This is a genomic window from Varunaivibrio sulfuroxidans (assembly GCF_029318635.1).
Lineage (GTDB): Bacteria > Pseudomonadota > Alphaproteobacteria > Rhodospirillales > Magnetovibrionaceae > Varunaivibrio > Varunaivibrio sulfuroxidans.
Genome location: NZ_CP119676.1, coordinates 1,344,914 through 1,571,408, shown reverse-complemented (window position 1 = coordinate 1,571,408; position 226,495 = coordinate 1,344,914). Strand labels below are relative to the sequence as shown.

At 60.5% G+C, this 226,495-nt stretch carries 229 protein-coding genes and 2 pseudogenes (2 of these 231 cut by a window edge); 117 read left to right on the top strand and 114 right to left on the bottom strand.

All coding sequences use genetic code 11. From position 1 onward, the window contains the following. The 12 genes from sppA to P3M64_RS07390 form a co-directional block, all read left to right on the top strand. A protein-coding gene (gene sppA, locus P3M64_RS07445; RefSeq protein ID WP_132939344.1) for a signal peptide peptidase SppA crosses the window boundary here: on the top strand, window positions 1-725 show its 3' portion. The gene continues 193 nt to the left of window position 1, outside the view; only the last 725 of its 918 coding nucleotides appear in the window; the start codon falls outside the window, past its left edge; the stop codon is at window positions 723-725. 76 nt (window positions 726-801) lie between these two features. Next, a complete protein-coding gene (gene ihfB, locus P3M64_RS07440; RefSeq protein ID WP_132939345.1) occupies window positions 802-1,086 on the top strand; it encodes an integration host factor subunit beta in 285 nt (94 codons plus the stop codon). A gap of 303 nt (window positions 1,087-1,389) precedes the next feature. Beyond that, the gene (locus P3M64_RS07435) at window positions 1,390-1,776 is read left to right on the top strand and encodes a lipopolysaccharide assembly protein LapA domain-containing protein (protein ID WP_165886338.1); all 387 of its coding nucleotides are present in this window, start codon (window positions 1,390-1,392) and stop codon (window positions 1,774-1,776) included. Window positions 1,777-1,817: 41 nt separating this feature from the next. Continuing rightward, complete coding sequence (lhpI, locus tag P3M64_RS07430; RefSeq protein ID WP_132939347.1) at window positions 1,818-2,831, top strand: bifunctional Delta(1)-pyrroline-2-carboxylate/Delta(1)-piperideine-2-carboxylate reductase; 1,014 nt, start codon at window positions 1,818-1,820, stop codon at window positions 2,829-2,831. A 69-nt stretch (window positions 2,832-2,900) separates the two neighbouring features. Further along, the gene (pyrF, locus tag P3M64_RS07425; RefSeq protein ID WP_132939348.1) at window positions 2,901-3,617 is read left to right on the top strand and encodes an orotidine-5'-phosphate decarboxylase; all 717 of its coding nucleotides are present in this window, start codon (window positions 2,901-2,903) and stop codon (window positions 3,615-3,617) included. 147 nt (window positions 3,618-3,764) lie between these two features. Further along, complete coding sequence (locus P3M64_RS07420; RefSeq protein ID WP_132939349.1) at window positions 3,765-4,661, top strand: hypothetical protein; 897 nt, start codon at window positions 3,765-3,767, stop codon at window positions 4,659-4,661. A 48-nt stretch (window positions 4,662-4,709) separates the two neighbouring features. Next, window positions 4,710-5,351 (top strand): phosphoribosylanthranilate isomerase, encoded by a 642-nt coding sequence (locus tag P3M64_RS07415; protein ID WP_132939350.1) that lies wholly within the window; start codon window positions 4,710-4,712, stop codon window positions 5,349-5,351. A gap of 158 nt (window positions 5,352-5,509) precedes the next feature. Further along, window positions 5,510-6,721, top strand: coding sequence for a tryptophan synthase subunit beta (trpB, locus tag P3M64_RS07410; RefSeq protein WP_132939351.1), 1,212 nt, complete (start codon window positions 5,510-5,512; stop codon window positions 6,719-6,721). Further along, entirely contained in the window at window positions 6,718-7,572 is an 855-nt protein-coding gene (trpA, locus tag P3M64_RS07405; protein WP_132939352.1) for a tryptophan synthase subunit alpha, read from the top strand. Before trpB ends, trpA begins: the two co-directional genes overlap by 4 nt. A gap of 40 nt (window positions 7,573-7,612) precedes the next feature. Then, a complete protein-coding gene (gene accD / locus P3M64_RS07400; RefSeq protein WP_132939353.1) occupies window positions 7,613-8,506 on the top strand; it encodes an acetyl-CoA carboxylase, carboxyltransferase subunit beta in 894 nt (297 codons plus the stop codon). A 63-nt stretch (window positions 8,507-8,569) separates the two neighbouring features. Next, complete coding sequence (locus P3M64_RS07395; RefSeq protein WP_132939354.1) at window positions 8,570-9,940, top strand: bifunctional folylpolyglutamate synthase/dihydrofolate synthase; 1,371 nt, start codon at window positions 8,570-8,572, stop codon at window positions 9,938-9,940. 98 nt (window positions 9,941-10,038) lie between these two features. Further along, window positions 10,039-10,638, top strand: coding sequence for a phosphatase PAP2 family protein (locus P3M64_RS07390; protein WP_132939355.1), 600 nt, complete (start codon window positions 10,039-10,041; stop codon window positions 10,636-10,638). Between the two features lie 155 nt (window positions 10,639-10,793). On the opposite strand, the gene trxA is transcribed toward P3M64_RS07390, so the two are convergent. The 6 genes from trxA to tsaE (P3M64_RS07360) all read right to left on the bottom strand — a co-directional run bounded on the left by trxA (window position 10,794) and on the right by tsaE (P3M64_RS07360) (window position 20,275). Further along, window positions 10,794-11,111: a thioredoxin TrxA gene (gene trxA, locus P3M64_RS07385; protein ID WP_132939356.1), complete on the bottom strand. Its 318-nt coding sequence runs from the start codon at window positions 11,109-11,111 to the stop codon at window positions 10,794-10,796. Between the two features lie 207 nt (window positions 11,112-11,318). Continuing rightward, window positions 11,319-14,828 carry a double-strand break repair helicase AddA gene (gene addA, locus P3M64_RS07380; protein WP_165886339.1) on the bottom strand — a complete coding sequence of 1,170 codons (3,510 nt, stop codon included), beginning with the start codon at window positions 14,826-14,828 and terminating at the stop codon, window positions 11,319-11,321. Then, window positions 14,825-17,887: a double-strand break repair protein AddB gene (gene addB / locus P3M64_RS07375; protein ID WP_132939358.1), complete on the bottom strand. Its 3,063-nt coding sequence runs from the start codon at window positions 17,885-17,887 to the stop codon at window positions 14,825-14,827. The genes addA and addB overlap by 4 nt, the downstream gene beginning before the upstream one ends. A 54-nt stretch (window positions 17,888-17,941) precedes the next feature. Continuing rightward, window positions 17,942-18,742, bottom strand: coding sequence for a nucleotidyltransferase family protein (locus tag P3M64_RS07370; protein ID WP_132939359.1), 801 nt, complete (start codon window positions 18,740-18,742; stop codon window positions 17,942-17,944). A gap of 2 nt (window positions 18,743-18,744) precedes the next feature. Then, on the bottom strand, window positions 18,745-19,791 hold the full coding sequence (locus P3M64_RS07365; RefSeq protein WP_132939360.1) for an aminoglycoside phosphotransferase family protein: 1,047 nt from the start codon (window positions 19,789-19,791) through the stop codon (window positions 18,745-18,747). Next, window positions 19,784-20,275: a tRNA (adenosine(37)-N6)-threonylcarbamoyltransferase complex ATPase subunit type 1 TsaE gene (tsaE, locus tag P3M64_RS07360; RefSeq protein ID WP_132939361.1), complete on the bottom strand. Its 492-nt coding sequence runs from the start codon at window positions 20,273-20,275 to the stop codon at window positions 19,784-19,786. Before tsaE (P3M64_RS07360) ends, P3M64_RS07365 begins: the two co-directional genes overlap by 8 nt. Before the next feature lie 147 nt (window positions 20,276-20,422). Here tsaE (P3M64_RS07360) and P3M64_RS07355 point away from each other — a divergent pair, with 147 nt between their 5' ends. From P3M64_RS07355 to P3M64_RS07345, 3 genes are all read left to right on the top strand, one after another. Further along, window positions 20,423-21,454: an NAD(P)/FAD-dependent oxidoreductase gene (locus P3M64_RS07355; RefSeq protein WP_132939362.1), complete on the top strand. Its 1,032-nt coding sequence runs from the start codon at window positions 20,423-20,425 to the stop codon at window positions 21,452-21,454. 233 nt (window positions 21,455-21,687) lie between these two features. Beyond that, entirely contained in the window at window positions 21,688-23,790 is a 2,103-nt protein-coding gene (locus tag P3M64_RS07350) for a HAMP domain-containing methyl-accepting chemotaxis protein (RefSeq protein WP_132939363.1), read from the top strand. 413 nt (window positions 23,791-24,203) lie between these two features. Further along, a complete protein-coding gene (locus P3M64_RS07345; protein WP_132939364.1) occupies window positions 24,204-25,037 on the top strand; it encodes a c-type cytochrome in 834 nt (277 codons plus the stop codon). Between the two features lie 10 nt (window positions 25,038-25,047). Here the strand turns inward: P3M64_RS07345 and P3M64_RS07340 are convergent, their stop codons facing one another. The 9 genes from P3M64_RS07340 to P3M64_RS07300 form a co-directional block, all read right to left on the bottom strand. Continuing rightward, on the bottom strand, window positions 25,048-27,486 hold the full coding sequence (locus P3M64_RS07340) for a sensor histidine kinase (protein ID WP_132939365.1): 2,439 nt from the start codon (window positions 27,484-27,486) through the stop codon (window positions 25,048-25,050). 208 nt (window positions 27,487-27,694) lie between these two features. After that, window positions 27,695-29,098 (bottom strand): adenosylhomocysteinase, encoded by a 1,404-nt coding sequence (gene ahcY / locus P3M64_RS07335; protein WP_132939366.1) that lies wholly within the window; start codon window positions 29,096-29,098, stop codon window positions 27,695-27,697. A gap of 250 nt (window positions 29,099-29,348) precedes the next feature. Beyond that, on the bottom strand, window positions 29,349-31,154 hold the full coding sequence (gene ptsP / locus P3M64_RS07330; protein ID WP_132939367.1) for a phosphoenolpyruvate--protein phosphotransferase: 1,806 nt from the start codon (window positions 31,152-31,154) through the stop codon (window positions 29,349-29,351). 12 nt (window positions 31,155-31,166) lie between these two features. After that, window positions 31,167-31,430, bottom strand: coding sequence for an HPr family phosphocarrier protein (locus tag P3M64_RS07325; RefSeq protein ID WP_322111143.1), 264 nt, complete (start codon window positions 31,428-31,430; stop codon window positions 31,167-31,169). Between the two features lie 62 nt (window positions 31,431-31,492). Continuing rightward, window positions 31,493-31,894, bottom strand: coding sequence for a PTS sugar transporter subunit IIA (locus P3M64_RS07320; RefSeq protein WP_132939369.1), 402 nt, complete (start codon window positions 31,892-31,894; stop codon window positions 31,493-31,495). A gap of 47 nt (window positions 31,895-31,941) precedes the next feature. Further along, window positions 31,942-32,925, bottom strand: coding sequence for an RNase adapter RapZ (gene rapZ / locus P3M64_RS07315; protein WP_132939370.1), 984 nt, complete (start codon window positions 32,923-32,925; stop codon window positions 31,942-31,944). After that, entirely contained in the window at window positions 32,925-33,356 is a 432-nt protein-coding gene (locus P3M64_RS07310; RefSeq protein ID WP_132939371.1) for an HPr kinase/phosphorylase, read from the bottom strand. Before P3M64_RS07310 ends, rapZ begins: the two co-directional genes overlap by 1 nt. Before the next feature lie 100 nt (window positions 33,357-33,456). Continuing rightward, the gene (locus P3M64_RS07305; RefSeq protein WP_243644786.1) at window positions 33,457-35,145 is read right to left on the bottom strand and encodes a stimulus-sensing domain-containing protein; all 1,689 of its coding nucleotides are present in this window, start codon (window positions 35,143-35,145) and stop codon (window positions 33,457-33,459) included. 31 nt (window positions 35,146-35,176) lie between these two features. Next, window positions 35,177-35,866, bottom strand: a complete 690-nt coding sequence (locus P3M64_RS07300; protein WP_132939373.1) for a response regulator transcription factor — start codon at window positions 35,864-35,866, stop codon at window positions 35,177-35,179. A gap of 393 nt (window positions 35,867-36,259) precedes the next feature. Here P3M64_RS07300 and P3M64_RS07295 point away from each other — a divergent pair, with 393 nt between their 5' ends. The 9 genes from P3M64_RS07295 (at window position 36,260) to P3M64_RS07255 (ending at window position 42,988) form a co-directional block, all read left to right on the top strand. Then, window positions 36,260-36,466: a CbtB domain-containing protein gene (locus P3M64_RS07295; protein WP_132939374.1), complete on the top strand. Its 207-nt coding sequence runs from the start codon at window positions 36,260-36,262 to the stop codon at window positions 36,464-36,466. Window positions 36,467-36,483: 17 nt separating this feature from the next. Continuing rightward, window positions 36,484-37,161, top strand: coding sequence for a CbtA family protein (locus tag P3M64_RS07290; RefSeq protein ID WP_132939375.1), 678 nt, complete (start codon window positions 36,484-36,486; stop codon window positions 37,159-37,161). A 61-nt stretch (window positions 37,162-37,222) separates the two neighbouring features. After that, window positions 37,223-37,966 carry a DUF1538 domain-containing protein gene (locus P3M64_RS07285; protein ID WP_132939376.1) on the top strand — a complete coding sequence of 248 codons (744 nt, stop codon included), beginning with the start codon at window positions 37,223-37,225 and terminating at the stop codon, window positions 37,964-37,966. Between the two features lie 7 nt (window positions 37,967-37,973). Continuing rightward, the gene (locus tag P3M64_RS07280; protein ID WP_132939377.1) at window positions 37,974-38,765 is read left to right on the top strand and encodes a DUF1538 domain-containing protein; all 792 of its coding nucleotides are present in this window, start codon (window positions 37,974-37,976) and stop codon (window positions 38,763-38,765) included. Further along, window positions 38,755-39,105: a P-II family nitrogen regulator gene (locus tag P3M64_RS07275; RefSeq protein ID WP_132939378.1), complete on the top strand. Its 351-nt coding sequence runs from the start codon at window positions 38,755-38,757 to the stop codon at window positions 39,103-39,105. Before P3M64_RS07280 ends, P3M64_RS07275 begins: the two co-directional genes overlap by 11 nt. After that, complete coding sequence (locus tag P3M64_RS07270) at window positions 39,102-39,524, top strand: CBS domain-containing protein (RefSeq protein WP_132939379.1); 423 nt, start codon at window positions 39,102-39,104, stop codon at window positions 39,522-39,524. The genes P3M64_RS07275 and P3M64_RS07270 overlap by 4 nt, the downstream gene beginning before the upstream one ends. Window positions 39,525-39,636: 112 nt before the next feature. Then, a complete protein-coding gene (locus P3M64_RS07265; RefSeq protein WP_132939380.1) occupies window positions 39,637-40,002 on the top strand; it encodes a hypothetical protein in 366 nt (121 codons plus the stop codon). 202 nt (window positions 40,003-40,204) lie between these two features. Then, entirely contained in the window at window positions 40,205-42,028 is a 1,824-nt protein-coding gene (locus P3M64_RS07260; protein ID WP_132939381.1) for a phosphoenolpyruvate carboxykinase (GTP), read from the top strand. A 594-nt stretch (window positions 42,029-42,622) separates the two neighbouring features. Next, window positions 42,623-42,988, top strand: coding sequence for an ArsR/SmtB family transcription factor (locus P3M64_RS07255; RefSeq protein WP_132939382.1), 366 nt, complete (start codon window positions 42,623-42,625; stop codon window positions 42,986-42,988). A gap of 164 nt (window positions 42,989-43,152) precedes the next feature. On the opposite strand, the gene rpsD is transcribed toward P3M64_RS07255, so the two are convergent. From rpsD to P3M64_RS07235, 4 genes are all read right to left on the bottom strand, one after another. Continuing rightward, window positions 43,153-43,770, bottom strand: a complete 618-nt coding sequence (gene rpsD / locus P3M64_RS07250; RefSeq protein WP_132939383.1) for a 30S ribosomal protein S4 — start codon at window positions 43,768-43,770, stop codon at window positions 43,153-43,155. A gap of 168 nt (window positions 43,771-43,938) precedes the next feature. Then, window positions 43,939-44,502, bottom strand: a complete 564-nt coding sequence (locus tag P3M64_RS07245; RefSeq protein WP_132939384.1) for an HNH endonuclease — start codon at window positions 44,500-44,502, stop codon at window positions 43,939-43,941. 127 nt (window positions 44,503-44,629) lie between these two features. Beyond that, entirely contained in the window at window positions 44,630-45,307 is a 678-nt protein-coding gene (locus P3M64_RS07240; RefSeq protein ID WP_132939385.1) for an alpha/beta hydrolase, read from the bottom strand. A 122-nt stretch (window positions 45,308-45,429) separates the two neighbouring features. Next, the gene (locus P3M64_RS07235; protein ID WP_243644787.1) at window positions 45,430-45,954 is read right to left on the bottom strand and encodes an HPP family protein; all 525 of its coding nucleotides are present in this window, start codon (window positions 45,952-45,954) and stop codon (window positions 45,430-45,432) included. 297 nt (window positions 45,955-46,251) lie between these two features. Here P3M64_RS07235 and gluQRS point away from each other — a divergent pair, with 297 nt between their 5' ends. The 5 genes from gluQRS (at window position 46,252) to P3M64_RS07210 (ending at window position 50,173) form a co-directional block, all read left to right on the top strand. Beyond that, the gene (gene gluQRS / locus P3M64_RS07230) at window positions 46,252-47,142 is read left to right on the top strand and encodes a tRNA glutamyl-Q(34) synthetase GluQRS (RefSeq protein WP_207893172.1); all 891 of its coding nucleotides are present in this window, start codon (window positions 46,252-46,254) and stop codon (window positions 47,140-47,142) included. A 194-nt stretch (window positions 47,143-47,336) separates the two neighbouring features. Continuing rightward, the gene (locus P3M64_RS07225; protein ID WP_132939386.1) at window positions 47,337-47,702 is read left to right on the top strand and encodes a response regulator; all 366 of its coding nucleotides are present in this window, start codon (window positions 47,337-47,339) and stop codon (window positions 47,700-47,702) included. 22 nt (window positions 47,703-47,724) lie between these two features. Next, on the top strand, window positions 47,725-48,534 hold the full coding sequence (locus P3M64_RS07220) for a CheR family methyltransferase (protein ID WP_132939387.1): 810 nt from the start codon (window positions 47,725-47,727) through the stop codon (window positions 48,532-48,534). Between the two features lie 33 nt (window positions 48,535-48,567). After that, on the top strand, window positions 48,568-49,500 hold the full coding sequence (locus P3M64_RS07215; protein WP_132939388.1) for an exopolyphosphatase: 933 nt from the start codon (window positions 48,568-48,570) through the stop codon (window positions 49,498-49,500). A 208-nt stretch (window positions 49,501-49,708) separates the two neighbouring features. After that, window positions 49,709-50,173, top strand: a complete 465-nt coding sequence (locus tag P3M64_RS07210) for a FliG C-terminal domain-containing protein (protein ID WP_132939389.1) — start codon at window positions 49,709-49,711, stop codon at window positions 50,171-50,173. A 93-nt stretch (window positions 50,174-50,266) separates the two neighbouring features. On the opposite strand, the gene P3M64_RS07205 is transcribed toward P3M64_RS07210, so the two are convergent. Continuing rightward, window positions 50,267-50,707 carry a GcrA family cell cycle regulator gene (locus P3M64_RS07205; protein WP_132939390.1) on the bottom strand — a complete coding sequence of 147 codons (441 nt, stop codon included), beginning with the start codon at window positions 50,705-50,707 and terminating at the stop codon, window positions 50,267-50,269. A gap of 461 nt (window positions 50,708-51,168) precedes the next feature. Here P3M64_RS07205 and scpA point away from each other — a divergent pair, with 461 nt between their 5' ends. After that, window positions 51,169-53,343 (top strand): methylmalonyl-CoA mutase, encoded by a 2,175-nt coding sequence (scpA, locus tag P3M64_RS07200; RefSeq protein ID WP_243644788.1) that lies wholly within the window; start codon window positions 51,169-51,171, stop codon window positions 53,341-53,343. A 39-nt stretch (window positions 53,344-53,382) separates the two neighbouring features. On the opposite strand, the gene P3M64_RS07195 is transcribed toward scpA, so the two are convergent. From P3M64_RS07195 to P3M64_RS07145, 11 genes are all read right to left on the bottom strand, one after another. Further along, the gene (locus P3M64_RS07195) at window positions 53,383-53,766 is read right to left on the bottom strand and encodes a 3TM-type holin (RefSeq protein ID WP_132939391.1); all 384 of its coding nucleotides are present in this window, start codon (window positions 53,764-53,766) and stop codon (window positions 53,383-53,385) included. 9 nt (window positions 53,767-53,775) lie between these two features. Continuing rightward, complete coding sequence (locus P3M64_RS07190; RefSeq protein ID WP_132939392.1) at window positions 53,776-54,264, bottom strand: cell wall hydrolase; 489 nt, start codon at window positions 54,262-54,264, stop codon at window positions 53,776-53,778. Continuing rightward, entirely contained in the window at window positions 54,261-54,575 is a 315-nt protein-coding gene (locus P3M64_RS07185) for a hypothetical protein (protein ID WP_132939393.1), read from the bottom strand. Before P3M64_RS07185 ends, P3M64_RS07190 begins: the two co-directional genes overlap by 4 nt. Before the next feature lie 88 nt (window positions 54,576-54,663). Then, entirely contained in the window at window positions 54,664-56,217 is a 1,554-nt protein-coding gene (gene terL, locus P3M64_RS07180) for a phage terminase large subunit (protein ID WP_165886341.1), read from the bottom strand. Between the two features lie 3 nt (window positions 56,218-56,220). After that, window positions 56,221-58,536: a DUF7483 domain-containing protein gene (locus P3M64_RS07175; RefSeq protein WP_322111144.1), complete on the bottom strand. Its 2,316-nt coding sequence runs from the start codon at window positions 58,534-58,536 to the stop codon at window positions 56,221-56,223. Then, window positions 58,536-59,900, bottom strand: a complete 1,365-nt coding sequence (locus tag P3M64_RS07170; protein ID WP_132939395.1) for a hypothetical protein — start codon at window positions 59,898-59,900, stop codon at window positions 58,536-58,538. The genes P3M64_RS07175 and P3M64_RS07170 overlap by 1 nt, the downstream gene beginning before the upstream one ends. Window positions 59,901-59,979: 79 nt before the next feature. Continuing rightward, window positions 59,980-60,420: a hypothetical protein gene (locus P3M64_RS07165; RefSeq protein WP_132939396.1), complete on the bottom strand. Its 441-nt coding sequence runs from the start codon at window positions 60,418-60,420 to the stop codon at window positions 59,980-59,982. A gap of 212 nt (window positions 60,421-60,632) precedes the next feature. After that, window positions 60,633-62,534, bottom strand: coding sequence for a hypothetical protein (locus tag P3M64_RS07160; RefSeq protein ID WP_132939397.1), 1,902 nt, complete (start codon window positions 62,532-62,534; stop codon window positions 60,633-60,635). Continuing rightward, entirely contained in the window at window positions 62,534-63,103 is a 570-nt protein-coding gene (locus P3M64_RS07155) for a hypothetical protein (protein WP_132939398.1), read from the bottom strand. The genes P3M64_RS07160 and P3M64_RS07155 overlap by 1 nt, the downstream gene beginning before the upstream one ends. A 92-nt stretch (window positions 63,104-63,195) precedes the next feature. Next, complete coding sequence (locus tag P3M64_RS07150) at window positions 63,196-63,465, bottom strand: hypothetical protein (RefSeq protein WP_132939399.1); 270 nt, start codon at window positions 63,463-63,465, stop codon at window positions 63,196-63,198. A 12-nt stretch (window positions 63,466-63,477) separates the two neighbouring features. Further along, window positions 63,478-64,296, bottom strand: a complete 819-nt coding sequence (locus P3M64_RS07145; protein WP_132939400.1) for a phage capsid protein — start codon at window positions 64,294-64,296, stop codon at window positions 63,478-63,480. Between the two features lie 30 nt (window positions 64,297-64,326). On the opposite strand from P3M64_RS07145, the gene P3M64_RS07140 reads away from it, so the two are divergent. Continuing rightward, complete coding sequence (locus P3M64_RS07140) at window positions 64,327-64,467, top strand: hypothetical protein (protein ID WP_165886342.1); 141 nt, start codon at window positions 64,327-64,329, stop codon at window positions 64,465-64,467. A gap of 118 nt (window positions 64,468-64,585) precedes the next feature. Here the strand turns inward: P3M64_RS07140 and P3M64_RS07135 are convergent, their stop codons facing one another. From P3M64_RS07135 to P3M64_RS07110, 6 genes are all read right to left on the bottom strand, one after another. Then, window positions 64,586-65,311: a capsid assembly protein gene (locus P3M64_RS07135; RefSeq protein WP_132939401.1), complete on the bottom strand. Its 726-nt coding sequence runs from the start codon at window positions 65,309-65,311 to the stop codon at window positions 64,586-64,588. A gap of 74 nt (window positions 65,312-65,385) precedes the next feature. Beyond that, window positions 65,386-65,523 (bottom strand): Bbp19 family protein, encoded by a 138-nt coding sequence (locus P3M64_RS14465; protein WP_456119835.1) that lies wholly within the window; start codon window positions 65,521-65,523, stop codon window positions 65,386-65,388. A gap of 152 nt (window positions 65,524-65,675) precedes the next feature. Beyond that, window positions 65,676-67,382: a portal protein gene (locus P3M64_RS07125; RefSeq protein WP_207893173.1), complete on the bottom strand. Its 1,707-nt coding sequence runs from the start codon at window positions 67,380-67,382 to the stop codon at window positions 65,676-65,678. Between the two features lie 2 nt (window positions 67,383-67,384). Continuing rightward, the gene (locus P3M64_RS07120; protein ID WP_132939403.1) at window positions 67,385-67,597 is read right to left on the bottom strand and encodes a hypothetical protein; all 213 of its coding nucleotides are present in this window, start codon (window positions 67,595-67,597) and stop codon (window positions 67,385-67,387) included. A 142-nt stretch (window positions 67,598-67,739) separates the two neighbouring features. Further along, window positions 67,740-68,138 carry a hypothetical protein gene (locus tag P3M64_RS07115; protein ID WP_132939404.1) on the bottom strand — a complete coding sequence of 133 codons (399 nt, stop codon included), beginning with the start codon at window positions 68,136-68,138 and terminating at the stop codon, window positions 67,740-67,742. Between the two features lie 32 nt (window positions 68,139-68,170). Then, on the bottom strand, window positions 68,171-68,533 hold the full coding sequence (locus P3M64_RS07110; protein ID WP_132939405.1) for a hypothetical protein: 363 nt from the start codon (window positions 68,531-68,533) through the stop codon (window positions 68,171-68,173). 127 nt (window positions 68,534-68,660) lie between these two features. Here P3M64_RS07110 and P3M64_RS07105 point away from each other — a divergent pair, with 127 nt between their 5' ends. Next, the gene (locus P3M64_RS07105) at window positions 68,661-69,290 is read left to right on the top strand and encodes a S24 family peptidase (protein ID WP_132939406.1); all 630 of its coding nucleotides are present in this window, start codon (window positions 68,661-68,663) and stop codon (window positions 69,288-69,290) included. 147 nt (window positions 69,291-69,437) lie between these two features. Here P3M64_RS07105 and P3M64_RS07100 read toward each other — a convergent pair whose 3' ends face one another. The 3 genes and pseudogenes from P3M64_RS07100 to P3M64_RS07090 form a co-directional block, all read right to left on the bottom strand. Continuing rightward, window positions 69,438-69,620 carry a hypothetical protein gene (locus P3M64_RS07100; RefSeq protein WP_132939407.1) on the bottom strand — a complete coding sequence of 61 codons (183 nt, stop codon included), beginning with the start codon at window positions 69,618-69,620 and terminating at the stop codon, window positions 69,438-69,440. A 129-nt stretch (window positions 69,621-69,749) separates the two neighbouring features. Further along, a pseudogene (locus P3M64_RS07095) lies at window positions 69,750-70,108 on the bottom strand (restriction endonuclease). Between the two features lie 445 nt (window positions 70,109-70,553). Further along, window positions 70,554-70,829 (bottom strand): hypothetical protein, encoded by a 276-nt coding sequence (locus P3M64_RS07090; RefSeq protein ID WP_132939408.1) that lies wholly within the window; start codon window positions 70,827-70,829, stop codon window positions 70,554-70,556. A 72-nt stretch (window positions 70,830-70,901) separates the two neighbouring features. Here P3M64_RS07090 and P3M64_RS07085 point away from each other — a divergent pair, with 72 nt between their 5' ends. Beyond that, window positions 70,902-71,222, top strand: a complete 321-nt coding sequence (locus tag P3M64_RS07085) for a hypothetical protein (RefSeq protein ID WP_132939409.1) — start codon at window positions 70,902-70,904, stop codon at window positions 71,220-71,222. 74 nt (window positions 71,223-71,296) lie between these two features. On the opposite strand, the gene P3M64_RS07080 is transcribed toward P3M64_RS07085, so the two are convergent. Next, window positions 71,297-71,869, bottom strand: a complete 573-nt coding sequence (locus P3M64_RS07080; RefSeq protein WP_132939410.1) for a gamma-glutamylcyclotransferase — start codon at window positions 71,867-71,869, stop codon at window positions 71,297-71,299. Window positions 71,870-72,004: 135 nt separating this feature from the next. Here P3M64_RS07080 and P3M64_RS07075 point away from each other — a divergent pair, with 135 nt between their 5' ends. After that, window positions 72,005-73,201 (top strand): DUF2125 domain-containing protein, encoded by a 1,197-nt coding sequence (locus P3M64_RS07075; protein ID WP_165886343.1) that lies wholly within the window; start codon window positions 72,005-72,007, stop codon window positions 73,199-73,201. 53 nt (window positions 73,202-73,254) lie between these two features. On the opposite strand, the gene P3M64_RS07070 is transcribed toward P3M64_RS07075, so the two are convergent. Genes P3M64_RS07070 through P3M64_RS07060 form a run of 3 tightly spaced genes read right to left on the bottom strand, consistent with a single transcriptional unit; the run spans window position 73,255 to window position 76,164 of the window. Then, complete coding sequence (locus P3M64_RS07070) at window positions 73,255-74,178, bottom strand: prephenate/arogenate dehydrogenase family protein (RefSeq protein WP_132939412.1); 924 nt, start codon at window positions 74,176-74,178, stop codon at window positions 73,255-73,257. A gap of 22 nt (window positions 74,179-74,200) precedes the next feature. Further along, complete coding sequence (gene hisC / locus P3M64_RS07065; protein ID WP_132939413.1) at window positions 74,201-75,292, bottom strand: histidinol-phosphate transaminase; 1,092 nt, start codon at window positions 75,290-75,292, stop codon at window positions 74,201-74,203. Continuing rightward, window positions 75,289-76,164, bottom strand: a complete 876-nt coding sequence (locus P3M64_RS07060; protein ID WP_165886344.1) for a chorismate mutase — start codon at window positions 76,162-76,164, stop codon at window positions 75,289-75,291. The genes hisC and P3M64_RS07060 overlap by 4 nt, the downstream gene beginning before the upstream one ends. 229 nt (window positions 76,165-76,393) lie before the next feature. Between P3M64_RS07060 and metX the strand changes: the two genes are divergently transcribed. Both metX and metW read left to right on the top strand, forming a co-directional pair. Next, window positions 76,394-77,578, top strand: coding sequence for a homoserine O-acetyltransferase MetX (gene metX, locus P3M64_RS07055; protein WP_132939415.1), 1,185 nt, complete (start codon window positions 76,394-76,396; stop codon window positions 77,576-77,578). After that, window positions 77,575-78,195 carry a methionine biosynthesis protein MetW gene (metW, locus tag P3M64_RS07050; RefSeq protein WP_132939416.1) on the top strand — a complete coding sequence of 207 codons (621 nt, stop codon included), beginning with the start codon at window positions 77,575-77,577 and terminating at the stop codon, window positions 78,193-78,195. Before metX ends, metW begins: the two co-directional genes overlap by 4 nt. Window positions 78,196-78,231: 36 nt before the next feature. Here metW and P3M64_RS07045 read toward each other — a convergent pair whose 3' ends face one another. Beyond that, complete coding sequence (locus tag P3M64_RS07045) at window positions 78,232-78,972, bottom strand: class I SAM-dependent methyltransferase (protein WP_132939417.1); 741 nt, start codon at window positions 78,970-78,972, stop codon at window positions 78,232-78,234. A gap of 129 nt (window positions 78,973-79,101) precedes the next feature. Here P3M64_RS07045 and gloB point away from each other — a divergent pair, with 129 nt between their 5' ends. Both gloB and P3M64_RS07035 read left to right on the top strand, forming a co-directional pair. Further along, window positions 79,102-79,869 carry a hydroxyacylglutathione hydrolase gene (gene gloB / locus P3M64_RS07040; RefSeq protein ID WP_132939418.1) on the top strand — a complete coding sequence of 256 codons (768 nt, stop codon included), beginning with the start codon at window positions 79,102-79,104 and terminating at the stop codon, window positions 79,867-79,869. A gap of 52 nt (window positions 79,870-79,921) precedes the next feature. Then, a complete protein-coding gene (locus P3M64_RS07035) occupies window positions 79,922-80,530 on the top strand; it encodes a glutathione S-transferase N-terminal domain-containing protein (protein ID WP_132939419.1) in 609 nt (202 codons plus the stop codon). Between the two features lie 48 nt (window positions 80,531-80,578). Here P3M64_RS07035 and yddG read toward each other — a convergent pair whose 3' ends face one another. The 5 genes from yddG to P3M64_RS07010 all read right to left on the bottom strand — a co-directional run bounded on the left by yddG (window position 80,579) and on the right by P3M64_RS07010 (window position 85,256). After that, on the bottom strand, window positions 80,579-81,511 hold the full coding sequence (gene yddG, locus P3M64_RS07030; RefSeq protein WP_132939420.1) for an aromatic amino acid exporter YddG: 933 nt from the start codon (window positions 81,509-81,511) through the stop codon (window positions 80,579-80,581). Window positions 81,512-81,618: 107 nt separating this feature from the next. Further along, entirely contained in the window at window positions 81,619-82,344 is a 726-nt protein-coding gene (gene phbB / locus P3M64_RS07025) for an acetoacetyl-CoA reductase (RefSeq protein WP_132939421.1), read from the bottom strand. Window positions 82,345-82,445: 101 nt separating this feature from the next. Continuing rightward, window positions 82,446-83,621 carry an acetyl-CoA C-acetyltransferase gene (locus P3M64_RS07020; RefSeq protein ID WP_132939422.1) on the bottom strand — a complete coding sequence of 392 codons (1,176 nt, stop codon included), beginning with the start codon at window positions 83,619-83,621 and terminating at the stop codon, window positions 82,446-82,448. Window positions 83,622-83,800: 179 nt separating this feature from the next. Further along, on the bottom strand, window positions 83,801-84,826 hold the full coding sequence (locus P3M64_RS07015; RefSeq protein WP_165886345.1) for an alpha/beta fold hydrolase: 1,026 nt from the start codon (window positions 84,824-84,826) through the stop codon (window positions 83,801-83,803). Window positions 84,827-84,842: 16 nt separating this feature from the next. Continuing rightward, window positions 84,843-85,256, bottom strand: coding sequence for a hypothetical protein (locus P3M64_RS07010; protein WP_165886346.1), 414 nt, complete (start codon window positions 85,254-85,256; stop codon window positions 84,843-84,845). A 287-nt stretch (window positions 85,257-85,543) separates the two neighbouring features. Between P3M64_RS07010 and phaR the strand changes: the two genes are divergently transcribed. After that, window positions 85,544-86,164 carry a polyhydroxyalkanoate synthesis repressor PhaR gene (gene phaR, locus P3M64_RS07005; RefSeq protein WP_132939424.1) on the top strand — a complete coding sequence of 207 codons (621 nt, stop codon included), beginning with the start codon at window positions 85,544-85,546 and terminating at the stop codon, window positions 86,162-86,164. 72 nt (window positions 86,165-86,236) lie between these two features. On the opposite strand, the gene P3M64_RS07000 is transcribed toward phaR, so the two are convergent. The 14 genes from P3M64_RS07000 to rsxA all read right to left on the bottom strand — a co-directional run bounded on the left by P3M64_RS07000 (window position 86,237) and on the right by rsxA (window position 98,909). Beyond that, window positions 86,237-87,100: a formylglycine-generating enzyme family protein gene (locus P3M64_RS07000; RefSeq protein ID WP_132939425.1), complete on the bottom strand. Its 864-nt coding sequence runs from the start codon at window positions 87,098-87,100 to the stop codon at window positions 86,237-86,239. Window positions 87,101-87,162: 62 nt separating this feature from the next. Beyond that, window positions 87,163-88,218: a tRNA epoxyqueuosine(34) reductase QueG gene (queG, locus tag P3M64_RS06995; RefSeq protein ID WP_243644789.1), complete on the bottom strand. Its 1,056-nt coding sequence runs from the start codon at window positions 88,216-88,218 to the stop codon at window positions 87,163-87,165. Window positions 88,219-88,281: 63 nt separating this feature from the next. After that, the gene (locus P3M64_RS06990; RefSeq protein ID WP_132939426.1) at window positions 88,282-88,935 is read right to left on the bottom strand and encodes a glutathione S-transferase family protein; all 654 of its coding nucleotides are present in this window, start codon (window positions 88,933-88,935) and stop codon (window positions 88,282-88,284) included. 90 nt (window positions 88,936-89,025) lie between these two features. Continuing rightward, complete coding sequence (pstB, locus tag P3M64_RS06985) at window positions 89,026-89,790, bottom strand: phosphate ABC transporter ATP-binding protein PstB (protein WP_243644790.1); 765 nt, start codon at window positions 89,788-89,790, stop codon at window positions 89,026-89,028. Between the two features lie 75 nt (window positions 89,791-89,865). After that, on the bottom strand, window positions 89,866-90,714 hold the full coding sequence (gene pstA, locus P3M64_RS06980) for a phosphate ABC transporter permease PstA (protein WP_132939427.1): 849 nt from the start codon (window positions 90,712-90,714) through the stop codon (window positions 89,866-89,868). A gap of 5 nt (window positions 90,715-90,719) precedes the next feature. Then, complete coding sequence (gene pstC / locus P3M64_RS06975; RefSeq protein ID WP_132939428.1) at window positions 90,720-91,706, bottom strand: phosphate ABC transporter permease subunit PstC; 987 nt, start codon at window positions 91,704-91,706, stop codon at window positions 90,720-90,722. 237 nt (window positions 91,707-91,943) lie between these two features. Further along, window positions 91,944-92,999 (bottom strand): phosphate ABC transporter substrate-binding protein PstS, encoded by a 1,056-nt coding sequence (pstS, locus tag P3M64_RS06970; protein WP_243644791.1) that lies wholly within the window; start codon window positions 92,997-92,999, stop codon window positions 91,944-91,946. 462 nt (window positions 93,000-93,461) lie between these two features. Continuing rightward, window positions 93,462-93,749 carry an RnfH family protein gene (locus tag P3M64_RS06965; RefSeq protein ID WP_132939499.1) on the bottom strand — a complete coding sequence of 96 codons (288 nt, stop codon included), beginning with the start codon at window positions 93,747-93,749 and terminating at the stop codon, window positions 93,462-93,464. A 37-nt stretch (window positions 93,750-93,786) separates the two neighbouring features. Further along, window positions 93,787-94,491, bottom strand: coding sequence for an electron transport complex subunit E (locus tag P3M64_RS06960; protein ID WP_132939429.1), 705 nt, complete (start codon window positions 94,489-94,491; stop codon window positions 93,787-93,789). A 4-nt stretch (window positions 94,492-94,495) separates the two neighbouring features. Continuing rightward, window positions 94,496-95,158 carry an electron transport complex subunit RsxG gene (gene rsxG / locus P3M64_RS06955; protein WP_132939430.1) on the bottom strand — a complete coding sequence of 221 codons (663 nt, stop codon included), beginning with the start codon at window positions 95,156-95,158 and terminating at the stop codon, window positions 94,496-94,498. Then, the gene (locus P3M64_RS06950) at window positions 95,155-96,234 is read right to left on the bottom strand and encodes an RnfABCDGE type electron transport complex subunit D (protein WP_132939431.1); all 1,080 of its coding nucleotides are present in this window, start codon (window positions 96,232-96,234) and stop codon (window positions 95,155-95,157) included. Before P3M64_RS06950 ends, rsxG begins: the two co-directional genes overlap by 4 nt. Further along, the gene (gene rsxC, locus P3M64_RS06945; RefSeq protein WP_132939432.1) at window positions 96,231-97,751 is read right to left on the bottom strand and encodes an electron transport complex subunit RsxC; all 1,521 of its coding nucleotides are present in this window, start codon (window positions 97,749-97,751) and stop codon (window positions 96,231-96,233) included. Before rsxC ends, P3M64_RS06950 begins: the two co-directional genes overlap by 4 nt. Before the next feature lie 25 nt (window positions 97,752-97,776). Further along, a complete protein-coding gene (locus tag P3M64_RS06940) occupies window positions 97,777-98,310 on the bottom strand; it encodes an RnfABCDGE type electron transport complex subunit B (RefSeq protein ID WP_132939433.1) in 534 nt (177 codons plus the stop codon). Window positions 98,311-98,330: 20 nt separating this feature from the next. Further along, on the bottom strand, window positions 98,331-98,909 hold the full coding sequence (gene rsxA / locus P3M64_RS06935) for an electron transport complex subunit RsxA (protein WP_132939434.1): 579 nt from the start codon (window positions 98,907-98,909) through the stop codon (window positions 98,331-98,333). A 357-nt stretch (window positions 98,910-99,266) separates the two neighbouring features. Between rsxA and nifL the strand changes: the two genes are divergently transcribed. From nifL to draG, 7 genes are all read left to right on the top strand, one after another. Continuing rightward, window positions 99,267-100,934 carry a nitrogen fixation negative regulator NifL gene (gene nifL, locus P3M64_RS06930; protein ID WP_165886347.1) on the top strand — a complete coding sequence of 556 codons (1,668 nt, stop codon included), beginning with the start codon at window positions 99,267-99,269 and terminating at the stop codon, window positions 100,932-100,934. After that, a complete protein-coding gene (gene nifA / locus P3M64_RS06925; protein WP_207893174.1) occupies window positions 100,931-102,496 on the top strand; it encodes a nif-specific transcriptional activator NifA in 1,566 nt (521 codons plus the stop codon). Before nifL ends, nifA begins: the two co-directional genes overlap by 4 nt. 201 nt (window positions 102,497-102,697) lie before the next feature. Continuing rightward, the gene (gene nifB / locus P3M64_RS06920) at window positions 102,698-104,191 is read left to right on the top strand and encodes a nitrogenase cofactor biosynthesis protein NifB (RefSeq protein WP_132939437.1); all 1,494 of its coding nucleotides are present in this window, start codon (window positions 102,698-102,700) and stop codon (window positions 104,189-104,191) included. A 10-nt stretch (window positions 104,192-104,201) separates the two neighbouring features. Beyond that, window positions 104,202-104,483, top strand: coding sequence for a 4Fe-4S binding protein (locus tag P3M64_RS06915; protein WP_132939438.1), 282 nt, complete (start codon window positions 104,202-104,204; stop codon window positions 104,481-104,483). A 176-nt stretch (window positions 104,484-104,659) separates the two neighbouring features. Continuing rightward, a complete protein-coding gene (locus P3M64_RS06910; RefSeq protein ID WP_132939439.1) occupies window positions 104,660-104,944 on the top strand; it encodes a 2Fe-2S iron-sulfur cluster-binding protein in 285 nt (94 codons plus the stop codon). A 66-nt stretch (window positions 104,945-105,010) separates the two neighbouring features. Beyond that, a complete protein-coding gene (locus P3M64_RS06905) occupies window positions 105,011-105,583 on the top strand; it encodes a nitrogen fixation protein NifQ (protein ID WP_132939440.1) in 573 nt (190 codons plus the stop codon). Beyond that, window positions 105,580-106,497 carry an ADP-ribosyl-[dinitrogen reductase] hydrolase gene (gene draG, locus P3M64_RS06900; RefSeq protein ID WP_132939441.1) on the top strand — a complete coding sequence of 306 codons (918 nt, stop codon included), beginning with the start codon at window positions 105,580-105,582 and terminating at the stop codon, window positions 106,495-106,497. The genes P3M64_RS06905 and draG overlap by 4 nt, the downstream gene beginning before the upstream one ends. On the opposite strand, the gene P3M64_RS06895 is transcribed toward draG, so the two are convergent. The 3 genes from P3M64_RS06895 to P3M64_RS06885 all read right to left on the bottom strand — a co-directional run bounded on the left by P3M64_RS06895 (window position 106,409) and on the right by P3M64_RS06885 (window position 108,862). After that, window positions 106,409-106,885, bottom strand: coding sequence for a bacteriohemerythrin (locus P3M64_RS06895; protein ID WP_165886348.1), 477 nt, complete (start codon window positions 106,883-106,885; stop codon window positions 106,409-106,411). The two genes, draG and P3M64_RS06895, sit on opposite strands and share 89 nt — an antisense overlap. Before the next feature lies 1 nt (window position 106,886). After that, window positions 106,887-107,786 (bottom strand): SIR2 family protein, encoded by a 900-nt coding sequence (locus tag P3M64_RS06890; protein ID WP_132939443.1) that lies wholly within the window; start codon window positions 107,784-107,786, stop codon window positions 106,887-106,889. Between the two features lie 185 nt (window positions 107,787-107,971). After that, window positions 107,972-108,862 carry an NAD(+)--dinitrogen-reductase ADP-D-ribosyltransferase gene (locus P3M64_RS06885; protein WP_132939444.1) on the bottom strand — a complete coding sequence of 297 codons (891 nt, stop codon included), beginning with the start codon at window positions 108,860-108,862 and terminating at the stop codon, window positions 107,972-107,974. Between the two features lie 208 nt (window positions 108,863-109,070). Here P3M64_RS06885 and nifH point away from each other — a divergent pair, with 208 nt between their 5' ends. The 32 genes from nifH (at window position 109,071) to P3M64_RS06725 (ending at window position 133,837) form a co-directional block, all read left to right on the top strand. After that, window positions 109,071-109,970, top strand: a complete 900-nt coding sequence (gene nifH / locus P3M64_RS06880) for a nitrogenase iron protein (protein ID WP_207893183.1) — start codon at window positions 109,071-109,073, stop codon at window positions 109,968-109,970. A 71-nt stretch (window positions 109,971-110,041) separates the two neighbouring features. Continuing rightward, on the top strand, window positions 110,042-111,517 hold the full coding sequence (nifD, locus tag P3M64_RS06875) for a nitrogenase molybdenum-iron protein alpha chain (protein WP_132939446.1): 1,476 nt from the start codon (window positions 110,042-110,044) through the stop codon (window positions 111,515-111,517). 72 nt (window positions 111,518-111,589) lie between these two features. Next, window positions 111,590-113,161 (top strand): nitrogenase molybdenum-iron protein subunit beta, encoded by a 1,572-nt coding sequence (gene nifK / locus P3M64_RS06870; protein WP_132939447.1) that lies wholly within the window; start codon window positions 111,590-111,592, stop codon window positions 113,159-113,161. A 70-nt stretch (window positions 113,162-113,231) separates the two neighbouring features. Next, window positions 113,232-113,444, top strand: coding sequence for a putative nitrogen fixation protein NifT (gene nifT / locus P3M64_RS06865; RefSeq protein ID WP_132939448.1), 213 nt, complete (start codon window positions 113,232-113,234; stop codon window positions 113,442-113,444). A gap of 30 nt (window positions 113,445-113,474) precedes the next feature. Next, a complete protein-coding gene (locus P3M64_RS06860) occupies window positions 113,475-113,672 on the top strand; it encodes a 4Fe-4S binding protein (RefSeq protein WP_132939449.1) in 198 nt (65 codons plus the stop codon). A gap of 62 nt (window positions 113,673-113,734) precedes the next feature. Continuing rightward, window positions 113,735-114,445, top strand: coding sequence for a dinitrogenase iron-molybdenum cofactor biosynthesis protein (locus P3M64_RS06855; protein WP_132939450.1), 711 nt, complete (start codon window positions 113,735-113,737; stop codon window positions 114,443-114,445). Beyond that, entirely contained in the window at window positions 114,442-114,723 is a 282-nt protein-coding gene (locus tag P3M64_RS06850) for a DUF6129 family protein (RefSeq protein ID WP_132939451.1), read from the top strand. The genes P3M64_RS06855 and P3M64_RS06850 overlap by 4 nt, the downstream gene beginning before the upstream one ends. After that, window positions 114,720-115,670: a hypothetical protein gene (locus tag P3M64_RS06845; RefSeq protein ID WP_132939452.1), complete on the top strand. Its 951-nt coding sequence runs from the start codon at window positions 114,720-114,722 to the stop codon at window positions 115,668-115,670. Before P3M64_RS06850 ends, P3M64_RS06845 begins: the two co-directional genes overlap by 4 nt. Window positions 115,671-115,814: 144 nt before the next feature. Further along, complete coding sequence (nifE, locus tag P3M64_RS06840) at window positions 115,815-117,218, top strand: nitrogenase iron-molybdenum cofactor biosynthesis protein NifE (protein WP_132939453.1); 1,404 nt, start codon at window positions 115,815-115,817, stop codon at window positions 117,216-117,218. A gap of 2 nt (window positions 117,219-117,220) precedes the next feature. Continuing rightward, complete coding sequence (gene nifN, locus P3M64_RS06835) at window positions 117,221-118,603, top strand: nitrogenase iron-molybdenum cofactor biosynthesis protein NifN (protein ID WP_132939454.1); 1,383 nt, start codon at window positions 117,221-117,223, stop codon at window positions 118,601-118,603. Continuing rightward, window positions 118,600-119,076, top strand: coding sequence for a NifB/NifX family molybdenum-iron cluster-binding protein (locus P3M64_RS06830; protein ID WP_132939455.1), 477 nt, complete (start codon window positions 118,600-118,602; stop codon window positions 119,074-119,076). The genes nifN and P3M64_RS06830 overlap by 4 nt, the downstream gene beginning before the upstream one ends. Then, on the top strand, window positions 119,069-119,515 hold the full coding sequence (locus P3M64_RS06825) for a SoxR reducing system RseC family protein (RefSeq protein WP_132939456.1): 447 nt from the start codon (window positions 119,069-119,071) through the stop codon (window positions 119,513-119,515). The genes P3M64_RS06830 and P3M64_RS06825 overlap by 8 nt, the downstream gene beginning before the upstream one ends. A 13-nt stretch (window positions 119,516-119,528) precedes the next feature. Next, window positions 119,529-120,002, top strand: a complete 474-nt coding sequence (locus P3M64_RS06820) for a NifX-associated nitrogen fixation protein (protein ID WP_132939457.1) — start codon at window positions 119,529-119,531, stop codon at window positions 120,000-120,002. Window positions 120,003-120,015: 13 nt separating this feature from the next. Continuing rightward, window positions 120,016-120,225 (top strand): CCE_0567 family metalloprotein, encoded by a 210-nt coding sequence (locus P3M64_RS06815; protein ID WP_132939458.1) that lies wholly within the window; start codon window positions 120,016-120,018, stop codon window positions 120,223-120,225. Window positions 120,226-120,266: 41 nt separating this feature from the next. Next, the gene (gene fdxB / locus P3M64_RS06810) at window positions 120,267-120,581 is read left to right on the top strand and encodes a ferredoxin III, nif-specific (RefSeq protein WP_132939459.1); all 315 of its coding nucleotides are present in this window, start codon (window positions 120,267-120,269) and stop codon (window positions 120,579-120,581) included. A gap of 28 nt (window positions 120,582-120,609) precedes the next feature. Next, complete coding sequence (locus P3M64_RS06805) at window positions 120,610-120,933, top strand: (2Fe-2S) ferredoxin domain-containing protein (RefSeq protein WP_132939460.1); 324 nt, start codon at window positions 120,610-120,612, stop codon at window positions 120,931-120,933. A 7-nt stretch (window positions 120,934-120,940) separates the two neighbouring features. After that, complete coding sequence (locus tag P3M64_RS06800) at window positions 120,941-121,369, top strand: hypothetical protein (RefSeq protein ID WP_132939461.1); 429 nt, start codon at window positions 120,941-120,943, stop codon at window positions 121,367-121,369. Window positions 121,370-121,521: 152 nt separating this feature from the next. Further along, entirely contained in the window at window positions 121,522-122,265 is a 744-nt protein-coding gene (gene modA, locus P3M64_RS06795) for a molybdate ABC transporter substrate-binding protein (RefSeq protein ID WP_207893175.1), read from the top strand. After that, window positions 122,262-122,954: a molybdate ABC transporter permease subunit gene (gene modB / locus P3M64_RS06790; protein ID WP_132939462.1), complete on the top strand. Its 693-nt coding sequence runs from the start codon at window positions 122,262-122,264 to the stop codon at window positions 122,952-122,954. The genes modA and modB overlap by 4 nt, the downstream gene beginning before the upstream one ends. Next, entirely contained in the window at window positions 122,951-124,078 is a 1,128-nt protein-coding gene (locus P3M64_RS06785) for an ABC transporter ATP-binding protein (RefSeq protein WP_132939463.1), read from the top strand. Before modB ends, P3M64_RS06785 begins: the two co-directional genes overlap by 4 nt. A 19-nt stretch (window positions 124,079-124,097) precedes the next feature. Continuing rightward, window positions 124,098-125,135, top strand: a complete 1,038-nt coding sequence (locus P3M64_RS06780; RefSeq protein ID WP_132939464.1) for an FAD:protein FMN transferase — start codon at window positions 124,098-124,100, stop codon at window positions 125,133-125,135. A 174-nt stretch (window positions 125,136-125,309) separates the two neighbouring features. Then, the gene (locus P3M64_RS06775; RefSeq protein WP_132939465.1) at window positions 125,310-125,633 is read left to right on the top strand and encodes a HesB/IscA family protein; all 324 of its coding nucleotides are present in this window, start codon (window positions 125,310-125,312) and stop codon (window positions 125,631-125,633) included. 35 nt (window positions 125,634-125,668) lie between these two features. Further along, window positions 125,669-126,583 (top strand): Fe-S cluster assembly protein NifU, encoded by a 915-nt coding sequence (gene nifU, locus P3M64_RS06770; RefSeq protein ID WP_132939466.1) that lies wholly within the window; start codon window positions 125,669-125,671, stop codon window positions 126,581-126,583. Between the two features lie 3 nt (window positions 126,584-126,586). Further along, window positions 126,587-127,795: a cysteine desulfurase NifS gene (gene nifS / locus P3M64_RS06765; RefSeq protein ID WP_132939467.1), complete on the top strand. Its 1,209-nt coding sequence runs from the start codon at window positions 126,587-126,589 to the stop codon at window positions 127,793-127,795. 180 nt (window positions 127,796-127,975) lie between these two features. Continuing rightward, window positions 127,976-129,112 (top strand): homocitrate synthase, encoded by a 1,137-nt coding sequence (nifV, locus tag P3M64_RS06760; protein WP_132939468.1) that lies wholly within the window; start codon window positions 127,976-127,978, stop codon window positions 129,110-129,112. After that, window positions 129,105-129,956, top strand: a complete 852-nt coding sequence (gene cysE, locus P3M64_RS06755) for a serine O-acetyltransferase (RefSeq protein WP_132939469.1) — start codon at window positions 129,105-129,107, stop codon at window positions 129,954-129,956. Before nifV ends, cysE begins: the two co-directional genes overlap by 8 nt. A 4-nt stretch (window positions 129,957-129,960) precedes the next feature. Then, window positions 129,961-130,509, top strand: a complete 549-nt coding sequence (locus P3M64_RS06750; RefSeq protein ID WP_132939470.1) for a hypothetical protein — start codon at window positions 129,961-129,963, stop codon at window positions 130,507-130,509. A 21-nt stretch (window positions 130,510-130,530) separates the two neighbouring features. Then, entirely contained in the window at window positions 130,531-130,860 is a 330-nt protein-coding gene (nifW, locus tag P3M64_RS06745) for a nitrogenase-stabilizing/protective protein NifW (protein WP_132939471.1), read from the top strand. A 7-nt stretch (window positions 130,861-130,867) separates the two neighbouring features. Continuing rightward, window positions 130,868-131,356, top strand: a complete 489-nt coding sequence (locus tag P3M64_RS06740) for a nitrogen fixation protein NifZ (RefSeq protein WP_132939472.1) — start codon at window positions 130,868-130,870, stop codon at window positions 131,354-131,356. A gap of 8 nt (window positions 131,357-131,364) precedes the next feature. After that, on the top strand, window positions 131,365-132,249 hold the full coding sequence (gene nifM, locus P3M64_RS06735; RefSeq protein ID WP_165886349.1) for a nitrogen fixation protein NifM: 885 nt from the start codon (window positions 131,365-131,367) through the stop codon (window positions 132,247-132,249). After that, a complete protein-coding gene (locus P3M64_RS06730; RefSeq protein ID WP_132939474.1) occupies window positions 132,246-133,160 on the top strand; it encodes a hypothetical protein in 915 nt (304 codons plus the stop codon). The genes nifM and P3M64_RS06730 overlap by 4 nt, the downstream gene beginning before the upstream one ends. A gap of 293 nt (window positions 133,161-133,453) precedes the next feature. Then, entirely contained in the window at window positions 133,454-133,837 is a 384-nt protein-coding gene (locus P3M64_RS06725) for a BMP family ABC transporter substrate-binding protein (protein WP_207893176.1), read from the top strand. A 230-nt stretch (window positions 133,838-134,067) separates the two neighbouring features. Here P3M64_RS06725 and queF read toward each other — a convergent pair whose 3' ends face one another. The 3 genes from queF to queA are packed head-to-tail and all read right to left on the bottom strand — an operon-like array spanning window position 134,068 to window position 136,736. After that, window positions 134,068-134,532 carry a preQ(1) synthase gene (gene queF, locus P3M64_RS06720; protein ID WP_132939475.1) on the bottom strand — a complete coding sequence of 155 codons (465 nt, stop codon included), beginning with the start codon at window positions 134,530-134,532 and terminating at the stop codon, window positions 134,068-134,070. Between the two features lie 21 nt (window positions 134,533-134,553). Beyond that, window positions 134,554-135,681 carry a tRNA guanosine(34) transglycosylase Tgt gene (gene tgt, locus P3M64_RS06715; protein WP_132939476.1) on the bottom strand — a complete coding sequence of 376 codons (1,128 nt, stop codon included), beginning with the start codon at window positions 135,679-135,681 and terminating at the stop codon, window positions 134,554-134,556. Then, a complete protein-coding gene (gene queA, locus P3M64_RS06710) occupies window positions 135,678-136,736 on the bottom strand; it encodes a tRNA preQ1(34) S-adenosylmethionine ribosyltransferase-isomerase QueA (RefSeq protein WP_132939501.1) in 1,059 nt (352 codons plus the stop codon). The genes tgt and queA overlap by 4 nt, the downstream gene beginning before the upstream one ends. 212 nt (window positions 136,737-136,948) lie before the next feature. Here queA and P3M64_RS06705 point away from each other — a divergent pair, with 212 nt between their 5' ends. Both P3M64_RS06705 and P3M64_RS06700 read left to right on the top strand, forming a co-directional pair. Further along, a complete protein-coding gene (locus tag P3M64_RS06705) occupies window positions 136,949-140,098 on the top strand; it encodes a bifunctional diguanylate cyclase/phosphodiesterase (protein WP_132939477.1) in 3,150 nt (1,049 codons plus the stop codon). A gap of 84 nt (window positions 140,099-140,182) precedes the next feature. Continuing rightward, complete coding sequence (locus tag P3M64_RS06700; RefSeq protein ID WP_207893177.1) at window positions 140,183-140,593, top strand: hypothetical protein; 411 nt, start codon at window positions 140,183-140,185, stop codon at window positions 140,591-140,593. Here the strand turns inward: P3M64_RS06700 and P3M64_RS06695 are convergent. Beyond that, a complete protein-coding gene (locus tag P3M64_RS06695) occupies window positions 140,590-141,006 on the bottom strand; it encodes a globin family protein (protein WP_132939478.1) in 417 nt (138 codons plus the stop codon). The genes P3M64_RS06700 and P3M64_RS06695 overlap by 4 nt on opposite strands. Window positions 141,007-141,549: 543 nt before the next feature. On the opposite strand from P3M64_RS06695, the gene tsaE (P3M64_RS06690) reads away from it, so the two are divergent. Genes tsaE (P3M64_RS06690) through tsaD form a run of 3 tightly spaced genes read left to right on the top strand, consistent with a single transcriptional unit; the run spans window position 141,550 to window position 143,758 of the window. Continuing rightward, the gene (gene tsaE / locus P3M64_RS06690) at window positions 141,550-142,089 is read left to right on the top strand and encodes a tRNA (adenosine(37)-N6)-threonylcarbamoyltransferase complex ATPase subunit type 1 TsaE (RefSeq protein WP_165886350.1); all 540 of its coding nucleotides are present in this window, start codon (window positions 141,550-141,552) and stop codon (window positions 142,087-142,089) included. Next, complete coding sequence (gene tsaB, locus P3M64_RS06685; RefSeq protein WP_165886351.1) at window positions 142,083-142,763, top strand: tRNA (adenosine(37)-N6)-threonylcarbamoyltransferase complex dimerization subunit type 1 TsaB; 681 nt, start codon at window positions 142,083-142,085, stop codon at window positions 142,761-142,763. The genes tsaE (P3M64_RS06690) and tsaB overlap by 7 nt, the downstream gene beginning before the upstream one ends. Then, window positions 142,751-143,758: a tRNA (adenosine(37)-N6)-threonylcarbamoyltransferase complex transferase subunit TsaD gene (gene tsaD, locus P3M64_RS06680; RefSeq protein ID WP_132939481.1), complete on the top strand. Its 1,008-nt coding sequence runs from the start codon at window positions 142,751-142,753 to the stop codon at window positions 143,756-143,758. The genes tsaB and tsaD overlap by 13 nt, the downstream gene beginning before the upstream one ends. A gap of 256 nt (window positions 143,759-144,014) precedes the next feature. Here the strand turns inward: tsaD and P3M64_RS06675 are convergent, their stop codons facing one another. After that, window positions 144,015-144,380: a c-type cytochrome gene (locus P3M64_RS06675; RefSeq protein WP_132939482.1), complete on the bottom strand. Its 366-nt coding sequence runs from the start codon at window positions 144,378-144,380 to the stop codon at window positions 144,015-144,017. A gap of 480 nt (window positions 144,381-144,860) precedes the next feature. Here P3M64_RS06675 and P3M64_RS06670 point away from each other — a divergent pair, with 480 nt between their 5' ends. From P3M64_RS06670 to P3M64_RS06620, 11 genes are all read left to right on the top strand, one after another. Continuing rightward, a complete protein-coding gene (locus P3M64_RS06670) occupies window positions 144,861-145,589 on the top strand; it encodes a Crp/Fnr family transcriptional regulator (RefSeq protein ID WP_132939483.1) in 729 nt (242 codons plus the stop codon). A 257-nt stretch (window positions 145,590-145,846) separates the two neighbouring features. Next, window positions 145,847-147,538, top strand: a complete 1,692-nt coding sequence (locus tag P3M64_RS06665) for a nitrite reductase (RefSeq protein ID WP_132939484.1) — start codon at window positions 145,847-145,849, stop codon at window positions 147,536-147,538. Window positions 147,539-147,665: 127 nt separating this feature from the next. Then, the gene (cobA, locus tag P3M64_RS06660; RefSeq protein WP_243644793.1) at window positions 147,666-148,541 is read left to right on the top strand and encodes a uroporphyrinogen-III C-methyltransferase; all 876 of its coding nucleotides are present in this window, start codon (window positions 147,666-147,668) and stop codon (window positions 148,539-148,541) included. Next, a complete protein-coding gene (locus tag P3M64_RS06655; protein ID WP_243644794.1) occupies window positions 148,501-148,878 on the top strand; it encodes a c-type cytochrome in 378 nt (125 codons plus the stop codon). The genes cobA and P3M64_RS06655 overlap by 41 nt, the downstream gene beginning before the upstream one ends. After that, a complete protein-coding gene (locus tag P3M64_RS06650) occupies window positions 148,868-150,058 on the top strand; it encodes a cytochrome D1 domain-containing protein (RefSeq protein WP_276157074.1) in 1,191 nt (396 codons plus the stop codon). The genes P3M64_RS06655 and P3M64_RS06650 overlap by 11 nt, the downstream gene beginning before the upstream one ends. 7 nt (window positions 150,059-150,065) lie before the next feature. Then, a complete protein-coding gene (locus P3M64_RS06645) occupies window positions 150,066-150,515 on the top strand; it encodes an AsnC family transcriptional regulator (protein ID WP_207893178.1) in 450 nt (149 codons plus the stop codon). Further along, window positions 150,506-151,012 (top strand): siroheme decarboxylase subunit beta, encoded by a 507-nt coding sequence (gene ahbB, locus P3M64_RS06640; RefSeq protein ID WP_276157073.1) that lies wholly within the window; start codon window positions 150,506-150,508, stop codon window positions 151,010-151,012. The genes P3M64_RS06645 and ahbB (P3M64_RS06640) overlap by 10 nt, the downstream gene beginning before the upstream one ends. Then, the gene (locus tag P3M64_RS06635) at window positions 151,009-151,506 is read left to right on the top strand and encodes an Lrp/AsnC family transcriptional regulator (RefSeq protein ID WP_243644796.1); all 498 of its coding nucleotides are present in this window, start codon (window positions 151,009-151,011) and stop codon (window positions 151,504-151,506) included. The genes ahbB (P3M64_RS06640) and P3M64_RS06635 overlap by 4 nt, the downstream gene beginning before the upstream one ends. Beyond that, window positions 151,503-152,000, top strand: a complete 498-nt coding sequence (gene ahbB, locus P3M64_RS06630; protein WP_132939485.1) for a siroheme decarboxylase subunit beta — start codon at window positions 151,503-151,505, stop codon at window positions 151,998-152,000. Before P3M64_RS06635 ends, ahbB (P3M64_RS06630) begins: the two co-directional genes overlap by 4 nt. A gap of 39 nt (window positions 152,001-152,039) precedes the next feature. Further along, complete coding sequence (gene nirJ, locus P3M64_RS06625) at window positions 152,040-153,245, top strand: heme d1 biosynthesis radical SAM protein NirJ (RefSeq protein WP_132939486.1); 1,206 nt, start codon at window positions 152,040-152,042, stop codon at window positions 153,243-153,245. 12 nt (window positions 153,246-153,257) lie between these two features. Further along, complete coding sequence (locus tag P3M64_RS06620; RefSeq protein WP_132939487.1) at window positions 153,258-154,844, top strand: cytochrome D1 domain-containing protein; 1,587 nt, start codon at window positions 153,258-153,260, stop codon at window positions 154,842-154,844. Window positions 154,845-155,134: 290 nt separating this feature from the next. On the opposite strand, the gene P3M64_RS06615 is transcribed toward P3M64_RS06620, so the two are convergent. From P3M64_RS06615 to P3M64_RS06525, 20 genes are all read right to left on the bottom strand, one after another. After that, the gene (locus P3M64_RS06615; RefSeq protein WP_165886352.1) at window positions 155,135-155,527 is read right to left on the bottom strand and encodes a barstar family protein; all 393 of its coding nucleotides are present in this window, start codon (window positions 155,525-155,527) and stop codon (window positions 155,135-155,137) included. Window positions 155,528-155,543: 16 nt separating this feature from the next. Then, window positions 155,544-155,828, bottom strand: coding sequence for a ribonuclease domain-containing protein (locus P3M64_RS06610; protein ID WP_132939489.1), 285 nt, complete (start codon window positions 155,826-155,828; stop codon window positions 155,544-155,546). A 316-nt stretch (window positions 155,829-156,144) separates the two neighbouring features. Further along, a protein-coding gene (locus P3M64_RS06605; protein WP_276157019.1) for an IS3 family transposase occupies window positions 156,145-157,298 on the bottom strand; the annotation gives its coding sequence in 2 pieces (ribosomal slippage) (window positions 156,145-157,037 and window positions 157,037-157,298; 1,155 coding nt in all). A gap of 274 nt (window positions 157,299-157,572) precedes the next feature. Beyond that, window positions 157,573-158,502, bottom strand: a complete 930-nt coding sequence (locus P3M64_RS06600; protein ID WP_276157072.1) for a hypothetical protein — start codon at window positions 158,500-158,502, stop codon at window positions 157,573-157,575. A 250-nt stretch (window positions 158,503-158,752) separates the two neighbouring features. Beyond that, window positions 158,753-159,220, bottom strand: a complete 468-nt coding sequence (locus P3M64_RS06595; RefSeq protein ID WP_132940186.1) for a hypothetical protein — start codon at window positions 159,218-159,220, stop codon at window positions 158,753-158,755. Between the two features lie 2 nt (window positions 159,221-159,222). Next, the gene (locus P3M64_RS06590; protein WP_132940187.1) at window positions 159,223-159,801 is read right to left on the bottom strand and encodes a hypothetical protein; all 579 of its coding nucleotides are present in this window, start codon (window positions 159,799-159,801) and stop codon (window positions 159,223-159,225) included. A 254-nt stretch (window positions 159,802-160,055) separates the two neighbouring features. Further along, the gene (locus P3M64_RS06585; protein WP_132940188.1) at window positions 160,056-160,433 is read right to left on the bottom strand and encodes a hypothetical protein; all 378 of its coding nucleotides are present in this window, start codon (window positions 160,431-160,433) and stop codon (window positions 160,056-160,058) included. A 607-nt stretch (window positions 160,434-161,040) separates the two neighbouring features. Continuing rightward, window positions 161,041-161,253, bottom strand: a complete 213-nt coding sequence (locus P3M64_RS06580) for a hypothetical protein (RefSeq protein ID WP_132940189.1) — start codon at window positions 161,251-161,253, stop codon at window positions 161,041-161,043. 5 nt (window positions 161,254-161,258) lie between these two features. Continuing rightward, entirely contained in the window at window positions 161,259-162,029 is a 771-nt protein-coding gene (locus tag P3M64_RS06575) for a hypothetical protein (protein WP_276157071.1), read from the bottom strand. An 85-nt stretch (window positions 162,030-162,114) separates the two neighbouring features. After that, a complete protein-coding gene (locus tag P3M64_RS06570) occupies window positions 162,115-162,672 on the bottom strand; it encodes a hypothetical protein (RefSeq protein WP_132940191.1) in 558 nt (185 codons plus the stop codon). 638 nt (window positions 162,673-163,310) lie between these two features. After that, complete coding sequence (locus tag P3M64_RS06565) at window positions 163,311-163,685, bottom strand: hypothetical protein (RefSeq protein WP_132940192.1); 375 nt, start codon at window positions 163,683-163,685, stop codon at window positions 163,311-163,313. Window positions 163,686-163,743: 58 nt separating this feature from the next. Beyond that, window positions 163,744-164,379: a hypothetical protein gene (locus P3M64_RS06560; protein WP_276157070.1), complete on the bottom strand. Its 636-nt coding sequence runs from the start codon at window positions 164,377-164,379 to the stop codon at window positions 163,744-163,746. A 518-nt stretch (window positions 164,380-164,897) separates the two neighbouring features. Further along, window positions 164,898-165,365, bottom strand: a complete 468-nt coding sequence (locus P3M64_RS06555) for a hypothetical protein (RefSeq protein ID WP_276157069.1) — start codon at window positions 165,363-165,365, stop codon at window positions 164,898-164,900. A 2-nt stretch (window positions 165,366-165,367) separates the two neighbouring features. Further along, window positions 165,368-166,297: a hypothetical protein gene (locus tag P3M64_RS06550; RefSeq protein ID WP_276157068.1), complete on the bottom strand. Its 930-nt coding sequence runs from the start codon at window positions 166,295-166,297 to the stop codon at window positions 165,368-165,370. 141 nt (window positions 166,298-166,438) lie between these two features. Beyond that, on the bottom strand, window positions 166,439-166,765 hold the full coding sequence (locus P3M64_RS06545; RefSeq protein ID WP_132938665.1) for a hypothetical protein: 327 nt from the start codon (window positions 166,763-166,765) through the stop codon (window positions 166,439-166,441). Between the two features lie 2 nt (window positions 166,766-166,767). Continuing rightward, window positions 166,768-166,959, bottom strand: a complete 192-nt coding sequence (locus tag P3M64_RS14420) for a colicin E5-related ribonuclease (protein WP_132938884.1) — start codon at window positions 166,957-166,959, stop codon at window positions 166,768-166,770. Beyond that, window positions 166,878-167,231: a hypothetical protein gene (locus P3M64_RS06540; RefSeq protein WP_132938666.1), complete on the bottom strand. Its 354-nt coding sequence runs from the start codon at window positions 167,229-167,231 to the stop codon at window positions 166,878-166,880. The genes P3M64_RS14420 and P3M64_RS06540 overlap by 82 nt, the downstream gene beginning before the upstream one ends. 115 nt (window positions 167,232-167,346) lie before the next feature. Continuing rightward, complete coding sequence (locus tag P3M64_RS06535; protein ID WP_132938667.1) at window positions 167,347-168,648, bottom strand: TRAP transporter large permease; 1,302 nt, start codon at window positions 168,646-168,648, stop codon at window positions 167,347-167,349. 9 nt (window positions 168,649-168,657) lie between these two features. Continuing rightward, window positions 168,658-169,242: a TRAP transporter small permease gene (locus P3M64_RS06530; RefSeq protein ID WP_132938668.1), complete on the bottom strand. Its 585-nt coding sequence runs from the start codon at window positions 169,240-169,242 to the stop codon at window positions 168,658-168,660. A gap of 107 nt (window positions 169,243-169,349) precedes the next feature. After that, window positions 169,350-170,348 carry a TRAP transporter substrate-binding protein gene (locus P3M64_RS06525; protein ID WP_132938669.1) on the bottom strand — a complete coding sequence of 333 codons (999 nt, stop codon included), beginning with the start codon at window positions 170,346-170,348 and terminating at the stop codon, window positions 169,350-169,352. Between the two features lie 262 nt (window positions 170,349-170,610). On the opposite strand from P3M64_RS06525, the gene P3M64_RS06520 reads away from it, so the two are divergent. The 3 genes from P3M64_RS06520 (at window position 170,611) to P3M64_RS06510 (ending at window position 177,296) form a co-directional block, all read left to right on the top strand. Beyond that, window positions 170,611-174,252, top strand: coding sequence for a hydantoinase B/oxoprolinase family protein (locus tag P3M64_RS06520; RefSeq protein ID WP_132938670.1), 3,642 nt, complete (start codon window positions 170,611-170,613; stop codon window positions 174,250-174,252). A gap of 48 nt (window positions 174,253-174,300) precedes the next feature. Then, window positions 174,301-174,837 (top strand): winged helix DNA-binding protein, encoded by a 537-nt coding sequence (locus P3M64_RS06515; RefSeq protein WP_132938671.1) that lies wholly within the window; start codon window positions 174,301-174,303, stop codon window positions 174,835-174,837. A gap of 104 nt (window positions 174,838-174,941) precedes the next feature. Further along, entirely contained in the window at window positions 174,942-177,296 is a 2,355-nt protein-coding gene (locus P3M64_RS06510; RefSeq protein ID WP_132938672.1) for an amino acid permease, read from the top strand. A gap of 10 nt (window positions 177,297-177,306) precedes the next feature. Here P3M64_RS06510 and P3M64_RS06505 read toward each other — a convergent pair. Beyond that, window positions 177,307-178,228, bottom strand: a pseudogene (locus P3M64_RS06505) (IS3 family transposase); the annotation flags it as partial. A 171-nt stretch (window positions 178,229-178,399) separates the two neighbouring features. Here P3M64_RS06505 and P3M64_RS06500 point away from each other — a divergent pair. Beyond that, on the top strand, window positions 178,400-180,208 hold the full coding sequence (locus P3M64_RS06500; RefSeq protein ID WP_132938675.1) for a gamma-glutamyltransferase family protein: 1,809 nt from the start codon (window positions 178,400-178,402) through the stop codon (window positions 180,206-180,208). A gap of 35 nt (window positions 180,209-180,243) precedes the next feature. Here the strand turns inward: P3M64_RS06500 and P3M64_RS06495 are convergent, their stop codons facing one another. Further along, on the bottom strand, window positions 180,244-180,942 hold the full coding sequence (locus P3M64_RS06495; protein WP_132938676.1) for a cyclic nucleotide-binding domain-containing protein: 699 nt from the start codon (window positions 180,940-180,942) through the stop codon (window positions 180,244-180,246). 387 nt (window positions 180,943-181,329) lie between these two features. Here P3M64_RS06495 and P3M64_RS06490 point away from each other — a divergent pair, with 387 nt between their 5' ends. Genes P3M64_RS06490 through P3M64_RS06465 form a run of 6 tightly spaced genes read left to right on the top strand, consistent with a single transcriptional unit; the run spans window position 181,330 to window position 191,619 of the window. Continuing rightward, the gene (locus P3M64_RS06490; RefSeq protein ID WP_276157067.1) at window positions 181,330-184,065 is read left to right on the top strand and encodes a nitrate/nitrite transporter; all 2,736 of its coding nucleotides are present in this window, start codon (window positions 181,330-181,332) and stop codon (window positions 184,063-184,065) included. After that, window positions 184,062-187,808, top strand: coding sequence for a nitrate reductase subunit alpha (locus tag P3M64_RS06485; protein ID WP_132938678.1), 3,747 nt, complete (start codon window positions 184,062-184,064; stop codon window positions 187,806-187,808). The genes P3M64_RS06490 and P3M64_RS06485 overlap by 4 nt, the downstream gene beginning before the upstream one ends. Further along, window positions 187,805-189,349 carry a nitrate reductase subunit beta gene (gene narH, locus P3M64_RS06480; protein ID WP_132938679.1) on the top strand — a complete coding sequence of 515 codons (1,545 nt, stop codon included), beginning with the start codon at window positions 187,805-187,807 and terminating at the stop codon, window positions 189,347-189,349. Before P3M64_RS06485 ends, narH begins: the two co-directional genes overlap by 4 nt. After that, entirely contained in the window at window positions 189,346-190,077 is a 732-nt protein-coding gene (narJ, locus tag P3M64_RS06475; protein WP_132938680.1) for a nitrate reductase molybdenum cofactor assembly chaperone, read from the top strand. The genes narH and narJ overlap by 4 nt, the downstream gene beginning before the upstream one ends. 14 nt (window positions 190,078-190,091) lie before the next feature. Further along, window positions 190,092-190,787: a respiratory nitrate reductase subunit gamma gene (narI, locus tag P3M64_RS06470; RefSeq protein WP_132938681.1), complete on the top strand. Its 696-nt coding sequence runs from the start codon at window positions 190,092-190,094 to the stop codon at window positions 190,785-190,787. Between the two features lie 4 nt (window positions 190,788-190,791). After that, window positions 190,792-191,619: a peptidylprolyl isomerase gene (locus P3M64_RS06465; protein WP_132938682.1), complete on the top strand. Its 828-nt coding sequence runs from the start codon at window positions 190,792-190,794 to the stop codon at window positions 191,617-191,619. A 137-nt stretch (window positions 191,620-191,756) separates the two neighbouring features. On the opposite strand, the gene P3M64_RS06460 is transcribed toward P3M64_RS06465, so the two are convergent. The 5 genes from P3M64_RS06460 to P3M64_RS06440 all read right to left on the bottom strand — a co-directional run bounded on the left by P3M64_RS06460 (window position 191,757) and on the right by P3M64_RS06440 (window position 198,451). Beyond that, entirely contained in the window at window positions 191,757-192,665 is a 909-nt protein-coding gene (locus P3M64_RS06460) for a DMT family transporter (RefSeq protein ID WP_165886273.1), read from the bottom strand. Between the two features lie 222 nt (window positions 192,666-192,887). Further along, a complete protein-coding gene (locus P3M64_RS06455; protein ID WP_132938684.1) occupies window positions 192,888-193,832 on the bottom strand; it encodes a dimethyl sulfoxide reductase anchor subunit family protein in 945 nt (314 codons plus the stop codon). 13 nt (window positions 193,833-193,845) lie between these two features. Then, entirely contained in the window at window positions 193,846-194,595 is a 750-nt protein-coding gene (locus P3M64_RS06450; RefSeq protein WP_132938685.1) for a 4Fe-4S dicluster domain-containing protein, read from the bottom strand. Window position 194,596: 1 nt separating this feature from the next. Then, complete coding sequence (locus P3M64_RS06445; protein ID WP_132938686.1) at window positions 194,597-197,521, bottom strand: molybdopterin oxidoreductase family protein; 2,925 nt, start codon at window positions 197,519-197,521, stop codon at window positions 194,597-194,599. Between the two features lie 507 nt (window positions 197,522-198,028). After that, window positions 198,029-198,451 (bottom strand): HIT domain-containing protein, encoded by a 423-nt coding sequence (locus tag P3M64_RS06440; protein ID WP_165886274.1) that lies wholly within the window; start codon window positions 198,449-198,451, stop codon window positions 198,029-198,031. A 77-nt stretch (window positions 198,452-198,528) separates the two neighbouring features. Between P3M64_RS06440 and P3M64_RS06435 the strand changes: the two genes are divergently transcribed. Beyond that, the gene (locus P3M64_RS06435; protein ID WP_132938688.1) at window positions 198,529-198,885 is read left to right on the top strand and encodes a DUF1491 family protein; all 357 of its coding nucleotides are present in this window, start codon (window positions 198,529-198,531) and stop codon (window positions 198,883-198,885) included. A gap of 23 nt (window positions 198,886-198,908) precedes the next feature. Here the strand turns inward: P3M64_RS06435 and P3M64_RS06430 are convergent, their stop codons facing one another. Then, the gene (locus tag P3M64_RS06430) at window positions 198,909-199,331 is read right to left on the bottom strand and encodes a VOC family protein (RefSeq protein ID WP_132938689.1); all 423 of its coding nucleotides are present in this window, start codon (window positions 199,329-199,331) and stop codon (window positions 198,909-198,911) included. 55 nt (window positions 199,332-199,386) lie between these two features. Beyond that, complete coding sequence (locus P3M64_RS06425) at window positions 199,387-200,733, bottom strand: MATE family efflux transporter (protein WP_132938690.1); 1,347 nt, start codon at window positions 200,731-200,733, stop codon at window positions 199,387-199,389. A 10-nt stretch (window positions 200,734-200,743) separates the two neighbouring features. Between P3M64_RS06425 and P3M64_RS06420 the strand changes: the two genes are divergently transcribed. From P3M64_RS06420 to P3M64_RS06405, 4 genes are all read left to right on the top strand, one after another. Next, window positions 200,744-201,421 carry a hypothetical protein gene (locus P3M64_RS06420; protein WP_207893129.1) on the top strand — a complete coding sequence of 226 codons (678 nt, stop codon included), beginning with the start codon at window positions 200,744-200,746 and terminating at the stop codon, window positions 201,419-201,421. A 113-nt stretch (window positions 201,422-201,534) separates the two neighbouring features. Continuing rightward, window positions 201,535-202,083: a PadR family transcriptional regulator gene (locus P3M64_RS06415; RefSeq protein WP_132938691.1), complete on the top strand. Its 549-nt coding sequence runs from the start codon at window positions 201,535-201,537 to the stop codon at window positions 202,081-202,083. Further along, window positions 202,080-203,228 (top strand): efflux RND transporter periplasmic adaptor subunit, encoded by a 1,149-nt coding sequence (locus P3M64_RS06410; RefSeq protein WP_132938692.1) that lies wholly within the window; start codon window positions 202,080-202,082, stop codon window positions 203,226-203,228. Before P3M64_RS06415 ends, P3M64_RS06410 begins: the two co-directional genes overlap by 4 nt. 4 nt (window positions 203,229-203,232) lie before the next feature. Further along, window positions 203,233-206,430, top strand: a complete 3,198-nt coding sequence (locus P3M64_RS06405) for an efflux RND transporter permease subunit (RefSeq protein WP_132938693.1) — start codon at window positions 203,233-203,235, stop codon at window positions 206,428-206,430. 15 nt (window positions 206,431-206,445) lie between these two features. Here P3M64_RS06405 and P3M64_RS06400 read toward each other — a convergent pair whose 3' ends face one another. The 5 genes from P3M64_RS06400 to P3M64_RS06380 all read right to left on the bottom strand — a co-directional run bounded on the left by P3M64_RS06400 (window position 206,446) and on the right by P3M64_RS06380 (window position 210,740). Further along, window positions 206,446-207,252: a CDP-alcohol phosphatidyltransferase family protein gene (locus tag P3M64_RS06400; RefSeq protein ID WP_243644741.1), complete on the bottom strand. Its 807-nt coding sequence runs from the start codon at window positions 207,250-207,252 to the stop codon at window positions 206,446-206,448. A gap of 24 nt (window positions 207,253-207,276) precedes the next feature. Next, entirely contained in the window at window positions 207,277-208,005 is a 729-nt protein-coding gene (locus tag P3M64_RS06395) for a phosphatidylserine decarboxylase (protein WP_132938694.1), read from the bottom strand. 50 nt (window positions 208,006-208,055) lie between these two features. Then, the gene (locus P3M64_RS06390) at window positions 208,056-209,099 is read right to left on the bottom strand and encodes a LysM peptidoglycan-binding domain-containing protein (protein WP_132938695.1); all 1,044 of its coding nucleotides are present in this window, start codon (window positions 209,097-209,099) and stop codon (window positions 208,056-208,058) included. A gap of 160 nt (window positions 209,100-209,259) precedes the next feature. Continuing rightward, window positions 209,260-210,249 (bottom strand): cytochrome c, encoded by a 990-nt coding sequence (locus tag P3M64_RS06385; RefSeq protein WP_132938696.1) that lies wholly within the window; start codon window positions 210,247-210,249, stop codon window positions 209,260-209,262. A 32-nt stretch (window positions 210,250-210,281) separates the two neighbouring features. After that, complete coding sequence (locus tag P3M64_RS06380) at window positions 210,282-210,740, bottom strand: c-type cytochrome (RefSeq protein WP_132938697.1); 459 nt, start codon at window positions 210,738-210,740, stop codon at window positions 210,282-210,284. Between the two features lie 294 nt (window positions 210,741-211,034). Between P3M64_RS06380 and P3M64_RS06375 the strand changes: the two genes are divergently transcribed. The 4 genes from P3M64_RS06375 to P3M64_RS06360 all read left to right on the top strand — a co-directional run bounded on the left by P3M64_RS06375 (window position 211,035) and on the right by P3M64_RS06360 (window position 214,542). Further along, window positions 211,035-211,619: an LOG family protein gene (locus P3M64_RS06375; protein WP_132938698.1), complete on the top strand. Its 585-nt coding sequence runs from the start codon at window positions 211,035-211,037 to the stop codon at window positions 211,617-211,619. 269 nt (window positions 211,620-211,888) lie between these two features. Further along, window positions 211,889-213,103 carry an NADP-dependent isocitrate dehydrogenase gene (locus P3M64_RS06370; protein ID WP_132938699.1) on the top strand — a complete coding sequence of 405 codons (1,215 nt, stop codon included), beginning with the start codon at window positions 211,889-211,891 and terminating at the stop codon, window positions 213,101-213,103. 175 nt (window positions 213,104-213,278) lie between these two features. After that, window positions 213,279-213,572, top strand: a complete 294-nt coding sequence (gene rpmB / locus P3M64_RS06365; protein WP_132938700.1) for a 50S ribosomal protein L28 — start codon at window positions 213,279-213,281, stop codon at window positions 213,570-213,572. Window positions 213,573-213,768: 196 nt separating this feature from the next. After that, window positions 213,769-214,542 (top strand): dienelactone hydrolase family protein, encoded by a 774-nt coding sequence (locus P3M64_RS06360; protein WP_132938701.1) that lies wholly within the window; start codon window positions 213,769-213,771, stop codon window positions 214,540-214,542. An 82-nt stretch (window positions 214,543-214,624) separates the two neighbouring features. On the opposite strand, the gene P3M64_RS06355 is transcribed toward P3M64_RS06360, so the two are convergent. Beyond that, the gene (locus P3M64_RS06355; protein ID WP_132938702.1) at window positions 214,625-215,065 is read right to left on the bottom strand and encodes a MerR family transcriptional regulator; all 441 of its coding nucleotides are present in this window, start codon (window positions 215,063-215,065) and stop codon (window positions 214,625-214,627) included. A gap of 182 nt (window positions 215,066-215,247) precedes the next feature. Here P3M64_RS06355 and P3M64_RS06350 point away from each other — a divergent pair, with 182 nt between their 5' ends. After that, window positions 215,248-217,545, top strand: a complete 2,298-nt coding sequence (locus P3M64_RS06350) for a heavy metal translocating P-type ATPase (protein WP_207893130.1) — start codon at window positions 215,248-215,250, stop codon at window positions 217,543-217,545. Window positions 217,546-217,827: 282 nt separating this feature from the next. Here the strand turns inward: P3M64_RS06350 and P3M64_RS06345 are convergent, their stop codons facing one another. After that, entirely contained in the window at window positions 217,828-218,514 is a 687-nt protein-coding gene (locus tag P3M64_RS06345; RefSeq protein WP_207893131.1) for a class I SAM-dependent methyltransferase, read from the bottom strand. 137 nt (window positions 218,515-218,651) lie between these two features. On the opposite strand from P3M64_RS06345, the gene P3M64_RS06340 reads away from it, so the two are divergent. Then, entirely contained in the window at window positions 218,652-218,888 is a 237-nt protein-coding gene (locus P3M64_RS06340) for a type 2 periplasmic-binding domain-containing protein (RefSeq protein ID WP_207893132.1), read from the top strand. Between the two features lie 20 nt (window positions 218,889-218,908). On the opposite strand, the gene P3M64_RS06335 is transcribed toward P3M64_RS06340, so the two are convergent. Next, the gene (locus P3M64_RS06335) at window positions 218,909-219,103 is read right to left on the bottom strand and encodes a zinc-binding dehydrogenase (RefSeq protein ID WP_243644742.1); all 195 of its coding nucleotides are present in this window, start codon (window positions 219,101-219,103) and stop codon (window positions 218,909-218,911) included. On the opposite strand from P3M64_RS06335, the gene P3M64_RS06330 reads away from it, so the two are divergent. Both P3M64_RS06330 and P3M64_RS06325 read left to right on the top strand, forming a co-directional pair. After that, window positions 219,099-219,668: a LysR substrate-binding domain-containing protein gene (locus P3M64_RS06330; RefSeq protein WP_207893150.1), complete on the top strand. Its 570-nt coding sequence runs from the start codon at window positions 219,099-219,101 to the stop codon at window positions 219,666-219,668. The two genes, P3M64_RS06335 and P3M64_RS06330, sit on opposite strands and share 5 nt — an antisense overlap. Window positions 219,669-220,085: 417 nt before the next feature. Beyond that, window positions 220,086-221,495 carry a S41 family peptidase gene (locus tag P3M64_RS06325; RefSeq protein WP_132938705.1) on the top strand — a complete coding sequence of 470 codons (1,410 nt, stop codon included), beginning with the start codon at window positions 220,086-220,088 and terminating at the stop codon, window positions 221,493-221,495. Window positions 221,496-222,025: 530 nt separating this feature from the next. Here P3M64_RS06325 and guaA read toward each other — a convergent pair. From guaA to merA, 5 genes are all read right to left on the bottom strand, one after another. Then, window positions 222,026-223,576, bottom strand: a complete 1,551-nt coding sequence (gene guaA, locus P3M64_RS06320; RefSeq protein WP_132938706.1) for a glutamine-hydrolyzing GMP synthase — start codon at window positions 223,574-223,576, stop codon at window positions 222,026-222,028. Between the two features lie 98 nt (window positions 223,577-223,674). Then, window positions 223,675-224,661 carry a biotin synthase BioB gene (gene bioB / locus P3M64_RS06315; RefSeq protein ID WP_132938707.1) on the bottom strand — a complete coding sequence of 329 codons (987 nt, stop codon included), beginning with the start codon at window positions 224,659-224,661 and terminating at the stop codon, window positions 223,675-223,677. A 19-nt stretch (window positions 224,662-224,680) separates the two neighbouring features. Beyond that, window positions 224,681-225,286: a biotin transporter BioY gene (locus tag P3M64_RS06310; protein ID WP_165886275.1), complete on the bottom strand. Its 606-nt coding sequence runs from the start codon at window positions 225,284-225,286 to the stop codon at window positions 224,681-224,683. A 219-nt stretch (window positions 225,287-225,505) separates the two neighbouring features. Then, complete coding sequence (locus P3M64_RS06305) at window positions 225,506-225,859, bottom strand: SHOCT domain-containing protein (protein ID WP_132938708.1); 354 nt, start codon at window positions 225,857-225,859, stop codon at window positions 225,506-225,508. A gap of 231 nt (window positions 225,860-226,090) precedes the next feature. Then, window positions 226,091-226,495, bottom strand: the final stretch of a protein-coding gene (gene merA, locus P3M64_RS06300; protein WP_132938709.1) for a mercury(II) reductase. Its footprint extends 1,068 nt past the window's final position; 405 of the gene's 1,473 nt are visible here — the last part of the coding sequence; its start codon lies beyond the right edge, outside the window; it ends in the stop codon at window positions 226,091-226,093.

Below are 226,495 nucleotides of genomic sequence, written 5' to 3'. Positions count from 1 at the left end.
TCCTGGAGACCCGCCTGCGCAAGTTGGCCGATGACACTAAAACGCAAGCCGTCATCGTGCGTATAGACAGTCCCGGCGGCACGGTGGTCGGTGGAGAAAACCTCTTTTATGGATTGCGTGGGATCGCCGAAAAGAAGCCGGTGGTGGTGGTTATGGGATCGACGGCAACTTCGGCGGCGTACATGGCGGCGATCGCCGCCGACAGAATTTTCGCCCGCGCCGGTTCGATTACCGGTTCGATCGGCGTGGTTTTGCAGTCGGCCGAGATCTCCGGGCTTTTGGGTAAGATCGGAATTACGCCGATCACCATCAAGAGTTCGCCGCTTAAGGCGCAGCCAAATTTTACCGAACCTCTCGACCCCGCAGCGCGCAAGGCTAATCGCGATGTCGTCATGGACCTTTACGCCATGTTCGTCGATTTGGTGGCCGAGCGCCGTCATATGACGCCCACGCAGATCGGCGTGGTTGCCGACGGTCGGGTGTTTACCGGACGTCAGGCTCTAAAAGCCGGCCTGATCGACGAGATCGGCGCTGAACCGGAGGCGCTGCGCTGGCTGCATACGCAGCGCGGCCTCGACGCAAAACTTCCGGTTGTCGATGTCTCCGCCCCGCCTCCCATCGGGGGGTGGTTTTCCCAGCTTACGGGGATGATAGGAAAAACACTGTTTTCTGAACGGGTTAGACTTGACGGCGTGCTCGCGCTTTGGCACCCTGGTCGTGGGTAGGTTTGCGCATCGTATCGCATTGGGCTGATCGGTGCGCCGATCTGGGCGCTATCCGCAACCAAAAGGTTTATTGCTGATGACCAAGTCTGAATTGATCGCAAAATTGGCCGAGGCGAATCCCCATCTTTACCAGCGCGATGTGGAACGCATTGTAACCACTATTTTCGATGAAATCACCAACGCGCTGGCTGATGGCGATCGTGTTGAATTAAGGGGTTTCGGGGCGTTTTCGGTAAAAGAGCGGGGCGCGCGAACGGGGCGAAACCCCCGTACCGGCGAGGCCGTTCATGTCGATGCCAAGTCCACGCCTTATTTTAAAACCGGCAAACAGTTGCGTGAAAAATTAAACGCTCCGCGCTGATCCGGGCGCGCCTTGGATGACGCGCCAAGGCGTTGGCGAAGAGAGGGGGAGCGAACGGGCGCTTTTGCGTTCCCCACGCCTTGGGTCAAATTATGCCTTGGGCCAAATTTATGTCTTGGGTCAAATTACGCCTTGGGTCAAATAACGCGGTGGGCCAACGATGTGTTGTGGACCGGCGGTGTGGGGGGGCGTCGTCTCGCAGATCCGCGGTCGCCCTTCGCGCGGCGCACGCCGCCCCGTTAGGGTGGAGGGCGGCGCGACCGAGGGTCTTATAGAGGATCGCCGTGTAAGAGGATCGCCGTGGTGAAAAAGCTTATTTCCTGGATCGTTTTGATTCCGATCGGTGTCGTGGTGGTGGTTTTCGCCATTTTCAACCGCGCCCCGGTGTCTTTCGACCTGTGGCCTTTCGCCTATCGTATTGACGTGCCTTTATTTATAGCGGTATTCGCCGGGGTCCTGATCGGGTTTATTTTGGGCGTTGGCGTGATGATGTTGGCTCTTGGGCGTGCGCGCCGGGCGCGCCGGGCGCAGATGTACCGCGCGGAAGATGCCGAACGCGAGGCGCGCTACTTGAAAAATGAACTCGACAAGGCGCAAAATTCAGCGCGGCAGAACGCCGCCGGCGGCGTGCCTGCAACGGCGATGGCCAAAACCGGCGAGGTTGTCGCGCCGCCGCCCGCCGCGTACTGATTCCCCGTCATTTTGGGAAAACGACCTTTTGGGGAAACGCCATGCGTCTTTTTACGGCCGCCGATCTCGCCCGGGTGCTGGATTACTCCGACCTGGTCGCGCGGATCGCTCTTTATTTCGAAGGGGGCTGCACCCAACCGGTGCGCCACCACCATACCCTCGCCCGCGCCGGGCGAGACGACGCCACCTTGTTGTTGATGCCGGCTTGGCGGTTGACGGCGCAAGGCGGAGGCGGTGCTTGCGCCCCGGCGGATGAACCGGCGATGCTCGGGGTCAAGGTGGTCAGCGTCTTTCCCGACAATGGGTTGCGTGGTCTTCCCGCCGTGGCGGGAAGTTATCTGCTGATCGACGGCGATAGCGGTCGGCCGCTGGCGGTGATGGACGGTGGCGAGCTAACGGCGCGGCGCACGGCGGCGGCCTCGGCGCTGGCGTCGCGCTTCCTTTCCCGCCCGGACAGCGCCACCCTATTGATCGCGGGCACGGGGCGCCTCGCCCCCCATCTGGCCGCCGCCCATAGCGCGGTGCGCCCGATCCGCCGCATCCTGATTTGGGGCCGTGCGCCGGACAAGGCCGCGGACGTAGCGCGCCACTTGGCGGATCAAGGCTACGCCGTCGAGGCCGTGGGCGACTTGCGTGAGGGCGTTGATAATGCCGATATCGTCTCCACCGCGACCCTGGCGCGTGACCCGATTATCCATGGCGACTGGTTGCGCGCGGGCCAGCACCTGGATCTGGTCGGCGGCTTTCGCCCCACCATGCGCGAGGCGGACGACGCGGCGCTGAGGCGGGCGGAGATTTACGTCGATACCCGCGAAGGGGCGTGCCGCGAGGCCGGCGACATCTGCGATCCGCTCGCCCGGAAGGTCATCGGCGAGGCCGATATCGCCGCCGATCTGGGCGCGTTGTGCCGAGGCGAACATGCCGGGCGCACGGCGCGGGAGGCGATTACCCTGTTCAAATCGGTGGGCGCGGCGTTGGAAGATTTGGCGGCGGCGGCGTTGGCGTATCGGCGGCTGGACCGGGAACACCTGACCCTAGCCGGGAGGGAATTGTGACGGTATAACTTGTGTGCCGCCTCCCCCTGACGGCACCTCCCTAACGAGACAGCCCAAGGAGAACGCCCGATGCCCCCCCACCCTCTGCCGCCCGAGCACCGCGTTTTCGTCGCCCTGGACACGACCGACATCGAACGTGCGGAAAATCTGTCGCAGGGCCTGCGCGGACGCGTCGGTGGGATTAAAATCGGTAAAGAGTTTTTCACCGCCCACGGCCCTCAGGGCGTGTCCCGGGTACGCGGTGGGCACGATGGCCTGTTTGTCGATCTTAAATATCATGATATTCCCAACACCGTGGCGGGCGCGGTGCGCGCATCGCTGGCGATGCGCCCCACCATCGTCAATGTTCACGCCGGGGGTGGGGCGGCGATGATGCGCGCCGCCGCCGCCGCCGCCGCCGAGGCGGGGGAAAACCGTCCCCTGATGATCGCGGTGACGGTCCTCACCTCATTGGGCGCGGACGACTTGCGCGCCGTCGGCATCGAGGCCACGCCCGAGGAACAGGTCCTGCGTCTGGCCGCGTTGGCCCAGGCATGCGGGCTCGACGGCGTCGTCTGCTCGGCGCGCGAGGTCACGGCCCTGCGCCAGCACCTGGGGTCCGACTTCACGTTGGTGACGCCGGGTATTCGCCCGGAATGGGCCGCCAGCGACGATCAAAAACGCATCGTGACGCCGCGCGAGGCGCTGGATATGGGCGCCGACTATCTGGTCATCGGGCGACCGATCACCGCCGCCCCCAACCCTGCCCAGGCGGCGGCGCGCATCGCGGCGGAGTTGGCCGCGTAATGTACGCCGTGGCCCAATTTTTTTCTAAAAGAGCCGTTTTTGCGTGCGTTTAACCGCGCGCGAAAGGTAACATAGCCCACCGGGATCCACCGAGGTCCACCGGGGCGGCTCGTGGACGCGCGGCCCCGTCATGAGGTAGGGGGAACTATGAACGACACACTCGAAACGCCACCATCCGGTCCGGGGAATGTCGGTCCGGCGCGGATCCGCGCCTTCGCGCTGGTGGGCGAGACCTTGGGCGAGATCTATCGCCGGCGTCGCGCGCTGGTCAAAATCGCCGCCGTTCCGGCGGCGGTCTGGGCGCTGTTCGGCTTCGTCCAACTTTATATGATTACGCAAATGCTGCGAAACGGCGTCTTCAAGGCGAGCGTGCATGGCGGGGAATCCTGGCTGCCGACAACCTTCACCGTTTCCGGCTGGCTCGTCAACGCGATCTTAGCCTCCGGCCTCGCCATCGCGTGCCACCGTCTGCTGCTTTTGCGCACGATGCCGAAATCGGCGCTGGGCTTCGATTTCGGTTGGCGTGAGGTTCGCTATATCGGCTACGGCGTGCTGATCGCCATCGTGGCCTTTGCCCCGTTCTATCTCGGGATGATGCTTTTTCTCATGTTAGCCCTTGGAGGCGCGCCATCCCACGCACACGTCAGCCCCCTGTTGGGGATGGCGGTGGGTCTCTTTTTTATCGGGGCGTTCATATTCACGTATATGGCCTTCGTGCGTCTATCGTTGGTGGTCCCCGCGATCGCGGTCGATGCGGGGGCGGGGCTTTTTTCCCGCTTGAAACGGGCCTGGCGTCTCGGACGCCCCGCCCCCTGGCGTCTCACCGGGGCCTGGATGATGATTACATTGATTATCGGCTTGGTTTTGATTGGGCCGGAAATTCTGGGCGGCTATATTTACGGTTTTTACGGCGGCTCCGCCGTGCTCGCCATCGCCTTTGCCTTGGGTAATGTGATCGTGACGATTTTGTTCGCCTTCATGTTCTCGCTGGCGTACCGGCGGTTGGGCGGGGAAATTTCCGAACCGGCGCCAAGCGAAGCCTAAGGATGAGACATGAAAAAGACGGCGGCATAAAAACGGAAAGGCGCGGTCATGGCCCTCGAAGTTAAAATCTGCGGGGTGAAGCACCCGGACGCCGTCGCCGCCGCGACCATGGGCGGGGCGAAAATGCTGGGTTTCGTCTTCGTGCCCCGCTCGCCGCGCGCCGTCACCGTCGCCGAGGCCCGCGATTTGATGGCTCTGGTCCCCCCGGAGGTGTTGAAGGTGGCGTTGGTGGTCGATCCCGACGATGACGTCTTGAAGGCCCTGCGCCATGAATTGCCGATCGATTTATGGCAATTGCACGGTAAGGAAACCCCCGAACGGGTGGCGGCGGTCAAGGCCATGACCGGCATTGGCGTGATAAAGGCGGTGGCGATCGGCGATGAAGGCGATGTGATCAATGCGGGCGGGTATGAACAGGTGGCGGACCGTCTGTTGTTCGACGCCAAACCGCCGCCCGGCGCAACGCTGCCCGGCGGCAACGCCCAACCCTTCGATTGGACGATACTGTCCGGGCGGGTTTGGCTGAAACCGTGGATGCTGGCGGGGGGACTTCATGCCGGCAATCTGGTCCAGGCGGTATGCGCCAGCGGGGCTCAGGCGGTGGATGTATCTTCCGGGGTGGAGGATGCGCCGGGCGAAAAAAGCCCGCGGAAAATCAAGGAATTTTTGCGTCTGGCGGCGGCGCTTTAGGGGCGCGCCGCGCGGGGTCCCTTTTGTTCGGCCCCGGCCCCGATGCTGCGGCCTTCCCTTGGCCGTGCGGTTATGGTTTACTCCCGCCACGCGCCTTGCGTTATCACCCCGAGCTCGACTTATGAAAAGACCCACAAGAAAATGATCGCGACCGTTTCATGACATCGTTAAACACCTACCGTGCCGGCCCCGACGCGGACGGCCACTTCGGCATTTACGGCGGACGTTATGTCGCCGAGACCCTGATGCCGCTGATCCTGGACGTCGAAAAATCCTATCGGGCGGCCCAGAACGATCCCGAATTCGTCCGCGAGATGACCTATTATTTTTCCCAGTACGTGGGGCGGCCGAGCCCGCTTTATTTCGCTCAGCGCCTGAGCGATCATCTGGGTGGGGCGAAAATTTATTTCAAGCGCGAGGATCTCAACCATACCGGCGCGCATAAGATCAACAACTGCATTGGGCAAATCCTGCTCGCCCGGCGGATGGGCAAAAAGCGCATCATCGCCGAAACCGGCGCCGGCCAGCACGGCGTCGCCACGGCGACGGTGTGCGCGCTGTTCGGCCTGTCGTGCACCATTTACATGGGGGCTAAGGATATCGACCGTCAGGCTCCCAACGTGTTCCGCATGAAAATGCTGGGGGCCGAGGTCGTACCGGTGACCGCCGGGTCGTGTTCGCTGAAGGACGCCATGAACGAGGCGATGCGCGACTGGGTGGCGCGCGTGGAGGATACCTATTATCTGATCGGCACCGTCGCCGGGCCCCATCCGTTCCCCGAAATGGTGCGCGACTTTCAGTCCGTGATCGGCGAGGAAGTCCGCGACCAGATCATCGCGGCCGAAGGCCGCCTGCCCGACAGCCTGCTGGCGTGCATCGGCGGCGGCTCCAATGCGATGGGGTTGTTCTACCCGTTCCTGGACGACGCCGACGTGGACATCGTCGCCGTCGAGGCGGCGGGCGAAGGGGTCGAAACCGGCAAGCACGCGGCCTCGCTCAGCGCCGGCGCGCCGGGGGTTTTGCACGGCAACCGCACCTACCTGCTGCAGGACGACGACGGCCAGATCACCGAGGCTCATTCCATTTCCGCCGGACTGGACTATCCCGGTATCGGCCCCGAGCACGCCTGGCTTCATGACAGTGGCCGGGTTTCCTACGTCTCGGTCACCGACCGCGAGGCGGTCGCGGCGTTCCAACTGTGCACCCGCCTGGAGGGCATCATTCCGGCCCTGGAATCGTCTCACGCCATCGCCCATGCCTGCAAGACCGCGCCGGGCTTGGGAGGCGATCATGTCATGGTGATGAACCTGTCGGGGCGCGGCGATAAGGACATCGCCACCCTTGCCGCGCAAATGGAGGCGCGGCCATGAGCGCATACCCCGACGCCCGGAACGTCACCACCCGCATCGGGCGGCGCTTCGACGCCTTGCGCGCCGAGGGCCGCGCCGCGCTGGTTACCTTTATCACCGCCGGGGATCCCGATTTCGACACCGCGGTGGTGCTGTTGAAGGGCCTGCCCCGGGCGGGCGCCGACGTGATCGAACTGGGTATGCCGTTTTCCGACCCGATGGCCGACGGCCCGGCGATCCAGTTCAGTTCCCAACGCGCCCTGGCCGGTGGGCAGACCCTGGAAAAAACGTTGGCGATGGTTGGGGCGTTCCGCGCCGAAGACGCCGACACGCCGATCGTCCTAATGGGCTATTACAATCCGATCCATCACTACGGCGTCGATCGTTTTTTGGCCGCCGCCAAGGCCGCCGGGGTCGATGGCCTGATCATCGTCGATCTGCCGCCCGAAGAAGAGGGCGAGCTGTGCCTGCCCGCGCTTAACGCCGGGATCAATTTCATTTATCTGACCACGCCGACCTCCGACGACGTCCGCCTGACGCGGGTGTTGGAGAACGCATCGGGTTTCGTCTATTATGTGTCGATCGCCGGGATTACCGGCACCCGTTCGGCCAAAAGCGCCGATGTCGCCGCCGCGCTGGCGCGTATTCGCCGCCATAGCCCATTGCCGGTGGCGGTCGGTTTCGGCATCAACACCCCCGAGGCGGCGCGCGAAATCGCCTTGGACGCCGATGGGGTCGTGGTCGGTTCGGCGATTGTAAAACGGATCGCGGACGGGCTTGACGACGCCGGGCGGGCGCGGTCCGGCTTGGTGGACGCGGTGCTCGGGTTCGTCGGCGAACTGGCGCGCGCCGTGCGTGGCGCGCGTGGCTGATGGCGCGTGGCGAATTAATGGTTTCTAAGGAACGGCAGGCATGAACTGGCTTATCAATTTCGTCCGACCCAAGCTCAAAGAGCTGGTCGGCGGACAAAAAGAAATTCCCGACAACCTGTGGCGCCAATGTCCGGCGTGTCAGCAGATGATCTTTCATCGCGATCTGGAGGCGAACCTGCACGTCTGCCAACATTGCGGTCATCATTTGAGGATCGGCGTGCGTCGCCGCCTGGAACTGTTGTTCGACGACGGCGCCTATGACGAGGCCGAGTACAAGGCCCCGCTCAACGACCCCTTGAAATTCCGTGATCTTAAAAAATACAGCGATCGCCTGCGCGACGCGCGCGCCAAGACCGGCGAGGACGAGGCGTTGATCGTCGCCCACGGCAAGATGGGCGGCAATAACGTGGTCATCGCGGCGTTTAATTTCGCCTTCATGGGCGGCTCGATGAGCGCGGCGGTCGGCGAGGGGATCGTCACTGCGGCGCGCTTGGCGGTGCTTCAGGACGCGACCTTGATTATCGTGCCCGCGTCGGGCGGCGCGCGCATGCAAGAAGGCATTTTGTCGTTGATGCAGATGGCGCGCACCACCATCGCCATCGAAGAAGTCAAGGAAGCCGGGCTGCCCTACATCGTGCTCCTCAGCGATCCCACCACCGGCGGGGTGTTGGCCTCGTTCGCCATGCTGGGCGATATCCACATCGCCGAACCGGGCAGCCAAATCGGTTTCGCCGGGGCGCGGGTGATCGAACAGACGATCCGCGAAAAACTGCCGGAAGGCTTTCAGCGCGCGGAATATTTGTACGAGCACGGCATGGTCGATATGGTGACGCCGCGCGCCGAATTGCGCGACACCTTGGTGCGGGTGATATCGATCCTGCGCAATCCGGCCCCAATGGGCAACGTGCTCGCCCTCGAAAAAGGCGGCGCATAACCTCGTCTTTCCGTCTTGATTTCCCCCTTCCCTTGGCGGGCCTTGGCCCCTGGATACCGCGTCATGGATATTCTCAAGCGTTTGCACATGCTGCACCCCAAGGTGATCGACCTTAGCCTGGGCCGGATCGAAACCCTGCTCGCCCGCCTGGGCCATCCCGAACGATCCCTGCCGCCGGTGATCCACGTCGCCGGCACCAACGCCAAGGGGTCGATCATCGCCTACCTGCGCGCGATGTTGGAGGCGGCGGGAAAGCGGGTCCACGTCTATACCTCGCCGCATCTGGTGCGTTTTAACGAACGCATCCGCGTCGCGGGACGGGAAATTTCCGACGCCGACCTGATCGCGGTTTTGGAGGAATGCGAACGGGTCAACGCGGGCGATCCGATCACCTTTTTCGAAATCACCACGGCGGCGGCGTTTCTTGCCTTCTCGCGCACGCCCGCCGACGTCGTCTTGCTGGAAACTGGCCTGGGGGGGCGTCTCGACGCCACCAATGTGATCGACAAACCGGCGTTGACCGTCATCACACCGGTCAGCGAGGACCATCAGCAATATCTCGGCGACGACATCCAGGATATCGCCGGGGAAAAGGCGGCGATCATGAAACCCGGCGTGCCCTGCGTGCTGTGCGCGCAAACGCGCAACGTCCAGCGCCTGATGCAGGAGCGCGCCCGCGACATCGACGCCCCGCTATATGGCGAGGCCCTGGATTGGGACGTCGTCCTTCAGGGCCGCGCCCGCGCCCCCGAGGGGTTCGCCTTTCGCCGCCTGGGGCCGGCGGGGAATCGAGGCGACGGGGTCAGTGAAAAGCGGATTTTTCCGATGCCGGGGTTGGTCGGCGGTCATCAGGTGAAAAACGCCGGGGCGGCGGTCGCCGCCATCCAGGTGTTGAACGGACTCGATCTGGGTTTCGATGTCCCCGACAGCGCGATCGCGATGGGACTTAAAACCGTGTCCTGGCCGGGACGGATGCAGCCTTTGAAAAACGGCCCCTTGTTCGATCTTTTGCCGGATGACGGCGAGGGCGACGGCGCGGACGAAGCCGGGCAAGACGGGGGTTGGGAACTATGGCTCGACGGTGGGCATAATCCGTCCGCCGCCAAAGCGATCGCGGCGCAAGCCCGCGCTTGGCGCGATAAGCCGCTGTATCTGGTGTTCGCCATGTTGCGGAGCAAAAAACCGCTCGATTTTCTCAAGCCTCTGGAGGGGCGCGTCGAGCTGTTGCGCGCCGTCGCCATCCCCGGAGAGGACGCCTCGCTCAGCGCCGAGGAAGCCGCCGCCGCCGCCGCCGGATGGCGCATGGACGCCGCCCCCGCCGCCGACGTCGCCCAAGCAATACGCGACATTGTCGCCAACGGATCGCGTCCGGGACGTATCTTGATCGCCGGCTCGCTTTATCTGGCCGGTCACGTCCTTAAGGACAACGCCTAAGCCTTCATATCGCCCTTTTTGCGGGCGACCTTTATTTCAGCCTTCGCCGCGCCGCGCCGACGGTGGCTTCAAAACGCCTTTTAAGCGAAAGCAGGACCATGGAAACACACTTTCCCCTCAATGTAGCACTATTTCACGCCATCAACGCCGACCCCGACGCCAGCCCCATCATCGTCAACATCGCCAGAGTCATCGCCTCCTCTTCGCCCGAGGTCGTGATTGTCCTGCTGTTGCTCGTTTGGTTTCGCCATGGCGCGGCGGAGCGCCGCGCCTTGATGGTCGCCGGGGTGGCCACGCTCGCGGGTTTGGCGATAAATTTCATTTTCGCATCCACGATGTACGCTCCCCGTCCCTTCGAGTTGGGGATCGGGCGCACCTTGCTGGCCCATCGCCTGGAAACCTCGTTTCCCAGCGACCATGTCACCTTTTTGCTTTCCCTGGGGTTTGGCCTTCTGGCGTCTAGGGGAATGCCTCGCTTGGCGTGGGTACTGATCGGTGTCGGTGTCGCCACCGCTTGGGCCAGGGTGTACCTGGGGGTTCATTTTCCCCTCGACATGGCGGGGTCGGCGGTGATTTCGCTGTCGGTGGCGCTATTGTCGGCGACCTTGGCGGGACATCTGGACGGCATTTTCTTCGCGCGGGTGGAACGGGTGCACCGCGCGCTGGTTTCGCGCTTCGCCAAGACCGGAAAAAAATAACCCCGCCACCACGCCGCCGCGACCATGCCTGCAGGGACCCCGCGCCGTCGGCGCTTTCCCTGCAGGCCGGCCCTAGGCCGGGAATTCTCTGGAGGCCCCGCCGGAAGGCATACGTCGGAAGCCGGAAGGCGCACGCCGGAAGAAGGTCATCGGGGCTAAACGACGGAGTTAATCCACTCCATCAGCTTTCCCTTCGGCATGGCGCCGATTTTCTGACTGGCGACTTCGCCGTTCTTGAAAATCATCAAGGTCGGGATCCCGCGCACGCCGAACTTTGTCGGCGTCATTGGGTTCTCGTCGATATTCAATTTCGCGATGACGATTTTATCGCCGAGTTCCCGACCGATTTCCTCCAGCGCCGGGGCGATCTGTTTACAAGGACCGCACCATTCCGCCCAAAAATCAATCAGGACCGGGGTTTGCGCGTGGGTCACATCGGCGTCGAAAGAGGCGTCGGTGATGTTCTTGGCCATATACGTATCCTTATCATTTCATCGCTCCGGCGCGCCGCCCGCCGGTATGGCGGGCCGGTCGCCGGATGGGTCGGGAATTCCTATTGCCGTCGGGTCCCGTCAGGGGGGCGCGGGATGCCTGCGCGTAGCGTAAATCCGGCGCATCCTCCGCGCGGACGGCGCCGCGTCGGTCTTGCTGTCTTTATCGCGAAACCCCTGTCGATGAATTTATGCCGGGGGGGGAATTCCGTCAAGCGCGCCGGTGGGCGCATAGGGGGCGGTGAGGTTTTCGTCCAAAAGGCTTAAAAAAGGACCGTGGGTCCATAACAGCAGGCAATGAACGGTTTTTCCCGGAAAAATGGTTTTCAGGCAGGCGCGATAGGCCGCCATTTGTCGCAGGTAGGCGGGCGGGGTGTCCGCCGTTTTTTTAGGGGGCGGACGGTTGGTTTTATAATCGACCACCCACACGGCGTCTTCACGGACCAAGAGGCGATCGACCCGGGCCGATAGGACGCGCCCTCCCACGACGCCGGAAAGAGCGACCTCGGCCATACTGCCCGGCCCGAACACGAAGGCGAACCTGGGGTCGTCCAATATCCCCAGGGTTTCGTCAATAATGGCGTCGCGTTCGCCGCCGCCGAGAGCGTACAGGGGCGCGTCAAGATAGCGCGCCGCCGCCGCGGGGCGTCGGCGTCGCGGCAGTGTGGGGAGGATTTCGAGCAGACGGTGAATGATCTTGCCGCGTTTGTACCGATCGATATCGTCTCCCGCGAAGGGTCCCGACACGGGCGGCTCGATATCGTCGGGGCGGGTCGGAATGAGGGGGCGGGGCGGCGTCGGTTCGCCTTCGGGGCGTTCCCGCGCCCACGACGGAAGAGCGGGAGAAAGCCGGGACGCGGTCTTTTCGGGCGATTCCTTTTGAGCGGGGCCGCCGCCGGGGGTGTGATAACGCCACACCGCACCGTCCCCTTCGCCGTCGTCTTGCCCGGAGACTTTCTCGCCCAAGGTGCGCATGACGGGCGCGACGAGTTCGTACCAGCACGAATCGGGACGCGCGCGCGCGCCCTCCCAACCACAGACGTACAAACGGTCGCGGGCGCGGGTCATGGCGACATACAGCAGGCGGCGATATTCTTGTTCGCGCGCGCGTTTATTGGCCGCGATCAGCGTCTGGCAAAGCGCGGGACGCATTTGTGCGTTTGCGCTCCAAAGCACCACGGGGGGAAGATCGCCCTCGGGTTCGTGACGCCATAGGACCGTGCTGTCGTTTCGCCCGTCCGGGCTGGCGCAGGTGTCGGGAAGGAAAACGATCGGCGCTTCCAGACCCTTGGCCCCGTGTACGGTCATGATGCGGACCTCGTCGGCGACGGTTTCCATGTCGCGCTTGATGATGCTTTCACCCTTGTCGAACCAGTTCAAAAAGCCTTGCAACGAGGGAACGTGCGTGCGTTCAAACTCAAGGGCCAGCGACAGAAATTCGTCGATCGGGTCCTCGGCGTCGGGCCCTAAGCGCTGCAACAGCGCCTTCAGGCCTCCCGCGCTGAGGACGGATGCGAAAAATTCGTAAGGCGCGGTAAAATCGGCGCGCGCCAAGATGGCGGTTAGTTTGTCGTGGGCGCGCTCGAACTCGGCGCGCGCGCGACGTTTTTCGCCAAGGGCGGCCCATAGGCTCCCCGTGCGCCGGTGGGCGAGGTCGAACAACGTCGCCTCGTCCAACCCGATCAACGGCGACTTCAGCAAGGCGGCGAGATTCAGATCGTCGTCGCATAAAACGGCGAAACGCGCCAACGCCAATAGGTCCATCACCGCGATTTGTCGGCCGAGCACCATGCGGTCGGTTCCGGCCACCGCGATCGCCTTATTTTTTAGCGCCCGCACCATGGCGCTAATGAAGCCGCCGGTGCGTTTGCGCAGTAAAATCAGGATATCTCCGGGGCGGATCGCCTCGCCTGTGGCCTCCAGGGTTTCGCCCTTTTGCAGCCAGCCGTCGATGGTTTTGGCGATGCGCTCGGCGAGACGGACCTCGGGGCTTCGCGAATCCGGACGATCGATCGGCGCGTCCCAAGGATCGCTTTCGGGGACGTCTTCGGGGCGCAGCACCGGCCACAATTCGACCAAACCCGGCGCATCGGCGCGATGGGCGGCGTGCTCGACGGCCAGACCCGCGAACGACAGGCCGTCGCGCGCTTCGGGACGGGCGAACACCTCGTCCACCAACGACAACACGGCTCGGGTCGAACGGAAGGACAACTTTAGGGGGATGGTTTCGAAGGGCCGCGCGCTTTCCCGCGCGCGCCGCGCGAAATAGGCCTGCATTCGCGCGAATTCGACCGGTTCCGCGCCTTGAAAACTGTAAATGGACTGCTTTTCATCGCCGACGGCGAAAATCGTGCGCCGGGCGGGTGGATCGTCTTCGTGGGCCCCGCGCCCGGAAAAAAATTCGTCGGCCAAGGCGCGCACGATTTCCCATTGCGCCGGGCTGGTGTCCTGGCTTTCATCGACCAGGATATGTTGAAGGCCCTCGTCGAGCTTGTAATGCACCCATGACGCCCCGCCGTCACGCGCCAACAGGTCGCGGGCGCGGTCGATCAGGTCGTCATAGTCGAGCAGGGCGTGGCGCTGTTTTAAGGCGTCGAAATGATCGATCAGAGCGCCCGCCACGGTTAACAGGGCGACCGTCGCATCGCGCACGCGGCAAGCCTGCAGCGTTTCGATTAGGGCGACGAGACGGTTCTGTTCGGCGCGTAAAATAGCTTCGGCGTCGGGGTCGAAGGCGCGCGCGCCGTTGGTGATCAGGTTTTTTGCCGCCAGGGGCTGGTCTTTCGCGGTTAGGAACAAGGGGCGATAGGCGGTGTCGAAGTCGGCCGCCCGGCGAATGGCGTCGTTATCGAGGAAGGCGCGTATCTCGGCGGCCTTCTTTTGCGATCCCGCCGTCCCGTGATCGAGCGCGGCGCAGGCCCGTTCCAAGCCTTCGCGACCGAGCGCCGCATCGCCCAAGGCGGCGCGCAGGACGTCCTCTTCGCGATCATCGGCGGAAACGCCGAGCGCTTGTGCGACATAGGCCTTCAAGGCGTCGAGCGAACCGTGAATACGGATCATCCGATGCAGGCGCGCGCGGTTTTGCGCCAGTTCCCCTATTGTCTTGGCGAAACCGCCCTCGTCGGTCAACGCGCCGATCAGGGCGACGGCGGCGGCTTGTGCGCCGTCGGGATTCTCGAAGGCCCGGGCCAGCAATCTGTCGCGCGCCTCGTTCAAAAGTTCGCCCTGGGTGCGCTCGTCGATGACGGAAAAATGCGGCGCGACGCCCGCTTCGATGGGAAAACGCCCGAGGAGGGATTCGCAAAAGGAATGCAGGGTTCGGATTTGAAGGCCTCCGGGGGTGTCCAGAATATCGGCGAACAGGCGTCGGGCGCGGGTGACCTGGGGCGCCTCGGGGGGACGCCCGAGCAGGGCGGTTAAGGTCCTCTTGAGGAGGCCGTCGCCCATCATCGCCCATGTTCCCAGGCGGGCGTTCAGCCGTTGCGCCATTTCCGCCGCCGCCGTCTTGGTGAAGGTCAGACACAAAATCGCTTGGGGCCGAGTGCCGTCGAGCAAAAGACGGGTGATCCGGTCGATCAGAACGCGAGTCTTGCCGGTGCCGGCGTTGGCCGACACCCAGACCGATTTTTCGGGATCGGCCGCGGCCCGTTGCGCCTGGGTGGTGCTGTCGGCGTTGACCGAGGACGAGGGTGTGTTCATTGATCGCCCTCTTCTTGAACCGACCATTCGGCGATGCGCGCAAGGTGGTCGAAATCTCCCTGGCGTTGCTCGTACATAACCCGCTGGCGGGAGAGGTATGGCGTTCGTGGGTCGCCATAGCGCGCGATCATGCGCTTAAGGCCGCTTAGGGCGTCGGCGGCGAGGTCATCGACATCCACCTTGAGGGGAATATCCTTACCCGGGACGCGGCCCCCGGACAGCTTGACGTAACTGAGCCGGGAGACGGCCTGTTTGGGCACGCCGGCAAAGCCCCCCGCCGTCGCGATCGCCGCCTCCAAGGGCAACTGCGGCGCGAGGCCGCTTGTGACCTGCTTGACGCTGGGCACGACGCCGGTTTTGTAATCGACGATCTCCAGTCCGCCATCCGCGATGCGGTCGATGCGGTCGGCGCGCGCGCCGAGGATGAAGTTCCCGCCCCTGGGATCGGGTAACGCCAATTTCCCGTCCACTTCACAGGCGACGGTGACGACGCCCCGCGCCCGGCGGTTGCGTTCGAAGGCGATGAACCAATCGGCGATGCGTTCGAAGCGAGGCCACCAAAAGGCGCGCACGCCGGGGTAGGCGATGAGCGCCGCGAAACGGTCGCGGCCGATTTCGAGCAATCGGTCCAGGGCGTCCGGCCCCAGCGCGCCGGGGTGATGACGGACGAAGCGATCAAGAATGTCGTGAACAACCGATCCCCGGTCCCCGGCGCCGGGGTCGGCGTCGATCGGATCGAGGGGTTTCAGTCTCAAGATATGGCGGGCGTAAAGCGCATAAGGGTCGCGAATCCAGGTTTCGACGCGGGTTACCGAAAGTGACGCCGGGCGGGTGTGGACGGGCGGCGTTGGGGCGGGTGGCGAACATGGAGTCTGCGATCGCGGGGCGTTCAACGCATGGGCCCAGCCCAGCCAATCGGCGCCGTCGCGCGCGGTGGTGAGGGCCGCGCCCATGCCATGACCGTCGAGAAAGGTCGTGATCCGCGCCAACCATCGCGACGGGTTTGTCGGCGCGCCGCCGGACCGCTTGGAACGGGTGATGTAAACCGTTTCGGCGCCCAGGGCTTGGGCGAAATCATGCGCCGAAAGACCGACCCGCCTCTCGGGAAGGGTCAACCCGAAACGGCGCTGCATGGGACGGCTCATCCACGGGCTGGGCTGGACCTCGGGCGGCCACGATCCTTCGTTGAGGGCCCCCATGATCACCACGTCCGCACGCTGAAGGCGGGCCTCTAGGGGGCCCCAAATGCTTAGCCGCGGATGTTTGGGGTAGCGCGAACGCACGACCTTTTCGGCCATCAGGACGTCAAGCAGCGCTGCGCTGTGGCGTGGCGCGATGGTCATGCATCCTCGGGCGGCGTCGCGCGCCTCGCCGATAAAATCGGCCAGCGCCTCGCCGGCTTCCTCCGCCCATAGGCGATCCTCGCCGCCGTGTTCGGCGTCTGCGGCCAAACCTTCCGCGGTGGCGACGAGGGCGTGGGCGAAGGCGTCGAAACCGGCGGCGTCGTGGTTGAAAAATGATTGTAGCGGCGCGCAAACCCGTTCCAGTCGATCCAGAAGATCTCCCAGTTCTTGAGGGTGCGCGCCGGCGTGCGCCCGCGCCTGGACGTCATGGGCGTACGCCGTCAGCGCGGCGCGCAATCCGGCGACGCCCGGCGCCGGGCGAGGGCCGCGCAGGAGGGCTATTTCCAAACGTCGCACCCGGGCGCGAAAATCCCGCCGAGCCATGCCCAGGGCGGCCAAGGGGTGTTTTAGACAAGCCAGCGTCGCTACCGGAGAAAACGCGTCGTCCAGCATGGCGCAAAGCAGGCGTAGAAAGCTCCCCGGTGGCGTCTTGTTTAGCGGAACGCCGGCCGAATCGTCGAGTGCGATCGACCAACGGGAAAGCTCCGCGCCGACGCGCCGGGCCAGACTCCGGTCGGCGGTCACCAAGGCGGCGGTGCGTCCGGGAACGTTAAGGGTGCGACGCATGATCAAGGCGATGACGGTGGCCTCGATTTGGGAGGTCGGGCAATCCACGCGGGTCACCCCATCCAGGGCCTCGCTCGGCGGCGGCGGGGCTTCACGCCAAGTTTCGAGGCGGCTCGCCGGGGATAGACACTGGTGAATCAAGCGCATCCTGGCGATCCTGGCGGGGGGGGCGACGTCATCGCCCCAGGGTTGAACCTCTGCGGGAGAAATGCCGATATGCTCCAGCAATTTGGCCATCGCATGTTGAGGATGGGTCGGTTCCGCGGCGATTTCTCGCCACATATCCGGGGAGGCCTCGGTATCCAGGCCGGGCAAGACCACGCCACCATCGGGCAAGTGGGCGACGACGCGCAGCAAATCGGCGCTGGCGGGGACGGAGCCGGTCGATCCGGCGGCGAAAACGGGATATTTCGGCGGCGATTGCGCCCATAGTCGGGCGCGCCGTTCGAGCAAAAGATTACGCTTCATCGCCGGATCAAGGGCGCCTTCGCCGGCCAAAATGGCGGGCCAGTGATCGCCGAGGATGGACAAAAACCGCAAGGTGTCCTGCCAATGTTCGGCGAAGGCCTCGGGCGCCAAGTCTTTCAGGTCGTTCAAATCGCGCCGCTCGGTATGGACTTGGTCGAGAAAACGCGACAGTTCCCCGGCCAAGCGGACGGCTTGATCGGGGGGCAGGGCGCGCGCTTCGGCATGGGCGCGCGCCCCGATGAGATCGGCCAACAGAAAGGTTCTGCGCATCGTTCCGATGGCGGGGGGAAGGTCGTCCGGCCCATCGGGGGCTTCGTTGTCCGGTCCGTCGTCCAGTCCGAAGGCGCCGGTTTCGATTTGGATTTCCTCTTCATCGACATCGCCCAATGGCTCCATGCGCGCAAGCAGCGTCGGCGCGCCGCCGCTTTGACGCAAGAAGGCGTCGCCGAGCGCCCGGCACGAACGGCGGGTCGGCAGCAAGATACGATAGGCGCCAAGCGCCAGGGGGCCGCCCTCGGCGCGGGCGATCAGACCTTGGGCCAAGGCGTCAACGAAGGAAACGTGCCCGGCGATGGTGTAAACCCGGAGCCGGGGAGTGGGGGGCGTCTGGATGGAGGCCATATCGGGCCGTCTCCCTATTAACCTCGCGCGATAATCCGAAACGGGCGACGCGCGTCAGCGTCGTTTTACGCCGGGATAGCGTTCGTGCATGTAACGCTCGGCGGTGGCCAGTCCTTCGGGCGACCCAACGTGCAGCCACTCCCCATCATGCACAATAGCGTACAGACGACCGTTCTCGATCGCCTTGTCGTAAAGTACGTTTAGCGAAAAAGGTTCGACCCGCGCGCCCTCGAACAGGCGGGGATGGAGGATCTGCACGCCGGTGAAAACGTATGGCGAAACCTCGACCGGCGGGCGACGTTCGACCCGCCCCACCGCATCGACCAGAAAATCGCCCATGCCGTCGTAACCGTAGGCGTCAACGGTGTGATGGAGCAACAGCAGGGCGTCCATCTTGGCGTCGTTCCAGGCCTCTTTCAGGCGCGCCAATGCGCACTCGTTACTGTTCAGCCACAAGGTGTCGGCATTGACGGCGAAAAAGGGCCGTTCTCCCAACAGGGGCAGCGCTTTTGTAATGCCGCCGCCGGTTTCAAGCAGGCTTTCCTCGCGGCTGAAGACGATTCTCGGGCGCTGACGGCGGCGCAGGTGGCGTTCGACCTGTTCCCCCAGATAATGCACGTTGACGACGGTTTTTTTGATCTCGGCATTTTGCAATCGGTCGAGGGCGTAGTCGATTAAGGCGCGTCCGCACACCTGAACCAGGGCCTTGGGGATACGATTGGTAATCGGGCGCATGCGATAGCCGAAACCGGCGGCCAGCACCATGGCGGTGTCGATGGGGATATCGTCGGGATCTTTCGGTGAAGAGGAAGAGGCGGTTTTCCTGCAAGAGGATTTTGCGGGTTTGGATGCCATGATCATGAAATCTCGGATTCGCATAAGAGGGTGAGGCGGCGTTCAGGTGGAATATAGGCGTCGAACCATTCGGCGACTGCGGCGAGGGTCGGATGCGCGAGCGCGGTTTCCAGCAAGCGCCACAGACGCGGTATGTGCCCAAGGTATACGGTTTTCCCGTCGCGTTTGCAAAGGCGGGCGAAAACGCCGATGACTTTGGCGTGGCGTTGCGCGCCTAAAATCGTGAACGCGGCGGTGAAGGCGTCGCGGTCGGGAATATCCAACGCGTCCAGATAACGCGCCAGCATCGCCGTGGCCAGGGCGGGCGAGATATCGCGCCGGGCGTCCTGCAGCAACGAAACCAGGTCGTATGCCGGATGGCCCGCCAAGGCGTCCTGAAAGTCGAGTAGGCCGCAAGCGCGCACGCCGTCGCGCCCGTCGATGCGCATCAGGTTATCGACATGGTAATCGCGCAAGGTGAGGACGCGCGGTTCCGTTAGCGCCGGGGCGAGGGCGCCACGCCACGCCGCTTCGTACGCAGCGCGGGCGTCGGGGGAAAGGGGGCGGCCAAAGATCGCGGGCCAGTACCAGTCCGTCAACAAGAACGCCTCGTCGAGCAGACGCCGGGTGTCGTAGGGAGGCAGTTGGGCGCTGAGCACGGGGCTCAGGGGATGGCGGCGCAGGACGATCAGGACGTCCACCGCCAGGGCGTACAGAGCGGTTTCGTCGGCCCCCGCCGCCAGCAGGCGGGTGTAGGTATTGTCGCCCCAATCTTCGAGCAACAAAAACCCCCGCTCGGTATCTTCGGCGAGGATTTCGGGCGCGCTCAAGCCCAGGGAAAGCAACATTCGATCGACGCGACAAAAAGGGCGGATGTCCTCAAGTGGCGGCGGCGCGTCCATCACCAGCGCCGTACGTTTGTGGGGACGCCCATCACGGACGGTTCCGTCGTCGATGGACAGGCGCACATAACGACGAAACGAGGCGTCGCCGGCAAGGGGGCGTCGTGACGCTCGCCCCCAACCGGCGCGCGTGACAAAGGCGTCGAGCGCCCGCGCGCGCTCAGGCATGGCCGGATTCTCGCAGACGTTCTTGCCAGTCGCCGTGGCCGGTCAGGCACGCCTCGCGGATGGTTTTTCCGCGAGACGCCGGGCGAAGCGTAATGTCGAGGCGGTGGCGCGGCAAATGAGACCCCAGGCGCTCGGGGCTTTCGATCAGCGAGAGGCCGTGGGCGAAGGCTTCCTCGATGCCCAACTCGAAGGCTTTTTCCGCTTCGTCCAGGCGTTTGAAGTCGAAATGATAAATATCGCCGTCGAGATATTCATAGACGTGAACCATCGAAAACGCCGGGCTGAGGACTTCCTCTTCGCGGCCGCTCCAGGCCTGAATGAAGGCGCGCGCGAACGTCGTCTTTCCCGCGCCCATGGGGCCGTACAGGGCGATCGCATCCCCCCGGCGGGCGAGACGCGCCAAATTTTGCGCCAACTCCTGGGTCGCTTTCACGCCGCGCAATGTGATATCGATCGAATCTTGCGCCGGATTTATGTCCGTCATGATCGTCCCCTCGTCCCGCTCCGGGCTTCGGCCCCGCGTTCTCGCCCACGGCGTGACCGCCGTCGCCCTTTCCCAACGCCGGGGAACCCTTTATATAACATATCCGTCAATTCAATGAATTTTCGCACACTCGGAGGCCTCTTACCTATGTCCGCACAGCACAACACCGACGTCGCCATTATTGGCGCCGGCCCCGTTGGCCTGTTTAGCGTATTCGAATGCGGTATGCTCGACCTCAGGTGCCACGTTATTGATGCCTTGCCGGCGTTGGGCGGGCAGCTTTCGGCATTGTACCCCGAAAAGATGATTTATGATATTCCCGGCTTTCCCAAGGTCGAAGCGGGGGCGTTGGTCTCTCTTTTGGAGGAGCAGGCCCGCCCATTCGCACCCCTCTACCATTTGGGTCAGCAAGTCACCGAATTGGAGGGCGACGCAGAGGGAGGCTGGACGCTAACGACCTCGCAAGGCGTGCGCATCACGGCCGGGGCGGTGATCGTCGCCGCCGGGGTCGGGGCGTTCGGCCCGAACCGACCGCCATTGACCGGGATCGCCGATTACGAAGATCTCGGGCCGGGTCGGGGGGTGCATTACATGGTGCGCCGACGCGAGGATTTTCGAGATAAAAATATCGTTATCGCCGGCGGCGGCGATTCCGCCGTCGATTGGGCGCTGTCCCTCAGTGACGTCGCCAAGAGCGTCGCCGTGGTGCACCGTCGCCCCAAGTTTCGCGCCGCGCCGGAAAGCGTCAAGAAGATGATGTCCAAGGTCGAGTCGGGCGTCATCGATCTTGTGGTGCCGTACCAACTGTCCGCGATCGAAGGGGTCGATAGGGAAATGCAGGCCGTTATGGTCAAGAACCTGGATGGTGAGGACCGTCGTCTCGAAGCGGACGCGTTGCTGGCGTTCTTCGGTCTGTCGCAGAACCTGGGCCCGATCGCGGGTTGGGGGCTGCCGCTTGAGCGTCATCAGATCAAAATCGACCCCGCCGACGGAGCGACCGGCCTGGCCGGGGTCTTCGCCGCTGGGGATATCGTCACCTATCGGGGGAAATTAAAGTTAATTCTGACCGGCTTCGCCGAGGCCGCGGCGGCCGCGCATGGGGCGCGCAAGGCGTTGTTCCCGGACGAGGAAATCCACTTCGAACATTCGACCACAAAAGGGTCGCCAGGCGTGGCGTGACCGGTGAAGGCAACTTCGGGATCGCCGATTTTTAAGAAAAACGCGCCGTCCTTACATGATTTTAATGTTTACAAATATACTATCAACGAAAGTAAATTTTACACTAAAATAACGTTTATTTTCTCAAGAGACATCTCAATTTCACACAACATAAATTTTCACCATGACATTTCCTCTCGGGTTAGGGCGGCGTTCTGTTCGAATACGTGGAGGACGCATCGAGGGGAAGCATAATGAATATCAAGATTAGTGGACGCCTTATACTCGGGTTCATGGCGATGGCGGTCATCCTGGCGATAGCCGTCGGAACGACGATATGGAACGTGGCGGAAATCAATAGAACATCAAGGCGCATCCTTTCCTTGCGGACGCCGACCGCAGAAGCGAGCACCGCCGTGGTCAAGGATATCTACGGAACGCTCGCCACCTTGCGAGGGTATATGTTGACCGGATCTGCGATGTACAAAAAACACCGGTCCGAAATGTGGGCGGATATCGACGCCACCCTCGTCCAGATGGACACCCTTTCCAAATCTTGGGACGACCCCAAAGACATCGAAAATTTTAAAGAATTCAAAAGGATTCTCAAAGAATTTCGCCACTCTCAACAGCGGATCGAGGATATCGTCGGGACGCCCGAGGAACAGCCCGCGACGCAAATTTTGGAGACCCAGGCCGCGCCGGGCGTCGCGATCATGATGGAAAATATTTCCAAAATGATCGATCTGGAACTTCAGGGCGACGTCGGCGTTGGCGGCGATCGCGTGCAAATTTTGGGAATGATGGCCGACATTCGAGGCTCGTTGGCTATGGGGGTGGCCAATATTCGCTCTTATTTGCTGACTGGTGAGAAAAAGTACGCCGAAAATTTCAAAACGCTGTGGAAAAAAAATACCAAGCGCTTCGCCGATTTGTCCGCTCAAGTTACCCACCTGTCGGCGCAGCAGCAGGACGCCTTCAAGATATTTTCCGCCGAACGTGAGAAATTCGTTCCGCTGCCCGCCGAGATGTTCGCCATCCGCGGATCCGAAAAATGGAACTTGGCCAATTACATGCTCCTGACCGAAACGTCGCCGCGTGCGCTCAAGATGATGGACATCTTACTGGGCAAAAGAGATATGCAGGGCGTGCGCCACGGAGGGATGCAGCGAAATCAGCAAAGATTGCTGTCCATCGACGTCGCCCGAAACAATGCCAGCGTCGCGACCCTTCTCAACACGGAATGGGCCATCTTGGCGGTGGGCCTGTTGATCGCCGGGTTGGTGAGTTTCTTGATCATCCGTTCTATCGTCAGGCCGGTCAACGCCATGACCGTCGCCATGGCGGACCTTGCCCAGGGCAATCTGAGCGTCGATATTCCGGCATTGAACAAGTCCGACGAAATTGGAAAAATGGCGCAGGCGGTTTTGGTGTTCAAGGATAACGCCATCCGCTCCAAGGAAATGGAAGCCGAGGCCGAGGCGCAAAAACACAAAACCGAAGAGGAAAAACGCCGCCTCATGTTGGCGCTGGCCGACGATTTCGAGGCCAGTATCGGCGGCGTCGTCAACTCGGTATCGTCCGCATCCACCGAAATGCAATCTTCCGCCTCGACGCTGTCGAGCACCGCCGAGCAGACATCGCGGCAAGCAACGAGGGTCGCGGCGGCATCCGAAGAAGCCTCGAGCAACGTGCAGACGGTGGCGTCCGCTTCGGAAGAACTTTCCAGCTCAATCTCCGAGATATCCCGCCAGGTGGCGCAGTCCACGCAGATTGCGGGTACGGCGGTGGCCGAAGTCGATGGGGCTAATGAAAAAGTCCAGGGCTTGGCGGTGGCGGCGCAAAAAATCGGCGAAGTCGTGGCGTTGATCACGGATATCGCCGATCAAACCAACCTGCTGGCCTTGAACGCCACCATCGAGGCTGCGCGGGCCGGTGAGGCGGGTAAGGGTTTTGCCGTGGTCGCCAGCGAGGTTAAAAACCTGGCCAAGGCGACGGCCAAGGCGACGGAAGAAATTTCGACCCAAATCGGCGATATCCAAAACGCCACCCAAGGCGCGGTCGAGGTTATCGGTTCCATCGGAGCGACCATAAACCGGATGAACGAGATCGCCTCCGCCATTTCTGCGGCGGTCGAAGAACAAGGCGCGGCGACGCAAGAAATCGCCCGCAACGTCGAACGGGCGGCGGCGGGCGCCGGCGAAGTGTCGGCGAATATCGCAGGCGTCAATCACGCGGCGGATGAAACCGGGCAATCAGCGGAACAAATGTTGTCGGCGGCGAACGAATTGTCGCAGCAGTCCGAAAGCTTGCGTGGCGAGGTCAATAAATTCCTGGCGAATATACGCAAGAGTTAAACTTGAGACCCGAGATAACGCTTTTTCGGATATGTGGACAATTGATCCGCGATGAGCGGCCTCGCCCCATCTCCAAGGATGCGTGAAAGCGTATCGTGGTCTCCGATTTGGGGGGGGTGCCCTGCCGTGGCGAAGAACGTATCGAAATGGGATGTCGTTATGGCGGACGCGCCCTCGCCGAAGGGCCCGGCGGTATGATCCGTTTCCCTTCGGTAGTAGACGTCCGCGGGCGCGCTTAAAAATTTCCAGGCGTCTTTAGACTGGCCAAAACACGACCTTTGGGTGTAAAACTCATCTGCGAAAATCACATTAAGAGAGTCCGTCATCATGGTGAATGGGGCGCGCAGGATGCCGCTTTCTGGTGGGAAAAATCAGATTAACAACCTAATTATAAAAGGAAAATAAAAGGAAATATGAATTTTTCGACTGTGATTGTGGGGTGTTTTTCGGCAATCGGTATGTTTTTCGCGCCCCTGTGCGCGGACGCGCTGGAACTGCCGTTTCCTTCGATGTCAGCCCCCCGCGCGCAGGGAACGGAACCCCTCAATCTCGTGGACTCTGAGCAGTCCAATTTCAAAAACCCTATGGGGTCCGCACCCAAGGGCGCACCGCGCCTCACGCCCAAGGCGACTTTGCGCCCCAGGTCCAAAGGGAGCTTGGACTCCAGGGGCAACATTGAAAATGGCCGGCGCTTGGCGCGGCCGTGCCTGCAGTGTCACGGCGCGCATGGCGTCAGCGGGCTTTCTTTTCGACCGACGCTCGCGGGTCAAAAGGCGGTCTATTTGCGCGAACAACTGGAAAGTTTTCGCCGCGCGTATAGTGAGGCGGCCTTGGGGTACGCACCCCGCTCTTTGCGTAGCGAATTGCTGATGAACCGAAACGCGGCGGGTTTGGGCGACGATGAAATTTATGACCTCAGCCTTTACCTTAGCCGGTTGCCTTGTGGCGGCGGCGTGACGCCGGCGGCGCGCGCGCGTCCCGTCGCGCCCAAAATCGCCCGGCGTTGCGCCGGGTGTCACGGGAAAGAGGGCGTCAGCACCGATCAAAATGTGCCCAACCTGGCGGGACAGAAACGCATGTATTTAATACAGCAACTGGTCGAGTTTCAAAAAAGCGCCCACCGCCCCGCGCCGCAGTTGCATCAACAACGCCGCTTTAGCGCCATCATGGCGCCCGAAGTCGTCGCCTTGAGCGCCCAGGATATCGACGCCTTGGCGACGTATTACGCATCGCTGCGTTGCCGCTAGGCGGTGCGTATCATGGATGTAACGGCGGGGACGCGGAGGAGGTCGCGTCGGTATCGTCCGGGCTAAGGGCGGGCGCGCCGGTGGGGAGGTGGCAGACGATGCTCACGCCCCCGTTCTTACCTTTGGTCTTGTTTTTACCTCGGCGGGGCAGAATTTCGATCCGCCCGTCATGCAGTTCGATGAAACGCGTCACCAAAGATAACCCAAGGCCGTTCAATCCGTCGGCGTCCTTACCTGGCGCCGGGCTATTGGGCGTAACCGCGTGGAAAGTATGATAAATATTCTGGGGCGCGATGTTTCGCCCACTGTCGGAAATGGTGAAGGTTATCCGCGCCGTATCGCGCCGGGCGATGAAATCGACGTCGCCGCCCGCAGGCGAGCGGGTGATGGCGTTCGAGAGCAGGTTGAACAAGACCTGTTTAAGGCGTTTTTCGTCGGCGACCAGCCAGCCGATATCGGTCGGGCAATCGAAGTTGAGATGAAGGTTTTTCCGTTTTGCCCGCTCGCGCGCCAGATTGAGCACCGAAGTCAACATGCTTCCAACATCGACGGTATCCAGTTCGAGCGCCATCAGTCCGGCCTCGATGGTCGCCAAATCGAGAATATCGTCGATCACCGTCGTCAGGTCGTTCGCCGAATCGACGATGCCGCGGGTGTATTCGCTCTGCCGGGCGTTAAGCTTGCCGAAATACTCGTCGGCCAGGATCGAGGCGAAGCCGATGATGGTGTTGAGCGGGGTGCGGATTTCATGGCTGACGTTGGCCATGAACTCGGATTTCAGCAGGTTGGCCTCGGCCATCGCCTCGGCGCGTTCCATCAGCGCCCGCTCGACGCGCACGCTATCGGTGACGTCCAGATAACTGAGCAGGACCGCCCCGTCGGGTAGGGCGACCTTGGCGTAATCGAGGACGCGCCCGCCGCTTTGTTCGATCCGCCCGCCCTGCGGTTCGCGGTTCATCATTCGGGCCAAGGTGCGTTCCTTGAAATTGTCCCAATCATCGACCCCGTCGATCAGGGGGCGCGATTGATCGACGAAAGCGGCGATATGCATGCCTTGTTTGGGGGCGTCATCGCTGAGTTCCCAAAGCCGGACGAACGACGGGTTGCACAGGCGCATACGTCCGTCCGAGGCGAACACCGCGACGCCCTCGTACAGATTGTCGAGGGTTTCGCGCTGCACCGCGCTCAGGGTTTTGTAGAGGCGTTCGAGGTCGAGCCGCCCGGTGACGTCCTCAAACGCCATCACCAGACCGCCCAGAGGATATGGGCCAACCAGGGCGCGTAGAGTCGCGCCGTCGGGCAGGTGCATCAGCGTCTCGGTGGCGGCGTCAACGGTTTTGAAGAGGGCGATTTGTTCGCCCTTGTAGGCGGGAAAATCGGCGACTTCCGGCAACTTGCGCCGCTCACGCAGGCGTTCGAGTACCTCGGCGTAGGGGGGCTCCGTCTTCAACCAACCGGCCTCGATATCCCACAACCGGGCGCAGGCGCGATTGAAAAAAATCAAGGTGGTGTCGGCGTCGAAGATGGCGATCGCGGTGTTCAGGGTTTCGAGGACCTGATTTTGCGCCGCTCGGCCCCGCGCGAAAGTCGCCTGGAGTTCCTCCGTCTGCGTTTGGTCCACGGCGAAACCGACCGATCCACCGGCCCCGCCCAAGGGATTTTCGGTGATCTCGAACAGCCGGGGCCGCTCGTCCAGGGTCAACAGGTGACGTTCGGTAAGGGGGTGGTTTTCGCTTACGGCGCGGCGCGCCAAATCCCGCGCCGCCGTGCCGACGCCACCGCCCGCCGCCCGATTGGCGAAGGTGATGGCGAGGTCCTCGTCGCGCACCCACACCGGTAAAGGCAGCGCGTCGAGGACGGCGTGCGCCGAGGTTGGCAAAAGCGCGCCGTCGCCGCCCAACGCCAGTGCGCCCAAAGACGACAGGTCGCGGATCCATAAAACATCGGCGACCGCCTTGCCTTGCGGGGTTCCGGCGCGTACGCCGATGATATGCACCCAGCGCCTGCCGTTCGCCGTGGGGGCGATCAGGGTGAAGGTCTCGCCGTGGCGGCGTAAATTTTCGATCGGCGTCCCAAGGGCGCGCCGCGCCTTTTCATCGAACCGTTCGATCAAAGTGTCGAAGCGCGTGCGGATACCGTCGGGAAGGTTCATCATCACGGCGAGGCGGCGCGAGCAGGCCTCGGTGCCGTTGGCCAGCACCCACAGGAACAGCCCATCGGGGGCGGTGGCGAGAATCTCGTGGCTGATCTCGGCGTCGTTGACGAGGCGCGCCCGTTCGAGGCGCATTTTGCGGTGGGCCTTGCGTTCACGGGTCCACAGCGACGCGAAGCCCGCGGCCACGAGGCAAGCCATGATCGTGGCGAGCCATCCACCGACGGCGGGTAGATTGGCGAAGACGTCTTGCACGGTGTGCGGCAGGCCGGTGGCCATGGTGGCGGTCTCTCCCATCGGAACGGAACGGTCGAGGGTTCCATGGCGAATGTTAGGGGTCCCCAGGATGAAGCACAAGGGGGGCGGACGGCGCGCCGGATCGCTCCTCCTAAAAGACGCAAAAACCCCAGGATAGTCCCTATCCTGGGGTTTTTGTTCGGAATATTTTCGATGCTTAGGGTCAGGACCCCTTAAACCAGATACATCAGATGAATAGGTCCTGACCCTAGTAGCGGTATTGTTCCGGCTTGAAGGGGCCGTCCACGCCGACGCCGATATAATCGGCCTGTTGGGGGGTCAACTTGGTTAGCGTCGCCCCTAATTTTTCGAGGTGGAGGGCGGCGACCTTCTCGTCGAGATGTTTGGGCAGGACGTAGACGTCGTTGACGTATTTGCCGTCGGCGTTATTGCGCCACAGTTCGATCTGCGCCAGAACTTGGTTCGTGAAGGACGCGCTCATCACAAAGCTGGGGTGCCCGGTGGCGCAGCCCAGATTGACCAGACGGCCTTCGGCGAGCAGGATGATTCGGTTGCCGTCGGGGAAGGTAATTTCATCGACTTGCGGCTTGATGTTCGTCCACTTGAAATTCTTCAGGCCGGCAATCTGTATTTCATTATCGAAGTGCCCGATGTTGCAAACGATGGCGCGGTCCTTCATGGCGCGCATGTGATCGACGGTGATGATGTCCAGGTTGCCGGTCGTGGTGACGTACAGGTCGGCCTCGGGCAGGGCCTGCTCCAGGGTGACGACCTCAAAGCCCTCCATGCACGCCTGCAGGGCGCAGATCGGATCGACTTCGGAGACCAGCACCCGGCAACCGGCGCTGCGCAGGCTTTCCGCGGACCCCTTGCCGACGTCGCCGTAACCGGCGACCATCGCGACCTTCCCCGCCAGCATGACGTCGGTGGCGCGGCGAATGCCGTCCACCAGACTCTCGCGGCAGCCGTACTTGTTGTCGAATTTGGATTTGGTGACGCTGTCGTTAACGTTAATGGCGGGAAATCTCAAGGTGCCCTTTTTCGCCATTTCGTACAGGCGGTGGACGCCCGTGGTGGTTTCTTCGGTAACGCCTTTAAGTTCGGCTCCGGCTTTGCTGTACCAGGCGGGGTCCTTGGCGAGATGGGCCTTGATGGCGGCGAACAGAACTTCCTCTTCTTCGGAGCCGGGATTGTCGAGCACCGTGATATCTTTCTCGGCGTCGCAGCCCAAATGGATCAGCAAGGTGGCGTCGCCGCCGTCATCCAAAATCATGTTGGCGACGCCGCCGTCGCCCCATTCGAACAAGCGGTGGGTATAATCCCAGTATTCCTCGAGGGTTTCGCCTTTGTGGGCGAACACCGGAATCCCGTCCGCGGCGATCGCCGCCGCGGCGTGATCCTGGGTCGAAAAAATATTACACGACACCCAACGCAGATCGGCGCCCAAGGCTTTCAAAGTTTGGATCAAAACCGCGGTTTGGATGGTCATGTGCAGGGACCCGGCGATCCGGGCGCCCTTCAGGGGCTGCGCCGCGCCGAATTCCTCGCGTAGGGCCATCAGGCCCGGCATTTCGGTTTCCGCCAGATCAATTTCTTTCTGGCCCCATTCGGCCAAATTCATGTCGGCGACTTTGTAGTCGGTGGAACTCATGATGATACGGACTCCGCAAGCTGAAAAGCACGAACGATACGACGGCGCCCATCGTGCTTCAGCGGGCGTCGTCTCGAAAAGCGTGATAACAATATAAAGATACCTTTATATTACAAGCAAGGAAAAAGTAGCGCACACTCTGTTTCTCCCATCTCGAAGAGATATGGGGTGGCGCACGTTCCCCCGCCAGGAACTTTGTCCCGGTCCGCATCACCGCGGTTTTCGTGATGGGTCGATTGGCGCGTCGCGTTCAGGCGAGGGCGTTGAAATCATCGAGCAGCATGGCGATTCGTCCGGCGTCGATTTGGTCCATAATGACCTGGGCGCGCCGTTGCGCCGCCGCCAGCTCGATATCGCGGATGCGCTGTTTGACCAACCCGATGCTGCCGGGAGCCATCGACAGTTCGCGGAACCCCAACCCCAACAGCAAGGCGCAAAAACGCGGATCGCCCGCCATCTCGCCGCAGATGCTGACCGGCTTGCGGGCGCGCCAAGCGGCCTCGGTGGAAAATTGAATGAGCCGCAAAACGGCGGGATGCAGGGGGTCGTACAAATGGGCGACGCGCTCGTCGGTGCGGTCGATGGCCAGGGTGTACTGGGTCAGATCGTTGGAGCCGATGGCGAAAAAATCGGCGCTTTGCGCCAGGGCGTCGGCGGACAGGGCGGCGCTGGGCACTTCGATCATCACCCCGATGGGCGGTGGTGTGGGGGCGATTTTCACCCGTTTGCGCTTCAGGCGGCGCACCACGCGGGCTAAAATATCGCGCGCGTGGCGTACCTCGTCGATGGTCGAGACCATCGGTAGCAGAATGCGCACCGGCCCGTGAGCGCCGGCGCGCAAGATGGCGGCGAATTGGGTTTCCAAAATAGCGGGTTTCGCCAAGGACAGGCGAATGCCACGCAGCCCCAACGCCGAGGCGGTGCTGTCGCCAAAGCCGTCGGTCAACTGGGCGGCCGCCTTTTCGCCGCCGATATCCAGGGTGCGGATGGTCACCAGGCCGCCGTTCATCGCCGCGACGATGTCCCTGAGATCGCGATATTGTTCATCCTCGTCGGGGATGTCTTTACGGTTCATGAACATGAACTCGGTACGTAGCAGGCCGATTCCGGTGGCGCCCGAGCGGGCCACCGTCGCCATTTCCATCGGCAGTTCGACATTGGCGTGCAGGGTGATCGCGACGCCGTCCCGAGTTACCGAGGGCAATTTTTTCATGCGGCTTAAGCGCGCCAAGGCCTGACGCTGATCGGCGCGCATCTTCTCGTAGCGGGTCAAGGTCCGTGAACTGGGGTTGACGATCACCCGGCCGCGGCCGCCGTCGATGATGACCCGGTCGCCCGTCCGGGCGCCTTGTAGAAGCTGGGTCGCGCCCAATACCGCCGGAATGCCCAGCGCCCGCGCCATAATCGCGGTGTGGCCTTGGGCGCCGCCCAGCATGGCGGCGAACCCGGTGACGAGGGCGGGGTCCAATTGCGCCGCGTCGGCGGGGGTCATTTCCTCGGTCACGATGACGCTGCCCTTGGGAACGCCGGTAACGGGATGGTCGGGGGTGTTGTTGAGGTTACGAATCAGGCGGGTGGCGACTTCGCGGATGTCGTCTATGCGCGCGGCGATGTAACGGTCTTTCAGGGCGGCGAAACTTTCCGCGATTTCCTGGGTTTCATGCTGAACCGCGGCCTCGGCGTTGAACCGTTCCTCGCGGATGCGCCGAAAGGCGCCGCGCACCAGGCGGGAATCGGTCAGCATCTGCTGGTAGGCGTCGAGCAAAATATCCATTTCTTCGGCGGCGGCGGTGGGCAGCTCGCGCGAACGGGTGCGCAATTGCGCGATTTGCCGCCGCGCCGCGACGACGGCGTCCTCAAGGCGGCTGCACTCGGCCTCGATGGCGCCGGGATCAATGGCGTATTCGGGCACCGAAAAACCGGCGCCGTCACGCACATGAACCCGGCCGATGCCGATGCCCGGCGAAACGCCCAGGGCGTCGATAATACGCTCGGCGGTGGAGGGTTTCTTTGTCGCCGCCTGGGCGTCCGGGTTATTTTTTTTCGCACCGGTCATGGTCTGGAAATCTCATTCTTCATCGAATTTATCGTCGATCAGGGCGCAGATGGCGTTCAAGGCCTCGGGAGCGTCGTCGCCCGAGGCCGCAAGAACGATATCGCTGCCGATGCCGGCGGCCAGCATCATCAAGCCCATGATCGACGATCCGGCCACCGTCATACCGTCTTTCGACACCGTGATCGCGGCGTTGAATTCACCAGCCAATTTTACAAATTTGGCGGCCGCCCTGGCGTGCAATCCGCGTTGGTTGCGTATGGTTACCGTACGTGTCATGGCGTTGCCGTGCATGAGTCTTTCGCCGTCCCGGGATGTGGTGTCTTCGGATTTATCATCACCTATTTCTGAGAAAGAAGCTGAGAGGCGATGTTGATGTATTTACGACCGGCTTCCTGGGCCGAAAGAACGGCCTGACCCAAGGGTTCCTCGCCGCGCACGCTGGCGAGCTTGATGAGGGTGGGCAGATTGACCCCGGCCAAGACCTCGACATTGCTTTTATCGATGATGGAGATCGCCAAGTTCGACGGCGTGCCCCCGAACATGTCGGTCAGCAGGGCGACGCCTTGACCCTGATCGACGCGCGCAACGCTTTCCAAAATCTGGGCGCGGCGTTCTTCCATGTCGTCGTCGGGGCCGATGCAAACGGTCGCGACGTTTTCCTGGGGGCCGACGACATGCTCAAGCGCGGCGAGCAGTTCATCGGCCAGTCGTCCATGCGTGACGAGCACAATTCCGATCATAGGTGTCATAGTCCTTCAAAAGCGCCGACGATGTGTGTCGGACCTCATTAATTATTAACGCGTGTCGCTGCTTCTGTTGGCAGTTCGCGGTGCGTCAAGCGAGCCGGAAGGCCCTGTTGCATTAGCCATTCGGCGATTTTCTCGGCGGTGAAAACCGATCGATGGCGTCCCCCCGTGCACCCCAGGGCGAGCGTGAGGTAGCTTTTTCCCTCCGCCCGATAGCGCGGCAATAGGGGGGTAAGGAAGGCGCAGAGACCTTGAAAAAAAGTATCCCATCCCGGATCGTTTTCAATAAAACGGGCGACCGCCTCGTCGCGACCGGTCAGGGGCCGCAGCGAGAGATCATAGTGGGGATTTTTCAAGAAGCGAACATCGAAGACCAGATCGGCCTGCCGGGGAAGGCCATGGCGATAAGAAAAGGAAATAACGAAAATGGCCAAGTCGCGACCGGTTTCCCGCACAAAATGCGCCTTTAGGCGGCCCTTGAGGTCGCCTAAGATGGAATCGGTGGTGTCCAAAACCATGTCGGCGCGGTCGATCAAGGGGGCCAACGCGGCGCGTTCCAGGGCGATCGCATCGGTCAGGGGCAAGTCCACCGCCAACGGGTGACGGCGGCGGGTTTCGGCGAAACGTCGTTGCAGTTCCTCCTCGGCGCAATCGAGAAAAATGACCGAAACGTCGATATCGTCGATGGCGCGCAAATGATCGAGTTCGCCGACGAAGGTCTCCACGGCGAAGCCCCGGGTGCGCACATCGACGCCGATGGCGATGTCGCGGGGCGTGGGTGTGGGCGTGGAGGAGGACGGGGACGGGGACGGGGTATCCGTCGGCGCGGGACCGACCAGACGCGCGATCAGGTCGAGGGGAACGTTGTCGATGGCCTCGAAGCCAAGATCTTCAAGCGCCTTCAGCGTCGATGTTTTGCCCGCCCCGGAAAGTCCGGTTACCAAAATCACGCGGTCCAACCTTGGCGGCGTGCGCGGCGCACACGTCGATGCGGACGGTGATGGGGGGGCGGGTTCGGCGCTCATCAGTCCTCCAGTAACGCGGAATCGAGGGTCCTTAACGTGATGCGTACCTTCGCCGTGGCGGACGCGGCGAAAGGATCGAGGCGGAATTTTGCCAGGGGTGCGCCGAAATCGCCACACATTTCGCGTTCGGGCATGCGTTCGACGGTCTCTCGATCGACCAAGTCGAAGATGGCGACGAGGGGGGCGCTGGGGAGGTGATCGACGCGTACAATTCCCAGGCCGCGCACCTCGATTCGCCCTGCGATGGTCTCCGGCGGACGCGCGACGATGATGTCGTTTTCGATACTTAAAAGCGTATAGTCGTCAGCGACCAGGATCGCGCCTTGGTCGAGTAGGCGCAACGCCAGATCGGATTTTCCGCAACCCGATGGGCCGACCAGGAGAACGGCGCGTCCGTCAATGGCGACACAACTGGCGTGAACAGGGTCCATGAGGCCCAGGGTGAGGGCAGTTCGCGCCGCTGTCAACGGATGTATGCGCCCAAGGAACGGATCGCTCCGCGCCCTGCACGCCGTTCGCATGGGAACGAAATTATACGGGCAGCGCCACCGTGAAGCGGGCCCCGGTGACCGCGCCGCTCGCGTCGGTCACGTTGGCGGCGCCGATGGTCCCGCCATGGGCCTCGACAATCTGTTTGGATATGGCCAGGCCGAGACCGGAATGGGTGCCGAATTTTTCACCTTCCGGGCGCTCGCTGTAAAAGCGATCGAAAATCGCCGCTTCCTTGCCCGGGGGGATGCCCGGACCGCCGTCGGTAATGGTAATGGCGACGCCGGCATCCTCATGCATGACGCGAATGACGATCTCGCCGTCCTTGGGGCTGAACGAAACGGCGTTGGCGATCAGATTGCGGAAGACTTGCACAAGGCGCCCCTCGACGCCCTCGACAACGATATCGGGAGGGCTTTCAAGGGTCAAGCGAGGGCCTTGCGTGGTTGTCACGGTGTGTAAATCGACCAAGGTCTCGAGCATGCTTGACAGGTTGACGGTTCCGGTTTCGGCGCGGGAAATTTCGGCGTCCAGGCGCGATGCGTCGGAAATATCGGTAATCAGGCGGTCCAGTCGGCCGACATCCTCGACGATAATTTCCATTAGACGCTTCAGTTGCACCGGGTCTTTCAGACGGGCGGCGGTTTCGACGGCGCTTTTTAACGACGTTAGCGGGTTCTTGATTTCATGGGAAACATCGGCGGCAAACCGTTCGATGGCGTCCATACGGGTCCATAAGGCTTCCGTCATTCGCCGCAACGACGACGCCAATTCGCCGATTTCATCGTTGCGCCCCTGCATTGGGGGGATGACGTGCTGGCGATGATGGCCGTTGCGGATGCGCTCGGCCGCGATCGCCAGGTGGCGAATAGGCCGAACGATCGACCCCGCGAGATAGAACGACAGTAAAATGGTCACCGTCAAAACGACGGCGAAAATTTTCAAGATATCGAGCCGGACCTCGTAGAGGGCGGAGTCGATATCCTCGGAACCTTTGGAGAGCAGCAAAACCCCTAAGATTTGCTTGTAATTACGCACCGGCACGGCGACGCTGAGGACCAGCGAACCGTCGGGTTTTTTGCGTCGCGCGCTCCAGGTTCCACCGAGAAAGGCGCTCATAACTTCGGGATAATCGGTGGCGCGTTGGTTCACGTTTTCCCGATAGGGGGGGTAATCGACGGTGCCCGGAATCCAAGAAATAATTCGATCGTAGGCGTGTAGGAGATACGCCAACACGCTATTTTCTTGTTCGGGGGGCGGCAAAGTTTCGCCCTTGGTGATTGCGCCGCCCGGTTGCAGCAAGGCCCGCGAATCGGCGATCAGGGTGGCGTCGGTGTCGAATAGGCGGGCGCGCGTGTCCGCGGTGAAGGCCAGCCGGCGAACAATTTGAGGTGCCAGTTCGGGAAGCAGGGTCTCTCCGCTGCGGTTGACCGAGGTTTCACCCAGGGCGACGGCGAAAATTTCGGCGTGCGTGCGCATTGCCGCCAATTCGTTATCGATTAACTTCTGGCGATATTCGCCAAGATACAGCAACCCGGCGACCAGGATGACCAGGGCGAGCGCATTCAGCGTAAGGATGCGCACCGTCAGTGGTGAAATGCGCCGATGAACTTTTCCCCTCGGCTCGTCGTGAGATCGTCCCCCCAAGGTGTGGCGGCTGCCGGATGGGTCGGTCTTGCGTGCCTCGCCGTCGCGTGGCGGGGACTGTTCCGAAGATGTGGGCGGGGTCACGGGCGGGTTCATTGGGAACGAAAATACCGAATCACGCCGCGCGGTAGCGGTAGCCGACGCCGTACAAGGTTTCGATTTGGGCGAACTCTTCGTCGATATCGCGGAATTTCTTACGCAGCCGTTTAACGTGACTGTCGATGGTTCGGTCATCGACGTAGATGTGTTCGCCGTAGGCGGCGTCGATCAACTGATCCCTATTCTTGACATGGCCGGGATTGCGCGCTAGCGCCTCGATCAAGAGGAATTCGGTCACGGTTAAGTTGACCTCGGCCCCCTTCCAGGTACACAGATGGCGGGACGAATCGAGAACGAGGTCGCCGCGCACCATGGTATGGGTTCCCGACGCCGGGGTCTCGGGGTCGCGGCGCCGCAGAACGGCGCGAATCCGTTCGATCAGCAGGCGTTGGGAAAACGGTTTCTTGATGTAATCGTCGGCGCCCATGCGCAGGCCCATGGCCTCGTCGATTTCATCGTCCTTCGAGGTCAGGAAAATGACCGGAACATCGCTTTTTTTGCGCAGTTCGGTCAACAGCTCCATGCCGTCCATGCGCGGCATCTTGATATCGAGAAGGGCGAGATCGACGGGATTTTTGTGCAGCCCCTGCAACGCCTCCGCGCCGTCGTTATATGACGAGACGCTGAACCCCTCCGCCTCGAGCGCCATGGTGATGGAGGTCAGGATATTGCGGTCATCGTCTACGAGGGCAATTTTCTGGGACATGGGTTCTCTGTCGCTATGAAGGTTAACGTCACCGGTCGCCCGGCTTCATCGCCGAGCGATAGACCAAGGCCGGACGCTTGAGCTAAACCGAAGACTCGCCGAGGGTCAAGCGTGCGCCTGGGCGAGGTGCGCGATCGTGGGTTGTGCGTGGAGCCTAAACGGCAATTGAACAGACGTTTATGGCGAAATTATAGTGCCTCATGGGCATTATATCTCCTTCCCGGCGAATATGGTATCGCCGGGAAGGGTGCTCAGGAAGGGGGCGGAGGGGGCTAGGATGAATTCATCTCGCCTGCGAGATTTGGAACGTCTTTAACTGGCGTTTGTTTTTTCATCCGGTTAAGCTGGTTTTCTCATTTCAGGAAACCCAACCTCATCAGGGAGCCAATGCCGATGATCACGACCCCAAGGAAAAGTTGCGCGACCGCCCTTCACGCTAGTGACGCGGACAATCCGGTCGAGCGACTTTTGCGGGTCGGCGCTCCGGTGTTGGTTGCATTGGCGATCGGGTTTGGTCTTTTGGCCAGCGTGGGGTTCGCCGGGGGGGTGCATGACGCCGCCCACGATACCCGCCATTCCTTCGCTTTTCCCTGCCACTGAAGCGTCCCGCCCGTTCAATGTGGCGCAGAATATTCGTCGGCGCCTTGATTACCGGAACTATCGCCGGATTAACCGTTACCCTGGCGCAGGGTGCGCGGTTGTTTTCGTTGATCGAATACGGCGAATTTCTCGAAGCGGGGGGCGGTCCCGCTGCCGCCGCGCCGCCATACGGGGTGGTGACGTTGGGCGCGTCGTTGCCGCGTTTGGTCGATACCGTTTCGTTTAATATTCTAACCGGCGTCGCCTTCGCCTTGATCCTGAACGCCGCGATTGTGCTGCGTGGCGCGCCTTCGGGCGTGCGCCGAGGCGTTTTGTGGGGGGTCTTTGGGTTCTGCGTATTCGCTCTGGCTCCGGCGTCGGGGCCCCCGCCCGAACCCCCCGGCATCGATCTGGGCAATTTGGCGGGACGCCAGTTGTGGTGGGTTCTGGCGGTGTGCGGGGCGGCGCTGGGGTTGGGGTTGGTCGTGTTCGCCAGGCGCTTCGGACTGAAAATTATCGGCGTGTCGATCACGCTGCTTCCCCACGCCTTCGGACCGCCGCCCGCCCTTGGCGGACACGGAGCGGGCGTCGCCGTCGCTTTCGCCCGCGACTTCGCCGTCACGTCATTGTTGACGACGGCTTTTTTCTGGATCGTGTTGGGCGCGCTGGCGGGGTATTTGCAAAATCGCTATGATGCTCAAGGCGTCGGGAGATAATACCCGATGCTTTAACGCCAAGGCCGCCCATGATAGACGCCGGTAGGGGGAACGCGCCGAGATGACGAATCTGGTCTTTATTTTTCACGGCATCTTCCGGCTTTTGGGTGGCGCGGTGCGTGATCTCAGCCCCATCGTGGCGGTGATCGCTTTTTTCCAGATCGTTGTCTTAAAGCAACCCTTTCCCCATCTCGATGCGGTGATTTCGGGGTTTGTGCTGGTCGCCGTCGGCTTGGCCCTTTTCGTTCAGGGTCTGGAGATGGGCTTGTTCCCGCTGGGCGAGGTCATGGCCGTCGCCTTCGCGCGCAAGGGCAGCTTGTGGGCGCTGATCGCCTTCGCTTTCGCCCTTGGGTTCGCGACTACGATCGCCGAACCGGCGTTGATCGCCGTCGCCGGGCAGGCCGCCGACGTCGCCGCCAAGGGCGGAATGATCGCGACGGACACCGCCGCGCGGGCGTCTTACGCGATGGGGTTGCGTTTGACGGTGGCGCTATCGGTGGGTCTGGCGATCGTGGTCGGGGTGGTGCGCATCCTCAAGGGTTGGCCGCTGCACTATCTGATTTTGGGCGGCTACCTGGCGGTCGTCGCCCTGACCGCGATCGCGCCGCCTGAAATTATCGGCATCGCCTATGATTCGGGCGGGGTGACGACATCGACGATCACGGTCCCGCTGGTCACCGCGTTGGGGGTCGGTCTGGCCGGGGCGATTCGCGGGCGCAATCCCCTGGTCGATGGGTTCGGACTGATCGCGCTGGCGTCGTTGACGCCGATCATATTCGTGATGGTTTACGGCATGGCGATTTAGGGGAGCGATGATGGCGCTTGTTATGCACATCCTCCAGACGGCCTGGGCGACGGTTTTCGACGTTTTGCCGATCCTCGTCATCCTTCTTTTTTTCCAATTCGCCGTGTTGCGCACACGCCCGGCCAACCTCAAGCATATCGTCATCGGGTTCGTCTATGTCTTGTTGGGGTTGACGTTGTTTTTGGTCGGCCTCGGGGAAGCCCTGTTCCCCTTGGGGAAAACCATGGCGCGGCAGTTGACCGCGCCGGATTTTATTTCGGTCGCCGCCGGGGGCGGATTTTCGTGGATGTCGTACGGTTGGGTTTATGCGTTCGGCTTCGCCATCGGCTTCGCCACCACGGTGGCCGAGCCGGCCCTGATCGCGGTCGCCCTGAAGGCCGAACACATTTCGGGTGGCGCGATCAACGCCTTTTGGTTGCGTATGGCGGTGGCTTTTGGTGTGGCGCTCGGGGTGGCGCTCGGGGTTTTTCGTATCGTCAGCGGGACGCCGCTGCCTTATTACATTATCGCGGGCTATGTTGTGGTGATGGTTCAAACCGCCTTCTCCAACCGTGCGATCATCGCCCTCGCCTTTGATTCCGGGGGCGTGACGACCTCGACCGTGACGGTGCCCGTGCTGGCCGCCCTCGGGGTCGGTCTGGCCGGAACGATCCCCGGGCGCAGCGCGCTCGTCGATGGTTTCGGCTTGATCGCCTTCGCCAGTCTTTTTCCTATTATGTCCGTCCTCGGCTATGCCGGTTTGGCCGAGTTGTATCGAAAATCACGCTTCAAAAAAGGAGACCGAAGCGATGAACTATAAACTCATCATGGCGCTTGTCAGCGACGAAAAGACGCAAACCGTAATCCATGCCGCGCGCGATGCCGGCGCCACCGGGGTGACGGTCGTTCCCAGCGCTCAGGGAGAAGGCCTTAAGCCCGAGAAAACGTTTCTCGGGCTTGACCTTTCCGCGCAACGGGACATTCTGTTGTTTCTCGTCGCCGCGCCCAAGGCGCGCGAGATATTGGAGACCATCGCCCAGGCCGCGCAATTCGACGAAGAACCGGGGGCCGGCGTGGTCTGCCAGATCGCGATCGAGGACGCCATTGGACTGACCACGCAATTGCCGACCATACTCAGTGAGATCGAGGACCAGGTATGACCGAACACGCCTATATCAAGATCGCCGACGTGATGAGCCCCTCGGTGCGCACGATCGACGCCATGGCGACGGTGGCCGAGGCGATCGGACTAATGCGCGAGAAGGGGGTGAGTTCCCTGGTCGTCGAGCGGCGCGACGAATCCGACGAATTCGGCCTGCTTGTGGTCGCCGATATCGCCCGCGAGGTGATCGCCAAGAATCGCGCCCCCGAACGGGTCAACGTCTATGAAGTGATGTCCAAGCCGGTGTTGACGTTGAACGCGAACATGAACATTAAATATGCGGTGCGGCTGTTGTCGCAATTCGCCTTGTCGCGGGCGTTGGTCGTCACCGACAGCCGCCGGCCCGTCGGTTTGGTCACGGTGCGCGACATGGTGCTGCGTTATCCGGGCGGAGAAACCGATGCCCCATCCGGGTAAAATCGCTTTATGGCGAAAGAATACTTTCGCCGGGGGAGGTATTTTGCTTCAATAGGCCTCCTGCGCTATCTAACCGCGTCACCCCTTTTGATGATCGGAGCACGGCCCTACGATGCTAGGCCTTGGAGAGTTGATCGGAACTATCGCCGTCTTTATCGCCATGGTCGCGCTTTGGCTGGCGAGCGATACCTTGAAAAAGGTCGATAATCAGAATCAAAAATTCGTCGAGCTGTATATCAAGAAGCTGCGCGCCGAGGTGGCCGAGGCGCGCAATGAAACGGACAAGATGTCCCGCGCCATTAAAACGCTTGAGGATAAGGCCGGGGCGCTTCATGTGAAGCACGAAAACGACAGCGCCCGCCTGAAAAAACTATCGGACAATGTCCAAACGCTGCAGGATGCGTTTTCCCAATTGGATGAAAGCATACCCCAGCGTCTACGCGTCGCGCGCGGCGCCTCGCGCCGCACGGTTCAGTAGTCGCGCGTTGCGCGCACCCTTCGGCGACGGTCTTCTTGCGGTTGCGTTTCGCCGTGAACGCCGGGTTGAAAAAAGCCGCTTTATTCCCGCTTTGCCCTTGTCATGGCCGGATGTGTGACGCAGTATGCCGGGCCTCTGTACAGTGACAGACCCTGCCGCTTTTTTTTGAGCGGCGTCCACATTTCAAGGAGGCCACGAGCCGATGCCCGGCACTGATACGACACGCAACGCCCGACTAATTTCTTGGGTGGATGAAATCGCACAGCGGACCAAACCCGACGCCATTCACTGGTGTGACGGCTCGCAGGAAGAATACGACCGTTTGTGCGACGACATGGTGGAGAGCGGCACCCTCATTCGTCTGAACGAGGAAAAACGCCCGGGTAGTTTTCTCGCCCGCTCCAACCCCTCCGATGTCGCCCGTGTCGAGGGCAGCACCTATATTTGCAGCGCCCGCGAAGAAGACGCCGGTCCCACCAACAACTGGATGGATCCCGCGCAAATGCGTACGACCCTGGAGCCGTTGTTCGACGGCTGCATGGCCGGGCGGACCATGTATGTGGTGCCTTTTTCGATGGGGCCTCTGGGCTCGCCGATCGCGCACATCGGCGTGCAGCTGACCGATTCTCCTTATGCCTGCGTCAACATGCGCCTGATGACCCGGATGGGCGGCGCGGTTCTCGACGTGCTTGGCGACGACGGCGATTTCGTACCTTGCGTGCACTCGGTGGGCGCACCCCTGGCTCCCGGCGAAAAAGACGTCGTCTGGCCGTGCAACGATACCAAGTATATCGTTCACTTCCCCGAAAGCCGCGAGATATGGTCCTACGGTTCGGGCTACGGCGGCAATGCGCTGCTCGGCAAGAAGTGCTTCGCCCTGCGCATCGCCTCGTCGATGGCGCGCGAGGAAGGCTGGCTCGCCGAACACATGTTGATTGTCGGCATCGAAAACCCGGAAGGTGAAAAAACCTACGTCGCGGCGGCCTTTCCCTCGGCCTGCGGCAAGACCAATCTGGCGATGCTGATCCCGCCCAAGGGGTTCGATGGCTGGAAGGTATGGACCGTCGGCGACGACATCGCCTGGATCAAGCCCGGCGCCGATGGTCGCCTTTACGCCATCAACCCGGAGGCGGGCTACTTCGGCGTCGCCCCAGGCACCTCGATGAAGTCCAATCCGACGGCGATGAACACACTGAAGAAAGATTGCATTTTCACCAACGTCGCGCTGACCGACGACGGCGACGTGTGGTGGGAAGATATGTCCGAGGCGCCCGCCCATCTGATCGACTGGCGGGGCAACGACTGGACCCCCGAAAGCGCCACCCCGGCGGCCCATCCCAATGCCCGTTTCACCGCCCCGGCGTCGCAGTGCCCAAGCATCGATCCGGCCTGGGAAGACCCCAAGGGGGTGCCGATTTCGGCGTTTATCTTCGGTGGCCGGCTGTCGCGGACCTTCCCGCTGGTGTTCCAAGCGTTCGATTGGAATCACGGCGTTTACTTGGCGGCGACGATGGGCTCGGAAGCGACCGCCGCCGCGGTCGGCCAGGCCGCGATCCGGCGCGATCCGTTCGCGATGCTACCCTTTTGCGGCTACAACATGGGCGATTACTGGTCCCATTGGCTGGAAATGGGCAAGAAGGTGACCAATCCGCCGGCGATTTTCCGCGTCAACTGGTTCCGCAAGAACGCGGACGGCAAGTTCATGTGGCCGGGCTTCGGCGAAAACATGCGGGTTTTGCACTGGATCGTCGAACGCGCCCGTGGCCGCGCCCGGGACGGCGTCGAAAGTCCGTTGGGGGTGATGCCGACCCGCGCCGAACTGAACTGGCATGGCCTTGAGTTCGACGCCAAGGATTTCCACGAGCTGATGGCGGTCAATCGGGCGGATGGCCTGGCCGAGGCGGAGGATCAAACTGAGCTGTTCGCTCGCTTTAAGGATCGGCTTCCCGCCGAGGTGGAGCGCCAGCGTCGGGCGCTGATCGACCGGTTGAAGGCGGCGCCCGAGGTCTGGGAACTGCCATCCTAGTGGATCGACTCCGACGTTTCGCTCTCGCGAACCATCGGGCCGACCACTATCTATCTTTTTGTTGCAGTTTGATTTCTTCACACATTTGTGTCCAATTGCATCGGACTCAAATGTTAAACTCAAACCACTAGTGGATTGACTCCGACTTTTCGTTCGCGAAACGTCGAGCCGCTCCACGAGGTTATCTTTTTGGTATGGTGTGATTTTCTTCACATATTTGTGTCCAATAGCTCCCGACTCTGGAGTAAAGATGAAATTTTGCGAAAGGCGAGGATCGGTTCTCGCGTCATTTGCCTATAGAGCAAGCCTATAGCGCGCCCATCGTATGAAAAAATAAGGCCGGGAGAGATGTCCCGGCCTTATTTTTTGCGTGCTTGTACGCCGCAGGCGATGTTTTTCGGCCAAGCGCCCGCCGTCGGCTTTTCGTGTCAACGGTGGTCCAATGTTTGGGGGGCGGGGGTGTTTTCGTTCGCATAAAAAGGAATTTTCGCGCCGCCGCCGCATGGATTTCGGATCGTCGGTTGCAATCGCAGATCATATCTGTATCAATAAAAACACCCTTTTATTTTTTATATATTTTGACGGAATTGAGACATGGCACACAGCGTAACCTCATGCTGCCTTAGTGCGACGGAAATCAACAAACGCTCCGTCGATATCCTTGACTTATTGGGACATAAAAATCGCCTACTCATCGTGAGCTGCCTTGCCGACGGCAAAGAATCATGTGTCGGACAACTGGTGCGTAAAACGGGAATTTCCCGTTTGTGCCTCAGCCAGCATCTCGCCAAATTGCGCGAACGGGACATGGTCAGCGCGCGTCGGCAAGGGCGGCGTATATTTTATTCCCTCAACTGCCCCGAAGTATCGCCATTGCTGGACGTGCTTCAACGGTGGTACGGTTTCTTGCCGGATCCGCATGCGGCGTCTTCGGGAGCGTCCGCGCGGCTTGATTCTTAGGCGAGAAGTACGTTTCGAGAAGGGCCGTGCATTCCCAGTCACGCCCCGGCTCCCGGCCCAGTTACGCCCCGGCTCCCGGAGGTTTTGCCTAAAAAAGGCCGCCGATGAGAAACCGGCGGCCTTTTTTGACGGCGCCCGCGCGCTGGGCGAAGGCGGCGCGCTTTTTAGCGCGAATAAAATTCGATCACCAGATTGGGTTCCATCTGCACCGGATAGGGAACGTCTTCCAAAATGGGGGTGCGCTGAAACGATCCCTCAAGCTTGTTGAAATCGACGTTGATGTAATCGGGGACGTCGCGTTCGGGCGAATTGGCCGCCTCGATCACCATCGGAATGCCGCGTGATTTTTCGCGCACGGTGATGACGTCGCCTTCCTTGACCATATAAGAAGGAATGTTGACCCGCTTGCCATTGACGAGAACATGGCCGTGATTGACGAACTGACGTGCGGAAAAGACCGTTGGGACGAATTTCATGCGGTAGACCACGGCATCCAGGCGGCGTTCCAGAAGGCCGACGAGATTTTCCGAGGTGTCGCCGCTGCGGCGCACGGCCTCATTATAGTAACGGCGGAACTGCTTTTCCGAAATATTGCCGTAGTAGCCCTTCAGCTTTTGCTTCGCCATCAACTGAATGCCGAAATCGGTCGGCTTGTTGCGGCGGCGCTGGCCGTGTTGTCCGGGGCCGTATTCGCGGGCGTTGACGGGGCTTTTGGGGCGTCCCCAAAGGTTGACGCCGAGGCGGCGATTGATCTTGTACTTCGATTGAATACGCTTTGTCATTGGTACCTATCCGTTAATCGGCTGTTGTTGTCCCGATAGTTTCGCCAGGCGCGCGTCGCAAGACGCCCGCAGACGAACGGGGTCACATTGGGCCCACATTCTCGGGAAGAAGGCGGGAAATATACGCAATATGACGGTAAAGGCAAGGCTTTTCGCCGCCTAGCGCCGCTATCCTTGTTCGAGGACGCTGTCCCAATAGAGGAAATCGCGCCAGCTTTCGTGCAGATGGTTGGGTGGAAAAAAACGCCCATTGGACAACAGGCTGTAGGCGCTGGGGGCCTGGGGCGGCGACAGCGGCGTCATTCCGCATTGCGCGGGCAGGCGACTGCCCTTGAAGACGTTGCACGGCGCGCAGCACGCCACTACGTTTTCCCAGGTCGTCCGCCCGCCACGCGCGCGTGGGACGACGTGGTCGAAGGTGAGGTCCTCACTGGGCAAACGGTCGCCGCAATATTGGCAGGTGAAAAAATCGCGCAGAAAAACGTTAAAGCGCGTAAACGCCGGGCGCCGGGCCATGGGCACGTATTCCTTCAGGGAGATGACGCTGGGCAGCGCCATTTCGAGACCCGGCGAGCGCACCCGGCGTTCGTATTGCGAGACGACATTGACCCGGGATAAGAATACCGCCTTGATCGCATCCTGCCACGACCACAAGGACAGCGGAAAATAACTGAGTGGCCGAAAATCGGCGTTCAGGACCAGCGCAGGAAATTGACCGGCAAGTGCAGACAAACCGTATTCTCCCTTCTTGTTTCGGGAGAATACTATATCTTGTGCTTAAGTCCTACATTTCTCGTGATGAAAGAATTGTGACGCGCGGGAAACCCGTTCTCCCGCGCGTCCATTGATTTTCGCGTGCTCATTGCGCGGTTGGGCCTCCGAGCACGTCGCTCAAAAACGCCGCGCCGAGGCGGATGCCCTCCTCGTCAATGCCGTGGCCGAGGCCTGGGCGCATATGGGCGCGGACGTCAAATTCCGCAGCCTGTAAGGCCTCTACCGTTTGTTCCATGGCCGCCGGGGGGACGATCGCATCGTCGTCGCCGTGGACCATCAGGACGGGTGGGCGGGCGGAGGTTTCATCGGCCAGACGATCGCCGCCGCAAACCATTCCGCTATAGCCGAGAATGCCCGCGATCCGTCCTTTGCGCCGGGGACCCACATGCAACGCCATCATGGCGCCTTGGGAAAAGCCCACCAAAGCCAAACGGGTGTCGTCCAACCCCAATTTTTCGAGTTGTTGGTCGATAAAGGCATCCAAGATCGGCGCCGCCTCGCGCACGCCCTTCAGGCGACCCGCCGGGCTGAGCACCTGAAGGGAAAACCATTGCCGGGCATTTTCGCCCCGCAGGTCGAAGGGGAACGGGGCGTCGGGCGAAATGAACAGGGCGTCGGGAACGGCTCGCTGAAAAAGCGGCGCCAGGCCGATCAGGTCCTGGCCGTTGGCGCCGACGCCGTGCAAAAAAATCACCAAGGACCGCGCGGGTTCGCCGTTCAAAGGCGCGTACTGCGGGCCGCTTAATTGAGGTAGAGTCTCCATCTTATCTCCCAGATCGTGACTTTCAAATGATGTGAGCACGTCGAAAATACTTGAGGAAAGTCACAAGCGTCTTGCGGCCCCCATCTTTAACGTTCATTAGCTTCCATCGTCAGCTTCCATCGTCAGCTTCCATCGTCGGTTTCGACCGCCACCGCGCCCAAATGGTGGGCTGGATAAACCACGCGTGGCGGGATCATATGGACGATGGTCGCGACCAGGACCAAGGCGACCGCCCCCAACAATACAGGAAGAAAAATAAACGACCAGCCCGGATGCATGAGAAAAACAACGATCGGGTCCGCGCCGGCCGGAGGATGGGTCAGGCGCGCCCAGGCCAGCACCGCGACCACCACGCCCACGGCGACGGCGATCGCCCACCAGTCGCCGGGCAGGACGCTGCGCAGGGCGATGCTGACGATCGTCGCCAAGACATGCCCGCCGACAACATTGGCCGGTTGCGACAGGGCGCTTTCAGGCACCGCAAACAACAACACGCTTGAGGCCCCAAAAGGCGCGATAAGCAACGGCATATGAGAAAAATATCCCATCATGCCGACCACGCCAATGCCCAAAGTCGCGCCGACCCCGGCCTTGATCCATGACCACTGGGGCCCCGCGGGATGGTGCCTGGTTATAAAACGTCTCAATATTTTTCTCCCCAAGTTACGATGCGCGGCGCGCCCTCGACAGTCGTTGGTCTAGGCGACGCCAACGCGGATCATTACATTTTTTCCTAACGGCCTTGCCCTGGTTTAAATTTTGTTTTTTAGCGCGGATGTTTTTTATCTTGGGGCCGTCCCCTTTATTTTAGGGCGTTGCAATTTGTGCGGTCCCTTTGCACGATATGTTTTCGTAAAAATTCGGTCCATGATCGTCAGCCGACTACTGTCCGCCGAGATTGCGCCCCACGTATATTACATAAGTCTAAATTAAAAAAAAGCATCATGACGTCACCGCCCATGATTACCCGGTTCGCTCCCAGTCCCACGGGATATCTTCACCTGGGGCACGCCTATGCGGCGCTTTTCGCCGCCGGGTACGCCCGGCGGGTGGGCGGGCGTTTTTACCTTCGCCTTGAGGATATCGACCATACCCGCTGCTCGGAGACCTTCGCCGAGGCGATCTTCGAAGACCTCGCCTGGCTCGGCGTTCACTGGCGCGCGCCGGTGTTGAGGCAATCGCAACGCCTTGAGGTTTATGCCCAAGCCTTGCGGTCGTTGCGGGACCGGAGACTGGTTTATCCTTGCTTTTGCACCCGCAAGGATATCGCCCACGAAGTCGCGGCGGCGGGCGGCGCGCCGCATTTGTCGGAAAATTCGGCGTCGCGGGGGCCGCTTTATCCCGGAACTTGCCGGGGGCTGTCCGTCGAAGTCCGCGCCGCGCGGATCGCCGAGGGCGTCCCCCACGCTTGGCGGCTCGACATGGCCGCGGCCTTGGCGCAAACGGGTGCGGAAACGACGCCGTTGTTTTGGCGCGACGCCCGGCGCGGCGAAGTGCGCGCCGCGCCGGAAATGTTCGGGGATGTGGTCCTTGCGCGCAAGGATATCCCCACCAGTTATCACCTCAGCGCCACGCTCGATGACGCCGCGCAGGAAGTGACCCTGGTCACCCGCGGCGAGGATCTTTTTCACGCCACGCACATCCATCGTTTGCTTCAGGCGCTTCTTGGGCTTGAAACGCCGCTTTACCACCACCATGTGCTGTTATGCGATAGCCAGGGAAGACGCTTGGCCAAGCGCGACAGCGGCGTCACTTTGCGCGCCTTGAGACGGCGCGGGTTGAGTTCGGGCGATGTTCGCACAATGGTGGAAGAGAAGATCGATGAAAATACCTGACGTTACCCATAAGTGATCGCGTTTAAAGGCTTGCAGAAAAGGCTTCATCCCTCTAATGATCAATAAGAACAACTTGGATTTTATCCGTGCCAGTGGGGTGTTCTCGGTATCTATCGAGGTCACGGACGGCATCACGAGTATCGAGGCGCGACACCACCGTAAGACACGACGCCACCGTAAGAATTGGATCGCATATGAAAACCTGTTTGATTGTTGATGATTCCAAGGTCATCCGCATGGTCGCCCGGAAAATTCTTCAAGAGTTGGAGTTTGAAACCGTGGAAGCCGCCGATGGCCAGGAAGCCCTGGACGCCAGCAAGGCGTCGATGCCCGATGCCGTGTTGCTGGATTGGAACATGCCGGTCATGAACGGCCTCGAATATCTTGTCGAATTGCGGAAGCTCCCCAACGGAGACAAGCCCATCGTCGTATTCTGCACGACGGAAAACGATCTTGAACACATTCAAGAAGCCATGAGCGCGGGCGCGAACGAATACATTATGAAGCCGTTCGATTCCGAGATTATTCAGGCCAAATTCGCCCAGGTCGGGTTGATTTAAGGCTTCGCTAGGGAGAGATACCGTGACCCCTGCTGATTTTGACTTCATCAGCACCCTGCTCAAGGGACGCTCCGGGCTTGTGCTGACCCCGGACAAGTCCTACCTCCTCGAAAGCCGCCTGATGCCTGTTGCGCGCAAGAACAGCCTGTCGAGTCTCGAGGAGCTGGTCAGTGCCATTCGCACCCGCAAGGACGAGGCTCTGATCGTTCAGGTTACCGAGGCGATGACCACGAATGAATCATTTTTCTTTCGTGATATCAAGCCGTTCGACTTGCTACGGGATGTCGTTTTACCGCCCTTTTTGGAGAGCCGCGCGAGCCGAAAAAGCCTCCGCGTCTGGTGCGCCGCCGCTTCCAGTGGTCAAGAGCCCTATTCGATCGCGATCGTGCTGAAAGAACTGGGCGCTCGGTTGGCGAATTGGAAGATAGATATCGTCGGCACCGACATTTCCCACGATATTCTCAACAAGGCCAAGGATGGGCTGTACACCCAATTCGAAGTTCAGCGCGGGCTGCCTATTCAGCTGTTATTGAAATATTTTGAGAAGAAAGACGAAAGTTGGCAGATCAAGCCGGAACTGCGCAAGATGATCACCTACAAATATTTCAATTTACTTGAAGATCCGGCGGGCCTCGGTAAATTTGACATTGTTTTTTGTCGAAATGTCCTCATTTATTTTGACGCTCCGACGAAGACAAAAGTGTTAGATTCGATCGCACGGTTGATGCCCAAGGACGGGATGTTGTTTCTTGGCGGCGCCGAAACCGTGCTTGGCGTCTCCGACAAGTTTAAGCCCCTTGCCGGTCAGCGTGGCGTGTACACGCTGACCTGATGAAATGCAAAAAAGTGACGGGTCCTAGTAGTGATGTCTGACAAAAAATATAGATTGGTGACCAGGGCGGACTTCGACGGCGTCGTAGCGGGTGCGTTGTTGCAGGAAATCGGCATCATCGACGAAGTCATCTTCGCCGAACCGAAAGATATGCAGGACGGAAAAATCGCGATCACGGCGAACGACATCACCACCAATCTACCCTATGTGCCGGGCGTTCATCTGTGTTTCGATCACCATCTCAGTGAAACCCAACGCATCGCCGAACGTCCCTCGTCTCACATTATCGATCCCAACGCCCCTTCGGCCGCCCGCGTCGTCTACAATTATTATGACAAGGACGGCGCCCTCGACGCCATATCCAAAGATTTGATGGATGCCGTGGACAAGGCCGACTCCGCACAGTATTCCGAAGAGGAAATTCTCGCTCCGGGGCCGTGGACGCTGTTGAATTTTCTTCTCGATCCGCGCACCGGACTGCAACGGTTCGACACTTTCTCCATCAGCCATGAACAATTCATGAAAGACATGATGCTGTATTGCCGTCACCATCCGGTTGAAGAAATTCTCGCCATCCCGGACGTTCGCGAGCGCGCCCAGCTATACATGGCCCATGAGGAAAAATTCGAGCTGCAGCTGCGGCGAAGCGCGAAGATCCATAAAAACCTGGTGGTGGTCGATCTGAGGGACGAGCCGATCGTCTTCGCCGGCAATCGCTTTACGCTCTACGCCATTTTTCCGGCTTGCAATATCTCCATCCAAATCACGCGCAAGGACGATGGAACGCAAACCATTTTCGCGGTCGGCAAGTCAATCGTGAACCGAACATCGAAGACTTCAGTCGGCTCGTTGATGTTGCATTATGGCGGCGGGGGCCACGCCTCGGCGGGAACCTGTCGTATCGACAACGAACGCGCCGAAACCGTGCTCAAAGAACTCATCGCGCGGATCAATGCCGACGGATAGCCCACAATGCCGCCGTCCGCGCCCGGATCTTGCGTGAACGCCCTATCCCGCTTTCTCGCTTACATGGTTGTCGCTTACATGGTTGTCGTTCGGAAGATGGCGTTGGAGGGGGGCGTCCGGTAGGGTGATCGGATAATTTCGAAGGCCTCCCGCGGCATGATTTTTGTGCGCGGGGCCGTCGCGGCCGCGAGAGGGGGGCGCGCAGCAGATGAAAATCACGGCCAACAAAACTTCGGCGAATACGTTCCGTATCGCCTTTGGCGACACACATATCGCCCTGGACGCCAGGCAGCTTAAAAAACTTCTGGCGGAGATCGTCGGCGTCATCGCCCCCGACATCGGCGTGCGGGCGAACCCTCTGGAGACCTTCGGCGCTTTGTGTGCGGCGCTCAAGGCGGCGAACGCCGTGGGGGTGCAAAAATTCATCCTCAGCGCCGAGGATGAAGATATTCTCATCCTCTTGAAAATGGGCGAGGGCGATGCAGCGCTGATTGAAACCCTGTACGCGAACATGAGCGCGCGCGCGCGCAAAATGTATGAAGAGGACTTGAGTTTCCGCTTTACAGAGGGGGTCCCCAAAGCCGATATGCGCCGGGCCATGGACAACCTCAATCAACTCATCCAAAAGTTGCATGACGACGGCATGATGGACGCCGCCGCACCCGAAACGTGACCCCTATGCTTCGGGCCGCGTTCCGGGCGCGAGGAAAGTCGAGAGACGGAAAATCGCGATGTCCCTGCGGGATGTGATGAACGGAAAATCCTATTAGGCAGCAGCGCCCGCCGAAGCGGCATTCTTCGCGTTATTGCTCCGCGCGCCCTTGCTGGTGCGCACATAAGCGCGCGCGCAATGGGCGGCGCAATAAGGTTTGTCGGTCACGGCGGGGCTGCCGCAAAAATGAAAATCAGAGGTTCCCGGCTCGCCTTCGGGCCAACTGCACATGTTCGAAGTGAGCGCGTCGAGGCGTACGATCTTGGCTTCGGTGGCGGTCGGCGCTTCCTTGCGCCGTTCGGTTTTCGGCGTGGACGGCGCGGACGCGGCGCGGATCGGAGAGGCTCGTTTCTTCAACCCCAAACGATGCACCTTGCCAACGACGGCGTTTTTGGTCACTTCCAAGCGACGACCGATTTCACTGGTGGGCAACCCCTCATTCCACAAAGCGATCAATGTGTTGGTGCGTTCCGTGGTCCAATCAATAGTGCTCATGATCTCGATCCGTCCTATTTTTCTATCCGGGCGCACATCGGCAAAATGCGCGCCGTGTGAAAATTTTTGGCGGGCGCAACATGCCCGGGCGCATCCCCTCTGGGCGTATCTCCCATGGAAGCGCCGAACCGCGCCCCCAACCGCGCCCCCATCGTTACCTTCACCCAAAACCCTAAGATACCCAGACGTTCCGCCGGCGCACGAAATACGACGCGGGGACACGGCACAAGGCAATACGAGACATAGGAAACGACCGCTTTGAATTGGATACTATATTTACCGGAGAAAAACAACCCCATAACTAAATATGGTATTTTATCCACAGAGATGTCCACAGCTTTTCCACCTTATGCACAGGTGCGTAAAAATCCCCTCACACGCACCATATTCCTTCGATATACTCACGATATTCCTGGGTGAGGACGCGCCCCAAACGCAAGCAACGCGGAGATTTCCGGACGATGAGCACAACTTTCCCCGCCGATGCGCCATACAAACCCGGAGAAATGGAACGCGACTGGATCGACCTCGCCCGCAAGGAACTCAAAGGCGGCGACGTCGATCTGCTCCGCCACGAAACCCCCGAGGGGATCGCGATCAAGGCTCTATATACCGCGCGCGATCTTGAGGGTCTTGAGCACTTGAATACATTTCCCGGCCTGTTTCCCTTCGTGCGCGGCCCTCGGGCGACGATGTACGCGGGGCGGCCATGGACGGTGCGTCAGTACGCCGGGTTTTCCACAGCCGAGCAGTCCAACCGCTTTTACCGCGACAACCTGGCCGCGGGGCAAAAGGGGTTATCGGTGGCCTTCGATCTGGCCACCCACAGGGGGTATGATTCCGATCACCCCCGCGTCGCCGGCGACGTCGGCAAGGCGGGGGTCGCGATCGACAGCGTCGAGGACATGAAAATTCTCTTCGACGGCATTCCGCTCGACCGGATGAGCGTCAGCATGACCATGAACGGCGCCGTCCTTCCTGTTTTGGCGGGCTATATCGTCGCCGCCGAGGAGCAGGGCGTCGCCCCGGAGAAGTTGTCGGGCACCATCCAGAACGATATTCTCAAGGAGTTCATGGTGCGCAATACTTATATCTACCCGCCGGAACCGTCGATGCGCATCGTCGCCGACATCATCGCCTACACCGCGCGGCGCATGCCGCGTTTCAACTCGATCTCGATTTCGGGCTATCACATGCACGAGGCGGGCGCGACCGCCGTTCAGGAACTGGCCTACACCCTGGCCGACGGCGTGCAGTATGTGCGCACGGCGATCGCCTCGGGGATGGAGGTTGACGCCTTCGCCCCTCGGCTGTCGTTTTTTTTCGCCATCGGCATGAACTTTTTCATGGAAGTCGCGAAATTACGCGCGGCGCGTCTTTTGTGGGCGCAGTTGATGGGCGAATTTGCTCCCAAGGACCCGCGCTCGTCGATGCTGCGTACCCATTGCCAGACCTCGGGAGTTTCGTTGACCGCCAAGGACCCATACAACAACGTCGTGCGCACCACCGTCGAGGCGCTGGCCGCCGCGCTGGGCGGCACGCAGTCGTTGCATACCAACGCCCTGGACGAGGCGCTGGCCCTGCCGACGCCGTTTTCGGCGCGCATCGCACGGAACACCCAACTGATCTTGCAGGAAGAAACCGCGATCACCCACGTCGCCGATCCCTTGGGCGGCAGCTATTATGTCGAGGCCTTGACCGCGTCCCTGGTTCAAGAAGCGCGCGAACTGATCGCCGAGGTTGAGGCTATCGGCGGCATGACCCGCGCCGTCGAGGCGGGCCTGCCCAAACAACGCATCGAGGAGGCCGCCGCGCGCAAACAAGCCCGCATCGACCGTGGCGAGGAGACGTTGGTTGGCGTCAACAAATACACCAACGCCGACGAGGAGGAGATCGACCTCCTCGAAATCGACAACGATCGCGTCCGCGAGGCGCAGATCGCCCGTCTGAAAACCGTCCGCGAAACACGGGACCAAAGTGCGGTGAACGCCGCCCTGGGCGCTCTTAAGAAAGACGCCGCGTCGGGCGAAGGAAACCTTCTCGAAGACGCCGTCGTCGCCGCGCGCGCGCGCGCCACGGTGGGTGAAATTTCCGAGGCGTTGGCCCAAGTCTACACCCGCCACCAGGCGCAAAATCGGGCCATCAGCGGCGTTTATGGGGCGGCCTATGGCGACGATCCCGACTTCGCCGCGGTGCGCGCCGATGCCGCCGCGTTCGCCGCCGAGCGCGGGCGCAGGCCACGCATGATGGTCGCCAAGATGGGCCAGGACGGTCATGATCGCGGCGCCAAGGTGATCGCCAGCGCCTTCGCCGATATCGGTTTCGAGGTCGATATCGGCGCCTTGTTTCAGACCCCGGACGAAGTCGCCCAGGAAGCCCTGGAAAACGACGTGCATGTGATCGGAGTCTCGACCCAGGCGGGTGGGCACAAGACCCTGGTGCCCGAACTGATCGCGGCGCTGAAGCAACGCGGCGTTAACGATATCGCGGTGGTCTGCGGTGGCGTCATTCCGGCGCGCGACCAAACCGCCCTCAAAAATGCCGGCGTCGCCGCCATTTTCCCGCCGGGAACCCACATCCCCACCGCCGCCCGCGAAGTGCTCGCGGTTATCCGTCGTCGGCGCGTCCAGGCATAGCGCGGCGCTCCGGGATGGGCGGGGGGCATGGCGAGGGGGCTATTTTTCCTTCAACGCCCGCACGCTTTTTTCGGCGCTGCGGCCCAGGACGTAGCCGCCGACACCCAATTTTAACAAAGCCCACAAGTCCGGTGGAATTTCCGCCGCCGGCGTGCCGAACAGGGGAACGACCAGATAATTGTTGGCGATGATGACGCCGAACAGCACCATCAGCATCGGCCGCCAGTTGCGCTGCAGCCAACTGTCGCCTTGCGCCTCGGCGCGGATAATGTCGGCGGCGGCCTCGATTTCGCGAAAGCGGCCCTGAAGCGTCATTTCCTGAAGCCGGGATTTTATTTTCTGGGCCTCGTCCTTATTCTCCACGGTCTTGTCGATGATCGAGAACAAGCCGCTGAGTAGGGGGGCGATAATGGCGGGTAGCATGGTTTTCTCCTACTCGATGTCGTTATAAAACAGATGACGTCCGATTTCGACCGAGGCCGCCTTGCCGCGCGCCCAGGGTGGATTGATATTGCAGGCGTGATAGTGAGTGGCGCCCTTCGTCTCGTCACGCAACAGCCCCGCCTCGGCGCGCCGGGCGATGCGAAGGCAGCTGTCGAAAATCCGGTTTCCCGACCGCACGGCGAGGATTTTACGGCGGTTGGGATCGCTCTCGTTCCAGCACGAGAACTGCCAGGGTTTTTGGCAGACTTCGGCGATGGTGTCGCCCCACCAATAACCGCCGCGCGTTTTCGCGCGCGCTACCCGATTGATGACGACCGCGGCGATCGCCTCTTTTCCGGCCAGGCTTTCGCCGCGCGCCTCGCCGTACAGGGTGCGCGCCAGGATATCGACCGTGTGGCGACGATCCTCGGGAGGCATGGCGTTTGTCGTCGGTCGTGCGCCATTTTCCTTGGCGGTGGCGGGTATGGGGGCGGTCATGCGCCACCGCCCACGCGCGGGGCGCGTTGCTGGTCGAGTTTTTCTTCAATTCGGATTAAGTGGCGGGTGAGGCGGCGTTCGACGTCCTTAATATAGGCGATCGAGGCGTAGGATTTCGCCACGTCGAGTTTGTAGGCGTCCAGGTTTTGGCGTAGGTGAACGAGCGCCAATTCGACGTTTTTTTCGACGTCGTCAATAGCCTCGCGGGATTGGCGGGCGGTGCTCCAGATAATCCAGAATAACCCCGCCAAAGCGGGCAGCTCGACGACGGTGATCCACCAGACCAGAGTGATGTTCCAGGCGTGACTCATGAGGGATATCTCCTATCGGTATGCGGTTTTGGACAAAAAAAACCCCGCGCGGGCGGGGCTTCGGATTTGAAATTTTGGTCTCGTGACCCTAGACGCTGAAGTCGGTCACCGCCTTGTGCGGCGTCGCGCCTGAGCGCCAGCGCGCGCGAAGGTCCTTGCGTCCGGGAAGGGGGCGGCGCGACAGGCGCACCGGCTCGTCCAGGAGGCAACCGGACACCGCGTCGAGGCCGTCATCGCGCATTTTCGCGCCCGGACGCCATTCGCGCATTTCGGCGATAAACGGCGTTGACCACACCCCGGCATGGGCGTGGAGCGTGCCCGCCGCCAGGGGGGCGTCGAAGGCGTCGATAATACGTTGCGTCTTGGACGTGCGGCTGGCCCGTTCGACCACCGCGCAGGCGACCCCCCGCTCGGCTAGGGTGCGGCGCAGCAGGCCCGGCAGGAAGCGCCCGATGCCGTTGGTTTCCAACGTGATCGAGGGCAGGTGAAGGTCTTCGACGAAGATCGCCACTTGGCGGCACAGCTGGATGGCTTCGGCTTCGGCCGCGGTCCGGTCCGGATCGTGTTGTAGATACGCTACCCGGTGCAGCCAGTACGATCCCTCCTCATCGGTGAACACGCAGGCGATGACGCTGGCGTCACCCTTGCCCGGCGCGCCGTAGGCCGGATCCCACCAGCACGAGGCCGAAACCAGGCGACGCGCCCCAAGGCGCAGCGTCGCCGTGGCGTTGCCCTCGACATAAAGCAATTCTTCATCGTAGCGGCGCAGAAGATCGGGGTCGAGCCGTCCATCGGCATAGTTGGCCGGACGCAACATCATCTGGCTCTCGAATTTGTTGGGACCGGAACGCAAGCGCATACGCGCGATTTTCTCCAAGGGATAACGCTCCGGCCAACGTGAATGCCCGTCCTCGTCGAGCACCGCCAATTCCAACCGTTTGAAGGCGCTCAGAAAGGGGACTTCCTCACCGGCGTCCAGGCGTGGCGTTTCGGCGTATATGGTGTAATAGGTATGCGGCGTGCCAATATAAAGCTGCACCCCGCCGGGAACGATCACGTAATCGATTTCATCCAGGCGCTGGCGCAGATCGGCGCGTTTTTGCGGACTGTCGCAGGTATTCGGTACCTCGACGTCATCGCAAATCACGATGTCGGCGCGCGACCCGGTGACGTTGGCGCTGATCCCCTTGGCCAACATCGACGGGTCACGCAATTCGCCCTCGCGGTTGACGGTGAACTGATCGGACGCCCATTGATCCGCCCGCTTGGGCTTAAGGCCGGCGCATCGGGGGTGGCGTTCGATGATCCGCTTAACGTTGCGCGTCATCTTGCGCGCCAGCGCTAGGTCGGCCGCCAACACCATGATCCGGAGCGTCGGATCGCGGCTTAACATCCAGGCGCAAAACAGGCCGACCAGGGTCGATTTCCCCGAGTTGCGAAAGGCCATCAGCAGGAGTTCATGCGCGTTCTCACGCCAACATTTTTCGAGCCAACACACCATGGTTTTGTGCAATTTCGGGTATGCTTGATCCTGGGCCGCATTCCATTGGGCGACGAAGGCGTCAAACGTGTCGTCTTCGAAATCGTGCGAAACCGCGGGGACGCGTGACGGGTTGCGCCGGGCTACGCCGTGACCATCCATCGCCTATCTCCCGACGGCTTCGGTTGTGTTTCGTCCGCCGAGGGGCTGTCCGATCATCAGGTAGACGTAGGTCCCGCCGAGGGCGTTGGTGGCCGCCAAGGTGGTCCGTGTTTTGACCCCGGTTGCGGTAAAGTCGGTAAGGACGGCGGAGGTATCCTCCACCGCCGTCGCGTCGGCGCGAAGGTAGGCGCTACGGGGGTTGGCGGGCGCGCGCACGTCGTCTTGGATATACCAGCCGTCCGCGACGTCGGTGCGCTTCGTCATCGTCCACACCGGACTTATGTTTGCGTTCACGAACGGTCCGTCGGCGAGGCCGTTGCCGGTATAGCCGCCGACCTTGATAAAGTCGCTTTCGGCGAAGATGTAGGCGATCATGGGGCTTCCCGCGGCGTTAACGTGGTCAAAATTCCCCAAGGTAATCAATTGCGCGGTCGGCGCGGTATTGTTCCAGGCGGACACGCTGGACAGCGTTGCATAGGTATCCTGCAACAAGAGATAATTCGTGGCCCCCAGGGACCGGTGATACACCATCCACTGCCCGATTCCGAGGACGCGATTTTTAACAATCACCACCGCGGGTTTCTTGCCCAGGCTATGGGGTATCGTCGCCCCCAGCGTTGCGTTTCCCGTGTAGGAGACGATGCTCATGCCCAAGGTGGGGTTGCATCTTTCCTCCGTCGGCGTGATGGTCGGCGAACCCGCCCAACCGGAGGTCACGATGTTAGGCAGCTTCGCGCACCAGGCGACATAGGTATCCCCGATGCCGTTATAGTTGGCGTCAGTCAGATTGTACGCCCAACCGTCACCCGACATCGATGAGATCGCGCCCGTCGCCGCCTCCACATTCGTAAGATTTGGGTATATTTCCCCGGACGCCGGGGCTATCAACCCCCTGACGCTATCGAACAGGACGTGATTGCTGATGAGCGATCGGGATTTTACCCACATGAAGTCGGGTCGGAACCCAACCCCCGTAATGGTCGGCACGCCCCCGGTATACGCCACCGTATTGAAATGATCATGGACGTTCTTGCCGGTGACGGGGGTTAGGCCGTTTGTCGTCAACACACCGTATGTTTTGGACAGATACGTCGTTCCAACATACGCATCGTTAAAATCGACATCCCACTGGCCGCCGGTGGAGACGCCGCCGACGGCGTTGAATACGAAGATGTAATTTCCGGGCGGGATGGTTTTTGCGCCCACGCCGACACCGGACCTTATAAATGTTAATTCGCCGCTCACCGGGTCGCACAGCGGGACAATAACGTCGCCGTCGATCCATCCGCCGGCCCACACGGACCACGCCGCCCCGTCGAACCACTGCCCGTCGGCGCGAAATGCATACAAAGTTCCGGTATCGACATTGCGCACGCCGACGAAGGTCGAGGTCGCCTGGCCGATATGCGTGATTGTCGCACGGCATCCCGTTAAACCGGAAAAATAAAATGTGCTCTCGGTTCTGCAATAATTGGTGTTTGCCGGGGCGGTCACGACGGTCCGGTTGCCGTTTCTATAAAAAAAACCGCCCGCCTTCGATAGGTTTGTCGCCGGGTTCAAAACGGCATGGTTGTTCGTCGGCGTATCCGTGCTTTGTGTCACGATTCCGGTGGCAATAAAATTATTTCCATTTCCCGACACGTCCGCGCCCAGCGCCCCGCCATTCTTGAAATTGAGGTAAAACCCGTTGGCCCCGTAGGCCGCCACGTTGGGCTTCTTGGGCGTCCAGTTGCCCGAAACGGGGTCGGTTTTTCCGAAAATGGTTGGGGTCAGGGTATGGCCGTCGGTAAAGACGGCGGCGGCAATATATCCCGTATAATCGTATGGGGCTGCGGAATGGTTATACCCGATCGTCCACGGGTAGGACGCGGACAACCCGCCGCCAAAGGCGGTCGTCGGGTACGTCCCCGTCACCGATTGGAGGTCGCCGTTGACGTATATTTTCACGCGGTCCGCGGCTGTCGCCGCCGAAGTATTCACCGCCACGAGAACATGCATCCAAGCGGAAACATCCCGAAAAACGGCGGTTGTCGTCAATCTGAAAGACGTGTCCACCTGATTGGCGATATCCACGGCAATCTGGTCTGTGTCCATAATGCGAACGATCGTGCTAAACGTCGGCGCGGCGTCTGAAAATAATGACCTTACCGTTCCTGTGGCTGTGGGTTTCACCCAACAGGAAAACGACCACACGCCACCGTTTCCCGCCACCACGGGCGTGCGCGACAGATATCCGGACACGCCGTCGAGAAGGGCGGCGTCTTTGACGGCGTCGTTTGCGCCGGTGGATGATGAAAAGGGGCTGAGGATCATACCCATCACGCCAACTCCCCTTGCATGGTGAAAGTGACGCCGCGTCCCGGCTCGGCGTTGCCGGTCTGGGTGCAGGCGAACGTCAGGCGGTCGCCCGCAGCGACGGCAGTTGTCGCCAGCACGCCCGGTGTTAGCGTCGTGGCGGCGGCGAATTGTGGCTTGGTGGTGTAAACCGAAACCCCGTTGAGCAGGACGTCGAAGACCGCCGCCGCACCGGTGGGGGCGAGCGCGATGGCGGCGACCTCGCCGATCAAGGACATCGCCCGCGCCGCGACGATCTCGCCGTAAACCCGCACCGCCAGCACGTCCGGGGCCATCGTGCTATCGAAACCCGCCGTGAAGCCGATGTCGTAAGGTCGCGCCGGGGCGGCGAGCATGGCCACGCCGACCCCGCCGGTAGCGACCGACAACGTGCTTCCGGTCTTACTCAGTCCCGCCCCCGCCGCGGTGTACGACAGGTTGCCCATCTGCCAGTCGGCGGCCGACTTATCGAGGTAAAGATCGCACCATTCCGTGGCGTCGAACATCACGAACGAGGCCAGTCCGCCGACCGTATCGGTCCCATTTGGCGTGATCGTGACCGTGTTCACGGCGCTGCTTTTGTTGATTCCAAGTAGGCGGTTGTCCGCCTCCCCGGCGCTGGCGGGCAGGTTGACGGTGACATCGCCCGCCGTGGTATCGACGGTGATCAGGGTGTCAACCGTGGGCGCGGCGATGGTGTAGGGGCTATCGGCAAAGGCGATGTGAACGTGTCTGTCGTACTTGCCCACGGTGGCCGCCAGTGCGGTGGCGGCGCTGGCGGCGGCGTTGGTTTCGGACGTTGCGGCGCTGGCGGCGCTGCCCGCCGCCGCCGTGGCGTTGGCCTGAGCGGCGGAGATTTGACCGGCCGCCGGGCCGTTGGCGATGCCGTTCGCCGTCGCGTTCCACATCAATGTGGCCCCGGCTGCGGGATCGGGAAGCGTCAGGTCGGCCGTTGACGACGACGTCATCGCCCGCTGGGGCGTGCGCGACTGAATTTCGGATAATTCCTGAAGTACTGCGGTTTGATAGTCCAACTCGTCGTTGATCACTTTAGCGCGAAATTCGCCGCTTTGTTGAAAATCGCTGGTGCGATGAATGGACAAATTGCGGCGCAGCGTCACCAAGGCGCCGTTGCCGGGAGCGATGGTGAACGTCACGGCGCCCCCGGTGTCCGCGCCCGCGCCGCTGACGGTGTAATCCACGCTCAGGGCCTGCGTCGCGCCGCCCAGATAAACCGCCAGATCGCCGTTGTTGAACACCGGAAAGGGAAATGTGAACTGCGTTTGCACGCCGTCGCCAACGTATTGAATACGCGGCGAAATATCGTTAATCCGTATATGTGTCGTCACCGATCATCTCCTCTACAGGGGGGATGCCCGCATCCTCCGTTTGGTTTTGTTTTCGCCAAATGAGAATCCCTTACGAGCCTTACCCTCCCCATTGCTTTTTTGCGAAACCCAATCCGGCGTCCAGAAACGACGTTTGCTGATCGAGCAGGTTTTTCTTTCTTTGAAAGGCGTTCTGGCCGAGCAGGGAATTACGCGCGAAACTCTGGTCGGTCAGGAAATTGCGGCGCTGTTTCTCGCTTTCGCTGATCAAGCCGTTCATGACGGCGTCCGCCGAGCCGCCCACGCCGCCCATGCCGCGCGCGGCGGCGCTGGCCCGCCGCGCCGCCAGGGCGCGGCTCAGGTTTTCTTTATTCTGGGCGTCAAATCTTTTTCGCGCGTCGGCCTGCTGTTGCGCCTGAAGGGCTTCTTGCGCCCGGCTCTGGGCGTTTTGTAGTTTGCGTTGTTTATTTTGTTGATTGGCGTCGAGAAGCATGTTTGCTCCCGATAAGATGATCGGCAAAGCCGTCGCAAAAGCCGCCATGGGTCGTCTCCTTTATTTCTGCTTTATTTCCGGGCCGAAAATATTCGGAACTAGGGTCAGGACCTCTTCATCCCGTCCTGCAGGAATTTGTGAAAAATGCCCCAGGAACGTCGTCGAAGACTTTTGAAAGTGAACGGCACTTCCGGCAAGTCTTCTCCTAGGCCTGTGACATTTTTCACAAACCAGACGCACCAGATGAAGAGGTCCTGACCCTAGGCGTTGATATTCATTTCGGTGGTGACCGAAAGTAGGGTGAAGGGCAGTGGGGTGTCCTGTTCGATCCGCCACAATGGGGCGATGCCGTTGCGTCGCCAGCCTAGGGCGCGCACCGTCTTATCGCCGGTATAAAGGACGATCGGCGCATCCAGGTATGTTTGGCCAAAGCGCTTGAAGGGAATTTCCGCGAGCCCCTTTCCGGTATCCAGATACAGGGCGCCGGTATTCTCCAGGCGGAAGGTAACCGAGATTGGGCGCACCTTACCGCCCTGAACGCCCCCTCGCTGAGTTGCGACCGACGGTGGCATCGGCTCGATCACATGGGCATACCCCAATCCGGCGACCACCGTGCTGGCGGGGTAAGACAGCGTAATCTGTCCCGCGCTGACGAGCGCATCTGCATGGACGGTATCGTCGGCGAAGACCTTCACCGACATCCCGTCCAGATGCGATAACCCCGACCAGACATCCTGGGGCGCGGCCGCCGACATCGACACCCCGCCGTCCACATTCAGGGTTTCGTCGAAGGCTTCGATATTGTATTGGGCGCCGCGGAGAACCAAAACGTAGGTTTGATCCCCCACCACCGCGATCGACCTAAACGCGCCCTGGGTCTGCTGGGCGCTCCAGGCCGTCACTTTTTCGGCGCGGTAAACGGTCACCGTCGCGATCGTGCCGTCGCCCATCACCTGGTGGAACAGCCGCCGCTTCTTGTCGAAGTCCTGGTCCCGTGGCGCATTGATCAGGTGCCGGGCGAGCAAGGCGAGGTCCACCGCCTGATAGGCCTGTTCGACATCGGTGAACAAAAATTCGCGCAGTTCATGGCCGCTGCGCGAGGAGAATAGGGTCGCGCCATCGACGTCGCGCGGTGGGACCGTTCGGTCGGTGAGAGAGCCGACCCGCGTTTGGCGCTTGATCTGAACGCTGCTCGGCGTTAGCGGCTCGCCGGAAACCATCCATTCCGCTCCCGAGGTGAATATCTGCAAATGACGTCCTGAAAAGACGGCGCGGATGGCGTTGATCTGATCGGATAGGATCGCAAATTCGATGGCCTCGTCGTCCAGACCGGTTCCCAGATCGAAATTGAGAATATCGGACGATTTCGACATCCATAGGCGATTGGGTTCGTCGCGTGATCCGCCAATCACCATTCTGTCTTGATGAAAGCAGACACTTCGTGGCCATCCTCGCACGGTGGAAAAGGCCTGCTCTTCCCAATCTTCGCTGGGTGCGATGGACACCAGGGTTTCCTTGACCGACGCCTGGGCCGAAGTCGCCGAGGACACGGATGTAATTTCAATATCCTTGTCCTGCAGGCGAAAGCGACAACCGACGTGACCGGCTTGAAAGACCGCCGCCGAGGCGGTAACGGTGATCGTTCCGGTGGTGGCGCTGGCCTGAAGGGTTATCGTCCCATCGGTGAATTTATGGTGAGGAACGAAACGCCGCCCCGCCTTTTCGACGTATACCCAGTCTTCCAGCGCCCAGACGCCGGCTCCCGAGCGCACGATTTTCTTGGGCGGAACGTCGGGATGGACGACCAGCATCGTGTCGGCGCTTTGCACCCAGTTCAGTTCGGCGATCTGGGCCGCCGTCCAGGGGGTCGCCAGTTCGGTTTCCTTGACGTCGCCGTGATAAATCTCGACAAAACCGTCGCTGAAGACGAACAGATAAATTTGCGCGACATTGAATTCGAAGGCGACCAGACGGCCATTGCCGCGCGCCGTCGCCACATGCCGTAGCCCGGAACGGCGCGTCAGTCCGCCGGTGGGGTGAATGAAAACATTGCGCAGTTTCATCGCGCCGTTGTCATAGGCGCTTAAATCTCCGCGCCCCAACAGGTGCGGCGACAATTCGCCCGAAGCGAAGCTCGTTTTTTGAACCGTGATCAGGGACATCAGTTGCGTACCTCTATCAAGGAAAAATCTTCGATCCGCCCCGGCATGTCCTGTTGCGAATCGACGGTTTTTGCGTGGCGAAATTCTCGATCGGCCAAGCTGAACAACGCCTGTGAGCGCGACGTGCTTTCCGTTAGGGGGATGCAAAATTCCGCGGCTAGGCGCGCGATTAGGGCGAGATTGAAAAAGGGCGGAAATTCACTTTCCGCGGGACGGAACAAATAGGTGAGCACCACCTCCTGGGCGTCGGTGTGCAGTCTGCGTTCGCTGATGCGGTAGCTCACCCCCCGTCCTCGACCGCCGGACCCGGCGGACAACACCCGCACGAAATCGGCCGGAAGCTGATAGGCGTAAGCGAAATCGGCGATGGGTTGCGCGTTGAGGCGCGCCAGGGTGACCTGACCGGTGGCGAAGCTCCAGGGATACGCCGACAGCAAGCCGTCTCTGACCGGCTGATATAAATTTCCGGCGATCTCGGCTTCCACCGTGCCTTCATCGAACGAGGCGATGGTGTTCGCCCCCAACTTCAGCAACGCGCGCGAACACAGCGCAATCGAACTGAACGCCATTGCGTCTCTCCCTTATCTTCATGGAGTTGTTCAAAAAATCGGGATCGCCGAGGGGAAATAGAGGCCCCGGCGATCCCACCATCGACCCGCCCTTAGTCCAGGTTGGCGGTGCCGATCGCCGTCATATCGGTGACGTCAACCACGCCCGCCGCGTTCTGGCGTACGACGAACAGGCCCGCCGCGGGGCTTACCGCGGTGTTGGTGTTGGCCATGATGATGTCGCCAAGGCGCAGCATATCGGCGGCGGTATTGAAATATCCCGTCGTATCGACGTCGGTGGACACGTCGGCGGTGGTGTAGTGCCACAGCGTGAAACCGTTGGCGTAGGCCAGTACACTGAGATTTTTTGATAGATAAGCCATCGTTTTCCTTCCTTACGCTTCGAGGCAACGCATCGAGATCACGCCCGACGCATCAATAAGTCCGGCGCCTTGACTCATTGCGTTGTTGATGAAGTGCGCGGCGCGGTCGCCGTGCCAGGTGATGTCCGATGTGACGTCGGAGCCGACGGCGTGACCCACTGCGGTCTTGTGGTACCAGTAGCAGTAGCGCACGGCGCCGGTTTTGGTCAGGCCGGAGTGAGGCATCCACAACGCCCCCAGCCAGCGTTTGGCCTGAGTGCCTTTCCACGGCAGTTCGTCGGGGCCGATGTAATCGGCATTGGCGAATTCCGGGATACCGAGCAGTTCCGACCATTGCTTCCAGCCGATCACGGCATACCGTTCACCGTCGTCGGGGACGTCGGCGTCGCCCAGCATTTCGAAAGCGGTCAGGACCTTGGCCTTGGTCAAACCATCGGCCCCGGTGCCCGAATAGTTGGTCGATTTGTCCAGCTCGGCGACGATCAATTCATCGGTTTTACGGCCCAGGGCATAGGCCCCGGCCCGGGTCACCACCTGCTGTTCGTCGATGTTGGTCTTTAACTCGTCGAGCTTGTCCACCCAGTCGCCGGCGTAATAGTCGTAAAGGGGAACCTCCAGCGGGGTGTGATCGACGTTCATCACCGGCACTTTGCCGTGCCGCGCCTTGGTGCTGGCCGTGCCTTTGCCGACCTTCTGAAAAGTGGTGGACGAGCCGACGATGTTGTCCTTGGTGCGCACGGTGTTGCGCAATTTCGATCCCATCTGCTGATATTGCAGATGCACTTCCGCCTGAAAATGGCGGATGAACGAGTGTTCGACGGATGTCGACATACGCTATCTCCTGTTTAGGGTTTTTGTTGAATGGCGCGAACCCCGGTTGTGGACGGGCCGCCGGGCCGGGCGCTGATGGTGTCGGGCCTTGAGGTCGGGCGCGTCGGAGCGACGCGGGCGTCAAGGTTGTCCGGTGTGGTGTCGGGTTGGGGCGAAGCCCTCGGGCCATAGATCCGGCCCCCCCTTTATGTATGGAGCCGAGATGGACCTAAATTCTGGAATGATGGGTTTAAAATTGCGACGTGTCCGGAAGATCCCATCGGCCGGAATGCGCCGCGGTGCGCGCGCCTCATTCGGGATAGAGCGCCTTGTAGCCCGCCTTGATGCGGCGCACGTACGCCGGATCGCGATCGCGCCAATAGCGAGGATCGCGCATCATGGTGCGCAGATCGTCCTCGCCGCTCACGCCGTCGCCGCTCGCTCCGCCGGACAGCAGGCCCGGCTCGCTTTTCTCCATTAGGGCATGCATCGCCAACACGCCGTCGTAGGATCCGGCAAGCGCCTCATAGACGTCCTCCGACAAGTGCTGTTTCCCCCATTGGCCGATCTGGCGGGCGGTCTCACCCCATTTATCCGCGCCGCCGAAATGGGTATGTAATTTTTCCAATTGCGCCTGCGCGCCGACCTCCCCCGTCATTTCGGCGACCAGCGGCATCAGTTTTTCCGAGGCCAAATCATAAACCAGTTGCGCTTGCTCGCGGCTGAAACCCGCTTCATAGAGTCTCGTATTCACTTCGGGATCGGCATCGCCTAGAATTTCAGGAACCTTCAGGGCGTATGCGTCGGCGCTTTGCGGCATATCTCCGCGATCGCCGCCGCCGAAGCGCTTTTCCAGTTCGCCATAGGATTTGATCAGGGCGTCGGTGCGCACCGCGCCTGTCGTGTCGTCCCAAAATTTTTCCGGCAATCCTTCGGGGCGCGTCGCCACCCCGCCACCATCGAAGGGGGACGTGCCGCTATCCGGCCCTTCATTTGCCATCGTCGTCGCTTCCGAACTTGCGGTATCGATCGTCATGTTATTCTTCCTTCTCTGTCTTTGCGTTCATGCGCGCCCCATCTTGCGCCGTAACGGTGGGCCCGCCCGGGCGATCACAATCCCCGTCCCCGGCGCATCAGGGCTTTGATGTGCGCGACCAACTGACGCTGTCCTTCCAGGTGGCGCAGGACGCTGTCGGCGGCTAGGGGGGACAGCGCGCGGTCGAGCGTGACGGCGCTCAGGTGCGCCATCACTTTTTCACCATCGGGAGTGCTCAAACAACGGGCGAAAGCCTTTGCCGTTTCGTCCCGGCATTTCCCGTACGCGTCATCGCCGAAGGGCGGCGTGTCCGCGTCTTGGGCTGTGGTCGCGAACCAGGCCCAACCGGTCTCCTCTTTCTTTGTCATGGCGTAACCCCTTCGCGGTTTGGACCATGGTTTCGGTCATGCCCCCGGTGGTTAACGGGGGGTGTGGCGGTCGGGGCGGACGGGCGGACATCCGCTGCCGCGCCGGAGGAAACAGTGGGGGCGCCGCCCCCCTCCACGGAGGCCAAGAGATCGCCTAGGTGGCCCAGCGCGCCATCCAGGCCGAGGCTCGCGTCAAGTTCAGGGCCAAAGGCATTTTGCGTCGGTTTAATCAGGGCGTCGGGGACGCCGAACGTGCGCGCCAACCAGCGCGCCACGGCGGGACTATCGACGACGGCCATGCCCTCCGCCCCCAAGGCCGACACCGCGCCCAGCCAGTGCATTGTGTTTTGGGCGTCGCTTTGGGCCTGTTGTCGGGCTAGGGGAGACTTGTATTCGATGTCGATGAAGCGCCCGTCGATCACAAAATTCGACAAAACCCCCCTGCGGCGCAAGATCGCGGCCCCTCGCGAAACCAGCGGCGAAAGCAGCTCCGTTTGTAAGCGTCCATAGGTCGCCCCTAAAATCCTGGCCATTTCCGCCGAACGTTCCAAAACCTCGGTCGCCGACATTTTCGGCGCGTTGATCTGTCCCAAGCGGTCACTCAGCAGAGCATGGCGGATGCGCCCACGCATGTCGTCGAGCACGATTTGCGAAATATCGAAACGCCCGGGTGCGCTGAGCGGGGTCAATCCCGCCGAGCCGACGGCCTTGGGGATGATGGTGCCCGGGGCGAGCGTGATGTTCGCCGGGTTCAGCACCCCGTCATCGTCGGCTTGCCAGATTCCGGTCACTGCGATGGAGGCGTTCTTAAGCACCAGTTCGACCACCTTGTTGGCGGTCTTGATGTCGGGAAGGGCCTTCATCACCGGCGAGCGCCCATAAATTTCACCCGGCGCCTTGAGCCACCTGAAATTGATAAACGGCGAGCGGGCGAAATGCCCGGTGGCGAGGAAGCCGCCGCCGTCCTTTTGCCCACCGCGCGACGATGCTCCTTGGTCCAAACCCTCGGCGACGACGAAATAAGAAAAGCCCCGCGCATCGGGAATAACCGCCTCGACGACCCCATATTTGCGATCTCGGTTTTCCTGCCCGCCGTCCTCCAGGCGGCAGAGCACCTCTTCCACACCGGCGCTCTTGAAGCGTTGGCGCATTTGCTCAAGGGTCATCTCGCTGCGCCGGAAGGTGGTGTCCAGGCGCCCCGACGGACTTTCCTCGAAAACCACCTGGTTCAACGGCACGGCGCTAAAGGTAAATGCCGCCGGATCGCCGACCGGCGCCTCTTCCATCAACAGTGAGGCGGTTCCCGCCGTGATTAGATCGAGAAAACACTGGTGCATCTCCAAGGTGAAGTTGGAACGGTCGAAGTGCGTTTGCAATGCCGTCGAGGCCTGTTCGATACCTTCCATCATCAAATCGCGCTCGCCGTCGCCGACCTCGGGGCCGGGTTTCAGTCCGACCCAGCGCGACCACGGCGGCGTTAGGTTGGCGAGCAGCGAGGCCGCCAACTGATCGACCGCATCGGCGGCGGTGGCGTCGAAGAGGGTGTCGCTTTTTCGTCCTCCTTCTGCGGCGGGACGTAGACCACCGTCGTGATGAGGCAGGGCATAGGCGTAACATTCGCGCCAATGTCCTTCCCACGTCGCCCGTTGTTCCTTGGCCCGGCGATAGCGCTTAACGATCGCTTCGGGCGAAATTGTGTGCATGCCTATTCTCCTAGGAGGTTTTTTTTCTGAGCGCTCGCCATCAGGCCGATCACGCCGCGCGGGCTGGTGTGGATCAGTCCCATCCGTCCCCGGCGGGCGCGTTCGATTACATTTAATCGGCGTTGTTGTTTGGTGGCGGAATTCGCGGCGGCGGGATCGGGGGCCACAGGCGGTGGCGGTGGCGGTGGCGGTGGGGCAGATAAAAATCCTCCCATGGCGATGCTCCTTCTCTCGTTTTTCTTGGCGTTCTCGGCATAAAAAAGGCCGCCGAGGGTATCGGCGGCCTCGGGACGCAGTTGTCCCGTTCGTTAATGTGATTTATAGCCTATTAATTTTCAAAAGTAAAGGATTTTATTCTTAATAAGTATTTTTTTGTGTCCGCGCGCCCCGAATGTGGCGATACAAGGCCCACGGGGTCCATACCCATCGGTGGTGAATGCCTAAGACTCTTTTTACCGCTTCGACACAGGTATACGGTCTCCAGGGGGCGGCGGTGGGCGGCGCCGCGATGACGGCATAAGGGACGACGCGAAAGCCATGGCGGCGATAAGCGTTTGCCAGATCCCCCGCCTCGCGACGTTCCAGCCAGGCCAATTCGGTCTGATGAGACAAGGGGTTGACCACCACCCATCCGCCAGCCCGTTCAACCAGAACGAAACAGTGGCGGAACCCAGGCTTGAGCATTCGCAACCAGGGCAACGCGGTGTCGCCACCGAACACGACCAGGGCGCGACCGCCGAAGGGGGGGGCGGTCATAGATTCGTCGCAACTTTTTCCGAGCCCCGGTTTCACCCCACAATTCCCTTTTCTTTCAAAATGATGGATAAATGATTCATGGCGTCACGCCAGAGCGTCAAGGAAACGGTCTCGCAAGCCACCCGATAATCTGGCGGGCGGTCTTCCATCCCAAATTTCGCGAGAACCTTAAGGTGATCGCGACGCACCACACGACGGCGATACAGCGTCATCACCGCGCAATAAATATCGTCGGGTTCGCATGGGCGCGCCATTACCGCGGAGCGGCATAACCGCGCCCCGTCCCGTCGCGCCTTCTGGGCGCGAACGAACCACATCCAGGCTTCCTCGGCGCTGGCGAACGGCGTTATGGTACGGGCGTCACCGCGCGCCGGCGTAAAACGTTTTTTTCTCATACCCCCCCCTTTTTTTGAGAACAAAACAAGAACATCTTATGTGTGCATGATAACGGCGCTGGGATCAAGAAAATTGTGTGTATATTTTCCTAGTGCAGTGGGCGCATTTTCATAAGATAATGTTCCCATGCTTAATCATGCGCACATTTGGGACGCTATCGACCGTCTCGCCCGCGACCACGGTTTTTCGCCGTCCGGGCTGGCGCGCAAGTCCGGCCTCGACCCGACCACCTTCAACAAGTCGAAGCGTGTCACCCGCGAGGGAAAGTTACGCTGGCCGAGTACGGAAAGCATCGCTAAGATTTTGGGCGCGACAGGGGCCAGCCTCGGCGATTTTCTCGCCTACATCGAAGGCGGCGCCCGTGAGGGCGAGCGCCCTATCCCAATCCTCGGCATGGCCCAGGCGGGATCCAAGGGCTACTTCGACGACGCCGGCTATCCGGTGGGTACGGGGTGGGATGAGGTGCCGACGCCGTTCGTCACCGACGAACATGCCTACGCCCTGGAAATTTCCGGCGACAGCATGAACCCGGTGTATCGTGACGGCGACATTGTGATCGTTTCACCCTCGTCGGGCATCCGCCGGGGTGATCGCGTCGTTCTGCGCACCAAGGACGGCGAGGTGATGGCTAAACAACTGCGCCGTAAAACCGCCAACCGCATCGAACTGCAATCGCTCAATCCCGATTACGAAGACCGTACCTTGGAGATGTCCCAGGTCGATTGGATCGCCCGTATCATTTGGGCTCAGCAATAAGCGGAGCATGCATACGAGCTCGCGGAAACCAAACGCGACCATAAAAATTCAGACCGCGCCGAGCAGGTAGCTTTGCAAATAGGACGGGTTCCTTGGTGGCTTAAGGGCTGCATCGTACGCCAAGTTCGAGGGGGTGACGCATGCCGGTTAATTTGGCGAGGAGGAATTCAGGGTGTCGATCAGCATGCCAAGGTCGTCGAAGGCGTCTATCTTACCCTCGAAATAATTTTTGAGCAGAGCGCCATAGAGACAGGTGTGGGAGATATATCGTCGTAAGACGTAACGCCAACCCGGGAAAATAAACAGCGGAACCGCATTCCCTAAGTGCATAAGATAAAACGGTTTTCTCCCCTTCGCAAGGGGATGGATGGGGTTGTCTTACGTTGGCGGGAGGGGCGGTTCGAGGGCGGAAAAGCCAAAACAGTTGCACTGCGGGTAGCAAAATCTGCCAAATACCGGCTATTCAAAAAACTCTTCGTCCACCTTTTTCAGGTGCAATGTTTCCTCGTCTCGGCAGCCGACGTTATATTGAAACATCAGTTTTGCGAGTTGTTGACCATCGATCAACACGATGCGCATGCCAAGGTCTTTGGCGGTCTGTCTGGCCGAAGGGCTAAAGTCCGAGGTCGTAAGGTAATGCCCCCGAAAAAGTCGCGGATGTCACCCGCCCCGATATTGTTTCCCTCAGCATACCGTTTGGCCTGAACGTAAATCTGATCGACGCCCAACGGGTCTTGATCGACAACGCCGTCGACGCCGTTGTCCCCCGATTGTCCCAACGCCCGCGCGGCGTCTTCGGACGTGCCGCCGTACCCCATGGCAAGCAGGAGGTTGACGATCAAATGTTCAAAAAATTGCGGGGACGCCTCCCGGACACGATCCAACAGATCGGACGCCAGTGAAACGTTGATTTTGCGGTGTGCCGCCCTCAAAACCTCGTCCGGGGTGGCGTCGGACTGGTCGTCCCCATCGGTCGGCGCGTCGTCTTCGTCATCGGAATCGTCCGGCGCGTCGGTTTTGGGGTCTTCATCGGGCGTTGCTTCGCCTTCGGCTTCTTCGGGTGCAGCATCTTCGCTGTCCGCCAGAAGTCCGGCGAGTTTATCGGCGGCCTGAGAAACGCTCAGATCGCCGTCGTTCTCGCCAGTCCCATCGGGGGTGTTGGCTTCGTCTTCCATGAAAATAAACTCCATCTAAGGGAAGGTGGGCGTCTCGCGACGCTCGGTCTAAGGGAAGGTGGGCGTCTCGCGACGCTCGGTATCGGCGTCAAAAGAACGGGCGTTTGCCGCTCTTTAAATCGCCAAGCTCTTTACGCGACAGTTTTCCCATCTCGATTTGAATTTTAAGATGCCCCGCGACATTGCGCACGACCTTGATCGCCTCGACAAGGCGATAACGGCCCAGATCGTCGCCCGGCTCGCAGGCCATCAACTGTTCGCCGTATTCGGCCTCGATGGCGGTGAAATAATCCCGGACGTCGGCCATGATCCGCCGCGCGGTGTCGGCGCGGTCGATCGCATCGTTAAGCCGGGTCTCGTCCATCGCGGGTGTTCCTCTTATGTTCCTGAATTTCGCGCCTTGGTTTTAAGATCGCCCTGGGATAGCATTGCCGTCATGAAATACATCATCCCCCTGCTGATCGTCCTTTCCGGCTGCGCCACGCAGGCGCAAAAGCCGACCGTGTATAGTAAGAATACATTTGCCATAGGAAAAATTTATTTTAAGTGCATAAAGGCGAATTTAAACCCGTCACACAAAAACGAGGAAATGGTCGTCACAATCGATTATGCGATAAGCCAATGCCAAAGTTCCGAAGCGATGTTGGCGCTGTCACTCATGAAGGACGCTAAAAATAAGGATCCCAATGCCGGACTATCCGCGGCGAGAATGGTGGGTCGTTTTTTGGGTACGTACGCACTAACAAAAAATCAATAAAGTCCACCCAGTCCCCCACTATAATTGTCGAATCCTCCGCGTGAACTGGGGGAGGCGGGCGGACCGGCGTGACCCTAACTTGGGTCGGGTGGGCGCGGCGGGTTTGCCATTTTGCGGGCGCGGCGCAGGACGTCTTTCAAGGCGAGGTCGGAGATACCGATTTTTTGAAGGTGGCGGCAGGTATTCTCGACGTATTCGAGGCTGCTGCCCATTTGGCCGTGGCCTTGGGCGATGTAGCATGCCGCCTGATCGGGCGTTAATTTTCCGGCGTATTGTTCGTGGTCGTGGCGCGCGACGAAGGTATAGGCGCGCACGGCGCGTCCATCGTCAAGGCGAACCCTGAAAACTTTCGGGCAGTAGACCTTGGTGACTTGTTCGCGTTCGTCCAGGTAGGCTAGGGTTTGCGCGATCTGTGCGGGGGCGATGCGAAAGGCGATGCCACGCGCCGAACCGCCCCGGTCCAGCCCCATCACTAATCCCGGATGTTCCGGCGTCCCGCGATAGACGGTGGAGCGGACGCACAGGCAACGATGATAGCCGTAAAGCCAGGCCGGCTGTCTCTCCTCGAAATCGAAGCCGGGTCGCCACATCAAGGAGCCGTATCCGAAAACCCAGAAGTTCCGGGAGGTGGGGAGGTGTCTGTCCATGGTTCCCTTAAGCAATGTCGAAAGGAAAAGAATGTACCGCGCGCGCGCAGATGCTACCCTCTCGCGCGGCGACGGACAATGTCTTATCCGCGCCCGACGCCGTCCCCGGGAACCGATCCGCGCGTATGGAGAACCATGGCTTATCGCAATACTCGACATGACGGAAACGACGCGCCTCATCTTCGGGCGTTGAACTACAGGCCGCCTCGCACGCTGCGGATCATCCGCGTCGGGCTGGGGACGATTATCGCGGGCGCGGTGATCGTCCTGGCGTGGACCGGATTTTGGTTCGTGATGGCGTTCCAGTTGCGCGGCGACTTCGAGACCTGGGTCGCGCACCAACGCGCCAAGGCCGTTGTCGTCGGGTTTCGGCGCTTCGAGATCGGCGGATACCCGTTTCACATTCGTCTGAACGTCATGGATCCCACCGTGAGCGATACGGGCGTCACCGTTCCGTGGGCCTGGTCGGGGGACGGGATCGTCGTCCAGGCGCGTCCCTGGCGCCCCGGACGCTTGAGCATTTTCGCATCGGGCAGACAACGGGTGACGGTGGGAACGGGACCCGATCGCGTGACCTATTCGGGCGGCGCTAGAGTCGCCGAAGTCCATGTCACTCTGGGCGCGAACGTTTCGACGGGATGGCCGCTTCGGGTGCGGGTGCGTATCTCGGAGTTACGCTTACTTTCGCCGACGCCGGGGCGTGGGGTGACGGTGGGGGATGTCTTTTTCGCCTATGACAACTTCGATATTCCCAAGAACCGACCCAAGGCGGTCGGCGCCCGGGCGGATATTTCGATTCACGATATGCGCGTTCCTCCTTTTCACGCCCTTCCTCTGGGCAATGAATTCCAGCATCTGAGCGCCCGATTTAGCGTCAAAGGCCGTCTGTTGGGTACGGACGGGAACGCCGCGGCGCTTACCCATTGGCGCGACGGGGGAGGCGCGATCGATCTTAAGGCGATTCATGTCGAGAACGGCCCTTTGAACGTTCAGGGGGCGGGGACCCTCGCGCTCGACGGAGACCTGCAACCCGTCGGATCGTTCACGGCCAAGATCGAGGGGCTTTTCGCGCTGCTCGATCAGTTGCGCGCCCGGGGCATGTTGCGCGATCGCGATGTGGTGACGGCGAAATTGGTGTTGGGGGCCTTGTTTCAGCGTCCCGCCAACGGCGCGCCGCCGGCGCTTAGTATGGCGATTACGGTGCGGAATCGGAAATTGTTTATCGGCCCCGTGCCGATCGCCGCGTTTCCGCGTATCGCGTGGCCCGGCTCGGCGCAACCTCCCGGCGCGCCGTCGCCGGAGGCCGGGCCGGGTGCGCCGTCGGGACGGTGATGCCCCGATCTTTGTCCCCCGATCTTTACCCCTCGATCTTTACCCCCCGATCTTTACCCGTTGTCGTCGGCGTCGGGAGTCTTAACGTCGATTTTGTCCTGACGGTAATCGATTACCCCGCGGCGAATTTCCCGGGTGCGGGTGAACAACTCCTGCAGGGTGTCCCCCTCGCCGCGGCGAATGGCCCGTTGCAGGGCGGTCAGGTCTTCGCTGAAACGCCCCAGAATATCGAGCACCGCGTCCTTGTTGTTCATGAAAATGTCGCGCCACATGACCGGGTCGGAGGCCGCGATACGGGTGAAATCGCGAAATCCGCTGGCGGAAAACTTGATCACTTCGCGTTTGGTGTCTTCTTCCAGGTCGGTCGCGGTGCCGACGATGGTGTAGGCGATCAAGTGGGGCAGATGCGAGGTGATGGCGAGGACCCGGTCGTGATGATCGGCGGCCATGATTTCGACCGTCGATCCGGCATTGCGCCAAAGCCGACCGACCCGGGCCACGGCGTCGGGGTCGGTATCTCGGGGCGGGGTCAGGATGACCCAATGGTTCTCGAACAACTCGGCGAAACCGGCCTCGGGACCGGAATGTTCGGTCCCGGCGATGGGATGGCCGGGGACGAAGGCGACTCCGTCCGGAAGATAGGGGGCGACATCGCGGATCACGGCGGATTTGACCGATCCCACGTCGGTGACGACGGCTCCCGGTTTCAGCGCCCCCGAGATCGCCTGGGCGATCGCCTTGTAGGCCCCGATCGGGGTGCAGATCACCACCAGGTCGGCGTTCTGGACGCAGGCGGCGGGGTCGGTGAACGCCGCGTCGGCCAATCCCAGACGCATCGCGGTGTCGAGCGTGGCTTGGCTGCGCGCGCAAACGCCGATGTGGGTGGCGGGGTCGGTGCGCCGGATGACGCGGGCCAGGGACGAGCCGATCAGGCCGATGCCGATAAAAGCGATACGCCCGAAAAGGGGTGACGTCATGACAAGGGAGTTCCGCTTCGTCTCAGGGGTTCATGAAATCGCCGAGGGCGGCGACGAAGGCGCGCATTTCATCTTCCCGGCCGATCGAAACGCGCAAATGCTCGCCCAGGCCATAGGCCCCCATCTTGCGCACGATGATGCCGCGGGATTTAAGGAACGCATCGGCGCGATCGGCGGTGTGTAGGCCTTCGGCGGCGAAGCGCGGTAAAATGAAATTGCCGACGCTGGGTGGCACGTCCAGGCCGAGGGCGCGCACCTCGGCGATGGTCCAATCGCGCCATTGGCTATTGTGGGCGGCGGCGCGATCGAAAAATTCGCGGTCTTCCAAGGCGGCTATTCCCGCCGCCTGGGCGAGACTGGAGACATTGAACGGCCCGCGTACGCGGTTGAGGATGTCTGCAATCGCCGTCGGCGCATAGCACCATCCCAGGCGTAGGCCGCCCAGGGCGAAGATTTTTGAAAACGTGCGTGTCATCACCACATTGTCGCTTCCCTCGACCAGATCGGCGCCGTCGCTGTAATCGGGGGCGTTGACGAATTCGGCGTAGGCGGCGTCGATGACCAGCAAGACATCCTCGCGCAGGTCGCGGCGCAGACGGCGAATTTCCTGACCCGACAGGTACGATCCGGTGGGGTTGTTGGGATTGGCGATGAATACGATCCGGGTTTGGGCGCTGACCTTTTCCAGCAACAGGTCGATGTCGGCGCGCAAATTGCTTTCGGCGGCCTTCACCGGGCGCGCCCCCGCCGCCAGGGCAGCGATCGGGTACATTAAGAAGCCATGCTCGGTGTACAGCACCTCGTCGCCCGCTCCGGCGTAGGAATAGGTCAATAAGCTGATCAACTCGTCCGACCCGGCCCCGCAGACGATGCGTGCCGGGTCCAGCGCGAAGCGCGCGCCGATGGCTTCGCGCAAGGCGATCGCGCCTCCGTCCGGGTAGCGGTGCATGGCGGCGGCGGCGTCCCGCACGGCTTCGACCGCCTTGGGGCTGGGGCCCAGCGCGCCTTCGTTGGACGACAGCTTGATGATCCGCCGGGCGCTGTCGAGGGAGGACGTTCCGCCGACATAAGGCGCGATTTCGAGAATGCCGGTCCGCGCAGTGGGGGCGCTCATGATGGGGTGTCCAGTTCATCGGGGCTTAGGCATGTGGAATATCCGCCCAGCGACAAAAGGCGTTTCACTTCGTCGCCAAAGGCGTCGCGAACGTTGGATAGACGGGGGTCTTTGGCTGAAATAAACCCTTCCAGTTCGACCAGATACAGCCACGGCGTGGGGCGGCTGGGATCATTCCAGTCGGCGCCGAAATGGAGCGTAAAGCCGTTTTCCTTGAGGGCCGTTTGCAAGCGCGACAACGTGATGTCGCTGTCGGTTTCAAAAGCGAGATACGTGCGATCGCGCCCGGTCGGCTCAAGCCCTACGGGGCAGATGACCAGGGCTTCCATGTTGCCCGAGCGAGCATTGCCGGGGCCGGCGAAGGGGAGCCTGGCGATGATTTTGGGCACCTCGTCGCCCTCGGCGACCAGTCGCCACCACCATGGGTCGGCATCCTGACGGGTCGGCGCCGGAAGAACGCCGACGGTGGCGGTTTGCGCGCGCACCACCTCGATAAGGTGGCGCGCCGAGGTGTGCGGCGTCATCGGGGTGTAACTGCCGAATTGATCGCGCGCCATGTCCCAGTAGCCGCAGTCCTCGCCGGTCATATACACGGCGACGGAAAAGGGACCTTCAAAACTGAGCGTGGCGACAATCAATTCGCGCCAAATGCGAAAAAGCTCGCGTTTGGGGAAGGGGCCCTTGTGGCGCTCAAGGAGGCGATAAATGATTTCCGCCTCGCGCGCCGGGCGAATTTTGATCCGCACGTCGTGCTTAACGGCGCGGACTTTTTCCACCACTTGGGTGCGGCGCATCAAAAGGTCGTGAATTTGCACGTCGATCGCATCGATTTCGCGGCGCAGGGGCTCAAGGGATTTTTCGATGCTCATCATTATTCTTTCTGTAGCTATAAAATGCGGAATGTCTTCGCCGATCGGGGCCTTAGTGATAATAACTTGTGGGCGTAAAATCAAAGAAAACATTGACACCCGCGCCCTCGATTCATAGCAATGAGCCAAGCGATCTTCCTGGAAATGGTTCGGAGAATTGTACGGGAAAACGCTTGCGTCCGCGTCCGTGGCGTAACGGGGATACCCATCCGGGCAGCGTCAAGGAGACAATATGCCGACCCACGATACGAATGCCGCCGGGAAGTCGCAGGATCTGCCGGGCCACCATGTTCACTTTGGGCGAGAGGCCCCGCTTCGGTTGGATTGCGGGGTTGATCTTGTTGATTTTACCGTGGCCTATCAAACCTATGGGACGCTGAACGCCGATAAATCCAACGCCATCGTCGTCTGTCATGCCCTGACCAGTGACCAATTCGTCGCCGAGCCCCATCCCTTGACCTCGAAACCGGGATGGTGGCGGCTGATGGTGGGGCCGGGGTTGCCGATCGACACCGACCGCTATTTCGTCATTTGCTCGAATATTCTAGGTGGGTGCATCGGGACCACCGGGCCGCAGGACGTCAATCCTGTGACGGGCAAGCCCTGGGGCCTGGATTTTCCGGTGATCACGATCGCCGACATGGTGCGCGCGCAGGCGATGTTGGTCGATCATTTGGGCATCGACAAGCTGTTCGCGGTGATCGGCGGGTCGATGGGCGGGATGCAGGTGCTCGAATGGGCGGCGCTGTTCCCCGAACGGATGTGCGCCGCCCTGCCGATCGCCACGGCGCCGCGCCATTCGGCGCAAAACATCGCCTTTCACGAAGTCGGTCGCCAGGCGATCATGGCCGACCCCGATTGGCACGGCGGGGATTACCAAAGTCACGACGCCCGGCCCTATCGAGGATTGGCGGTGGCGCGCATGGCGGCGCACATCACGTATCTGTCGGAACAGGCGCTGACGCGCAAGTTCGGCCGCGAATTGCAGGACCGCGACGAGGTGTCCTGGGGGTTTGACGCCGATTTTCAGGTCGAAAGTTATCTTCGCCACCAGGGCATTACCTTCGTCGATCGGTTCGACGCCAATTCGTACCTGTATATTACCCGGGCGATGGATTATTTCGATCTGTCGAAGCGCTATGGCGGCGTGCTCGCCAACGCCTTCAAGGGCACTTCGGTGCGTTTCTGCGTGGTGTCGTTCAGCAGCGATTGGCTGTATCCGACACGGGAAAGCCGGGCTATCGTGCACGCCCTGAACGCCGCCGGGGCCAACGTCAGCTTCGTCGAAATCAGCTCGGACAAAGGCCATGACGCCTTCATGCTCGACGAGCCGGATTTTCACCGCGTGGTCGCCGGGTTCTTGCGAGGGTGCGCGGAATATCACGGTCTTAATCGGAATTTAGGGAACGGCGCATGAACTCGGAAAGTCGTAAGTCGATTCGCGTCGATCTGCAAATCATCGCCGACATGATCGAAACGGGCAGTCGGGTGCTCGACGTCGGCTGTGAGCACGGCGCGCTTTTGGATTACTTGCGGCGCTTCAAACGGGTCGATGGGCGCGGCATTGAACTGTCCACGGAAGGGGTCAAGGAAAGCGTCTCCCACGGCCTGTCGGTGGTCCAGGGCGACGCCGACACCGATTTAAAGGATTATCCCGACGACGCCTTCGATTACGTCGTCCTCAGCCAGACTCTGCAGGCGATGCGCGAACCGAAGGCCGTGCTTGGGCATATGATGCGGATCGGGCGCAGTGCGATCGTCTCGTTTCCCAATTTCGCCCATTGGCGGGTGCGTCTACAATTGGGGTTTCGTGGGCGCATGCCGGTCAGCCAAAGCATGCCCCATCAATGGTACGAAACGCCGAATATCCACTTTTGTACGATTCGCGACTTTATCGTCCTGTGCGCCGAAATGGGATACACCATCGAGCAGAGCATCGCCCTGGACGGTAGCGGGGCGCAAAGGGGGATCGGGCGCTCGTTTTTTCTCGCCAATCTCCTCGGGGAGCAGGCGGTGTTTCTGCTCAAAAAATAACCCTCGGCGCCGCGTTGTTTCTTACCACCTACGGGGCTAACGGGCGTGGGGGATCGATCTTGGGTTGCCGCCGGGCACCGTCACCAGGGCGTGTCGCCGACGGGTTTCGGTTTCGAGTTGCCCGGCGTAAATCTCCTTGCTCGCCTCCATCGCCAGGACGCCGGAAAAAACATTGAAGAAACGCTGTCCGACCCCTTCGAAAACCCGCGCCGAGGACAACACCATGCGCGAGCGACTGGGGGGAACGAACAGCCCCGATCGGGTGCGGATCGGCGTGAACATGTTCTCGCGCAGGACTTGAGAGAGCTGCCGCGCCGAATAAGGCTGGCCGTGTCCGAACGGCGTGCGCTCCAGGCGCGCCCAGATGCCACGCCGGTTCGGCGTCACCACCAGTAATCGTCCGCCTTCGCCGAGGACGCGCCACGCCTCGCGCAGCAAGGGCCGGATCTGCTCGGAAAATTCAAGGGCGTGAATCAAAATCACCCGATCGACGCAAAGATCGGGCAGCGGCAAATCGGCCTCGTCGCACAGAACGGTCAAACCCGGACCGTCCGAGGGCCAGCGCACGACGCCTTGACGCGCCGGCATGGCGGCGATGACGCGCCCGGCCTCGCCACGGAAATAGCTCAGGTACGGCGTCGCGTAACCCAAGCCCAAAATCGCCTGGCCGGTGACGTCGGGCCATAGGGCGCGCAGATGCGCCCCGATCACCCGCCGTGCGACACGGCCCAGGGGTGAGGCGTAAAAATCCCTCAGATCAACGACATCAATCCACATGTTTCGAGTGTATCAGGAAGCGTCCTTCCCTCAAGAACGGATTGGCGTGGGTAAAGAATCTGGACGGTTTGTTCCCGACGTGTACTATTGCGTTTGTCGGTTTGTTTTCCGCTCTTGTCGAGATGCGCCATGCCCCTTGAGATTCATCAAATTCCGATCATGCGCGATAATTACGTGTATTTACTGCGTGACGGCGAGACCGGTCAGGTGGCGGTCGTCGATCCCGGCGAGGCGGGTCCGGTCGGTGAGGCGCTGGATCGTTTGGGTTGGACCTTGACGCATATTTTGATTACCCATCATCACCACGATCATACCGGCGGGGTCGGCGCGCTGAAGGCGCGAACGGGCTGTTCGGTGGTGGCGGCGAAGGCTGATTTGGGGCGCATCGACGCCGTTGATGTCGCTGTCGCCGACGGCGATCGGCTCGCCATCGGCGACAGCGTGGCCGATGTCCTGGCCGTGCCCGGCCACACCTTGGGGCATGTCGCCTACTGGTTCGCCGAGGATAAGGCGCTGTTTTGTGGCGATACGCTGTTTTCGCTGGGTTGTGGTCGCCTGTTCGAAGGCGACGCCCGCCAGATGTGGCGATCGTTGTGCGCGCTGCGCGCACTGGGCGATGACGCTCGGGTATTTTGCGCCCATGAATATACCAACGCCAACGCCGATTTCGCTCTGAGCGTCGATCCCGCGAACGCCGCCTTGAAGGCGCGCGCCGCCGATGTCCTGGCCCTGCGCGAGAAGGGCATGCCGACGGTGCCCGCGCCGATGGGCGCGGAACGGCGGTGCAATCCATTTTTGCGCGCCGACGCGGCGGATCTGCAGCGGGCGGTGGGCATGGTCGGGTGCGATCCCGCCGATGTCTTCGCCGAAATTCGCCGCCGCAAGGACAGTTTTTAGGTTTTAGACACATTAGGTTTTAGACACGTTGTGCATTGATGAAAGGCCCCTTATGAAACTGCGCTATTCTCCCACCTCGCCCTACGTTCGCAAAGTCATGGTGTGCGCCCACGAAATTGGTTTGGCCGACGATATTGACATTTTGCCGACCGCCGTTTGGGACCCGGCGAGTGATATCGGTAACGATAATCCCCTGGGCAAAGTTCCCGCGTTGCTGACCGAGGGGGACGAAAGATTGTACGATTCTCCGGTAATCTGCGAATATCTCGACAGTCTGCATGAAGGGATCAAGCTGTTCCCCCCCGAGGGCCGGGCGCGCTGGCACGCTCTGAAATTACAGGCCCTGGGCGATGGGATATTGGATGCGGCGGTGCTCCGACTGCTCGAATCCAAGCGCCCCCTCGGTGAACGTTCGAACGGTTGGATCGAACGGCAAAAAGCATTGATTGACCGTGGCCTCGACTGGTTGGAAGGCGAAGCCGAGAGGCTCGGCCAGCAGGCGACGATCGGAACGATCACGATTGGCGCCATGCTGGGCTATATCGATTTTCGTCTTGGTGACGATGACTGGCGTCAGAGCCGTCCGGCGCTGGCCGATTGGTACGAAATCTTCGCCGCGCGCGGGGCGATGCGCGCCACCGAACCGCGCGATCCGGTTTAGGCGGCGCCCGGCTCGCGCCTGCGGCATTTGCGCCGTAACGCAGGCACGCTACGTGCGGCGGAAGAACATTTCCCGCGAGGCCAGCGCCGCGCCGCCGACGATCATGACCCCGGCGACGGAGATACGCGTGCTGAGATCCCCTTTGCCCAGGACGATCAGCAGGGCGGTGGACATCAGCGGCGCCCCATAAGCCAGCGCCCCAAGAACGCGGATATCGCCGTGCTTGACGCCGTAATCCCAAACGAAAAAAGCCCCCCCCGCGGGGCCGAGGCCGAGGCCGATGATGGCCCCCCACTGGAGCGCGTCCTGCGGCCAGATGGTGGGTTCCCAGAAGATGTGACAAATCGTCGCCAGCGCCCCCGCCACGATCAGAAAAGGACCGACGGCGCTGGTCGGTACATGCGCGAAACGCCGATTGAGAACCGAATAGCCGGCCCAGGTGACGGCGGCGGCCAGCGCCGCGCCATATCCGAACCAGGCGCGGTTGTCGAGCGCTGCGCCGGTTTTTGCGCCGACGATCAAGACCGTGCCGCCGAGGCCGCACAGCGCGCCGGCGACATGCCACCAGCGCAGGCGCTCGCCGGGGAGTAGGGCGGAAAAAAGGACAATCAGTAGGGGCCAGAGATAGTTGATCAAGTTGGCTTCAAGGGCGGGGGCGGTTTTCAAGGCGAGAAACACCAAGAAGTGGTAGCCGAACAACCCCCCCACGCCCAGGACCCAAGCGCCCGGCGGGTGACGCATGTGCGCGCTTATGCGTTCACCCTTGGCGCGCGCGACCATCAGGGCGATGGTCCCGGCAAGAAAGAAAGACAGCGCCACCATTTGAAAAGGAGGCACCGCCCCGGAAAGTGCGGTCAGCGGGGCCAGGCTCGCCCAAATGACGATCGCCAACGCGCCGACGCCCGTCGCGCGCCGGGCGGCGGTTGCGCCGAGTGCGTTTGAAACTTCGCCGCCGGGTACGGGTGAGGAGGGTTCATTCATGGTGCATGGTTACGCATGGCGCGTGGTTACGGCGTGGGGCGACGCATGCGCGTCTTATCGCGGAGACGTCCTGGGTTGACATCATGTTAAATGTTAACGTTTCAATTTTAGGCGATGTATTGCCCGCCGTTTATGGTCAGGGTGGTCCCGGTGATGAAAGCGGACTTCTCCGAGGCCAGGAAGACCACACCGTGGGCGATTTCTTCCGGTTCGCCGAGGCGTCCGACGGGTATGGTGGGGATGATTTTGGCGTCGAGCACTTCCTGGGGGACGGCCTTGACCATTTCGGTTGCGACATAACCCGGCGCGATGGCGTTGACGGTGATGCCCTTGGCTGCGGTTTCCTGGGCCAGCGCCTTGGTGAAGCCGATCACCCCGGCCTTGGCCGCGGAATAGTTGGTTTGCCCGGCCTGACCTTTCTGACCGTTGATCGAACTGATGTTGATGATCCGCCCGTACTTGCGCTCGCGCATCCCGTCGATCACGTTGCGGCACATGTTGAACAGGGAATCCATGTTGGTGTTCATTACGCAGCGCCAATGTTCGGTGGGCATTTTATGCAACATGGCGTCGCGCGTAATGCCGGCGTTGTTGACCAGAACGTCGATCGCGCCCAGGTCTTGTTCGATGTCGGCGACGCCTTTTTGGCAGTGTGCGAAATCGCCGACGTCGAACTTATAGACCGCGATCGCGGTTTCGTTGTTGAACGCCAGCGCCGCTTCCTCGTTGCCGCAATAGGTGGCGGCGACGCGATAGCCCGCGTCTTGCAACGCGATGCTGACCGCGCGCCCGATTCCGCGCGTCCCTCCCGTAACGACTGCAACTTTGCTCATGGCGCGCCCCCCTCTCTTTGATGATGATGGTGCCACCCTGTCGTGGCTTGTATTTTTGTGGCGTCTCATTGCGCCATTTTAACGGCATTATTGTGTATCGTTTATGGCCGTTCCAGGCACATCGCGATGCCCATGCCGCCGCCGATGCATAAAGTGGCCAGGCCCTTGTGGGCGCTGCGTTTTTGCATTTCGTGCAGCAGCGTCACCAAAATCCTCGCTCCCGAAGCGCCGATTGGATGGCCGATAGCGATCGCCCCGCCGTTGACGTTGACCTTGTCGGTGTCCCAGCGCAGTTCCTTGTTGACGGCGCAGGCCTGAGCGGCGAAGGCCTCATTGGCCTCGACTAGGTCGAGGTCGCCGACCGACCATCCGGCCTTCTTGAGGGCGGCGCGCGATGACGGGATCGGGCCGGTGCCCATGATCTCGGGATCGACCCCGGCGGTCGCCCACGATGCGATGCGCGCCAAAGGCGTAAGTCCGCGGCGCTTCGCCTCGGCGGCGCGCATCAGGACCACGGCGGCGGCGCCGTCATTGATTCCCGAGGCGTTGCCCGCCGTCACCGTGCCGTCTTTTTCGAAGGCCGGGCGTAACTTCGCCATGCTTTCCAGCGTCGTGCCGTGGCGGGGATATTCGTCGGTATCGACGACGATGTCGCCCTTGCGGGTCTTGATCGTGACGGGAACGATTTCATCATGGAAGCGACCCGCCGCCTGGGCGGCCTCGGCCTTGTTCTGCGAGGCCACGGCGAAGGCATCCTGTTCGGCGCGGTCGATGGAAAATTTGCGGGCGACGTTTTCCGCCGTGGTTCCCATATGGTAGCCGTTGAAGGCGTCCCACAGGCCGTCCTTGATCATGGTATCGACCATTTGCGCGTCGCCCATCTTGGTTCCGGCGCGCAGGTGCATGCAGTGGGGCGACAGGCTCATGTTTTCCTGGCCCCCGGCGACGACGATGTCGCTATCGCCCATGGCGATCGCCTGGTAGCCAAGCGCCACCGTGCGTAGACCCGAGCCGCAGACCTGATTGATCGTGTAGGCGGTGCGCGCCGTGGGAATACCCGCCGCGACGGCGGCTTGGCGGGCCGGATTTTGCCCCGCGCCGGCGGTGAGGATTTGTCCCATCACGACCTCCGAAACATCGCCCGGATCGACCGCCGCGCGTTTCAGCGCCGCGACGATCGCCACCCGCCCGAGCTCGTGCGCGGCGACGGAGGCCAGGGCGCCGTTAAAAGCGCCGACGGGTGTGCGGGCGGCGGCGGCGATAACGATGTCGGTCATGGAAGGGCTCCTTAAAGAGGGTTTCCGGGGCGCGCCCGGAAACCCGGGGCGTGTGGAAGGTTGAAACGCCAAGGGGTCTTTCTCCGTTCAACCAAGGCGCGCGCCGTTTCGTAAAAGAGTAACGGAGCGGAGCCAGCGCAGACAAGAAAAATGTTGGATGGGTAAACGCCGCTCCGAACCTAACCCAGCGCGCCCAACCAGCGCGCCCACGGTTCGTAAAAAACCTTTCGGGCGCGCCCGCCGACGACCATGCCGATATGCCCGGCATCGACGTCGAGGCGGTGAGCGCCCCGAATTTTGGCGATCAACGCGCCGGCGCTGGGCGCGGGGACAATGTGGTCCTTGCCCGAAATGGCGCCGAAGACCGGCAGGGTCAGGCGTTCGGGGCGCACCGCCCGCCCGCCGATGGTCCATGTCCCCTTGCCCGGGGTGTTGGCGCCGAACCAATCGAATAGGGCCTGGCGCGCCAGCGGGGCGCTCAAGGGGACGCCGTCGCCCAGCCAATCTTCCAATTGAATAAAGGTGTCGCGCTGTGCGCTGGCCTTGGGCATGGCGTTGAAACGGCGAAATTTCGCCACCGTCAAAAACGGATCGAGTAACGAAAACAAGGTTTGAATGCTATCTACCCCAAGGGGAGCGCCGTTCTCGGTGAGAATTTCGATAATGGGGCGGGCGGCTTTGACCATGGCGATCGCCGCCGCGTCGTAGGCGTGAAAATCCCATGGTGTCGCGATTAGCGACAGGCTCGCGCACGTGCCGGGATTGCGCGCGGCCAAAGCGGTGGCGAACAGTCCCCCCATGCAGTAACCGCCGATGTGCGCCGATCCGCCGCCAAGTGCGGCCACTTGGGCGAGGGCGGGCTCCAGACGGCGAAGAATATATGCATCGGCGCCAAAGGCGCGCTCGTCCACCCCGGGAGCGCCCCAGTCGAGCACGAAGGGATGAAATCCCGAGGCCGTCAGCCAACGACACAGGCTGCGTTCGTCCGTCAGATCCAGGATATGGGCGCGGTTGATCAGCGAAGGCACCAGAAGAATGGCCTTGCCCGGGGTTATGGTGGACGAATAGCCGAGGGCGCGCAGGCATGTGGCGCCTTCGCGCCATACCACGCGCCCCCGCGCCCGGCGTGGCGTGCGCCCCGCCCCGCGATAGGCGCGCACGCCTGCGATGAATTCGGCGACGGTCTTGCCGGCCTGGACGGTCACGGCGTGGGCGAAGGCCTCAGGGTCGGCGTCGCGAAGCTTTCGTGCGAGGCTTTGCGTTTGTGTTTCGAGCTTCGGACTCCAAGCGATGGACCCGCTCCTCAAGAGCGGCAATGCGGCTTGCGAACTGAGCGCAATCCACGTCTGAAGGGCGAGGTGTAGGGGGAGAGGCCGCGGTCCCAGGGGAGGTGGGGTGTGCGGGAGACGGGGTGGGAGCATGGTCTGAGCCCTGTTTTTGCGCGGCGTCCTTGGCGGCGAACGCCGAGCCTTGCGCCGCCATATGTGCGAACGCCTGTGCGCTGGAATTCATCAGGTCGAGCGACTGCGTCAGCATGTGCAGGGTTTCGGGGTCGTTGGCGACGCTTTGTAAGTGTTCCTGCCACAAGGCGATGTACTCACGCGCCAGAGCATCCAAGTCAAGGGTGTCGCTCATAAATTTCCCACCATTCCCAATTTCTCCGGACGGCGCCGTATCTCTTCGGGTGGACGGCGGGAGGCCAGAGTGGATCAGTATACCCCCCGCTTCGGAGCGCGGCAAACCTTTCGCGCCTCACCCGCTTTTCTCTCCGCCCTCGTTTTGGTGGTGGAGCGTCGGCTTGAGTTGGCGTTCCCCTTATTTGTGCAACATTGCGTTGCAGCATTTTGGAGCGATGGCGTATAAGGGAGGAGCGTTCGGACCTGTTCCGATATTGGCAACGGATAAAAACGACGGGAAAAATCATGGCTGAAAACAGTGGTGCGGGCGCTGAGCCCATTACGATTAAAAAATACGCCAATCGTCGTCTTTACAATACCCAGAGCAGCAGTTACGTGACGCTGGATTACCTGGCGCAGATGATCAAAGACGGTACCGATTTTGTCGTGTACGACGCCAAGACGGGCGAAGACATCACCCGTTCCGTGTTGACGCACATCATCGTCGAGGAAGAGGCCAAGGGGCAAAGCCTTCTGCCGCTCGGCTTTCTGCGCCACCTGATCAGCTTTTACGGCGACAGTCTGCAGTCGTTGGTGCCCAGTTACCTGGAACAATCGATGCAGTCTTTCGCCCATAATCAAGAACAGATGCGTCATTACATGCGGGACGCATTCGGCGGTATGAATCCCTTCGCCCAGTTCGAGGATATGGGCCGTAAAAACATGGCGTTATTTGAAAATGCCATGAAGATGTTCGCCCCCGACCTGGAGCGCGGCGCGAAACCGGAGGGGGGCGGCAAGGGGGATAAACCGGCCAGGACATCTTCGCCGGTGGGCGGCGAGCAAAGCAAAAGCGATGTCGCGGAGATGCGCGCCAAACTTACCGAAATGCAAAAACAACTGGATGCGTTGGCGGGCAAGAAATAATACGCGACCGCCGCCCTTGCTCCGTTCGCCGAGTACGGCAGGTTCACGGGGTTTGAGCTTGAAAGCGTCGCCCTAAAAAATATCGCGCACGACACGAAACCCGATACCGTAGCTGTTGACCCGGGCGTCATTCTTGAAGCGCCATGCCGAGGTGAGGTTCTTGCTGAAATAGTACCACGACCCACTGCGCATGACCCGGTTTTGACAGGCTCCCTTCAGCCACGGCGAGCCGTCTCGGGGGGCGCCTTTGTAATTGGGATTCCAGCAATCCTGGGTCCATTCCCAGACATTTCCGTGAACATCATAGAGACCCCAGGGATTGGGTTTATAGCTGCCGACGGGTCGGGTCTTGTGGGATATTTTCGCCGCGCAGTTGCGGCAATTGGCGCGCCCGACGCCGATGTCGTTACCCCATGAATAGGCGCTCGTCGTTCCGGCTCTGGCGGCGTACTCCCATTCGGCCTCGCTGGGCAATCGATAACTTTGGTGGGTTTTCACGCTGAGCCACAAGGCGTAATCGCGGGCGTCCTGCCAAGTCACGTTGATCACCGGCCTGCGCCCGCGGCCCCAACCGTGATCGTCGGGTATTTTGTCGCATCCGCCGTCCGCGACGCAGACGGCCCATTCGTCGAAGGTGACCTCGTACTTACCGATCGCGTAGGGATAGGCGATCGATACCGGGTGAGCAGGGCGTTCGGCCCGGTAACGTCCGTTGGTTCCCATGGTGAACGCACCGGGCGGCAGGGCGATCATGGTTGGGCATTGGGAACAATCCTTGAAGGCCTGAAACGGTTTCGGCGTCGCCGCCGCCAGAATGGGGGGCGGGGCGTCGGGCGCGCGCGATGTCTCCGCGCCCGCCCGCGTCCCCCCGGCGGCGAGGACAAAACCAAGCGCGACGATGCACAAGGCGCGCGTATATTTAATGATGAACGCCATGCCTTGAATTTAGCGCAGCATGACGGCTTGGGCTAGAAAATCTCGTCCCCTGCGAGACGCGATCAAGGAAATTTTTCGATGTGAGCCAGCGCCCAACGGGCGGCTTCGCCGACCTGGGGGTCGGGATCGGCGCATAGGGCGCGGACCCGCGCCAGTAGATCGTGGCTCCGGCCATCGCCATTGGCGATGGCGTACAATACGTTGCGCACGAACCGCCCGCGTTTGCTGCGCTTGACCGGGGACCCGGCGAACAGGGCGCGAAATTGGGCGTCGTCGAGTTGAATAAGGTCGGCCAGGCGAGGGGCGGTCAATTCGACGCGGGGATGAAAGGCGTCTTCGCGCGCCGGTTTGGCGAATTTATTCCACGGGCACACGGCGAGACAGTCGTCGCAGCCGTAGATTCGGTTGCCCAGATCCCCGCGCAGCGCTTCGGGGACCGATGTCTTGGTTTCGATGGTCAGGTACGACACGCAGCGCCGGGGATCGATTTTTCCTTCAACGTTGAGCGCCTGGGTCGGGCAGGCGTCAATGCATAACCGGCACTGCCCGCAATGGTCGGTATGCGGGGCGTCGGGGGGGATTGTCAGGGTGGTGAAAATTTCACCCAGGAACAGCCACGAGCCGAATTCGCGTGAGACGATATTGGTGTGCCGCCCGCGCCACCCGATGCCCGCGCGCTGAGCGATCGGTTTTTCCATGACCGGCGCGGTATCGACGAAGACCTTGAGCGCCGAGGGGTGCGCCGCGACGATCCAACGCGCCAGCCGTTTCAGTCTCTTTTTGACGACATCGTGGTAATCGCGGCCCTGGGCATAAACGCTAATTGCGCCACGATCCTTGTGGCTGTGAACCGCCAGGGGGTCGCGTCCGGGGCTGTAGTTGACGCCGAGTGCGATCACGCTTTGTACCTCGGGCCACAGCGCCGTCGGCGACTTGCGCCGCTCCTGGGTATCGGCCATCCACGCCATGTCGCCGTGCAGCCCCTGCGCCACATAGCTCGCCAGGGCGCGGGCGGGCGCGCCGTCGTCGCCGGCGGCGGCGAACCCGACCGCATCGAAGCCGATGGCGTGGGCTTCTTGGCGGAGGTGTTCCTTGTCGGCGGGTGATAAAGCAGTCATGGCGGCGATCCTACAGGCCGCCATGACGAAGGTGCAAGACAAACGGAAATGCGCTTTTGCGACTTATACCTCGTCTGCGTCGATGACCCAGGGTTCCGTGCGGGCGGCGTCGGACCAGACGGTCATGGCGTCCAAGGTGAGGATCGTGTCGGCGTAGGCCCGGCAAGTATCGTCCAGGGCGACGCCGTAGGTCGTAAAACGGCTGACGATGGGGGCGAACATGGCGTCGGCGTTGGAAAAGGCGCCGAACAAAAACGGCCCGTCCGCACCGAACGCGGCGCGGCAATCGCGCCAGATCGCACACACCCGGGCGATGTCGTCGTCAACGCCCGGCCCGCGGCCCTTGTCGGGCGCGGTTTTCCGGATGTTCATCGGCATATGGGCCCTGAGCGCGGCGAACCCGGCATGCATCTCGGACGAGACCGCCCGCGCGGTGGCGCGGGCGGCGGGGTTTTCCGGCCACAGACGGGCGGCGGGGAATTTTTCCGCAAGGTACTCCAAAATGGCCAGGGATTCCCATATTCGTAGGTCGCCGTCGATCAACAGTGGGACCTTTTTGTTCGGCGAAAGGGCGGCGATGGCGTCGTCCCACCGGGCGTCGAACAGGGGGATCAGCTTTTCGGTGAAAGGAATATTGGCGACCGACATCGCCAACCAGGGGCGCAACGACCAACTAGAATAATTTTTATTGCCGATCACGAGGGTCGGTACGGTCATGACGAGGCCCCCTTCTTGAATTGGGCGTGAAAAGGCGCGTGTCGTAACGGTAACCGGTCGCTTGGAATTTTTTAGGATTTTCCCTGAGACTCAGCCAAAGCGCCCGGTGACGTACTCGGCGGTTTTTTGCACTGAGGGATTGGCGAATATTTTTTCCGTCGAATCGAATTCGATCAGTTCCCCAAGGTACATGAACGCGGTGTAATCGGAGGTGCGCGCCGCCTGTTGCAGGTTGTGGGTCACCACGGCGATGCAGAAATCGCGGGCGAGGTCGGAAATTAACTCCTCGATGTGTGAGGTGGAAATCGGATCGAGCGCGGAGGCCGGTTCGTCCAACAGCAACACGGTTGGGCGAATGGCGATGGCGCGGGCGATGCACAGGCGTTGTTGCTGGCCGCCGGATAGGCTGAGGCCGCTACGTTTCAGCTTGTCTTTGACCTCGTCCCACAGCGCGGCGCGGCGCAGGGCTTCTTCGACTCGGTCGCGGATATCGGCCGCCGGAAGTTTCTCGTGGAGGCGGATGCCAAAGGCGATGTTCTCGAAAATGGTCATCGGAAAGGGGGTCGGTTGCTGGAAAACCATCCCGACTTGGGCGCGCAACTGGTCGATCTTGACGGCGTTGGATAGGATATCCTTGCCGTCGAGAAGGACTTCTCCGGTGGCCCGCTGGTTGGGATAGAGCGTATAAATTTTGTTAAGTACGCGAAGAAGGGTCGATTTTCCACATCCCGACGGCCCGATGAAAGCGGTGACGCGGTTGTCGTGCAGGGGCAGGGAAACGCCCTTTAGGGCTTCGTAGCCATCGTAATAAAAACGCAGATTTTTAATTGTCAATTTTTCGGTTTGGTCGCTCATACCCGGTCCTTGTTCGAGGGAAGCGTTCGTTCGGCGTGGCTCGGCAAGCGAACTGTCGTTCATCATAACCATCGGTCAAATCCTTTTCGTGGAGCGATCGCGCGAAGCCAAAAGTCGAGCCGTAATATTGATGAAAAGAACGGCGGCCGTGATCAACAGGGCGCCGGACCAGGCCAATTTTTGCCAATCGACGTAAGGACTGAGCGCGTATTGGAAAATAACGACCGGCAAATTGGCCATCGGCGCGTTCAGGTCGGTGCTCCAAAATTGGTTGTTCAGCGCCGTGAACAATAACGGCGCGGTCTCCCCGCTGACCCGCGCGAGGGCGAGCAGGACGCCAGTGAGAATACCGCCCTTCGCGGCGCGATAGGAAATGCTGGTAATGACCCGCCAACGGGGCGCGCCCAGGGCGCTGGCCGCTTCGCGCAGGCGGTCGGGCACCAACAACAGGCTGTCCTGTGTCGTGCGCACGATCACCGGTATGGCGATAATGGCCAGGGCGACCGTTCCCGCCCAGGCGGAGAAATGGCCCATCGGGACGACCATCAATTCGTATACGAACATGCCGATGATGATCGACGGCGCGCTGAGTAGGATGTCGTTGACAAAACGCGCGACGGCTCCCAGTTTCGAATCGCGGGCGTATTCGGCCAGATACGTCCCCGCTAAAATGCCCAGGGGGGCGGCGATCATGATCGCCAAGGCGTTCATGAAGACGCTGCCGAAAATGGCGTTTGACAGCCCTCCACTTGCTCCCGGTGGGGGGGTCGTTTCGGTGAAAAGAATAAGATTCAGGCTGGTGATTCCCTTGCTGAGCAGTGTCCACATGATGATGGCGAGCCAAAATAGGCCAAACGCCGTCGCCACAGTGGCGAACGCGAGAGACAATCTGTTGATCAGTTTTCGTTTGGCGTAAATATCCACGAGATCTATCCCTCGGCCTTCTTGATCCGGTGCAGCATGTATTGCGCCACGGAGAGAACGATAAACGTGATGACGAAAAGAATAAGGCCCAGGGCGAACAGCGACGAGGTGTAGATGGGCGTCGTCGCTTCGGTGAATTCGTTGGCGATCGAGGCCGAGATCGTGGTCCCGGGAGCGAGGATCGAGGCGCTGATGCGATGGGCGTTGCCGATCACGAAGGTGACCGCCATGGTTTCGCCCAGCGCCCGGCCCAGTCCCAGCATGATCGCCCCCAGCATGCCGACCTTGGAATAGGGGATGACGACGTTCCAGATGACCTCGGTCGTGGTCGCTCCCAGGGCGTAGGCCGATTCTCGTTGTAAGGACGGCACCGTCAGGAAAACGTCTCGGGTGACTGTGGTGATGAACGGCAGCACCATGACGCCCAGGATTAATCCCGCGGTCAGGATGCCAATCCCGTAGGGCGGTCCTTGAAAAAGGTTGCCGATGATGGGGATGTCCCCGAACCGGTCGATCAAAAACGGTTGGATATGCCTTTGCATGTAGGGGGCAAGCACGAAAAGCCCCCAGATGCCGTAAATGATACTGGGGATGCCGGCTAGAAGTTCAATTGTGATGGCGAACCCGTGGCGCAATTTTTCGGGGCACAGTTCGGTCAGGAAAATGGCGATCCCAACGCTGATAGGCACCCCGATCAGCATCGCGATCAGCGCCGTCTCTAAGGTGCCGGCGATCGGCGCCGCTGCGCCGAATTGGCTGGTGACGGGGTTCCAGACCTCGGCGGTCAAAAAGCCGAGGCCGAATTCTTTTAACGCCGGCGCGGCCCCGATGGATAGGGTGTACATTACGCCGCCCAGCGAAAGCATGACGATGATCGCCGCACTCAAGGAGACGCTGGAAAAAGCCTTGCCGATCCATGATCTGGGACCTGCCGTTCCGTCGTCGGGTGTCGCAGGTCCCGTGGGGAAGGTGTTTTCTTCGGCGCCGCTCATGCGTTCGATCCTATTTTGCGTGTTATCTCGCGTGTTATCATGAGGATTCCCTCTCTTGACGCAAGGTCTGTTTTCCGCCAATTCGGCGGGGTCTTAAAATCTTTTTGCAAAAAGCCCCTCGGAGGGAGCGGCCCTTTGCAAAAAGACTGAGTGCGGACGTATCCGCGCCCGCACTCAGTCCCTCGTGCATGGTCCGGCGGAAAGACACCATAAGCCCCGCCGGACAAGACCTACGCCTTAGCGAAACGCGAGCGCTTTGCCGTGGCTGTCCTTGATGTCTTTCTGCCAGGTATCTTCGACCATTTTGACGACGCTCATGGGCATCGGGATGTAATCCAGAGACGCCGCGGCGTCGCCGCCGTTGTGGTAGGCCCATTCGAAAAACTTCAGGGCTTCCGAGGAGGCCTTGTCGTCAACCGGCTTTTTGTACATCAAAATGAAGCTCGCCGCGGTGATCGGCCAGCTTCCGGCGCCGGGCTGGTCGGTCAGGATCAGACGGTAACCGGGGGCATGCGCCCAGTCGGCGTTGGCGGCGGCGGCCTGAAAGGCGTCGCTGGTCGGGGCGACGACGTGGCCTTCTTTGTTTTTCATCTTGGTGTAGGACAGCGCGTTCTGCTTGGCGTAGGCATACTCGACGTAACCGATCGAGTCGCCGGTCTGCTTGACCATGTTGGCGACGCCTTCGTTGCCCTTGGCGCCGATGCCGACGGGCCATTGAACGGAAGTGTCGGAACCGACGGTGCTCTTCCAGCTGCTGCTGACCTTATTCAGGTAGTTGGTGAAGTTAAACGTGGTGCCCGAACCGTCGGAGCGGTGAACGACCGCGATTGACTTGGACGGCAAGTTAACGCCGGGGTTGATTGCGGCGATTTCGGGATCGTTCCATTTCGAAATTTTGCCCAGGAAAATGTTGGCGAGGGTCTCGCCGTCGATCACCAATTCACCCGGCTTGATGCCTTCGACGTTCACGATCGGCACGATGCCGCCCATGATCATCGGGAACTGAGCAAGACCGTATTTATCCAGCACATCGGACTTCAAGGGCTTGTCCGAAGCGCCGAAGGTCACGGTCTTGGCCTGGATCTGTTTGATGCCACCGCCGGAACCGATCGACTGATAGTTCAGGCCCATTCCGGTTTTTGCTTGGTAGGCCTGAGCCCACTTGGCGTAGATCGGATAGGGGAAGGTGGCGCCGGCGCCCGAAATCTGGCCGGCGTGTGCGATGGTGGCGCTAGCCGCGACGCCCACGACGACGGCGGCGGCGCGCACGAAATTCGAATTCAACAAGTTCACGAGAGGTTTCCTTTCTCATCCCTAAGACATGGCGGGGGAGCCCCCCCCAAACCAAACCCCCTGCACCCAAGGTGACAAGGTCCCCGTATCTATCGCGCTTGTTGGTGACAGTTTTATTGCAATTCGAAGGATTTGTCTGTTTTTGCCGTCAAAGGTATCGGGAAAAAAGAAGCAATATCGATCTACTCTTTTGATTTTAAATATTTTTTATGAATTAAGATTGTCTTCATTTTTTCCGCGTCTCAAGGCTGTGTATCTCTTCGGGACGTTTCTTCGCGCGGGGGCGACGCGCCTTTTTGTGGTTTTTGGCCGCGCAGAATCCGCGTGGGGCGGCCACGGGTTACCCCACAAATTGATTAAAAATCAAGCAATTTTATTAAATGGCTAATTTTTAATCAATTTGTGGGGTGAAATCGCCGAAGCTTTCGGCCCCGAATCATGGCGTCTCGCCTCACGGCGCGATTATTTGGATATTTCTCCGGTCGCCTTATCGCGATCCCTGCGTTCGACCTCCTCGGGATCGGCGGTGATGGGGCGGTAAATTTCGACGCGCGCGCCCTCCTCCAGGAGGGCGTCGAGTTTGGTGATTTTGCCGAAGATACCGACTTTTTGCGTGTTGAGGTCGATCTCGGGGAATTTTTGGAGAATGCCCGAGCGGACGATCGCCTCGCCGACCGTGCTGCCGTCGGGCACGTCGAGTTTGATCCAGACTTGGCGGAAGGATTGACCGTAGGAAACGCCGACATGCATGGCGAGGGAACCTCCGTGGATGATGTTGTGCGCCGGTTTAGGCCGTACCGTGCGCGTGCGCGCCGGGCGCGCATCCGGCTTGATCGGATTGACGGCGGCGGCCCTCAAGGGCGCGTTTTAAGGCGAGGAGAAAACCGAGTGCGAGAAATCCGCCGGGCGGCAGGACGAAAAGAAGGAAGCCGGAATAATGGGGGATAACCGTCACTTGCAGGAAGGAGAACGGTTGTCCTAGGAAAGTGGCGGCGTTGGCGAACAAGGTGCCCTTGCCCAGGATTTCGCGTACGAACCCGACGGCGACCAGAGCCAGGGTCATGCCCAATCCCATCATCAGGCCATCCAAGGCCGCCGCCCACACCGGCTGGCGGAAGGCGAACGCCTCGGCGCGTCCAAAAATGGCGCAGTTGGTGACGATCAGGGGAATGAACAACCCCAAGACCTGATACAGCGTATGAACCCAGGCGTTCATCGCCATATCGACCGCCGAAACGAGGGCGGCGATCACGAGGACGAACACGGGGATGCGGATTTCATCGGTGATCAGGGGTCTCAGGGCGGCGATCAGGGCGTTGGAGACCACCAACACGGCGGTGGTCGCCAGACCCATGCCCAAGCCGTTGGTCGCCCCTGCGGTGACGGCCATCAAGGGGCATAGCGACAGTTTTTGCGAGAAGACGATATTGTTGCGCCACAATCCGTCGGCGGTGATTTTCCACGGGGAAGGAACGGAGCTTACGGCGCTCATGGGGTTATCCTTTTCCTTTTTCGGGCGGGGACGTCGGCGCGGCGGGGGCAAGCATCGCCGCCTTGTGAGCGTTGAAAAAGGCGAGGGCGTTCTTGACCGTCAACACCACGGCGCGCGGCGTGATGGTGGCGCCGCTGAATTGATCGAAGGCGCCGCCGTCCTTTTTGACTTTCCATTTTTCTTTGGGGAGTTTGACGAACGACAGTCCGGAAAAGCCCAATATCCAAGAACTTTTGCTGGTCTCGATGTTGTCGCCCAGGCCCGGCGTCTCGTTGTGGGCGAGCACGCGCACTCCGAGAATCCGACCGCTCTTATCGATGCCCATCACCAGCTTGATCGGGCCACCGTAGCCCTCGCCGGAAATGCGAAAGGCGACGGCGACCACCCGACCGTCTCTCTTGGCCTGATAGACGGTCAGGGGCTTGCCGTCCGGGCCGGGCAGCATGATCGTGTCCTCGGCGGGGTCGTTGTCGTGCCCCCTCGGAGGCAAAACCTGACCCAAGGAACGTTGCAGATCCTCGGTCTGGCGTTGGGCGATGGCCGGGGCGCTGAACCGGTCGGCCGCGGCCAGAAGGCCCGAGGCGACCAGGGCGAAGCCGCCCAGCAAAAGGGCGTGGATGTAAAATCCTTTTTTTCGAGGCTGTTTTTTATCGTTGTCCGCGTTCATGCGCGCTTCTCCACGGTGATCGCCGCGCCCTTGCGGGTGCGCCCATGGATGCGTGGGCGCAGATAACGGTCGATCAGCGGCGTCAGCGCATTCATCAACAGGACCGCGAAGGCGATCCCTTCGGGGAAGCCGCCCCAGGTGCGAATGATGTAGGTCAACGCGCCGCAGCCGATGGCGAAGACGATGCGCCCTCGGGTGCTCGACGGTGAGGTGACGGGATCGGTGGCGATGAAAAACGCCCCCATCATCGTCGCTCCGGACAGCACGTGGACGGTGGCGGAGGAATAGACCTTGGGGTCGATGGCGTGAAAAGTCGCCGCGAAGGCGGCGATGGTGGCGATCATGGCGAGCGGGATGTGCCAGCGGATGACGCGGGTCGCCAACAAGAACAGGCCACCCAAAAGGATCAGCGCCGCCGACGTTTCACCCAGGCTGCCCGCGGTGTGACCGAAGAACATGGCGTTCAGGTCGGGCAGCGACGACAGCGCATCGGCGACGGAAACGCCGCGTCCGGTTTCGGTGCGAATGTGGCCCAGCACCGAGGCGCTGCTGACGGCGTCGAAAAACGCCGGCTGGGGCATGAAGGTAATGCGCAGGCTGTCGAGCCATCCGGGCGCGCCGGGATCGGTCAGGCCCAAGGGTTTGACGAAAGTCGTCATGTCGAGGGGGAACGAAATCAGCAACGCCACCCGGGCCATCATCGCCGGGTTGAAGACGTTTTGGCCGAGGCCGCCGAAGATCTGTTTGGCGACGACGATCGCCAGCGCCGAGCCCAGCACCCCGATCCACCACGGCGCCCACGGCGGCAACGACAACACCAATAACACACCGGTCAACAGGGCCGACCCATCCATCAGGCAGGGCAGGACGGGGCGGCGCATCGCCGCGACGCAAAGCGCCTCGAAAATTAGCGCCGAGACCATGGTCACCGCGCACAGCAAGAGCGCGGGCCGGCCGAACAGGAAAATGCCGTACCCCGTCGTCGGGATCAGGGCGATCAAAACCAGGGCCATCGACGTCGATGTGCTGGCCTTGCCGTGCAGGAAGGGGCCGCTTTTGAGAAACGCCGTGCTCATGCGCCGACCTTCCGGGGTTCGGCGGGCGCATCGGACGCCCCCCGGGCGGCGGTGTTTTGCGTCTTTTTACGCGCCGCCATGCGTTTGGCGAGGGCTTCCTTCTTGGCTCTGGCGAGGCGCTCCATCCGCTCGGCGCGGGCCTCGACCAGGCGCTTTATTTCGGTGTTTCTGTGCGCTTCGCGCTGTTCGACGGCCATCCGTCCCTTGGCGTAGTTAAAATATTGCACGAGGGGAATTTTAGAGGGACAAGTGTAGGCGCATGCCCCGCAGCCGACGCAATCGAGAAGTCCGTAGGCGACCGCGCTCTGCAAGTCTTCTTTGCGGATACGCAGGACCATTTCGAGGGGCATTAATCCCGATGGGCAGGCATCGACGCAGCGTGCGCAGCGGATGCACGCGCGTGTCTCGGGGCTCGCCTTCGTGCCTTGGTCCAGGGCGAGAACGCCGCCGCTGGCCTTGACGATGGGTGTGGCGGTGTCGGCCAGGGGCGCGCCCATCATCGGGCCGCCCAGCAGCAGGCGCGGCGCATCTTGGGTCAGCCCACCCGTGAAGGCGATCAACTCGGCGATTCGGGTTCCGATGGGCGCCCACAGGTTGGCCGGCGTCTTGATCGCTTCGCCGCTGATGGTGACGACGCGGCGGATCAGGGGGCGGCCATGGCGCACCGCTTCGTGGACGGCGAACGCCGTCGCCGCATTATGCACGACGACGCCGATATCGGCGGTCAGGCCGCGCGCCGGAGTCTCGCGTCCGGTCAGGGCGTGCACCAGATGTTTTTCCGATCCCATCGGATAACGCGCCGGCACGGCGACGATGCGGATATGGGAAAATGCCCTTGCCGCCAAACTCATGGCGTCGATCGCTTGGGGCTTGTTGTTCTCGATCGCGACGATGGCGTCGGCGGCCCCCAGAGCGCGGCGCATGGCGTCAACGCCATCCAGCACCTCGGCCCCATGTTCGCGCATCAGGCGGTCGTCGCAGGTCAAGTACGGCTCGCATTCGGCCCCGTTGATGACCAAGGTTTTAAGGGCGTAGCGTTCGCGGAGGTTCAACTTTACCGCGCTGGGGAAGGTCGCTCCACCCATGCCGACGATGCCGCAATCGCCGACCCGCCGGGCGATGTCCTCGGGGTTGGCGCGGCGGGGATCGAGGGGCGGGGGCAAGGAGCCCCATTCGTCCCGACCGTCGGCGGCAAGAGTGATCGTGCGGATCGGCAGGCCCGATGGGTGGGGCGCCGGGTGGCGTCCGATGGCGACGATTTCGCCCGACGTCGGGGCGTGCACGGGGGCCGACACCCGACCCTGGGCGCGACCGAGAAGTTGACCTTTCTTAACGCGGTCGCCGATTTTTACGACGGCTTCGGCGGGGGCGCCGATATGCTGTTGCAGGGGGATGTAGAGCCGATCGGGCATGGGCAACGTCGCGATCGGCTTTTCGGCGCTGAGGTTTTTATGGTCTTCGGGGTGGACGCCGCCGCGAATACGGAACCACCGTCCCCGTGTCCAGACTATGCCCATAATGTGCTATCCTCGTGTGTGTCGGTCATGCCGCCCTCTCAAGGGGTTTGGGCCAATACCAGGTCTGCATGGTCTGGGGAACGGGGCGCAGGCGCAGGCATTCGGTAGGGCAAATATCGACGCACTTGCCGCAACCGGTGCAGGCCTCTTGGATGACGATGTGAATTTGCCGCGAGGCCCCCATTAGGGCGTCGGTCGGGCATTTCTTGAAACATTTGGTGCATCCGATGCATAAATCCTCGTTGACGAAAGCGATTTGCGGAACCTGATCCTCGACTGACGACAGGTCCAGAACGACGCCTAATTTCTCCGCCAATTGGGCCGCCAGGGTGCGTCCGCCGGGGGGGCACAACGTCACATCGACCTTACCCTCGGCCAGGGCCTGGGCGGCGGGAGAGCAACCGGGAAAACCGCACTGGCCGCATTGCGAGCCGGGCATCATTTTTTCGATTTCCTCGCCCAGGGGGTTGCCTTCGACGCGCAAATACTTCGCCGCCAACCCAAGAAGAAAACCCAAGGTCAGTCCCATTGCGGTCAAACTGAATACGGCGTTGAGCATCCTTTCCTCCTCTAAGTGATTTACGACGCCAAACCGGAAAAGCCCATGAACGCAAGCGAGAGCAACCCCGCGGTGATGAAGCTGATCGGAGCCCCGGAAAAGGCCTCGGGAATATCGGCCAGGGCCATCCGTTCGCGCATGCCGGCAAAGACGGCCATCACCAGGGTGAATCCCAAGGAGGATCCGAAACCGAACAGCAGGCTTTCGATGAAGCTATTTTTTTGCTGCACGTTGATCAGGGCGACCCCGAGGACCGCGCAGTTGGTGGTGATCAGGGGCAGGAAAATGCCCAACACTTGGTACAGCGCCGGCGATATTTTGCGGATGACCATTTCGGTGAACTGCACCACTGCGGCGATGACCAGGATAAAGGACATGATGCGCAGATAACCGACCCCCAGCGGAACCAGGATAAAATGCTCGATCGCCCATCCTGCGACGGCGGCCAGCGTGAGAACGAACGTCGTCGCCAGTCCCATGCCGATGGCGGCATCGACCTTGTTGGACACGCCCATGAACGGGCATAATCCCAAAAAACGCACCAGGACCACATTGTTGACGAGGGTTGCGCCGATGAGCAGTAAAATATAGTCGGCCATCGCGGAATACTCCTTAACTTCATCCGCTCGCTCTTCCCGGGATGAGGCGTGGGGAGATGCACGGATCACCTTGCATGGATGCATCAACCGTACCAACGTCGCCCGCGGTGCGCGATTGCGCGGAATTGCCCAATTTTTCACCACAAGGTTCCATGTCGTAAAGCCGACACGGGACATAGGGGGCGTGAAAGGCTGTCGTGAATCTCACAACGAAAAGAAGGCGTCCATCGCGTGGCGGGAGATGGCGGGGAACTCTTGGCGGCTTTCGGCATGACCCTTGCATTGTTTTCATGGGGCGAATCAACCCGGAGCATGTGCGACGCCCCGATGATCGGGTCCGTTCGAAGAGGTGATGTTGTGGCTGACGGGAAAGGCGCCGAAGCGCAGAGCAGGGCGCAGCCGGGGGGAACGACGCCGGGCAGCGCGACGGTGCAGTTGTCGCGCCTGTTGGATGCGCCGCCGGAAGGGACGCCCGCCGCGGTTTTGGCGTTGTTGGGGGATATTAACCGCGATATCGGCGGAGACGTCCCCCTTGAGGTTTTTCGCCGCGTCGTTGAAAACGTGCCGACGGCGATTTCCGTTACCGACGCCCACGCCAATATCCTGTACGTCAATCCGGCGTTCGTGAACGTCAGCGGCTATGCCCTGGCCGATGTGATGGGTAAAAACGAATCGATCCTGTCCTATAAAGCGACCCCGCAAACGGTGTACCGGGACTTGTGGTCCACGATCACCGAGGGGCGAACCTGGACGGGGCGCCTAGTCAACAAGCGCAAGGACGGCGGGCGTTACTTGGCGGAACTCACCGTGGTTCCGGTTAGGCGCGAGGACGGCGCGATTAGCCATTATTTAGGCATGCACCGCGATGTCAGCGAGATGCATAGTCTGTCGCGCAAGGTGCGTAACCAGGGGGCGTTGATCGAATCGGCGCTGGCCCATGCGCCGGTCGTCGTCGTCCTGCTCGACGGCGCGTTCGAAGTCGCCTTCGCCAATGCCGCCTACCGCAATCTGCAGCGCGACTGCGGCGACGTCGCCCCCGCGCCGCTGATCTTGAACGCGTTGGGCGATCTGATCAAGGGCGGCGATGTCGGTGGGGTCGAGGTGCATATCGCCCCCGAAGGGTGCGAGCCACGATGGTTTTCGTGTTCCGCCTCGTGGGTCGGCGCGTTGGATGAAAAGGCGGAGTCGTACTTCCTCGCCTCCGCCGACACCGGATTGTTGCTGGTGTTAAGCGATATTACCGCCCAGCGCCGCCAGTACGAGCAGGTGCGCACCGGCGCGGTGCGGGCGTTGATGGCCGAACGTCAGACCGCGGAAAGCGTCCGTGAGATTTTGTCCGGCGCGATATATCAGTTTCAAGGTCCGCTCAACGTCATGGCGGCGGCGGCCAATATGTTGGAGCGGCAGGGCGGCGCCGACGCCGGCGTGTTGGCGACCTTGGGCGATGTTCTGGGGGCCGGGCGCGACGCGCTGGCGCGCCTGAAGGCGGCGATGCCGGATATCGAGGACGAGCCGGAAATGCCGGTCAACCTCAACGAGATCATTCGCGATGTGCTCGACGTATCGATCGAAACCATCATCAAGGAGGGGATCTCCGTCGATTGGCGTCCGGCCCGCGTTCTGCCCAATGTGCCGGGGCGGCCCAACGGTCTCAGATTGTTGGTCAGGCATCTGCTCGACAATGCCGTCCTTGCCGTGAAAGAGCCGGGCGGCTCCGGCCGCGAGGTGCGCATCGTGACTCGGGCGTTGTCGGATGGGTCGGTGGCGCTGGAGATCAAGGACAGCGGACCGGGCTTCGCCGAGGGGCAGCGCATTAAGGCGTTCGAGGCGTTTTATTCGGGCTGGGTGCGAACGCGGCGACGTTCTGGAATCGGCCTCGCGCTGGCTCGCCAAGTGGTCAGCGATCAAGGCGGCAGCATCGAGGCGGTGGATGACGACGGCGGCGCGCTGGTGCGCACCGTCTTTTCGCCGGCCCGGGCGTCTTTTGAACGGACATCTTTCGAAAACGAGAGGGCGGAGCCGTGAGTTCCTACGCCAATCATTGCAGCGTGATTGAGGAAGAACTCGATATTTTGTATCGGGTTAGTCATATCCTCAGCCGATCTCTGAATTATCGCGAAACGCTGGTCGAGGTTCTCAAATTGCTCCACGAGGAGGGCGGGCTGGCCAACGCCATGATCACGCTGGTCGATGAGGATACCGGGAACCTGCTGTTGCGCGCGGTCCATGGTAGCGGCGCCAAACTGGCGCGTGAAATCAGCTACCGCCCCGGTGAGGGCATTGTCGGGGCGATCTTGGAAAATGCGGAAACCGTGGTGGTGCCGCGGATCTCCGAGGAACCTCGATTTTTGGGAAAGCTGGGCGTTTACGATCCTAATTTGCCGTTTATCGGCGTGCCAATTTTTGTCGGCGAGGGCCGCCCCATCGGGGTTTTCGCCGCTCAACCGGGCAACCGCCTCGACACCCTGGCCGAGCAGGCGCGGTTTTTGGAAATGCTGTGCAACTTGATCGCCCAGACCGTGCGTCTGGCGCTTCAGGTTCAGGGCGAACAGCGCGTGCTCAAGGAAGAGCGCGATAAATTGCGCCGCGCCGTCAAGCATCAGCACGGTTTCGACAGCATCGTCGGCCATACCGAGATCATGCGCGCGGTATTTGAACAGGTGCGCATGGTCTCGGCGTGGAACACCACGGTGCTCATTCGCGGCGAATCGGGCACCGGTAAGGAACTGATCGCCAACGCCATCCATTACAATTCGCCCCGCACCAACGGGCCGTTCATCAAGCTCAACTGCGCCGCCTTGCCCGACAATCTCCTCGAATCGGAATTGTTCGGCCATGAAAAGGGGGCTTATACCGGGGCCAACACCCTACGCAAGGGGCGTTTCGAGCTGGCCGACGGCGGGACCATTTTTCTTGATGAGATCGGCGAAATTTCACCGGCGTTTCAGGCCAAGTTGTTGCGCGTCTTGCAGGAAGGTGAATTCGAAAGGGTGGGCGGCGCGAAAACGCTGAAAGTCGATGTGCGTGTGATCACCGCCACCAACAAGGACTTGGAAGAGGCGGTGATGGCCGGGGACTTCCGCGAGGACCTGTACTATCGGCTCAACGTCATGCCGATCCCCTTGCCGGCGCTGCGCGAACGCGCCGAGGATATTCCCGATCTGGCGGCGTTCTTGGTCGGGAAGATATCCCGTCAACAGGGGCGTCCGCTGGAAATCACGGACAGCGCGGTGCGTTTGCTTTTGCGTCACCACTGGCCGGGCAATGTGCGCGAACTGGAAAACACACTGGAGCGCGCCGCAATCATGTCGAAGGACGGAATGATCGACCGCGATGTCATTTCGATATCGGGGCTGCCGGAAAAACCTTTCGCCCCGACGGCGGCGGGCGGCCCCGCGCCGCGCGCCGCGTTCACGCCACCGAAGGTCGATTTCACCGACCCCGACGTGGACGAACGCGAACGGGTGATCGCCGCCCTGGAGGAGGCCGGCTGGGTCCAGGCCAAGGCGGCGCGCCTGCTCGACATGACGCCTCGCCAAATCGCTTATCGGATCCAAACCCTGGACATCAAGGTGCGCCAGATCTAATCCCCCACATTCCCTTTCCTCTTCCGCCCTGTCGGATTCGTGACAAAGTCGTGGGGATGTCGCGATACGTCATGATGAAAATCACAATAATACATTGATAATAAATAAAGTTTTGTGCTGGCACGGCGCTTGCGTTGGTATCTGTCAACAGATCATGGCGACAAAGGGTGTCGCGAATTTTTAGCGGACGGAGGCGCGCAAATGGAGCTACCCATCCTCAATCGGGAACAAACCCCGGCAGGGGGCTGTTCGAAAAGCGCCTGCGGCACGACGACGGATCAAATGACGCACCTACCCGAGGCCATCCGCGAGAAGGTGCACAATCATCCGTGCTATTCGGAGGAAGCCCACCACCATTACGCCCGCATGCATGTCGCCGTCGCCCCGGCGTGCAACATTCAATGTCATTACTGCAATCGCAAGTACGACTGCGCCAACGAAAGTCGGCCCGGCGTGGTCTCCGAATTGCTCAGCCCGACCCAGGCGGCGAAGAAGGTGTTGGCGGTGGCCAGTCAAATTCCCCAGATGACCGTCCTCGGCGTCGCCGGTCCGGGCGATCCCCTGGCCAACCCCGAACGCACTTTCGAAACCTTCGAGGAGATCGCGGCCAAGGCCCCGGACATCAAGCTGTGTCTGTCCACAAACGGTCTCAATCTGCCCGATAACGTCGATAGGATTGCGGCGCTCAACGTCGATCACGTCACCATCACCATCAACTGCGTCGATCCCGAGGTGGGGGCCGAGATCTATCCCTGGATTTTCTGGAACAACCGGCGTATCCGCGGCGCGAAGGGGGCGAAAATCCTCATTCGTCAGCAACAGAAAGGCCTGGAGATGTTGGTTGAGCGGGGCATCTTGGTGAAAGTCAACTCGGTGATGATCCCCGGCGTCAACGATGCTCACCTGAAAGAAGTGAGCAAGATCGTCAAGCAAAAGGGCGCGTTCCTGCACAACGTCATGCCGTTGATCGCCGAGGCCGAACACGGCACCTTTTACGGCGTCATGGGCCAACGCAGCCCGACCGCGTCGGACCTGCAGGCGTTGCAGGACGACTGTTCGGGCGACATGAACATGATGCGCCATTGCCGCCAGTGTCGGGCCGACGCGGTCGGGCTGCTGGGCGAGGACCGCGGTCAGGAATTCACCATGGACAAGATCGAACACATGGAGATCGATTTCGAGGCGGCGATGGTCAAGCGCAAGCAGGTTCACGACGGCATCGAGGCGATGCGCGCCGAACGCAAGACGGCCCAAGAGACGGCCCAAGAGACGGCTCCGGAGGCGATTTTGCCGCAAGGTTGTCGCCCGGCCCTGCTGGCGGTGGCCAGCAAGGGAAGCGGTCTGGTCAACGAACACTTCGGACACGCCCGGGAGTTTCTGATTTATGAGGCGTCCCCGGCGGAGGTGCGCTTCATGGGCGCGCGCAAGGTGCCGGCCTATTGCACGGGGGCGATGGAATGCGGCGACGGGGAAACCGCGTTGGACGTCATCTTGGATACCCTATCGGACTGCGAAGGCGTGATTTCCGCCAAGGTCGGGATCGACCCGTGGGCCCAATTGGAGGCGGCGGGCATTCAGCCCTACGGCGAATACGCCATGGAGCCGATCGAGGACGCGGTGCGCGCCGTGTACGGCGAAATGATCAAAAGCGGACGCCTGGAGTCGACCGACGCCATGATTTCGCAGGCGGGATAAAGGGGAAGCCATGTCTCTTTCGATTACATCCGAGTGTATCAATTGTTGGGCCTGTGCGCCGGTCTGTCCAAGCACGGCGATCCTGGTTTCGCCGGAGGGGCTGTTTTCCATCGGCGCGACCGCGTGCACCGAATGCGACGGCGCCCACGCCGATCCGCAGTGCGCCAGTATTTGTCCCGTCGAAGGCGCGATCCTCGACGCGGCGGGCGCGCCGATCAACCCACCCGGTTCGTTGACCGGAATTCCGCCGGAAAAATTGCAGGCCGCGCGCGAGGAAATCGCCGCACGCTAGTGGATCGGGCCGACGTTTCGCTCTCGCGAACCATCGGGCCGACCACTATCTATCTTTTTGTTGCAGTTTGGTTTCTTCACACATTTGTCTCCAATTGCATCGGACTCAAATGTTAAATTCAAACCACTAGGACACACCACGAGAAGATGGGCGCGCATAGTGCATAAGGGGGAAACATGGCCAAGGCGAGGATCACCTTTAGCGACATCGGTCTGACCGTGACCGTGCCCGCGGGATCGCGGGTGATCGAAATTTCCGAAAAAGTCGGCGCGGGGATCGTTTATAGTTGCCGGGAAGGGGACTGTGGGTCGTGTCTGATGAAGGTGCTGGAAGGGGCGGAGAATTTGTCGGAGCCTTCCGTCTTGGAACAGAAAATTCTGCGCGAAAATATGGTCGGACCACCCTATCGGTTGGCCTGTCAGGCGCAGGTTTTGGGCGACGTGACGGTCAAGCCCGCCTGATGTCTGGGGGCGAAGGGCGGGGGCGAAGGGCGAAGGGCGAAGGGAGGGGCGAAGGGATCGTAAATCATGAAGTCTCCTAAAATTCGCTTCAACCAATCGCGGCGGCGGTTTCTGGCGCGCCATGGCGTCCATGGCCGGGAGAATGTGGAGTTGATTGTCTCGATGCTGCTTTCGGCGCGCGCCAAAGAGGGCGTGTTAAGCGGCTGGATGGGCTTGCCGGCGGGCGACTTTGCCGCCCTGACGCGGTATTATTTTCGCCGCCTACCGGTTCAAGGCGGGATCAGGCGCGGCGCGCCCTACCCCGATGGACGAATGCCCGAATGGGACGATCTTTATCGGTTGCTCGTCAACAACCGCGGGCCGAAAGACCGCAGCGGGCGGTGGCTGGCGCGGATCGTTTGTAACGCTTGCATGGGACAAAATCATTTATGGCAGGACTTGGGGCTGTGGTCGCGGGGGGAGTTGACGCGGTTGATGTACGGCGCCTTTCCGGCCCTCGCCCGGCGTAACGTGCACGACATGAAGTGGAAAAAGTTCCTCTACAAACAGCTTTGCCAAATGGAAGGGGTTTACATTTGTCGTGCGCCGTCGTGCGACGTGTGCGTGGATTACCCCGTTTGTTTCGGCCCCGAGCAATGACGGCGCGCGCGCGTCTTATCGAACGGGCTTCGGGCGCGTTTCTCGGTCTCGCCGTGGGCGACGCCCTGGGGGCCACGGTGGAATTCATGACGCCCCGGGAAATTCGCGCCGAACACGGCTGGTTGCACGATATCAAGGGCGGCGGCTGGCTCCGATTGAAGCCCGGTGAGGTCACCGACGATACCGAAATGGCGCTCGCCCTGGGCCGTAGTCTGATCGCCCGCGGCGGAAATTTTGATCCCGCCCACGCCGCCCAAGAATTCAGCGACTGGATGCGCGGGAAACCGAAGGACATCGGCCATACCGTGCGCCGGGGAATTGTCCGTTTTCGCACCACCGGCGAGATTGCCGTGCCGGTGAACGAGCATGACGCCGGGAACGGGGCGTGCATGCGTATCGCGCCACTCGCCCTGGCGACCTTTGGCGGTGCGCCCGAGGCCGTCGCCGTCGCCGTCTTCGCCAGCGCCCACCTGACCCACAACTGCGTTCTTTCCGACGAAGGGACATTGGCCGTCGTGCGTATGATCCATGCCGGTCTCGCCAGTGGGGGCGATCCGGGCGGGGTGGGCGATATCGCCCCCATCGCTCACGATCTGGCGGCCCGCTTTTCGTCTTTCGCCTTCAGGGGTAAGCGCCGTGAAAATCCCAGCGGTTATTTGCCGGAAACGCTTCAGGCGGTATTTCAGGCGCTGCTGCGCACCGATAGCTTCGAAAGCGCCCTCGCCGACGTCGTCAACCGCGGTGGGGACGCCGACACCACCGGGGCCATCGCCGGCACGGTGGCGGGGGCGGTTTATGGTGCGGGGGATATTCCGAAACGCTGGCTCAAGCGCCTGGACCCGGCGGTGCGCCGGGCGTGCGCCGATCAGGCGCGCCGTCTGGTGGCGCTGTCGCCGGGGTATCCTCGGTCGTAAAGCCGGTCCGGGCAAGATGCGCGGCGAGGGCGCTGTCCAGGGTTTGAATGTGGATATCGAGCCACGCGCCCATGCGCTCGGCGACAAAAGCGCGGGCGATCCGGGCGCGTCCCTTTTCGGCGCGCGCCAGCAGCATCTCCATCTCCCCGAGGACGCGCCGGTGTTCGCCACGGTGCTCGTTGTCGTCAAGCCCGCATTTCGTCATCAGCGCTTCCTCGTTTTGAAAATGTGCGCAAGTGACGGCGGCCAGTGTTCGAAAAGCCTCGGCGAAGGCGTTGGTGGAAGCGTTGCGGGCGTCGTTCAGCGCGGCGATGACGGCGCGATGATCGGCGTCGATCGGCGCTATGCCGAGGGCATGGGTTTCGTCATTCCATTCGATGTCGGCCATTTCACAACCCTCGAAAATGCGTGCTGGAAACGACGGTGGGCGATGGGGCGGGGGCAGTGACATTGGATGCGGCGGTCAGCAAGGCGGCGGCGGCGGCGTCGATGATTTCGATCCCGAGGCGGGCGCAAAAGCGCTTTTCCTTGGCGGTGGCGTCCGCGATCAAGGCCCATCCGACAGGCGCACCCGCGCCGTAGACGATGTCGGACAACACCATCCGTTCGGTGTCCCGGGTTAGGCGCAGGCCGATCAAAAGATACTGTTTGCCCTGGCGTTTTTTCTTGAGGAACGGGGGAATGGCGAAGCCGCCCATCAGCTCGGTGATATAATCGACATAATCCGCATCCGATGCGATGAAGGTGGGGTCGGGTGCGGGACTGCCCATTGGTTTGAACAGGACCGGTAGATCCGGGTTGACACTTTGATCTTCGACCTCGTGGTAGGACGTCCCATCGTAGGCGTGGATGACGAAGCGGTTGTGGGTCCCGCCGATGCGCGCCGTGCCCCGGATCAAGGTGTGGGGAACGTCGGCGTAGCTGGCCTGCAGTTGGGTGTCGCGGTTGATATCGATGACGTACTTGGGGCGGACCGTGGCCAGCCAATCGTGCAGGGGCGCGCGGGACCAACTGTCGCGGTCGTAAAGTTCGCTCAGGAAACGGTTAACGGCGTTCCTGCCGCGTTTCAGTTCGCGGTCCATGGCGGCGCGGGGAAATTCGTACATCAATTTCGGGTGCATCGGCTTGCCGTCGTTCATCGCCAGGATCAACGCCTCGCTGTCGGCGGGGATCGCCTCGCCGGTCGTCTTGTCCCGGGCGTCGGCCAAAGCCCCGGGGCCGAGGTAGGGAACGATGGTGTTTTCCCGGATTCCGCGAACGAGGAAGGACAGGTCGGGGATGTCGGACATGAGGCCTCCATTTAAAACGAGGGGTCGGGATTGACCCGAGGATGTTCACGGGGACTGTAGCAAGAACCGAACCATCGTGAGAAACGGCGGAAAAACGGTGTTGGGGCGCCGCCTTTTTGTCGGTTTTGCGCCAAAGCGGGTGTCGGGTTAAAGCGAAGGGGGGCGCGGCCCTTTAAGAGCGGTCCCTAAAATGTGGAATATTCGACCGCGTAGACGCCGCCGATGACGATGTGCTCGCCCTCGCCGTCCAGGCGACCGGGCAGCAGACCGGGAAAGAAGAAGATTTTCACCAGCGGAACGCGAACCTTCAAGATGACGTCGCCGAACTCGCCGGCCCGCGCGCGCGCGCGGGTGAACGAATTGACGTTGTTCAGGACCATGACCGCCCGGCGCGGGCCTGTCCCGGGGTTAATGGGCCTATCCAGGATGGCGTAGTCGTCGATCCTGTTGACGCCGCGATAAAGGTCGATATGCGCCCCCGTCCCGGGGCGGCGCGCCAGTTCGTCCTGGCAAAAGGCGTACACTAGGTCGAGTTGGGCCTCCAACGCGTTGGTGTTGTATAGCCCCCGGCTGGTGGCGCTTTGATAGGGCGACGCCTCGTCGTCGCCGCCCGCCTTATCCGGGCCTTTGCTCAAGGGACCGTCGTGATACAGGGTGCAAAGGCCGAAGCGCGATTCCGCCCAGCGTTTGAGGACCGCCCCCTCGCGCCCGTCGGGGTCGAACCCCCAGCCGCGCAGAATGTTCAAATAGGTCGCCCCCTCGCGTCCCCGCTTTCGCGCATCGCCGCCGCCGACGTCCTGGGGACGGTGCAGGCGGAACGCCACGGTCATGTAATCGGCGAAGGCTCGGGCCCGCGCGTCCGGCGTCGTCAGGCGATCCAGGCGGCGGAAAAGATCGCCATGGAACGTCCGTACCCCGTCGATTTCGATCGCCAGGGGATGCTTCTGAAAAGCCTGGGCGGCGATGATGTGGGGCGGGACGTTGCAGCGGTTGAGGGCGGTATGGGCGAAACGGGGCGCCCCGCTTTCATCCCCTTCCCGTGTCGGGGGCCGTGCCGTGCCGGCGTCCTTCGTCATCGTGTCGGTATCCATACAAAAATTATGGTTTTTGTCGCGAGGCTGACCACCATCACGCGGCCATCTTTAAATAACTTTTCCAAGAAAACAAGGTGTTGGGGTGTTTTTTTGGAATTGGCATAGCCCTTGCGGAACTGGGAGGAGATCCGTTTCGTCCGCCTGTCGGGCGCCAACACGATACATGCAATGTAACTTCAAGGAGGAAGTAATTATGGCTCTTCGTCAATGCGCCATTTACGGCAAGGGGGGGATTGGTAAATCGACCACGACCCAGAACCTTGTCGCCGCCCTGGCCGAGGCCGGCAAGAAAGTGATGATTGTCGGTTGCGACCCGAAGGCCGACTCGACCCGTTTGATCCTGCACGCCAAGGCTCAGGACACGATCATGCAGATGGCCGCCGATGCGGGCAGCGTCGAGGATCTCGAACTCGATGACGTGCTCAAGCCCGGCTACAAGGAAATCATGTGCGTCGAATCCGGTGGACCGGAGCCGGGCGTCGGCTGCGCCGGCCGCGGCGTGATCACCGCCATCAACTTCCTTGAGGAAGAGGGGGCCTACGAAGAAGACCTCGATTTCGTCTTCTACGATGTGCTCGGCGACGTGGTTTGCGGCGGCTTCGCGATGCCGATCCGCGAAAACAAGGCGCAGGAAATTTACATCGTCTGTTCCGGCGAGATGATGGCGATGTACGCCGCCAACAACATTTCCAAGGGTATCGTCAAATACGCCAATTCGGGCAGCGTCCGTCTGGCGGGCCTGATCTGCAATTCGCGCAACACCGACCGCGAGGACGAACTGATCGACGCCCTGGCCGCTAAATTGGGCACCACGATGATCCACTTCGTGCCCCGTGACAATGTCGTGCAGCATGCCGAAATTCGCCGCATGACGGTCATCGAATACGATCCGAAAGCCAAACAGGCCGACGAATACCGGGCCTTGGCGAAAAAGATCGCGGAAAACACCAATTTCGTCATTCCGACCCCGATTTCCATGGACGATCTCGAAGACCTGTTGATGGAATTTGGCCTGATGGACGAAGAGGACGAGACCATTATCGGTCAGGTTGCGGCCGAGGTCGCCCCCGAGGTGGCGGCGACGGCCTAAGCGTATTTCCGGGGCGGCGGGTTGCGCCGCCGCTCTGGGGCGACCCTATGCCAATTTGGAGGAGAACCGTCATGACCGACATGACCAAAGAAGAAACCGAGAGCCTGATCGCAGAAGTGCTCGAAGTCTATCCGGAAACCGCGCGCGAGGATCGCGCCAAACATTTAACGACGAACGATCAAAGCGAAACCCAGTCGAAAAACTGCATCACCTCCAACCGCAAGTCGCTGCCCGGGGTGATGACCATCCGCGGCTGCGCATACGCCGGATCCAAGGGTGTGGTGTGGGGGCCGGTCAAGGACATGATTCATGTCTCGCACGGTCCCGTCGGCTGCGGCCAGTATTCGCGCGCCGGTCGGCGTAACTATTACGTCGGCGCCACCGGGGTGAACACCTTCGGGACGATGAACTTCACCTCCGATTTTCAGGAAAAGGACATCGTTTTCGGCGGCGATAAGAAGCTCGATAAATTGATCGACGAGATCGAAACCCTGTTCCCTCTGAACAAGGGCACCACGATCCAATCGGAATGCCCGATCGGCCTGATCGGCGACGATATCGAGGCGGTGGCCAAGAAAAAGGCCGCCGAACACGGCAAAACCGTCGTTCCCGTGCGCTGCGAAGGTTTTCGCGGCGTGTCCCAGTCCTTGGGCCATCACATCGCCAACGACGCGGTGCGCGATTGGGTCCTGGGCGCGCGCGACGACGACGCCACTTTTGAAAGCACGCCTTACGATGTCGCCATTCTCGGCGATTACAACATCGGCGGAGACGCCTGGGCGTCGCGGACCTTGCTTGAGGAGATGGGTCTGCGCGTGGTCGCTCAGTGGTCCGGCGACGGCACCCTGGCGGAAATGGAATTGACGCCGAAGGTGAAGCTCAACTTACTGCACTGCTATCGGTCGATGAACTATATCTCGCGCCACATGGAAGAAAAATACGGCATTCCCTGGCTGGAATACAATTTCTTCGGCCCGACCAAGATCGCCGAAAGCCTGCGTAAGATCGCCTCGTTCTTCGATGAGAAAATCCAAGCCGGCGCGGAAAAAGTGATCGCCCGGTATCGCTCCGAGTACGAAGCGGTGATCGCCAAGTACCGTCCCCGCCTGGAGGGCAAGCGCGTGATGCTCTACGTCGGCGGCCTGCGTCCGCGCCACGTCATCGGCGCTTACGAGGACCTCGGCATGGAAGTCGTCGGCACCGGCTACGAGTTCGGCCACAACGACGATTACGACCGCACCATTAAGGAAATGGGCAACGCCACCTTGATTTACGACGACGTCACCGGCTACGAGTTCGAGGAATTCGTCAAAAGGGTCAAGCCCGATTTGATCGGTTCGGGGATCAAGGAAAAATACATTTTCCAGAAAATGGGTATCCCCTTCCGCCAGATGCATTCGTGGGACTACTCCGGCCCCTATCACGGTTACGACGGCTTCGCCATTTTCGCCCGCGACATGGACATGACCTTGAACAATCCATGCTGGTCGAACGTGACCCCGCCCTGGCTGAAGGAAACTGCCCCGCAAGCGGTGGCGGCGGAATAACGCCCTGTTTCTTATGACAACCCCTATGCCCGTCTGTTCACGCATTGGTGGCGCGGGAGGAAGGTAAAAACAATGTCACAGCACGTCGAGAATATTAAACCGAGTTATCCCTTGTTTCGCGACGACGAGTACAAGGCGAGCCTGAAAAACAAGCAGGACAATTACGAAGAACGCCCCGCGATGGAGACCATCGACAAGACGTTTGCGTGGACCACCACCGAGGAATACCAGGAACTGAATTTTCAGCGCGAGGCGTTGACCGTCAACCCCGCCAAGGCGTGTCAGCCCCTGGGCGCGGTCCTCTGCGCCTTGGGTTTCGAGAAGACGATGCCCTACGTCCATGGATCGCAGGGCTGCGTGGCCTATTTTCGCACCTATTTCAACCGCCACTTCAAGGAACCGGTGAGCTGCGTTTCGGACTCGATGACCGAAGACGCGGCGGTTTTCGGCGGCCAGAAAAACATGTTCGCGGGCCTGGAAAACGCCAAGGCGCTGTATAAGCCCGAGGTGATCGCGGTCTCCACCACCTGCATGGCCGAGGTGATCGGCGACGATCTCAACGCCTTTATCGGCAACGCCAAGAAGGGCGGGCATATCGAGCAGGATTTCCCGACCCCGTTCGCCCATACCCCCAGTTTCGTCGGCAGTCACACCACCGGCTGGGACAATATGTTCGAGGGAATTTTGCGGTACTTCACCCTCAACCATATGGAGGACAAGGAAGTCGGCTCCAACGGCAAGATCAACTTGGTTCCGGGCTTCGAAACCTATCTCGGCAACTTCCGCGTCCTGCGCCGGATGATGGACCAAATGGGCGTCGAATATTCCCTGCTCAGCGATCCTTCGGAAGTCCTCGACACTCCGGCCGACGGCAGCTATCGGATGTACGCCGGCGGCACCACGCAGGACGAGGTCAAGGACGCCCCCAACGCCATCGACACGCTGTGCCTGCAACCGTGGCAACTGACCAAGACGCAAAAATACGTCAAGACGGTATGGAATCAGCCGGGAACGAAAATCGCAACGCCCATGGGATTGGCGGGCACCGACGAATTTTTGATGAAAATCGGCGAGCTGACCGGCAAGGCGATCCCCGATAGCCTGGCGACCGAACGGGGCCGCCTGGTCGATATGATGACCGACAGCCACGCTTGGCTGCATGGTAAAAAGTTCGCCCTTTACGGCGATGCCGATTACCTGATGGGGATGACCCGCTTCCTGCTCGAACTGGGGGCGGAGCCGACCCACGTCTTATGTTCGCACGCCAACAAGCGCTGGAAAAAGGCGATGGAGAAAATGGCGAGCGAGAGCCCCTACGGGCAGAACACAACGGTCCACACGAGCAAGGATCTGTGGCACTTCCGCTCGTTGATGTTCACCGATAAGCCCGATTTCATGATCGGCAACTCCTACGGCAAGTTCATTCAGCGCGACACCGCGCACAAAGGCAAGGAATTCGAAGTGCCCTTGATCCGCATCGGATTTCCGATCTTCGACCGCCATCACCTGCACCGGATGACGACATGGGGCTATGAAGGCGCCATGTACGTCCTGACCACCCTGGTCAACGCGGTGTTGGAGCGGCTCGACGAGGAGACCCGCGGCATGGGCACCACCGATTACAATTACGACCTTATCCGCTAACGCCCGGCGGCGGCCCTTGCGCGGTTGCAAAAGGGTCGCCGCGTCCGGCTTTGGCGAAAAGGAGAATTCCATGCCAAGCGTAATGATCCGCCGCGGCGAGGACGGCAAGCTTCTGTTCTACGTCGCCAAGAAAGACCTCGAAGAAAGCATCCTGTCCGTTGAAACCGATACCGACGACGCCTGGGGCGGCGAGGTGACGTTGCACGGCGGCACGAAATATTTCATCGAGCCGATCAGCCCCAAACCGACTTTTCCCACGACGCTCCGCTTCAAGCGGGTTTGATTTTGACCTGAAGACCAAGGAGAAACCATCATGGCCGTGACGATTGAAAGGGATATCTGCACCGCGTGCGGGGATTGCGAGCCGCTTTGCCCGACCGAGTCTATCTACCCGCACAAAGGGCTTTACGCCGTCAACGCCGATACCTGTACCGAGTGTGACGGCGAGGCCGACGCGCCGAAATGCATGGAAGTGTGCATGGAAGACGATTGCATCGTCTTCGCCGCTTGAATTCACGTTCCCCCCGACGCGAGGCAGCGCCGGGGGGAACGTTTCGATAAGGAGAGTGCTCCATGGCGAACTCGGCTACCCCACAAATTTCCCGTAACATGGCGCTGCGCATCGGCCTTGCCGCGCGGGCCGTACCCGATCTTAAGCCGGCCCAAATGTTGGCGGTCCTTGAAGACGCCGTCGGTTTGCCGCCGCGTCAAGCGAAGCTTAAAAAACTCGGCATCGACCGTCTGCGCACGGCCTCCGGCGGCGTTCTGTCCGGCGCGGGGCGTGACGCCCTGAAGGCGGCGCTGTCGATTCTCAAGGGTGAAACCGAGTTGCCCGAAGACGCCGTGAAGCCCGAGGTTCAAGCCTACCGGGATGGCGACATGCCGGGCTCGTTGCGGGTCGCCTGCGCCTCGAACGGGCGCGAGGATCTGGACGGTCATTTCGGATCGTGTCTGCATTTTTTGATCTACCAGGTATCGGGCGACGAGCTACGCTTGATTGCGGTACGTCCCTGCGATCCGTCCGAGCGAGAGGGCGATAAAAACGCCTATCGGGCGTCGTTGATCGCGGATTGCCAGCTTGTTTATGTCGCCTCCATCGGCGGACCCGCGGCGGCGAAAGTCGTGCGCGCCGGGGTTCACCCGATCAAGTTTCCCCTGGGCGGTAACGCCCCCGATATTCTGCGCGATCTGCAAGGCGTGATCGCGACCGCGCCACCGCCATGGCTCGCCAAGGCGATGGGGCGCGCCCCTGAGTTTCACATCGAAACGGAAGTCGGGGCATGATCGCGGCGCAAACGATCGACGCCGTCGCCGCCCGGGTGGGCGAGGAAGGCGGGGTGGATGAGGCGATGGTCATGGCGCTACGCGCGCACTGGCCCGATTTGCATTTCACCTGGTGCTTCGATGATGACGTCGGTGAACGGGACGCGCCGGTGCGTGAACTGAAGGGCGCCAACATCTATCTGGTTGACGGTTCGGCTCATTGCCTGTCGATCACGGCCGACCCGGCGCGGGCGACAGGCATTTTGATCGCCGAGGTCGAAGCGGAGGCGGACCAATGAGCGTGGACATCGCCCGCAAGCAAAGCCTGGCGCAGGCTTGCGCCGAGGTCCTGCCGACGGCCGATCTCGACACCTTGGCGAACAAGGTGCGCAGCGTGCTCGCGGTGGCCGAGTTGAACTGGACGGTGACGCGCCGGGGCTGGCATCGCGCCGGGGGTATCGTCGCCGCTGATGGCGCGCGAATCGCCGAAAGTCTTCCCGAATGGATCGCAAGTAAAGCCGGGGAAGATGTTCTCGACCTCTACGAGGGCCTTCTGGCGCGCGCCCCGCGGGTTACGCGTTTGGATGGGGCGACCCATTATTTCGCCGCGCCGACGGGATCCCAACCGTGGGACTTCATCCAGATCGAAATCGAGGAATTGACCGAAGTCGCCGACCGCCTGTTGTTCGATCCCGACCTGCCGCCCGACGATATTCAGGATATCGGCGATCCGCTTGACCCTTTGAAGGTCGCCGGCGAAGGGATCGCCCCACCTTTTTATCGTTTTCATCGTTATCTCGACGTCGCCCGCGAATTGGACCATTTTTCCCGCGCGCCCGGCGCGCCGGAGCCTTTGAAAAGGCTGATGGGCGAATGGGCGGCTTCCAGCGCCGGACGACAGGAGAGGTTTTGCGACCATTGGGCGTTGCGCACGCTGAATTATACCGACCGTTTCGGGGCGCAGCGTATCGAGGCGTTTCCGATTAGCACATTCCAAGGCGCGCCTGCGGCCTATCGCGCGGACGCCCCCCTGCGCGGCGCCGATCTCGCCCGCTTCATTCACGACTTCGACCGCGAAGTCGGCTACCCGATGGCCTGGTACTTCTTCATGCTGACCTCGAACAAGAAACTGCACACGGTGGCGCAGGCGGTTCATGACGATCTGATGGGGGCCTACGACTACCTGCCTGCCCAGGACGTCAAGATCCTTAACGGTTGGGCGCACGATCCTTACGTTCTGTACTGATGTCGCGGATGCGATTTTGTCGGTTTTGCGACAGGCTGCCGGTTATGGACCTTTTGTAAAAACAATGGCCTAGCGCTTGGCATGGCGTTTGCTTTTCTTATGGAGAACATCCGTGGACCGACAATCACGAGGCGCGAACATCCGATGAAACCCAGCGATATCGCCCAACTGCTCGACGAGCCCGCCTGCGCCCACAACGCGAAATCGAAATCGGGCTGCGCCAAGCCTGCGCCGGGGGCGTCGGCAGGGGGATGCGCGTTCGATGGGGCGCAAATCGCCCTGCTGCCGATCGCCGATGTCGCCCATATCGTTCACGGCCCGATCGCTTGTGCGGGAAGCTCATGGGACAACCGGGGAACCCGTTCGTCCGGTCCCGATTTATACCGGATCGGCATGACCACCGATCTGACCGAACAGGATGTGATCATGGGCCGTGGCGAGAAACGCCTGTTTCACGCCATCAAGCAGGCGGTGGACGATTACGCCCCTGCCGCGGTGTTCGTCTACAACACCTGCGTTCCCGCCCTGATCGGCGACGACGTCGAGGCGGTGTGCCGGGAAGCCGGGGCGCGTTTTTCCGTCGCGGTGGTGCCGATCGACGCCGCCGGGTTTTACGGCACAAAGAACCTAGGCAACCGCATCGCCGGCGAGGCGATGGTGCGCCATGTCATTGGCACCGCCGAACCGCGCCCGATCCCCGCCGCGGCGCACCGCGCCGGGATTACGGTTCACGACGTCAACCTGATCGGCGAATACAACATCGCCGGGGAACTTTGGCATGTGCTGCCGCTGCTCGACGCGTTGGGCATTCGGGTGCTGTGCGCCCTTTCCGGCGACGCCCGCTTCCACGAGGTGCAAACGATGCACCGCGCCGAGGTCAACATGATGGTGTGCTCCAAGGCGATGGTCAACGTCGCGCGTAAGCTGGAAGAGCAATACGCCACGCCTTGGTTCGAGGGCAGTTTTTACGGCGCCGGGGATGTTTCCGAGGCCCTTCGAAATTTCGCCCGCTTGATCGGCGACGACGATCTTTCGCGGCGTACCGAGGCGCTGATCGCGCGCGAGGAGGCGGCGCTGGATACCGCCCTCGCGCCGTGGCGCGGCCGCCTCAAGGGCAAGCGGGTGCTGCTTTATACCGGCGGGGTGAAATCATGGTCGGTGGTCGCGGCGTTGCAGGATCTGGGCTTGGAGGTGGTCGCCACCGGCACCAAGAAATCCACCGAGGAAGACAAGGCGCGCATCAGGGACCTGATGGGCGCGGACGCGCGCATGATCGAGGACGGCAATCCCCGCGCGCTGATCGACACCATCGGCGAATTGAAAGCGGACATCCTGATCGCGGGAGGGCGCAACATGTATACGGCGCTCAAGGCGCGGATACCGTTCCTCGACATCAACCAGGAACGGGAATTCGCCTACGCCGGTTACGTCGGCATGACCGAATTGGCGCGCCAATTGACGCTCGGGCTGGAAAGCCCGGTCTGGGATGCGGTGCGCGCGCCGGCGCCGTGGCGCGCCGCCGCGCGCCTTGCCCAAGCGGGAGAATAACCATGACCGAGATTATCAAACGCAATAAGGCATTGTCGGTGTCGCCGTTGAAAACCAGCCCGGCGATCGGCGCGGCGCTGGCCTTCATGGGGCTGAGGCGGGCGATGCCGATGCTCCATGGCTCCCAGGGCTGCACCGCCTTCGGAAAGGTCTTTTTCGTGCGTCATTTTCGCGAGCCGGTGGCGTTGCAAAGCACCGCCATCGATCAGGTCAGCGCGGTGATGGGCGGCGGCGACAGCGTGGTCGAGGGGCTGCGCACGATTTGCGCGAAATCCCGTCCCGACGTGATCGGCGTGCCGAGCACCGGACTGACCGAGACCCAGGGTTGCGATCTGGCGGGCGATGTCCGCGTCTTTCGCGAAAAATATCCCGAATATGGCGACGTCGCGGTGATCCCGGTGACCACGCCCGATTATACCGGCTGTTTCGAGACCGGCTACGCCAAGGCGGTGGAGGCGATCGTCCGCCATTTCGTGCCCAAGCGCACCGAGCGCGTGCCCCCCGCGCGGGTGCGCCGTCACCAGATCAACGTTCTTGCCGCGTCCCACCTGACGCCGGGCGATCTGGAAATTTTGCAACAGACCATCGCCGCGTTCGGCCTGGAGGCGGTGTTCGTGCCCGACCTAGCGACGGCGCTGGACGGCCACCTCGGGGGGAACGATTTCAATCCGCTCAGCGACGGTGGTCTTCCGGTCGGCATCCTCGGCGATTTGGGGCTGGCGCGCGCCACACTGGTGATCGGGGCATCGCTGAAGGGGGCGGCGGACGCCTTGTTCGAGCGCACGCATGTCCCCGATTATCGCTTCGATCACGTCATGGGGTTGACGGCCTACGACGCCTTCGTCGATGTTCTGCGCGGCCTCGGCGCAAAGGGGGTCCCCGAAAAAGTGGAACGCCGGCGCACCCAGCTTCAGGACGCCATGCTGGATTCCCATTTCGTGCTGGGATTGACGCGCGTCGCGGTGGCCGCCGATCCCGATCTTTTGAAGGGGCTTTGCGATTTTCTGGGCGACATGGGGATGCAGGTCGTCGCCGCGGTCAGCCCGGTCAACGCCCCCATCCTTAAAACCGTGCGCGCCGACAGCGTTAAGATCGGCGATCTCGGCGATCTGGAAACGATCGCCCGCGCCGGCGGCGCCGAAATGGTGGTGTGCAACGCCCACGGGGCGCACACCGCGCGGCGCCTGGGCGCGCATCTGGTGCGTGCCGGGTTTCCCCAGTACGACGTGCTCGGTGGATTTCGTCAGCCGTGGGTGGGGTATGGCGGCGGGCGGGACCGCTTGTTCGAGATCGCCAACGCCTTGCTGGCGCGCCACAAGGGCGAGGTCGCGCCTTACCGTTCGCTCTACAAGGAAGCTTCCGGCCCCGAGGAGTCCGCCGCATGAGCGTTTCTTGCCGTTTTAAGGTCGTCAGCGACCGCCCAGATGCGCACGCCGCCTCCGCCGTGCGCGTCGCTTTCGCCTCAAGCGACATGGTCCACGTCGATCAACATTTCGGTTCGGCGCAAAGCCTCGCGGTCTATGAAATCGGCCCCACTTTCGACCGCTTGATCGAGGTCGTGCGCTTCGCCGCCTCCGATCAGGACGGCAACGAGGACAAACTGGTATCGAAATTCGAGGCTCTGGACGGATGCGCCGCCGTGTACGCCCAGGCGGTCGGTTCGTCGGCGATCCGCCAACTGGTGCGCTTGGGCGTGCAGCCGGTGAAGACGCCCCACGGCGCGGCGATCGGCGCGCTGATCGCCACCCTGCGCGCCGACATCCAGGCGGGCACGCCGCCGTGGGCGCGTGCGGCGGGACGCGCGGACAAGGATCCGTCACGCTTCGCGGCGATGGCCGAGGAGACATGGGATGAATGATTCGCACCAGATCGAAGCCCGCGCCCGCATCGTCGCCGTCCGGGATGGGCAGGTGCGCGTGCGCGGCGAACGCCGCTCGGGATGCGGGGGGTGTTCCGACGCCAGTTGCGGGGCGAGCACCATCGCCTCGGCGCTGCCCTCCGCCCAGCCGTTGGAGATGACGCTGGACGATCCGATCGGCCTGCATCCCGGGGAGACGGTGGTGCTCGGCGTCGGCGCGGGGCGCGTCCTTCTTCTGGCGTTGGTCGCGTACCTGTTTCCCATCTTGATGATGGTCCTAAGCGCGGCCGTCGCGGCGAATGTCGGTGCGTCGTCCCCGAATCAGATACTGGCCGCCATTGTTGGGCTGACCGTGGCGCTTGTCCTCGCCAGAGTGTGGATGCGTCGGCGCGGCGCTTACGCCAAGCCCGAAATTCTCGCCCGTAAGGGCAGCATTTGAAGGAGTCCGTTAGATGACCGAGAGCGTGTTGTTGATTGCCACCGACGATCCTATCCTGACCTCGGATTTCATGATCGAGCTGGAGCGCCAGGTGCGCGCCCTGGACGCCTATGGCTCCTATGACGCCTGGAGCGCGGCGAAAGTGCTCGACCCCTACATCCTAACCAAGGAACGCAAACGGGAAATTCCGCTGGTCGGCGATCCCGACGACGTCACGATTTCTCGGGTCAAGGCGTTTTACAACGCGATCGCTTCGTTGATCGAAAAGGAATGCGGGCAAATGGCGGTGCCTCTGGTCAGCCTGACTCACGAGGGCTTCGGGCGCGCCTTGATCACGGTGGGCAAACTGGTGGTGATGGAAAAAACGCTGCGCGACGTCCACCGTTTCGGTTTTCCCTCGGCCTCGAAGCTGAAGGACGAAGCGGACAAGTTGTTGGCGGTGGCGCTAGAGATCATCGGCGCCCATCCCAAGGCCGCCGGCATGTAGGGTGGGGGAAACGATGCGCGACGATGAACTGAAGGCGCTGCAAAAAACGATGCGCAAGGCTAAGCGCATCGCCTCGGAAAAGGCCGGGGCGCTGCACGATCTGGTCGAAGACGGTCTGCCGGGAGCTTATCGGGATCTGCCCGCCCTGGCGCAGGAAACCTATGACGCCTGCAAGGCCTGGGACGAGGCGCGCGCCACGTTGGACGCCGCCGAAAAGGGATGACCGCGCCGGGCGCGCGCCAAACGCGAAAGGAGAGCAAAACGATGACAGCCATCACAGGCGTAACCCGTGGCGGCGCGCCGTGGACGCCGGAATTTATTACCACTTTGGAGCAGACCAAATGCATCGGATGCGGGCGTTGCTACAAGGTCTGTCCGCGCGACGTTTTCAACCTAATCGAGCGCGAAAGCGCCAACGACGATGACGACGATTATGATGACGACGATGACGATGATGATTTTTCCGATGATTCCTCGATGGTGATGACCCTGGCGAACGCCCTCGATTGTATCGGGTGCACGGCCTGTTCACGGGTTTGCCCGAAGAAATGCCTGACGCACGAAGCGCTGGCCGCCTGAACAGAAATATATTGGAGACGTAAAGCCGATGCCGAGACCCAAACGCCATATTTTCGTCTGTGGGCAAAGTCGCCCCGAAGGACATCCTCGGGGCTCGTGCGCCAGCGTCAACGCGGCGGACGTGATGGACGCCTTTCTCGCCGCGTTTCAGGAACGCGACCTGTGGGGGACCTATAAGGTCAGTTCCTCGGGCTGCATCGGGCCGTGTTTCAGCGGTCCTAGCGTGCTGGTCTATCCCGAAGGGGTGATGTACGCCAAAGTGCGCGCCGAGGACGTCGGCGAAATTATCGACAAACATATCGTCGGCGGCGAGGTGGTGGACCGCCTGCAGGCGCCCGCCGACGTCTGGTAGTCGCCTCATGGCGTCGGCGTCGCGGATCGTTCTCTTCCATAAACACGCGAGCAGCGCGCGGGTGCGCTTTTTGTGTTTCGCCGGGAAAAGCGTCTGCGCGCCAACCCCGCTGCCGCCATCCTCGATCCTAAGTGGAGATAACGCGTCTGGAGGCGGCGGGGCGGTGAGCACCCATCCGGCGGTTCTGCTGGGTGCGGTTCGGGCCGATTTGGGGCTTGCGCCGGGAAGCCTGGAACTGGCGCGGAATTTCGTGCTGTGGGTGGACACGCCCGAAGGGGCCGTGGAAATTCGTTTAGGCGCATTCACCATGCTTGACCCTCCCTTCGAGGCGGCGCGCGAGGCCGGCGGCGCATTCATCTCGATCACCGAAGCACGCCCCCTGGCCCTGGTCGAACTGGAGGTCCTGCGTCACGTCTATGATCACATCATGGGGTGAGGGCGCGGGCGATCCGGGTTGGCGGTCCATTGTCGGGTTTGCGACATTCCTCCCCCGGCCACTTTCGATGAAGGCCGTTACCCGCACCGTTGGCGCGTGCTGGTACGGCTCTTGCTACGATCCGTCCGAGCGTGTAATGGAGGATGGATTAAGTGAAAAATTTATGCGTTGGCCTTCTCGTCTTGACTGTGTTGGCTTTTTCCGGCGCCCCCGCGCGGGCCGCCGTGAGCGTCGCGGTGGCGAGCAATTTTCTCACGCCCCTCAAGGCGATCGCCAAGGGGTTCGAGGCGAAAACCGGGATTGCGGTGAAGATCAGTTCCGGTTCGACCGGATCGCTATATGCCCAGATCGCCCATGGCGCGCCTTATGACGTTTTCCTCGCCGCCGACGCCCGCGAACCCAAGCGTTTGGAAAAGGACGGTCGCGGCGTCGCCGGGACGCGTTTTACCTACGCCTTGGGAAAGCTGGCGCTGTGGGGGCGCATGAACGAGGACCCCCGCACCGCGTTGCTTCAGGGCGCGCGCGGCCGCCTGGGAAACAATTTCCGCCTCGCTGTCGCCAATCCCAAGACCGCGCCTTACGGCGCGGCGGCGATGGCGGTGATCAAGAGCCTGGGGCTGTCGCCAAAACATTTGGTGCGCGGTGAAAATATCGCCCAGACGTTCCAGTTCGTATGGTCGGGCAACGCCGAGATGGGCTTTGTCGCCCTGTCCCAGGTCGCCGGGGTGAAACTCCCCGGGCGGATTTGGACGGTTTCCCCCAAGATGTATCCCCCCATCCGCCAGCAGGGTATTTTACTGCATGAGGACAAGGACGCGCGGGCGTTCCTCGCCTATCTGAAGACGGACGCCGCCCCGGTGATCGCGAAATACGGCTACGGGCGGGAAGAACCATGACCGCGCCGCCGGGCGCGCTCGATCTCGCCCCGTTGTGGCTCAGTTTTCGCCTGGCGGGCGTGACCCTCGGCGTTTTGCTTGCGATCGCCTTACCGTTGGCGTGGTGGCTGGCATGGACGCGTTGGCGCGGCAAGGTCGTGATCGAAACCTTGGTCGCCTTGCCGATGGTGCTGCCGCCCACCGTGCTGGGATTTTACCTGTTGGTCGTGATGGGGCCGGAAGGCGCGCTCGGGCGGGTCTGGCGCGCCCTGACGGGATCGACCCTGACCTTCACCTTCGCCGGGCTGGTTATCGCCAGTTGCGTTTATTCGCTTCCCTTCGTCGTGCAGCCCCTGATCGCGGCCTTTAAACGGCTCGACCGGCGTTCGGTCGAAGCCTCGTGCACCCTGGGCGCGCCGTGGTGGCGCACCTTCGCGCTGATAGTCGTGCCGGGCATTCGCGGCGGCATCCTGGTCGCCGCGGTGCAGGGCTTCGCCCATACCCTGGGCGAATTCGGCGTCGTCCTGATGGTCGGGGGGAATATTCCCGGCGCGACCCGGGTGGTCTCTATCGCCATTTTCGAGCACGTCGAAACGTTGAACTACGAGGCGGCGGGTGGACTGTCGCTGGTCTTGGTGGCGATTTCCTTCGCCCTGCTGATGGCGACCTTCGTGATCGGCGGCGAACGCGCCCGGAGGGTTCCGGCATGACATCGGGTTCGAATCGCACCGTCTCTTCCGTGTCGAACGCCCTGAGCCTCGATCTCAGCTTTCGCCGCGCGGATTTCGCCCTTGAGGCGGCGGGCGCGTTTCCCGCCCGCGGGGTTCACGCCATTATCGGCCCTTCGGGCGGCGGCAAGACCACCTTACTGCGTCTGATCGCCGGTCTGGAACGCCCGCAAGGTGGGCGTCTCGTCGTCAACGGGCGGACCTGGGTCGATGTCCAAAAGGGCGTGTTCCTGCCCGCGCGCAAGCGCGCGACGGGGGTCGTCTTTCAAGATTACGCCCTGTTCGAGCACATGACGGTCGCCGCCAACATCGGTTACGGCGTGGCGCGCCGTTCGCGCCGCGCCGCCGTCGCGCGCTGGCTCACGCGTCTCGACCTGGAGGGGCTGGCGGCGCGCCTGCCCGGCGAGCTTTCCGGCGGCCAACGCCAACGCACGGCCCTGGCGCGCGCGCTGGCGACGAACCCCGACGTGTTGCTGTTGGACGAACCCCTGTCGGCAATCGACGCGCACCTGCGTCGGCGCCTGCGCGCCCGCCTGGCGGATGTCCTGGGGACGATGGATATTCCCGTTTTCATGGTCAGTCACGACATCGACGACGTACGCGCCCTTGCCGATTGGATTGGCGTTATGGTCGCGGGGCGCTTAGTCCGCGCCGGACGGCGGGACGATGTTTTCGATACCCCCGGCGAGGTCGAGGTCGCCCGCGTCCTGGGTTGGCCGAACCTGCTCGAAGTCGGCGTGCTGGCGGGCGATCGGATCGCCGGGCGATGGGGAGGGCTGGCGGTGGAAGGCGAGCCACCGCTGGATACCGCGTGGATCGGCTTCAAGCCGGAGCATCTTCATCTGCATTCACGATCGGGACAGGGCATCGCGGCGCGGGTGCGCGCGATCGCCGAGGAGGGCCTGATCCGTCGGGTGACCCTGGCCGTTGGCGGCGGTGGAACGCTGGTCGCGCACCGTCCGGCGGATGTGCCGACCCCCGCGCCGGGAAGCCGGGTGTGGCTGTCGGTCGCGCCCCGCCATTTGCGTTTCATGGGCGAGGGGCGGGTGCTCCCCGGCGCCGCGTCCCCGACGTGCGAGACGCCCCGTCTCGGCAAAACGGCATAAAGCATAAAGGAGAAAGGAAATGCGGCGTCTCGGGATGATTTTGTGCATGTGCGCCGCCCTGGCGTCGTGCGCCCCTCGGGGGAATGACGAATATAAAAGCACGCTCTACGTGTTCGGTACTTTGGTCGAAATCATCGTGCGCGGCGCCGACCGCGCCCAAGCCCAGGCCGCGACCGCCCAGCTCTCCCAGGAATTCCAGCATATGTACAAGGATTGGCATGCCTGGAAGCCCGGCGAGTTGAGCAATTTGAACAAGGCCTTCGCCAAGGGGGAAACCAAGAAGGTCAGCCCTTTCGTGTTGCCGCTGATCGTGCAGGCGAAGAGGTACTACACCATGAGCGACGGCCTGTTCAATCCGGCGATCGGGGCGTTGGTCGGGGCATGGGGGTTTCACGCCGACGTCAATCCCAAAGGTAAATTGCCTCCGATGGCGCGCATTCGCGCCCTGGCGGCGCGTCACCCGACGATGGACGACGTTATTATCAAGGGCGATAGGGTCCACAGCCGCAACCCTGCGGTCCAATTGGATTTTGGCGGTTTCGCCAAGGGGGTGGCGATGGACCGGGCGGAAAAGGTCCTTGCCGCCTACGGTATCAAGAACGCCATCGTTAACGCCGGAGGAGATTTAAACACCGTCGGCCAGTACGGCGGGCGGCCCTGGCGCATCGCCATTCGCGACCCCAAGGCGTGGGGCGAGATCGCCACCGTCGATCTGAAACCCGGCGAGGATGTCTATACCTCGGGCAATTACGAGCGCTATCGCGATTCCAAGGGCGTGCGTTACGGTCACATCATCAATCCGCGGACCGGAATGCCGGTGCGCCATATCGTCTCGACGACGGTGATCGGCTACGACGGTGCCCTGGCCGACGCCACCGCCACGGCATTGACCGTCGCCGGCCCCAAAGGCTGGTACCGCATCGCCCGGCGCATGGGGGCGCATTACGTGATGCTGGTGGACGATACCGGGACGGTTTACCTCAACCCGGCGATGAAGGCGCGCGTGCGCTTCGCCAAGGGATTGCACCCGCGCATTGTTCAAAGTGCGCCGCTATGAGGCCGCGCCGCGCGGGGCGTTGTCGTAAAAGCGACAATGGCGGCATCGGAAAGTGATAAATAAAATCATTTCTTTTCATATCTCTAAGGGTGTTTTTCCGTGGTGGCGATGGACTGGTATGGCCGTTGCACTGCCTGGGGCAGGTGATGTCCCGAACAGTGAGAAGAGGTCTTCATGCTTAACCTTACCGAAGATGCCCGGCGCGCCGTCGCCCGTTTTATCTCAACGTCGAAAACGCCGGTCACGGGGCTGCGCATCGCGGTCACCGGCGGCGGTTGTTCGGGGTTTCAATACGCCATGAAACTGGAGGGCGCGGCCGCGGCGGAGGATACCGTCGTCGAATGCGGCGACGCCCGCGTTTTCGTCGATCCCCAAAGCGCGCCGCTTCTTGTGGGGGTCACGGTGGATTTTCAAGACAGCCTGGAAGGCAGCGGCTTCGTTTTTGAGAATCCCAACGCCAAGTCCGGCTGCGGCTGCGGCAAGTCGTTCACCGCCTAACGTCCGAAACATGAATTAAAGACGAGGATCGCGCCATGTGGGATTATTCGGAAACCGTCAAAGATCATTTTTACAATCCCCGCAACGCCGGGGTCATTACCGAGGCCAATGGGATCGGCGACGTCGGTTCGATCTCGTGCGGCGACGCCCTGCGTTTGATGCTGCGGGTCGAACCGGGAAGCGAGACCATCATCGAGGCGTCTTTTCAGACCTTCGGCTGCGGCTCGGCGATCGCCTCGTCGTCGGCGTTGACCGAGATCATCAAAGGCATGACCCTGGATCAGGCCCTGGGCGTGACCAACCAGGACATCGCCGATTATTTGGACGGTCTGCCGCCGGAAAAAATGCACTGCTCGGTGATGGGGCGCGAGGCGCTGCAGGCCGCCGTCGCCAATTACCGGGGCGAGGAATGGGTCGATGACCACGAGGAAGGCGCGCTGGTGTGTAAGTGTTTCGCCGTGGACGAGCCGATGATCGAAAATACCATTCGCGCCAACACGTTAAGCACGGTGGAAGACGTCACCAATTACACCAAGGCGGGCGGCAGTTGTTCGTCGTGTCATGAGAAAATCGAGGAAATCTTGACCCGTGTGCTGGCCGAACGGGGCGAGGCTTTCGACCCCATGGCGCCCGCCCGAACGCCCCCCGAGGAAGCCGGCGAGACGGTGGCGGAGACGGTGGCGGAGATGGGCGGCCTGTCCACCTTGCAGCGCATCCGCAGGATCGAGGACGAGATCGCCAAGGCGCGCCCGCAGCTTCAGGCCGATGGCGGCGACGTCGAGCTGATCGACGTGCGCGGCAATCAGGTTTTCATCAAATTGAGCGGGGCGTGCAGCGGCTGCCAGATGGCGGCGATGACGCTAGGCGGCCTGCAACAGCACATGATCGAGGCGCTGGGCGAATTCGTGCAATTGATACCGGTACAAGGCGCGGTTCCGGTGGGAGAATAGAAAATGGACACGATTTATCTCGACAACAACGCCACCACCCGGGTCGAACCCGAGGTCGTGGATGCGATGTTGCCCTATTTCACCGAACAGTTCGGCAACCCGTCGTCGATCCATTCCTTCGCCACCGATGTGGCCATGGCGATCAAAAATGCGCGCAAGGAAATTCAGGCGTTGTTGGGGGCGCGGCTGGACAGCGAGATTGTTTTCACCTCGTGCGGCACCGAATCGGATTCGACGGCGATCCTGTCGGCTCTCAAGGCGCAGCCCGAACGGCGCGAGATCGTCACCACCACGGTCGAACATCCGGCGATACTCTCGTTGTGCGAATACCTCGAAAAAGACGGCTACACGGTGCATTACCTGAGTGTCGATGCCCTGGGCCGTCTCGACATGGACGATTATCAAAGCAAACTCACGGACAAGGTGGCGATCGTCTCGGCGATGTGGGCGAACAACGAAACCGGCACCCTGTTTCCGGTCGCGGAAATGGCCGAACGGGCGCACAAGGCGGGCGTCATGTTCCACACCGACGCCGTGCAGGCGGTGGGCAAGGTTCCGCTGAACCTCGCCGCGAGCAAAATCGACATGCTGTCGCTGTCCGGCCACAAGCTGCACGCGCCCAAGGGGATCGGGGTGTTGTATGTGCGCCGAGGAACGCGTTTTCGCCCCTTGTTGCGGGGCGGTCATCAGGAACGGGGGCGGCGCGCGGGCACCGAAAACGCCCCCGCCATCGTCGGGCTGGGCGTCGCCGCGCGGCTGGCGCGGGAAAACTTGGAGGTCGAGAACACCCAGGTCAGGGTCCTGCGCGACCGCCTGGAAGAGGCCATCTTGGACGCCGTGCCGCATTGTTTCGTCACCGGCGATCCATCCAACCGGCTGCCCAACACGTCGAATATCGCCTTCGAATACGTCGAGGGCGAAGCCATCTTGATGCTCCTCAATAAGCAGGGCATCGCCGCGTCGAGCGGTTCGGCCTGTACCTCGGGTTCGTTGGAGCCCTCTCACGTCATGCGGGCGATGGACATTCCGTTCACCGCCGCCCACGGCACGGTGCGCTTTTCCCTATCGCGCCACAATACGGCGGACGAGATCGAGCGGGTAATCGCCGAGGTCCCGCCGATCATCGCCAAGCTGCGCCAATTATCGCCCTATTGGGGCGGCGACGGCCCGATTACGGATCCCGCCGCGGCGTTCGCCCCGGCGTACGGTTAAATTTCCCCTCCTATGTGTGTCCCCTGGCGGCGAGGTCTTTGCGGTCTCGCCGCATTTTTTTGTCGTGTTTGTCACAACGCCGTCCTGGGGCGTAACTGTTAACATTATGATCTAGATGAATAAAATTATTGGCACGCATGTTGCTGAATATTCGGAAACCACCTTGAGAAGGATTTTCCGATGTCCCGCCGCGACACCTCCGTGACCGTTAACGACACCACTTTGCGCGATGGCGAGCAGTCGGCGGGCGTCGCTTTCAGCGCCGAGGAGAAGGTGTCCATGGTGCGTCTGTTCGACGCCCTGGGCGTGCCCGAATTGGAGGTCGGCATTCCCGTCATGGGGGACGAGGAGCGCGACGCCATCCGCGCCATGGCCGCGGTGCGGGGCGGATGTCGTTTGATGATTTGGAGTCGGATGACGGCGGCGGATTTGGCGCTGTGCGCGGGATTGGGGGTGCAGGCGGTGGACCTGTCGATCCCGGTTTCCGACATTCATCTGCGCCACAAGCTCGGGCGTACGCGCGAATGGGCGCTGAAGACCATCGAAACCCTAGTCCCGCGCGCCGTGGATATGGGCCTCGCGGTCTGTGTCGGGGCCGAGGACGCCTCGCGCGCCGATCCCGCGTTTTTGGACCGGGTGGTGGAAACGGCGGAGAAGGCAGGAGCCGCGCGGTTGCGTTACGCCGACACGGTGGGCGTCCTGGAGCCGTTCCGCGCCCGGGACGCCTTCGCCCGAATGCGCGGGGCATCGGACCTGGAGTTGGAAATTCACGCCCACAACGACCTCGGTCTGGCGACCGCCAACACCCTGGCCGCCGTGATGGGCGGGGCGGACCATGTCAACACCACGGTGCACGGCCTGGGCGAGCGGGCGGGCAACGCCCCGTTCGAGGAAGTGGTGATGGCGCTGCGTCATCTTTACGGCCGTGAAACGGGAATCGATCTGCGCAATTTCAAATCCCTTTCCGACGTCGTCGCCGCCGCCTCGGGGCGCGCCGTGGGCTGGCACAAAAGTTTGGTCGGCGAAGGCGCGTTCACCCACGAGGCGGGCATTCACGTCGATGGTCTTCTCAAGGATCCGTTGACCTACCAGGGCGTCGATCCGGCGGAAATGGGGCGCAGTCATCAATTGGTGCTGGGCAAGCATTCGGGCTCGCGCGCGGTGGTCAAGGCCTACGGCGATATGGGGGTCGCGCTCACCCCTCGCGAGGCCGAACAGATCCTGAGCCACATTCGCCGCCACGCGACGGCCCATAAACGGGCCCCCGATCCGGGCGAATTGCTGAATTTTTTCAAGGTGGTGCACCCTCATGTCTGATCCTTGTCGCGATATTCCCGGCGGCCCCGCGAACGAGGCCCGTCCCACGAACGAGACCCCCGGTCTTTGGCGCCAGATCAAGGCCGACATCTCCTGCGTTTTCGCGCGCGATCCGGCGGCCTCCTCGCGCTTTGAGATCCTGACCACCTATCCCGGGGTCCATGCCGTGATCGCCCACCGCCTGGCCCACGGGTTGTGGCGTCGGGGTTGGTGCTATGCGGCGCGCCTGATGGCGTTTCTGTCGCGCATGGTCACGCACATTGAAATACATCCCGCCGCCGTCATCGGGCAGCGTTTTTTCATTGATCACGGGGCCGGCGTGGTGATCGGCGAGACCGCCCGTGTCGGCGACGACGTGACCTTGTATCACGGCGTCACCCTGGGCGGCACGTCGTGGAGCAAGGGCAAGCGCCATCCTACCTTGGGCGACGGCGTCATCATCGGCAGCGGGGCGGTGGTCCTGGGGCCGGTCACCATCGGCGCGCACGCCAAGGTGGGGGCGAACTCGGTGGTTATCGACGACGTCCCCGAGGGGCGCACGGCGGTCGGCGTTCCGGGGCGCGTGGTGCGACGGCGCGGGGTCGAGCACCTCAACCCGTCGGGGATCGACCTCAATCACCACCTGATCGCCGACCCGGTGGCCGATGCGATGGCCTGCATTTTGGAGCGTTTGGGTCAGTTGGAGGCGCGCTTTCCGCCGGGCGACGTGGAGCCCGAATGCGCCGAATGCGACGGGCCGGCGCTGTGCGCGCACGATCTGCCGCGCCGGCGCAAGGCGCGCCTGGAAGCGGTGGAAATGGACGCGGTGAAAGTGGAAACGACAAAAATGGCGGTGAGAGGATAACACGATGGACCTGCTCGATTTCGAGACCCGTACCCTGTACTGCGACGAGGCGTTGCCCGCGCGCGCCAAGGCGTTAATCGACCAGGCTTCCGCGGCGACCGTTTTCGGGGTCGGTCAAGGCGCCAGTTTTAAAATAGCGGAGGCGCACCTGCAGGAGGCGCAAAAAATCGCCCCCGATCATCTGAGCGTGCTGGTGGCGCTGTATCGGTTCTATTTCTATACCCATCGCCTGGAAGACTCCCTGGATGTGGCCCATCGGGCGATCGGACTACTCGCCGAGAGATTGGGATTGCCGGCGTCTTGGAACGAGGTTTCGCCGGAAATGCTCGAAGAGGCCTCCGCGGGTGCGATGCCTTTGGTGCGTTTTTATCTGCAATCGTTGAAAGCCGTGGGCTATCTGCATTTGCGCCTGGGCGCGCCGGAAAGGGCCCAGGCGGCGCTGGATAAGGTGCAGGCGTGCGATAGCAACGATCGCCTCGGCGCGCGGGTTTTGTCGGTCTGGGCGCGCGGCGCCATCGACGGCGCCGCGGGGGCGGTGGATTCGATCAACTGAGAATAACGAAGGAGAACGCGCATGTTTGCCGATGAGCTGAACGAAGAAATGGATGATTTGAGCACCGCCGAGGATTTCCTCGACTATTTCGAGGTTCCCTACGATCCCCAAGTGGTGCACGTCAACCGGTTGCACATTTTGCAGCGTTTTCACGATTACATCGCCCAAGGCGAGGACGTCTGCGGCGCGGAGGCTGGAGACGTCCGCCGCGCGTATGGCGCGGCGCTGACCCGCGCCTACCGGGACTTCGTCGTCTCCACGGCGCAGCGGGAAAAAGTCTTCAAGGTTTTTCACATGAACGCGCCGCAAAAGACCTTCGTGTCCGCCGAAGATCTCCTGAACGCGGAGTAAGCGGGCGATGAAACCCCAGTTCGATTACGGCGACGGCGTCCGGGTGATGCGCACGGTGCGCAACGACGGCACCTTTCCCGGAGAAAAGACCGGCGCGCGCCTGGTGTCGCGCGGCAGCGTCGGTTTCGTGCAGAACGTCGGCACATTTTTGCAGGACCAGATTATCTACGCCGTTCATTTTCTGGACGAAGACAAACTGGTCGGTTGCCGCGAGGAAGAATTGCAGCGCGCCGACGCCCCGTGGGTCCCGCGCCGTTTCGAATTTCGCGACAAGGTGACGGCGAAGGTCGCCTTTTCCGTGGGAGGGACGATTGTGGTCGAGGCCGGAAGAGAAGGAGAGATCGTAAAAACCCTAAACGATGATCCTTCCCGAGGGGCGGTTGTCTACCATGTGCGTTTTCCGGGACGCACGCTTGTTGTCGCGGAGGAGCAATTGAGCCCCTGCCCCGCTGCGCAAGCGACGGGCGCGCGCTCCGGTGGGGCGCGAGAACAATGACCCTCTCCATGCCTCCGAGCGAAGAACCTTCGATCTTCGCTTACCATCTTCTGAAGTGCGCCTTGGGGGCGTTCGCCCAACCTCCCGCGGCGTTGGATGCATCGGCTTTGGCGCGGGCGCGCGACATGGCGCGAAAGACCCTGGCGATCGAAGACTTGGTTCTTTCTTCCGTTCCGGCGGATTTTGTGCGCGCTCGCCCCGGCGCCGTGGCCGGCGCCCTACAAGACGTTCAGGCGCGCTATGCCGGCCGCGCCGATTTTCTTCGCGTGCTCGCCGATAACGCGCTTAACGAAGATATGCTGGCCACGGCGCTTCGGCGCGAACTCCGGTTCGACGCCATTCTTGCGCGCATCGCCGAGAGAACGCCGCCGGTCACCGCGCGGGAAATCGCGGCCTACTACGACGCCAACCCCAACCTTTTTCACATGCCCGAAACGCGGACCGCGCGCCATATCCTGGTTACGGTGAACCCCGATTACCCGGAGAACGCGGCCCCGGCGGCGCGGCGACGTATCGACACGATCCGCGGTGGCCTCGGCGACGGTCTCACCGCTTTTGCCGCCGCGGCGCAGGCCCATTCCGAATGCCCCAGCGCCCTGGAGGGCGGCATACTGGGCCGCGTCGCCAGGGGCCAATTGTACCGCGAACTCGACGCCGTGCTGTTCGTCCTGGACGCGGGCGAAATTAGCGCCGTGGTCCAAAGCGAACTGGGCTATCACATTGTGTTGTGCGAGGACATTCACCCCGGACGCGATATTTCGCTGGATGAAGCCGCCGCCGCGATCGGCGAAAAATTGACCCGCCGCCGCCGCCATGGCGCTCAACGCGACTGGATCGCGGGGCTTTCGCGGACCGCGTCCCCAACCCCCAGCCTTCAGGAGATTGACACATGAAAACGCTCACCCGCCGCGATGGTCTTCGGCTTCTTTTGGGCACTGCCGCCGCCGGCGTTTTAGCCCGTTCGGCGGCGGCCTCTGCGGTGTCTTCCAGGCCACGCGCCGCGCCGCGCATCGCCGTGATCGGCGACGGCATCGGCGCGCGGGCGCTGGCGAGCGATCTTCACGGCGCGCGGGTCCGCCTCGATATGATCACCGCCGCCGATCCGGCGTTGGCGATCGATTGGGGACGGAAGCGGATCGTCAAAAAAGGAGAAACGTTACCCTTCGACCGCGTCGTGCTGTCGCCCGGCGTCGCCTACGGCGGCGATATCGGGCTGCCCATGGCGTGGCGCGACGCGTCGTCGGAAAAGGAGATTATGCGTCGGGCTTTGCTGATGAGCGAAGGAGGCGTCGTGCTGATTCGCGTGCCCCGGCGGCCCTACCGATTTATCGAGGGACCTTATGTGCGCGCCGAACGCTTGGCCGGGGTTTTGAGCTACGTCAACCCGCGGGCGAAAATCCGAATTTTCGACGCCAACAACGATTTCCCCGATCAAGCGCGCCGCCTGGATCATTGGCGAAAACATTTTGGCGCCATGGTGGAATGGATTCCTGCGGTGAAGGGCGGTGCGATCCGTAGCCGCGCCGCCGTCCGCGCCGCCCTTGGTGGACGCCCCGCGATGGGGAAGGGATATGTCGTGGATTATATTCCCGAACAAAAGGCCGCGCGAATCACCCGTACGTCCGGGTTGGCGGACGCCTCCGGGTGGTGTCCCATCGATCCGCGCAGCGCCCGTTCCCTGATGAAGTCGGACGCCTACGTTATCGGCGATGCTGCATCGTGGGACGGCGCGCCGAAAACGGCGCTACAGGCTCGCCTGGATGGCGCGAAAGCGGCCCGCGATATTTGCCTTTCCCTTGCCTGAGCGAAGGGCGCGGCGGGCGGGGTGCGAACCGTGCGGACAAAATTTGAGAAACCGGCCATCCCCGCGGCACGGTATCGTCCGTCCGTTATCCCCGAGACCGGCCAAAAACCTCGGGCCATGGCGGTTCTGGCGTTTGGCGTCGGGGGACTTACGGCCCCCGCTAGCGCCGTCGCCAAGCTGAAGGTCGCCGCCGTTTTCGAAACGCCGTCGAGGAACCTTGGGTTAATCAGATTCACGTCGCCCTGCTCAAGGCGCAAAAGGAATAGGGCATCGAATATGCCTAGTCGGAAAGCGTGAAATCGGCGGATTTCGCCCGCGTTGTGCGCGAATATGCCGAAAAAGGCTATGATTTGATCGTCGGCGTCGGCGCGGTGATACCGATTCCCGATGTCAATCGGCTGGCCAACGCCTTTTGCGTCGGAGCCGAGGACGTCAACGAGGCGGTGAAGTGCGAGTTCTTGTTCATCGGTTCGTTCTTCGATCCCCCGAAGGCGAAGGAGGTCGCGATCGCCCAAATCGAGGCGGGCGCCGACGTCCTGTTCGCCGAACGTTTCGGCGTCGTCGAGGCGGGCGTGTACACGGCCCAGGACCTGGGCGGCTTTTCGTTGATGGGGGGGCGCACATCGCCCCTTGTCATGCGTAGGACGCCAAGCCGCCCGCCGATGTCAAGGCCCTGATCGCCAAGCGCACGGCGGAAATTCTCGACGGCGCTTTCCGGGTCGATGTCAACGAGAGCATTTCCCAGTCCGAGTGAGAAAAACAGTATAGCGATGCCCTTCTGGATACCCCGCGCGGGTATTCGGGAGTGTCCGGTCGTGGAGGTTTTATGTCGGCATCCACGCCTTCAAGCCGGTGGCGATCCCCGGTTTGGCGAACATTCCCGGCGCGGTCTCTCGGGGAGGCTTCCTTATCCCCGCCCACGATAGGGGGATACGCCCTGATCGGGAATCCAAACCCCCTGGGGGGCGTCGCCGTATTGATAAAATACGTCGATCGGTATGCCGCCGCGGGGGAACCAATAGCCGCCGATGCGCAGCCATTTGGGGTGGGCGGCGGCGATGATTTTTTGCGCTATGGCCACCGTGCAATCTTCGTGAAACGCGCCGTGGTTGCGAAACGACGTCAGGTATAGCTTTAGCGATTTGCTTTCGATCAGCAGCGCATCGGGGACGATGTCGATCACCAGGTGAGCGAAATCGGGCTGGCCGGTCACCGGACACACCGAGGTAAACTCGGGCACCGTGAAGCGGGCGAGGAAATCGGTTCCGGCTTGGGGGTTGGGTACGGCCTCCAGAACCGCGTCCTCGGGGTTGTCCGGCGCGGCGGCGGCGTGGCCAAGCTGGGAAAGGTTGGTTTGCGAATAGTCGCTCATAAGAATAATCCTGCGCCGGTTTTAAAGGGGGGCGATATCGCCTTGGCCGTATTGACTTTGAAAATCGGCCTCGAAGGCGGCGAAGGTCCCGCTTTCGATCGCCCGGCGGATATCCGCCATCAGATCCTGATAATACTGCAGATTATGCCACGTCAACAGCATCGCGGCGATGATCTCGCCGGCCTTGACCACATGGTTGAGATAGGCGCGCGAATAGTTGCGGCAGGTTGGGCACGAACAGTGATCATCGAGCGGGCGCGGATCGTCGCCATGGCGCGCGTTTTTCAGGTTGACCGGCCCTCGGCGGGTGAACGCCTGGGCGGTGCGCCCAGAACGGGTCGGCAGGACGCAGTCGAACATATCGACGCCGCGCGCCACCGCACCTACCAAATCCTCGGGCTTGCCGACGCCCATCAGGTAACGCGGCTTGTCGGTGGGCAGCATCAAGGTGGTGAAGTCGAGGGTCGAGAACATCAACGCGCGCCCCTCGCCGACGGCAAGCCCGCCGATGGCGTAGCCGTCGAAGCCGATCTCCTTCAGCGCCTGGGCGGATTGTTCGCGCAGGTCTTCGTGAACGCCGCCTTGGTTGATGCCGAAAAGCCCATACCCGGGTCGGTTTACGAAGGCCGCGCGCGAGCGCGCCGCCCAACGCATCGACAATTGCGTGGCGCGGGCGACGTCGGCTTTTTCCGACGGATAGGGCGGGCATTCGTCGAAACACATGGTGATGTCCGATCCCAGCTGGTGTTGGATTTCCATCGAACGTTCCGGAGTCAGAGTGTGGTAGGAGCCATCGATATGGGAGCGGAAGGTGACGCCGTTCTCATCGAGCTTGCGCAGTTCACTCAGGCTCATCACCTGATAGCCGCCGCTGTCGGTGAGGATCGGGCCCGGCCAATTCATGAAGGCGTGCAGGCCGCCGAGCCGGGCGATGCGCTCCGCGCCCGGGCGAAGCATCAGATGGTAGGTGTTGCCGAGGATGATCTCGGCCCCGGTGGCGGCGACATTTTCAGGCAACATCGCCTTGACGGTGGCGGCGGTGCCCACGGGCATGAAGGCGGGGGTCTGGATGACGCCATGGGCGCAGGTCACGCGTCCGCGCCGGGCGCCGCCGTCGGCGCCGAGCAATTCGAAGGAAAAATCAGTCACGTCGGATCCTTTTCTTCGGCGGCCCGTTCCAGAAGGCAGGCGTCGCCGTACGAATAAAAGCGGTATCCCGCGGCGATGGCGTGGGCGTAAGCGGTTTTCATTCGCGCCAGACCACTAAAGGCGCAAACCAGCATGAACAGCGTCGATTTGGGCAGGTGAAAATTGGTTATCAATACGTCCGCCGCCTTGAAACGGTACCCCGGCGTGATGAAAATGTCGGTGTCTCCGCAAAAGGGGCGCACGACACCGTCGTCGCCGGTGGCGCTTTCCAAAAGGCGCAGCGAGGTGGTGCCGACGCAGACCACCCGCCCGCCCTTGGCGCGGGCGGCGTTAATCGCCGCCGCCGTCTCGGGCGAAACCTCGCCCCACTCGCTGTGCATGACGTGGTTTTGGGTGTCGTCGGCCTTGACCGGTAAAAATGTACCCGCGCCGACATGCAGGGTGACGCGGGCGCTATGGATGCCCGCCGCCGCGATGGCGTCCATCAGGGCGGGGGTGAAATGGAGTCCCGCGGTCGGCGCGGCGACCGCCCCCGGGCGGTCGGCGAACAGGGTTTGGTAGCGTTCCCTGTCGGCGCTATCGCCCTCGGGACCCCGTTTGATATATGGCGGCAAGGGCATGATGGCGTGGCGCTCCAGGGCGGCTAAAAGCTCGGCGCCCTCTCTGTCGAAGCGCACCAGGAGTTCGCCGCCGTCGTGCTTTTCCTCGACCCGCAGTGCGAAACCGTCGGCGATGGTAAGCACCTCTCCCGCGCCAAGACGTTTCGCGGGGCGGGCGAAGGCGCGCCAGAGGGCGGGGCCGTCCTGTTTGTGCAGGGTCAATTCGGTTCGCCCGCCGCTGGCCCGGGCGGCGTGCATGCGCGCGGGAATGACCCGGGTGTCGTTAAACACCATGACGTCGCCCGCCCTGAGGAGACGAGGCAGATCGGTGATGCAATGTCCGTCATGGCGATCGCCGGTCGGTAAATACAGCAATCGCGCACGATCGCGCGGTTCGGCCGGGTGCTGCGCAATGGCGCTGGTGGGAAGTTCAAAATCGAAGGCGTTGACCTTCATGGTGGGGCCTTTTGTCTTAATTCGTGAAAAACGCCGTTTCTTGGGCCGCGGCGCACCGTACACAAAACGGCGCATAAAAAAAACCGTCATTAACGCACGATAATGCACGATGTGGGATGCGATATAAAATTTACCTCGGGCCAATTTATTGATATTCAATAACAAGCGCTTGAAGAAAGTAGGCGCGGTATCCTTCTGGGGGGGGAGACTCAATGACTTTGAAACGGCCGTTGAAATTACGCGCCCGTGTGCTGTTGCCTTTGGCGGGAATCCTGATCACCCTGCTTAGCTTTACGTCGATCGAGATTCTCTACCAACAAAGCCGTTTTCTTAAGGCGGAATCCAAGCGTAACTTGTTCTTATTGGATGGTTATTACACCCATGCGCTTGAGAATTCGACTAAGGTGCTGAAGGCCAATGTCGGGTGGGTCGCCCGCGACCCGGAAGTGATCGCCGCACTCGAAGCGCGCGACAAAGGCCGCTTGACGGCCATCGCCAAGCGCATTTTCGCCAACCTGCCCCGTGAGTTCGATATCATGCATTTCAGGTTTCTGGATCCGAGCGGGGATGTGCTCGCCTATCCGGGCGGCGCTCTTGATGTCGGTGTGGATGCCGCCAAGGGCGACGATCACGGCTTGGTTGGCCAAGCCTTGCGCACGGCGACCTCGGTCGGGGGCGTGGCGCTGGGGGCGTCCGATACCCTAACGCTTTGGCATGTCACGCCGATATTCAACGGTAAAATTCTCGTGGGGGCGGTCGAGATCGGTCAGGAAATCGGCGCTGTGATCACCGACATGGCCGCCGTTCTGCGGTTGAAATTGGCGGTGACGGTGCGTAAAGCCTATCTCGATCGGGCGCGATGGGAGGCCGGCATGAAAGCCTTGGGCCGGGCCGGGGCGTGGGCGGAAAATTCAAAGGCGGTGATGGTCGTGCGAACCGCCGATTGGCCCGACGATCGACGATTTTTTCCCTTGTTGGCGAAGGTGGACGGTCAAATCAGGAGCGAGAATATCGGCTCACGCCGCTATTTGGTCCGCAATATCACCGTGAAGGATTTTCAGGGAAGGCCTATCGGCAGTTTGTCGGGGGCGTACGAATATTCCGCGCATCATACCGATTTTGTTGACTTGATCGGTGGTGTCGCGATCGTCGGGGCGGCGATCGGAAGCCTTCTTTTGTTGTCCTTTTATTATTTTTTGGGGCGCACGGAAAAGGCGTTGTCCAAGGCCCAATCCCAGGCCATGGAGGAGGTTGAAAACCGCGCCAATCTGCAACGTAAGCACATCGTCGCCATGAAACGCGAACGCGCCCGCTTGCGGGACGCTCAGCGCGCGGCGCAAATCGGCAATTGGGATATGGATGGGCGTTCGGGTGAACTGTGGTGGTCGGACTCGGTCTATAAAATTTTCGGCATCGAGGATACCGAGGAGGCGATCACCCTACGCAGGTTCCTCGGGCTGATCCATAGTGATGACCGCGCCCGGTTTGAACTCGCCATCACCGACATAGGGCGCGGGGGGCGCGGGGAGCGCGGGGAGCGCGGCGTGCGTGCGGGGGGCGGCTTTGATGAAAGCCACCGCATCGTGCGCCCCGATGGCGAGGAGCGTATCGTGCAGTGGAGGGGACGCGTCGTCCATGACGAGGATGGGGGTGTCGGTCGCCTGCGCGGCACCGTGATGGATGTTACCGAAGAACGGCGCGCCGAGGCGCTGACGGAACGCCTAGGGCGAATTTTAAAACATTCGTGGAATGAAATTTATGTCTTTAGCGTCGATACATTAAAGTTCCTCGATGTCAGCGAAGGCGCGCAAAGCAACCTCGGTTACACTCAGGAAGAATTGCACGAGATGACGCCGCTCGACCTGAAAAAGGATATGACCCGCGAGGAATTCGAGCTTCTGCTGTCTCCCCTGGTTCGGGGAAAAAGAGAAATGGTCGGATTCGAGGGACGCCATTATCGCAAGGACGGCTCATTTTATCCGGTCGAACTTCGGGTCCATTCGTCGTTCGCCGAAATTCCCCCAGTGTATATGGCGATCGTTCAAGACATCAGCGAACGGAAATCCCACGTCGATGAGCTTGAACATTTGGCTTTGCACGATCCGTTGACCGACTTGCCGAACCGTTCGCTACTCCAAGATAGGCTGAACCAGGCCATACGAATTGCCCGCCGTCGCGACGGACAACTGAAGGTTTTGGTGATGAACATCGATCGCATGCAAGAGGTCAACGACACCCTGGGTCACGAAAACGGGGACGCCTTGATCGCCGAACTGGCGCACCGTTTGCGCGCGACCATGCGTGAAGTTGATACCATCGCGCGTTTGGGCGGCGGCGAGTTTGCGATGATTGTCGCCGACGGCGTGCAGGACGACTTGGAAAACATCATGGCGCGCATCCGCGGAGTTTTGGAACATCCGGTGACTTTGGGGAACGCCACCCTCGACATTTCGCTTTGTATCGGTGTCAGCCAGTATCCCGACCATGGAGACGCCCCGGAGCCCCTGCTCCAGCATGCCGACATCGCCATGCGCATGGCGAAAAAGGATGGTTTGGAGGTCAAGGTCTACCGCGCCGAGGAGGATCCGTTCAGTCTACGGCGCTTTATGTTGTTGAGCGAACTGCGCTCGGCGCTGGCGGCGAACGAATTCGTTCTTCATTATCAACCCAAGGCGAATATGTCCGACGGCGTGATCGACAGTGTCGAGGCCTTGATCCGCTGGAACAACCCGCGCGAAGGCTGGATCATGCCCGATGAGTTCATCGGTCTGGCCGAACAAACCGGGATGATCGGCGAGCTGACCCATTGGGTCTTGAAAGAAGCCGTGACGCAGGCCAAGGCGTGGGCCGACGATGGCGCGCCGACTCGCGTGGCCGTTAACCTTTCCGCGCGCAATTTACTTGATGACGGATTGCCCGATTACATCATGGGGTTGGTTCGCAGGGCGGGGATCGCGCCCGAATGGATCGATCTGGAAGTCACTGAAAGCGCGATTATGAGTCACCCCGAACTGTCCCGGGATATGTTGTTGCGCTTGAGTGCGATGGGCTTTTCCATCGCCATCGACGATTTTGGCACGGGATATTCGTCTCTCGCCTATCTCAAGGCCTTGCCCGCCGATGCGTTGAAGATCGACATGAGTTTCGTGCGCAACATGGCCCACAACGCCGACGATGCGACGATTGTCCGTTCGACGATCGATTTGGCGCATAATCTGGGCTTGAAAACCATTGCCGAAGGGGTCGAGGATCGCGCGGTTTGGGATCTCCTGTTGGCTTACGGGTGCGATAAGGTACAGGGCTACTTTATCGCCAAGCCCATGGGGAGTGGCGAAATGCAGGCCTTTATCCGCAAGAAATAAGCGTTCACGCGCTTGTGATCCTCAGCCGCGAACGGGTGGGGTACGTTGGTCGTGGCGAAGTGATCGCAGGAGGATTGCGCCCGCATGCTTGAATTGAAACCGAAGGCCAAACGACGGATCGTAATCGGGGTGGGGGCGTTTCTCGCACTCGCGGTCGTCGGCCTGCAAACGCCGCCCGCCTTCGCCGGCAAGGCCGACGTGGTGGCCGCCCGCGCGACGCCCCTGGGTGGGGGGCGCTACCGTTTCGATGTCACCGTGCGCCACGACGATCAGGGCTGGGGGCATTACGCCGATCGCTTCGAAATTCTCTCTCCAGCGGGGGCGGTCCTGGGGACTCGCGTCCTTCTCCATCCTCATGACGACGAACAGCCGTTCACCCGCGCGTTGGGCAGCCTTCGCATTCCGCCCGCGATGCACCGGGTGCGCATCCGCGCCCATGATAAGCGCGACGGCTATGGTGGGCGCGAATTGATTCTGGCGTTGCCGGGGCGCTAGGCGGAGACCTTCGCCGAGGCCGAGATCATGGCGTCCGCTAGGGTCGTGTAGGCGATGCTCCACGCCTCGCGAGTCTCGGGGGTGAAGGCGTCGCCCAACCCTTGCTCCAAGGTCCACAACAAGGCGCTGCCCACGGCGTCGTAGTGGCGGTCTTCAACGCCGTAGGCGACATGGCGTATGGCCAACGCCTCGACGGCGGGTAGAATTGTCTCCAAACGATTCAGTCCGCCAACCACCATGGCTAGGGTTTTCATCAATTTTGCGCCCTGTTCGCGCATGTCGCCTTTGAACAGCGGCTTGACCTCGGGGGCGATTTCGAACAGGCGACCGTAAAACAGCGTCGCCGCTTGATCGCTGATCGGAGCGACGCTGGCGAAACTGCTTTGGACGTGGGAAATTTGTGCGGGGGTCATGGGGTTCTCCTGTATTTGAAAATATCCATAGAAATAAATTCCGGTTCGGGAAGACACATCCGGGAAGGCACGGATGTTAGGTGCGACCGGAGTGGCGTTAAACAAGATCGGCATAGTTTCCGCAAAAAACATGCCAGAGACCGGGTCGAAAGCACGCCGCCACCGTACGCCTCTTTGTAAGGGGACGAATGTCGGAAAACTGATATTTTTACTTCGTTTGACGAGGGTCAGGACCTATTCCGGGAAGAGGGGGATCGTCCGGTCTTAGCGTGGGGCGCACGGTGGCGTTCATCGTCGTTTGTATTTTTCTGATTAATTATTGCGCAGTATACTAAAATAATAATATCTTGCATATTATTTAATCATAATATGCGCTGCGTCTCCGCAAGAGGAGATTTTTTCACTTCGATGCGAGCCGCGCGCCTTTCGTTGGCGTTTCGTGGTGCGAAAGAACCTTGAATTATATGCGCCAGGAGACGATAACGGCGCTCGCCTCCTCATTTAAAAGGGTTTGGGGGAGGCGTTGGGATTTGGATGCGCCGGATGATGACGTTTGCAGCCGTGTTAAAATCGCTGGAGGATACCCGAGCCATGGGGGCTTGCCTGGCGCGGTGTTTGCCGTCCGGCGCGGTGTGCTTGCTCCGTGGGGATTTGGCGGCGGGTAAGACCACTCTGGTCAAGGCGGTCTGCGCACAGTACGCCATAGCCCCCCAGGCGGTCACCTCGCCGACCTACACTATCGCCAATTGGTACGAGGGCGACGTTGTTGTCTGTCATGTCGATTTCTACCGCCTGGAAAGTCCGGACGATCTGTACAATTTGGACGATGGCGATTGGCTCAACCCCGACGGTCCGACCTTTATCGAATGGCCCGATGTGGCGCTGAATTTCCTGAAAGGGGTGGATACCCTGGAAATTTCACTGGGAAACGTCGATGGCGACACGGCGGCCCGCCGTGTCACCGTTTCCGCGCGGGGGGAAAGCTATGGCGCGCTGTTCTCCGCTCTTGGGGCGTTGGCCGAGGTGCGGGGCCTCACCGTCCTTGCGCCGGGTTCGGACAAGGGCGCGCACGCGCCATGCTGACATTGTGTCTGGATACCACCGACGCCCGATATTTTTTGGGATTAAGCCGGGAAGGCGCGCTTGAAAATACCGTCAGCGGAACGGCCGGGCGCGCCCTCGATACGGAAATTTTTCCCGCGCTCAAGGCGTTGATGGCGCGGGGGAACGCCGACTTGGATAAGGTCGAGCGGATCGCCGTAAGCATCGGTCCGGGGTCTTTCGTCGGCACCCGCATCGGCCTCGCCATCGCCAATACCCTGGCCCGGGTGCGCGCCATTCCGGTTCTTGGGATCGGGGTGCTGGACGTCCTTTCGGCGCTCGGTCCGGAGGAAGAGGGGGCGACGTTTTTTTGCGCCCTCAATTGCGTGCGCGACGAGGTATTCTGGCAAAAGTTCGCCCGGCGCGATGGCGTGGCGTCGCCCCAGGGCGAGATCGATGTGCGGCCTTTCGACGATTTCGCCGCGATCGGCGCCGGGGTCCCCGTGATTTTTCGCGCCCCGCAGATGCGCAACACCCTCGCTTTCGAGACGTTGAACCGTCTCTCGGCGCTGACGCTGATCGACGGCAAGGACGCCTTCGCGTCTCTGGCGCGCGTCGCCCACGCCCGCCGGACGTCCGGGGCGGATGGTGGCGGTTCGACCTTGCCCACCCCTTTGTATATCAAACCGGAGACGACGCGCAGATGGCAGCCCTAGGCTTGGCGATCGACACCACCTTCGACGACACCTCCGTGGCCATCGTGCGTGGGGCCAACACTGTTCTGGCGAACCTGACGATCAGCCAATTTGAAGACCACAAGGCGTTCGGCGGCGTCGTTCCCGAGCGCGCTTCGCGCCGCCACCTGGAGGTGATCCACCCGCTGATCGACCGCGCCCTGGCCGAGGCGGAGCTGTCATACCGGGACCTGGACTGGGTCGCGGCGTCGAACCGGCCGGGTCTTTTGGGGGCCATCCTGGTCGGCCTGTCGGTGGCCAAATCCCTGTCCTACGCCCTGGATATACCGCTGATCGGGATCAATCATATCGAGGCCCATCCCTACGCCGGCATGATCGAGCACGACGACGTGACCTTCCCGTTAATCAATCTGGTGGTCGCCGGGGGACACACGTTATTGATCCATCAGCGGGGACATGGGGATTGGACGGTCGTCGGACGCAGCGTCGATGACGCCGCAGGCGAATGCGCCGATAAGGTGGCGCGTATTTTCGGATTGCCCATGCCCGGCGGCAAGGCGATCGACGATATCGCCATGGTGACCGCCGCCGGTGATTACGACTTTCCTCGCCCGCTGCTGAACCAGGATAATTTGGATTTTTCCTTCAGCGGCCTGAAAACGGCGATGAAACGGTTTCACGATGCGCATTTCAGCCCCGAAGGGAACATCGCCAAGGAGCCGGTTCTGGCGGCCTTTTTTGAAAGCGTCTGTGATGTCTTGGTGGCGAAAACCTTGCGTGCGGCGGATCGTTATGGCGTCGGTACGATCACGGTCAGCGGTGGGCTCGCCGCCAGCAGACGATTGCGCCGGCGCTTCGCCGATGCGGCGGCGCAGACCGACCTGCGTCTGATTCATCCCCGCGCGGCGTTGTGTACCGACAATGCGGCCATGGTGGGATGTTTGGCGTCCTATTATTACGCGGCGGGTCGGCGTGACACTTTAGACCTTCGCGCGGTGCCGAACATCAGCGACTGATCCGCCGGGCGGGCATATCGCTGGGCGGGCATATCCATGAGGTAGGCCCATGAGGCAGGCCCATGGCGAGATTTTTGCCTGACGCGGGAGCCGGCTCGGGGCTGGCGTCGCGATGCGCGCCGCGCGCCGCCCCGCGTCAGGCCTCGCCTTCCCGTCCCGGCGACCCCGTCCCGCGACCCCCTTCGTCTCGCTTTGTCGCGAGAACGCCTCGGTGGCGTGACAGTCTTTAAAAGGGGGCCGCGTGGACGGGCGGAGCCTACTGGAAGGACTTTAAGTAGGCGATAATCGCTTTACGATCCTCGGCGCTTCTCACCTTTCCGACCATGGCGGTTCTCTTGCCGATGAATTTTTTCGGGTTGGCGATCCAGGCGCTTAATTTCTCTTCGTCCCAGACGAAATCCGCATCTTTTAAGGCTTTGTAATTGGGAAAATCAGTGCTGCCGGCCTTGCGCCCGACAACGCCTTTGAGCTTTGGGCCAACGACGTTTTTATCCATTTTATGACATGAGCCGCATTTTTTTTTGAAGAGTTTCTCGCCCTCGCCGGTGTCGGCGGCTGCGATGGCGGCGTTCGTCATAAAGGCGGCTGCGATGACGAGCGAAAAGATCGTTCGTTTTGTCATTGTAATTACGCTCCAACAATAAACACTAAAATACTAAAATCAGCCTAAGCCCTGAAATCCGCGATGCGCTCTCAGGAAACTTTTGTGTGGAACCCTTATGTCATTTCGCCCGCTCTCATTCGTACGCGAAGACGGGCGGAATATGGTTCGCCCACCCTGAATTGATGGCGTTCGCACACGTAGTGGATGTTAGCCCACAATTTCAATTAGGGAAAGAAAATCGGGTGAAGGTTTTTCAGATAACCTATTGATCAAATGATCATTTTTTGTTTTTCCGGACTGGGGCGGGGTTTTGGATTTGGGTCGTGCGAAAGGCGGTTTCCGCCCGTCGCGTGACGGCCATTTCCCCCTGGCCGTGTGACGGCCATTTCCCCCTGGCCGTGTGACGGCCATTTTTCCCTGGCCGTGTGACGGCCATTGCTCTTGTCGGGGTGAACGCGTAAAACGAGAAGGACGCGATCCGTTTAGGAGAAATTCCCGATGAATGCCGCTCACTTATCCCTGCTTCGTCAAGTGCCTTTGTTTTCGAGCATCCCTCCCGTCCGCTTGGAGGATTTGCTCCGTGACGCTGCGCTGCATGAGGAAAGGTGCGGGACGGTTTTGTTCCTACAAGGCGAACCGGCGAGCCATTTTTATGCCGTCTTGAGCGGTTGGATCAAGTTGTACCGCCAGACCTCCGGTGGCGATGAGGCGGTTATCGAAGTGTTGACCAGTGGGGAATCCTTCGCCGAGGCGGCGATTTTCGAAAGCAGCGTCTATCCGGTCAGCGCCGAAACGGTGAGCAATGTGCGGTTTCTTGCGGTCCCCGCCGCGCCTTTTGTGCGCGAGATCGAGAACGATAACGCCTTGGCGATGCACATGCTGGCGTCGATGTCCCGGCGTTTGCGCGCGCACGTTTTGGCGATCGAACAATTGTCGGTGAAGACGTCGTCGCAACGCCTTGGCGAATTCCTCCTCAGGTTGAGCCGTTCCGACGCCGATTCCGAGGTCCTACACCTGCCCTACGACAAAATGCTGGTGGCGGGACGCCTGGGGATGAAGCCCGAGACTCTTTCGCGTGCGTTCGCCAAGTTGCGTGAAATTGGAATTGCGAGCAACGGCACCAAAGTGGTGATCAAGGACCGCGTGGCGTTGCAGCGGTATTGCGAATACATGCTTGACGACAATACGATCGAGACCTATCACGCCGAGGCTCGCCGACCGTCTTGATCTCCGATTGTTCCGCGCCGCGGACCTTTTCGGACGGGAAAGGGAAAATTGGGGTCTCCGCGGCGTAATTGGGGTCTCCGCGGCGTAATTTCGACTTGCGATAAAGAAATCAAGAATACGAGTCGTTCTTGATTATTATCAAAGCAGACCGTTCTTCCTTCCGGTAGGGTCTTGCCAATATGCAGACCATATTCACGCATACTGGGGGCGTCTTTTTCTATGGGGAAACACGGACGTCTCCATCATCGGAGGGAATAATGTTCACGAAACCAATACGTTCAACCATTGTCGGCGCGCTGACGATTGGCGTGCTGTCGTCCTTCGCCCTGGCGGGGCCGGCCGGGGCGGCCGATGCCGCCAAAAAGGACGACGCCGCCAAGGCGTTCGAGGTTCCGAAGTTAACCGACGCCGAACACGCCGAGGCCAACAAGATTTATTTCCAACGTTGCGCGGGTTGCCACGGCGTGCTGCGCAAGGGCGCCACGGGCGTGCCGCTGCCGACCAGCTTCACGCGCAAGCGGGGCCTTCAAGAACTCAAGGATTTCATTACCTACGGCTCGGCCGCGGGGATGCCCAACTGGGGCACCTCCGGCGAACTGAGTCCCGCTCAGATCGACTTGATGGCGCGCTATTTGATGCTTGAGCCGCAGCAGCCGCCCGAATTTGGCGTCAAGGAAATGCGCGCGACCTGGAAACTAATCGTGCCGCCGTCGAAGCGTCCGACCAAAAAGATGAACGATCTGGATCTTTCGAACCTGTTCTCGGTGACTTTGCGCGACGCCGGGGAAGTCGCCCTAATTGACGGCAACACCAAGAAAATCATCACCGTGATTAAAACCGGTTACGCGGTGCACATCTCGCGGTTGTCGGCCTCGGGGCGCTATCTGTACGTGATCGGCCGCGACGCCAAGGTCAATATGATCGACCTGTGGATGAAGGTCCCCCAGACGGTGGCCGAGATCAAGGTCGGCATGGAGGCGCGTTCCGTCGAAACCTCCAAGATGAAGGGCTGGGAAGACAAATACGCCATCGCCGGCACCTATTGGCCGCCGCAGTTCGTGATCATGGACGGGGCTACGATGGAACCGTTGAAGGTGGTCTCGACCCGGGGCTTCACCGTCGATAATCCTTCGGAATACCACCCCGAGCCGCGGGTCGCCGCCATTGTGGCGTCGCACTATCACCCCGAATTCGTCGTCAACGTCAAGGAAACCGGAAAAGTTCTGTTGGTCAACTACGAAGATCTTCATAACCTGAAGATTACCTCGATCGATGCCGAACGGTTCCTTCATGACGGCGGCTTCGACAGCACCAAACGGTACTTCTTGACCGCCGCCAACGCCCGCAACACCATCGTCGTCATCGACACCAAGAAAGATAAATTGGTGAAGAAGATCACCGAGGGCGTCGGCTCGAAACCCCATCCCGGACGCGGGGCCAACTTCATCGACCCCAAATACGGCCCGGTTTGGGCGACCAGCGATCTTGGTGACGACATGATCTCGGTGATCGGCACCGATCCCGTGAAGCACGCCAAGAACGCCTGGAAAGTGGTGCGCAACCTCGAAGGCCTGGGCGGGGGGTCGCTGTTTATCAAGACCCATCCAAAATCCCATAACCTATGGGTTGACGATCCGCTGAGCCCGGATGAGGAAAATTACCAGGCTGTCGGCGTGTTCGATATCGACCACCTGGACAAACCGATCGTCAGCTTGCCGATCGCCAAGTGGGCCGACCTGGGTCCGGGGCCGAAGCGCGTCGTTCAAGGTGAATACAACAAGGCCGGCGACGAGGTTTGGTTTTCGGTCTGGAACGGCAAGAAGCAGAAATCCGCGATCGTTGTGATCGATGACAAAACCCGTAAGCTGAAGGCCGTCATCAAGGACCCGCGTCTGATCACCCCGACCGGAAAATTTAACGTGTACAATACGATGCACGATATCTACTAATATTAGTACTCGATGGGGCGGCCGGTTATTTCGCCGGCTGCCCTCTCGGCCTTTCCGCGGAGGCGATCCGCGAACGAATTTCAATGCTGCGTGCGCCGCGCGCAGAACCCGAAGTGGAGTGCCCTTGATGACAAAACTCCAGAACATGACGACTCTCCGATCTTGTCCGGCAAAGGGCGGGACTCCTTGTGTTTATTTGGTCGGCGCCGGACCGGGCGATCCCGAGCTGCTGACCTTGAAGGCCTTGAGGGCGATCGAGCGGGCGGATGTCGTGGTTTACGACCGCCTGGTTTCCGATGCGGTGCTGGCGCTGGTCCCCAAGACGGCGACGCAAATTTACGTCGGGAAGAAAACCAATCAACACACCTTGCCTCAGGAGCGTATCAACGCCCTGTTGGTCAGTTTGGCGCGGGACGGACAAACGGTCGTCCGCCTGAAGGGCGGCGATCCTTATATTTTTGGCCGCGGCAGTGAGGAAGCGCTCGAACTCAAGCGCAGCGGCGTTCCCTTTTTGGTGATCCCCGGCATTACCGCGGCGGCGGGTGCGGGCGCGGCGATCGGGGTGCCGTTGACCCATCGGGGAATGGCTACCGGGGTGCGCTTCGTGACCGGTCACTGCCGGGCGGGTGCGCCGCTCGATCTGGACTGGGACAGCCTCGCCAATCCAGATACGACCTTGGCGCTATACATGGGGTTGGCCAATTTGGGCGTCATCGCCGACCGGTTGTGCGCCGCCGGATTGGATCGGGCGACCCCGGCGCTGGCGGTCGCCGGCGCGACCCTCGAAAATCAGCAACTTTGCCGCGCCACCTTGAGCACGATCCATGATAAGGCCCTGGCGGCGTCGATGACGGGGCCGGTTCTGATTTTGATTGGGCGCGTTGTCGCCCTGGCCGATATATTGGGGGCCGAAAGCGCGCAATTCGAGCAGGTTTTTTCGCGCATGCAGACGGAGTCCCCTTGTGAGCAAACATCCGATCGCGCCGAAGCCGTTGGCGCATAACATAAAAAAAGCGCACGGCCTTGCCGTGCTTACTCTTGTATCGGCGTTTCTCGCCGCACCGGCGCTGGCCCAAGACCCTTCCGCGCCACGTCAAAAGGTGTTGATCTATCAATTGATCCAGGATTGTGGATCTTGCCATGGTTCAACTCTGAAGGGCGGGTTGGGGCCGGCGTTGCTGCCGGGTAATTTGAAAGGTAAGGACGCCGAGGTTTTAGCGGCGATTATCTTAAACGGCGTGCCCGGCACGCCGATGCCGCCATGGCGTTTCGAAATCAATGAAGACGAGGCCTTGTGGTTGGCCCGGCGGATCAAGGAAGGGGTAGCCGATGAACATTAAGCGCCGGGGACTGAAAATGGCGGCGGCGGTCCTGTTTCTGATGGGGCTTTCGGCTTGCGCGTCGGTGGGGCCGTTGCGCGGCACCGGGGACCTGGGGATGATTATTGAGCGGTCCAGCGGGAAAGTGGCGGTAATCGATACGACCACCCACAAGAAGTTATGGACCGTCGGTGGCCTGGGGGACCTCAGCCACGCCTCGGTGGTATATTCGCGCGACGGACGCTACGGCTATGTTTTCGGGCGGGACGGCGGTCTGAGCAAGGTCGATCTGCTGACCGGGCGCCTGGCCGGGCGCGTGATGCAGGCGGGCAACAGCATCGGCGGGGCGATTTCCCAGGACGGCGCCATGGTCGCGGTATCCAACTATACGCCGGGCGGGGTGCGTATCTTCGACGCCAAGACCCTGGCCCCGATCGCCGATATTCCCGCCGTTTACGATGGGGGAAAGCGCTCCAAGACCGTGGGTTTGGTCGATGCGCCGGGCAATAAATTCGTCTTTACCCTATACGACGCCGGGCAGATCTGGGTCGTCGATATGTCCGATCGCAAACATCCGGCCATTCGAAAATTTAAAAACATCGGCAAGATGCCCTACGACGGCATGATCACCCCGGACGGACGGACCTATATCGCGGGGTTGTTTGGCGAGGACGGCTTGGCCAAACTCGATCTGTGGAATTTAGATAAGGGCGTGCAGCGTATTTTGAATGGCTACGGACGGGGACAGAAGGTTCTTCCGGTTTATAAAATGCCCCATCTCGAAGGTTGGGCGGCGGCGGGAGAACTGCTGTTCCTGCCCGCGGTTGGGCATCATGAAGTTTTGGTTGTGGACCGCAGGACGTGGCGCGAAGTGGCGCATATCCCAACGCATGGCCAGCCGGTTTTTGTCGTCTCGCGTCCCGACGGGCGGCAGGTTTGGGTCAATTTCGCCCATCCCTTGAACGATGTGGTTCAGGTCATTGATGTGAAGAGCCTGAAGGTGATCAAGTCGTTGGAGTTGGGACCGGGGGTTTTGCATCTGGAATTCACGCCGCGCGGCGAACAGGTGTGGATTTCGGTGCGCGACCGCAACGTGGTCGATGTCTTCGATACCCGCACGTTCAAGAAAATCGCAGTGCTTCCGGTCGATAAGCCGAGTGGGATTTTCATGACCGACCGGGCCGGAAAAATTGGTTTGTGAGGTGGCCATGGACACTATCGACAAACGCCTGTTGAACGAGTTCCAGCATGATTTTCCGCTGACGCCGCGCCCTTATGCCGTGATCGCCGAGCGCTTGGGGGTGGACGAGCGAACGGTAGTCGCCGCCTACGACGCCCTAATCGACGGCGATTTCATCTCTCGGATCGGGGCGGTGGTGCGAACCGGTGCGGTCGGCGCAAGCACCCTGGCGGCGATGGCGGTGCCGCCCCGAAGGTTGGAGAGCGTCGCCGCCTTCGTCAGCGCGTTCGACGAGGTCAATCACAACTACCAACGCGACCACGCCTACAATTTGTGGTTCGTCATTACCGCCCCGTCGCGCGCGCGCCTGGAAAGGGTGATCGCGGCGATTGAAAACGAAACGCAGTTGGCGATTCTCGATCTGCCGATGATCGAGGACTATCACCTGGACCTGGGGTTCGACCTTAAATGGACATGATGGCGGTATCGCAGCAAGATTTGGCGCTGATCGGGGCGATCGCCGACGGTCTGCCGAGGACGGCGCGTCCGTACCGGGATGTCGGCGCGCGCCTCGGCCTGGACGAGGCGGCGGTGATCGACGGACTGAAAAGTCTGATCGACAGGGGGGTGATCCGCCGTTTCGGCGTTGTCGTGCGCCACCACACGTTGGGATACACCGCTAATGCGATGGCGGTATGGGACGTGCCCGACGACGACGTCGGGCGGATTGCCCGGAAAATGGCCGAAGTTCCATACGTTACCTTGTGTTACCGCCGCCCGCGCCGCTTGCCGCAGTGGCGTTACAATCTGTTCTGCATGGTGCACGGCGTCGCCCGCGATGCGGTGCGCGACCAGGTTGAGCACCTGGCCGGTCGTCTCGGTCTTTTAGAGACACCGCGTGAAATTTTGTTCAGTCTTCGCCAGTTCAAGCAGCGTGGGGCGCACTATCTGACCTGCGAAAGGGCGGCCGAATGACCCGGCACAGCCCGAAGGCGGCGCCGTCCGGCGCGCGAAACGAGCCCCCCCTGGATGCTGTCGATCGCACCATCGTCAACGCCTTGCAAGGCGGGTTCCCACTCGGCGAGCGGCCCTATCGCGATGTCGCCGAAGGCTTGGGACTGGCCGAGGATACCCTGATCGAGCGCCTGAAAAGTCTGCTCGAACGGGGTGTTTTGAGCCGTTTCGGCCCGATGTACCATGCCGAGAAAATGGGCGGTGGACTGACCTTGGCGGCCTTGAGTGTCGATGACGACGATTTCGCGCGGATCGCCGTCCTGGTCAACGCCCACCCCGAGGTGGCGCACAATTACCGTCGCGATCATGCTTTCAACATGTGGTTCGTGATCGCCACCGAACGACCCGGCGATATCGCTCGCGTCATCGCCGCCATAGAAGCGGAAACCGGACTGGACGTGCTCAACGTGCCCAAGGAAGAGGAATATTTTATCGGTTTGAGGTTCGAGGCATGACGGCGACCACTCCCATCCCCACCCCTATCGACGCCATTGACCGGGCGTTGATTCGGGCGACTCAGGACGGATTGCCTCTGCACCCCCGGCCCTACGACGCGGTCGGTCGCGCGGTCGGCATTCCCGGGGGCGAGGTCCGCGCGCGCATGGACAAAATGCTGGCGTCGGGAATTATTCGCCGCATCGGGGCGGTCCCCAATCATTACCGCCTCGGTTACCGGGTTAATGCGATGACGGTGTGGGACGTCGCCGACGACGCGCTGGTGACGCTGGGGCCCGCGGTCGGGGCGTTGGCCTTCGTCAGCCATTGCTATCGCCGTCCCCGCGCCGGGGCACGCTGGCCTTATAACCTGTTCGCCATGGTCCACGGCAAGGACCGGGCGGGGGTGGATCGCCACATCGACGACATCCGCCGCTTATTGGGCGCGGCGGCGGCCGGCGGCGACGTTTTGTTGAGCACGGAGATTTTAAAAAAAACAGGATTACGGCTTTAGGCCGCAATCCGGGTAAGCGTACGGACAAGGAGAAAGCGCATGTTTCGGTTGTCGCGTTTTATCGACGAGGTGTTAAACCCCCGGCCGCTCACCCCGGCGCGTCCGCCGTCCGGCCCGGTGGTGATCTGGAACCTGATCCGGCGCTGCAATCTGACCTGCAAGCATTGCTATTCGATTTCGGCGGATAAAAAATTTCCCGGCGAGCTGTTCACCGGAGAAATTTACAAAGTGATGGATAATCTGTGGGCCTTTGGGGTTCCGGTGTTGATTTTGTCGGGCGGCGAGCCGCTTCTACGCCCCGATATCTTCGACATTTCCCGCCGCGCCAAGGAAATGGGCTTTTACGTCGGCCTATCGACCAACGGCACCTTGATCGATGATGAAAAAATCCGTGAAATCGCGGCGGTGGGCTACAATTATGTCGGCATCAGCATCGACGGCGTGCGCGAAACCCACGACCGCTTCCGCCGCCGGGAGGGGGCGTATGAGGCCTCGATGCGGGGGCTGCGCCTGTGCCGAAAAATGGGGATCAAGGTCGGCGTGCGTTTCACCATGACCACCGACAATATCGATGAACTGCCCCAGTTGTTGACGATGATGGACGACGAGGGGGTCGATAAATTCTATCTTTCGCACCTCAATTACGCCGGACGGGGCAACCATAACCGCATGGACGACGCCCACCACGTCATGACCCGCCGCGCGATGACCACCCTGTTCGAGGCCTGCCTCGACGATCGCGCCCGAGGCGGAAAAAAGGAATTTGTCACCGGCAACAACGACGCCGACGGACCGTTCCTTCTGATGTGGGTGCGCGAGCGTTTCCCCGACCGCGCCGAGCATATCGAGCGGTTGTTGCGCCGTTGGGGCGGCAACGCCTCGGGGGTCAATGTCGCCAACATCGACAATCTGGGCCATGTCCACCCGGACACCATGTGGTGGCACCATAACTTGGGCGACGTGCGCGAGCGCCCGTTCTCGGACATCTGGATGGACACCCGCGATCCCTTGATGGCGGGGCTCAAGCAAAGCCCGCGCCCGGTCGGTGGACGCTGCGCCGGGTGCCGCCATTTGGAGATTTGCAACGGCAACACCCGCACCCGCGCCCATCAGATATCGGGCGATCCCTGGGCCGAGGATCCGGGCTGTTATTTAAGCGACGAGGAGATCGGTGTCGGCGGGGAAGGCGAAAGGATGACGGTGACGCCGTTCTCGCGCCATGCCCGCGCCCGGATCGTGGGGTAAGGGGTGGCGACGATGAAACGGATGGTGTTTGGCGCGCTGTCGGGGGCTGTTCTCACTTTTGCTCTCGGTCTTATCCTTGCGCCCGGCGCGCGCGCCGCGGCCCCGGCGATCGACGCGGGTGCGCTGTATGTCCAGCATTGCCAGACGTGCCACGGCGTCGGTCGCCTGGGTGGCATGGGCCCCGCGCTGTTGCCCGAAAATCTCCATCGCACGGGGCGGAAAAAAGCTCTGGCGGTGATCGCCGACGGGCGCACGGCGACGCAAATGCCCCCGTTCAAGACCGTTCTACGCAAGGATCAGATCGCGGCGTTGCGGGACTTTATCTTCACTCCGCCCGCCGTACGCCCGACCTGGGATATGGATAAGATCAAGGCCAGCTACGTTCTGCATAACGATCCGGCCGGCCTTCCCCCTCACCCGGTCTACAAGGGCGACCCCTTGAACCTGTTCACCGTGGTCGAGGCGGGCGATCATCATGTCACCATTCTGGACGGCGACACCTTCACCCCGCTGTGGCGCTTTCCGTCACGTTTCGCGCTGCACGGCGGGGCGAAATATTCGCCCGACGGACGGTTCGTCTATCTGGGCTCGCGTGACGGCTGGGTCAGCATGTACGACCTCTATAACCTCAAGCCGGTGGCCGAGATCCGCGCCGGGATCAACATGCGCAACATCGCCGTTTCCGCAGACGGGCGTTATGTGCTGGCGGGCAATTACCTGCCTCATAGCTTGGTTCTGCTGAACGCCAAAAACCTGCGTCCGATCAAGGAGATCAAGGTCGAGGACGCGCACGGCGTCACCTCCAGGGTCAGTGCCGTGTACACCGCCCCGCCGCGCCACAGCTTCATCGTCGCCTTGAAGGACATTCCCGAAATTTGGGAAATCTCCTACGAGGACCATCCCCGGCCGGTGGCCAAGGGCATGATCCACAGCTACGAAAAAGGCATGCTGGAAGGGGCGTTCGATACCGGAAAGTTTCCCATCCGGCGGATAAAACTGGCGTCTATTTTGGATGATTTCTTCTTCGATCAGGGCTACGACACGGTGGTCGGGGCGTCACGCAACGGCAAGGGCGGACAGGTCATCAACCTTAACGTCGGCCTGAAGATCGCCGATATCGACCTGCCGGGAATGCCGCATTTGGGCTCGGGCATCACCTTCACCTACAAGGGCCGCCCGGTGATGGCGACCCCGCACCTGAAGGACGGCGTGGTCAGCGTCATCGACATGACGACCTGGAAGACCATCAAGCGGATCAAGACCCTGGGCCCCGGATTTTTCATGCGCGGTCACAAAAACTCGCCCTACGCCTGGGTCGATGTCTTCTTCGGCCCCAACCGCGACGCGATGCAGGTGATTGACACCCGCACCTTGAAAATCGTCAAGACCCTGCGTCCCGCCCCCGGAAAGACGTCCGCCCATGTCGAGTTCGACCGCTCGGGCGCGCACGCCCTGGTCAGCATCTGGGACACGAACGGGGCCATCGTCGTCTACGACGCCAAGACCTTCAAGGAAGTCAAACGCATCCCGATGAAAAAGCCGGTCGGCAAATACAACGTCTACAACAAGATCACCTATTCCCGTGGCACCAGTCACTAGGCAAAGGCGCGCCGGGCGGGAGGCGCCCAGAGCATAGAGTGTCGGGCTGTAGTCGTACCGGTTATCGTCATCAGGCCTTCGATGAACAACGGTTTTACCGCGCCTTCGACACCCGTCGCCGAACGAGAGTCTCATCTCACGGCGACAGTCCCGCGTTCAAAGAACTCAGGCGCGCGGTGATTGCTTCGTTGCGTGGGGAGGGGGACGGGAAGAAAACGAAAAAAGCCACGTAAATCGTCCGACCCCCGGAGCGGCGAGTGTCAGGCGATTGGCATCACTGTACATTCCGATTAACTTTTATTCCATATCGCTTCAATATTATTTCTAGTATGGACCGGAAAAATAACTTTGAACTCGTGTTTATCATCAGACCTCCAATCATTTATAGAATTTGACAAAATATCCAGATAAATTTTCATATCTTTATTGCTTAATTTTGGAAATTCTTTGTGAATGAGGATAATTTTATTTTTTTCTATCCAACTAAAATCACGGAGGCAATCGTAAAGAGCATTCCAATTGAAGCCAAACCAGCCTGGGAAATTTAGCACTTCATATAGCGCATATAAGAGTTGTTCTTGCCCCACAAGGCCTATGGGAAGGGTGGCTATGCAAGAATCAAGGTCATTGGCCGAGATAGAATAGTTGCCATACTCAAACTTCGTTGTCGAATCGGGCGCCATGTCCATTCTCCAGAACTCACCTTATGCGGATAAATGTCGTATAATGATCAGGGGTGTAATAGATTTCACCGCCTTTTCCCGTGACTAACCTTTGCGGACCAATTCCTGATATTGTAGGTGTTGGGTGAACGTATTCCCTATAATAACCAGTAGGTTTAATTGGAAGCTCCGGTGCTGATTTACCTCGCAAGGGAAAATTTTTAAATATACTTCCGTCATTCTTATAGGCGAGTTTTGTTCCTGATGCGATGCGATCCAGCGTCGGTTTTAGGTCAATGACCTGCCCCCCAAGACCGGTCATTCACGAAGAGAGTTCTTCCGCATGGTAGATGCTTTTGGGGGCGGTTCACCCCGTTTTTGGGGGGGCAGGTCAATCTGTCACACGTAACCGTGTCCGTAATCTTGAATTTATTTAAATTCTATCAACATCCTCAAGAAAAACAGATTCAGCGATAACCTCAAGACACCCAAAGCTATCAATATAAATCATGAAATGCCGCATGACCCAATCATGGCGCATATCAGGCTCGGCTGCCGTTTTTAATTCTGAAACCCAGTCCGATTTTTCGATTTCACAGACTTGATCATAGATGACGTGAGACCCGAGTTCCCTCCAGTTATGGGTAGGGTCCGGTTTCAAAACATTGCCCTTTGTGAGCACTTTGATCAAGCTGATATGGGGCATGCCCCATATCAGCTTGATCGGCAAATTCCACCGGCGTTGCTCCGCCATGCGCGGAATGCGGCCGGACGTAATTATAATCATGCTTCCAAGTTGCCAGTACGGCCCTGGCATGGCGCACAGAGCTGAACAGCGTCTCATTAAGGCATTCATCACGCAGCCGCCCGTTGAAGCTTTCCACGAAGGCGTTCTGCGTTGGCTTGCCCGGCTGGGTGTAATGCCACTCGATCCGCCGCTCCTGAGACCACTTGAGGATTGCGATGGAGGTCAGTTCGGTGCCGTTATCGCTGACCACCATGTGCGGCTTGCCCCGCCGCATGATGATCGCATTAAGTTCCCGCGCCACACGCAAACCTGACAGGGATGTATCAGCGACAAGCCCTATACATTCGCGCGTGAAGTCATCGACGACACACAGAATGCGAAACCGCCGTCCGTCATCCAGGGCGTCCGAGACGAAATCCAGGGACCAACGTTGGTTCGGTCCCTGCGGCAGCAGCATTGGTGCCCGTGTGCCCAAAGCACGTTTGCGCCCGCCGCGTTTACGCACCTGAAGGCCTTCTTCTCGATATAAGCGCCTCAGCTTCTTCTGGTTCATGTGTACGCCTTCCCTGGACAGCATAATGTGCAAACGACGATAGCCAAATCGCCGCCGCTCCGCAGACAGCGCGCGTAGGCGCTCACGGATCGGCGCATCATCCGGCTTGATGGACCGATAACGCACTGAACTGCGGTCCGTTCCGGTGGCGTGACACGCCCGCCGTTCGCTCACCTCATATTGCCTACGGAGATAAGCGACGGCCTCTCGCCTGGCGGCGGGCGTCACCACTTTTTTGAATTGATGTCTTTGAGCATGGCGTTGTCCAACATCGTCTCGGCCAACAGCTTCTTGAGCCGGTTGTTCTCCGCTTCCAGCGCCTTCAACCGTTTGGCGTCGGAAATCTCCATGCCCCCAAACTTGGACTTCCATTTATAAAAAGTGGCCTCGCTGACGCCATGGCGGCGGCAAACGTCGACGGTCTTCTGCCCAGACTCCTGCTCGCGCAAAATGCCAATAATCTGCTCTTCCGTGAAACGTGAACGCTTCATTTCCATCTCCTTCTTAGGTGATGGACTCTACCCAAAAATGGAGGAGAAAACGGGGCTCACGTCATAGACACCATCAATATGCCACATGGTACAGTAAATTTCGGAGCGTTCTCGGCATGCCCGAACTTTGGTAAATCTCAAGATATAGGAGCGTTTCTGTCCCTCATCATCGAAATCTAGAGGGATGATTCTATCCGCAACGTCACTCTCCACCATTGCAGCATGTATCAGTGACGTAGACGCATATGGTAACTCTAGGAGAGGTTTTTTTTCATTATGGTATTCTCGATTTCCTTACCGTATCCACACCCTCGCTTGTTAACTTATTGCGCCTTAACTGATTGCTTAGCATGATTTCGTACTTATCACTTCCTGTGCGATTTATTACACGCCATTTTGGAGGGGAGATTTTTGCGGCCTTGAGCGCTTGAGATGAACGTGTGTTGAGAATAAGGGTATTACCATCACGAACAATGTAATTAATAGGCACATCTGAGGGTTTAATACTACCAGAGCGAAGCGCTGAAGATACATCTTCCACACTCATACCCGCAAAGGGACTCCTTGCGTCAAACATCAAACTATATGTTTTCGGTGCATATCGTGCATTTTTAATCAACTCCACTTTCACGACCTGTTTTTCGATCGCGGTCAGCACCCCGGGCTGCGGGAGTGACGCGCCTTTTGCGGCATCGACGCCAAGGGTGACGGCTTTCCCTGCGTCTTCCGCCACCTTGACACCCTGGATGACTTTCGCCATCGCGGACGCCGAGACATAAAGGGTGACCCCCATTTCCCCCAGATCGGCGAGACCGATAATTTTCTTGCGATATTCCGGCGGAATTTGATCCCAGGCGTCGCTGATGACGTTGCCCGTCTTGTCGTCGACAATTCTTACCCACACACCGGCCGTGTCGATGGCGTCGCCCAGGGTATGCAAAACCGTCGCCGTGGCATTGGGATATCGCGAATAAGAAAAGGCCACGGATTTAGCCACACCCGTGGTCAGCATTTTTTGTATCGGGTCCTTGCCCTCGGCGATGACGTCAAGACCGGCTAGGGGGTTCCCACCCCCGGCATAGGCGCTATAGGCCGCAGAAATCGCTACAACAACGGCAGCGATACACAGCCCGCCGCAAAAGACGTTATTCTTGGCCGCGTTACCGGCGGTCAGGACGGCGGTGTTGGGATCGGAGCCGCCCATCGCGGCGGCCAGCGCGCCGGATAGGCGGGCGACATCGACACCCGCCGCCGAACGAGAGTCTCATCTTACGGCGACAATCCCGCGTTCAAAGAACTCAGGCGCGCGGTGATTGCTTCGTTGCGTGGGGGGGGACGGGAAGAAAACGAAAAAAGCCGCGTAAACCATCCGATCCCCGGAGCGGCGAGTGTCAGGCGATTGGCATTTCTGTACAGAAATGCCAATCCGCCGCCGCACTCATGCTTGCGTCGAACTATACGCCATATTTATCCCAATCGGGATGGTCTCTCATTGGGAAGTGGGTCTTCCACTTTTTGCTAATTTTTTGGAGGTCAACCCCGTAGATATTACATTTATGAATGTTGTTATAATTAGGTTCTAAATTATTTCTGTGTTTTAAGAAAAATATCGTCATCTGAGCAGGACCAAGGACAAATCCCTTAAAATATAATTTCTCATCCGAACTAAGGTGTTCATCTAGATCAATTTTTTTCCAAGCAATGTCAAACAACTCTTTAGCGTCTCTATATTTTGATGCTCTGAATTTTATATAAGCCTCCATAATCTGGTGCTCCGCACATAAATCCGGAACAATTTTATTAATTGATACAAAGCATTCTTCGGCATCTTCAATACGATTGGATGCAACGGCATCCCACGCTTCAGAAAGCAACATGCTGGCCTTGAAAGCTTTATATATTTTTATGATAAATGAAAACATTATTATTTATTCATATTCACAATTAATCTTGCCACATTTGAAAGCATATATACGATTTTTTCCCATCTTTTTTTCAATATAGGACTCTTAGTATTTAATAAAAATTCGTTTCCTTGTTTCAATGCTTCATAAAATTGCCGTTCATTCCATTTGGTGTGCAAGGTCCCTGCGCTTGTGCCCTGCAGAGAATGGTTCCCGAAGACATATTTTTCGCCATCTGGACCTATTGCAATGACATAACCATCAAGCTTTTTCTGGACCCTGTAGGTAACTTTACCAACAGAAGCCGTCGTCGTCTCGACGAATTGGGCGGAGCCCACCCCGGAGATCGACCAATTTCCCGTTACGCCCGTCTTCACGGCCTGTTTTTCGATCGCGGTCAGCACTCCGGGCTGCGGGAGTGACGCGCCTTTTGCGGCATCGACGCCAAGGGTGACGGCTTTCCCACCCCCGGCATAGGCGCTATAGGCCGTAGAAATCGCTACAACAACCGCAGCGATACACAGCTCGCCGCAAAAGACGTTATTCTTGGCCGCGTTACCGGCGGTCAGGACGGCGGTGTTGGGATCGGAGCCGCCCATCGCGGCGGCCAGCGCGCCGGATAGGCGGGCGACATCGACACCCGCCGCCGAACGAGAGCCTCATCTCACGGCGACAATCCCGCGTTCAAAGAACTCAGGCGCGCGGTGATTGCTCCGTTGCGTGGGGGCTGGGGGACGGGAAGAAAACGAAAAAAGCCGCGTAAACCATCCGATCCCCGGAGCGGCGAGTGTCAGGCGATTGGCATTTCTGTACAGAAATGCCAATCCGCCGCCGCACTCATGCTTGCGTCGAACTATACGCCATATTTATCCCAATCGGGATGGTCTCGACATGGGAATCGACGCTTCCAACATGAGCTTACTTCTTTCAATGAAACACTAGAGTTTGTTACTTCTTCAACCCCGTCAAGATCGGCGTGGAGGAATTTTTTATATATTATTAAAACGCTGTACATATAATATTTTAGGTACAATTTGTCACTTTCTGACAAGTTGCTATTACTTACATCGATATATGCATTTTTGAATAACTCCATGCATTCATCGCGCTTTTTTAGCCTAAATTTAATTGTACCTTTCATGATTTTATATTCATATGGCAAAACACCCAATAGATGCTCACCTTTTTCAAACAAAGTCTCAGCGTCAATGAGCTTATCTTGGGCGAGCAAGTCCCACGATTCCTCGAATATGAATGCAATCCTCCACATCCGGGGCAGCTTAGTAATCTTTCTTAAAAATTGAATCATCGCCCGCCGCCAAATCCATTCAACAAGTTTAGAACTGCTCGCATCCCCTCAACGATTTTCTGTAGTTTTGTTCTCGCCTCGATATTTTTTATGGCATCTCGTGCTTTTTCTGCAGTCAAGAGTTGTTCATAAAATTGCCGTTCATTCCATTTGGTGTGCAAGGTCCCTGCGCTTGTGCCCTCTAGAGAATGGTTCCCGAAGACATATTTTTCGCCATCTGGACCTATTGCAATGACATAACCATCAAGCTTTTCTGGACCCTGTAGGTAACTTTACCAACAGAAGCCGTCGTCGTCTCGACGAATTGGGCGGAGCCCACCCCGGAGATCGACCAATTTCCCGTTACGCCCGTCTTTGCGACCTATTTTTCGATCGCGGTCAGCACTCCGGGCTGCGGGAGTGACGCGCCTTTTGCGGCATTGACGCCAAGGGTGACCGCTTTCCCTGCGTCTTTCGCCACCTTGATACCCTGAACGACTACAGGTAATCGTATCCGCATGGTGACGCACGGTGCGATGGACCGTTGCGATTATTGATCGTCGGCAGGGGTCGCCGTGTCGATAGCTTCACCAAGTTGCGCCAAAAGCAATTGCGCGCGGTCGCGGTTGACGCCTATTCGGGTTTCAAATTCAAAAATCCCAACGCCGTTACAGACCTCATTGAGGGCCGCGTTCAAAATTAAAAGGTCATCCAATCCCATATCGACCGTTAATTTTTCTTCCGACGGGTTTATTACTTTCATATCGATCACCTCAAGCCCTCAAAATACGCCCTACCGCCCAAGGGCCGAAACGCGACGCCGCTGTCCGTTGCACCCGAGTTTTTAATCACAACGATATTAATAATGCGGCACCAGTATGCCCGGCGGCCTCCGCTTAACGCTTTCTCCTGCGCCGGACAATCAATCGTATCCTCGATATGGCCGGAAAACTGTTTTCGGGTCCGCGCATTCAGTTCGCTAGGCTCTTCTGGTGTGAGTGCGTACTTTTCAAAATCATGATCTCTAAATTCCGTACAGTTTCGCAATTTGCATTCGGGCGGGTCGGCGGCGTCCCCGACGGGGGGGGGCGCCTTGAACGCCACGGCGCCTATTTTAAACCAGCCCCATTCGGCGTTGAGGCGGTCCTCCCGGAGTTGGCGTATCAGGGCGTTGCCTTCCTCGGGATAGACGACATGAGGACCGCTAACCAGTTCAACGTGGCCGGTATTGATATCGACGATATAAGCGTCGGGCTCCCAGTCCCAGGCGTACAAAAGCCCATCTTCGTTTACCATAAGGTCCATATACGCACCTCCGTGAAGGGCTGGCTCAATTTCCCAGAGCTTCGTGCCGTCTTGATTGAAACACCAGATATTTTTGGGGCCTGTCGCCACGGTTAAAACAAATATGAAACCGTAGCATTCGCATATGCTATAGCTATTATATCGATTACCGTTATCCAGGATGGGCGCGGGAAGCCGAACGCGTTTTCCGCCTCTAAAGTGAAGGGTGTTTCCATCATCCGACAGCCTTACCATCTGTCCGATCTCCTCTGGTTGGTGTTGCCGCGCCAATTCCTTTCCGAGAGGCCCCGATCTGCCGGATTTGTTCCGTTCATCCCGATCACCTCAAGCCCTCAAAATACGCCCTGCCGTCCAGGGGCTGAAATGCGGCGGCGCCGTCCATTGTCCCCGGATTTTTAATCACAACGACGTTCATGTCGCCGCCCCGGTACGTCCGGCGGCCTCCGCTTAACGCTTTCTCCTGCGCCGGATGGTCAATCGTATCCTCGATATGGCCGGAAAACCGTTTTTGGGTCCGCGCATTCAGTTCGCTAGCCCCTTCTTGTGTGAGGGCGCACTTTTCAAAGACATGATCCCTAAATATCTCATAGTCGCTCAGCCGGGATTCGCGGGCCGCGGGAATGGACTCGGCGACGCCCCGGGTGGGGGCGTATGGATTTTCGGTTTTGATCTTTTTCGTCCAAAGCTTGGCGATGCTTAGCACTACGGCGCCTATTGCATACCAGCCCCATTCGGTGTTGAGGCGGTCTTTCCGGCGTTGGCGTATCATGGCGTTTGAATTTTCAGGGGAGATGGCGCGTTTGCCGTAAGGCAATTCGATATAGCCGTTATTGATATCGACGATATAAACATCGTCCTCTAGGTCGCGGGCGCTCAAACGTCCCGCCGCATCCAGCACGAGGGAAAGATACGGGCGATCGGAAAGACTCGGTTCAATCTCCCAGAGCTTTCTGCCGCGTCGGTTAAAACACCAGATATTCCTGGGGTCCAGCGTGTTGTTTATAACGAATACGCGACCATAGCATTCATATACATGGCTTTTGTCCGGGATGGGTGCGGGAAGTTTAATGCATTCAACGTCAATGATTATTCCATCCCCCAGCAACTTTACCATCTCTTCAGTCTCCTCTCGTTTTTAAATATCGCATTAACTTCGTCAGTGGATGTTTTCGATTTGATCTGAAATTGCTCACCGCCGCCTTTTACTCCCCACTGCGGCATCGCCGCGGCGGTGCCGGTTTCCATTTTAACGCCCTTGGGGACGTATAGGCGGGCGACATCGACACCCGCCGCCGAACGAGAGCCTCATCTCACGGCGACAATCCCGCGTTCAAAGAACTCAGGCGCGCGGTGATTGCTCCGTTGCGTGGGGGGACGGGAAAAAACGAAAAAAGCCGCGTAAACCATCCGATCCCCGGAGCGGCGAGTGTCAGGCGATTAGCATTTCTGTGCGGTTATGGTAGACCGCTACCGTATTACCGTCGTGCCCCCGTATTCCAGACTCACTTCCCAGCGCTACGCATTTTGTGGGTAGTGAAACTCGTGAATGCGTTGCATCACACGTTTAAGAGTCTTTTCAGCCTCGTCATCGGCGTTGTTGTATTCACTCCAAAAATGCCCCATAAATTCGGGCGGTGTTATGCGATACATCGTATTCGATAGCCGTTGGCAAACCCAATTGTCAGGTATTCTTTGGTCCACAAAATCGAAACAGGCCAAATCAAGGATACCAGGGCCCCCGCCATCATCACATAGCACCGATACATCACAGGATCCTTCCTCGCGCGCACTAAACTGCATATCCACGACTAAATATTCTTTCCCAAACGTAACCATAGGGTCTTCCCCGTCGGGATTGCTTCGCCGTTCGCGCATGTATCGTACGATCATCTTTCACCTCATTCTTCCGGCTGTGTTGGATTTCCTGGGGTCTCGGTTTTCCCGGGGGCTACGGCATTGGTTTTTTTGGGATCGCGGGGACGACGACTTTAACCTTAAAATCTACCGTCTCGTAGTCCACTTTTCCCGTTCTTAGGTTCTTATAGAAATGCACCTGTAGCCTTGATTCGTTCGGCCCAGAAACGGTGCGCGCCTTGAATTTGGACCAGTCCTTAATACTGGAGCCATCTTTTGTGAGGGCCTTTATTATCGATGGGTTCTTAATTCCTCCGGCTTCTAGGCGAATTTTTAAAGCGGTCTCGATGGCCCATTTTGTCAATTTGCCGTCATTTCCCAAGATGTTTCCTTCTTTCAAGGCGAGCTCAGTTTTCAAGCTCAGTCCATTAACAATATTTTTCGCCGTCTCGCCACCGACACTTTTTGCTCCTTTTGCGGCATCGACGCCAAGGGTGACGGCTTTCCCCGCGTCTTCCGCCACCTTGACACCCTGGATGACTTTCGCCATCGCGGACGCCGGGACATAAAGGGTGACCCCCATTTCCCCCAGATCGGCGAGACCGATAATTTTCTTGCGATATTCCGGCGGAATTTGATCCCAGGCGCCGCTGATGACGTTGCCCGTCTTGTCGTCGACAATTCTTACCCACACACCGGCCGTGTCGATGGCGTCGCCCAGGGTATGCAAAACCGTCGCCGTGGCATTGGGATATCGCGAATAAGAAAAGGCCACGGATTTAGCCACACCCGTGGTCAGCATTTTTTGTATCGGGTCCTTGCCCTCGGCGATGACGTCAAGACCGGCTAGGGGGTTCCCACCCCCGGCATAGGCGCTATAGGCCGCAGAAATCGCTACAACAACGGCAGCGATACACAGCCCGCCGCAAAAGACGTTATTCTTGGCCGCGTTACCGGCGGTCAGGACGGCGGTGTTGGGATCGGAGCCGCCCATCGCGGCGGCCAGCGCGCCGGATAGGCGGGCGACATCGACACCCGCCGCCGAACGAGAGTCTCATCTCACGGCGACAATCCCGCGTTCAAAGAACTCAGGCGCGCGGTGATTGCTTCGTTGCGTGGGGGCTGGGGGACGGGAAGAAAACGAAAAAAGCCGCGTAAACCATCCGATCCCCGGAGCGGCGAGTGTCAGGCGATTGGCATTTCTGTACAGAAATGCCAATCCGCCGCCGCACTCATGCTTGCGTCGAACTATACGCCATATTTATCCCAATCGGGATGAGGCATTATAGGAAAATAGATTTTCCATTTTTTTTTAACTTTTCGCAGATCAATATTACGAAGGTCAAATTTACGAATATTCCTGTAGTCAGGATACGAATAATTTTTGTATTTTAAGTAGCGCATCGTAAGCTGGGATGGGCCAAGAATATATCCCTTGAGGTATAGTTTTTCATCCGAGTTGAGCCGCGCGTCTAGTTCAATTTTTTTCCAGGCGATGTCAAATAGCTCCTTAGCTTCTCCGTATTTTGAGGCTCTGAACTTTATGTACGCTTCCATAATTTGATGTTCTGCACACAATTCAGGAATAATTTTGTTAATTGATACAAAATATTCCTCAGCTTCTTCTATACGATCAGATGCAATCGCATCCCATATTTTAAGAAATAATATAGTCGCTTTAGAGGATTTGTACAGATTTGTGATGAATGAAAGCATTGTTATTTATTTAATTGCATCATTAATTTCGCTACAGTCGAAAGTGTATATATTAATTTTTGCCATTTTTTATTTAATGCAAGACTTTTTGTATTTGATAAAAATTCTTTAGATTTTTTGATCTGTTCATAAAATTTCCGTTCATTCCATTTGGTGTGCAAGGTCCCTGCGCTTGTGCCCTCTAGAGAATGGTTCCTGAAGACATATTTTTCGCCATCTGGACCTATTGCAATGACATAACCATCAAGCTTTTTCTGGACCCTGTAGGTAACTTTACCAACAGAAACCGTCGTCGTCTCGACGAATTGGGCGGAGCCCACCCCGGAGATCGACCAATTTCCCGTTACGCCCGTCTTCGCGACCTGTTTTTCGATCGCGGTCAGCACTCCGGGCTGCGGGAGTGACGCGCCTTTTGCGGCATCGACGCCAAGGGTGACGGCTTTCCCTGCGTCTTTCGCCACCTTGACACCCTGGATGACTTTCGCCATCGCGGACGCCGAGACATAAAGGGTGACCCCCATTTCCCCCAGATCGGCGAGACCGATAATTTTCTTGCGATATTCCGGCGGAATTTGATCCCAGGCGTCGCTGATGACGTTGCCCGTCTTGTCGTCGACAATTCTTACCCACACACCGGCCGTGTCGATGGCGTCGCCCAGGGTATGCAAAACCGTCGCCGTGGCATTGGGATATCGCGAATAAGAAAAGGCCACGGATTTAGCCACACCCGTGGACAGCATTTTTTGTATCGGGTCCTTGCCCTCGGCGATGACGTCAAGACCGGCTAGGGGGTTCCCACCCCCGGCATAGGCGCTATAGGCCGCAGAAATCGCTACAACAACGGCAGCGATACACAGCCCGCCGCAAAAGACGTTATTCTTGGCCGCGTTACCGGCGGTCAGGACGGCGGTGTTGGGATCGGAGCCGCCCATCGCGGCGGCCAGCGCGCCGGATAGGCGGGCGACATCGACACCCGCCGCCGAACGAGAGCCTCATCTCACGGCGACAATCCCGCGTTCAAAGAACTCAGGCGCGCGGTGATTGCCATTTCTGTACATGAGTAAAGAAAATTGTCAGGATTTCTCATCTGGAGCCGACATACCAATCTCAAATGCGACTCCATTGTTCGTTATTTCTCCCAACAACAATCCTCCAACGGCTCGTAAAAATTCCTTTTCGTCATTAAAGTCATCTACATCATAGATTAATCCCATGTCTGGTTGTATCGCCCCTGAGGGCAACAGCCAAAACCCCTCAACGCGCAATAAGCGATTTGAAGCGGCCACTCCGGTACAAATAAGGTTCAGGGCGTCACGGGGTTTTAACAGGAGGAGGCTTTTCGTTTGAGGGCCAACTCCTAACTTCTGGAATTTTACATAAAGCGCCTCAAGTTTATCCATGACTACTTCTCCGGAATAAATGGATCCAGGATACTTCTATCGGGTGCCCACTGACCGCTTCCGTGGCCAATGGGGAGCTTTGTATTACTCATTTGCACGAGATCACCGGTTATTATATTATCTCGCACGACATAATGACCATCTGATCTGAAGTAAGCCGTCGCAGGATTGCCCGTAGGCTGTAATCTTGAGATTCGCTAAACATGTGGGCCGAATCGGCAACCAACTGCCGGCAGCGCACATCATTGCCGCACGCCTCGGCGCTTTTAATAATCTTCGCCAACTGCCGCGGCGTAAGGTAATTGTAGGTGATCGTAGTGGCTGCGGTTTGGGCTGCGGCCTCGGGGTTTACCTCGGCGGCGGAAGCTGCGAGGACCGCGGCGATCTGCCCAGCGGCAAGAACCGTCTTGCGGGCAGAGTTGCTGGAACCCGCCGCCTCCTTGCCGCCGTGTGCACCCTGATGCATTCTCGTGTTATTTATTCTCCGGAGATCGCGCCGCCCTTCATCTTCGGGGCGAGGGCGTCGCCCGAATTCTTGGTTTTGTCAGCAATGGGGGTAGATTTAAGCTACGCAACCGGACTCAGTGCCCCATCACGGCGGGCAGGGCGGTGACGATTTCGGGGAAGGCGGTGATTAGGCCGAGGGCGATCAACAGGATCGCGAAAAATGGCGCGGCGGCCATCGCGACGCGGACGATGTTGCGCCCGGTCAGGGACTGGATGACGAACAGGTTAAAGCCGACCGGTGGCGTGATCTGCGACATCTCGACCACGATAACGACGAAAATTCCGAACCACAGAGGGTCGATGCCGGCCTGTTCGACCATCGGCAGGATGACCGACGTGGTCAGCACGACGACCGATATGCCGTCGAGGAAGCAACCTAAGATCACGAAAAAGACCGTCAACGCCCCGAGTAGGGCGTAGGGCGACAGATGCAGCGAGCCGATCCATTGGGCGAGCAGGGAGGGAATTCCGGTAAAGCCCATGGCGACGGTGAGAAACGCCGCGCCGACCAAGATGAAGGCGATCATGCATGATGTCTTGGTGGCCCCGATCAGCCCCGCCTTGAAGGTTTCGAGATTGAGGGTCTTGGCGAACCACGACAGCACCAAGGCCAGCACCACGCCGACGGCGGCGGCGTCGGTCGGTGAGGCGATGCCGGCGTAAATCGAGCCGATCACCCCGGCGATCAATAAGATGACGGGGATCAAGCGTTTCGAACGGGCGAATTTTTCGCGTAACGGCAGTGACGGATCGGGGGCGGGAATCTGCGCCTTGTGGGTCAGCGACCAGATCACGACGTAACCCATGAACAACACCATCAGCATGATCCCGGGCAAAATTCCGGCGACGAACAGGCGAGCGATCGACTGTTCGGTAGCGACGCCGTAGACGATCAGGATGATCGACGGCGGAATCAACAGGCCCAGCGTCGCCGAGCCCGCCAGGGTGCCCAGGATCAGCTTTTCGGGATAGCCGCGCCGGGTCAGTTCGGGCACCGACATCTTGCCGATCGTCGCCGCCGTCGCCGCCGACGATCCCGACACCGCGGCGAATACGGCGCAGCCGACGATATTGACGTGCAGCAACCGCCCGGGCAGGCGGCCCATCCACGGCGACAGGCCGGTGAACATGTCTTCGGACATGCGCGAGCGAAACAAGATTTCGCCCATCCAGATAAACAACGGCAGCGCCGCCAACGCCCACGAATTGCTCGCCCCCCACGCGGTGGTGGCGAGCACGTCGCCCAGCGGCGCGCTGGAAAACAGCGCCATGCCGCTCAGCGCGACGATGAGCAGGGAAAAGGCGACCCAGATGCCGCTGCCCAACATGACGAAAAGCAGGGCGAGAAGCAGGACGGTCATGGCGACTTCGTTCATGGCCCGCCCCTATTCGCCGTCGAGGACGGAGCGCGCCAGCGCGCCCTCGTCGGTATCGATGGCCTGGGCGGGGTGGGCATAGGCCGGAAGCGCGCCCTTGAGCAAGGTGACGAGAGCGTCGAGCAGGGCGATCGACAACACCCCCAGGCCCAACGGCATCACCGATTGAGGCAGCCACAGCGGCACCGCGACCATGCCCGAGGATACGTCGCCGTAGAGATAGGATTGGTAACACAGCACGCTGCTGTACCACGTGAAATAAAGCGCCGCCGCGCCGCCGGCGAGGGCGGCCCAAATTTCGAAGGCGCGCCGAAAGCGCGGCGGAACCTGATGGACGACCAGGGATACCCGGATGTGCCCGCCCTCGTTGAGGGTGAAGGCGAGGGCGAAGAAGGATGCCCCGGCGAGGAAAAACCCGGTGATATCGGCGTAAGATGGGATCGTCAGCCCGATCGCCGATCCGGTCAGCAGCGTCGAGACGCGGTCGATCGAATTGAGCAGAACTTGAGCGGACACCAAAAGACAGATGGCGGCGATGAAGGCGGCGGCGATCCATCCGCACGCCCGGTACAATCGGTCGAGAAATCGTCTCACGCGGGCCTCCTGTCGTGGGGTGATTTTTTTAATTTTTTTTTAGGGGAAATATTTCCCCGGTGGAAAAAACGCGGCAGGGACGCCGACGCGCCCCCGCCGCGCGGCCGTCAGGGCTTGTAGGCGTTAAGGATCGCCGCGCCTTGTGCGCCGGCGTCTTTTTTCCATTGCGTCATCATTTCACCGCCGATTTTCTTCAGTCCGGCCATCAATTCGGGGCTCGGGGTGATGATATGCATGCCGTTTTCACGCAGGATCGCGGTTTTCTCGGCGGTTTCCTTCTTGCTCATCGCCCAGCCACGGGTTTGCGCTTCCTGGGCGGCCTTGATTACCGCCGCCTGTTCGTCTTTGCTTAGTCTGTGGAAGGCGCGGGCGTTGACGACGACGATGTTTTTCGGCACCCAGGCCTGAATATTGGTGTAGTACGATACGTAATCCCACGCCTTCGAGTTGGCCCCGGTGGACGGCGAGGTGATCATCGCCTCGACCCGCCCGGTGGCGAACGCCTGGGGAATGTCGGGTACCTGAACCTGGGTTGGGGCGGCGCCGACCAGCTTGGCGAAACGTTCCAAGGTGGCGTTATAGGTGCGGAACTTCAGACCCTTGAGGTCGGCGACGGTCTTGATTTCGTGCTTGGTGTATAGCCCCTGGGGCGGCCACGGTACGGAAAAAAGCACCATCAGGCCCTGCTTTCCGAGCAGCTTTTCGACCACCGGGCGTTGCGCCTTCCACAGTGCCGCGGCCTGTTTGTAATCGGTCGCCAAAAAGGGCTGGGTGTCGATCCCGAAGGCCGGGTTCTCGTTGGCCAGAAGGCCGAGGAAAAATTCGCCGATCGGCACTTGGCCGCCGCGCACGGCGTTCTTGATTTCCTTGTGCTTGAACAGGGAACCCGCCGAGTGAACCTTGATGGTCAGCTTGCCGTGGGTCGCTTTTTCGACGTCCTTGGCGAATTCGATGATGTTCTGGGTGTGGAACGTCTTGTCCGGGTAGGGCGTCGGCATGTCCCAGGTGTCGGCCTTGGCCAACGGCGAAAGCGCGACCGCGGCAATCGCCGTGGCCAACGCGGCGCCGGCCATGGTCGGCGCGGTTTTTTTGGTGATGTTGCTCATGATGATGCATCCTCGAAAGTTGACGTTTAAGCGCGGGGCAAAACGTAAACGAGCGGATCGAACACCAGCATAATCGACGGCGGCCAGTATATTCGACGACGGATTTAAATTCTTTGGCGCGCCTGTTTCCCCGCGCGCAACCCGAAGCCCGTTTTTCTTTCCCTGCCTCCCAGTGGAGTACGAAAGCATAACGTTGACAGTTTGTCAATGTTATGCCAGCGTTTGATTGCCGTATGATTTTTAACCGATGAAGGTCGCGACGATGGCAGTTGAACAGCCCCCCCTCAAAACCCCAAACGAGCATGAGGGGGGAACAAGAGCAAAAGAAGAGTGGCAGTTCTGGATCGACCGCGGCGGCACCTTCACGGATATCGTCGCGCGGCGCGGCGATGGCGTGATGCGCACCCACAAGCTGTTGTCGGAAAATCCCGAACGCTACCCGGACGCGGCGCTACAGGGCATCCGCGACGTGTTGGGCGTGGATGCGTCCGAGCCGATACCCGCCGAAAACATCGACGCCATCAAGATGGGCACCACGGTGGCCACCAACGCCCTGCTGGAACGCAAGGGCGAAGCCGTCGCCTTCGTGACGACGCGGGGTTTTGGCGACGCCCTGAAAATCGGCTATCAAAACCGTCCGCGCCTCTTCGATCGCAATGTCATTTTGCCCGCCCCCCTGTATGCACGGGTCATCGAAATCGACGAACGGCGCGCCGCCGACGGCGCACTGTTGATCCCGCTCGACGAAGGTGCGCTGCGCACGGCCTTGCAGGCCGCCTTCGATGACGGGCTGCGCGCCGTCGCCATCGTTTTCATGCACGGCTACCGCTACCCCGATCACGAACGACGTGCCGGGGCGATCGCCCGCGATGTTGGGTTCACCCAGGTCAGCTTGTCCCACGAGGCCAGTCCGCTGATTAAATTCGTCGGGCGCGGCGATACCGCCGTCGTCGATGCCTATCTATCCCCGATCCTGCGACGTTACGTCGATAAAGTGGCCGCGGAGGTCGGCGACGCGCGCCTGATGTTCATGCAATCGAACGGCGGTTTGACCGCCGCAGACAGGTTCCAGGGCAAGGACGCCATCCTGTCCGGTCCGGCGGGGGGCGTGGTCGGCATGGTGCGCACGGCGAAAATGGCCGGATTCGATAAGATCATCGGTTTCGACATGGGCGGCACCTCGACCGACGTTTCCCATTTCAGCGGCGCCTACGAGCGGGTTTTTGAAACCCAGGTCGCCGGCGCGCGGTTGCGCGCGCCGATGATGAATATTCACACCGTGGCGGCGGGCGGCGGCTCGGTGCTGGCGTACGACGGTGGACGGTTTCGGGTCGGCCCGGATTCGGCGGGGGCCAATCCGGGTCCGGCCTGTTACCGACGCGGCGGGCCGCTCTGCGTGACCGATTGCAATGTCATGTTGGGTAAAATCCAGCCTGAATTTTTCCCCCACGTGTTCGGTCCCGACGCCGAACTCCCCCTCGATGACGCCGTGGTGCGCGAGAAATTCGCGCTTTTGGGCGATGAGACCGGCAAATCCTCCGAGGCCGTCGCCGAGGGCTTCCTGCGCATCGCGGTGGACAACATGGCCAACGCGGTCAAGCAGATTTCGGTGCAGCGGGGCTACGACGTCACCGAATATACCCTGTGCTGCTTCGGCGGCGCGGGTGGCCAGCATGCCTGTTTGGTCGCCGACGCCTTGGGGATGGAGAGCATTTTCGTTCACGCCTACGCCGGCGTGCTGTCCGCCTATGGCATGGGACTGGCCGACCTCAGCGTGATCAAGGAACGCTCGATCGAGGCGCTCCTCGACCCCTCGCGGATCGAGGAAATCGAAAAAGCTTTCACCGACATGGCCGCCGAGGCGCGCGCCGAGCTGATCGGCCAGGGCGTGCCCGCCCGGGACATCGTCACCGCGCGCACGGTGCGCCTGCGCTATCAGGGCACCGACACCGCGATCGGCGTGGCGGCGGGCGGCGAGGCCGAGATGCGCCGCGATTTCGCCGAAAGCCATCGCCGCCAGTTCGGTTTCGTGATGGAGGACCGCGCCGTCGCCGTCGCCGAAATCTTGCTCGAGGCGTCCGGCGGGGCCGAGGCGATCGGCGAACCCGAAGGGGCCGTTTCGACCCCCGGACCCTTGCCCGAGCCGCTGTCCACGGTGCGTATGTTCACCGATGGGGCGGCGCACGCGACCCCGGTGTTCGATGGCCCCGCCCTGCGTCCCGGTCATAAAATCATGGGGCCTGCGATCCTGGTCGATCAAAACAGCACCACCGTGGTCGAGCCGGGCTGGCAGGCGGAGATTACCGCCGCCGGGCATCTCGCCCTGCGCCGTGTCGTGGCGCGCCCGCGCCGTCACGCCATCGGCACCGAGGCCGACCCGATCATGCTGGAAATTTTCAATAACCTATATATGTCGATCGCCGAACAAATGGGCAGCGTGCTCGCCAATACCGCCCATTCGGTGAACATCAAGGAACGGCTCGATTTTTCCTGCGCCATTTTCGACGCCGCGGGCAATCTGGTCGCCAACGCGCCGCACATGCCGGTCCACCTGGGTTCAATGGGCGACAGCGTGCGTTCGGTGGTGCGTAAATGGGATGGCGATATTCACCAAGGCGACGTTTTCGTCGTCAACGCGCCATACAATGGCGGCACCCATCTGCCCGACGTAACGGTGATCACGCCGGTCCTCGGCGCGGGGTCGGCGGCGATTATCTTTTATGTCGCCTCGCGCGGCCACCATGCCGATATCGGTGGCGTGACGCCGGGTTCGATGCCGCCCCACAGCACGAATATCAACGAAGAAGGCGTCGTGCTCGACAACTTGCGCCTGGTGCGCGCCGGACGCTTCTTGGAAGATGAAATCCGCGACGTGCTGTTGTCGGGTCCCTATCCGGCGCGCAACGTGGAACAAAATCTGGCCGATCTGCGCGCCCAAATCGCCGCCAATGAAAAGGGCGTGCGCGAGTTGGGCGCGATGGTCGGTCATTTCGGCCTCGACGTGGTGCAGGCCTACATGGCGCACGTTCAGGACAACGCCGAGGAAGCGGTGCGCCGGGTGATCGGCACCCTGACGGCGGGATCCTTCACCTATCCGATGGACAACGGCGGCGTGATCCGGGTGCGCGTTGACGTCGATGCGCGGGGGCGCGGGGCGACGATCGATTTTAGCGGCACCTCCGAGCAATTGGCCAACAACTTCAACGCGCCGCTGTCGGTGTGCCGGGCGGCGGCGTTGTATGTCTTTCGTTCCCTGGTCGATGACGATATCCCGATGAACGAGGGCTGTTTGAAGCCGCTCGACATCATCGTCGCCAAGGGCTCGATGCTCAATCCCGAATACCCGGCCGCGGTGGTGGCGGGCAACGTGGAAACCTCGCAGGCGGTGGTTGATACGCTATACGGCGCGCTGGGCGTGATGGGCGCGGCGCAGGGCACCATGAACAACCTGACCTTCGGCAACGCGCGCACCCAATATTACGAAACCATTTGTGGCGGCGCCGGGGCGGGGCCGAGTTTCGACGGCGCCGACGCGGTACACACCCATATGACCAATTCGCGCCTAACCGATCCGGAAATCTTGGAACTGCGTTACCCGGTGGTGCTTGAGGATTTTCACATCCGCCTGGGCAGCGGCGGCGCGGGTCGCCATACGGGCGGCGACGGCGTGGTCCGGCGGCTTCGTTTCGAGGCGGCGATGGACGTCGCCATCCTGTCCGGGCACAGAACCGTGCCGCCCTACGGCATGGCGGGCGGCGCGCCCGGCGCGTTGGGACGTAATCTGGTGATCCGCAAGAGCGGCGCGCGCCGGGAGATGGCCGCTTGCGATCAGGTGACGGTCGAGGCGGGCGACGTGGTGGTGATCGAAACCCCGGGCGGCGGCGGTTATGGCGAGGCGCCGTGACGCGGCGGTCGTACGATAGCGCAGACAGGCAACGGGAGGACTTTTCCAATGACGGGCGACAAGCAACATAAAATTTCCGGTGCGCCGGTACCCATCGTCTCCTCGCAGCATCTGGCGTCCGGCGAGGGCTGGCAAATGAGCGAGTTCGAGTATGGCTTAATTATCGCCTACAACGCTTTCAGTCGCTGGATGACGCGGTGCATGACGGCGTCGGGGTTTCGCGATTTCAGCCCCCTGGACGTCCTCGTCGTGCACAACGTCAATCATCGCGATCGCGAAAAACGCCTGGTTGACATTTGCTTTATGCTCAATATCGAAGACCAGCACACGGTCAATTATGCGCTGAAAAAATTAGTCAAGGCGGGTCTGATCGACGGCGAAAAGCGGGGTAAGGAAATTTACTACGCGACCACCGCATTGGGGAAAAAAACCTGTGAGGAATACCGCGTCGTACGCGAACGCTGCCTGATCCCTTCGCTCAGCGCCATCGACCAGGAAGAAAACGAGTTGTCCCACGCCGCCGCGCTATTGCGTCTGATGTCGGGAATTTACGATCAGGCCTCGCGCGCTGCGGCGTCGTTATAGGGGGCGTTTCCCCCGGAGTTCCGGGAAGAATTAAAGACTCCCTTGGATTGTGCCCTCAAATCGTGCCATGACTGTGCGACGACAAATGCTGATGAGGGGTAATCATGGCGGATGCACCGAAAAAGTCGGGCGTGCCGGACGGTGGCGCGGCGGATGAGCACGAGGTTAGCCTAAGCCGAACCTTGGGGCCGTTCACCGTCACCATGATGGGCGTCGGCGGCATGATCGGGGCTGGAATTTTCGCCCTCACCGGGATCGCGGCGGGCAAGGCGGGGCCGGCGGTGATCGTGGTCTTTCTGCTCAACGGTTTTGTCACATTGCTGACGGCGTTCGCGTATGCCGAATTGGGCTCGGCCTTTCCCCGCGCCGGTGGCGGCTATGTGTGGATCAAGGAAGGCTTGGGCGGGGCGAACGGCTTTCTCGGCGGCTGGATGAGTTGGTTCGGCTACGTCGTCGCCGGGGCGCTATACGCCATCGCCTTCGGCGGCTTCGCCGCCGATTCGTGGACGGCGATGGGGTTGCCCATGGGCGGCTGGACAAGCGCGCATATCGGCCCGATTTTCACGGTCGGGGTCTTGCTTGTCTTCAGCGCCTTCAATTTTTTCGGCGCCAAGGAAGCGGGCGCCATGGGCAACGTCATCACGGTGACCAAGATTATCATCCTGGGCGCCTTCGTGCTGTTTGGCGTCGTCGTCATGTTTTCCTCCGGGACCTGGGAGGGCCGCTTCACGCACGATTTCATGCCCAATGGCGTCTCCGGCGTTTTCGTCGCCATGGGGCTGACGTTTATCGCCTTCGAAGGCTATGAGATCATTGCCCAGTCGGGCGAGGAGATCATCGATCCCAAGCGCAATATCCCGCGCGGCATCTTCATTTCCATCGCCATCGCCGTCGCCGTCTACGTGTTGGTGGGGATCGTCGCCATCGGGGCCACCGTGACGCCCCCCGGGATTTCGGTGCACGCCTATCTGGGACAACAAAAAGAATTGGCGATCGTCAGCGTGGCGCGGCAGATATTTCCTTTTGGTTCGGGCGGCGCTTTGATGTTGATTAGCGGCCTGGCGGCGACCATGTCGGCGTTGAACGTGACCTTGTATTCGGCTTCGCGAGTGGCCTTTGCGATGGGGCGCGAACACAATCTTCCCCCCGCTTTTTCCCGTATTCATCCGCGCTTCACGACGCCTTACGTCGCGGTGGTGGTCTCCGGGGCGATGATGGTGGTGGCGGGTTTGACGTTGCCGATCGAAACCGCGGCGACGGCAGGCGGCATCATGTTTTTGCTGATGTTCATCCAGGTGAATTTGGCGGTCATGACCCTGCGCCAGAAGGATCCCGACGCTCGGCGCGGCTTCACGGTCCCGTTTTTTCCTTTGCCGATGGTCATCGCGGTGACGGCGAACGCGGCGTTGGTGCTGTACATGGTGACCTATAACCCGACCGCGGTGTGGATGGCGTTTATCTGGATCGTATTGGGGTTGTTGGCCTACACCATGTATTTCGAAAAACATGAAACGACGCAAAAACCCAAGGCGATCGTCCACGAGGAAGCCGTCGGAAGACAGGACTACACGGTCCTGGTCGCGGTGCGCGAACGGCGTGAGAGCCGGGTTTTGGGCTGGTTCGCCGCCGCCCTCGCCAAGGCGCGCAAGGGCGGCGTTCTGGCGGTCAACATGCTTGAGGTGCCGCCCCCGCTTAGCCTTGGCGAGGGTCGTCAGATGGTGGATACCGCAAAAGGCTATTTCGAGGCGGTGAGCGAGGAGGCGAAACGGCGCAAGACTCCGCTGCACACGCTGATCATGATCTCGCGCGCGGTCGGCCCGGCATTGATGGAGATCGTGCGCGAACGCCAAGGCGATATCGCGGTCTTGGGGTGGACCGGCGAGAAAAAACGTGGTCGCCTGTTTGGACACACCAGTGACGAACTTTTGGCCAATCCCCCGACGAATATCGCCCTGGTGCGCGCCGCCGCGCGCGCAAAAGAAATCCACGAGAATATTCTGGTGCCCGTGATCGCCGGGGCGAATAGCCGCCTTGCGCTTGAACTGGCGTGCGATATCGGGCGGGTTGTCGCGGGCAGGAAACACGCGCATGTGACTTTGCTGCATGTTGTCCAAAGCAAGGACGCATTAAGTGCGGGGTGGGACGATGCGTTTGCCGACCTGCGGGAGAATATTACTTATGGGAAGTTGGAAACCAAGCTGGTTCAAGGCGCAAGCATCGCCAACACGATCGTCGAAGAGGCCGAAAATCACGACTTGATGATTTTCGGCGCGAGTGATGAGCCGATTTTCGAGCGTATCCGGACCGGCAACATCTCCCGCCGCCTGTTGCGCGACGCCAAGCCGACGACGGTGATGGTCAAGCGTCGCCAGCCGGTGCTCGGTTCCTTGCTCCGCCGCACCGTGCTGTCCGACCCGGCCCGCGCGAAGGTGAAGGCGAAGGCGCAGGTGAAGAAATGAGATTTTTGGCGCGCAGCCGCCCGTTGAAGCCCTCGACGAAGGCGTTTTGGGTTGGTTTCCCCGGCGTGACGTAACGCCACTCGACCCGGCGGCCCTGCGACCACTTGAGGATCGCCATGCTGGTCAACTCGGTGCCGTCGTCACTGACGACCGTCCTCGGCCTGCCGCACTGTCCGATGATGGCATCCAGCTCTCGGGCCACACGAGCGCCGGAGAGCGACGTATCGGCCACCAGCCCCAGGCATTACTTTAAGTCATCGACGATGCGCAGATGCGGAAACGGTAGCTGTCGTCCAGGACGTCGGAGGCAAAATTCAGCGACCAGCGCTGGTTCGGCCCTTCAGGCGCCTGGGTGTGTCCAAAGCCCGCTTGCGCCCGTTCCGTTTGCGCACCCGCAGACCCTCCTTCCCGGTACAGGCGACGCAGCTTCTTCTGGTTCATACGCAGACCTTCTCTCAATAACCGTATGCGCAGACGGCGATAGCCGAACCGTCGCCGTCCCACCGACAACGACCGCAGGCGCTCCCGCAGCGCTGCGTCGTCCGGTTTGACCGACCGGTAGCGGACTGTGCTGCGATCCGCGCCCAGTGTCCTGCATGCCCGCCGCTCGCTCACCTCGTAGGTTCCCTGAAGATGAGCGGCGGCACTTCGCCTGGCGGCGGGCGTCACCACTTTTTTGAATTGATGTCCTTGAGCATGGCGTTGTCCAACATCGCCTCGGCCAACAGCTTCTTGAGCCGGTTGTTCTCCGCTTCCAGCGCCTTCAACCGTTTGGCGTTGGAAATCTCCATGCCCCCAAACTTGGACTTCCATTTATAAAAAGTGGCCTCGCTGACGCCATGGCGGCGGCAAACGTCTGCCGTCTTCTGACCGGCGCCTTGCTCGCGTAAAAGCCCAATAATCTGCTCTTCCGTGAAACGGGAACGCTTCATTTCCATCTCCTTCTTAGGTGATGGACTCCACTTTAAAATGGTGGAAAAAAGAGGGCTCACGTCACTGGCTCACGCTTTTGAACGGCGCGTCAAGATCCGGCGTCCCCCCACTTTTCGCATGGACATAAATTTCGAAGAGATGCGATAACCAAAACATAAAAGGAAAAAGACATGACGCGCTTTACCACCCGCCCCGAAATTCTGGGGACCTTCGGCGTCGTCGCGACGACGCACTGGCTGGCTTCGGCGGTCGGCATGGCGGTTTTGGAACGCGGCGGCAATGCGTTCGACGCCGCCGTGGCGACCGGCTTCGTTCTGCAGGTTGTGGAACCGCATCTCAATGGGCCGGGCGGCGAGGCGCCCATAATCGCGGCCCCGAACGACGGTCCGGTCAAAGTGATCTGCGGTCAGGGCGTGGCCCCCGCGGCGGCCACGATCGAAACCTATCGCGATTTGGGGCTGGACGTCGTGCCCGGCAGCGGCCTCCTCGCCGCCGTCGTGCCCGGCGCGTTCGACGCCTGGCTAAGACTGCTGCGCGATTACGGCACGATGCGTCTTGGCGATATTCTCGAATACGCTATCGGCTACGCCCGCGCCGGCTACCCCATGGCGCCCAATATTCCCAAAACGATCGCTGCGGTTCAGGAATTGTTCGAGGATCATTGGAAAACATCCGCGCAAATTTATTTGCCCGATGGCCGGGTCCCCAAGGCGGGGGCTTTGTTTCGCAATCGCGCCATGGCCGACATGTACGCACGTATCGTCCGCGAGGCCGAGGACGCCTCGTCTCGTCGAGAAGGGCAAATCGAGGCGGCGCGCAAGGTCTGGCGGCAAGGCTTCGTCGCCGAGGCGATCGACCGTTTCTGCCGAACGACCCAGGCTATGGACACTTCGGGACGCGCCCATTTTGGCCTGCTTAACGGCGCCGACATCGCCGCATGGGAAGCGTCCGTCGAAGATCCGGTGACGTTCGATTACCATGGTTATACGGTGTGCAAGAGCGGGCCGTGGGGGCAGGGGCCGGTTTTTCTCCAGCAGTTGGCGTTGCTTAAGGGGATCGATTTTTCCGCGATGGATGAACTGTCGCCGGATTTCGTCCATGTGGTTACCGAGAGCGCGAAACTGGCGTTCGCCGATCGGGAAGCCTTTTACGGCGATCCCAATTTTATCGACGTGCCGATGGATGTCTTATTAAGCGACACCTACAACGATCAACGGCGCGCCCTGATCGGAGAGGAAGCCTCCTTTGAAATTCGACCGGGAACGGTGGCGGGTTATGGCGGCAAGGTCATCGTGCGTCTGAAGGGACAATCGACGCAAAGCGGCGGAAAATACGATATTGGAGAACCCACGGTCGCGCGTTTCGACGAACCTCGGCCCAGCGAAGACGGTGGAACCCGAGGCGACACCTGTCATTTCGATATCATCGATCGATGGGGAAATATGGTCAGCGCCACGCCCAGCGGGGGCTGGCTGCAAAGCTCGCCGATTATTCCCGAACTGGGTTTTTGCCTATCGAATCGGGCGCAGATGTTCTGGCTCGACCCGTCGTCGCAGACCCGCCTGATTCCCGGCGCTCGCCCCCGCACCACGCTCACGCCGTCTTTGGCGCTGCGCGACGGCGTCCCCTATATGGCCTTCGGCACCCCCGGCGGCGATCAGCAGGACCAATGGTCGCTGCATATGTTTTTGCGCCACGTCCATTTCGGTCTCAACCTACAAGAGGCGATCGACGCGCCCGGCTTCAACACCACCCATTTCCCAAATTCGTTCTATCCGCGTGAATGCAATCCGGGACACCTAGTGATCGAGGGGCGTTTCCCCGCGGCGACCCGGGACGCCCTGCGGGCCCGCGGCCATAACTTGGAGGTTGACGGCGATTGGACCTTGGGGCGGATGACCGGTGCGATCAAGGATGGCGATCTTTTGAAGGCGGGGGCCAATCCGCGTTTCATGCAAGGTTACGCCGTCGGCCGTTAATTCGCTGCGCGGTCGGTCGAGGAAAACCGACCGTGTCAAAAACCGGGATCGTCAAGCAGGGGAGACGGCTTGGCGAGCCGTTTCAGGCGCGCGATATTGGTCAGGCGGACCTTGTTTCCGGAAACCTCGACGCCATGCCCTTTCAGGGCGCTGAAGGCGCGTGATTGGTTTTCCGGGGACATGCCCAGTATCGACGCCAGTATGCGTTTTTCGATATCGATGGTGACGACGCCATGGCCGCCCTGGGTTTCATTGCAGTACAACAAATAGTTGGCGAGCCGCTCGGTCGCGTTGCGCAGCTTCAGGTTCTTGGTGTTCTTGATGACGCCGCGATAACAACTGGCCAGTTCGGCCATGATGGCGTGAGAAAACGCCGTGCAAGCGTGCATGGCGGCGCGCACATCGACGGAGGGAATCATAAGGATATGCGATTTTTCGATGGTGCGCGCGGACATCAGGTAGGGGGCGTCGAGGGCGGATGCGGCGAGGATGAAGGTCGAATAGGGTCGAACCACGTAAATCGTCGTTTCCCGGTCATTGGCGTGGGCGAACATTTCGACGGCGCCGTCAACGACCACATGCAGAAAATCGGAGGGGTCGCCCTCGGTAATTAGGTGAAGGTGCGGAGGGAATGCTTGAAAATAAGCCATCGCCATCATGACATCGAAGGTTTCCTCCTTCATGTCGGCAAAAAGATCGAGGGCGCGAACTTTTGTGAGTTCTTCGGATCGCATGAGACCTCCGTCGGTGGGGATATCTGGGATGTCGGGCGGTTGTGTCTTTTTGCTTCTTAGGGCGAGGGAGGCATTCATATGGCCGAAGGCCGGATTTCCACTTTTTCCGTAGGGACTCTTATTTTCATGCACCAAGAATTGATAAATATCAAACATGAAATTGAAAATTATTCATAACGATCCTGCGGTTGTCTGGCGGTTCAGTTGATTGTTCTTTTTTTGGAAAATTAAATTTATCATTTAACCTTTTATTTTTAAGGGCTTGTTTGGATAAATTGATTTAAGTCAATTACGAAAGGACGCTGGACTCCCTAGCTTTATCTCTTCAAGCTAACCCAAGCTCTTCGAGCACAATTGGAGGCGACGATTTTGCATAGGTTGACGGGCGTGACCCCAGCGTTGCAACGCCGGGCGTTGTCATTAAGCACATTTTCATTCGCGGTCTGCTTCGCCGTGTGGACGATTTTTTCGATCATCGGCGTACGGATTAAACAAGATCTGGGTCTGTCGGAAACTCAATTCGGCCTACTGGTGGCAACGCCGGTCCTGACCGGATCGGTCAGCCGAATATTTCTCGGCGTCTTGACCGAGCGTTACGGCGGGCGCCTCATCTTCACGATCCAGATGTTGACCACCGCGTTCGCGACCTGGCTTTTGGCGTCGGTGCATACCTATCCCGTCTTCCTTCTCGCTGCGCTGGGGCTCGGCTTGGCGGGCGGTTCGTTCATCATTGGCGTGGCCTATGTTTCACGTTGGTACGAAACTGAACGTCAAGGCACGGCGCTGGGTATTTTTGGGGTCGGCAATGTCGGCGCCGCGGTGACCAACTTCGGCGCTCCTTTTTTAGTCGTCGCCTATGGCTGGCAGGGAACGGCGCGGATTTACGCCCTGGTTTTGGTGGCCATCGCGGTTCTGTTTTACGTGTTCGCCAAGGACGATCCCGAACACGTCGCCCAGCGTGCCCATCATGAAAAACCGGTGTCGCTCGCCGAACAGTTCGCCCCATTGAAGAACCAGCAAGTCTGGCGCTTCTCGTTGTATTACTTCTTCGTATTCGGCGGCTTCGTGGCGTTGTCGTTGTGGCTGCCGCGCTATTTGATCGGCGTCTACGGCTTGGATATTCGCACCGCCGGTGTTTTGGCGGCCTTCTTTTCGATCCCCGCCAGTATCTTTCGCGCTTATGGCGGGCACTTGTCCGATCAGCGTGGGGCGCGCACCGTAATGTATTGGGCGTTCGGTTTTTCGTTGGTTTGCCTGTTCATGCTGGCGTACCCGAAGGTGGATTACATCGTGCACGGTATTCGCGGGCCGATCCATTTTTCCACCCAAATGGGGCTGACGCCTTTTGTTTTGACGGTCTTCGTCTTAGGCTTTTTCATGTCGCTGGGTAAGGCGGCGGTGTACAAGCATATCCCCGATTACTATCCCGATCACGTCGGGGCGGTCGGCGGTTTGGTCGGCATGATCGGCGGTTTGGGCGGTTTTGTTCTACCGATCGCGTTCGGTGTTCTCCTCGATTTGAGCGGAGTGTGGACCAGTAGTTTCGCCTTACTGTTCGGCATCGTTCTGGTTTCCTTGCTGTGGATGCACTTTTCGATCCGGACGATGGAACGCGAGAATACCCAAGTCGCCCTGGATGACCTGCCCGATTTCCCGGAATTGAGCGCGCGCCACGATCCCAAGGTGCACGGTAAAAAAGCGCATGTCCTCGAAGAATGGCACCCCGAAGACGTCGGTTTCTGGGAGAAGAAGGGTCGCGCCATCGCTCAGCGCAACTTGTGGATCTCCATTCCGTGCTTACTGCTGGCCTTTTCGGTTTGGCTGGTGTGGTCGGTCGTAGTCGCCAAGTTGCCGGCGATGGGCTTCGCCTATACCACGAACCAGTTGTTCTGGTTGGCCGCCCTACCGGGGCTGTCGGGGGCGACGATGCGGATTTTTTACAGCTTCATGGTGCCGATCTTCGGCGGGCGGTTGTGGACCACGATTTCCACGGCCTCGCTGCTGATCCCGGCGCTGGGGATCGGCTATGCGGTGCAAAATCCGGACACACCATATTTGATCTTTCTGGTGCTGGCGTTGTTGTGCGGTTTTGGCGGCGGAAACTTCGCTTCGTCGATGGCCAATATCAGCTTCTTCTTTCCCAAGGCGCAAAAGGGCAATGCGTTGGCGTTGAACGCCGGATTGGGCAATCTGGGCGTCAGTGTGATGCAGTTCTTGGTGCCGTTGGCGATCACCACCAGTGTTTTCGGCGCGATTGGGGGCAAACCCGTGACGCTGTCGGGAGGGGAGCAACTGTGGCTGCAAAACGCGGGGTTCATCTGGGTGCCGTTTTTGATCGTGGCGACCGTCGCCGCGTGGTTGGGGATGAACGACATCTCCTCGGCCAAGGCGTCCTTTAAGGAACAGGCCGTCATTTTTCAGCGCAAACACAACTGGGTCATGTGCCTGCTCTATACGGGAACGTTCGGCAGTTTCATCGGGTACTCGGCGGGCTTTCCCCTGTTGGCGAAGTTGCAGTTTCCCGACGTTAACGTGCTGAAGTACGCCTTTCTCGGTCCCTTGGTCGGCGCATTGTCGCGCGCCGCCACGGGGTGGGTTTCCGACCGTTGGGGCGGCGCCCGGGTAACCTTTTGGACATTTCTCAGCATGATCGTCGCGGTCGGCGGGGTCCTGTTTTTCCTGTCGATTAAGGAACAACCGGGGGCATTTTGGGGCTTCTTCGCGATGTTCCTGGTGCTGTTTTTCGCCACCGGCGTGGGCAACGCATCGACCTTCCAGATGATCCCAATCATCATGGGGCGCGAGATATCCCGCCTGATGCCGACTTTGGGGGCCGATCAGCAGCGCAAGCACGCCGAGAGAGAATCGGCGGCGATCATCGCCTTCAGTTCGGCGATCGCGGCGTACGGCGCGTTCTTTATCCCGAAGGGCTACGGCACTTCAATTTCCCTGACCGGCGGGCCGTCCGCCGCGCTGTGGGCTTTCATGGGGTTTTACGTGATTTGCGCCGTGGTGACCTGGTGGATTTATTCGCGCCCGGGGGGACTTCTGTACGATATCGAACGCGGGCGCACGCCCTTGGAATCCGCCACGCAAGCCGGCCAAACTGGAGTTAGAACATGAGCCTTTTGCTCGATAGACTAAATTTCTTCACATCCAAGAAAACGGAGACGTTCTCCGCGGGACACGGCGAAACCACCGGCGAGGACCGCTCCTGGGAAGAGGCCTACCGGGGGCGTTGGCGTCACGATAAAATCGTGCGCTCCACCCACGGTGTGAATTGCACCGGCTCGTGCAGTTGGAAGATTTACGTCAAAAGCGGAATAGTCACCTGGGAAACCCAACAGACCGACTACCCGCGCACCCGTCCGGACATGCCCAACCACGAACCGCGAGGTTGCGGGCGCGGGGCCAGCTACAGTTGGTATCTCTACTCGGGCAATCGCGCCAAGTATCCGATGGTGCGCGCGAAACTCCTGAAGGCCTATCGGAGGCTGCGTTCCAAGCACGCCCCGGTGGCGGCGTGGAAGACGTTGCAGGACGATCCGATCCTGCGCGCGGAGTACGTTCAGGCGCGCGGCAACGGCGGTTTCGTCCGCGCCACCTGGGATGAAGCGGCGGAAATTATCGCCGCGGCCAACGCCTATACCGCAAAAACGTACGGGCCGGACCGGGTTTTCGGGTTTTCGCCGATCCCGGCGATGTCGATGATTTCCTATGCCGCCGGCGCGCGATACCTGTCGCTGTTGGGTGGCGTGTGCATGAGCTTCTACGACTGGTACTGCGATCTGCCGCCGTCCAGTCCGCAGACCTGGGGCGAGCAGACCGATGTGCCCGAATCGGCGGATTGGTACAACGCCGGATTTTTGATTTTGTGGGGCTCCAACGTTCCGCAAACCCGCACCCCCGACGCGCATTTTTATTCCGAGGCGCGTTACCGGGGCACGAAATCGGTGGTGGTCACGCCCGACTATTCCGAAGCCGCGAAATTCTCCGATCTGTGGCTGCACCCCAAGCAAGGCACCGACAGCGCCCTGGCGATGGCGCTGGGCCACGTTATTTTGCGGGAGTTCCATCTCGATCGCCAAGTCGCGTATTTCGAGGATTATTGCCGCAAGTATACCGACATGACGATGCTGGTGCGCCTGGTCGAGAAGGACGGCGCGCTGATCCCCGAACGGATTGTTCGCGCCGCCGATCTCCAAGGCGACCTGGGCGAGGCCAACAACCCGGAATGGAAAACCGTCGCCGTCGATGCCTTAAGCGGCGATTTGGTGGCGCCGGTGGGTTCGGTCGGCTTCCGTTGGGGCGAAAAAGGAAAATGGAACCTTGAGGAAAGGGATTCCTCCGGCAGGGATATCAGCCTGAAGAAGACCTTGATCGACAAAGACGATCACGACCAGGTGGTCGCCGTCGCCTTCCCTTATTTCGGCAATCGTGAACACGATCACTTCGAGGGGACCGATCACCCCAGTGTCTTACCCCGTAATGTTCCGGCGAAACGGATAACGGGCAAGGAAGGTGACATGCTCGTCGCCACCGTGTTCGACCTGTTCTGCGCCAACTACGGCTTGGATCGCGGTCTCGGCGGCGATTGGGCGGCCAAGTCGTTCGACGAGGATATTCCCTACACGCCGGCATGGGCGGAGCGAATTACCGGCGTGCCGGCGCAATCGATCGTGACCGTGGCGCGGGAATTCGCCCTCAACGCGGAAAAAACCGAAGGCAAGTCCATGGTGATCCTGGGGGCGGGATTGAACCACTGGTACCACATGGATATGAATTACCGTGGCATCATCAACATGCTGGTGATGTGCGGGTGCATCGGTAAATCGGGCGGCGGGTGGAGCCACTACGTCGGGCAGGAAAAGCTGCGCCCGCAGACCGGATGGCAGCCCCTGGCCTTCGCCCTCGACTGGTCGCGCCCGCCGCGCCAGATGAACGCCACCTCGGCGTGGTACGCCCACACCGACCAATGGCGCTACGAGCAGCTTGGTATTGACGAAATCATCTCGCCGACGGCGCCCGAAGGGCCGTGGGACGGTTCTTTGATCGACTATAACATCCGCGCCGAGCGCATGGGCTGGCTACCGTCCGCCCCGCAGTTGGAAACCAATCCGCTGGACATCGCCAGAGAAGCCGAAAGCGAGGGCGTGGACGTCAAGGATTATGTCGTGGGCAAACTGAAATCGGGCGACTTGAAAATGTCGTGCGAAGATCCCGACAATCCGATCAACTGGCCGCGTAACTTGTTTGTTTGGCGGTCCAACCTGTTGGGTTCGTCGGGCAAGGGGCACGAGTATTTCCTGAAACATTTGCTGGGCGCTCAACACGGCGTTCTGGGCCAGGACCTGGGCGAGGAAGGCGGCGTTAAACCGCAAGAGGCGGTTTGGCGCGAGCAAGCTCCGGAGGGCAAGCTCGACCTGCTGGTGACCCTGGATTTCCGCATGTCCACAACGGCGGTGTATTCCGACATCGTCCTGCCGACGGCGACGTGGTACGAGAAAAACGATCTCAATACCTCGGACATGCACCCGTTTATCCATCCGCTTCAGGCGGCGGTCGATCCGGCATGGGAATCGCGCTCGGATTGGCAAATCTTCAAGACCATCGCCGAGAAATTTTCCGATGTCTCTTCCGAGGTTTTGGGCGTCGAACAAGATGTGGTCCTGACGCCCGTTTTGCACGATACTCCGGGAGAAATCGCCCAGGCGATGGACGTCAAGGATTGGAAACGCGGCGAATGCGATCCGGTTCCCGGCCGCACCATGCCTCAAATCGCGGTGGTCGAGCGGGATTATCCCAACCTCGCCAAGAAATACAGTTCCGTCGGCCCGCTGATGGAAAAGTTGGGCAACGGCGGCAAGGGCATTTCCTGGGACACCAAACACGAGATCGAAGAACTCAAAGCCCTCAACGGGGTCGTCACCGAAGAAGGCGTGAGCCGGGGCTTGGCGAAGATCGAAGAAGATATCGACGCCACCGAGGTGATCTTGATGCTCGCCCCGGAGACCAACGGCGAGGTCGCGGTCAAGGCGTGGGACGCGCTGTCGGAAAATACCGGACGCGAGCATGCGCACTTGGCGCGCGCCAAGGAAGACGAGAAAATTCGCTTTCGCGACGTCGCCGCGCAACCACGAAAAATTATATCCTCGCCCACATGGTCGGGGATCGAAAGCGAGACCGTTTGCTATAACGCGGGCTATACCAACGTGCACGAACTGATCCCGTGGCGCACCTTGAGCGGACGCCAGCAGCTTTATCAAGATCATTTGTGGATGCGCGCGTTCGGCGAAGGATTTTGCGTCTATCGCCCGCCGGTCGATCTGAAAACGATCCGGCCGAAAATTCTCTCCAAAGGAGGGAACTCGCGGCAGATCGTGCTGAATTTCATTACCCCGCACCAAAAATGGGGCATTCATTCGACGTATTCCGACAACCTGTTGATGCTCACCCTCAATCGGGGCGGACCCGTAGTCTGGATATCGGAAACCGACGCCGCCAGCGTGGGCATCGCCGATAACGACTGGATCGAGGCCTACAACGCCAACGGCGCGCTCGTCGCCCGCGCGGTGGTGTCGCAACGGATCAAGGACGGCACGGTGTTCATGTATCACGCTCAGGAAAAAATCGTCAACGTTCCGGGCTCTGCGATCACCGGCGAGCGCGGCGGCATCCACAATTCGGTCACCCGCACCGTTTTAAAGCCGACGCACATGATCGGCGGGTACGCCCAGTTGTCCTACGGCTTCAATTACCACGGAACCGTCGGTTCGAATCGCGATGAATTCGTCATCGTCCGCAAGCTGGATAAGGTCGATTGGCTCGATCGCCCGGCAGGCGCCGAAAAGGAGGCCGCACAATGAAAGTTCGCGCACAAATCGCCATGGTGCTGAACCTGGACAAATGCATCGGGTGCCATACCTGTTCGGTGACCTGCAAGAACGTCTGGACCAGCCGCGACGGCGTCGAATACGCCTGGTTCAACAATGTCGAGACCAAGCCGGGGATCGGCTTTCCTAAGGATTGGGAGAACCAGAAGCGCTGGAACGGCGGCTGGACCCGCACCAAGGCGGGAAAATTGCACCCGAAAATTGGGGCCCGTTGGCGGGTTTTGGCGAACATTTTCGCCAACCCCGACTTGCCCGAGATCGACGATTACTACGAACCGTTCGATTTCGATTACGGGCACTTGCAAAACGCCCCGGAAATGACGGCGTTTCCCACCGCCCGACCGCGTTCGAAACTGACCGGCGCGCGCATGGAAAAAATCGAATGGGGACCCAACTGGGAGGAAATCCTGGGCGGCGAATTTTCCAAACGCTCGAAAGATTACAATTTCGACGGGATCGAAAAGCAAATCTACGGCGAATTCGAAAATACCTTCATGATGTATCTGCCTCGGCTTTGCGAACATTGCCTGAACCCGGCGTGCGTCGCATCGTGTCCGTCCGGCTCGATCTATAAGCGGGAAGAAGACGGCATCGTCCTGATCGATCAGGACAAGTGCCGAGGCTGGCGGATGTGCGTTTCGGGCTGTCCGTACAAGAAAATCTATTACAACTGGCAAACCGGAAAATCGGAAAAGTGCATTTTTTGCTATCCGCGCATCGAATCGGGCCAGCCCACGGTGTGTTCGGAAACCTGCGTCGGGCGCATTCGCTATTTGGGCGTTCTACTTTACGACGCCGACAAAATTTCCGACGCCGCCTCGACGCTCGATGAAAAAGACCTTTATCAAAGCCAACTCGATATCTTCCTCGACCCCAACGATCCCGAGGTCATCGCGGCGGCGCGCGCCGAAGGGATCAACGAGGATTGGATTAAAGGCGCGCAAAACTCGCCGATATGGAAGATGGCGATGGAATGGAAAATCGCCTTCCCCTTGCACCCCGAGTACCGCACCCTGCCGATGGTGTGGTATATCCCTCCATTGTCGCCGATCCAAGCGGCGGCGGAAGCGGGCCTAATCGGCCATGACGGGGAGATGCCCGATGTGCGTTCCTTGCGCATTCCGGTGCGGTATTTGGCCAACATGCTTACCGCGGGGGATGAAAAGCCGGTCGCCGAGGCGTTGGAGAAAATGCTCGCCATGCGTGGCTACATGCGCGCCAAGACCGTTGACGGCGTAATCGACGAGGATATCGCGGCGCGGGTCGGCCTAAGCGCGCTTCAAATCGAAGAGATGTTCCAGTTGATGTCGATCGCCAATTACGAGGATCGCTTCGTCATCCCCACCGCGCACCGCGAAGAAGCCGAGGATGCCTACGACATCCGCGGCGGCTGCGGGTTTAGCGCCGGTAACGGATGTTCGACGGGAATGAACGACAAGGGATTGTTCGGCGCCAAGAAAAAGAAATTCACCGCGCCGACCGAGGCTTTATCCCCAGGGGAGGCCGCGGAATGATCGACACGTATAAGGTTTTATCGGCGCTGTTGTCGTATCCTCAAAAGGACCTTTTGGACGCGATAGCCCCGTTCTCCGAGGTCCTAAGGCGGGAAAAATTACTGCCGAGCGCCTATCTTGAACCCTTGGAGACGTTTATTCGAGAGACGGCGTCCAGCGACCTCTACGAACTCCAGGAACGCTATGTCTGGCTTTTCGATCGCACCCGTTCGTTGTCGTTGAACTTGTTCGAGCACGTGCACGGCGAAAGCCGTGAACGCGGACAGGCGATGATCGATCTTTTGCGCACTTACGAAGAACACGGCCTGACGCCAAGCGCGAAAGAGCTTCCGGATTACTTGCCGCTCTTCCTTGAGTTCCTGGCGACGTTGGAGAAGCCGGAAGCCGCCCGACTTTTGGGCGAGGCGGGGCACGTTCTGGCGGCCCTCAAGGTCCGTCTGGAAAAACGAAAAAGCGGTTATGGCGACGTTTTCAACGCCCTGGTGTTCCTGGCCGGGGCCGAGGACGACGCCCCCGCCGTCGCGGCTTTGCTGGATGGCGAGGACGACGATCCGGGCGATCTCGCGGCGCTCGATAAAGTTTGGGAGGAGAGCGCCGTGACTTTCGGTCCCGACGCCGAGCAAGGTTGCCCCGTCGCCCGCGATATGTTGAGCGAGATGGCCGCGCCGTCACCCTCATCTCGTAACGAACGTCCTATTCCCCCCGCGTCCGCCCCTGCCGGGCGTTAAGGAGGCTTCTCGATATGAACACTTTCTTTTTTGGGATTTACCCCTACATCGCCCTGTCGGTTCTTGCCGTGGGTTCGATCATCCGCTACGACCGCGAACCGTACACATGGAAATCCAGCTCCAGCCAACTGTTGCGTCGCAAGCAGTTGATGGTGGGTTCGGTTTTGTTCCACATCGGCGTGTTGACCATTTTCTTCGGCCATCTGTTCGGTCTATTAACCCCGCTCGCCCTGATTAGCGCCCTGGGAATCAGCCACGAGGCGAAGCAAATCTTGGCGATGAGCGTGGGCGGAGTCGCCGGAGTGCTGGCGTTGATCGGCGGCGGGATGTTGGCGCACCGGCGCCTGAACGATCCTAGAATAAAGGCGACATCTTCTTTTGCCGACACCGCCATTATATTGATTTTATTGCTCCAATTGGTGCTAGGTTTGAGCACGATCGCAGTTTCGGCGCAGCATCTGGACGGCGAGGAGATGACCAAGTTAATGATCTGGGCGCAACATATTTTAACGTTCCGTTCCGCCGCCGATCACATCGCCGACGTCAACATAATCTTCAAACTGCATATTATCCTTGGTCTGACGATTTTCCTGCTCTTCCCTTTCACGCGTTTGGTGCACATCTTAAGCGCGCCGGTGCGTTATCTTTGGCGGCCGGGCTATCAAATCGTGCGTACCCGTAAAAGGGGCGTCCCCCAAGCGGGAGAATAGGGCGATGGCGAGAACTTCTCTCCCAGGCGATCCGGCGGTGGAAACGATTAGCGTGAACGGGGTGCGTATATCCTCCCAGGCGATTGCCGCCGAGGCGCAAAACCATCCCGACCCCGATCCCGATGGCGCATATTTTGCGGCGGCCAGGGCGCTTGTCGTGCGCGAGCTTTTGAAACAGGAGGCGGAAAAACTTGAAATTTCCGCGGTTCCCATGGAAATCGCGCCGGGCAAGCACGAAGATATCGAAGAGGCGCGCTATCGCGTTCTTTTGGAACGGGAAATCAAAACGCCGACCCCCGACGAAGAAAGTTGTCGGCGCTTTTATCACGCCAATCTGTCGCGGTTTCGCGGCGCGGATATCTTCGAACCGGCGCATATCTTGTTTACGGCGTCTCCCGACGACCCTGAGGCCTATCGCAAGGCGGAGGAAGACGCATCGCGGTGTCTCGATATTTTACGGGACGACCCCGGAGAATTTTCCCGTTTGGCGCGCGCCCAATCGGCGTGTCCGTCGGGCAAGGACGGTGGTGTCCTGGGACAAATTACGCACGGAGATACCGCGCCGGAGTTCGAAAAGGCGTTGCTGAGTCTTGAGGCGGGAGAGCTGTACCCGGAGCCGCTGAAAAGCCGCTTTGGCGTCCATGTCCTGCGCCTCGAACGCAAAGACGAAGGGAAAACGTTGCCTTTCGACGCCGTCAGGGAACGAATAGCATCGTACTTGAGTGAGGCCAGTTGGCGGCGCGGCGCAGCGCAGTATGTGCAAGTTCTCGCGGCGAAAGCGGACATTCGGGGGCTCGACTTCGGTGATTTGGACTCCGTGCTGGTGCGTTAAGCGCGCGGCGCAACGATGAAAGACGATGACGGCGCGCAGTTCGCCCTTGATGCGCGCCGTCGAACAAAGGCCCCGGACGCCCAGCGCCCAAGGGCCTTTGTTTTTTTGGGGGGGCCGTCGCGTCGTGGATTAAGTCATTAAGTCCGCCGCCGCTTGAATCCGCCGATGGTGGCGAGGAAAATGCCACCGACGATGAAACCCAATCCGCCCAGGGTCGAAGCGCTCAACGGTTCGCCCAGCAACAGGTGCGACGCGGCGAAGCCGACCACCGGCACCGCCAGCGATCCCATCGCCGTGGCGTTCGATGTCAGCGCGCGCGCCGCGGCGAGAAACGCCCAAAACGCCAACGCCGTGGCCAGTGGGCCGTTAAACAGTAAAATCGCCCCCAAGGTCCACGACGGCGTAATGTGCGGCGGGCCGTCCAAGGTCAGGGCGGTGATGGAGATCAAAACGCCGCCAAGCAAAAGTTGCCAGGGCAACAGTTGCAGGTGCCCGCGTATCCATGTGTGGGCGCGCACATGGACGATGGCGATAGCCCACGAAACGGCGGCCAGAAGCAGCAGGACGTTGCCCAGCGTCGCCGTGTTCCAGCCCCATGGAAACGTCAGCGGGTTGAGCAGAAACAGCAACCCCACGATCCCCATGAGCAATCCGGCCCCCTTGGCCACGGTTAATTTTTCCCCAAGGGCCCAGGCGGCCATGGGGGCCGCCCACAGCGCCATGGTATAGGCGATGATCGCCGATCTTCCCGCATCGACATACAGCAGCGCACTGTGGATCAAGGCCATGCCGAGTCCGATTTGCAAGCCGCCGACGCTCAGTAAAATCGGTAGTTCACGCCGATTTGGCAGAATGTTTCCACCGCGAAAAGCGAGAAAGGTAAAAAGGGTGAGCGCCCCCAGCAGGACCCGGATCGCGGCGAACCATAGCGGATGAATATAGCCGATGCCGATTTTCATAATCGGCCAGTTCATCCCCCACAGAAAAATCGCGCAGGCAAGAAGGATCCCCCCCCGGCGGACGGCGGCGGATGACGTTTCACGCATGTAAGCTCCGTTCATGGTTCGGCGGCACGGTTCGGTGGGGGGCTTTTCCGTCCGGGGAGGCGTTTCTCGGGAAGATTAAGAGGTCCTGACCCTAGTGGTTTGAGTTTAACATTTGAGTCCGATGCAATTGGACACAAATGTGTGAAGAAATCAAACTGCAACAAAAAGATAGATAGTGGTCGGCCCGATGGTTCGCGGGAGCGAAACGTCGGAGTCGATCCACTAGACCGTTTGCTCGCCGTAATACAAGGTCACCGAGTGCTTCGCCTCGGCGAAAAACAGCCAACGTTCCACTAAAATTCCCAGCGAGCACAAGGCCCACGCCAGCACACTGGCGATCACCGCCGTCGCGCCGGTGGTGAACAGGGCGATCAGGGAAAACAGCAAAGGCAGGGCGAACCCCATGACGTGGGAGAGAAGACGTAGTCTCTCGGCGTGTTTGCGCGCCACCTTAAAGCCCATCTCCTTGAGCAAGTAGTTGTCCGAAGTATGCGGCGCCTCCAGCACGTTGACCCGTCCGGCATCGACCCCGATGGCGGAATTGACGGTGGGCAAGCCCTTCGATTTTTTGTTGAAGTTCCAGTAAGCGCTTTTCAGCGCCCAACCGATCGCCAGAGTGATCACGGTCAGGCCTTGGATGTAACCGTTGTCGATGGAAAACAGCTTGGTCAGGGCCGACATCAGGACCGCCCCGCTCATCAGGCTGAGAACGATATAGCTGGGCACGGTGAAGTCGTTGTGCCATTGGTGGATCGGACGCAGCGAACGGTAGATCATCGCCGTGCACGCCACCGTCAACCACGACAGCACCGCGGCGAGGACGCCCATTACCGCCCAAAATCCGCTGACATCCTGAAAGACGACCCAGCCGACGCCGAGCAGGAGCGCCGGAATATAGGTCAGCACCGAGGCCACGCCCTCACGCGATAGCCACGACGAGCGCCACTGGGTGAACGCCCGCCACGCCCGTTCGGGATGGCCGAGGTGGAAGGTCGATGACAGCAGCCCGGTGGTGATCAGGCCGAGGGCGACAATCAGGCCGCTCAACCCCATCCAGCGGTCGGAGGGCAGCAGTCCGCTGGCCCCGAAAATGCCGAGCAGCGCGAGGAAACCGTACCCGGCGCCGGTCGCCGTGGTGAAAAATATAACGGATAATGCGGGATGCATCGGTGCGCTTCTCCTATCGCGATAGCAGGTTGTCTACCCAGGCCAAAATCTTTTCGCCCTTTTTCGTCTTTCGGGGCTTGAGCTCCAAGGGCGCGCCGAGCAACGCCGGATCGAGCTTGCGCGGTCGGGGGGGCAGATACTTATTGGTCGGTTTGTAGCCCATTTCAGGCATCAGGTCGCGGCCATGGCGGGCGACGACCAGCTTGGAGACCTCCGATCCGGGATCGCCGAGGTCGCCGAAATGGCGCGCGCCGACCGGACAGGTGATGACGCAGGCGGGCTGACGATCGATTTCATCGAGGTTCTCGTTATAAATGCGGTCGATGCACAGGGTGCATTTTTTCATCACCCCCTTGGTGACGTCGAATTCGCGCGCGCCGTAGGGACATGCCCAACTGCACAGTTTGCAGCCGATGCATTTTTCGTCGTTGACCAGGACGATGCCGTCCTCGGCGCGTTTGTATGAGGCGCCGGTCGGACATACGGTGACGCAGGCGGCCTTTTCACAGTGCAGGCACGAACGCGGGAAATTGACCGTCATCCCGACGCCGTTCGCGCCGCGATCGATTTCGAAACTATGGATGCGGTTGAACCATACCCCGTCGGGATCACGGCTATAGGGGTTGACGTCGGTCAGCGGGGCGGAATGGCCGCCGGTGTTCCATTCCTTGCAGTTGGTGGCGCAGGCGTGACATCCGACACAGGTGTCCAGGTCGATGACGAGGCCGAGTTTTTTTTGTGTTTCGGGTGGCAGGGACGTCATCTTACTTGCTCTCCCTCGCTTTGCGGAAGTGCTCGCCGTAAAACGAGATATCGACGGGTTTTTTCATGCCCTTGGGATGGTCTACCGGGTCGAAGCGCGGGAAAGTTTCGCCAAATTCGGCGGCGGCGGCCTTTTCAATACGCACCCGGACGTCGAACCAAGCCGCCTGGCCGGTCACCGGATCGGAATTGGAATAGCGATAGCCGTCGCCCCGTTCGGGCAAAAGCTCGCTGATCAGGTGGTTAAGTAGGAAACCCTCTTTCGATTCGTTGGCGTCGGCGCTGAGCATCCAGGCCCCGGCGCGCTTGCCGATGGCGTTCCAGGTCCATACCGTATCCTTGTTGACGCCGTCCATCAGCCCGGCCTGCACCTTGATGCGACCGTGCTCGGAGGAAACCCAGACCCAGTCGTCGTCGGCGATGCCCAGCTCGGCGGCTTTCTCGCGATGAATGAACAGGCGGTTCTTGGCGATGATCTGGCGCAGCCAGGCGTTCTGCGATCCCCACGAATGGTACATGTGCATCGGGCGTTGGGTCAGGGCATGGAAGGGATAGCGCGCGGTATCGCTCATTTCTTCCTCGATCGGGGTATACCAAATCGGCAGGGGGTCGAAATAGAGTTTGATGCGTTCGCGTTTGTCCTCGGGCGGTTGGATTTTACCGTGGCCTTCCCCGGCCAGGCGGAAGCTTTGCAAGATTTCGGAATACAAGTTGAAGATGATCTGTTCCTTCGAGGTCACGCAGCCCATGTCGTGGGCCCACTCCAGATATCCTTTGTTGGCCATTTTATAGTAGGTGTGTTCGAGAAGGAATTCGTGCTGCCAGAAACTGCCGTGAGCGATGTATTCCTTGATCTGGTCGGGATTGGGCGGTCCTTTGCACTTATTGCCGGTCGCGCTTTGTCCGCGCCAGCCCGAGAGCAGCCCAATTCCCGGTTGGCGTTCGTGATTGACGATGTAATCGGCATATCCTCCGGGATACTTGGGTGTGCCGTCGTCGTTCACCAGGCCGGGCAAGTGCAGCCGCGCGCCGAGGTCGAGCAGGACCTCTTGGAAGCCGCGCACGTCGCGGTCGGGTTGGACCACGGGATAGCGAATAGCATCCCCGGCGCTCTCGGCCGAGGAAATCGGCCGGTCGAGCATGGAAATACAGTCGAAGCGTTCCAGATAGGTGGTGTCGGGCAGCACCAGGTCGGCGTAGGGCACCATTTCCGAATAATAGGCGTCGGAATAAATGATGTTGGGGATTTTGTATTCGCCGTCTTCGCCCTTGTCCGTCAACATCTCGATCACTTTCGAGGTGTTCATCGACGAATTCCAGCTCATATTGGCCATGAACAGCATTAGGGTATCGATGGGGTAGGGATCGCCTGCCCAGGCGTTGTGGATGACCATGTGCATCAAACCGTGACTGGCCAGCGGGAAGTCCCAGCTATAGGCCTTGTCCAGGCGCACCGGTTTGCCGTCGTCGTCGAGCAACAGGTCCTCGGGCGAGGTCGGAAAGCCGAGCGCCATCCCCGGAAGATGGGTTCCCGGGGCGACGTGATCGGGCTTGCCGGTCGGCTTGTTGGTCGGTGGGATCGGTTTGGGAAAAGGCGCCTTGATGCGAAAGCCGCCGGGGACCTCGATGCTACCCAGCAACATTTGTAGAATATGGATGGCGCGGCAGGTGTGAAAACCGTTGGAGTGGGCGGAAATTCCGCGCATCGCGTGCATCGAGACCGGTCGGCCGATCATTTTTGGGTGCTTGCGCCCGGCCCAGTCGATCCATGCGATGTCCAATTCGATTTCTTGTTCGAAGGCGACGTGCGCCAGTTCGGCGGCGATGCGCTTGATATCTTGTGCGGCGAGGCCGGTGGCCTCGGCCACGGCTTCGGGGGCGTAGGCGTCGTCCATGTAGCGTTCGGCCATCAATTGGAACGCGGGCACCGCGCTGCGGCCGTCGGGAAGGGGATATTCGCCGCTCATGGCGGGGGCGATGTCGATGCGGTTGGCGTCGGTGAGCTTTTCGTCCTTGATGTTCCACACCAAGGGATGGCCGTCGCCGTCGCGCGCGAACATGCCGTGATCGGGCGCGCCGGGGTCCTGAATCACCAGCCACGGCGCGTTGGTGTAGCGCAACAAATAGGGGATATCGACCTTGCCCGCCTTGAGCAGTTCGTGCATCAGCGCCATCACGAACAGCCCATCGGTCCCCGGGCGGATGCCGACCCATTCGTCGGCGATCGCCGAATAGCCGGTGCGCACCGGATTGATGGAGACGAACTTGGCGCCGTTTTCCTTAATCTTGCCGAGGCCGATCTTGATCGGATTGGAATCGTGATCCTCGGCGACGCCGAACATCATGAAGTATTTGGTGTGCTCCCAATCGGGCTCGCCGAATTCCCAAAACGCGCCGCCGATCGAATACAGCCCGGCGGCGGCCATGTTGACCGAGCAAAATCCGCCGTGGGCGGCGTAGTTGGGGGTGCCGAACATGGACGCCCACCATCCGGTGGTGGCTTGCGATTGGTCGCGCCCGGTGAAGAACGCCAGTTTTTTCGGATCGGTTTCGCGGATGTGCTTGAGACGTTGGGTGGCGATCTCAAGGGCTTCGTCCCACTCGATTTCCTCGAACTCGCCGCTGCCGCGCGGACCGACGCGTTTGAGCGGCTTTTGCAAGCGCGCCGGGGAATAGTGCTGCATGATTCCCGACGATCCCTTGCCGCATAGCACGCCCTTGTTGATCGGATGGTCGCGGTTGCCCTGGATGTAGCGCACCTTGCCGTCCTGGAGGTAGACCTTGATGCCGCAGCGACAGGCGCACATATAGCAGGTGGTGTATTTAACCTCGTCGCCCAGGGTCGGCGACAGATCGACGTCGTCATCGTGGGCGTGCGCGTCCTCGAAGATAAAACCGCCGGTTTTCGGTTTTCCCGCTTCAGTCATCAAAAATGTCTCCAACGGGCGTTTTCGCCCATTTCACCGTAAAAAAACCTGCATGATGGGAATCGCGCGGGCTTCGGATGAATCCGCCGGCGCGGCACGCTTTCGCCCGGAGGCTCCGTGGGTGCGCACGCGGTATGATCGAGTGGTGTGCTGTTCCGCGATTCCTCCCGTCCCCCATCGGATATTATTATGACTCCCCCGACGGTCGATTTTCCCATTCGTTATCTCACGAATATGGAAGAACGACCACGGTGCATTACATAATGCATTTTACATATATAACGAAAGTATAAATTAGAAAAATCTCAGATATAGGGTATTGCCCTTTGTTATTGGGGGGATTTTTTGTCTCCGGTGGATGCTTCGGTCATGCGCTGCCGAACGTTGGCGGTAATACCAATATTTTTAATTCTTTAAGAATAAACAATAAATTCCACCGAAGGTGGTGGCGCCATGGCGTTCGAAAGACTTCTTTTCGCATCGATTCGGGCCGCCGGTCCTGCCCTCTTAAGGGGAATCTTTATCGCCGTGACGGGCGAACGCGGTCTGTAGGGCGCGCCGGCGTTTTTCGTGAAGCGTGTCGTCATCGCGCATTGGCGCGACCCCCCAAACCGGGCGCGGCCAAGCGGCATCGTTCTTGAAGCGGGCGATGACGTGGACGTGCAGCTGTTCGACCACGTTGCCCAGGGCGGCGACGTTGATTTTGTCGGGGACGAACAGCGCCTTGAGGGTCCGCGACGCCAGGGAGATTTCGGCCGTCAGCAGGCCTTGGTCGGCGGGCGCGAGGTCGTCGATATCGCGCATCCGCGCGCGCGCGGGGACCAGGATCAGCCAGGGATAGGCCGCGTCGCGGATCAGCCGCACCCGGCACAGCGCCAGCGTGGCGACGGGAACGCTATCGGCTTCGAGTGTTTTGTCGATCTGGAACATGGGCTTAAAATTCCTCATGAGGGCGCGTAAAGCGGTATATACACAGTGCGCGAGAACGCCCACGGGGAAAAGAGAGTATGTCGGCGCGGCTGAAAACGGAAATATGGGTGGCGGCGATGATCCGCCGTTACGAAGCGCAGGGCGTGCCGGTGATGGTGATCGCCAAGGGCGACGTCGATGGCGGCGCGGTTCTGGTCAAGCATAACCGCTTCGCCGCCGGTTGCCGACTGTACGCCCAGGTGCGCACCCCGGAGGGGGCGGCGGCGTGGATGGCGGTCGCGGGCGGCGATAAGGCGGGCGATGACGCCCGCGCCCAGGAAATGGCCTGCGACGACTACATCCGCCGCGAACGGGACATCGACCCCGACGTCTGGGCGATCGAGGTCGAGGATGCGCGCGGCGTCTTCACCCCGGACGGCGCGGTTGTGTCCTGACCCTAGTGGACGGGGGTACGATATTATTTGGCGAACATCTGGTCGCCGTTTTTAAAGCTTTTGAATTCCAGGGCGTTGCCGCTGGGGTCGCGCACGAACATCGTCGCCTGTTCGCCGACCTTGCCTTGAAAGCGAATATAAGGGGCGACGATGAAGGTCAGTTCGGCGGCCTTTAGTTTGTCGGCCAAGCGATGCCAGTCGTCCCAGCCGAGGACGACGCCGAAGTGCCGCGACGGCACCTGGTGGCCGTCCACCGGATTTTCCGCCACGTCCCCGGGGCCGCCTTCGGTCAGATGGGCGACGACCTGATGGCCCCAGAAATCGAAATCGATCCAATGGCTGTTCTCGCGACCGACGCCGCAACCCAGGACGCCGACATAAAAACGGCGGGCCAGATCGAGGTCGTGAACCGGAAAGGCGAGGTGAAAGGGCGGCGTGTCGGGCATTGGGAACCTTTCGTCTGGAGGGTGTGGTCATGAGCATGCATGCGGGGGCTGTCCGTCAAGGAGATATCGAACGCACCAACGCCGGATAGGGGATCAGCAAGGTGACGGCGCGCAACACCATCAGCACCATGAACGCCAACCACAGGCCGTGATTGCCCAGCATGTCCATGAAATAGAACACGCAGGCGGCGTACACGATGACCGAGGCGACCATCGCGTTGCGCAACGCGCGGGTCCGGGTCGCGCCGATGAAGATGCCGTCCAACTGAAAGCTCCACACCGAAATCAGAGGCGACGCCGCGAGCCAGGGCAGATACCGTCCCGCCGTTTCGCGAACCTGGGCGTCGGTGCTCATCAAGGCGATCAGAGACGGCCCCATGACGGCGTAAAAGGCGGAAAAGACGAGGGCGAAGGCGAACGCCCACAGGCTGGAAACCTTCACCGCGCGGCGAAAACGGGTACGGTCGCGGGCGCCGACGAACAGGCCGCTCAGCGCCTCGGCGGCGTGGGCGAAGCCGTCCAGAGCGTAGGCCATGATGCTTTGAAAATTGAGCAAAATCGTGTTCGCCGCCAGAACCATCGCCCCCATCCGCGCCGACATCGCCGTGAACAGGGCGAAGGCGCCGATCAGTCCTAAGGTGCGAACGAAAATATCGCCGTTGACCGCCGCCATGCGGCGCAGTTGGGCGAGATCGAAAATGCGCCGGCGCACCCACACCCCGCCGAGCGCCCGAAGCGGCGCGCGTATGATCCACAGCGCCAACAGGGCGGCGCAAATCTCCGAGATTAAGGTGGCGACGGCGATGCCCTCGACCCCCATGCCCATCACCGGCACGAACAGGATGTCGAGGGCGACGTTGAGCAGGTTCATGGCCACTTGCAGATAAAGCGCGGCGCGGGTGTTCTGCATGCCGATGAACCAACCCAAAAAGGCGTAATTGACAAGCGCGGCGGGCGCGCCCCAGATGCGCACCGCGACATAGGTGCGGGCCATCGTTTCGACCTCGTGGCCGGTTTTAATCAAGCCGAAGGCGAGCTCGGCGATGGGGACTTGCAGCAGGGTTACGCCGACGCCCAGGGCGAGCGCCAGTATCACGGCGCGCGCCAGCACCGCGCGCACTTCGTCGTGATCGCCCGCGCCCTTGGCCTGGGCGGTGAACCCGCTGGTTCCCATGCGCAAAAAACCGAAGCCCCAATAGATGAAATTGAACACCAAGGCCCCGATGGCGACGGCGCCGATGGCCTGGGGACCGGGCAGGCGTCCGGCGACGGCGGTATCCACCGCGCCCAACAAGGGTACCGAGACGTTGGACAGGATAATCGGTCCGGCGAGGGACCATATCCGGCGGTTCCAGTTCTCGGTTCCAGGGGTGGGACGCGTGCGCTTTTTAATAGCCATCATGGACCGCACCATGACATGCTTTGCGCCGCTGGGCCAAGCCGTCTTTAATTTCCCCAATGCGGAGAGTTCGATGCACGAAACGATCGAGACGATCCTCGAAAAAATGAACGCCCTACAGGCGGATCTGGAGCGGGAATTCGGCAAGCAGCGCGAAAAATTTGCATTTTCGATCGAAAAAAAGAAGGTGCGTTTCGAAGCCGAAGCCCTGGCCCGACAGCGCCGCCTCAAACAGGGGATGCTCCACTTTTGGCGCCATTCCCGGGTCAGTTCTTTTCTTACCGCGCCGTTTATTTATGGGCTGATCCTCCCGATCGCCCTGCTCGACGGATTTACGACGGTTTATCAAATGGTCTGCTTTCCCGTTTACGGCATCGCCAAGGTGCCCAGGGAGGCGTTCATCGCCATGGACCGGCATCATCTGGCGTATCTCAATACGGTGGAAAAACTGAATTGCCTGTATTGCGGTTACGCCAATGGGGTGATCGCCTACGTGCGCGAGATCGCCAGCCGTACCGAGCAGCGCTGGTGCCCGATCAAGCACGCGCGCAAGATCGCCGACCCCCACGCCCGCTATGCGCGCTTTTCGGAATTCGGCGACGGCGAAGGCTACCGCGAAGGGGTGCGCCGGCGGGAAAGTGGGGAGGGTTCCGCGGCGCCTTCCGACAAGGATGATGAAAACCCGCTTTGATGACGCGCCCCGGCTTCGCGGTATATTCCGTAATATATATTGACACGATATATATCGTCCTATTTTATATCGAATCGTTATATTGAAGGCGGAAGCGAGGGGAGCCCGCGCGCATGGATGCGAAAATATTGTGTCTGGGAGTACTGACGCTGGGCGACGCCAGCGGTTATGAAATTCGCAAACAGTTCGAAGACGGGCGCTTTTCCGATTTTTACGGCGCCGGTTTCGGGTCGATCTATCCCGCGCTCGGCCAATTGAGCGCGCAAGGATTGGTCGATTGCGTGGAAATGGAACAGCACGGTCGTCCCGACAAAAAGGTCTATTCGATAACGCCGACCGGGCGCGCGCTGTTCGCCGAGGCGCTGAAGGAGATGCCGGGGCCGGATAAAATTCGTTCCGAAACCATGTTCATGTTTTTTTTCTCCGAGATGATGGACAAGCAACACCTCAAGGACGTCTTCGACGCCTATCTCGATGATCACCGTCAGCGGGCGGCGTGTCTCAAGGCGCACGGGAGCGATCACCCCTGCGAGGCGATGGGCGACGGCCCACGCTTCATCTGCGGGGTCGGTCAGGCGATCTATGAAGCGGTCGTGACCTACATGGAAACCCACCGCGCCGACTTGCTTGGTGACGATGCGCACGAGGAGGCGGGCCGATGAGCGATCGTTCCCAGGAAATGGCGTCGCGGGGACCTCGGTTTCTGCGCAGGGTTCCCCGCTCGTACCTTCTCGCCGTCGTGGTGGTGGTCGTGGCCGGCGGCTGGGTCGCCTCGGGGATGGTGGGCGGCAAGAACGCGCCGCAAAAACAAATCGCCTCCCAAACCGTCCCGCCGCCCCGGGTGATGGCGCAGACCCTGCACGCTCAAGAGCGGTCGTCGCAATTGGTCCTCAACGGCGAGACCGAAGCGCTGCGTACCGTGGTAATCCGGGCCGAAACCAAGGGAACGGTCAGCGCCGTGCCCGTACTTAAAGGGCAAAAAGTAGATGCGGGCGCGCTTTTGGTCCGCCTCGCCGCGGACGATCGACCGGCGCGCTTGGCCCAGGGCGAGGCTTTGCTCAATGAACGCACCATCGCCGAGAAGGCGGCCCGTCAGTTGTCCAAGCAGGGCTACCGTTCGACCCTTAAGGTCGCCGAGGCGAAAGCCGACTTGGAGGCCGCCCGCGCCCAAGTGGCGGCGGCGCGGCTGGACCTTCTGCGTACCGCGATCAAGGCGCCGTTCGCGGGCTACGTGGATGCGCTGCCCGTCGAGGTCGGCGATTATCTGGCGGTCGGCGCGCCGGTGGCGACGGTTATCGACAGCGCAGGGATCAAGGTTGTGGGCGAGGTCTCCGAGCGGGACGCCGCGCACGTCGTGATGGGAGGTCCGGTCGAGGTGACGCTGCCCGACGGTGCGCACATGGCCGCTCGGGTCAGTTATGTTTCGAGGATCGCCGAGCCTTCGACACGCACCTTCCGCGTCGAAGCCGTCGTTGACGCCACGGGCCAACCGTCGCTTGGCGAGGCCGTCGGACGGTTGGCCGGCGGCATGACGGCGCAACTGTCGTTGCCTTTAAAATCGCGTCGCGTCCAGCATCTGTCTCCGGCGTTGCTGACGTTGTCGGATAAGGGCGAGGTTGGAATTAAAGCCGTGGATGGGAATAATCGGGTGGTGTTCTATCCCGTGCGCATGACCACCGATACGACCAAAGGAATGTGGGTCGCGGGACTGCCCGACACCGTCACCGTGATCACGGTCGGGCAGGAATTCGTCAAGGTCGGCGAGACCGTACAGCCCGTTTTTGCATCTGCGGCGGGAGCCGGATAACAGCATGAAAGCCCTCATAGACGCCGCCTTCAGTCGTTCGCGAACGGTCATCGCCACGCTGGTCCTGTTGTTGATTGCGGGCACGGTGGCGTTCGTCGAAATTCCGAAAGAAGCCGAACCGGATATCAAAATTCCCTACATTATCGTGGGCATCACGCACGAAGGAATTTCGCCGGAAGACGCCGAACGCCTATTGCTCCGTCCGATCGAACAGGAGGTGCGTTCCGTCGAGGGGCTCAAGGAAATGCGTTCGCGCGCCTATCAGGGCGGCGCCTCCATCGTGCTTGAATTCGAAGCCGGCTTTAACGCCGATAAGGCGCTGCGCGACACGCGCGACAGGGTCGATACCGCGAAGTCGAAACTGCCCGACGGCACCGACGATCCGACGGTTAAGGAAATCAACATCAGCCTGTTTCCCGTTGTCGTGGCGACGTTGTCGGGCGACCTGCCGGAACGGGCGCTGCTCAAGCTGGGGCGCGACCTGAAGGATCGGATCGAGGGATTGACCCCGGTCCTTGAGGCCAATATCGCCGGCGACCGCACCGAGCAAATCGAAATCGTCATCGACCCTGCGCGTGTGGAAAGTTATGGCCTGTCGCCCGATCAGGCGGCGGCGTTGGTGCGAAGCTCGAACCTTTTGGTGGCGGCGGGCTTTCAGGATACCGGCCACGGGCGTTTTTCCCTGAAAGTCCCCGGGCTTCTGGAAACCCTGGGCGACATCGCGGCGTTGCCGGTCAAGGTCAAGGGCGACGCCGTGGTCCGCCTCGGCGACATCGCCGATATCCGGCGCAGTTATAAAGACCCGACCTCGTTCGCAAGGGTCAACGGCCGCCCGACGGTGGCCCTTGAGATATCCAAACGCTTGGGCGCCAACATCATCGATACGGTGAACCAGGTCCACGCCGCAATCAACGCCGAAAGCAAAAATTGGCCCGCCAATGTGCGGCGCGCGGTGCACATCGGTTATTCTCAAGACAAATCGAAGCAGGTCAAGACGTGGCTGAACGACCTTAAAAACAATGTCCTAAGCGCGATCGTCCTGGTCATGGTGGTGGTGATCGCGGCCCTCGGGGTGCGTTCGTCGATTTTGGTCGGCATATCCATTCCGGGTTCGTTCTTGAGCGGCATCTTGGTCATTGCGATGTTCGGCATGACGCTTAACACCGTGGTGCTGTTCGCATTGATTTTGTCGGTGGGGATGCTGGTTGACGGGGCCATCGTGGTGACCGAGTTCGCCGATCGAAAAATGACCGAGGGCGAAACGCGCAAAGTGGCCTACGCCATGGCCGCCAAACGCATGGCGTGGCCGATTATCGCCTCGACGGCGACGACCCTGGCGGCGTTTTTGCCGCTGATGTTCTGGCCCGGCATAGTTGGCGAGTTTATGAAATATCTGCCGATCACCCTGGTGATCGTGCTCAGTGCGTCGCTGGTGATGGCGCTTATTTTCGTGCCCACCCTGGGGGCCTATATCGGCAAGCCGGGGGCCGCCAGTCAGGCCGCCATGCGCGCCATCGCCGGCGGCGAGAGCGGCCACCTGGAAGATGTCGGCGGCTTTACCGGCTGGTACTTGGATGTTTTGCGTCGCGCCCTGCGCCGCCCGGCCTGGGTCTTGGCGGCGGCCGTCGCCGTCCTGGTCGGGGTCCAGGTCGCCTATGGCTTTTTCGGCAAGGGGGTCGAATTTTTCCCCAATGTGGAGCCCGAGGTCGAGCAGGTCTTGGTCCGCGCCCGGGGCAATTTGTCGATTTACGAGCAAGACGCCCTGATGCGCAAGGTGGAAAACCGAATTTTCGGAGTTGCCGGCGTGCGTTCGGTGTATACCCGTACCGGGGCCGGTTCCGGCGGGGCCGCCAACAACGCCCCCGAAGATACCATCGGCACCATCTTTATCGAATTCAAGGATTGGGACAAGCGCCCCCCGGTGCAGCAAATCCAGGACGCTATCACGGCGCGCACCAAGGACATCGCGGGCATCGTCATCGATCAAGTCAAGCGCCAGACGGGACCTCAGGTCGGCAAGCCGATCCAGATACAATTTTCATCACGCTTTCCCGAATTGTTGCCGGACGCGGTCAAGAAAACCCGCGCCTTCATGGCGGGCATGGACGGCCTGATGAATATCGAGGATTCGCGCCCGCTGCCCGGCATCGACTGGGTGTTCAAGGTCGATCGTGGCCAGGCGGCGAAGTTCGGCGTCACCATCAGCCAGATCGGCAGCGCCATTCGCATGGCCAGCACGGGGGTTAAATTGGGCAGTTACCGGCCCAACGATTCCGACGATGAGATCGATATTCGCGCCCGCTATCCTGCCCGCGATCGCACCCTATCGGAACTTGATCATATTCGCCTTGAGACCGGCGGTGGTGCGGTGCCGCTCAGCAATTTCGTCACCCGCGTCGCCGAGCCGCGCGTCAGCACCCTATCGCGGGTTGACGCCAAGCGGGTCTTGACGATAAAGGCCGACGTCCGCGAAGGCGTATTGGCGAGCGCCAAGTTGAAGACATTGCGCGCCTGGGTCGCCAAGGCCGGATTCGATCCGCGCGTTGACATTACCTTCAAGGGTGAGGACAAGGATCAAAAAGACGCCAGCGCCTTTCTGAAAAAGGCGTTCGCGGTAGCGCTGTTTATCATGGCGATCATCCTGGTGACCCAGTTCAACAGCTTTTATTCGGCGTTTTTAATTCTCTCCGCGGTGATCATGTCAACGATCGGGGTGTTCATCGGCTTGCTGGTGACGGGCCATCCTTTCGGGATCGTCATGAGCGGCATCGGCGTCATCGCGTTGGCGGGGATCGTGGTCAACAACAACATCGTCCTGATTGACACCTTCGATCACCTATCCACGACCACCGCATCGGCGATGGACGCCATTTTACGTACCGGCGCGCAACGTCTGCGCCCGGTGATGTTGACCAGCATCACCACCATCTTGGGATTGTTGCCGATGGTGTTTCGCGTCAACATCGATTTCATGGCGCGCGATGTTTCGGTGGGCGCACCGTCCACGCAGATGTGGAGCCAGCTGTCGATCGCGATCGTTTTCGGGTTGACGTTTTCGACCGTCCTGACCCTGGTGGTGACGCCCTCGGCGCTGATGGTGCGCGCCAACGTGCGGGCGTGGCGCGAAAGACGTCGGCGCGACAAGGCGATAAAAAACGGAACCGGAGGCGCGTCCGAGGACCGCGGGACCCCAACGCCGTAATCGGCGCGCCTCGGATCAGTCGTCGTTCGCGTCCTCGTCATCGCCTTCATTCGGCGCGTCGCCCGTTCGCGCGCGTGCGCCAAGGCGGCGCTCCATCGCCCGGTACGTGCGATAGCTGAAAGGGAAGCTGATCAGATAAGCGAACAGGATGATCGAAAGCGTGAGCCAGGGTACGCTCATCAGCGACGCGATGGTAATGCCGACGCCGAGCATGACGGGAAGGATCATCGACGGCGTCAGCTTGACTTTTTTTAGTGAATAGGTCGGCAGACGGCTCACCAGCAAGGCGGCCACGACGACGACGAAGGCGGCCACGAATTCGGGGTTTCGCATCACCGTTTCGCCGACCTGGAACGACAGGATCATCGGCAACAGAATCAAACCCGCGCCCGCCGGAGCGGGGACGCCGGTAAAAAATGCGGTCGCCCAGGCCGGCGCTTCGGCGTCGTCGATCGCGGTGTTGAAACGGGCCAGCCGCAGCACCATGCTGACGGCGTAGGCCAGCACCAACAGCCAGCCGAAGCGGCCCAGGGCGTCTAGGGTCCAGAAATAGAGCATGAACGGCGGCGCGACTCCGAAACAGACAAAATCCGACAACGAATCGAGCTCCGCGCCGAACCGGCTGGTGCCTTTCATCAGGCGCGCGATGCGCCCGTCCAGGCCGTCCAGGACGGCGGCGACGAGGATCGCCAGCACGGCGTGTTCCCAACGCGCCTCGTAGGCGAAGCGGATCGCGGTCAGCCCGGAACTGAGCGCGATCAGCGTCAGCATGTTGGGGATCATTTTATTAAGAGAGAGGCGGGCGCGGCGTGGTCTTTGCACGAAAGAGGGATCCTGTACTTAAAATTATCGCACGTCGCCTTCGCGGGGTGCTTCGCTTGTGGTCAAATCGGCGATGATGGTTTCTCCGGCGACGGCGATTTGACCCGGGCAGACCATCGGCGAGGTCCCTTCGGGGAGATAGACGTCAACCCGCGAGCCGAATCGGATCAGTCCGAAACGTTGTCCGGCTTTGATGCTTTGACCTTCTTCGACCTGACAAACAATGCGCCGGGCGACAAGGCCGGCAATTTGAACAAAGATAATGTCGGCGCCATCGTCGGTGCGCATCGCCAGGCTTTGCCGTTCGTTATCGACGCTGGCCTTGTCGAACGAGGCGTTGAGAAATTTTCCCGGCCGATAGGCGATCTTGGTGATGACGCCCCCCGCCGGGGCGCGGTTGACGTGGACGTTAAAGACATTCATGAAAATGCAAACCCGTGGTCGGGGGCTGTCGCCCACTTCCAATTCCGGCGGCGGCGTGGCCACGTCGATCAACTGAACGACGCCGTCGGCGGGTGAGATGATCAGACCGTCGCGAATCGGGGTGACCCGCTCGGGATCGCGAAAAAAATATACGCACCACAGGGTCAAGATCGCGCCCAACCATCCGAGCGGAGCGGCGATCAAGCCAAGCCCAAGCGAAATAACGGCGAAAAGAAGGATGAAGGGCCAACCTTCCCGGTTGATTGGGATAAGAACACTCCTGAGGGGGTCGCCGGGAATCACGTGTTCGGTTCCTTTATCATGTATCATGCTTCATTTGGGTTCAAAACGCGTCCCGGGGGACGCCCGACCGCGCCGTTCTACCGGGTTTCAGGCAAAGTGAAAACCTGGCCGGGGTAAATCAGGTTCGGGTCCTTGATTTGATCGGTGTTGGCCTGATAAATCGTCGAATACAAAACGCCCTCGCCATAGGTTCTGCGCGCCAACCGCCATAGGCTGTTGCCCGGCTGGACGACGACGAACGATCCGGGCTTCAACGCACGGGTGTCGGTCTGGGTGCGCGAAAACGGAAATTCCATCCGCGCCAGGACCTTGCCTTTGGCGTCGACCTGATCGATGCGCAGCGTGTACATCCCCGGCTTGACAGGTTTCGTGGGTTTAAGGCGCCAAACGCCGTTGGCGTCGGCATGAACCTGACCGATAAAGGTATTGTCCAGATAGACATTGACCGTGGCGTTTGCGGGGGCGTGTCCGGTAATGACGATGTCGTTTCCCGGGGTGTCGCCGACGCCGCTGAGCGCAATCGTTTTATCCGTTCCCTTGTCGGCGTATTCCACCGCGTCCAGGCCCAAGGGTGAGGGGATCGCCGCCGGCCCCACGGGTTTTTGCAAAATTGTGCTGGGTCCTTGACCGTTTCTGGGCATCATCAGGGCCAGGGCCTGCGATCCACGGGCGTCCTTTCCCGCCAGATCTTTGCTGCGTTCGGGCACCATCAACATCACGACCTGGTCGGAGAGCACGGGCTTCTTGCCTGGGATTTCCATGCGTAAGCCCAATTCGCGCTTGCCGGGAGACAGCGGTTTGCCGGGAACGTAGACCCATTCGCCGTGGTCGTCGGCGACGACGCGTCCGATTTCCGTGTTTCCGTCGAGGATGACTACCGTCGATCCGGGCGCCGCGCGTCCGGCGATCACCGCGTCGCCCTTGGGGTTGACCCGCACGACATCGAAGGTCGGCCCGTGCACGCGGACCTGGGGGGTCGTCGTGGCGCTTGACGTTTGTTGGTCTGGGGCGCGGGGAGGGACGACATCGGACTGTTCGGCCCGCCAAAGGGCGAAATTGATGCCGATTGCGATGGCGATCACGGTGACGCCCGCGACTGCGACCCACAAAGGTTTATTCAAGGTGCCCCCAATTCCAAAGCGAAAAACAGGTTCGAAGCCGGAAAAAGCGCCATGGCGACGCCCCAAGGCGCGACCGTTCCGGGCGCGCGTTTAAAATGTCCCTAACACTAATACGCCGCATCGAGGGATGCAACGACGAAGCCTACGGGGGAGGGCTTCGCTATTGCCAGGAATTTGCGCTGTCGGCGGACGGTTTTTTCGTCTTGGAAATGGTGTTTTTAATCGCCGGAATGCTCTTTACATAGGCGATCAGGGCGTCAAGATCGGGGCCGCTCAACTTCGATGTTTCGCGGGTGACGACTTCCGCCATCACGCCGCCGACGAAGTCGCCGTCGGGCAACATGCCGATTTGGAACAGCATCTTTAGGTCGCCGGCGCTCCATTTGCCGATGCCCGTTTTGTGGTCGCTGGTGATATTGGGCACGGCGACGCCCTCGGGATTGCTTTTCGTCCCGGCGTAGGCCATCGCCTCGTTCTTGCCGCCGAGGGCGTTTCTGGGGGTGTGGCACGCGTCGCAATGGCCGAGGGCGCGGGCGAGGTACGCGCCGCGATTCCAGCGGGCGTCATGGCCGGGGTCGGCCGCCATCGGGCCTTTGTGTAGGTATAAGGCGTTCCAAAAAAACATCGCCGAGCGGAAGGTGTAGAGGAATTTGAGATCGTGGGGACGGTTTTTTCGCGGTTGCGGGGCGAGGCTGCGCAGGTAAGCGTAGATATCGGCCATGTCTCGCGTCGTCATCAAGGTGAACGCGGGGTAGGGGAACACCGGATAGAAATGCCGACCCTTCGGGCCGATCCCCTGGCGTAGAGCGCGAACAAGATCGGTTTGCGACCAGGCGCCGATGCCGTGCGCGGGGTCCGGGGTGATGTTGGGGCTGTAAAACGTTCCGTAGGGCGTCTTAAAGGCGCGCCCCCCGGCAAAGGGCGCCCCATGGGAGGCCTTGTCGGTGTGACAGCCTTCGCAGCCCGCGGCGGCGGCGAGATAGCGCCCGCGCGCCGCGGCCGTCGCCCCCGGCGCGCCGGCAAAGGCCGGCTCGGGGTCTTGGGCGACCGCGTCAAGAACAAGGCCATAGGTGGACGCGGCCAAAATAAAAATTCCGGCCACACGGGAAACCACTGTCCGCCGCCGAGCGGCGCGAGGAAAAACGCGCATGGGCTACCCTCTATCGGGGATGGTGAGATGCGTTATTGCTTCTTCTCGCGGAAGTTTTCGTGGCATCCCTTACAGGCTTTGGCCAGACCGCCGAAAGCGGGGCCGAAAGCTTGCATATCGCCACCGTCGGCGACTTTCGACAGATGGGCGGCGGCGGTCTGGAAGGCGCTCAGGGCCTTTTTGAATTCATCGGGCTTGTCCCAGATCGCGGGCAGGGCGGCGGTGTCGCCAAACTCGGAGCCTTCGGGAAAAATGTGCCCGGCGATTTTCGACAGCGCGGCGATGCCGTCGGCGTGTACCGCGAGGTCGGCGGGTTGGCCTCCGGCTTTTTTGATGATCGTCGCCATCGCCGCCATATGCCCTCCGATGGATGACATGACGGCTTTGCGATATGCGATTTCTCCGGCGTCGTCGGCCCGGGCGAAGGTCGCCGCGCCGATGCTGAGGGCGGATACGGCGAGAATGGCGAAGGTGACGATGCGTATTTTCATGACGTATGGGACTCCCTATGCTCGAACGGATGCCTGTCCACCGTGGCGCGCCTTTGGGCGTTTCAGCCAAAATATGATGGGCGCGACGACGAACCGGCGGTACAGTGAACCGGCGTTACCAAGAATTGGAACGAAACCAATCTGACCCGTGTATCAGTAAATTGCAATACACCTTAAAGTCACGCGAAATACGATAGGAACCGCACAATCGCAATCACATTATCGTGATCGCAGCAACGGGGTCCGCCGCGCAGGCTCGGCGCGAGAGGCGGGGAAGGATGAGGAAGGCTCTTCATGACGACGATATCATCGCTATGTGTTTTTTGTGGATCGAAGACGGGACAAAACCCAGCTTACGCGCTGGCCGCCGAAAAATTGGCGGCGATGCTGTGCGCGCGCGGCGTGCGTCTGGTTTATGGCGGCGGCGGAATTGGCATCATGGGGTGTTTGACCGCGGCGGTCTTGCAAGGCGGCGGTAAGGTGACCGGAGTCATCCCCGAATTCTTGTTGCAGTACGAGGTCGGCAACCCCGATGTCGATGAATTGATTGTCGTCGAAAGCATGCACGAGAGAAAACGCACCATGTTCGAGCGCGCCGACGGCTTCGTCATCATGCCGGGCGGTTTGGGCACGTTGGACGAAACGTTCGAAATTTTGACGTGGAAACAACTGCAACTGCATAAAAAGCCGATCGTCCTGGTCAACGTGGAGGGTTATTGGGATCCTTTTGCGTCGATGATCGACGCCATCATCGACGCCGGCTTCGCCCATCCCGCGGCGAAAGAATTGATCAGCATCGTCGATGGGGTGGACGATATTTTCGACGTTATGGCGCGCCAGCCCGAGCCGAAAAAAATCGTTCTCACCGACCATCTTTGAGCGGGTTCCTTCGCCGCTTAGCTCTTCGTCGCGGCATGAATTTTCCACCTTGGCCGCTGTGTTCTTGCCAATTCGGGCGTGAATCGGTATGTTTGCGCCGTCCGAAGGCAGTTTTCGCCGGCCCGCAGACGCGGGAATCTGTTTCATACGCGCAAGGCGCAGTGGTTGGGGCGCAGTGTTCATGCTCTCATCACGATGATGAATGACGGCGCTCCGGGGCGCACCCCGGCGGACGTCCATAGCAACCCCTTCCGGGAGTGAGAAATACGATGGCCAAAATTAAGGTTGCCAATCCCGTCGTCGAGCTTGACGGCGACGAAATGACTCGGATTATTTGGGCGTTCATCAAAGACAAGTTGATCCTGCCCTATCTCGATATTGATTTGAAATATTACGACCTCGGCATCGAAAGTCGCGACAAGACGGACGACCGGATCACCATCGACGCCGCCGAGGCGATTAAAAAATATCGTGTCGGCGTGAAATGCGCGACGATTACTCCCGACGAGGCGCGGGTCGATGAATTCGGCCTGAAAAGCATGTGGCGTTCGCCCAACGGGACGATACGCAACATCATCGGCGGCACCGTGTTTCGCAAGCCGATCATCTGCAAGAACGTGCCGCGTTTGGTGCCGGGCTGGACCAAGCCGATCGTGATCGGTCGCCACGCTTTTGGCGATCAGTACCGCGCCACCGACTTCGTCGTTCCCGGCAAGGGGAAACTCACCTTGAAGTTCGTTCCCGAGGACGGCGGCGAGGCGATCGAACGTGAAGTTTTCGATTTTCCGGGCGGCGGCGTCGCGATGGCGATGTACAACTTGGATGAAAGTATTCGCGGCTTCGCGCGCTCGTGCCTGAATTACGGCCTCAGCGTCGGTTGGTCGGTCTATCTTTCGACCAAGAACACCATCCTCAAGGCTTACGATGGTCGCTTCAAGGACCTGTTCCAAGAGGTCTTCGACGCGGAATTCAAGGATCGTTTCGCGGCCAAGGGCATCGTTTACGAACACCGTTTGATCGACGACATGGTGGCCTCGGCGCTGAAGTGGGATGGCGGTTTCGTCTGGGCGTGCAAGAATTACGACGGTGACGTTCAATCCGACACGGTGGCCCAGGGCTTCGGCTCGTTGGGGCTGATGACCTCGGTTCTGCTCACGCCCGACGGTGAAACGGTCGAGGCGGAAGCCGCCCACGGCACCGTGACCCGCCATTATCGCCAGCACCAGCAAGGCAAGGAAACCTCGACCAATCCGATCGCCTCGATCTTCGCCTGGACCCAGGGGTTGGCCTATCGCGGCCGTTTCGACGGTACGCAGGATGTCGTCGATTTCGCCGAGGCGTTGGAAAAGGTTTGTGTTCAAACCGTCGAAGCGGGTTGCATGACCAAGGACTTGGCGCTTTTGATCGGTCCCGACCAACACTGGATGACGACCCAGCAGTTCCTCGCCAAACTCGACGAGAACCTGCAAAAGGAAATGAAGTAGGGCTGGTTGTTACCGCCGCTCGCGTCTTTGCGGTTGGGGTGGTGTGGAAAGTTTCCGCGCACGCGCCATTCCCTCTTGACGTGGGCGGCTGGGTCCCGTACAAAACCGCCCAATTGGGGCCGCCGCCGTGTCGTACGGAGGCCCTGAACAGTTTTTAGAAATAAGGATACGTAAAATGGCAAGACGTTGCGCCCTGACCGGCAAAGGCGTTCAGACGGGTAACAACGTGAGCCACGCTCACAACAGGACCCGTCGCCGTTTCCTGCCCAATTTGCAAGTCTCCTCGCTGATGAGCGAAAGCCTCGGTGCGACGGTGCGTCTTCGTCTGTGTGCGCACACCTTGCGCAGCATCGAACACAATGGCGGGCTGGACGGCTATTTGTTGGGAACGTCCAACCTGAAATTGAGCGACGAAGCGCTTAAAATCAAACGGCGGATCAAGCGGGCGCAAGTCAAGGCCGCCGCGTAAATTCTGCGTTCTTCCGTTTTAAAAGGCCCGGACCGAATGGTTCGGGCCTTTTTGTGTTTCCTGTTACGGTTGTTTTAGCGTTATCGAATGATCGTGTTGCGTTTGTTTTGTTCTGGAATTACGATAATAACAAAGGTGAAACGAGATCCGCACCCACCGCAAGGGTGGGCGATGGTTTCAAGGTGGAGGCGATGCAATGCGTGATGTGACACGACGCCGTGTGGTTCAAGGATTGGCCGCCGGGATGCCGCTGGCGGCGGTGCTCTCCGATCCCCTGTTGGCCAAGGCGGCGGGCGAGAGCCTTGAGAGCGTCGCCGTCACCACGGTGCGTGGGCGGCGCGTCAAGGGCGCGTTGGCGCTTCCCTCGGCGTCCCGCGCCCCGGCGGTGTTGTTGGTGCACGAATGGTGGGGGCTGAACGATCAGATTAAATCGGTGGCCCGCGAATTGGCCAACTTGGGCTACGTCGCGCTGGCGCTGGATCTGTATGGCGGTGTCGTGGCGACGACGCCCGACGAGGCGCGCGCCGCGATGCAGGCGCTTAACGAGGACGACGCCAAGGACACCGTCGCCGCCTGGACGACGTGGTTGAGTGGGGAAGCCCCGCAAAGCAACGGCAAGATCGGCACGGTGGGCTGGTGCCTGGGCGGGGGATGGTCGCTGATGGCCTCGATCCTGCGTCCGGTGGACGCCACGGTGGTCTATTACGGCAAGGTCGATCGCCCGGCGGAGCAACTGGCGCGCCTGAAAGGCCCCGTGCTCGGCCACTTCGCCAAGCAGGACAAGTGGATCAACGCCGAAATGGTCGGCAAGTTCGAGGCGACGATGAAAGAGGTGGGCAAACCCTACACCGATTATTGGTACGACGCCAACCACGCCTTCGCCAATCCTACCGGCAACAGCTACGCCGCCGGCCCCGCCGCCCTGGCTTGGCGGCGCACCACGGCGTTTTTCGAGGAAAACCTGAAATAAGAGCGATATCTTTCCGTTCTTCGGGAGGATGGGGTTGGCGTCGCTCACATGAACCCTGTTGGACCCGGTCGCATGGATTTTGTCACACGGATTTGGCATGGTCTTCGTGCAGGCATTCGCCATGGTCGGCCAGGACCTCTATGATACGACATTCGGAGATGCGTTTTCCTTTGCACTGCGCGATCATCCGTTTGAGTTCAACCTTCAGCGCATTTAACCGGGCGATTCGGCTCTCGACGGCCTCAAGCTGCGCGCGCGCGATTCGGTCCGCCGCCTCGCAGGGCTGCTCCGGATTGTCCGCGAGGCTGAGGAACTCTCTGATCGCATCCAATGAGAAGCCCAGCTCCCGGCCATGCCGTATGAAGGTCAACCGCCCCAAGTGACGTGATCCGTAACGCCTCTGGTTTCCGTCCGTACGAAACGGCTGGGGCATCAAGCCGATTTCTTCGTAATAGCGGATAGTCGGCGCCTTGCAGCCCGTTTCACGCGCCAAGCGCCCGATCGTCATGTCGTCGTTCAGCATCGAAATTTCCCCTTGAACTTCTAGTGGCTATAGCTTCTATGCTAGAGATAGCACGCTCATCCGGCCTATTCCAGGTGAGGTTCTTTCTTGATTTTCCGTTGAAAGCGAGAGGCGAGAAGCGAGAGGCGGAAAGCGGGAAGTCGAATGTTTATGCATGTTCTTGCCGGAAGGTTGCAAATTCCATGTCTCAGCGCGCCGTAGAACACACCGATCATACACACCCACCTATCCCCGCCCCCCTAAGTGGAGCCGCCTGTTGCGGCGGCGGATCGGCGGGCGATTGCAGAACGGATGGACCGGCCGACGCGCCCCGCTACCGCCACGCGTTCAAGGTGCAAGGTTTGGACTGCGCCGAGGAGGTCGCGGCCCTGCGCCGCGTGGTCGGCCCGCTTGTCGGCGGGGACGACCGGCTCGCCTTCGACGTCCTGAACGGGCGCATGATGCTGCTTGAAGCTGCAAAGCCGGTGTCCGCCGAAGAGGTCCGCGAAGCCGTGCGCAAGACCGGCATGAGCGCCGTGGAGTGGCGCGGGGACGACGAAGAAACTAAGCGGGCGAGCGAACGGCGTCATCGCATGCAATCTTGGTTCACGGGACTTAGTGGACTCTCGGTACTCGCCGGGCTGGGCCTGCATGTCTGGCTGGCCGGTGGTTTTGCGGAAGCCCTGCGGCTCTTCGCCGATCACGACGGGCAGGCGATGCCGCTGCCCGAGGTCGTCGCCTACGCCCTCGCCATCATCTTCGGCGCGCGCTACGTGGTCGTGAAGGCCTGGTATGCGGCCCGGGCGCTGCGGCCGGACATGAACCTGCTGATGGTGATCGCGGTCATGGGCGCGGCCGGGATCGGTGAGTGGTTCGAGGCGGCGACCGTCAGTTTTCTATTCGCCCTGTCACTGCTCTTGGAGAGCTGGAGCGTGGCTCGCGCCCGGCGCGCCATCGCTGGGCTTCTCGACCTTGCACCGCCGGTCGTGCGTTTGAATCTCGGCGCCGGCGAGGAGAGAGAGGTCCCGGCGGCCGAGGCGCCGGTCGGATCGCGCTTCATCGTCAAGCCGGGCGAGAGGATCGCCCTTGACGGTCGGATCGTCTCGGGCGTGAGTACCGTTAACCAGGCGCCGATCACGGGGGAAAGCGTCCCGGTTCTCAAGGAGCCTGGCGGAGAAATCTTTGCCGGTACGATCAACGGCGAGGGGGCGCTGGAGGCCGAGAGCACCAAGGCCGCCGAGGACACGACGCTGGCGCGCATCATCCGCCTCATCGAGGAGGCCCATAGCCGCCGCGCCAGTGCCGAGCAATGGGTCGAGAAATTCGCCCGGATCTACACGCCCACGGTCATCGTACTGGCGGTCGCTGTGTTTTTGATCCCGCCTCTCGTGTTCGGCGGCGCGTGGAACGACTGGTTTTACCGCGCGCTTGTCCTGCTCGTGATCGCCTGCCCCTGCGCCCTGGTGATCTCCACGCCGGTCAGCATCGTCTCGGCGCTGGCGGCCTCCGCGCGCCAGGGCGTACTCATCAAAGGCGGCGCCTACATCGAACAACCGGCTCACCTCAAGGCCATCGCCTTCGATAAGACCGGCACGCTGACGCGCGGGCAGCCGGCGGTGGTCGGCGTGGTTCCGTTTAACGGGCATACGGAGCGGGAGCTTCTGGAGCGGGCCGCCGCTCTGGAGGCGCGCAGTACGCACCCGCTGGCGCGGGCGATTGTCGATTACGCCGAAAAAATCGGGGTAGAGGCGAATCCCGCCGAGAGGGTTCAAGTCTTGCTCGGCAAGGGGCTCACCGGTCGAATTGGGGACGAGGCGTTCTGGCTTGGTTCACACCGCTATCTTCTCGAGCGCGGCCAGGCGACGGCAGGGGTCGGCGAGCGGGCCAAAACGCTCGCGCGTGCGGGACGCACGGTCGTGGCGATCGGTAATGAGGCGCATGTCTGCGGCTTGATCGCCATCGCCGATACGCTCCGTCCGGTCGCCCGCGATGCGATCGAGGCGCTTAGAAACTGTGGGATTGCTCACCTGATCATGTTGACCGGAGACAATCGCGCAACCGCCGACGCGATCGCGCGCGAAGTCGGCCTCGACGAGGTCCGCGCCGAACTGCTTCCCGAGGACAAGGTCGCGGTTGTGGAAGATCTCGTCTCGAAATACGGCGCGGTCGCCATGGTTGGGGACGGCGTCAACGACGCCCCGGCGATGGCGCGGGCGAGCTTCGGGATCGCCATGGGCGCCATCGGCAGCGACGCGGCTATCGAGACCGCCGACATCGCGCTTATGACCGACGATTTGTCAAAATTGCCGTGGCTCGTCCGCCATTCCAGGCGGACGATCGCCATCATCCGCGAGAACATCGGCTTCTCGCTGGGCGTCAAGGTGGTCTTCGTCGTCCTGGCCTTCACCGGATTCGCCACGTTGTGGAGTGCGATCGCCGCGGATGTCGGGGTGTCTCTTCTCGTCGTGGCGAACGCGTTGCGCCTTTTAAGAACGCGTTGAGGCGAAAAAGAAAATCGCTTGTGCCTGTTCCTGTTCCTGTGCGCGGGTGGGGGAGGCGCGCGTGTCGGAAAATGCCTCCTCCCCTTCCGGTTACGCCATTTCGATGTGCGGGGGGGTGCTAGGGTCGGGACCTATTCGAATAGGTCCCGACCCTAGTGGTTTGAGTTTAACATTTGAGTCCGATGCAATTGGACACAAATGTGTGAAGAAATCAAACAGCAACAAAAAGATAGATAGTGGTCGGCCCGATGGTTCGCGGGAGCGAAACGTCGGCCCGATCCACTAGAGCCGTATGCCGCGCACCAGGCAATCGATGGCGATTTTGACGCCGTCGTCGGTTTCGACCGGGCGTTCGACGCGTTGCGCCTTTTCGATACGCACGGCGCCGTCCACGGCGGTGGCGACCTGTTGCGCGGTGTAGAGCATGTCCGGATTTTGGGGGCCGCCGTAGCCGTGCTTTAGATTTTCCGAGTCATGGGCGATGACGAGAAACACGCCGCCCGGAGTCACCGCTTGCACGGCGCGTTCGAGTATGGGGATCAGTTCTTCTTGGGGGATCTGTAGGTAAATCAGCGCAACCAGATCAAAATGATTTTTCTCGAACGTATAGGAGCGCAGATCGGCGGCTTGAAACGCGATCTTATCCGCAACCTTGCGCTCGGCGGCCAATTTTTCGGCTTTTTTAATCGCGACGTCGGAGAAATCCACGGCGCTCACGGTCCAGCCGCGCTCCGCCAGCCATATGGCGTTGCGCCCTTCCCCGGCGGCAAGGTCCAACGCGCGCCCCGGCGGCAGGTCGGCGGCCTCGGCTTCCAAGAAGCGGTTCGCCGCGCCCGTCCAGATCAGCTCCTTGGTGGCGTAGCGCCGGTTCCATCCCTCGCGGTCCATGGCCGGGGCCGCGGGCGTGGTCCCGGCGGCGGGTGTCCGTTTCGCGTTTTCGGGTTCAGTCTTGTCTTGTTCCGTAGTCATGGCGTGCTCCTGTGACCGGTGGGTTCAATACGAACTCCGTTCCCCGACGAGACGTGAAGCGGAGGGTGTGAAAAGTAACCCATTCACAGATATGGCGAAAGACGCAGCACTTGCATTTTATTAAAGCGTTTAACGCCATGCACAAAATAAAACTGTGCTATGTTCGATGGATGTCGAAACCCGACCTTAACCTGCGCGCCGCAATGCACAGCTTTGCCCTTCCCTTCGCCATGGCGGAAATTACGGTTTCATTGTTCTGGCACCCGCGATTAGACGGCGATCCGGCGCACCGCTGGCCGCGCGGCCGCGTTCGGGATGCTTGCGCCGTGCACAATCCCGGCGCAGCGGCGCGGCGCGCCGACGGTTGCCTTTAGGAGCGGACGGGTCGTCATTATCAGATGGTCAGAATAACGCTGCCCGTGGTGCGTCCCGCCTCAAGGTCTGCGTGCGCCGCACTGGCCTTGTGCAAGGGATACTCGGCGCCGATAGGATTTTTCAGTCCCTCTTGAAGCGCCTGGAACAAATCCTTCGCCCCCCTTCGGTACAGGAGGGGGGCATCGACGTATCGCAATCGGCGCCCCGGGATCAAAATCATCCTCCTTGGCACGCCGGGGAACGCCGATCTCAATCGCGGTGAAGCGGATATCGCCGTTCGCCTTAGCCGTCCCGAGGAAGCGGATTTGATCGTGCGGCGTATCGGTATTATGCGTTTTGCACTCTACGCCACACCGCTATTGGCGAAGACTCCCGAGGCGCAATGGACCTTCGTCGGTTATTCTCCGGACCTGGAACATGTGACGCAGCAGGCCTGGCTGCGAAGCCTATTGGATGGGCGGTCGATCGTTTTTCAAGCCAGCGACCTCTTTGGACAGCAAGAAGCCGCGCGCGCCGGACTCGGCGCCGTTGTCCTCCCCCATTTCATGGGCGATCCCGACCCCTCGCTTGTCAGGGTTCCGACACGAACCCCTCCCCCGAGCGCGACGTGTGGCTCGTCACCCGCCCTGATCTTCGGCGATCGTCCGCCATCCGTGCGGCGATCGATTTTCTTGTCGAGAAAATCGGAGGAGGCTGCCCGCCGACCGTCGGCTCATCGTAAAAATCGGGCATGTCTCGGGCGAGGGCGTTCCCTGGGGCGGCGCCGAACTTCGATCTGAGACGCCGACGCCCGACGCCGCGCCGCGGGCCGGGACGGCTTGAACATGTCGGTCTATTCCCACTCGATTGTAAATCGCCCGCAAAAGTCCAACGCCGGCACGGGTTTTCTGGTGACCGCAAGTGCCAATACCGCGAACAATACAATAATCGATAAGCATAGGGCAAAGAGGGCGGGAAGAACGAACGCCCTTTTTGCCCAGGTCCAACGGTAGTTTGCGATCGGAGGCCCACCCCTTCGCCACCCTATCGCCTTAAATTCACCCTGAATTCCACGCCTATCGGCTAACTAGCTCCCCGTTTTTTCTCCAGTCGCGGCCCCAGCCCGACCATCCGTCAAGCCTTGTCCCCGCCACATAACCATTCTACTTTTATGAACCCCTAAAAAGGGGCGTATAAGCATACGAACGGTGCGCAGCATGATGAAAAACACTTTTAGGGATTTTTGCATATCGCTTTTCGTTATTGTTTTCTTCTCGGCATGTGCTTCGGCTCAGGCCCCCATAAAACAAACCCAGGTTCCCATAGAAAAAAGGCGGCAGTTAAGGATTCTGACCGAAGTTTTGTTTGCCGTTGAAAGAAGGTATGTGAAACAACCAGACCGGTGCGAACTCGTCAGCGGCGCCATGGACAACATACTCGCCTTTCAAAAAGAACAAGCACCCGCAACCGCCGCCGGTCTTGAACCCCAAAAAATATTCGGCAAAAATGAGAATTGCATAAAGAAATTGGCCGACACCCTGTCTTTCGTGGATCGCCGCCTTCCCGCCAAAAACTTTGAATCCATTGTAACCGTCGCCATTAAGGGAATAATGGCGAAGCTCGATCGCCGTTCCCGATATTTAGAACCCGGATTCCTCGAAAAATTAAGCGCCAAGCGCGATGGGGCGGCCGGGATAGGGATCGCGTTCAAAAAGAAAGAGGGCTCTTTGAGAGTCCTATCGACCATTGAAGGAGCGCCGGCCGCAAAAAGCGGCTTACTGGCCGCGGACAAAATAGTTTCGATCGATAACGAACCGACACAAGACATGAACTCGGAAGAGGTTCTGGAAAGGTTGAGAGGGAAAAAAGGCTCGCGTGTAACCTTATCGGTGGAACGAGAAGGAATGCCCCGTTTAAAAAACATCAGCATCGTCAGGGATATCCTTCCTAAAACCAGTGTTTGGAGTAAAAAGCTTGAGCCGGGATATGCCTATATCCAATTACGAAATTTAAATTCCGGTTCGTTCGGAGATTTCAAAAAGGCTCTGGACGGCTTTACGGCGCAAGAGACCCTTAAGGGGCTTCTTATCGATTTGAGGAACAATCAAGGCGGCCTGTTCGATAACCCTGTTAGAATTGCCGATCTTTTTCTTGCAAAAGGCGTCATTGTCTCGACAAAGGCACGTGTAAAAAATCAGAACATGATTTTTAAGGCGCATGACAATGAAGAACATCCCGATGATTTCGCCGTAATCGTGCTTGTCAACGAAAACACGGCAAGCGGTGCGGAAATCTTGGCGGCGGCCCTGCAAGGCCACAAAAGGGCTCTCATCCTTGGGACTCACACCCACGGAATGGGCGCCATTCAGACAATCGTTCCACTGTCAAACGGCGGCGGCTTAAAAATCACCAGCGCGATGATCCTGAAGCCCAATGGCGAACCACTTGATAAAAACGGCATTGTTCCGGATGTTGAAGTGGGAAAGGCAACGAAAGACGAAGAGGTCTTCAAGCTGGCCCTTGCCATTATGAAAAAGGCTCGCACAAGGCGTTATGACGACTTACTTGCGGCGGCAACGGCGCTAACGAAGAAGAAAAGAGAGCAAGCAAGTGCGGACGTTCGTTGACCACTCCGGGGGCGTGGCCCGTGGTTGGGGAGCAAGGATTTGTTCACACGGTCCCGTTTTTCTCGATTGCAGTCGGCTCGACGATTATCGCGGCGATAAAGAACAACAGGGTCGGTTACGGCTGCGACACCGAACAAGAATATGTTTTCGTAGCATGGGGCAGAATCAAACAGTCGAACGAAACCGGCCCCTTGCCTGAGAGAGCCGGGCGCCCAAAACCGACCGTTTGACTCAAGAGGCTGCGCCGGATCACGCGGCGGGGACAAGGCTTGACGGATGGTCGGGCTGGGGCCGCGACTGGAGAAAAAACGGGGAGCTTGTTAGCCGATAGGCATGGAATTCAGGGTGAATTTAAGGCGATAGGGTGGCGAAGGGGCGGGCCTCCGATCGCAAACTACCGTTGGACCTGGGAAAAAAGGGCGTTCGTTCTTCCCGCCCTCTTTGCCCTATGCTTATCGATTATTGTATTTTTTACGGTATTGACACTTGCGGTCACCAGAAAACCCGTGCCGGCGTTGGACTTTTGCGGTCTATTCCCACTCGATCGTTCCCGGCGGTTTGCTGGTGATGTCGTAGACCACCCGATTAATGCCGCGGACCTCGTTGATGATGCGGCTCGAAACGCGGGACAGGAACTCGTGATCGAAGGGATAGTAATCGGCGGTCATGCCGTCGGTCGAATTGACGGCGCGCAGGGCGCAGACGTAATCGTAGGTGCGCGCGTCGCCCATCACGCCGACGCTCTGCACCGGCAGCAGCACGGCGAAGGCCTGCCAGATGGCGTCGTACAGGCCGGCGTTTCGAATTTCCTCCAGGTAGACGGCGTCGGCGTTGCGCAGGATTTCCAGTTTTTCCTTGGAAATGCCGCCGGGAAGGCGAATCGCCAGGCCCGGTCCGGGGAACGGGTGGCGCCCGACGAAGCTTTCCGGCAGCCCCAGTTCGCGGCCCAAGGCGCGCACTTCGTCCTTGAACAGTTCGCGCAGCGGTTCGACCAACTGCATGTTCATCCGTTCGGGAAGGCCGCCGACGTTGTGGTGGGATTTGATCGTGACCGACGGGCCGCCGGTGAACGACACCGATTCGATGACGTCGGGATAGAGCGTCCCCTGGGCGAGGAAATCCGCGCCGCCGATTTTCTGCGCTTCTTCCTCGAACACGTCGATGAAGGTCGCGCCGATGATCTTGCGCTTGCGTTCGGGGTCGGCGACGCCGTCCAGCTTGCCGAGGAACAGGTCCGACGCATCGCGGTGGATCAGGGGGATGTTGTAGTGATCGCGGAACAGGCCGACCACCTCGTCGGCCTCGCCTTTGCGCATCAGGCCGGTATCGACGAAGACGCACTGCAACCGATCGCCGATCGCCTCGTGCAGCAGCACTGCGACCACCGAGGAATCGACCCCCCCCGACAGGCCGCAGATCACTTTTCCGTCGCCGACCTGGGCGCGGACCTTGGCGATTTCCTGAGCCCGGAAAGCGGCCATGGTCCACGAGCCGGAGCACCCGCAAACGTCATGGGTGAAATTTCTCAACAGTGCGGCGCCGTGCGGGGTATGGACGACCTCGGGGTGGAACTGGACCCCGTAAAAACGTTTTTTGTCGTTGGCGATGGCGGCGTAGGGTGAACTGGGCGAGGTGGCGACGACGCGAAAGCCGTCCGGGATGGCGTCGATCTTGTCGCCGTGGCTCATCCAGACTTGTTCCTTGCCGCCTTTGTCCCAGACGCCATGAAAGAGACCGCAATCCTCGACGACATCGACATAGGCGCGGCCGAATTCCTGGTGGTCGGATTGTTCGACCTTGCCGCCGAGCTGGGCGCACATGGTCTGTTCGCCGTAGCAAATGCCGAACACGGGAAGCCCCATCTCGAACAGGCCTTGGGGGGCGCGCGGCGTATCCGCGCCGGTGACGGACGCGGGGCCGCCCGATAGGATCACGCCTTTGGGGGCGAAGGCTTTGATGCTTTCAACCGTGACCTTGTTGAAGGGGTGAACCTCGCAATAGACGCCGCTTTCGCGCACCCTTCGGGCGATCAGCTGCGTCACCTGAGAGCCAAAATCGACGATGAGGATGCGTTCGCTCATACTTACCGTTTCCTATGAAAATAAAGACCGGACAGTACCCGATCGCCGCGGCGGGTTCCACAATTATCAAAGTCGGTAGCGATGAAGAGGTCCTGACCCTAGTCTTGCGGGCCGATCATGCACATCAGCGCCGCGTCGCTGTCCCTTTGCGCGTTCGCCGTGGTCAACAGGCTGTCGCCGTGGAAAATGGAATTGGCCCCGGCCATGAAGCAAAAGGCCTGCGCCTCGGGGCTGAGATCCCGCCGCCCCGCCGACAGGCGCACCCGGGAGGCGGGCGTCACGATCCGCGCGGTGGCGATCATCCGCACCAGATCGAGGGGGTGGACGGGCGGCGCGTTTTCCAATGGGGTGCCGTCCACGGGAACCAGAACATTGATCGGCACGCTTTCGGGGTGCGGGTTCATGTTGGCCAAGACCTGAAGCATCGCGGCGCGGTCGGCGATGCTCTCGCCCATGCCGATGATGCCGCCGCAACACAACTCTAGCCCCGCGGCGCGGGCGTGTTTCAGTGTCTCCAGGCGGTCCTGGTAGGTACGGGTGGTGACGATCGACGGATAATATTCCGGGCCGGTGTCCAGGTTGTGGTTGTAGGCGGTTAACCCCGCTTCGGCGAGCCTGTGGGCCTGATTTTCGTCGAGCATGCCCAGGGTGACGCAGGCTTCCATATCCAGGGCCCGCACGCCGCGCACCATGGCTAGGACGTCGTCGAAGGCTTGGCCGTCGCGTACTTGGCGCCAGGCCGCGCCCATGCAAAAACGGCTGGCGCCGTCGTTTTTGGCGCGCTCGGCCATTTCCAGGACCGCGTCCACCGCCATCAGGCCGTCGCGGTCGATGCGCACTTCCTTGTGATGCGCCGATTGCGGGCAATAGGCGCAGTCCTCCGGGCAGCCGCCGGTCTTGATGCTAAGCAGGCCGGCATGTTGAATGTCATGGGGGTCCTGAAAGGCGCGGTGCACGCCATGGGCCCGCCAGACCAGGTCGAGCAGGGGCAGACGGTAGAGATCCTCGATCTCATCGCGGGCCCAATCATGGCGGATGGCGTCGCCCGCGTCGGGTATGGGGCGTTCCAGCGTGGATACGTTCATGATTCTAGGAGGCATGATTCTAGGAGGCGCGTTTTGAAAGGCGGCTCCACGACGCCTTCACCAGGGCGGCGGCGAGGGCGATTTTCAGCACATCGCCGAGGATGAACGGCGCGACGCCCAGGGTAAACGCCTTGTCCCATCCGGTGAAGGTCGCCAGCCACGTCGCACCGAAAGCATAAACGACGAGCAATCCGGCGGCCATCATTCCGGCGAGAGGGAGAAGCGATTTGCCCGCGCGCCTTTCGGCGAACCAGCCGACCAAACCGGCGGCGAGGAGGAAACCCAGCAGGTAGCCCCCGGTGGGCCCCGTCATGTAGACAAGGCCGACGCCCCGTTCCGGCGTGCCGGAAAACACCGGCAGCCCCAAGGCGCCTTCCATCAGATACAGCGCCAGCGTGGCGAAACCCAAACGTCCCCCGTAAACCGCCGCGATGACCATCACGGCCAGGGTCTGCAGGGTCATCGGCACCGGATAGAACGGCACCTCGATCCGGGACGACAGGGCAATGAAAAGCGTGCCCACAAGGGCCAATCCACAGTGCAGCGCCATCCGGCGCGCGGGCGATCCATTCAGGGCGGGGATCGCGGTATGGATAAGGGGATGCCGGGCGGTGGTATTGGTCATGATGGATGATCCTCGATGGGGGACGCGATATGGCGAACGCGCTTCGATCGGCGAAGCGTGAACATCTTTTTTACCCGTTGGCGAGACGCAAGACCAGGGAGAATTTTGTCCGCCGCAGGGACGCGAAAGGGCCACGGCTTCATGGTCGCATGGCGCGCTTTTCCGCGCGGGGGGACGCGATGGCGGGGAAGGAGGCGCATTTTGGATGGTATGGGCGGCTCACGCGTCCAGAATGCGTTTGCGTTCTTTATATTCCTCGGCGTCGATCTCACCCTTGGCGAAACGTTCGTTCAGGATATCCATAGGAGACGCGCCCCGCCCGTCGTGTGGCGTGGACGATGAAAAATGGGCGCACCTCCCGCGGCCGGTCAACCAGCGCACGATGGCGACGATGGCGATGATGAACAGCACGGGAACGATGATCATCGACAAAGAGCTGAAAAACGCCCCGCCCCGCCCCCAGCAACCATCCATCATACCGGCCCCGCCCGCGCCATAGGCCCAGGCCGACACCGGAAAAATCGCGACGAGGGTGAAAACGGCAATCAATGGACGCAAGGGCAAACGCTTCATGTCGCCTCCTTGATCTCCCTCCTTGAGGGGCTTTGGGTCGGTTCTCGGCAGTAGATTTTTTTGGTGGTTCCTTCCGCCAAGCCGGTCACGATTATAGGCAATCTAGGCCGACAAAGATATCGTCAAGATTATGGATTTCGGGATCGTATGCGCGCGGTGTGCTTTTGCCCTGAGTGGGCCGCGAAGCTGTGCTTTCAAAGCTTCTCCGGTTTCCTAGCCGGTGGCGGGCCGTCACCCGGCGCAGCACGACAGCTTGGCGACGTCTTTATCGAAGGTCTGGGCCGCCAGCTTCAATCCTTCGACCGTGGTCAAATAGGGAAAAATAGTGTCGGCCAAATCGCTTGCGGTCAATCCACCCTTAATCGCCATGGCGACGGTCTGGATGGTATCGGCCCCTTCGGGGGCCAGGATCTGCGCCCCGAGCAGGACACCGCTTTGCCGCTCGGCGACCAGTTTAATCAACCCGCGCGTATCCCGGGCGGCGAGGGCGCGGGGAACATACTTGAGATCGAGCACCGACGTTTTGACGTCCAGGCCGTTCGCTTTCGCCTGGGCCGCGCTCAATCCGACGCCGGCGACCTGAGGATCGGTGAAAACGATCCAGGGCATCGCCGAATTGTCATAGGTCAAGTGATC

Bases quoted from the DNA above. Each gene is read 5' to 3' on its own strand.
- P3M64_RS06885 (WP_132939444.1), bottom strand. From the start codon at position 108,862: ATGACGAAGGACGCCGGCACGGCACGGCCCCCGACACGGGAAGGGGAT.
- P3M64_RS07000 (WP_132939425.1), bottom strand. From the start codon at position 87,100: ATGGCGTTCATCATTAAATATACGCGCGCCTTGTGCATCGTCGCGCTT.
- P3M64_RS07205 (WP_132939390.1), bottom strand. From the start codon at position 50,707: ATGAGCACTATTGATTGGACCACGGAACGCACCAACACATTGATCGCT.
- nifD (WP_132939446.1), top strand. From the start codon at position 110,042: ATGACCGACATGACCAAAGAAGAAACCGAGAGCCTGATCGCAGAAGTG.
- P3M64_RS06405 (WP_132938693.1), top strand. From the start codon at position 203,233: ATGAAAGCCCTCATAGACGCCGCCTTCAGTCGTTCGCGAACGGTCATC.
- rsxC (WP_132939432.1), bottom strand. From the start codon at position 97,751: ATGGGCATAGTCTGGACACGGGGACGGTGGTTCCGTATTCGCGGCGGC.
- P3M64_RS06645 (WP_207893178.1), top strand. From the start codon at position 150,066: ATGGACACTATCGACAAACGCCTGTTGAACGAGTTCCAGCATGATTTT.
- P3M64_RS07135 (WP_132939401.1), bottom strand. From the start codon at position 65,311: ATGACGATCGATACCGCAAGTTCGGAAGCGACGACGATGGCAAATGAA.
- P3M64_RS07190 (WP_132939392.1), bottom strand. From the start codon at position 54,264: ATGACCGCCCCCATACCCGCCACCGCCAAGGAAAATGGCGCACGACCG.
- rapZ (WP_132939370.1), bottom strand. From the start codon at position 32,925: ATGAGCGCCGAACCCGCCCCCCCATCACCGTCCGCATCGACGTGTGCG.
- P3M64_RS07045 (WP_132939417.1), bottom strand. From the start codon at position 78,972: ATGTGGATTGATGTCGTTGATCTGAGGGATTTTTACGCCTCACCCCTG.
- P3M64_RS06440 (WP_165886274.1), bottom strand. From the start codon at position 198,451: ATGTTCCAGATCGACAAAACACTCGAAGCCGATAGCGTTCCCGTCGCC.
- P3M64_RS06965 (WP_132939499.1), bottom strand. From the start codon at position 93,749: ATGCATGTCGGCGTTTCCTACGGTCAATCCTTCCGCCAAGTCTGGATC.
- P3M64_RS06705 (WP_132939477.1), top strand. From the start codon at position 136,949: ATGACTTTGAAACGGCCGTTGAAATTACGCGCCCGTGTGCTGTTGCCT.
- P3M64_RS07390 (WP_132939355.1), top strand. From the start codon at position 10,039: ATGGAAACACACTTTCCCCTCAATGTAGCACTATTTCACGCCATCAAC.
- P3M64_RS07240 (WP_132939385.1), bottom strand. From the start codon at position 45,307: ATGGAGACTCTACCTCAATTAAGCGGCCCGCAGTACGCGCCTTTGAAC.
- ptsP (WP_132939367.1), bottom strand. From the start codon at position 31,154: ATGACCGGTGCGAAAAAAAATAACCCGGACGCCCAGGCGGCGACAAAG.
- P3M64_RS06845 (WP_132939452.1), top strand. From the start codon at position 114,720: ATGAGCGTGGACATCGCCCGCAAGCAAAGCCTGGCGCAGGCTTGCGCC.
- P3M64_RS06815 (WP_132939458.1), top strand. From the start codon at position 120,016: ATGCGCGACGATGAACTGAAGGCGCTGCAAAAAACGATGCGCAAGGCT.
- trpA (WP_132939352.1), top strand. From the start codon at position 6,718: ATGAGCGCATACCCCGACGCCCGGAACGTCACCACCCGCATCGGGCGG.
- P3M64_RS07345 (WP_132939364.1), top strand. From the start codon at position 24,204: ATGAATTTTTCGACTGTGATTGTGGGGTGTTTTTCGGCAATCGGTATG.
- P3M64_RS07060 (WP_165886344.1), bottom strand. From the start codon at position 76,164: ATGATGAGCATCGAAAAATCCCTTGAGCCCCTGCGCCGCGAAATCGAT.
- P3M64_RS06515 (WP_132938671.1), top strand. From the start codon at position 174,301: ATGACGGGCGACAAGCAACATAAAATTTCCGGTGCGCCGGTACCCATC.
- P3M64_RS07085 (WP_132939409.1), top strand. From the start codon at position 70,902: ATGAAATACATCATCCCCCTGCTGATCGTCCTTTCCGGCTGCGCCACG.
- addA (WP_165886339.1), bottom strand. From the start codon at position 14,828: ATGAACACACCCTCGTCCTCGGTCAACGCCGACAGCACCACCCAGGCG.
- P3M64_RS06785 (WP_132939463.1), top strand. From the start codon at position 122,951: ATGACATCGGGTTCGAATCGCACCGTCTCTTCCGTGTCGAACGCCCTG.
- P3M64_RS06445 (WP_132938686.1), bottom strand. From the start codon at position 197,521: ATGACTGAAGCGGGAAAACCGAAAACCGGCGGTTTTATCTTCGAGGAC.
- P3M64_RS06430 (WP_132938689.1), bottom strand. From the start codon at position 199,331: ATGCCCGACACGCCGCCCTTTCACCTCGCCTTTCCGGTTCACGACCTC.
- tsaE (WP_132939361.1), bottom strand. From the start codon at position 20,275: ATGACGGACATAAATCCGGCGCAAGATTCGATCGATATCACATTGCGC.
- P3M64_RS06615 (WP_165886352.1), bottom strand. From the start codon at position 155,527: ATGGCGCCCGATTCGACAACGAAGTTTGAGTATGGCAACTATTCTATC.
- P3M64_RS06695 (WP_132939478.1), bottom strand. From the start codon at position 141,006: ATGACCCCCGCACAAATTTCCCACGTCCAAAGCAGTTTCGCCAGCGTC.
- nifW (WP_132939471.1), top strand. From the start codon at position 130,531: ATGTTTGCCGATGAGCTGAACGAAGAAATGGATGATTTGAGCACCGCC.
- fdxB (WP_132939459.1), top strand. From the start codon at position 120,267: ATGACAGCCATCACAGGCGTAACCCGTGGCGGCGCGCCGTGGACGCCG.
- P3M64_RS07035 (WP_132939419.1), top strand. From the start codon at position 79,922: ATGAAACTGCGCTATTCTCCCACCTCGCCCTACGTTCGCAAAGTCATG.
- P3M64_RS07320 (WP_132939369.1), bottom strand. From the start codon at position 31,894: ATGATCGGAATTGTGCTCGTCACGCATGGACGACTGGCCGATGAACTG.
- pstC (WP_132939428.1), bottom strand. From the start codon at position 91,706: ATGAGCGGCGCCGAAGAAAACACCTTCCCCACGGGACCTGCGACACCC.
- P3M64_RS06650 (WP_276157074.1), top strand. From the start codon at position 148,868: ATGAACATTAAGCGCCGGGGACTGAAAATGGCGGCGGCGGTCCTGTTT.
- narI (WP_132938681.1), top strand. From the start codon at position 190,092: ATGAACACTTTCTTTTTTGGGATTTACCCCTACATCGCCCTGTCGGTT.
- P3M64_RS06890 (WP_132939443.1), bottom strand. From the start codon at position 107,786: ATGTCCGACATCCCCGACCTGTCCTTCCTCGTTCGCGGAATCCGGGAA.
- P3M64_RS07340 (WP_132939365.1), bottom strand. From the start codon at position 27,486: ATGGGAGAGACCGCCACCATGGCCACCGGCCTGCCGCACACCGTGCAA.
- P3M64_RS07225 (WP_132939386.1), top strand. From the start codon at position 47,337: ATGAAAACCTGTTTGATTGTTGATGATTCCAAGGTCATCCGCATGGTC.
- cobA (WP_243644793.1), top strand. From the start codon at position 147,666: ATGACAAAACTCCAGAACATGACGACTCTCCGATCTTGTCCGGCAAAG.
- nifK (WP_132939447.1), top strand. From the start codon at position 111,590: ATGTCACAGCACGTCGAGAATATTAAACCGAGTTATCCCTTGTTTCGC.
- P3M64_RS06355 (WP_132938702.1), bottom strand. From the start codon at position 215,065: ATGCTGAACGACGACATGACGATCGGGCGCTTGGCGCGTGAAACGGGC.
- P3M64_RS06535 (WP_132938667.1), bottom strand. From the start codon at position 168,648: ATGAACGAAGTCGCCATGACCGTCCTGCTTCTCGCCCTGCTTTTCGTC.
- P3M64_RS07300 (WP_132939373.1), bottom strand. From the start codon at position 35,866: ATGTCCCAGAAAATTGCCCTCGTAGACGATGACCGCAATATCCTGACC.
- queF (WP_132939475.1), bottom strand. From the start codon at position 134,532: ATGAGCGACTATTCGCAAACCAACCTTTCCCAGCTTGGCCACGCCGCC.
- P3M64_RS06610 (WP_132939489.1), bottom strand. From the start codon at position 155,828: ATGACCGGTCTTGGGGGGCAGGTCATTGACCTAAAACCGACGCTGGAT.
- nirJ (WP_132939486.1), top strand. From the start codon at position 152,040: ATGTTTCGGTTGTCGCGTTTTATCGACGAGGTGTTAAACCCCCGGCCG.
- P3M64_RS06825 (WP_132939456.1), top strand. From the start codon at position 119,069: ATGAATGATTCGCACCAGATCGAAGCCCGCGCCCGCATCGTCGCCGTC.
- nifM (WP_165886349.1), top strand. From the start codon at position 131,365: ATGCCTCCGAGCGAAGAACCTTCGATCTTCGCTTACCATCTTCTGAAG.
- P3M64_RS06860 (WP_132939449.1), top strand. From the start codon at position 113,475: ATGGCCGTGACGATTGAAAGGGATATCTGCACCGCGTGCGGGGATTGC.
- P3M64_RS06350 (WP_207893130.1), top strand. From the start codon at position 215,248: ATGTCTCAGCGCGCCGTAGAACACACCGATCATACACACCCACCTATC.
- P3M64_RS06635 (WP_243644796.1), top strand. From the start codon at position 151,009: ATGACCCGGCACAGCCCGAAGGCGGCGCCGTCCGGCGCGCGAAACGAG.
- P3M64_RS07420 (WP_132939349.1), top strand. From the start codon at position 3,765: ATGAACGACACACTCGAAACGCCACCATCCGGTCCGGGGAATGTCGGT.
- P3M64_RS07415 (WP_132939350.1), top strand. From the start codon at position 4,710: ATGGCCCTCGAAGTTAAAATCTGCGGGGTGAAGCACCCGGACGCCGTC.
- P3M64_RS07155 (WP_132939398.1), bottom strand. From the start codon at position 63,103: ATGGCGTTCAGTTCGATTGCGCTGTGTTCGCGCGCGTTGCTGAAGTTG.
- narJ (WP_132938680.1), top strand. From the start codon at position 189,346: ATGATCGACACGTATAAGGTTTTATCGGCGCTGTTGTCGTATCCTCAA.
- P3M64_RS06950 (WP_132939431.1), bottom strand. From the start codon at position 96,234: ATGAGCACGGCGTTTCTCAAAAGCGGCCCCTTCCTGCACGGCAAGGCC.
- P3M64_RS06775 (WP_132939465.1), top strand. From the start codon at position 125,310: ATGCTTAACCTTACCGAAGATGCCCGGCGCGCCGTCGCCCGTTTTATC.
- P3M64_RS06370 (WP_132938699.1), top strand. From the start codon at position 211,889: ATGGCCAAAATTAAGGTTGCCAATCCCGTCGTCGAGCTTGACGGCGAC.
- nifU (WP_132939466.1), top strand. From the start codon at position 125,669: ATGTGGGATTATTCGGAAACCGTCAAAGATCATTTTTACAATCCCCGC.
- P3M64_RS06520 (WP_132938670.1), top strand. From the start codon at position 170,611: ATGGCAGTTGAACAGCCCCCCCTCAAAACCCCAAACGAGCATGAGGGG.
- pstB (WP_243644790.1), bottom strand. From the start codon at position 89,790: ATGAGCGACCAAACCGAAAAATTGACAATTAAAAATCTGCGTTTTTAT.
- nifE (WP_132939453.1), top strand. From the start codon at position 115,815: ATGAAACCCAGCGATATCGCCCAACTGCTCGACGAGCCCGCCTGCGCC.
- P3M64_RS07260 (WP_132939381.1), top strand. From the start codon at position 40,205: ATGCCCGGCACTGATACGACACGCAACGCCCGACTAATTTCTTGGGTG.
- P3M64_RS06675 (WP_132939482.1), bottom strand. From the start codon at position 144,380: ATGACAAAACGAACGATCTTTTCGCTCGTCATCGCAGCCGCCTTTATG.
- P3M64_RS07110 (WP_132939405.1), bottom strand. From the start codon at position 68,533: ATGAGAAAAAAACGTTTTACGCCGGCGCGCGGTGACGCCCGTACCATA.
- nifB (WP_132939437.1), top strand. From the start codon at position 102,698: ATGGAGCTACCCATCCTCAATCGGGAACAAACCCCGGCAGGGGGCTGT.
- draG (WP_132939441.1), top strand. From the start codon at position 105,580: ATGACGGCGCGCGCGCGTCTTATCGAACGGGCTTCGGGCGCGTTTCTC.
- P3M64_RS06820 (WP_132939457.1), top strand. From the start codon at position 119,529: ATGACCGAGAGCGTGTTGTTGATTGCCACCGACGATCCTATCCTGACC.
- ihfB (WP_132939345.1), top strand. From the start codon at position 802: ATGACCAAGTCTGAATTGATCGCAAAATTGGCCGAGGCGAATCCCCAT.
- P3M64_RS07105 (WP_132939406.1), top strand. From the start codon at position 68,661: ATGCTTAATCATGCGCACATTTGGGACGCTATCGACCGTCTCGCCCGC.
- P3M64_RS07165 (WP_132939396.1), bottom strand. From the start codon at position 60,420: ATGGCGGCTTTTGCGACGGCTTTGCCGATCATCTTATCGGGAGCAAAC.
- P3M64_RS07070 (WP_132939412.1), bottom strand. From the start codon at position 74,178: ATGACGTCACCCCTTTTCGGGCGTATCGCTTTTATCGGCATCGGCCTG.
- P3M64_RS07255 (WP_132939382.1), top strand. From the start codon at position 42,623: ATGGCACACAGCGTAACCTCATGCTGCCTTAGTGCGACGGAAATCAAC.
- addB (WP_132939358.1), bottom strand. From the start codon at position 17,887: ATGGCCTCCATCCAGACGCCCCCCACTCCCCGGCTCCGGGTTTACACC.
- phaR (WP_132939424.1), top strand. From the start codon at position 85,544: ATGGCTGAAAACAGTGGTGCGGGCGCTGAGCCCATTACGATTAAAAAA.
- P3M64_RS07215 (WP_132939388.1), top strand. From the start codon at position 48,568: ATGTCTGACAAAAAATATAGATTGGTGACCAGGGCGGACTTCGACGGC.
- P3M64_RS07290 (WP_132939375.1), top strand. From the start codon at position 36,484: ATGTGGCGCAGAATATTCGTCGGCGCCTTGATTACCGGAACTATCGCC.
- P3M64_RS06830 (WP_132939455.1), top strand. From the start codon at position 118,600: ATGAGCGTTTCTTGCCGTTTTAAGGTCGTCAGCGACCGCCCAGATGCG.
- P3M64_RS06345 (WP_207893131.1), bottom strand. From the start codon at position 218,514: ATGACTACGGAACAAGACAAGACTGAACCCGAAAACGCGAAACGGACA.
- queG (WP_243644789.1), bottom strand. From the start codon at position 88,218: ATGACTGCTTTATCACCCGCCGACAAGGAACACCTCCGCCAAGAAGCC.
- P3M64_RS06850 (WP_132939451.1), top strand. From the start codon at position 114,442: ATGATCGCGGCGCAAACGATCGACGCCGTCGCCGCCCGGGTGGGCGAG.
- guaA (WP_132938706.1), bottom strand. From the start codon at position 223,576: ATGAGCGAACGCATCCTCATCGTCGATTTTGGCTCTCAGGTGACGCAG.
- P3M64_RS06500 (WP_132938675.1), top strand. From the start codon at position 178,400: ATGACGCGCTTTACCACCCGCCCCGAAATTCTGGGGACCTTCGGCGTC.
- terL (WP_165886341.1), bottom strand. From the start codon at position 56,217: ATGGATGGTCACGGCGTAGCCCGGCGCAACCCGTCACGCGTCCCCGCG.
- P3M64_RS06940 (WP_132939433.1), bottom strand. From the start codon at position 98,310: ATGCTCAACGCCGTATTCAGTTTGACCGCAATGGGACTGACCTTGGGT.
- narH (WP_132938679.1), top strand. From the start codon at position 187,805: ATGAAAGTTCGCGCACAAATCGCCATGGTGCTGAACCTGGACAAATGC.
- P3M64_RS07195 (WP_132939391.1), bottom strand. From the start codon at position 53,766: ATGCTACCCGCCATTATCGCCCCCCTACTCAGCGGCTTGTTCTCGATC.
- P3M64_RS14465 (WP_456119835.1), bottom strand. From the start codon at position 65,523: ATGGCGCACCTGAGCGCCGTCACGCTCGACCGCGCGCTGTCCCCCCTA.
- P3M64_RS06565 (WP_132940192.1), bottom strand. From the start codon at position 163,685: ATGATCGTACGATACATGCGCGAACGGCGAAGCAATCCCGACGGGGAA.
- phbB (WP_132939421.1), bottom strand. From the start codon at position 82,344: ATGAGCAAAGTTGCAGTCGTTACGGGAGGGACGCGCGGAATCGGGCGC.
- P3M64_RS07265 (WP_132939380.1), top strand. From the start codon at position 39,637: ATGCTAGGCCTTGGAGAGTTGATCGGAACTATCGCCGTCTTTATCGCC.
- gloB (WP_132939418.1), top strand. From the start codon at position 79,102: ATGCCCCTTGAGATTCATCAAATTCCGATCATGCGCGATAATTACGTG.
- P3M64_RS07175 (WP_322111144.1), bottom strand. From the start codon at position 58,536: ATGGGTATGATCCTCAGCCCCTTTTCATCATCCACCGGCGCAAACGAC.
- trxA (WP_132939356.1), bottom strand. From the start codon at position 11,111: ATGGCCAAGAACATCACCGACGCCTCTTTCGACGCCGATGTGACCCAC.
- rpsD (WP_132939383.1), bottom strand. From the start codon at position 43,770: ATGACAAAGCGTATTCAATCGAAGTACAAGATCAATCGCCGCCTCGGC.
- P3M64_RS06800 (WP_132939461.1), top strand. From the start codon at position 120,941: ATGGCGTCGGCGTCGCGGATCGTTCTCTTCCATAAACACGCGAGCAGC.
- P3M64_RS06750 (WP_132939470.1), top strand. From the start codon at position 129,961: ATGGACCTGCTCGATTTCGAGACCCGTACCCTGTACTGCGACGAGGCG.
- P3M64_RS06375 (WP_132938698.1), top strand. From the start codon at position 211,035: ATGACGACGATATCATCGCTATGTGTTTTTTGTGGATCGAAGACGGGA.
- rpmB (WP_132938700.1), top strand. From the start codon at position 213,279: ATGGCAAGACGTTGCGCCCTGACCGGCAAAGGCGTTCAGACGGGTAAC.
- P3M64_RS06855 (WP_132939450.1), top strand. From the start codon at position 113,735: ATGGCGAACTCGGCTACCCCACAAATTTCCCGTAACATGGCGCTGCGC.
- tsaD (WP_132939481.1), top strand. From the start codon at position 142,751: ATGGCAGCCCTAGGCTTGGCGATCGACACCACCTTCGACGACACCTCC.
- P3M64_RS06425 (WP_132938690.1), bottom strand. From the start codon at position 200,733: ATGATGGCTATTAAAAAGCGCACGCGTCCCACCCCTGGAACCGAGAAC.
- ahbB (WP_132939485.1), top strand. From the start codon at position 151,503: ATGACGGCGACCACTCCCATCCCCACCCCTATCGACGCCATTGACCGG.
- pyrF (WP_132939348.1), top strand. From the start codon at position 2,901: ATGCCCCCCCACCCTCTGCCGCCCGAGCACCGCGTTTTCGTCGCCCTG.
- P3M64_RS07295 (WP_132939374.1), top strand. From the start codon at position 36,260: ATGATCACGACCCCAAGGAAAAGTTGCGCGACCGCCCTTCACGCTAGT.
- P3M64_RS06600 (WP_276157072.1), bottom strand. From the start codon at position 158,502: ATGGGCGGCTCCGATCCCAACACCGCCGTCCTGACCGCCGGTAACGCG.
- P3M64_RS06485 (WP_132938678.1), top strand. From the start codon at position 184,062: ATGAGCCTTTTGCTCGATAGACTAAATTTCTTCACATCCAAGAAAACG.
- P3M64_RS06380 (WP_132938697.1), bottom strand. From the start codon at position 210,740: ATGAAAATACGCATCGTCACCTTCGCCATTCTCGCCGTATCCGCCCTC.
- P3M64_RS06580 (WP_132940189.1), bottom strand. From the start codon at position 161,253: ATGAAAGTAATAAACCCGTCGGAAGAAAAATTAACGGTCGATATGGGA.
- P3M64_RS06550 (WP_276157068.1), bottom strand. From the start codon at position 166,297: ATGGGCGGCTCCGATCCCAACACCGCCGTCCTGACCGCCGGTAACGCG.
- P3M64_RS06385 (WP_132938696.1), bottom strand. From the start codon at position 210,249: ATGCGCGTTTTTCCTCGCGCCGCTCGGCGGCGGACAGTGGTTTCCCGT.
- accD (WP_132939353.1), top strand. From the start codon at position 7,613: ATGAACTGGCTTATCAATTTCGTCCGACCCAAGCTCAAAGAGCTGGTC.
- P3M64_RS07210 (WP_132939389.1), top strand. From the start codon at position 49,709: ATGAAAATCACGGCCAACAAAACTTCGGCGAATACGTTCCGTATCGCC.
- P3M64_RS07150 (WP_132939399.1), bottom strand. From the start codon at position 63,465: ATGGCTTATCTATCAAAAAATCTCAGTGTACTGGCCTACGCCAACGGT.
- P3M64_RS06595 (WP_132940186.1), bottom strand. From the start codon at position 159,220: ATGTTTTCATTTATCATAAAAATATATAAAGCTTTCAAGGCCAGCATG.
- P3M64_RS06895 (WP_165886348.1), bottom strand. From the start codon at position 106,885: ATGGCCGACATCGAATGGAATGACGAAACCCATGCCCTCGGCATAGCG.
- P3M64_RS06465 (WP_132938682.1), top strand. From the start codon at position 190,792: ATGGCGAGAACTTCTCTCCCAGGCGATCCGGCGGTGGAAACGATTAGC.
- P3M64_RS07075 (WP_165886343.1), top strand. From the start codon at position 72,005: ATGGCTTATCGCAATACTCGACATGACGGAAACGACGCGCCTCATCTT.
- P3M64_RS07270 (WP_132939379.1), top strand. From the start codon at position 39,102: ATGACCGAACACGCCTATATCAAGATCGCCGACGTGATGAGCCCCTCG.
- P3M64_RS06305 (WP_132938708.1), bottom strand. From the start codon at position 225,859: ATGAAGCGTTTGCCCTTGCGTCCATTGATTGCCGTTTTCACCCTCGTC.
- P3M64_RS06700 (WP_207893177.1), top strand. From the start codon at position 140,183: ATGCTTGAATTGAAACCGAAGGCCAAACGACGGATCGTAATCGGGGTG.
- ahcY (WP_132939366.1), bottom strand. From the start codon at position 29,098: ATGAGTTCCACCGACTACAAAGTCGCCGACATGAATTTGGCCGAATGG.
- P3M64_RS06730 (WP_132939474.1), top strand. From the start codon at position 132,246: ATGAAAACGCTCACCCGCCGCGATGGTCTTCGGCTTCTTTTGGGCACT.
- rsxG (WP_132939430.1), bottom strand. From the start codon at position 95,158: ATGAACGCGGACAACGATAAAAAACAGCCTCGAAAAAAAGGATTTTAC.
- cysE (WP_132939469.1), top strand. From the start codon at position 129,105: ATGTCTGATCCTTGTCGCGATATTCCCGGCGGCCCCGCGAACGAGGCC.
- nifT (WP_132939448.1), top strand. From the start codon at position 113,232: ATGCCAAGCGTAATGATCCGCCGCGGCGAGGACGGCAAGCTTCTGTTC.
- P3M64_RS06435 (WP_132938688.1), top strand. From the start codon at position 198,529: ATGTCGGCGCGGCTGAAAACGGAAATATGGGTGGCGGCGATGATCCGC.
- P3M64_RS06665 (WP_132939484.1), top strand. From the start codon at position 145,847: ATGTTCACGAAACCAATACGTTCAACCATTGTCGGCGCGCTGACGATT.
- P3M64_RS06325 (WP_132938705.1), top strand. From the start codon at position 220,086: ATGATGAAAAACACTTTTAGGGATTTTTGCATATCGCTTTTCGTTATT.
- gluQRS (WP_207893172.1), top strand. From the start codon at position 46,252: ATGACGTCACCGCCCATGATTACCCGGTTCGCTCCCAGTCCCACGGGA.
- P3M64_RS06670 (WP_132939483.1), top strand. From the start codon at position 144,861: ATGAATGCCGCTCACTTATCCCTGCTTCGTCAAGTGCCTTTGTTTTCG.
- P3M64_RS06420 (WP_207893129.1), top strand. From the start codon at position 200,744: ATGACATGCTTTGCGCCGCTGGGCCAAGCCGTCTTTAATTTCCCCAAT.
- P3M64_RS06590 (WP_132940187.1), bottom strand. From the start codon at position 159,801: ATGGGCGGCTCCGATCCCAACACCGCCGTCCTGACCGCCGGTAACGCG.
- P3M64_RS06360 (WP_132938701.1), top strand. From the start codon at position 213,769: ATGCGTGATGTGACACGACGCCGTGTGGTTCAAGGATTGGCCGCCGGG.
- P3M64_RS06540 (WP_132938666.1), bottom strand. From the start codon at position 167,231: ATGCATCAGGGTGCACACGGCGGCAAGGAGGCGGCGGGTTCCAGCAAC.
- P3M64_RS06410 (WP_132938692.1), top strand. From the start codon at position 202,080: ATGAGCGATCGTTCCCAGGAAATGGCGTCGCGGGGACCTCGGTTTCTG.
- P3M64_RS07140 (WP_165886342.1), top strand. From the start codon at position 64,327: ATGGCGCGAACCCCGGTTGTGGACGGGCCGCCGGGCCGGGCGCTGATG.
- hisC (WP_132939413.1), bottom strand. From the start codon at position 75,292: ATGAGCGCCCCCACTGCGCGGACCGGCATTCTCGAAATCGCGCCTTAT.
- P3M64_RS06780 (WP_132939464.1), top strand. From the start codon at position 124,098: ATGCGGCGTCTCGGGATGATTTTGTGCATGTGCGCCGCCCTGGCGTCG.
- P3M64_RS07395 (WP_132939354.1), top strand. From the start codon at position 8,570: ATGGATATTCTCAAGCGTTTGCACATGCTGCACCCCAAGGTGATCGAC.
- P3M64_RS06575 (WP_276157071.1), bottom strand. From the start codon at position 162,029: ATGGTAAGGCTGTCGGATGATGGAAACACCCTTCACTTTAGAGGCGGA.
- P3M64_RS07145 (WP_132939400.1), bottom strand. From the start codon at position 64,296: ATGTCGACATCCGTCGAACACTCGTTCATCCGCCATTTTCAGGCGGAA.
- P3M64_RS06460 (WP_165886273.1), bottom strand. From the start codon at position 192,665: ATGCGTGAAACGTCATCCGCCGCCGTCCGCCGGGGGGGGATCCTTCTT.
- P3M64_RS07370 (WP_132939359.1), bottom strand. From the start codon at position 18,742: ATGGCATCCAAACCCGCAAAATCCTCTTGCAGGAAAACCGCCTCTTCC.
- yddG (WP_132939420.1), bottom strand. From the start codon at position 81,511: ATGAATGAACCCTCCTCACCCGTACCCGGCGGCGAAGTTTCAAACGCA.
- bioB (WP_132938707.1), bottom strand. From the start codon at position 224,661: ATGAACGTATCCACGCTGGAACGCCCCATACCCGACGCGGGCGACGCC.
- P3M64_RS06450 (WP_132938685.1), bottom strand. From the start codon at position 194,595: ATGACGTCCCTGCCACCCGAAACACAAAAAAAACTCGGCCTCGTCATC.
- lhpI (WP_132939347.1), top strand. From the start codon at position 1,818: ATGCGTCTTTTTACGGCCGCCGATCTCGCCCGGGTGCTGGATTACTCC.
- metX (WP_132939415.1), top strand. From the start codon at position 76,394: ATGCCGACCCACGATACGAATGCCGCCGGGAAGTCGCAGGATCTGCCG.
- modB (WP_132939462.1), top strand. From the start codon at position 122,262: ATGACCGCGCCGCCGGGCGCGCTCGATCTCGCCCCGTTGTGGCTCAGT.
- nifS (WP_132939467.1), top strand. From the start codon at position 126,587: ATGGACACGATTTATCTCGACAACAACGCCACCACCCGGGTCGAACCC.
- P3M64_RS07100 (WP_132939407.1), bottom strand. From the start codon at position 69,620: ATGCACTTAGGGAATGCGGTTCCGCTGTTTATTTTCCCGGGTTGGCGT.
- P3M64_RS07280 (WP_132939377.1), top strand. From the start codon at position 37,974: ATGATGGCGCTTGTTATGCACATCCTCCAGACGGCCTGGGCGACGGTT.
- P3M64_RS06960 (WP_132939429.1), bottom strand. From the start codon at position 94,491: ATGAGCGCCGTAAGCTCCGTTCCTTCCCCGTGGAAAATCACCGCCGAC.
- P3M64_RS06415 (WP_132938691.1), top strand. From the start codon at position 201,535: ATGGATGCGAAAATATTGTGTCTGGGAGTACTGACGCTGGGCGACGCC.
- tsaB (WP_165886351.1), top strand. From the start codon at position 142,083: ATGCTGACATTGTGTCTGGATACCACCGACGCCCGATATTTTTTGGGA.
- P3M64_RS06910 (WP_132939439.1), top strand. From the start codon at position 104,660: ATGGCCAAGGCGAGGATCACCTTTAGCGACATCGGTCTGACCGTGACC.
- P3M64_RS07160 (WP_132939397.1), bottom strand. From the start codon at position 62,534: ATGTCCCTGATCACGGTTCAAAAAACGAGCTTCGCTTCGGGCGAATTG.
- queA (WP_132939501.1), bottom strand. From the start codon at position 136,736: ATGAAGGTCAACGCCTTCGATTTTGAACTTCCCACCAGCGCCATTGCG.
- ahbB (WP_276157073.1), top strand. From the start codon at position 150,506: ATGGACATGATGGCGGTATCGCAGCAAGATTTGGCGCTGATCGGGGCG.
- P3M64_RS07350 (WP_132939363.1), top strand. From the start codon at position 21,688: ATGAATATCAAGATTAGTGGACGCCTTATACTCGGGTTCATGGCGATG.
- P3M64_RS06310 (WP_165886275.1), bottom strand. From the start codon at position 225,286: ATGACCAATACCACCGCCCGGCATCCCCTTATCCATACCGCGATCCCC.
- tsaE (WP_165886350.1), top strand. From the start codon at position 141,550: ATGATGACGTTTGCAGCCGTGTTAAAATCGCTGGAGGATACCCGAGCC.
- P3M64_RS07125 (WP_207893173.1), bottom strand. From the start codon at position 67,382: ATGCACACAATTTCGCCCGAAGCGATCGTTAAGCGCTATCGCCGGGCC.
- rsxA (WP_132939434.1), bottom strand. From the start codon at position 98,909: ATGGCCGACTATATTTTACTGCTCATCGGCGCAACCCTCGTCAACAAT.
- P3M64_RS06395 (WP_132938694.1), bottom strand. From the start codon at position 208,005: ATGATACATGATAAAGGAACCGAACACGTGATTCCCGGCGACCCCCTC.
- P3M64_RS07285 (WP_132939376.1), top strand. From the start codon at position 37,223: ATGACGAATCTGGTCTTTATTTTTCACGGCATCTTCCGGCTTTTGGGT.
- P3M64_RS07355 (WP_132939362.1), top strand. From the start codon at position 20,423: ATGTCCGCACAGCACAACACCGACGTCGCCATTATTGGCGCCGGCCCC.
- P3M64_RS07185 (WP_132939393.1), bottom strand. From the start codon at position 54,575: ATGAGTCACGCCTGGAACATCACTCTGGTCTGGTGGATCACCGTCGTC.
- P3M64_RS07080 (WP_132939410.1), bottom strand. From the start codon at position 71,869: ATGGACAGACACCTCCCCACCTCCCGGAACTTCTGGGTTTTCGGATAC.
- P3M64_RS06340 (WP_207893132.1), top strand. From the start codon at position 218,652: ATGCACAAAATAAAACTGTGCTATGTTCGATGGATGTCGAAACCCGAC.
- P3M64_RS07275 (WP_132939378.1), top strand. From the start codon at position 38,755: ATGAACTATAAACTCATCATGGCGCTTGTCAGCGACGAAAAGACGCAA.
- P3M64_RS07325 (WP_322111143.1), bottom strand. From the start codon at position 31,430: ATGACACGTACGGTAACCATACGCAACCAACGCGGATTGCACGCCAGG.
- nifV (WP_132939468.1), top strand. From the start codon at position 127,976: ATGTCCCGCCGCGACACCTCCGTGACCGTTAACGACACCACTTTGCGC.
- P3M64_RS06915 (WP_132939438.1), top strand. From the start codon at position 104,202: ATGTCTCTTTCGATTACATCCGAGTGTATCAATTGTTGGGCCTGTGCG.
- P3M64_RS07010 (WP_165886346.1), bottom strand. From the start codon at position 85,256: ATGAGCGACACCCTTGACTTGGATGCTCTGGCGCGTGAGTACATCGCC.
- nifN (WP_132939454.1), top strand. From the start codon at position 117,221: ATGACCGAGATTATCAAACGCAATAAGGCATTGTCGGTGTCGCCGTTG.
- P3M64_RS06905 (WP_132939440.1), top strand. From the start codon at position 105,011: ATGAAGTCTCCTAAAATTCGCTTCAACCAATCGCGGCGGCGGTTTCTG.
- scpA (WP_243644788.1), top strand. From the start codon at position 51,169: ATGAGCACAACTTTCCCCGCCGATGCGCCATACAAACCCGGAGAAATG.
- P3M64_RS06740 (WP_132939472.1), top strand. From the start codon at position 130,868: ATGAAACCCCAGTTCGATTACGGCGACGGCGTCCGGGTGATGCGCACG.
- P3M64_RS06495 (WP_132938676.1), bottom strand. From the start codon at position 180,942: ATGCGATCCGAAGAACTCACAAAAGTTCGCGCCCTCGATCTTTTTGCC.
- P3M64_RS06620 (WP_132939487.1), top strand. From the start codon at position 153,258: ATGAAACGGATGGTGTTTGGCGCGCTGTCGGGGGCTGTTCTCACTTTT.
- P3M64_RS06545 (WP_132938665.1), bottom strand. From the start codon at position 166,765: ATGGATAAACTTGAGGCGCTTTATGTAAAATTCCAGAAGTTAGGAGTT.
- P3M64_RS06525 (WP_132938669.1), bottom strand. From the start codon at position 170,348: ATGAGCAACATCACCAAAAAAACCGCGCCGACCATGGCCGGCGCCGCG.
- P3M64_RS06990 (WP_132939426.1), bottom strand. From the start codon at position 88,935: ATGACCGTACCGACCCTCGTGATCGGCAATAAAAATTATTCTAGTTGG.
- P3M64_RS06455 (WP_132938684.1), bottom strand. From the start codon at position 193,832: ATGCATCCCGCATTATCCGTTATATTTTTCACCACGGCGACCGGCGCC.
- P3M64_RS07115 (WP_132939404.1), bottom strand. From the start codon at position 68,138: ATGACCGCCCCCCCCTTCGGCGGTCGCGCCCTGGTCGTGTTCGGTGGC.
- trpB (WP_132939351.1), top strand. From the start codon at position 5,510: ATGACATCGTTAAACACCTACCGTGCCGGCCCCGACGCGGACGGCCAC.
- P3M64_RS07120 (WP_132939403.1), bottom strand. From the start codon at position 67,597: ATGGGAGGATTTTTATCTGCCCCACCGCCACCGCCACCGCCACCGCCT.
- P3M64_RS07020 (WP_132939422.1), bottom strand. From the start codon at position 83,621: ATGACCGACATCGTTATCGCCGCCGCCGCCCGCACACCCGTCGGCGCT.
- P3M64_RS06555 (WP_276157069.1), bottom strand. From the start codon at position 165,365: ATGCTTTCATTCATCACAAATCTGTACAAATCCTCTAAAGCGACTATA.
- P3M64_RS07310 (WP_132939371.1), bottom strand. From the start codon at position 33,356: ATGGACCCTGTTCACGCCAGTTGTGTCGCCATTGACGGACGCGCCGTT.
- metW (WP_132939416.1), top strand. From the start codon at position 77,575: ATGAACTCGGAAAGTCGTAAGTCGATTCGCGTCGATCTGCAAATCATC.
- P3M64_RS06510 (WP_132938672.1), top strand. From the start codon at position 174,942: ATGGCGGATGCACCGAAAAAGTCGGGCGTGCCGGACGGTGGCGCGGCG.
- P3M64_RS07365 (WP_132939360.1), bottom strand. From the start codon at position 19,791: ATGCCTGAGCGCGCGCGGGCGCTCGACGCCTTTGTCACGCGCGCCGGT.
- P3M64_RS07090 (WP_132939408.1), bottom strand. From the start codon at position 70,829: ATGGACGAGACCCGGCTTAACGATGCGATCGACCGCGCCGACACCGCG.
- P3M64_RS06805 (WP_132939460.1), top strand. From the start codon at position 120,610: ATGCCGAGACCCAAACGCCATATTTTCGTCTGTGGGCAAAGTCGCCCC.